The sequence below is a fragment of the Brachybacterium ginsengisoli genome (genome assembly GCF_002407065.1).
Taxonomy (GTDB): domain Bacteria; phylum Actinomycetota; class Actinomycetes; order Actinomycetales; family Dermabacteraceae; genus Brachybacterium; species Brachybacterium ginsengisoli.
Genome location: NZ_CP023564.1, coordinates 2959341 through 3183616 on the forward strand (window position 1 = coordinate 2959341; position 224276 = coordinate 3183616).

General features: G+C 72.5%; 202 protein-coding genes and 2 tRNA genes (2 of these 204 cut by a window edge). 80 read left to right on the forward strand and 124 right to left on the reverse strand.

The window, feature by feature from the left end:
- The 3 genes from CFK41_RS13250 to CFK41_RS13260 form a co-directional block, all read left to right on the forward strand.
- Nucleotides 1–732: the 3' portion of a hypothetical protein gene (locus CFK41_RS13250; protein ID WP_096800091.1), read on the forward strand. The gene continues 15 nt to the left of window position 1, outside the view; only the last 732 of its 747 coding nucleotides appear in the window; the start codon falls outside the window, past its left edge; the stop codon is at nt 730–732.
- A gap of 109 nt (nt 733–841) precedes the next feature.
- Nucleotides 842–2479 carry a phosphoglucomutase (alpha-D-glucose-1,6-bisphosphate-dependent) gene (gene pgm, locus CFK41_RS13255; RefSeq protein WP_096801085.1) on the forward strand — a complete coding sequence of 546 codons (1638 nt, stop codon included), beginning with the start codon at nt 842–844 and terminating at the stop codon, nt 2477–2479.
- Nucleotides 2480–2827: 348 nt separating this feature from the next.
- Nucleotides 2828–3946 (forward strand): hypothetical protein, encoded by a 1119-nt coding sequence (locus tag CFK41_RS13260; protein ID WP_096800092.1) that lies wholly within the window; start codon nt 2828–2830, stop codon nt 3944–3946.
- Nucleotides 3947–3964: 18 nt separating this feature from the next.
- Here CFK41_RS13260 and CFK41_RS13265 read toward each other — a convergent pair whose 3' ends face one another.
- Nucleotides 3965–4483: an arsenate reductase/protein-tyrosine-phosphatase family protein gene (locus CFK41_RS13265; RefSeq protein WP_096800093.1), complete on the reverse strand. Its 519-nt coding sequence runs from the start codon at nt 4481–4483 to the stop codon at nt 3965–3967.
- Between the two features lie 156 nt (nt 4484–4639).
- Between CFK41_RS13265 and CFK41_RS13270 the strand changes: the two genes are divergently transcribed.
- Genes CFK41_RS13270 through CFK41_RS13285 form a run of 4 tightly spaced genes read left to right on the forward strand, consistent with a single transcriptional unit; the run spans nt 4640 to nt 7837 of the window.
- Entirely contained in the window at nt 4640–5125 is a 486-nt protein-coding gene (locus CFK41_RS13270) for a GNAT family N-acetyltransferase (RefSeq protein WP_096800094.1), read from the forward strand.
- 6 nt (nt 5126–5131) lie between these two features.
- Entirely contained in the window at nt 5132–6238 is a 1107-nt protein-coding gene (locus CFK41_RS13275; RefSeq protein WP_096800095.1) for an App1 family protein, read from the forward strand.
- Nucleotides 6235–6810 carry a GNAT family N-acetyltransferase gene (locus CFK41_RS13280; protein WP_096800096.1) on the forward strand — a complete coding sequence of 192 codons (576 nt, stop codon included), beginning with the start codon at nt 6235–6237 and terminating at the stop codon, nt 6808–6810. Before CFK41_RS13275 ends, CFK41_RS13280 begins: the two co-directional genes overlap by 4 nt.
- 10 nt (nt 6811–6820) lie before the next feature.
- The gene (locus tag CFK41_RS13285) at nt 6821–7837 is read left to right on the forward strand and encodes an aldo/keto reductase (protein WP_096800097.1); all 1017 of its coding nucleotides are present in this window, start codon (nt 6821–6823) and stop codon (nt 7835–7837) included.
- Between the two features lie 78 nt (nt 7838–7915).
- Here CFK41_RS13285 and ppc read toward each other — a convergent pair whose 3' ends face one another.
- The 5 genes from ppc to CFK41_RS13310 form a co-directional block, all read right to left on the reverse strand.
- Nucleotides 7916–10744 carry a phosphoenolpyruvate carboxylase gene (gene ppc, locus CFK41_RS13290; RefSeq protein WP_096800098.1) on the reverse strand — a complete coding sequence of 943 codons (2829 nt, stop codon included), beginning with the start codon at nt 10742–10744 and terminating at the stop codon, nt 7916–7918.
- Between the two features lie 145 nt (nt 10745–10889).
- On the reverse strand, nt 10890–11681 hold the full coding sequence (locus tag CFK41_RS13295; RefSeq protein WP_227873081.1) for an amino acid ABC transporter ATP-binding protein: 792 nt from the start codon (nt 11679–11681) through the stop codon (nt 10890–10892).
- Nucleotides 11674–12327 carry an ectoine/hydroxyectoine ABC transporter permease subunit EhuD gene (gene ehuD / locus CFK41_RS13300; RefSeq protein ID WP_096800099.1) on the reverse strand — a complete coding sequence of 218 codons (654 nt, stop codon included), beginning with the start codon at nt 12325–12327 and terminating at the stop codon, nt 11674–11676. The genes CFK41_RS13295 and ehuD overlap by 8 nt, the downstream gene beginning before the upstream one ends.
- Nucleotides 12324–13103: an ectoine/hydroxyectoine ABC transporter permease subunit EhuC gene (gene ehuC / locus CFK41_RS13305; protein ID WP_096800100.1), complete on the reverse strand. Its 780-nt coding sequence runs from the start codon at nt 13101–13103 to the stop codon at nt 12324–12326. The genes ehuD and ehuC overlap by 4 nt, the downstream gene beginning before the upstream one ends.
- A gap of 40 nt (nt 13104–13143) precedes the next feature.
- Nucleotides 13144–14052 carry a transporter substrate-binding domain-containing protein gene (locus CFK41_RS13310; protein WP_096800101.1) on the reverse strand — a complete coding sequence of 303 codons (909 nt, stop codon included), beginning with the start codon at nt 14050–14052 and terminating at the stop codon, nt 13144–13146.
- Nucleotides 14053–14336: 284 nt separating this feature from the next.
- Here CFK41_RS13310 and CFK41_RS13320 point away from each other — a divergent pair, with 284 nt between their 5' ends.
- Complete coding sequence (locus CFK41_RS13320; protein ID WP_096800103.1) at nt 14337–15134, forward strand: GntR family transcriptional regulator; 798 nt, start codon at nt 14337–14339, stop codon at nt 15132–15134.
- Between the two features lie 61 nt (nt 15135–15195).
- Here the strand turns inward: CFK41_RS13320 and CFK41_RS13325 are convergent.
- The 5 genes from CFK41_RS13325 to CFK41_RS13345 form a co-directional block, all read right to left on the reverse strand.
- Nucleotides 15196–15284 (reverse strand) — tRNA-Ser (locus tag CFK41_RS13325).
- Nucleotides 15285–15387: 103 nt separating this feature from the next.
- Nucleotides 15388–15864, reverse strand: coding sequence for a peroxiredoxin (locus CFK41_RS13330; RefSeq protein ID WP_096800104.1), 477 nt, complete (start codon nt 15862–15864; stop codon nt 15388–15390).
- 38 nt (nt 15865–15902) lie between these two features.
- Entirely contained in the window at nt 15903–17624 is a 1722-nt protein-coding gene (locus CFK41_RS13335) for a potassium channel family protein (RefSeq protein ID WP_096800105.1), read from the reverse strand.
- A 108-nt stretch (nt 17625–17732) separates the two neighbouring features.
- Nucleotides 17733–18410, reverse strand: a complete 678-nt coding sequence (locus CFK41_RS13340) for a DUF1801 domain-containing protein (RefSeq protein ID WP_096800106.1) — start codon at nt 18408–18410, stop codon at nt 17733–17735.
- Complete coding sequence (locus tag CFK41_RS13345; protein WP_096800107.1) at nt 18407–19399, reverse strand: LacI family DNA-binding transcriptional regulator; 993 nt, start codon at nt 19397–19399, stop codon at nt 18407–18409. The genes CFK41_RS13340 and CFK41_RS13345 overlap by 4 nt, the downstream gene beginning before the upstream one ends.
- A gap of 129 nt (nt 19400–19528) precedes the next feature.
- Between CFK41_RS13345 and CFK41_RS13350 the strand changes: the two genes are divergently transcribed.
- The 4 genes from CFK41_RS13350 to CFK41_RS13365 all read left to right on the forward strand — a co-directional run bounded on the left by CFK41_RS13350 (nt 19529) and on the right by CFK41_RS13365 (nt 24192).
- Nucleotides 19529–20563, forward strand: coding sequence for a zinc-binding alcohol dehydrogenase family protein (locus CFK41_RS13350; protein ID WP_096800108.1), 1035 nt, complete (start codon nt 19529–19531; stop codon nt 20561–20563).
- Between the two features lie 37 nt (nt 20564–20600).
- Nucleotides 20601–22037, forward strand: coding sequence for a tagaturonate epimerase family protein (locus CFK41_RS13355; RefSeq protein ID WP_096800109.1), 1437 nt, complete (start codon nt 20601–20603; stop codon nt 22035–22037).
- A 67-nt stretch (nt 22038–22104) separates the two neighbouring features.
- A complete protein-coding gene (locus CFK41_RS13360; RefSeq protein WP_096800110.1) occupies nt 22105–23118 on the forward strand; it encodes a YdcF family protein in 1014 nt (337 codons plus the stop codon).
- Between the two features lie 30 nt (nt 23119–23148).
- Nucleotides 23149–24192 carry a YdcF family protein gene (locus CFK41_RS13365; RefSeq protein WP_151904756.1) on the forward strand — a complete coding sequence of 348 codons (1044 nt, stop codon included), beginning with the start codon at nt 23149–23151 and terminating at the stop codon, nt 24190–24192.
- Here the strand turns inward: CFK41_RS13365 and CFK41_RS13370 are convergent, their stop codons facing one another.
- Nucleotides 24193–24810 (reverse strand): biotin transporter BioY, encoded by a 618-nt coding sequence (locus tag CFK41_RS13370; protein WP_096800112.1) that lies wholly within the window; start codon nt 24808–24810, stop codon nt 24193–24195.
- Nucleotides 24811–24880: 70 nt separating this feature from the next.
- The gene (locus tag CFK41_RS13375) at nt 24881–25600 is read right to left on the reverse strand and encodes a M50 family metallopeptidase (protein WP_096800113.1); all 720 of its coding nucleotides are present in this window, start codon (nt 25598–25600) and stop codon (nt 24881–24883) included.
- 101 nt (nt 25601–25701) lie between these two features.
- On the opposite strand from CFK41_RS13375, the gene CFK41_RS13380 reads away from it, so the two are divergent.
- Entirely contained in the window at nt 25702–27972 is a 2271-nt protein-coding gene (locus tag CFK41_RS13380) for a family 78 glycoside hydrolase catalytic domain (protein ID WP_096800114.1), read from the forward strand.
- A 96-nt stretch (nt 27973–28068) separates the two neighbouring features.
- On the opposite strand, the gene CFK41_RS13385 is transcribed toward CFK41_RS13380, so the two are convergent.
- Together CFK41_RS13385 and CFK41_RS13395 are read right to left on the reverse strand one after the other, a co-directional pair.
- Nucleotides 28069–28272, reverse strand: a complete 204-nt coding sequence (locus tag CFK41_RS13385) for a cold-shock protein (protein WP_096800115.1) — start codon at nt 28270–28272, stop codon at nt 28069–28071.
- 467 nt (nt 28273–28739) lie between these two features.
- A complete protein-coding gene (locus CFK41_RS13395) occupies nt 28740–29231 on the reverse strand; it encodes a DUF2975 domain-containing protein (RefSeq protein ID WP_096800117.1) in 492 nt (163 codons plus the stop codon).
- A 113-nt stretch (nt 29232–29344) separates the two neighbouring features.
- Here CFK41_RS13395 and CFK41_RS13400 point away from each other — a divergent pair, with 113 nt between their 5' ends.
- The 3 genes from CFK41_RS13400 to CFK41_RS13410 all read left to right on the forward strand — a co-directional run bounded on the left by CFK41_RS13400 (nt 29345) and on the right by CFK41_RS13410 (nt 31267).
- A complete protein-coding gene (locus tag CFK41_RS13400) occupies nt 29345–30457 on the forward strand; it encodes an LLM class flavin-dependent oxidoreductase (protein ID WP_096800118.1) in 1113 nt (370 codons plus the stop codon).
- Between the two features lie 94 nt (nt 30458–30551).
- Nucleotides 30552–30863, forward strand: a complete 312-nt coding sequence (locus CFK41_RS13405; protein WP_096800119.1) for a putative quinol monooxygenase — start codon at nt 30552–30554, stop codon at nt 30861–30863.
- 65 nt (nt 30864–30928) lie between these two features.
- Nucleotides 30929–31267, forward strand: a complete 339-nt coding sequence (locus CFK41_RS13410) for a helix-turn-helix domain-containing protein (RefSeq protein WP_096800120.1) — start codon at nt 30929–30931, stop codon at nt 31265–31267.
- On the opposite strand, the gene CFK41_RS13415 is transcribed toward CFK41_RS13410, so the two are convergent.
- Nucleotides 31248–31847: a ClpP family protease gene (locus CFK41_RS13415; protein ID WP_096800121.1), complete on the reverse strand. Its 600-nt coding sequence runs from the start codon at nt 31845–31847 to the stop codon at nt 31248–31250. The genes CFK41_RS13410 and CFK41_RS13415 overlap by 20 nt on opposite strands.
- Nucleotides 31844–32461, reverse strand: a complete 618-nt coding sequence (locus CFK41_RS13420; RefSeq protein WP_096800122.1) for a ClpP family protease — start codon at nt 32459–32461, stop codon at nt 31844–31846. Before CFK41_RS13420 ends, CFK41_RS13415 begins: the two co-directional genes overlap by 4 nt.
- 227 nt (nt 32462–32688) lie before the next feature.
- Here CFK41_RS13420 and CFK41_RS13425 point away from each other — a divergent pair, with 227 nt between their 5' ends.
- The 3 genes from CFK41_RS13425 (at nt 32689) to CFK41_RS13435 (ending at nt 36217) form a co-directional block, all read left to right on the forward strand.
- Nucleotides 32689–34719: a PTS sugar transporter subunit IIA gene (locus CFK41_RS13425; protein ID WP_096800123.1), complete on the forward strand. Its 2031-nt coding sequence runs from the start codon at nt 32689–32691 to the stop codon at nt 34717–34719.
- A 7-nt stretch (nt 34720–34726) separates the two neighbouring features.
- Nucleotides 34727–35866 carry a mannitol-1-phosphate 5-dehydrogenase gene (locus CFK41_RS13430; RefSeq protein ID WP_096800124.1) on the forward strand — a complete coding sequence of 380 codons (1140 nt, stop codon included), beginning with the start codon at nt 34727–34729 and terminating at the stop codon, nt 35864–35866.
- A 78-nt stretch (nt 35867–35944) separates the two neighbouring features.
- Nucleotides 35945–36217 carry an HPr family phosphocarrier protein gene (locus CFK41_RS13435; protein ID WP_096800125.1) on the forward strand — a complete coding sequence of 91 codons (273 nt, stop codon included), beginning with the start codon at nt 35945–35947 and terminating at the stop codon, nt 36215–36217.
- A gap of 80 nt (nt 36218–36297) precedes the next feature.
- On the opposite strand, the gene ptsP is transcribed toward CFK41_RS13435, so the two are convergent.
- Complete coding sequence (ptsP, locus tag CFK41_RS13440; RefSeq protein WP_096800126.1) at nt 36298–38016, reverse strand: phosphoenolpyruvate--protein phosphotransferase; 1719 nt, start codon at nt 38014–38016, stop codon at nt 36298–36300.
- Between the two features lie 108 nt (nt 38017–38124).
- Between ptsP and CFK41_RS13445 the strand changes: the two genes are divergently transcribed.
- Nucleotides 38125–38925, forward strand: coding sequence for a DUF1684 domain-containing protein (locus CFK41_RS13445; protein WP_096800127.1), 801 nt, complete (start codon nt 38125–38127; stop codon nt 38923–38925).
- 1 nt (nt 38926) lies between these two features.
- Here CFK41_RS13445 and CFK41_RS13450 read toward each other — a convergent pair.
- Nucleotides 38927–39014 (reverse strand) — tRNA-Ser (locus CFK41_RS13450).
- A gap of 101 nt (nt 39015–39115) precedes the next feature.
- Between CFK41_RS13450 and CFK41_RS13455 the strand changes: the two genes are divergently transcribed.
- Both CFK41_RS13455 and CFK41_RS13460 read left to right on the forward strand, forming a co-directional pair.
- Entirely contained in the window at nt 39116–40093 is a 978-nt protein-coding gene (locus CFK41_RS13455; protein ID WP_096800128.1) for an MDR family oxidoreductase, read from the forward strand.
- Nucleotides 40094–40095: 2 nt separating this feature from the next.
- Nucleotides 40096–41076 (forward strand): NAD(P)H-quinone oxidoreductase, encoded by a 981-nt coding sequence (locus CFK41_RS13460; protein ID WP_151904757.1) that lies wholly within the window; start codon nt 40096–40098, stop codon nt 41074–41076.
- A 26-nt stretch (nt 41077–41102) separates the two neighbouring features.
- Here CFK41_RS13460 and CFK41_RS13465 read toward each other — a convergent pair whose 3' ends face one another.
- From CFK41_RS13465 to serS, 3 genes are all read right to left on the reverse strand, one after another.
- On the reverse strand, nt 41103–41543 hold the full coding sequence (locus CFK41_RS13465) for a hypothetical protein (protein ID WP_227873082.1): 441 nt from the start codon (nt 41541–41543) through the stop codon (nt 41103–41105).
- A gap of 114 nt (nt 41544–41657) precedes the next feature.
- Nucleotides 41658–42524, reverse strand: a complete 867-nt coding sequence (locus CFK41_RS13470; RefSeq protein WP_096801087.1) for an HAD family hydrolase — start codon at nt 42522–42524, stop codon at nt 41658–41660.
- Between the two features lie 94 nt (nt 42525–42618).
- Nucleotides 42619–43890 carry a serine--tRNA ligase gene (gene serS / locus CFK41_RS13475; protein WP_096800131.1) on the reverse strand — a complete coding sequence of 424 codons (1272 nt, stop codon included), beginning with the start codon at nt 43888–43890 and terminating at the stop codon, nt 42619–42621.
- A 44-nt stretch (nt 43891–43934) separates the two neighbouring features.
- On the opposite strand from serS, the gene CFK41_RS13480 reads away from it, so the two are divergent.
- Nucleotides 43935–45110 carry a diacylglycerol/lipid kinase family protein gene (locus CFK41_RS13480; protein WP_096800132.1) on the forward strand — a complete coding sequence of 392 codons (1176 nt, stop codon included), beginning with the start codon at nt 43935–43937 and terminating at the stop codon, nt 45108–45110.
- Here the strand turns inward: CFK41_RS13480 and CFK41_RS13485 are convergent.
- From CFK41_RS13485 to CFK41_RS13515, 7 genes are all read right to left on the reverse strand, one after another.
- A complete protein-coding gene (locus CFK41_RS13485) occupies nt 45100–45636 on the reverse strand; it encodes a YdeI/OmpD-associated family protein (RefSeq protein ID WP_096800133.1) in 537 nt (178 codons plus the stop codon). The genes CFK41_RS13480 and CFK41_RS13485 overlap by 11 nt on opposite strands.
- Entirely contained in the window at nt 45633–46607 is a 975-nt protein-coding gene (gene pheA, locus CFK41_RS13490) for a prephenate dehydratase (RefSeq protein ID WP_096801088.1), read from the reverse strand. Before pheA ends, CFK41_RS13485 begins: the two co-directional genes overlap by 4 nt.
- 22 nt (nt 46608–46629) lie before the next feature.
- Nucleotides 46630–47175, reverse strand: a complete 546-nt coding sequence (locus CFK41_RS13495; RefSeq protein ID WP_096800134.1) for a GNAT family N-acetyltransferase — start codon at nt 47173–47175, stop codon at nt 46630–46632.
- Nucleotides 47176–47201: 26 nt separating this feature from the next.
- The gene (locus CFK41_RS13500; RefSeq protein ID WP_227873083.1) at nt 47202–48749 is read right to left on the reverse strand and encodes an HNH endonuclease signature motif containing protein; all 1548 of its coding nucleotides are present in this window, start codon (nt 48747–48749) and stop codon (nt 47202–47204) included.
- Nucleotides 48750–48957: 208 nt separating this feature from the next.
- Nucleotides 48958–49461: a GNAT family N-acetyltransferase gene (locus tag CFK41_RS13505; protein WP_227873084.1), complete on the reverse strand. Its 504-nt coding sequence runs from the start codon at nt 49459–49461 to the stop codon at nt 48958–48960.
- The gene (locus CFK41_RS13510; protein ID WP_096800135.1) at nt 49458–49970 is read right to left on the reverse strand and encodes a GNAT family N-acetyltransferase; all 513 of its coding nucleotides are present in this window, start codon (nt 49968–49970) and stop codon (nt 49458–49460) included. Before CFK41_RS13510 ends, CFK41_RS13505 begins: the two co-directional genes overlap by 4 nt.
- On the reverse strand, nt 49967–50374 hold the full coding sequence (locus tag CFK41_RS13515) for a GntR family transcriptional regulator (RefSeq protein ID WP_096800136.1): 408 nt from the start codon (nt 50372–50374) through the stop codon (nt 49967–49969). The genes CFK41_RS13510 and CFK41_RS13515 overlap by 4 nt, the downstream gene beginning before the upstream one ends.
- Nucleotides 50375–50459: 85 nt before the next feature.
- Between CFK41_RS13515 and CFK41_RS13520 the strand changes: the two genes are divergently transcribed.
- Nucleotides 50460–52451, forward strand: coding sequence for a hypothetical protein (locus tag CFK41_RS13520; RefSeq protein ID WP_227873085.1), 1992 nt, complete (start codon nt 50460–50462; stop codon nt 52449–52451).
- A gap of 10 nt (nt 52452–52461) precedes the next feature.
- Here CFK41_RS13520 and CFK41_RS13525 read toward each other — a convergent pair whose 3' ends face one another.
- The 4 genes from CFK41_RS13525 to glsA are packed head-to-tail and all read right to left on the reverse strand — an operon-like array spanning nt 52462 to nt 56153.
- Nucleotides 52462–53784 carry a glycosyltransferase family 2 protein gene (locus CFK41_RS13525; protein ID WP_096800137.1) on the reverse strand — a complete coding sequence of 441 codons (1323 nt, stop codon included), beginning with the start codon at nt 53782–53784 and terminating at the stop codon, nt 52462–52464.
- On the reverse strand, nt 53781–54611 hold the full coding sequence (locus CFK41_RS13530) for a DUF5926 family protein (protein WP_096800138.1): 831 nt from the start codon (nt 54609–54611) through the stop codon (nt 53781–53783). The genes CFK41_RS13525 and CFK41_RS13530 overlap by 4 nt, the downstream gene beginning before the upstream one ends.
- Nucleotides 54612–54621: 10 nt before the next feature.
- On the reverse strand, nt 54622–55113 hold the full coding sequence (locus CFK41_RS13535; RefSeq protein WP_096800139.1) for a GNAT family N-acetyltransferase: 492 nt from the start codon (nt 55111–55113) through the stop codon (nt 54622–54624).
- Nucleotides 55110–56153: a glutaminase A gene (glsA, locus tag CFK41_RS13540; protein ID WP_096800140.1), complete on the reverse strand. Its 1044-nt coding sequence runs from the start codon at nt 56151–56153 to the stop codon at nt 55110–55112. Before glsA ends, CFK41_RS13535 begins: the two co-directional genes overlap by 4 nt.
- A gap of 54 nt (nt 56154–56207) precedes the next feature.
- Between glsA and CFK41_RS13545 the strand changes: the two genes are divergently transcribed.
- Nucleotides 56208–59015: an FAD-binding and (Fe-S)-binding domain-containing protein gene (locus CFK41_RS13545; RefSeq protein ID WP_096800141.1), complete on the forward strand. Its 2808-nt coding sequence runs from the start codon at nt 56208–56210 to the stop codon at nt 59013–59015.
- Nucleotides 59016–59066: 51 nt separating this feature from the next.
- On the forward strand, nt 59067–59828 hold the full coding sequence (locus CFK41_RS13550; protein WP_096800142.1) for a metal-dependent hydrolase: 762 nt from the start codon (nt 59067–59069) through the stop codon (nt 59826–59828).
- Nucleotides 59829–59960: 132 nt separating this feature from the next.
- Here CFK41_RS13550 and CFK41_RS13555 read toward each other — a convergent pair whose 3' ends face one another.
- Both CFK41_RS13555 and CFK41_RS13560 read right to left on the reverse strand, forming a co-directional pair.
- Nucleotides 59961–60938, reverse strand: a complete 978-nt coding sequence (locus CFK41_RS13555) for a histidine phosphatase family protein (protein WP_096800143.1) — start codon at nt 60936–60938, stop codon at nt 59961–59963.
- A complete protein-coding gene (locus tag CFK41_RS13560; protein WP_096800144.1) occupies nt 60935–61366 on the reverse strand; it encodes an Lrp/AsnC family transcriptional regulator in 432 nt (143 codons plus the stop codon). The genes CFK41_RS13555 and CFK41_RS13560 overlap by 4 nt, the downstream gene beginning before the upstream one ends.
- A gap of 150 nt (nt 61367–61516) precedes the next feature.
- On the opposite strand from CFK41_RS13560, the gene CFK41_RS13565 reads away from it, so the two are divergent.
- The gene (locus tag CFK41_RS13565; RefSeq protein ID WP_096800145.1) at nt 61517–62545 is read left to right on the forward strand and encodes an ornithine cyclodeaminase; all 1029 of its coding nucleotides are present in this window, start codon (nt 61517–61519) and stop codon (nt 62543–62545) included.
- Nucleotide 62546: 1 nt separating this feature from the next.
- On the forward strand, nt 62547–63473 hold the full coding sequence (gene ctlX, locus CFK41_RS13570) for a citrulline utilization hydrolase CtlX (protein WP_096800146.1): 927 nt from the start codon (nt 62547–62549) through the stop codon (nt 63471–63473).
- Here the strand turns inward: ctlX and CFK41_RS13575 are convergent.
- The 10 genes from CFK41_RS13575 to CFK41_RS13620 form a co-directional block, all read right to left on the reverse strand.
- Nucleotides 63462–65519, reverse strand: a complete 2058-nt coding sequence (locus CFK41_RS13575; protein ID WP_096800147.1) for an iron ABC transporter permease — start codon at nt 65517–65519, stop codon at nt 63462–63464. The two genes, ctlX and CFK41_RS13575, sit on opposite strands and share 12 nt — an antisense overlap.
- The gene (locus CFK41_RS13580; protein WP_227873299.1) at nt 65516–66565 is read right to left on the reverse strand and encodes an iron-siderophore ABC transporter substrate-binding protein; all 1050 of its coding nucleotides are present in this window, start codon (nt 66563–66565) and stop codon (nt 65516–65518) included. Before CFK41_RS13580 ends, CFK41_RS13575 begins: the two co-directional genes overlap by 4 nt.
- A 25-nt stretch (nt 66566–66590) precedes the next feature.
- Nucleotides 66591–67427 (reverse strand): ABC transporter ATP-binding protein, encoded by an 837-nt coding sequence (locus tag CFK41_RS13585; protein ID WP_096800149.1) that lies wholly within the window; start codon nt 67425–67427, stop codon nt 66591–66593.
- Nucleotides 67428–67497: 70 nt separating this feature from the next.
- The gene (locus CFK41_RS13590) at nt 67498–68772 is read right to left on the reverse strand and encodes a uracil-xanthine permease family protein (RefSeq protein ID WP_096800150.1); all 1275 of its coding nucleotides are present in this window, start codon (nt 68770–68772) and stop codon (nt 67498–67500) included.
- A 39-nt stretch (nt 68773–68811) separates the two neighbouring features.
- A complete protein-coding gene (locus CFK41_RS13595; RefSeq protein ID WP_096800151.1) occupies nt 68812–70563 on the reverse strand; it encodes a DUF7937 domain-containing protein in 1752 nt (583 codons plus the stop codon).
- Between the two features lie 172 nt (nt 70564–70735).
- Nucleotides 70736–71401: a DUF6320 domain-containing protein gene (locus CFK41_RS13600; protein ID WP_096800152.1), complete on the reverse strand. Its 666-nt coding sequence runs from the start codon at nt 71399–71401 to the stop codon at nt 70736–70738.
- A complete protein-coding gene (locus CFK41_RS13605) occupies nt 71398–72768 on the reverse strand; it encodes an alcohol acetyltransferase (protein WP_096800153.1) in 1371 nt (456 codons plus the stop codon). The genes CFK41_RS13600 and CFK41_RS13605 overlap by 4 nt, the downstream gene beginning before the upstream one ends.
- On the reverse strand, nt 72765–73715 hold the full coding sequence (locus tag CFK41_RS13610; protein ID WP_096801092.1) for an alpha/beta hydrolase: 951 nt from the start codon (nt 73713–73715) through the stop codon (nt 72765–72767). The genes CFK41_RS13605 and CFK41_RS13610 overlap by 4 nt, the downstream gene beginning before the upstream one ends.
- 35 nt (nt 73716–73750) lie before the next feature.
- Nucleotides 73751–74236 carry a flavin reductase family protein gene (locus tag CFK41_RS13615; protein WP_096800154.1) on the reverse strand — a complete coding sequence of 162 codons (486 nt, stop codon included), beginning with the start codon at nt 74234–74236 and terminating at the stop codon, nt 73751–73753.
- Between the two features lie 3 nt (nt 74237–74239).
- Nucleotides 74240–74659 (reverse strand): YccF domain-containing protein, encoded by a 420-nt coding sequence (locus CFK41_RS13620; protein WP_096800155.1) that lies wholly within the window; start codon nt 74657–74659, stop codon nt 74240–74242.
- Nucleotides 74660–74817: 158 nt separating this feature from the next.
- Here CFK41_RS13620 and argS point away from each other — a divergent pair, with 158 nt between their 5' ends.
- Both argS and CFK41_RS13630 read left to right on the forward strand, forming a co-directional pair.
- Nucleotides 74818–76557: an arginine--tRNA ligase gene (gene argS, locus CFK41_RS13625; protein WP_096800156.1), complete on the forward strand. Its 1740-nt coding sequence runs from the start codon at nt 74818–74820 to the stop codon at nt 76555–76557.
- Nucleotides 76558–76703: 146 nt separating this feature from the next.
- Nucleotides 76704–77411 (forward strand): lysoplasmalogenase family protein, encoded by a 708-nt coding sequence (locus tag CFK41_RS13630; RefSeq protein ID WP_096800157.1) that lies wholly within the window; start codon nt 76704–76706, stop codon nt 77409–77411.
- A gap of 18 nt (nt 77412–77429) precedes the next feature.
- On the opposite strand, the gene CFK41_RS13635 is transcribed toward CFK41_RS13630, so the two are convergent.
- The gene (locus tag CFK41_RS13635) at nt 77430–78335 is read right to left on the reverse strand and encodes an alpha/beta hydrolase fold domain-containing protein (RefSeq protein WP_096800158.1); all 906 of its coding nucleotides are present in this window, start codon (nt 78333–78335) and stop codon (nt 77430–77432) included.
- A gap of 117 nt (nt 78336–78452) precedes the next feature.
- Here CFK41_RS13635 and mtnN point away from each other — a divergent pair, with 117 nt between their 5' ends.
- Nucleotides 78453–79226 carry a 5'-methylthioadenosine/S-adenosylhomocysteine nucleosidase gene (mtnN, locus tag CFK41_RS13640; RefSeq protein WP_096800159.1) on the forward strand — a complete coding sequence of 258 codons (774 nt, stop codon included), beginning with the start codon at nt 78453–78455 and terminating at the stop codon, nt 79224–79226.
- A 64-nt stretch (nt 79227–79290) separates the two neighbouring features.
- Complete coding sequence (locus CFK41_RS13645) at nt 79291–81156, forward strand: BCCT family transporter (protein ID WP_096800160.1); 1866 nt, start codon at nt 79291–79293, stop codon at nt 81154–81156.
- Between the two features lie 39 nt (nt 81157–81195).
- On the opposite strand, the gene CFK41_RS13650 is transcribed toward CFK41_RS13645, so the two are convergent.
- Nucleotides 81196–82137 (reverse strand): phosphoglycerate dehydrogenase, encoded by a 942-nt coding sequence (locus CFK41_RS13650; protein ID WP_096800161.1) that lies wholly within the window; start codon nt 82135–82137, stop codon nt 81196–81198.
- Nucleotides 82138–82242: 105 nt separating this feature from the next.
- On the opposite strand from CFK41_RS13650, the gene CFK41_RS13655 reads away from it, so the two are divergent.
- Complete coding sequence (locus CFK41_RS13655; protein ID WP_096800162.1) at nt 82243–84045, forward strand: alpha/beta hydrolase; 1803 nt, start codon at nt 82243–82245, stop codon at nt 84043–84045.
- Between the two features lie 15 nt (nt 84046–84060).
- Here the strand turns inward: CFK41_RS13655 and CFK41_RS13660 are convergent, their stop codons facing one another.
- Together CFK41_RS13660 and CFK41_RS13665 are read right to left on the reverse strand one after the other, a co-directional pair.
- Nucleotides 84061–84930 carry a sulfurtransferase gene (locus CFK41_RS13660; RefSeq protein ID WP_096800163.1) on the reverse strand — a complete coding sequence of 290 codons (870 nt, stop codon included), beginning with the start codon at nt 84928–84930 and terminating at the stop codon, nt 84061–84063.
- A 17-nt stretch (nt 84931–84947) separates the two neighbouring features.
- Nucleotides 84948–86168 carry an endonuclease/exonuclease/phosphatase family protein gene (locus tag CFK41_RS13665; RefSeq protein WP_151904759.1) on the reverse strand — a complete coding sequence of 407 codons (1221 nt, stop codon included), beginning with the start codon at nt 86166–86168 and terminating at the stop codon, nt 84948–84950.
- 70 nt (nt 86169–86238) lie between these two features.
- Between CFK41_RS13665 and CFK41_RS13670 the strand changes: the two genes are divergently transcribed.
- Nucleotides 86239–87105, forward strand: coding sequence for an NAD(P)-dependent oxidoreductase (locus CFK41_RS13670; RefSeq protein WP_096800165.1), 867 nt, complete (start codon nt 86239–86241; stop codon nt 87103–87105).
- Between the two features lie 10 nt (nt 87106–87115).
- Here the strand turns inward: CFK41_RS13670 and CFK41_RS13675 are convergent, their stop codons facing one another.
- The 5 genes from CFK41_RS13675 to CFK41_RS13695 are packed head-to-tail and all read right to left on the reverse strand — an operon-like array spanning nt 87116 to nt 92270.
- Complete coding sequence (locus tag CFK41_RS13675; protein ID WP_096800166.1) at nt 87116–87652, reverse strand: AAA family ATPase; 537 nt, start codon at nt 87650–87652, stop codon at nt 87116–87118.
- Complete coding sequence (locus tag CFK41_RS13680; RefSeq protein ID WP_096800167.1) at nt 87649–89310, reverse strand: FAD-binding dehydrogenase; 1662 nt, start codon at nt 89308–89310, stop codon at nt 87649–87651. Before CFK41_RS13680 ends, CFK41_RS13675 begins: the two co-directional genes overlap by 4 nt.
- Nucleotide 89311: 1 nt before the next feature.
- A complete protein-coding gene (locus CFK41_RS13685) occupies nt 89312–89632 on the reverse strand; it encodes a hypothetical protein (protein ID WP_096800168.1) in 321 nt (106 codons plus the stop codon).
- A 49-nt stretch (nt 89633–89681) separates the two neighbouring features.
- Nucleotides 89682–91034: a TFIIB-type zinc ribbon-containing protein gene (locus CFK41_RS13690; RefSeq protein WP_227873086.1), complete on the reverse strand. Its 1353-nt coding sequence runs from the start codon at nt 91032–91034 to the stop codon at nt 89682–89684.
- A gap of 18 nt (nt 91035–91052) precedes the next feature.
- Nucleotides 91053–92270, reverse strand: a complete 1218-nt coding sequence (locus CFK41_RS13695; RefSeq protein ID WP_096800169.1) for an SPFH domain-containing protein — start codon at nt 92268–92270, stop codon at nt 91053–91055.
- Nucleotides 92271–92367: 97 nt separating this feature from the next.
- Here CFK41_RS13695 and CFK41_RS13700 point away from each other — a divergent pair, with 97 nt between their 5' ends.
- Entirely contained in the window at nt 92368–93327 is a 960-nt protein-coding gene (locus CFK41_RS13700) for an arsenic resistance protein (RefSeq protein WP_096800170.1), read from the forward strand.
- Here the strand turns inward: CFK41_RS13700 and CFK41_RS13705 are convergent.
- Nucleotides 93293–94081, reverse strand: coding sequence for a class I SAM-dependent methyltransferase (locus CFK41_RS13705; protein ID WP_096800171.1), 789 nt, complete (start codon nt 94079–94081; stop codon nt 93293–93295). The genes CFK41_RS13700 and CFK41_RS13705 overlap by 35 nt on opposite strands.
- A 90-nt stretch (nt 94082–94171) precedes the next feature.
- Between CFK41_RS13705 and CFK41_RS13710 the strand changes: the two genes are divergently transcribed.
- A complete protein-coding gene (locus CFK41_RS13710) occupies nt 94172–95086 on the forward strand; it encodes an SRPBCC family protein (protein ID WP_096800172.1) in 915 nt (304 codons plus the stop codon).
- Here CFK41_RS13710 and CFK41_RS13715 read toward each other — a convergent pair.
- From CFK41_RS13715 to CFK41_RS13740, 6 genes are all read right to left on the reverse strand, one after another.
- Nucleotides 95076–96914, reverse strand: a complete 1839-nt coding sequence (locus CFK41_RS13715) for an ABC transporter ATP-binding protein (RefSeq protein WP_096800173.1) — start codon at nt 96912–96914, stop codon at nt 95076–95078. The genes CFK41_RS13710 and CFK41_RS13715 overlap by 11 nt on opposite strands.
- Before the next feature lie 80 nt (nt 96915–96994).
- On the reverse strand, nt 96995–97927 hold the full coding sequence (locus CFK41_RS13720) for a Na+-dependent transporter (protein ID WP_096801094.1): 933 nt from the start codon (nt 97925–97927) through the stop codon (nt 96995–96997).
- 31 nt (nt 97928–97958) lie between these two features.
- Entirely contained in the window at nt 97959–98594 is a 636-nt protein-coding gene (locus CFK41_RS13725) for a response regulator transcription factor (RefSeq protein WP_096800174.1), read from the reverse strand.
- Nucleotides 98591–99751, reverse strand: coding sequence for a sensor histidine kinase (locus CFK41_RS13730; protein ID WP_096800175.1), 1161 nt, complete (start codon nt 99749–99751; stop codon nt 98591–98593). Before CFK41_RS13730 ends, CFK41_RS13725 begins: the two co-directional genes overlap by 4 nt.
- A gap of 13 nt (nt 99752–99764) precedes the next feature.
- A complete protein-coding gene (locus CFK41_RS13735; RefSeq protein ID WP_096800176.1) occupies nt 99765–100553 on the reverse strand; it encodes an ABC transporter permease in 789 nt (262 codons plus the stop codon).
- Nucleotides 100550–101479, reverse strand: a complete 930-nt coding sequence (locus CFK41_RS13740) for an ABC transporter ATP-binding protein (protein ID WP_096800177.1) — start codon at nt 101477–101479, stop codon at nt 100550–100552. The genes CFK41_RS13735 and CFK41_RS13740 overlap by 4 nt, the downstream gene beginning before the upstream one ends.
- Before the next feature lie 104 nt (nt 101480–101583).
- Here CFK41_RS13740 and CFK41_RS13745 point away from each other — a divergent pair, with 104 nt between their 5' ends.
- Both CFK41_RS13745 and CFK41_RS13750 read left to right on the forward strand, forming a co-directional pair.
- Entirely contained in the window at nt 101584–103101 is a 1518-nt protein-coding gene (locus CFK41_RS13745) for an amidohydrolase (RefSeq protein WP_096800178.1), read from the forward strand.
- An 80-nt stretch (nt 103102–103181) separates the two neighbouring features.
- Nucleotides 103182–104420, forward strand: coding sequence for an MFS transporter (locus CFK41_RS13750; protein ID WP_096800179.1), 1239 nt, complete (start codon nt 103182–103184; stop codon nt 104418–104420).
- On the opposite strand, the gene CFK41_RS13755 is transcribed toward CFK41_RS13750, so the two are convergent.
- Genes CFK41_RS13755 through CFK41_RS13765 form a run of 3 tightly spaced genes read right to left on the reverse strand, consistent with a single transcriptional unit; the run spans nt 104338 to nt 107534 of the window.
- Nucleotides 104338–104751 (reverse strand): DoxX family protein, encoded by a 414-nt coding sequence (locus tag CFK41_RS13755; protein ID WP_096800180.1) that lies wholly within the window; start codon nt 104749–104751, stop codon nt 104338–104340. The two genes, CFK41_RS13750 and CFK41_RS13755, sit on opposite strands and share 83 nt — an antisense overlap.
- Nucleotides 104748–105479: a VOC family protein gene (locus CFK41_RS13760; RefSeq protein WP_096800181.1), complete on the reverse strand. Its 732-nt coding sequence runs from the start codon at nt 105477–105479 to the stop codon at nt 104748–104750. The genes CFK41_RS13755 and CFK41_RS13760 overlap by 4 nt, the downstream gene beginning before the upstream one ends.
- Before the next feature lie 18 nt (nt 105480–105497).
- The gene (locus CFK41_RS13765; RefSeq protein WP_169928818.1) at nt 105498–107534 is read right to left on the reverse strand and encodes a GxGYxYP domain-containing protein; all 2037 of its coding nucleotides are present in this window, start codon (nt 107532–107534) and stop codon (nt 105498–105500) included.
- A gap of 244 nt (nt 107535–107778) precedes the next feature.
- On the opposite strand from CFK41_RS13765, the gene CFK41_RS13770 reads away from it, so the two are divergent.
- Complete coding sequence (locus CFK41_RS13770; protein ID WP_096800183.1) at nt 107779–108675, forward strand: serine protein kinase RIO; 897 nt, start codon at nt 107779–107781, stop codon at nt 108673–108675.
- Between the two features lies 1 nt (nt 108676).
- Here CFK41_RS13770 and CFK41_RS13775 read toward each other — a convergent pair whose 3' ends face one another.
- The 4 genes from CFK41_RS13775 to CFK41_RS13790 all read right to left on the reverse strand — a co-directional run bounded on the left by CFK41_RS13775 (nt 108677) and on the right by CFK41_RS13790 (nt 112023).
- Nucleotides 108677–109150: a DnaJ family domain-containing protein gene (locus CFK41_RS13775; protein WP_096800184.1), complete on the reverse strand. Its 474-nt coding sequence runs from the start codon at nt 109148–109150 to the stop codon at nt 108677–108679.
- A gap of 50 nt (nt 109151–109200) precedes the next feature.
- Nucleotides 109201–109668, reverse strand: a complete 468-nt coding sequence (locus CFK41_RS13780; RefSeq protein WP_227873087.1) for an SRPBCC family protein — start codon at nt 109666–109668, stop codon at nt 109201–109203.
- A 14-nt stretch (nt 109669–109682) separates the two neighbouring features.
- The gene (locus CFK41_RS13785) at nt 109683–110843 is read right to left on the reverse strand and encodes a beta-propeller fold lactonase family protein (RefSeq protein WP_227873088.1); all 1161 of its coding nucleotides are present in this window, start codon (nt 110841–110843) and stop codon (nt 109683–109685) included.
- 139 nt (nt 110844–110982) lie between these two features.
- Nucleotides 110983–112023 carry a GNAT family N-acetyltransferase gene (locus CFK41_RS13790; protein WP_096800187.1) on the reverse strand — a complete coding sequence of 347 codons (1041 nt, stop codon included), beginning with the start codon at nt 112021–112023 and terminating at the stop codon, nt 110983–110985.
- A 146-nt stretch (nt 112024–112169) separates the two neighbouring features.
- Here CFK41_RS13790 and CFK41_RS13795 point away from each other — a divergent pair, with 146 nt between their 5' ends.
- The gene (locus CFK41_RS13795) at nt 112170–113210 is read left to right on the forward strand and encodes a MerR family transcriptional regulator (RefSeq protein ID WP_096800188.1); all 1041 of its coding nucleotides are present in this window, start codon (nt 112170–112172) and stop codon (nt 113208–113210) included.
- 25 nt (nt 113211–113235) lie between these two features.
- Here the strand turns inward: CFK41_RS13795 and CFK41_RS13800 are convergent, their stop codons facing one another.
- Nucleotides 113236–114462, reverse strand: coding sequence for an ATP-binding protein (locus tag CFK41_RS13800; RefSeq protein ID WP_227873089.1), 1227 nt, complete (start codon nt 114460–114462; stop codon nt 113236–113238).
- A gap of 767 nt (nt 114463–115229) precedes the next feature.
- Here CFK41_RS13800 and CFK41_RS13805 point away from each other — a divergent pair.
- Nucleotides 115230–116627, forward strand: a complete 1398-nt coding sequence (locus CFK41_RS13805; RefSeq protein WP_227873090.1) for an HNH endonuclease signature motif containing protein — start codon at nt 115230–115232, stop codon at nt 116625–116627.
- A 7-nt stretch (nt 116628–116634) separates the two neighbouring features.
- On the opposite strand, the gene CFK41_RS13810 is transcribed toward CFK41_RS13805, so the two are convergent.
- On the reverse strand, nt 116635–117216 hold the full coding sequence (locus CFK41_RS13810; RefSeq protein ID WP_096800189.1) for an isochorismatase family protein: 582 nt from the start codon (nt 117214–117216) through the stop codon (nt 116635–116637).
- A gap of 99 nt (nt 117217–117315) precedes the next feature.
- Between CFK41_RS13810 and CFK41_RS13815 the strand changes: the two genes are divergently transcribed.
- The gene (locus CFK41_RS13815; protein ID WP_096800190.1) at nt 117316–119379 is read left to right on the forward strand and encodes an NADPH-dependent 2,4-dienoyl-CoA reductase; all 2064 of its coding nucleotides are present in this window, start codon (nt 117316–117318) and stop codon (nt 119377–119379) included.
- 4 nt (nt 119380–119383) lie between these two features.
- Here CFK41_RS13815 and CFK41_RS13820 read toward each other — a convergent pair whose 3' ends face one another.
- Entirely contained in the window at nt 119384–121285 is a 1902-nt protein-coding gene (locus CFK41_RS13820) for a penicillin-binding transpeptidase domain-containing protein (protein WP_096800191.1), read from the reverse strand.
- 29 nt (nt 121286–121314) lie between these two features.
- Here CFK41_RS13820 and CFK41_RS13825 point away from each other — a divergent pair, with 29 nt between their 5' ends.
- The 8 genes from CFK41_RS13825 to CFK41_RS13860 all read left to right on the forward strand — a co-directional run bounded on the left by CFK41_RS13825 (nt 121315) and on the right by CFK41_RS13860 (nt 133257).
- A complete protein-coding gene (locus CFK41_RS13825) occupies nt 121315–122226 on the forward strand; it encodes a PfkB family carbohydrate kinase (RefSeq protein ID WP_096800192.1) in 912 nt (303 codons plus the stop codon).
- Between the two features lie 65 nt (nt 122227–122291).
- The gene (locus CFK41_RS13830; RefSeq protein WP_096801097.1) at nt 122292–122780 is read left to right on the forward strand and encodes a glutathione peroxidase; all 489 of its coding nucleotides are present in this window, start codon (nt 122292–122294) and stop codon (nt 122778–122780) included.
- A 62-nt stretch (nt 122781–122842) separates the two neighbouring features.
- Complete coding sequence (locus CFK41_RS13835; RefSeq protein WP_096800193.1) at nt 122843–123964, forward strand: SPFH domain-containing protein; 1122 nt, start codon at nt 122843–122845, stop codon at nt 123962–123964.
- Nucleotides 123965–124050: 86 nt separating this feature from the next.
- A complete protein-coding gene (locus CFK41_RS13840) occupies nt 124051–125514 on the forward strand; it encodes an arylsulfatase (protein WP_151904761.1) in 1464 nt (487 codons plus the stop codon).
- Between the two features lie 78 nt (nt 125515–125592).
- Nucleotides 125593–126630, forward strand: coding sequence for a DoxX family protein (locus CFK41_RS13845; protein WP_096800195.1), 1038 nt, complete (start codon nt 125593–125595; stop codon nt 126628–126630).
- 66 nt (nt 126631–126696) lie between these two features.
- Complete coding sequence (locus CFK41_RS13850) at nt 126697–129399, forward strand: PD-(D/E)XK nuclease family protein (protein ID WP_096800196.1); 2703 nt, start codon at nt 126697–126699, stop codon at nt 129397–129399.
- On the forward strand, nt 129396–132632 hold the full coding sequence (locus tag CFK41_RS13855) for a UvrD-helicase domain-containing protein (protein ID WP_096800197.1): 3237 nt from the start codon (nt 129396–129398) through the stop codon (nt 132630–132632). Before CFK41_RS13850 ends, CFK41_RS13855 begins: the two co-directional genes overlap by 4 nt.
- The gene (locus CFK41_RS13860) at nt 132622–133257 is read left to right on the forward strand and encodes a nucleoside/nucleotide kinase family protein (RefSeq protein ID WP_096800198.1); all 636 of its coding nucleotides are present in this window, start codon (nt 132622–132624) and stop codon (nt 133255–133257) included. Before CFK41_RS13855 ends, CFK41_RS13860 begins: the two co-directional genes overlap by 11 nt.
- Nucleotides 133258–133399: 142 nt before the next feature.
- On the opposite strand, the gene CFK41_RS13865 is transcribed toward CFK41_RS13860, so the two are convergent.
- The 4 genes from CFK41_RS13865 to CFK41_RS13880 all read right to left on the reverse strand — a co-directional run bounded on the left by CFK41_RS13865 (nt 133400) and on the right by CFK41_RS13880 (nt 137445).
- Entirely contained in the window at nt 133400–133897 is a 498-nt protein-coding gene (locus CFK41_RS13865; RefSeq protein ID WP_096800199.1) for an FBP domain-containing protein, read from the reverse strand.
- Nucleotides 133898–134144: 247 nt separating this feature from the next.
- Nucleotides 134145–135029, reverse strand: a complete 885-nt coding sequence (locus CFK41_RS13870) for an aldo/keto reductase (protein WP_096800200.1) — start codon at nt 135027–135029, stop codon at nt 134145–134147.
- A gap of 40 nt (nt 135030–135069) precedes the next feature.
- Nucleotides 135070–136050, reverse strand: coding sequence for an agmatinase (gene speB / locus CFK41_RS13875; protein WP_096800201.1), 981 nt, complete (start codon nt 136048–136050; stop codon nt 135070–135072).
- Between the two features lie 15 nt (nt 136051–136065).
- Complete coding sequence (locus CFK41_RS13880; protein ID WP_096800202.1) at nt 136066–137445, reverse strand: MFS transporter; 1380 nt, start codon at nt 137443–137445, stop codon at nt 136066–136068.
- Between the two features lie 167 nt (nt 137446–137612).
- Between CFK41_RS13880 and CFK41_RS17780 the strand changes: the two genes are divergently transcribed.
- Entirely contained in the window at nt 137613–139112 is a 1500-nt protein-coding gene (locus CFK41_RS17780) for a PucR family transcriptional regulator (RefSeq protein ID WP_169928819.1), read from the forward strand.
- Between the two features lie 15 nt (nt 139113–139127).
- On the opposite strand, the gene CFK41_RS13900 is transcribed toward CFK41_RS17780, so the two are convergent.
- The 11 genes from CFK41_RS13900 to CFK41_RS13950 form a co-directional block, all read right to left on the reverse strand.
- Complete coding sequence (locus CFK41_RS13900) at nt 139128–139829, reverse strand: urease accessory protein UreD (RefSeq protein ID WP_096800205.1); 702 nt, start codon at nt 139827–139829, stop codon at nt 139128–139130.
- Nucleotides 139826–140566 carry an urease accessory protein UreG gene (ureG, locus tag CFK41_RS13905; RefSeq protein ID WP_096800206.1) on the reverse strand — a complete coding sequence of 247 codons (741 nt, stop codon included), beginning with the start codon at nt 140564–140566 and terminating at the stop codon, nt 139826–139828. Before ureG ends, CFK41_RS13900 begins: the two co-directional genes overlap by 4 nt.
- The gene (locus CFK41_RS13910; protein ID WP_096800207.1) at nt 140559–141224 is read right to left on the reverse strand and encodes an urease accessory protein UreF; all 666 of its coding nucleotides are present in this window, start codon (nt 141222–141224) and stop codon (nt 140559–140561) included. Before CFK41_RS13910 ends, ureG begins: the two co-directional genes overlap by 8 nt.
- Before the next feature lie 5 nt (nt 141225–141229).
- Nucleotides 141230–142933 (reverse strand): urease subunit alpha, encoded by a 1704-nt coding sequence (locus CFK41_RS13915; RefSeq protein ID WP_096800208.1) that lies wholly within the window; start codon nt 142931–142933, stop codon nt 141230–141232.
- On the reverse strand, nt 142933–143280 hold the full coding sequence (locus CFK41_RS13920; protein ID WP_096800209.1) for an urease subunit beta: 348 nt from the start codon (nt 143278–143280) through the stop codon (nt 142933–142935). The genes CFK41_RS13915 and CFK41_RS13920 overlap by 1 nt, the downstream gene beginning before the upstream one ends.
- 11 nt (nt 143281–143291) lie before the next feature.
- Entirely contained in the window at nt 143292–143594 is a 303-nt protein-coding gene (locus CFK41_RS13925; protein WP_096800210.1) for an urease subunit gamma, read from the reverse strand.
- A gap of 5 nt (nt 143595–143599) precedes the next feature.
- Entirely contained in the window at nt 143600–145264 is a 1665-nt protein-coding gene (locus CFK41_RS13930) for a purine-cytosine permease family protein (RefSeq protein ID WP_096800211.1), read from the reverse strand.
- A gap of 137 nt (nt 145265–145401) precedes the next feature.
- Nucleotides 145402–146343 (reverse strand): phosphotransferase, encoded by a 942-nt coding sequence (locus tag CFK41_RS13935; RefSeq protein WP_096800212.1) that lies wholly within the window; start codon nt 146341–146343, stop codon nt 145402–145404.
- Nucleotides 146340–147350, reverse strand: a complete 1011-nt coding sequence (locus CFK41_RS13940) for a LacI family DNA-binding transcriptional regulator (RefSeq protein ID WP_169928820.1) — start codon at nt 147348–147350, stop codon at nt 146340–146342. The genes CFK41_RS13935 and CFK41_RS13940 overlap by 4 nt, the downstream gene beginning before the upstream one ends.
- Before the next feature lie 37 nt (nt 147351–147387).
- A complete protein-coding gene (locus CFK41_RS13945) occupies nt 147388–149037 on the reverse strand; it encodes a fucose isomerase (protein WP_096800214.1) in 1650 nt (549 codons plus the stop codon).
- Nucleotides 149038–149068: 31 nt separating this feature from the next.
- Complete coding sequence (locus CFK41_RS13950; protein ID WP_227873091.1) at nt 149069–150211, reverse strand: glycoside hydrolase family 172 protein; 1143 nt, start codon at nt 150209–150211, stop codon at nt 149069–149071.
- 302 nt (nt 150212–150513) lie between these two features.
- Here CFK41_RS13950 and CFK41_RS13955 point away from each other — a divergent pair, with 302 nt between their 5' ends.
- Genes CFK41_RS13955 through CFK41_RS13965 form a run of 3 tightly spaced genes read left to right on the forward strand, consistent with a single transcriptional unit; the run spans nt 150514 to nt 153654 of the window.
- Complete coding sequence (locus tag CFK41_RS13955; RefSeq protein WP_151904763.1) at nt 150514–151833, forward strand: ABC transporter substrate-binding protein; 1320 nt, start codon at nt 150514–150516, stop codon at nt 151831–151833.
- The gene (locus CFK41_RS13960) at nt 151830–152786 is read left to right on the forward strand and encodes a carbohydrate ABC transporter permease (protein ID WP_096800216.1); all 957 of its coding nucleotides are present in this window, start codon (nt 151830–151832) and stop codon (nt 152784–152786) included. The genes CFK41_RS13955 and CFK41_RS13960 overlap by 4 nt, the downstream gene beginning before the upstream one ends.
- Nucleotides 152776–153654 carry a carbohydrate ABC transporter permease gene (locus CFK41_RS13965; protein ID WP_096800217.1) on the forward strand — a complete coding sequence of 293 codons (879 nt, stop codon included), beginning with the start codon at nt 152776–152778 and terminating at the stop codon, nt 153652–153654. The genes CFK41_RS13960 and CFK41_RS13965 overlap by 11 nt, the downstream gene beginning before the upstream one ends.
- A gap of 14 nt (nt 153655–153668) precedes the next feature.
- On the opposite strand, the gene CFK41_RS13970 is transcribed toward CFK41_RS13965, so the two are convergent.
- The 4 genes from CFK41_RS13970 to CFK41_RS13985 are packed head-to-tail and all read right to left on the reverse strand — an operon-like array spanning nt 153669 to nt 156705.
- Nucleotides 153669–154076 carry a GNAT family N-acetyltransferase gene (locus tag CFK41_RS13970; RefSeq protein ID WP_096800218.1) on the reverse strand — a complete coding sequence of 136 codons (408 nt, stop codon included), beginning with the start codon at nt 154074–154076 and terminating at the stop codon, nt 153669–153671.
- Nucleotides 154077–154136: 60 nt separating this feature from the next.
- Complete coding sequence (locus CFK41_RS13975; RefSeq protein ID WP_169928821.1) at nt 154137–155027, reverse strand: family 43 glycosylhydrolase; 891 nt, start codon at nt 155025–155027, stop codon at nt 154137–154139.
- The gene (locus CFK41_RS13980; RefSeq protein WP_096801099.1) at nt 155027–156103 is read right to left on the reverse strand and encodes a mandelate racemase/muconate lactonizing enzyme family protein; all 1077 of its coding nucleotides are present in this window, start codon (nt 156101–156103) and stop codon (nt 155027–155029) included. The genes CFK41_RS13975 and CFK41_RS13980 overlap by 1 nt, the downstream gene beginning before the upstream one ends.
- A gap of 17 nt (nt 156104–156120) precedes the next feature.
- Nucleotides 156121–156705, reverse strand: coding sequence for a helix-turn-helix domain-containing protein (locus tag CFK41_RS13985; protein WP_096800220.1), 585 nt, complete (start codon nt 156703–156705; stop codon nt 156121–156123).
- A gap of 126 nt (nt 156706–156831) precedes the next feature.
- On the opposite strand from CFK41_RS13985, the gene CFK41_RS13990 reads away from it, so the two are divergent.
- The gene (locus CFK41_RS13990) at nt 156832–158067 is read left to right on the forward strand and encodes an MFS transporter (RefSeq protein ID WP_096800221.1); all 1236 of its coding nucleotides are present in this window, start codon (nt 156832–156834) and stop codon (nt 158065–158067) included.
- A gap of 13 nt (nt 158068–158080) precedes the next feature.
- Here the strand turns inward: CFK41_RS13990 and CFK41_RS13995 are convergent, their stop codons facing one another.
- The 7 genes from CFK41_RS13995 to CFK41_RS14025 all read right to left on the reverse strand — a co-directional run bounded on the left by CFK41_RS13995 (nt 158081) and on the right by CFK41_RS14025 (nt 166737).
- A complete protein-coding gene (locus tag CFK41_RS13995) occupies nt 158081–159829 on the reverse strand; it encodes a glycoside hydrolase family 3 protein (protein ID WP_096800222.1) in 1749 nt (582 codons plus the stop codon).
- A 13-nt stretch (nt 159830–159842) separates the two neighbouring features.
- Entirely contained in the window at nt 159843–161186 is a 1344-nt protein-coding gene (locus CFK41_RS14000; protein ID WP_096800223.1) for an exo-beta-N-acetylmuramidase NamZ family protein, read from the reverse strand.
- Nucleotides 161187–161316: 130 nt separating this feature from the next.
- Nucleotides 161317–161955: a TetR/AcrR family transcriptional regulator gene (locus tag CFK41_RS14005; protein ID WP_096800224.1), complete on the reverse strand. Its 639-nt coding sequence runs from the start codon at nt 161953–161955 to the stop codon at nt 161317–161319.
- A gap of 71 nt (nt 161956–162026) precedes the next feature.
- Entirely contained in the window at nt 162027–163367 is a 1341-nt protein-coding gene (locus CFK41_RS14010; RefSeq protein ID WP_096800225.1) for an MFS transporter, read from the reverse strand.
- 173 nt (nt 163368–163540) lie between these two features.
- Nucleotides 163541–164821 carry an alpha/beta fold hydrolase gene (locus CFK41_RS14015; protein ID WP_407641122.1) on the reverse strand — a complete coding sequence of 427 codons (1281 nt, stop codon included), beginning with the start codon at nt 164819–164821 and terminating at the stop codon, nt 163541–163543.
- Nucleotides 164818–165831: a LacI family DNA-binding transcriptional regulator gene (locus tag CFK41_RS14020; protein ID WP_227873092.1), complete on the reverse strand. Its 1014-nt coding sequence runs from the start codon at nt 165829–165831 to the stop codon at nt 164818–164820. The genes CFK41_RS14015 and CFK41_RS14020 overlap by 4 nt, the downstream gene beginning before the upstream one ends.
- 156 nt (nt 165832–165987) lie before the next feature.
- Nucleotides 165988–166737, reverse strand: coding sequence for a GAP family protein (locus tag CFK41_RS14025; protein WP_096801100.1), 750 nt, complete (start codon nt 166735–166737; stop codon nt 165988–165990).
- Between the two features lie 103 nt (nt 166738–166840).
- Between CFK41_RS14025 and CFK41_RS14030 the strand changes: the two genes are divergently transcribed.
- Together CFK41_RS14030 and CFK41_RS14035 are read left to right on the forward strand one after the other, a co-directional pair.
- Complete coding sequence (locus CFK41_RS14030; protein ID WP_096800228.1) at nt 166841–168034, forward strand: sensor histidine kinase; 1194 nt, start codon at nt 166841–166843, stop codon at nt 168032–168034.
- Entirely contained in the window at nt 168031–168714 is a 684-nt protein-coding gene (locus CFK41_RS14035; protein WP_096800229.1) for a response regulator, read from the forward strand. The genes CFK41_RS14030 and CFK41_RS14035 overlap by 4 nt, the downstream gene beginning before the upstream one ends.
- 12 nt (nt 168715–168726) lie before the next feature.
- On the opposite strand, the gene CFK41_RS14040 is transcribed toward CFK41_RS14035, so the two are convergent.
- Together CFK41_RS14040 and CFK41_RS14045 are read right to left on the reverse strand one after the other, a co-directional pair.
- Nucleotides 168727–169197, reverse strand: coding sequence for a hypothetical protein (locus CFK41_RS14040; protein WP_096801101.1), 471 nt, complete (start codon nt 169195–169197; stop codon nt 168727–168729).
- Nucleotides 169198–169202: 5 nt separating this feature from the next.
- Nucleotides 169203–169631: a hypothetical protein gene (locus CFK41_RS14045; protein ID WP_096800230.1), complete on the reverse strand. Its 429-nt coding sequence runs from the start codon at nt 169629–169631 to the stop codon at nt 169203–169205.
- 153 nt (nt 169632–169784) lie between these two features.
- On the opposite strand from CFK41_RS14045, the gene CFK41_RS14050 reads away from it, so the two are divergent.
- The 3 genes from CFK41_RS14050 to CFK41_RS14060 all read left to right on the forward strand — a co-directional run bounded on the left by CFK41_RS14050 (nt 169785) and on the right by CFK41_RS14060 (nt 173330).
- Nucleotides 169785–170945 carry a sensor histidine kinase gene (locus tag CFK41_RS14050; RefSeq protein WP_096800231.1) on the forward strand — a complete coding sequence of 387 codons (1161 nt, stop codon included), beginning with the start codon at nt 169785–169787 and terminating at the stop codon, nt 170943–170945.
- The gene (locus tag CFK41_RS14055; RefSeq protein WP_096800232.1) at nt 170942–171610 is read left to right on the forward strand and encodes a response regulator; all 669 of its coding nucleotides are present in this window, start codon (nt 170942–170944) and stop codon (nt 171608–171610) included. The genes CFK41_RS14050 and CFK41_RS14055 overlap by 4 nt, the downstream gene beginning before the upstream one ends.
- A gap of 229 nt (nt 171611–171839) precedes the next feature.
- Nucleotides 171840–173330, forward strand: coding sequence for an MDR family MFS transporter (locus tag CFK41_RS14060; RefSeq protein WP_096800233.1), 1491 nt, complete (start codon nt 171840–171842; stop codon nt 173328–173330).
- 77 nt (nt 173331–173407) lie between these two features.
- On the opposite strand, the gene CFK41_RS14065 is transcribed toward CFK41_RS14060, so the two are convergent.
- A complete protein-coding gene (locus CFK41_RS14065; protein WP_096800234.1) occupies nt 173408–173776 on the reverse strand; it encodes a VOC family protein in 369 nt (122 codons plus the stop codon).
- A 122-nt stretch (nt 173777–173898) separates the two neighbouring features.
- On the opposite strand from CFK41_RS14065, the gene CFK41_RS14070 reads away from it, so the two are divergent.
- Nucleotides 173899–174600, forward strand: a complete 702-nt coding sequence (locus CFK41_RS14070; RefSeq protein WP_096800235.1) for a helix-turn-helix transcriptional regulator — start codon at nt 173899–173901, stop codon at nt 174598–174600.
- Complete coding sequence (locus CFK41_RS14075) at nt 174597–175064, forward strand: AAA family ATPase (RefSeq protein ID WP_096800236.1); 468 nt, start codon at nt 174597–174599, stop codon at nt 175062–175064. Before CFK41_RS14070 ends, CFK41_RS14075 begins: the two co-directional genes overlap by 4 nt.
- Nucleotides 175065–175091: 27 nt before the next feature.
- Here CFK41_RS14075 and CFK41_RS14080 read toward each other — a convergent pair whose 3' ends face one another.
- From CFK41_RS14080 to CFK41_RS14095, 4 genes are all read right to left on the reverse strand, one after another.
- On the reverse strand, nt 175092–175985 hold the full coding sequence (locus tag CFK41_RS14080) for a dihydrodipicolinate synthase family protein (protein WP_096800237.1): 894 nt from the start codon (nt 175983–175985) through the stop codon (nt 175092–175094).
- Between the two features lie 32 nt (nt 175986–176017).
- Nucleotides 176018–176809 carry a DUF6226 family protein gene (locus CFK41_RS14085; RefSeq protein WP_096800238.1) on the reverse strand — a complete coding sequence of 264 codons (792 nt, stop codon included), beginning with the start codon at nt 176807–176809 and terminating at the stop codon, nt 176018–176020.
- A 43-nt stretch (nt 176810–176852) separates the two neighbouring features.
- Nucleotides 176853–177731, reverse strand: coding sequence for a CorA family divalent cation transporter (locus CFK41_RS14090; RefSeq protein ID WP_096800239.1), 879 nt, complete (start codon nt 177729–177731; stop codon nt 176853–176855).
- Nucleotides 177732–177825: 94 nt separating this feature from the next.
- The gene (locus tag CFK41_RS14095) at nt 177826–178371 is read right to left on the reverse strand and encodes a DUF5701 family protein (RefSeq protein WP_265415450.1); all 546 of its coding nucleotides are present in this window, start codon (nt 178369–178371) and stop codon (nt 177826–177828) included.
- A 212-nt stretch (nt 178372–178583) separates the two neighbouring features.
- Between CFK41_RS14095 and CFK41_RS14100 the strand changes: the two genes are divergently transcribed.
- A complete protein-coding gene (locus CFK41_RS14100; protein WP_096800241.1) occupies nt 178584–179483 on the forward strand; it encodes a phosphotransferase family protein in 900 nt (299 codons plus the stop codon).
- A 28-nt stretch (nt 179484–179511) separates the two neighbouring features.
- Here CFK41_RS14100 and CFK41_RS14105 read toward each other — a convergent pair whose 3' ends face one another.
- Nucleotides 179512–180600: a 3-deoxy-7-phosphoheptulonate synthase gene (locus CFK41_RS14105; RefSeq protein WP_096800242.1), complete on the reverse strand. Its 1089-nt coding sequence runs from the start codon at nt 180598–180600 to the stop codon at nt 179512–179514.
- A gap of 342 nt (nt 180601–180942) precedes the next feature.
- Here CFK41_RS14105 and CFK41_RS14110 point away from each other — a divergent pair, with 342 nt between their 5' ends.
- From CFK41_RS14110 to CFK41_RS14125, 4 genes are all read left to right on the forward strand, one after another.
- Entirely contained in the window at nt 180943–182886 is a 1944-nt protein-coding gene (locus CFK41_RS14110) for an aconitate hydratase (protein WP_096800243.1), read from the forward strand.
- A gap of 171 nt (nt 182887–183057) precedes the next feature.
- A complete protein-coding gene (locus CFK41_RS14115; protein ID WP_096800244.1) occupies nt 183058–183270 on the forward strand; it encodes a CsbD family protein in 213 nt (70 codons plus the stop codon).
- 140 nt (nt 183271–183410) lie between these two features.
- Nucleotides 183411–184055 carry a dihydrofolate reductase family protein gene (locus tag CFK41_RS14120; protein WP_096800245.1) on the forward strand — a complete coding sequence of 215 codons (645 nt, stop codon included), beginning with the start codon at nt 183411–183413 and terminating at the stop codon, nt 184053–184055.
- 37 nt (nt 184056–184092) lie between these two features.
- A complete protein-coding gene (locus tag CFK41_RS14125; protein ID WP_096800246.1) occupies nt 184093–184854 on the forward strand; it encodes an SDR family NAD(P)-dependent oxidoreductase in 762 nt (253 codons plus the stop codon).
- Nucleotides 184855–184877: 23 nt separating this feature from the next.
- Here the strand turns inward: CFK41_RS14125 and CFK41_RS14130 are convergent, their stop codons facing one another.
- Nucleotides 184878–185732, reverse strand: coding sequence for a WXG100 family type VII secretion target (locus CFK41_RS14130; RefSeq protein ID WP_096800247.1), 855 nt, complete (start codon nt 185730–185732; stop codon nt 184878–184880).
- Between the two features lie 170 nt (nt 185733–185902).
- Here CFK41_RS14130 and CFK41_RS14135 point away from each other — a divergent pair, with 170 nt between their 5' ends.
- The gene (locus CFK41_RS14135; RefSeq protein WP_096800248.1) at nt 185903–186646 is read left to right on the forward strand and encodes a pyrimidine reductase family protein; all 744 of its coding nucleotides are present in this window, start codon (nt 185903–185905) and stop codon (nt 186644–186646) included.
- Between the two features lie 28 nt (nt 186647–186674).
- Here CFK41_RS14135 and CFK41_RS14140 read toward each other — a convergent pair whose 3' ends face one another.
- The 8 genes from CFK41_RS14140 to CFK41_RS14175 all read right to left on the reverse strand — a co-directional run bounded on the left by CFK41_RS14140 (nt 186675) and on the right by CFK41_RS14175 (nt 195114).
- Nucleotides 186675–187325, reverse strand: coding sequence for a VOC family protein (locus tag CFK41_RS14140; protein WP_096800249.1), 651 nt, complete (start codon nt 187323–187325; stop codon nt 186675–186677).
- A gap of 210 nt (nt 187326–187535) precedes the next feature.
- Nucleotides 187536–188048 (reverse strand): Dps family protein, encoded by a 513-nt coding sequence (locus tag CFK41_RS14145; protein ID WP_096800250.1) that lies wholly within the window; start codon nt 188046–188048, stop codon nt 187536–187538.
- A 200-nt stretch (nt 188049–188248) separates the two neighbouring features.
- On the reverse strand, nt 188249–189697 hold the full coding sequence (locus tag CFK41_RS14150) for an aldehyde dehydrogenase (NADP(+)) (RefSeq protein WP_096800251.1): 1449 nt from the start codon (nt 189695–189697) through the stop codon (nt 188249–188251).
- Entirely contained in the window at nt 189694–190656 is a 963-nt protein-coding gene (locus tag CFK41_RS14155) for a 5-dehydro-4-deoxyglucarate dehydratase (RefSeq protein ID WP_096800252.1), read from the reverse strand. Before CFK41_RS14155 ends, CFK41_RS14150 begins: the two co-directional genes overlap by 4 nt.
- A 25-nt stretch (nt 190657–190681) precedes the next feature.
- Nucleotides 190682–191926 (reverse strand): glucarate dehydratase family protein, encoded by a 1245-nt coding sequence (locus CFK41_RS14160; RefSeq protein WP_096800253.1) that lies wholly within the window; start codon nt 191924–191926, stop codon nt 190682–190684.
- 49 nt (nt 191927–191975) lie between these two features.
- Entirely contained in the window at nt 191976–192842 is an 867-nt protein-coding gene (locus CFK41_RS14165) for a carbohydrate ABC transporter permease (RefSeq protein ID WP_096800254.1), read from the reverse strand.
- Nucleotides 192839–193795 carry a carbohydrate ABC transporter permease gene (locus tag CFK41_RS14170; RefSeq protein ID WP_096800255.1) on the reverse strand — a complete coding sequence of 319 codons (957 nt, stop codon included), beginning with the start codon at nt 193793–193795 and terminating at the stop codon, nt 192839–192841. The genes CFK41_RS14165 and CFK41_RS14170 overlap by 4 nt, the downstream gene beginning before the upstream one ends.
- Entirely contained in the window at nt 193792–195114 is a 1323-nt protein-coding gene (locus CFK41_RS14175) for a sugar ABC transporter substrate-binding protein (protein ID WP_169928822.1), read from the reverse strand. The genes CFK41_RS14170 and CFK41_RS14175 overlap by 4 nt, the downstream gene beginning before the upstream one ends.
- A gap of 114 nt (nt 195115–195228) precedes the next feature.
- Between CFK41_RS14175 and CFK41_RS14180 the strand changes: the two genes are divergently transcribed.
- The 8 genes from CFK41_RS14180 to CFK41_RS14215 all read left to right on the forward strand — a co-directional run bounded on the left by CFK41_RS14180 (nt 195229) and on the right by CFK41_RS14215 (nt 205649).
- The gene (locus CFK41_RS14180; protein ID WP_151904765.1) at nt 195229–196131 is read left to right on the forward strand and encodes a LysR family transcriptional regulator; all 903 of its coding nucleotides are present in this window, start codon (nt 195229–195231) and stop codon (nt 196129–196131) included.
- A gap of 97 nt (nt 196132–196228) precedes the next feature.
- On the forward strand, nt 196229–196963 hold the full coding sequence (locus tag CFK41_RS14185; protein WP_096800257.1) for a GntR family transcriptional regulator: 735 nt from the start codon (nt 196229–196231) through the stop codon (nt 196961–196963).
- Nucleotides 196964–197291: 328 nt separating this feature from the next.
- The gene (locus CFK41_RS14190) at nt 197292–199022 is read left to right on the forward strand and encodes a GH39 family glycosyl hydrolase (protein ID WP_096801103.1); all 1731 of its coding nucleotides are present in this window, start codon (nt 197292–197294) and stop codon (nt 199020–199022) included.
- Entirely contained in the window at nt 199019–199876 is an 858-nt protein-coding gene (locus CFK41_RS14195; RefSeq protein ID WP_096800258.1) for an aldo/keto reductase, read from the forward strand. Before CFK41_RS14190 ends, CFK41_RS14195 begins: the two co-directional genes overlap by 4 nt.
- A 94-nt stretch (nt 199877–199970) precedes the next feature.
- Nucleotides 199971–200948 carry a carbohydrate ABC transporter permease gene (locus CFK41_RS14200; RefSeq protein WP_096800259.1) on the forward strand — a complete coding sequence of 326 codons (978 nt, stop codon included), beginning with the start codon at nt 199971–199973 and terminating at the stop codon, nt 200946–200948.
- Complete coding sequence (locus CFK41_RS14205) at nt 200945–201808, forward strand: carbohydrate ABC transporter permease (protein WP_096800260.1); 864 nt, start codon at nt 200945–200947, stop codon at nt 201806–201808. The genes CFK41_RS14200 and CFK41_RS14205 overlap by 4 nt, the downstream gene beginning before the upstream one ends.
- A gap of 63 nt (nt 201809–201871) precedes the next feature.
- Entirely contained in the window at nt 201872–203305 is a 1434-nt protein-coding gene (locus CFK41_RS14210) for an ABC transporter substrate-binding protein (protein ID WP_096800261.1), read from the forward strand.
- A 28-nt stretch (nt 203306–203333) separates the two neighbouring features.
- Nucleotides 203334–205649 carry a glycoside hydrolase family 3 protein gene (locus CFK41_RS14215; protein WP_096800262.1) on the forward strand — a complete coding sequence of 772 codons (2316 nt, stop codon included), beginning with the start codon at nt 203334–203336 and terminating at the stop codon, nt 205647–205649.
- 16 nt (nt 205650–205665) lie between these two features.
- On the opposite strand, the gene CFK41_RS14220 is transcribed toward CFK41_RS14215, so the two are convergent.
- The 8 genes from CFK41_RS14220 to CFK41_RS14255 all read right to left on the reverse strand — a co-directional run bounded on the left by CFK41_RS14220 (nt 205666) and on the right by CFK41_RS14255 (nt 216458).
- Nucleotides 205666–207132: an FGGY family carbohydrate kinase gene (locus CFK41_RS14220; RefSeq protein ID WP_096800263.1), complete on the reverse strand. Its 1467-nt coding sequence runs from the start codon at nt 207130–207132 to the stop codon at nt 205666–205668.
- A 59-nt stretch (nt 207133–207191) separates the two neighbouring features.
- On the reverse strand, nt 207192–208133 hold the full coding sequence (locus CFK41_RS14225) for a D-2-hydroxyacid dehydrogenase (protein ID WP_227873093.1): 942 nt from the start codon (nt 208131–208133) through the stop codon (nt 207192–207194).
- Complete coding sequence (locus CFK41_RS14230; protein WP_096800264.1) at nt 208130–209026, reverse strand: carbohydrate ABC transporter permease; 897 nt, start codon at nt 209024–209026, stop codon at nt 208130–208132. Before CFK41_RS14230 ends, CFK41_RS14225 begins: the two co-directional genes overlap by 4 nt.
- A 1-nt stretch (nt 209027) precedes the next feature.
- Entirely contained in the window at nt 209028–209978 is a 951-nt protein-coding gene (locus CFK41_RS14235; protein WP_096800265.1) for a carbohydrate ABC transporter permease, read from the reverse strand.
- Entirely contained in the window at nt 209975–211276 is a 1302-nt protein-coding gene (locus CFK41_RS14240; RefSeq protein WP_096800266.1) for an ABC transporter substrate-binding protein, read from the reverse strand. The genes CFK41_RS14235 and CFK41_RS14240 overlap by 4 nt, the downstream gene beginning before the upstream one ends.
- 144 nt (nt 211277–211420) lie before the next feature.
- Entirely contained in the window at nt 211421–213442 is a 2022-nt protein-coding gene (locus CFK41_RS14245; RefSeq protein ID WP_096800267.1) for an alpha-amylase family protein, read from the reverse strand.
- A complete protein-coding gene (locus CFK41_RS14250; protein WP_096800268.1) occupies nt 213439–214305 on the reverse strand; it encodes an NAD(P)-dependent oxidoreductase in 867 nt (288 codons plus the stop codon). Before CFK41_RS14250 ends, CFK41_RS14245 begins: the two co-directional genes overlap by 4 nt.
- Nucleotides 214302–216458: an alpha-amylase family protein gene (locus tag CFK41_RS14255; protein ID WP_096800269.1), complete on the reverse strand. Its 2157-nt coding sequence runs from the start codon at nt 216456–216458 to the stop codon at nt 214302–214304. Before CFK41_RS14255 ends, CFK41_RS14250 begins: the two co-directional genes overlap by 4 nt.
- 68 nt (nt 216459–216526) lie before the next feature.
- On the opposite strand from CFK41_RS14255, the gene CFK41_RS14260 reads away from it, so the two are divergent.
- Nucleotides 216527–217372, forward strand: a complete 846-nt coding sequence (locus tag CFK41_RS14260; RefSeq protein WP_096800270.1) for a hydroxypyruvate isomerase family protein — start codon at nt 216527–216529, stop codon at nt 217370–217372.
- Between the two features lie 79 nt (nt 217373–217451).
- Nucleotides 217452–218120 (forward strand): GntR family transcriptional regulator, encoded by a 669-nt coding sequence (locus tag CFK41_RS14265; RefSeq protein ID WP_227873094.1) that lies wholly within the window; start codon nt 217452–217454, stop codon nt 218118–218120.
- 21 nt (nt 218121–218141) lie between these two features.
- On the opposite strand, the gene CFK41_RS14270 is transcribed toward CFK41_RS14265, so the two are convergent.
- Nucleotides 218142–219641: an MFS transporter gene (locus CFK41_RS14270; protein ID WP_096800271.1), complete on the reverse strand. Its 1500-nt coding sequence runs from the start codon at nt 219639–219641 to the stop codon at nt 218142–218144.
- Between the two features lie 264 nt (nt 219642–219905).
- Between CFK41_RS14270 and CFK41_RS14275 the strand changes: the two genes are divergently transcribed.
- Both CFK41_RS14275 and CFK41_RS14280 read left to right on the forward strand, forming a co-directional pair.
- The gene (locus tag CFK41_RS14275; protein WP_151904766.1) at nt 219906–221735 is read left to right on the forward strand and encodes an extracellular solute-binding protein; all 1830 of its coding nucleotides are present in this window, start codon (nt 219906–219908) and stop codon (nt 221733–221735) included.
- Nucleotides 221736–222018: 283 nt separating this feature from the next.
- Complete coding sequence (locus CFK41_RS14280) at nt 222019–223821, forward strand: extracellular solute-binding protein (RefSeq protein ID WP_151904767.1); 1803 nt, start codon at nt 222019–222021, stop codon at nt 223819–223821.
- A gap of 76 nt (nt 223822–223897) precedes the next feature.
- Here CFK41_RS14280 and CFK41_RS14285 read toward each other — a convergent pair whose 3' ends face one another.
- Nucleotides 223898–224276: the end of an alpha-L-fucosidase gene (locus CFK41_RS14285; protein ID WP_096800272.1), read on the reverse strand. 1172 nt of this gene lie beyond the right edge of the window; the window shows 379 of its 1551 coding nt (coding positions 1173–1551); the start codon falls outside the window, past its right edge; its stop codon occupies nt 223898–223900.

Genomic DNA, 224276 nt, shown 5'->3' on the forward strand with positions numbered 1-224276 from the left:
TCGCCCACCCCCCGCCGGCGTCCCAGCTACGGGCTGCCGGGGCCCACGTCCCCCGCCGCCGAGCCGAGCGGAGCGTCCGCTCCCGGGGCTCCGTCCTACGGGACCTCATCCTTCGGGAGCCCGTCCTACGACGCCGCCCCCCAGGGCTCTCCGATGCACGGCACCCCCTCGTTGCCCCCGCAGACCGGCCCGCTGCCGTCCTCCGGCGCTCCCGGCCCGCGCCGACGCCGCGGTCTGTGGCCGCTGATCATCGGCCTGGTGCTGCTGGTGGTGATCGGTCCTGCCGCGACCATCGGCGGCATCGTGTGGGGAGTGAGCTCGATGGTCGGCGACTCCACGTCGCCGACGGTGCTGGACGGCGGCACCGGCGAGGTCGAGGTCTCCCAGAACCAGATGCTCCTGCTCTACGTCCCCTCCGCGGATGCCGGCGGCGAGTGCACGGCGGAGGGCGCCGAGCCCGGGTCGGTGCAGCTGGCCCCCACCTCTGGCTCCGTGACCTTCCCCGACGGCACGCAGTACGAGCAGAAGGCCGGCGTCGTCGCGCTCGAGGACACCACCGTGACGGTCACCTGCACGGGCACGGATGCCCCGGCCTACCTCGGCCCGTACAGCGTCCTGGGGATCGCGGGCCCGATCCTCATCGGCCCGATCATCGGCCTTCTCGCCGGGCTCGTGGGCCTGGTGCTGACGATCGTCGGCATCGTGCTGCTGGCGCGATCCCGGCGGTCCTGAGGGGCGACCTGCTCCGCGTCTCAGCAGGCAGTCGCCTCCGGTGCTCCGGGCCGGACGCTGGCCTAGAGTGGCCCGACGTACCCCGACTCTCGAGGATGGAGTGGTGAGCATGCACCCCCGTGCAGGCCAGAAGGCACTGGAAGAGGACCTCGTCGACGTCGACGCCCTCCTGGACGCGTACTACGACAACCATCCCGATCCGGGGAACCCCGATCAGGCGGTCGCCTTCGGCACCTCCGGGCACCGCGGCTCCTCGCTGGACGTCGCGTTCAACGAGGACCACATCGCCGCGACCACGCAGGCGATCGTCGAGTACCGCGCGGGCCAGGGCATCAAGGGGCCGCTGTTCATCGGGCGCGACACCCACGCCCTCTCCCGCCCCGCCTTCGACACGGCGCTCGAGGTGCTGGCCGCCAACGACATCGCCGTCCAGGTGGACTCGCTGGACGGGTACACCCCCACCCCGGCGGTCTCCCACGCCATCATCGTGCACAACCGGGGCCGGGCCGCGAACGATCCCGGCCGGGCCGACGGCATCGTGGTCACCCCGAGCCACAACCCTCCCCGCGACGGCGGCTTCAAGTACAACCCGCCCCACGGCGGACCGGCGGACACCGACGCCACCTCCTGGATCGCGGACCGCGCGAACGCGCTGCTCGCCGAGGGCCTGCGCGGCGTCCGCCGCCACGGCCGGCAGAAGGCGCTGCAGGATGCGGACCGCTACGACTATCTCCACACCTATGTGCAGGACCTCCCCAGCGTGGTCGACATCGAGGCGATCCGTCGGGCGGGCGTGCGCATCGGCGCCGATCCGCTGGGCGGCGCCTCCGTCGACTACTGGGCCGAGATCGGGGAGATGCACGACCTCGACCTCACCGTGGTCAACCCCGAGGTCGATCCGCGCTGGTCGTTCATGACCCTGGATCGCGACGGCAAGATCCGCATGGACTGCTCGAGCCCCTGGGCGATGGCCTCGCTGCTCGAGAAGCGCGATGAGTACGACATCGCCACCGGCAACGACGCGGACTCGGACCGGCACGGCATCGTCACGCCCGATGCCGGGCTGATGAACCCCAACCACTACCTCGCCACCGCGATCCGCTACCTCTTCGCGCACCGGCCGCACTGGCCCTCGACGGCCAAGGTGGGCAAGACCCTGGTCTCCTCCAGCCTGATCGACCGGGTCGTCGCCTCGCTGGGCCGCGAGCTGTATGAGGTGCCGGTGGGCTTCAAGTGGTTCGTGCCGGGTCTGATCGACTCCTCCGTGGGCTTCGGCGGCGAGGAGAGCGCCGGCGCCTCGTTCCTGCGCCACGACGGCTCGGTGTGGACGACGGACAAGGACGGCATCATCCTCGCGCTGCTGGCCTCGGAGATCCTCGCGGTCACGGGCCGCTCCCCCAGCACCCTGCACGCCGAGCTGGTCGAGGAGTTCGGGACGAGCTTCTACGCCCGCACGGACGCTCCGGCGAACCGGGAGCAGAAGGCGAAGTTGAAGGCGCTCAGCGCCGATCAGGTCAGCGCCACCGAGCTCGCCGGGGAGCCGATCGTCTCGGCGATCACGGAGGCTCCTGCGGGCGGCGCGATCGGCGGTCTGAAGGTGTCCACGGAGTCGGCCTGGTTCGCCGCCCGCCCCTCGGGCACGGAGGACATCTACAAGATCTACGCCGAGTCCTTCCAGGGCGAGGAGCACCTGGGCCAGGTGCAGGACGCCGCGAAGGCTCTGGTCGACGAGGTCCTCGCCGACTGATCCTCCACATCACGTGACGCCGGACTCCGCCACGCGGGGTCCGGCGTTCCGCTGTGCGGGGAAGGCGGTGGTCACGAGGCCTTTTCGCAGGCCACAAGTAAAGCAATGGTCAAATCTAGGTCAACATAGCGCCCGTCACGTCAGCGTGGCGACCTGCACAGTGTCCTTGTGCGCCCGTTTCTCGAGCGCGAAACTGAAGTCGAAAGTAAAGAATCGGTAGGGTATCGTGCTCCGTCGGACCCACCGCAGATGCCATCGACCGCAGCAGTCCAGCTTGCGACAAGGAGAGGGGGGACCATGTCTGTGCGTACTCGCGCGCGCCTCTGCGCATGCTCAGCAGCCATCGCCGTGACCGCCTCCCTCGCGGCGGCCCCGGCTCTCGCCGTGCCCTCCGACAGCGGCTCCGTCCCCACCGAGCAGGCCGAGACGACCGTCCAGTCCGGCGCCGACGACCAGAGCACGATCACCGTCGAGACGACCACCGGCGAGACCGACGAGAGCACCCCTCGCGAGCCGGCCAAGGGCGACGGCCTCCACGTGTGCCCGGGCGACGGCCTCCCCCACCTGCTGGAGGGGAACCGCGACGACTGCGGGCATCGCGACGGGACGACAGTCGATGTCACGACGGGCTCGACGGATGCGACTACGACGGACGAGCCCACCGAAGAGCCCACGACGGACCCGACGGACCCGACGGACGAGCCCACCGAAGAGGCCACGACGGACCCGACGGTCGAGCCCACGGAGACTTCGACCGCCCCAGCCACACTGGTGCCGTCGAAGACCCAGACCAGCACCTCCGAAGGCTCGACCCCCGCCCCCGAAGAGACCCCCACCGACGAAGAGTCTCCGTCCGAGTCCCCCTCGCCCACCGAGACACCGACGGAATCCCCGTCCACCCCGCCGACGGACCCCGAGACGACCCCTGAGAAGCCGTCCCCCACCGAGCCGGCACCCACCCCCACCAGCGATCCCGGTGACCTGACGTCGCCGTCCGCCGAGCCCACGCCGACCGCCGAGCCGACGACGGAGCCCGAGCCCGAGCCCACCCCCACCTCGAAGCCCCCGGTGCGCGAGCCCGTGCAGCCCGCCCCGGCCACCACCGAGAAGGCCGCTCCCCCGGCTCCGCCGAAGACCACCGAGCCGAGCCCTGAGCCGGAGCCCACCGATCCCCCCTCGGCCCCGGCGGAGAAGACCTCCGTCGAGACCACTGCGGAGTCCCCGGAGAGCGAGGCCGGTGTCGCCACGGAGGACGAGCCGAGCCCGTCCGAGAGCCCGCTCCCGCCCGCCCCCGAGGCGCAGAAGGAGAGCGGACCCGTCGTCCGTCTGTTCGACGCGATCAGCGACGACTCCGGGTCGACCTTCGGCCAGATGCGCCAGGTCATCCTCATCGTGATGGGGATCGGCTTCCTCACCGCCGCCGGCTTCGTGGGCGCGACCCTGCACAGCCGCCGCGGCCCCCGCTGAGCCGGCGGAACCGCCCGCTCAGCGCGCGGCGAGCATCTCCTGCGCATGGGCGATGATCGCCGGAATGCTGCGCTGCATCTGGAGGATCGTCCGGTCGAAGGCGCCTTGCCCCTCGTACCACGGGTCCTCGACGGCGATGTCGGTCGCGGGGGCGTCCGCCGGGATCCCCGGCTCGAAGCGCCGCCACATGCGGACCTCGGGCGCGGTGGAGCCCTCAGGAGCCTGCTCGGCCATGCGCTCGATGGTCCGCTCGTGATCGGCCGTCATCGGCAGCACCAGGTCCCAGGCGAGCAGCTCGGTGAGATGGATCGTGCGCGCCACGTGCTCGAAGGGCCGGGAGTAGCCGGCGTGCTCGAGGGCGAGCTCGGTGCGATCGTCCATCGGCATCCCCTCGACCTCCCAGCTGGTGCCGGCGGAGCCCACCTCGATGCGGTCCGACAGCCCCGCCTCCTCGACGGCGGCGCGCAGCATCACGGCGGCGGCCGGGGAGCGGCACACATTGCCGGTGCAGACGGTCAGCAGACGCAGGGGTTCCATGCCCCCATTGTGTCAACGTCCGGCGCCTGGAAGCGCAGAACCGCGCGGGAACGTACACTGAGTGGCGACTGCATGCGGTGCCTGCGGCAACGCGGAAGCATGATCGCCCGGGCGTGAGCGCCCGTGACCACGCAACGACGGCTCAGGAGGACACCCATGGCCGAAATCATCCGCGCCCACGACGACGACTGGTCGCTCGTGCGCGAGATCCGTCTCCGGTCCCTCAGCACGGACCCCGCCGCCTTCGGGCAGAGCTGGGAGAAGGAGTCCACCTACGAGGAGAAGGTCTGGGCGCAGCGCGTCCGGGACGCCGCCTGGTTCCTCGCCGTCGAGGACGGACAGCCGGTGGCGGTCGTCGCCGCCCGCCACGAGCAGGACTCCCCCGCCAACGAGCGTGAGCTCCAGGCCATGTGGGTCTCCCCGAACTCCCGGCACTCCGGCATCGCCGGCAAGCTCGCCGAGGCGATCTTCGCCTGGACCTCCGAGGACGGCGCCGACACGGTCACGCTGTACGTCGGCCCGAAGAACGAGGGCGCCCGCGCGCTCTACGAGTCCCTCGGCTTCACCGACACGGGCGACCGCTGGGAGATCATCGAGGACGATCCCGACGGCGCCTGGCTGAAGATGTCCCGCGGCGTCTGAGAGCCGGTGGGGATCTCCTCCAGGCTGGCCTCTGCTCGCGGCGCCCTGCGGGCCGTCACCGCGCGCTCCCAGACCGATCGTCCGCACTGGGCGGCGCGGATCGAGGACGTCAAGAACACAGTGGTCGGCGGCTCGTTGCGCCGCCTCCACTGGGACCTGCGCCTGCAACCCTTCCACGGCTTCGGCTCGGGCGCCCGCGTGCGCGTGCTGGCGAAGGTCCTCTACGCCTCCCCCGGCACGCCCGCGGACTTCCACGACCAGCCGGTCCATGACATGCGCACCATGGCGGTGCGCGGCTGGCGCAACTTCGCCGGCCAGGTCGCACCCCATCGCACCGTCCACGTGCTGCTCGGGGATCACCAGTTCACCGTGCGCGCCGACCGCTCCGGCATCGTCGACGCCGAGCTAGAGGTGGAGCTGCCGCCCGGCGACCATCAGGCGGTGCTGTGGACCGTCCCCGGCAACGAGGTCACCGCGGACATCACCGTGGTCTCCGACGAGGCCGAGGTGGGCCTGGTCAGCGACATCGACGACACCGTGATGGTGACCTGGCTGCCGCGCCCGCTTCTCGCCTTCTGGAACGCCTTCGTGGTCCATCAGTCCTCGCGCCAGGTGGTCCCCGGGATGCCGATGCTCTACCAGCGCCTGGCGCGGGAGCATCCGGCGATGCCCGTCTTCTACCTCTCCACCGGGGCCTGGAACGTGTTCCCCGTGCTCAAGCGCTTCCTCTACCGCAACGGCTACCCGGACGGCCCGCTGCTGCTGACCGACTGGGGACCCACCAACACCGGGTTCTTCCGCTCGGGCCCGGAGCACAAGCACCGCGCCCTCGAGCAGCTCGCCCGCGAGTTCCCGACCCTGCGCTGGATCCTCATCGGGGACGACGGCCAGCACGACCCCTCGATCTACGCCGAGTTCGCCGCGCGCCACCCCGAGCAGGTCGACTCCGTGCTGATCCGCCGGCTCACCGAGCCCGAGCAGCTGCTCGCCCACGGCACGCTGCGCCCCCGCGAGCTCTCCTCGCAGCGCCGCGACACCCCGATCACCCTCTCCGCGCCCGACGGCCACGGCCTGCTGAGCGAGCTGGAGCGCACCGGAAAGATCTCGTCATGACCCCGCAGGACACCGCCCCGTCGGCCGCACCGACCGGCCAGGGCCCGACGATCCGCCTGCGGCCCGCCACCGACGGCGACGTCCCCGCGGTCGTCGACCTCGTGCAGCTCGCCTATCGCGGCGAGGGCGGCTGGACCACCGAGGCGCACCTGGTGGACGGCCACCGCACCGACGCCGCCGAGGTGCGCGGGATGCTCGCCGATCCCGCCGTGACGCTGCTGGTCGCGGAGTCCGAGGGCGAGATCCTGGGCTGCTGCTACACCCACCGGGACCCGGCCGATGCCGACGGGGCCACCCGTGCGGAGCTCGGCCTGTTCGCCGTCCACCCCGCCGCGCAGTCCCGCGGCCTGGGCGGGCGACTGCTCGAGGCCCAGGCCGCGGTGCTGCGCGAGGCGGGGGTGGACGTGCTGGTGATCCGGGTGCTGCAGTCCCGGCCCGAGCTGCACGCCTGGTACGAGCGCCACGGCTTCACGCCCGTGGGACGCTCCGTGCCCTTCGCCGGCAACCCCGACCGGCTGAAGGTGGCCGGCCTCGGGATGGACATCATGGAGCGCCCGCTGGGCACGCACTAGTGTTCGGAGGATGAGCATCGATGCCTACCTCCCGGCTGCCTCCCGCTACGACAGCACCCCGTACCGCCGCGTCGGCCGATCCGGCGTGCAGCTGCCCCCGATCTCCCTGGGCCTGTGGCAGAACTTCGGCGAGAACCGCGATCCCCTGACCCTGCGCACCATCGTGCGCCGCGCCTTCGACCTCGGCGTGCACCACTTCGACCTGGCCAACAACTACGGCCCGCCCCCGGGCAGCGCCGAGACCCAGCTGGGCCGCATCCTCGCGCAGGACTTCCGCGCCCACCGCGACGAGCTGGTCATCTCCTCGAAGGCCGGCTACCGCATGTGGGACGGCCCCTTCGGCGACGGCGGCTCCCGCAAGTACCTGCTGAACTCCCTGGACCAGTCCCTGGAGCGCCTGGGCCTGGACCACGTGGACATCTTCTACCACCACCGCGAGGACTCCGAGACCCCGCTCGAGGAGACGATGGGCGCCCTGGACCAGGCCGTCCGCAGCGGTCGCGCCCTCTACGCGGGCATCTCGAACTACTCCCCGGAGAAGACCCGGCAGGCCGCGCAGATCCTCGCCGACCTCGGCACGCCGCTGCTGATCCACCAGCCCTCGTACTCGATGTTCAACCGCCACGTCGAGGACGGGCTGCTCGAGACGGTGGACGAGCTCGGCGTGGGCCTGGCCGTCTTCTCGCCGCTGCAGCAGGGACTGCTCACCGACCGCTACCTCGGCGGGGTGCCGCAGACCTCCCGCGCCGCGGGCTCCGCCGGCTCGCTCAGCGAGCGCCAGGTCACCGGCACGGACTACCTCGACCGGGTGCGCGGTCTCTCCGCGATCGCCGAGGACCGCGGCCAGAGCCTCGCCCAGCTCGCCCTCGCCTGGACCCTGCGCCACCCGCAGGTGAGCACGGCCCTGGTGGGCGCCTCCTCGGTGCAGCAGCTCGAACAGAACATCGCCACCGTCCAGAAGCTCGACCTCTCCGAGGACGAGCTGGCACGGATCGAGGAGTTCGCGGTCGACGGCACCGCCCGCTGACGGCGACCCGTCGCGACGACGACGCGGGCGGCACCCCCTCGAGGGGGTGCCGCCCGCGTCTGCGTGAGGAGCCGGGGATCAGCCGGTGTTCTTCAGACCCGCTGCGACACCGTTGATGGTGGTCAGCAGCGCGCGCTGGAGCTCCGGCGAGAGCTCCTCGCCGTTCGCGGTCGCGGCACGGGCCCGCTGCAGCATCGCGACCTGCATGTAGGAGATCGGGTCCAGGTAGCGATCGCGCACGGCGAGGGTGCGCTTGAGGATCGGCTGGTTGTCCAGCAGGTCCAGCACGCCGGTGAGCCGCTCGATCTCGGCCACGGAGAGCTCGTACTCCTCGCGGATCCGATCGAAGAGGTACCAGAGGTTCTCCGGCACCAGCGAGTGCACGTAGTGCGCGGCGATCTGCATGTCCGTCTTCGCGAGCGTCATCTCGACATTGCTGATCACGGTGCGGAAGAAGTGCCAGCTGCGGTACATCTCGTGCAGGTCCGGCTCGAGGCCGGCCTCCCGGGCGGCCTTCAGGCCGGAGCCCACACCGAACCAGCCCGGCACGATCTGCCGCGACTGGGTCCAGCCGAACACCCACGGAATGGCCCGCAGACCGTCCAGCCCCTTCGAGGAGCTGGCGCGCTTGGAGGGGCGCGAGCCGATGTTCAGGTCGCCGAGCTGCTCGACCGGGGTGGCCGAGACGAAGTACTCCGGCAGGTTCTCGTCGTCCACCAGCGTGCGGTATCGCGCGAAGGACGCATCCGAGACCGACTGCATGACCTCGCCGAATCGGTCCAGCTGCTCGGGGGTCGAGCGCGGCGTGGTGTGCAGCGCGGAGCCCTCGAGCACGGCGGCCAGCGACAGGTCCAGGTTCTCCCGGGCCAGCGAGGGCAGCATGTACTTGTCGGAGATGACCTCGCCCTGCTCGGTGAACTTGATCTCGCCCTCGAGCACGCCGTACGGCTGGGCCAGGATCGCGTCGTACGTGGGGCCGCCGCCTCGGCCGACGGAGCCTCCGCGGCCGTGGAACAGCCGCAGGGTGACGCCGTGCCGGGCCGCCGCATCGCGCAGCGAGCGCTGGGCCTGATGGATCTCCCACTGGCTCGTCATCACCCCGGCGTCCTTGTTGCCATCGGAGTAGCCGAGCATGACCTCCTGGCGATCGCCGCGCAGACGCACGACCTCGCGGTAGGAGGCGTCGCTGAGCAGCTCGTCGAGGATCTCGCCGGCATGGCGCAGCTCGGAGACCTCCTCGAGCAGCGGCACGAAGCCGAGATCCGCCCGATGCTCCTCGTTGCCGGCGATGCTGATCAGCCCCGCCTCACGGGCCAGGAGCGCTGCGGCGAGCACGTCGTCGGCGCCGTGGGTCATCGAGATGATGTAGGTCTCGATGACGGAGGTGCCGTACAGACGGTGGGCGTCGCGGATCTCGCGGAACACGTTGTAGGTGGTGCGGGTGGGGTCGTCGAGGATCGACTCGTCCTCGACGATCGCCGCACCGACCAGCGGCCGACGGCTGCCGAGCTCGTGCCCGAGCACCGAGGTGCGCTCCTCGCGGCTGAGCTCCGCATAGGGGCGGTCCAGCTCGCCCACCCGGTCGAACAGACGGGCCGCGACCTCATGGTGCTTCTCGGAGTGCTCGCGCACGTCGAGGGTGGCGAGGTTCAGCCCGGAGGCGGCCAGCACCTGCTGGGCCACGCCCAGGGCGCCGTCGGCGAGCCGCTCCCCGCCGTGACGGCGCAGCGCCTCGCGCAGGACCCGGAAGTCCTCCTGCAGCTCCTCGCCGGAGGCGTAGTCCCTGCCGTGCAGGTGCGCCTCGCCGGAGCGGATCCGATCGCGGGTGGCGCGCAGCTTGGCCCGGATCGCCCCGAGCTTGAGGCGGTAGGGCTCCTGGCGGTACTGCTCCTGCTGCTCCTCGTCGAGCTCGGACTCGTGCTCGAGGTCCTGGGCGAGGCTCGCCCGCAGCTCCTCGTCCTCACCGGTCAGCTCGCTGGAGACGGACAGCTCGAGGATCAGGTCGGAGACCACCTCGATGGCGAGGTCGATCGCGTTGTCGGCCTGGAGCTCGAGCACCTCGCGGGTGACCTGGGCGGTGACGAAGGGATTGCCGTCACGGTCGCCGCCGATCCAGGAGCCGAAGCGCAGCGGCACCTGGTCGTCGCGCATCTGCACACCGTGCTCGCGCAGCTCCTCGCGGAGGTCGTCGAGCATCTCCGGCATGGTCTGGCGGAAGATCTGACGCAGGTAGTAGAGGGCGTTGCGGGCCTCGTCCTGCGGGGTGGGGCGCTGGCGGCGCAGCTCGTCGGTCTGCCAGAGCGTCTCGACGAGCTCGGCGAGGTCGCGGTCCTGACGGCGGCGCTCGGTGGTGCCCTCCTCCGTGTCCTCGGCGAGGATGTCCGAGATGCGGCGCAGCTTGGTGAGCACCGCACGGCGCGAGGCCTCGGTGGGATGCGCGGTGAAGATCAGGCGCACGTCGAGGGAGTCGACGGCCTTCTGCAGGCCCTCTGCCCCGATCTCCTCATGGACGGCCCGCACGGTGCGGGGCATCCAGGACTCGTCGGCCGGGCGCTCGTCGAGGGCGCGCACCCGGTAGACCTGCTCGGCGGCGTTGGCCAGCAGGAAGTACTGGGAGAACGCACGGGTCAGGGCGGTGGCCTGCTCGATGGGCAAGGCAGCGAGGCGCTGCTGGACGTCCTGGGCGCTGGCCTCGGAATCGGCGGACTTCGCCTCCTTGGTCAGCTTGCGGACCTGCTCGACGAGGTCGAGCATCTCCTGGCCGTGCTGGTCGGCGAGTGCACGCCCCAGCAGGGTCGAGAGGCGGCGAACGGTCGCCCGGAGAGGGGCGTCGATGTGCGGATCGTCGCCGACGACGGGGAACTCGCTCGTCAAGGTCGGGACGGCGATGGCGTCGGAATGTGGCACTGGGCCTCCTGGGGTCGGCGCGCCGATCAGCGGCCGCCGACGACAAAGCAGGGCGACCGCGTCGGCGCGGAGCGAACGGGCACAGACTACAGCGAAGGTCCGCCATCGCCCGCGTCCGCGACAGTCCGCGGACCGTCGGGGCGGATCAGAGGACGGCGCGCAGGAAGTCCTGGGTGCGCTGGTTCTCCGGAGCGCTGAACATCTTCTCCGGCGTCCCCTCCTCCACGATCGATCCGTGGTCGAACATCATCACGCGCTGGGAGACGTCCCGGGCGAACTGCATCTCGTGGGTCACGATGAGCATCGAGATGTCGGTCTCCGCGGCGATGTCCTTCAGCACGCCGAGCACCTCCCCCACCAGCTCGGGATCCAGCGCCGAGGTGACCTCGTCCAGCAGCAGGATCTCGGGGTCCATGGCCAGGGCCCGGGCGATCGCGACACGCTGCTGCTGCCCGCCGGAGAGCTCGGAGGGGCGGGCGTCCTTCTTCCACGCCATGCCCACCTTGTCCAGCAGGGCCTCGGCCTTGTGCGCCGCCTCGTCCTTGGACAGCCCCATGACGTGCACGGGCGCCTCGATGATGTTCTCGAGGACGGTCATGTTCGGGAACAGGTTGAAGTGCTGGAACACCATCCCGATGCCGGTGGTGGTGCGGCGGCGGCGCTTGTCCGGGATCCGCACCCGCTTCCCGCCCTGCTCCTCGTACTGCAGCGGTGTGCCGCCGATGTGGATGTAGCCGCCGGTGAGCTCCTCGAGGGTCATCACCAGGCGAAGGATCGTGGTCTTGCCCGATCCCGACGGGCCGATGAGGGTGACCCGCTCGCCCCGGGAGACGGTGAAGTCCAGGCCCTCGAGCACGGTGTGGTCACCGAACTTCTTGACCACGTCGCGGAACTCGATGTGCGGCTCGCCGACGGGTGCTGCGGTGTTCTCAGGCAAGTTTCTTCTCCAGTCGTCGGATCAGGACGGAGGTCGGGTAGCTCGAGGCCAGGAAGATCAGGCCGGCCAGGGTGATCGACTCGGTGTAGCGGAAGGTGTCCCCGCCGTACGTCTGGGCGACCCGCACCATCTCCGGGATGTAGATGACCACGAAGAACGGGGTCTCCTTGAACATGGAGATCGCATAGTTGCCCAGCGCCGGAAGGGTGCTGCGGATCGCCTGGGGGACGATGATCGCCCGCCAGGTGCGGGTCTGCGGGAGCGACAGCGCGGTGGCCGCCTCCCACTGGCCCTTGGGCACAGAGTCGATGCCGGCGCGGTACACCTCGGCCATGTAGGTCGTGTAATGGATGCCGAGCACCCACACGCCGATCGCGAAGGTCGAGTCGACGTACGGCGAGAGCACCAGGTTCGCGAACACCAGCTGCACCACCAGGGGCGTCATCCGGATGAACTCGACCACCCAGGTCACCGGGGTGCGGATGACGGCCGGCGAGACCCGGCGGATCATCGCGACGATCAGGCCCAGCACCACCGCGATGAGGGTGCCGAGCACGGTCGCGACCAGCGTGTACTTGACGAACGCGATTAGCAGCTCGGGCAGGACGGCGGCGGCGTGGTCCCAGGACCACCAGGAGTCGTTCACGTCAGACCCCCCTTCGCCACCGAGGCGCTGCCCGGGGCGCGCAGCAGGGAGCCCAGCGACGTCGAGAGAGCCGGGCCGCGGCCGATCCGGTGCTTGGCCTGCACCTCGAGGGCGTTCATGATGATGACGATCACCCAGGCGATGAGGTAGTAGGCCAGCAGTGCGAACAGGAACGCGAACCAGGTGCCGGTCTGCCTGCGAATCTGCTCGACCTGGAAGAAGAGGTCGTACAGCGTGACCGTGTAGACGATCGCGCTGCCCTTGAGCAGCTGGATCCACAGGTTCGACAGCGACGGGATCATCAGGGCCCAGGCCTGCGGGATGATCACCCGGAACAGGCCGCGCACGGGGCTCAGGCTGAGCGCGCTGAGCGCCTCGTACTGGCCCTTGGGCACCGAGCCGATCGAGCCGCGCACCACCTCGGCGCCGTAGGCCCCGTAGTTCAGCCCCAGCGCCAGGACCCCGACCACCAGCGGCTCGAGGCGGAAGCCGAGCGGGTACGGGAGCTGGGGCAGCACGAAGCAGAGCCAGAACAGCTGGACCACCAGCGAGGTGCCGCGGAAGAACTCCACGAAGACGCGCGCGACGATCCTCACCGGGGCGATCTTCACGGTCTGGAGGATGCCGAAGGCGAAGGAGATGACCAGGGCCAGCATCCCGCCGAGCACGGTCGCGAGAACGGTGGTCCAGACCCCGTCGAGGATCTGCGGCAGCCGGGCGCCGAGGACCTCGAGGTTCGGTCCGAGCTGCTCGAAGAACCCGATCAGTCCGTTCATCGGGCGGTCACCGTCTCGGAGGAGTGGTGGGGATCAGGGCTCACTGCAGGGACGAGAGATCGCCCGAGCACAGCAGCTCCGCCGTCATCTCCTCCGGGGGCAGCTCCTCCTTCGTGAAGCCGAAGTCGCCCACGATCGAGAGGTAGCGCTCGGGATCGGAGATGATCGCGGCCAGCTTCTCGTTGTAGGCGTCGAGCAGGGAGGTGTCCTCCTTGCGGAAGACCGTGCCGCCGGCGCCCACCTGCTTCTCACCGTCGATCTCGGCGACGAAGCTGTCGGTGACCTCGAAGTCGGTGGCGGAGTTCTCGGCCAGCCAGTTCAGCGAGATCGCGGTGAGCGCGAAGGCGTCCGCGTTGCCGCTGCTGAGCGCGTCCACGCCGTCCTGCGGGCCGCCGACCTCGATGCTCTCGAGGCCGAGGTCGCTCGCGTACGTGCTCTCGACCGCGCCGCTCATGGTGGCGACGGTGAGGCCCGAGTCGACGAAGGACTGCATGTCCTCGAGGCCCTCGGGGTTGCCCTTGGGCACCATGAGTGCCGTCGTGTACTGGAACTCCGGCTCGCTGAAGGCGGCCTCGGCGCAGCGCTCGGGGAGGATCGACATCCCGGCGCTGACGGCGTCGAACTGACCGGCGTTCAGGCCCGGGATGAGCGAGTTCCAGTCGGTGAGCTTGCCCTCGACGGTGTCGATGCCGAGCTCGCCGAAGATCTCGCGGTGCATGGCCAGGGTCGCACCGGTGATCTCGCCGTTGTCGTCGAAGCTGTAGGGAGCCTCGCCGGCGAAGCCGACCACGATCTTTCCGGCGTCCTGGAGCGTGGCGAGCAGGCCCCCGTCCTCGCCCTCACCGGCACCTCCCCCGGTGCTGGTGCGGCTGCAGGCGGCGAGACCGCCCAGCGCTGCGGCGGACAGGACGAGACCGCTCCCTCGGATGAAGCTGCGGCGGTTCTGCATGGCGATGCTCCTCGGCATTCGTCTGGGTCCGCGGGATCAGCGGTGGACCGACATCCCCTTCGTGTCGGACAATCCGATGATCCGCAGATCGGATCGTCACCACGCTAACGGCCCCTCCGAGTCCGTGCGCGGCTCCGCGAGGTTTCGTAATGTGGTCGTGATCCGGCCGTCCGGCGGCGAAATGTGATCGCGATGACGGCTCCGAGGGCTGGTGGCGGCGCTCCGGGGACGGATGATTGGATGACGCACCGCGCGCACACCGCGCACGAGCACAGGAGGATCCCATGCGCCCTCGTCAGGAGACGGTCCAGCTGCCGATGATGCAGCCCATCCGTCGACCCTCGATCATCGACCAGGCCGAGCTCGAGCTGCGCAATGCGATCTACTTCGGCGATCTCCGCCCGGGCGACACCATCCCGGAGGTCCAGGTCTCCAAGCAGATGGGCATCTCCCGCTCCTCGCTGCGCGAGGCCTGCCAGCGCCTGGTGCGCGACGGCCTGCTCACCCAGATCCCCGGGCGCGGGCTGTTCGTGACCCGGATGGATGCCGGCACCATGTCGGACTTCATCGACTACCGGCTCGGCATCGAGATGCAGGCCGCCTCGATCGTGGCAGACCGTGTGGCGTTCCTGCGCTCCGCGGGCGACGCCGCAGCGGCCGAGTCGCTGCTGGCGCCGCTGCGCGAGCCGATGGAGCGCACGCGCCGCGCGCTCGAGGCGGAGGAGGTCATCGAGGCGGGCAACGCCGACCTCGACCTGCACCAGCAGATCGCGGAGATCGCCGGGAACCGCTTCCTCATCTCCTCGATGAGCACCATCGTGATCCTCACCCGGATGGGCAGCTTCTCGGACCCGCGCGGCTTCGGCGTCCGCGCCGACCTCGCCGAGGCCCACGAGAAGCTGCTGGCCGCGCTCTCCGCCGGGGACGCCTCCCGCGCCCGGGCCGTGCTGCGCGAGACGCTGCAGGAGCTCGCCGGCCGCCTGCGCAGCGGTGAGGCCGAGCTCGAGGTGGTGCGCGATCCCGATCTGCTGGAGTCCGACGGCCCCGAGTGGACCACCCTGGGCGACGACCAGGGCGAGTAGCTCGAACGGCGAAAGGCCCCTCCCCCGCGGTATCACCGCAGGTGAGGGGCCTTTTCGTCGGCGGAGACGAGAGGATTTGAACCTCCGAGGCGATTTTGGTCGCCTACTCCCTTAGCAGGGGAGCGCATTCGGCCGCTCTGCCACGTCTCCTGGCACCGCGCTGAAGCGCGGCACGCCGATACAGCATACGGGAGCGGGAGGAGTGCTCCAAAGCGAGGGCGCGCAGATCACGTCACACTTGCGCCCGAGCGGCTCAGAGGCCGAGCTTCTCCTGCAGCAGCGCGATGTGCTTCGGGGTGCCCACGCGGTACTTCACGAAGGTCAGCACGCCCTCGGCGTCGATCGCGAAGGTGGAGCGGATGGTGCCCTGGACCAGCTTCCCGTACATGTTCTTCTCTCCCCATGCGCCGTACGCCTCCATCACCTGATGGGACTCGTCGGAGGCGAGGGTGTAGGGAAGGTCCTGCTCGGCGATGAAGCGGTCGAGCTCGGCGACGGGGTCCGGGGAGATGCCGATCACCCGGTAGCCGGCGTCGAGGAACATCTGATGGCTGTCCCGCAGATCGCAGGCCTGCTTGGTGCACAGGGAGGTGTTCGCCGCGGGGTAGAACCACAGCAGGGCCGGGGCGCCCCGCAGCGCGGCGAGGTCCACCCGGCCTCCGCCGGCGGTGGGCAGGTCGAGGGCGGGGGCGGCATCGCCCACGGCGAGCTTCACGGGTGCGGACGGCATGGATCTCCTGGGACGAACGGGGGGGGTGTCCGGCCACCCTAGCGTCGGCGGCCGAGGTAGGTCTCGCGGAAGCGGCGCTCGGCGTGACGATCACCGAGCAGCAGCAGCTGGCCGGGCGCCGAGGGGATGGACTCGGTGTCGTAGGCCAGGGTGCCGTCCTCATCGAGCACCGCGACGATGTGGCAGCCGGTCCTGCGGCGCACCTCGTCGTCGCGCACGGAGCGGCGCGCCAGGGAGGCGGGACGGGGCACCAGGAACAGCTCGTTGCCCTCGGCGACCAGCACACGATGGCTGAGCCCGGCGTGGTTCCACAGATCGGTCGCGCCGATGGTGGCGTAGGAGAGCACGCCGTCGGCGCCCGCACGGTAGAGCGTGGCCACGTTGCGTTCGTAGGTCGCGCGGGAGACCACCTGCAGCTCCGGACGCAGGCGCCGGCAGAACAGGGTGAGGTAGACGTTGAGGTCGTCGTCCCGCGGCGTGACCAGCACGGCGGAGGCGCTCTCGAGGCCCGCGCGGCGCAGGATCCGCTGGTCGGCGGCGTCCCCGGAGACCACGGCGTAGCTCGCGGTGCCCTCGAGCACGGAGTAGGAGGTCTCGACCCGGCCGGGGAGCATCTCGACGATCGTGTTGGGCACGCCCTCGTCGCTCAGCGCGCGGGAGGCGGACCGCCCCACGCGGCCGCCGCCGAGGATCACCACCGGCTCCTCGGAGATCTCGCGGCTCTGGAACTGCTCGTCGTACTCGGCGAGCTCGCACTCCTGCCCGGCGAGCACGAGCACGGTCCCGTCGGTGATCCGCAGGTCCGGGGTCATCGCCCGCAGCCGACCCTTGCGCATGATCGCCAGGACCCGCACCTTCGAGCGCAGCAGCGGCAGCGCCTCGCCGAGGGTGAGACCCACCAGGGCGGTTCCGCGCGCGGCGGCCTCGGCGATGATGGTCGAGCCGAAGCTGCCGATGGGGTGGTACCTGCCCGTGGAGCCCAGCACCCGGGAGGCCATCTCGCGGCCCAGCACCTGGCCGAGCTCGAGCACGTGGTCGGCGCCGGCGAAGCCGAGCACGTCGACGGAGACGGGCTTCGCCGCGGTCACGGCGATCGGCACGCGGGCTGCGGCCTGGCGCACGGTGAAGGCGACGTTGGTGTTCGCGGTGTCCGAGAGGGTGGAGACCACCAGTCGGGCGCGCGAGGCGCCGGCGTTGCGGTAGGTCACGGCGGAGTCGAGCGGACCCACGATCACCTGGCGCCCCTGGTCGTGCAGCTCCCCGGCGAGGGCCCCGTCCTCGAGGACGATGACGGCGGGCACCCGGGAGCGCTCCGCCCGGGCGGCGAACGCCTGGGTGACCGCGTCGGAGCCCACCAGCAGCACGTGGTCGCACAGGGAGGCGGGCACCTTGCGCGGGGTGCGCGCGGCACGGCGGTGGTCCAGCCACGGGGTGACGACGTACTGGATGACGAAGAAGGGCAGCAGCACCAGCATGTAGACCACGCCGCTGAGCAGGACCCACAGCGAGAACAGCCGGCCGGCGTCCGAGGTGAAGGTGATGTCGCCGTAGCCGAGGGTCGACATGGTGGTGATTGTCCAGTACACGGCGCTCGCCCACGAGTGCTCGCCGGACTCGTGCTCCATCAGGACCTTGAACAGGACCGAGTGGACCACGACCATCACGAAGCCGATCCCGAGGATCAGCACGGCGGCCTTCGACCGTCGGCCGACGAACGGGGATCTGTCCGCGCGGCGGCGCTCGCCCTCCGTCTGTCCCATCGCCGTCCTCTCCACGATCGATCGGGAACCCGCATGCTCCGGCTCCCGGAGCACAGTAGGCCTCCGGACCCCCGCGACGCACCGGGCCCGCGCCCGGTGAGCGGAGCATCACGCGGGCGGCGGACCGCTCTCCCAGGCATGGCCCACGAGCTCAGCCAGGATGTCCGTGTCGACCGCCTCGAGGGACCGCACCCAGACGCAGCCGGCGCCGCGCCGGTGCGGGCCCAGCCGCTCCAGCAGCTCCTCGCTGCGGGGATGGCCCTGCAGCCCGTAGAGCGCGAGATCCGCGGCGCGCGGGCTGAAGCCGAGCTGGAAGGTGTCCCCCTCGCGGCCGGTGGCATAGCGGTAGTGCACCTCGCCGTAGCCGATCATGCTGGGCCCCCACATCGTGGCCGGGGCGCCGGTGGCCTCCCCGAACATCGCCAGCAGGGCCGCGCCCTCGCGGCGGCGGCGCGCGCCGAGCGAGGCGATGTGGTCCTCGGGGGCGGCGCCGGTCGAGCGGGTGCGGAGATCGGCGGCGTTCCTCCCGGTCGCCCCGCGGGTCACGACCGCCGATCGGGTCTCCGCGGCGGGCGGGTCCTGGAAGGAGGCTCCGTGCTCGGCGAGCACCGCCTGCAGCCGGCGTCCGGCCGACGGGCCGACGCCGTGGAGCGCGGCGAGTTCGGGCCAGCTGCGGCCTGCCAGCTCGCCGACGATGCCCAGCCCCTGCTCGGCCAGAGCCCGGACCGCGGGGCGTCCCACACCCGGGACATCCGCGATGGGGGTGGAGAGGTCGCTGTCGCTCATGCTCGGAGCGTAGACGAGCTCGGCGCGCGACCGACCGAGGCGCGGGGCACGAAGCGGGTGCGCAGCCCGATCCGTGCCGGCTCGCCGCCGGCGGGTTCGTGGAGCAGGTCGATCCCGGTGGTGCCCATGTCGTAGCGGGGCACCCGCACCGTGGCCAGGCCCGGGGTGATCATCGCGGCGAAGGTGATGTCGTCCCAGCCCACCACGCTGATCTGCCCCGGCACGTCCACGCCGAAGCTGCGCAGCCGCTCCATGAGCGCGAGGGCCATGAGGTCGTTGTAGACCAGCACCGCGGTCGCGTCGGTCTGCAGGAGCGCCTCGGCGCCGAGGCGCCCGCCGTCGGCCGTCGGCGCGAAGGAGCCGATCTCGATCGCCTCCAGGCCCGCCTCGGCGCAGATCCCCACGATGACCTCGCGCCGCACCTGGTCGGAACGGCTGATGGAGGGGCCGCCGACGTAGCCGATCCGTCGGTGCCCCATCCGTCGCAGGTGCTGCACGGCGGCGGGGATGCCCGGATCCGGGTCCGCGAAGACGCCGGGGAGCTGCGGGGAGACCCGGTTGACCAGGCTGAGCGGTGTGAGCGAGGCGGCCTCGCGCAGCGACTCCTCGTCCATCCGGCTCGAGCACAGCAGGATCCCGTCGACCTGGGGGGCGAGGGTGCGCACCAGCGGCAGCTCGCCCTCGGGCGACTCCCCCGCGTCGGTGATCAGCAGCTGCGCCCCGAGCTCGTGGGCCCGGGCCTGCGCACCCTTGAGCACCGCCGGGAAGAAGGGGTTCTCGAGGTCGGGGACGATCACGCCGTACACCCCGGCACGCCCGGTGATGAGGGCGCGGGCGGTGCGGTTGGGGCTGTAGCCGAGCTCGGAGGCGGCGGCGCGCACCCGCTCGAGGGTCGCGGCGCCGACCATGTCCGGGCGCTGGAAGGCCCGGGAGGCCGTGGCGACGGAGACGGCCGCGCGGGCGGCCACGTCCTTGAGCGTCACCGCCATGCTCGCTCCCCTTCCGGCGCACCCGCACTGCAACTTTTGCAGTCGGTGGACATCGTCGACAGCATAGTCCACACTCGTACAGGTCCGATGACTGCAATCGTATACATCTGCGACCGACGGAGGCCCCTGATGAAGTCGATCCGCGTCACCACGCCCGGAGCCGTGGAGATCGTCGACGTCCCCGCTCCGCAGCCCGCGCCCGGGGAGGCGCTGCTGCGCGTCCGCTTCGCCGGCATCTGCGGCTCGGACATCCAGACCTTCCGGGGCACCCAGCCCTTCACCACCTACCCGCGCGTCCCCGGGCACGAGTTCTCCGCGGAGATCCTCGAGATCCACGACCCCGAGGGGGCCGCGGAGACCGATCTGTCCGTCGGGGACGTCGTCACGGGCGTGCCCTACTTCGAGGACGGCACCTGCTACTCCTGCCGCCGCGGGCGGCTCAACGCCTGCGTGCACAACGAGACCATGGGCGTGCACCGCGACGGCGCGTTCCAGGAGCTGATCACCATGCCGCTGGACCGGCTGCACCGGGCCGAGGGCGTAAATCCCCGCGACCTGGCGATGGTGGAGCCGTTCTCCATCGGGTACCACGCCGTGCTGCGCGCCGAGGTCGGCGAGCAGGACCGGGTGCTGGTCATCGGCGCCGGAGCGATCGGCCTGCTGACCATGCTCGCCGCCCGCAGCCGCGGGGCGCGCGTCTGGGTCGCCGACGTCGTCGGGTCCCGCCTGGAGATCGCCCGCGACCTCGGCGCGGAGGGGACCTTCGATCTCACGACGGACTCCCTCGCCGACGCCGTCGACCGCGCCACCGACGGCGACGGCTTCGACGTGGTCTGCGAGGCCACCGGCCTGCCGGTCTCCTTCACCAACGCGATCGAGGCGGCCGCCACCGGTGCGCGCCTCGCCCTGATCGGCAACGGCACCCGCGAGGTCACCTTCAACCAGTCGGTCCTCATCAAGAAGGAGCTGGACGTGCTCGGCTCCCGCAACAGCCTCGGGGTCTTCCCCCAGCTCATCGAGCTCCTGGAGAGCGGCGCGGTGGACGTCTCGCCGCTGCGCACCCGGATCGTCCCGTTCACCGAGGCGATGAGCGCGCTCGAGGCCGCCGGCGGCGGGTCGACCGCCGATGTCAAGGTGCTCATCGAGTTCCCCACCGCCCCCTGACCCCGCCCTGCACCTCTCACCCTGATCGGAGATCCCCATGACCCTGCACCACGACTCCCTCACCGCCAGCATCGAGTACGACGGCTCCGCCCGCTCCCTGCGCCTGGACGCGGCCTCGGCCGATGCACTCGCCGCCTTCGAGGGCACCGCCTCCGCCGCCGGCGACGGGCACGTCCTCACCGGCCCGCTGACCACCGCGAACGCGAGGGCGCTGCAGGCGGCCTTCCCCGTGCTGCGGCCCCAGCTGATCGGCGGGCACCGCACCTCCGTCGGCACCGGCGACCGCACCGGGCTGGCGACCCCCGGCCAGGCGCGCGCCTTCGCCGAGCAGGGCGTCGGCGTGATGCCGGTGCTCGCCCAGCAGTCGATCCGCGAGATGGACCGCCTGGGCCGCAGCGCCCGGTCCGTCATGGACGACGCCGTCTTCGGCCTGGTCGAGGCCGGCTGGGACCGCGGCTTCGGCGCCGACTGCGACCACATCAAGTCCACCGAGGGCATCGACCGCGGCCTCGAGGCCGGCTTCGTCATGTTCACCCTGGACCCGGGCGACCTGGTCGCCGACGTCACCGCCGGGGTCACCGAGGCCGACGCCGAGGGCCTCCCCTGGGACCAGCTCGAGGACACCCTCGCGGACCTCAAGGCCCGCTACGTGGGCATGACGCTGGACGTGGGCCATTCGCAGATCGAGGTCACCGAGCAGGACGTCCTCACCGCGGCGGTGAAGTACGGTCGCGCGGTCGTGGAGTCGATGCGCCTGTACCGTCACGTCACCGAGAACGCCCGGCACGAGGTCGAGATCGAGTTCGCGGTCGACGAGACCACATGGCTCACCACCTTCTTCGAGCACTTCTACATGGCCTCGGAGCTCAAGCGCCTGGGCGCCTCCTGGTTCAGCTTCGCGCCGCGCTACGTGGACGGCTTCGAGAAGGGCCTGGACTTCCTGGGCGACGTGGAGGAGCTGCGCACGAACCTCGAGGCGCACCACGCGATCTCGAACCAGTTCGGCGGCTACAAGATCTCCCTGCACTCGGGATCCGACAAGTTCTCCATCTACCCGCTGTGCGTCGAGGCGACCCAGGGCCTGGTCCACCTGAAGACCTCCGGCACCAGCTACCTGTGCGGCGTCGAGATCGTCGCCGCCCAGGACCCGGAGCTGTTCTCGGCGATCTGGGACATCTCCCGCGCCTCCTACGTCAAGGCCCGGGCGAGCTACCAGGTCTCCGCCCACGAGGACCGCACCCCCACCTCCCTGGAGGGCGTGGACCTGCCCGAGCTGATCCGCTCGGCCGACGCCCGCCAGATCCTGCACGTGGGCTACGGCGACTCGCTGAACGGGACCGACGCCTCCGGCGCCTCGATCCACGACCGCTTCCTCGACGTGGTCGCCGCACATCAGGCCAGCCACACCGAGGTGCTCGCCGCGCACATCGGCCGCCATCTGGCGCCCTTCCGGCCGGCTCCCGCCCAGGGCTGACGCCGTCGTCCCTCCCTGCGCGGCGGCCATGGCAGGATGAGCCGTCGCGCGAGGTGAGGAGGGCTGGATGTCTGCAGCAGGGATCGGGGCCCTCGGGCTCCTGACGATGCTGTGCACGGCGGCCCACCAGCTGATCGTCCGCCGGGACCCCCGCCGGATGCGCAGCGGGACGCTCCTGCTGCTCGCCGCGCTCCTGCTCCTCGCTCTGGTGCTCGCGCTGCTGGGCCGCCCGGCACCGACGGCGCTGCTGCTCGCGCTGTGGGGCCTGAGCATGACCGGGGCGCTCGTACTCGGGGCGACCGTGGTGATCGGCTCCCTGGTCATCTCCCCGCGCGATGCCCGACCGCGCGGTCGTGTGCTCTCGGGGCTCGGCGGGCTCGCGCTGCTCGCCTCCCCCGTCCTGGTCCCCGCGCTCGCGGGGGTCGGGGGTCCCGTCGGCCTCGTGCTCGCAGGGATCGTCGGCGTCCTCGCGATGCACCTGGGGATCGCCTTCCTGATCTTCCTCGGCGCCGCCCTCCCCTACCTCCGGCACCGGCCGCGACTGGGCGGCGGCGGCATCATCGTGCTCGGCTCGACCCTGCACGCCGGACGGATCCCGCCGCTGCTGCGTGGTCGGCTCGAGCGCGCCGCCGCCGAGCGGGAGCGCCTGCTCGCCCTCGGCGTCGATCCGCTGCTGGTGCCCTCGGGCGGCAAGGGCGACGAGGACACCCCGCACGAGGCGGAGGCGATGGCGGCGCATCTGATCGACGTGCTCGGGGTCCCCGCCGACCGGGTGCGCACCGAGATCGCCGCGCGCACCACCGAGGAGAACCTGGTCCTCTCCCACCGACTGCTCGACGAGGCCGGACAGGCGGGCACCTACCTCGTCGTCACCAGCGGATATCACGCCTTCCGGGCCGCGCTGATCGCGCGCGAGCTGGGGTTCGGGGACGAGGTGGTCGGCGGGCCGACGGGGCTGCGCCATCTGCCCACCGCGATGCTGCGGGAGTTCGTGCTCCTGCTCGGGCGCCGACTGCCCTGGGTGCTCGCCGCCCTGCCCGTGACGGTCGCGGCCGCGGTGCTGCTGGTGCGCATGCTCTGAGCGTCCCGGTGCCGCACCGTGTCAGGATGGATGACCGGACGAGTCGAGGAGCTGGGAATGCTGGGATCGCTGATCGGGACGGCCTTCTGGTGGGGGCTGTACCTGCTGGTCTTCCACCGGGACCGGAGGCGGGTGCGCAACGGCGTGCTCCTGCTGATCGCGCTCGGATCGAGCCTCTCCACCCTCGGCCAGCTCGTCCAGACCACCCTTCCGCTCGGCGACGTGCTCGTGCTCGCCGCGGTGCTGCTCGAGGTGCTGGGACTGGTGGGGCTCGCGGTGTTCATGGTGTGGAACGGCCTGACCATGGTGCGCAAGGAGGGCCGGTCCCTGGGGAACCTGCTCTCGGGTTTCGCGGGACTGGCCCTGCTGGCCTCTCCCGTCGTCGCCGGGGCTCTGCTGTTCTCGCTCCATCCCCTCGGGCTCGCCGCGGGTGCGCTGCTGGCTCTGCTCACCCTGCATGTGGGACTCGCCTTCGCCGTGTTCCTGTGCGCCTCGATCCCCTACCAGCTGTTCCCCAAGCAGCTGCCCACCGAGGGGATCATCGTCCACGGGTCCGGCCTGATCCGCGGGAAGGTCTCACCCCTGCTGCGCAACCGACTGGACCGTGCCGTCGCCGAGCGCGATCGGCTGCTGGCGCTCGGCCTCGATCCGCTGCTGGTCCCCTCGGGCGGTCAGGGCGAGGACGAGCCGCGCCCCGAGGGCGAGGCGATGGCCGAGTACCTCGTGGAGGAGGCCGGGATGCCTGCCGAGCGCGTCCGCGCCGAGACCGCATCGCGCACCACGGAGGAGAACCTGACCCTCTCCCACCGGATCCTCGAGGAGGCCGGCGTGGCAGGCCCCTGCATCGTCGCGACCAGCAGGTACCACGCCTTCCGTGCGGCCCTGCTGGCGCGGTCGCTGGGATACGCCGACGAGGCCGTGGGTGGTCCCACCGCGTTCTACTACGTCCCCAGCGCCACGCTGCGGGAGTTCATCGCGGTGCTGACCTACCGGAAGGTGTGGTTCGCCGTGTCCTTCCTGCCGGCGCTGGGACTCGTCGCCCTGATGGTCCGGGCCGCGCTGCTGTACGCCTGATCAGCGGCGGTCGTCGAGGCCGCGCACGGCCTTCCACGCGGCGGGGATCAGCACCGCGGCGAGCGCGGCCTTGACGAGACCGCCGGGCACGAAGGGCCACAGACCGGCCGCGAGCACGCCGGCGAGGCCGGTCTCGGCGCCCATCACGGCGTTGAGGATCACCGCGAGGTACGGCACGCCCACCAGGAAGGGCACCGCGCTCGCGGCGACGAAGCCGATCATCGCGAGCACGGGGCGGCGGTCCCAGGCGCGCTCGGCGAACCAGCCGGCCACGAAGGCCGCCGGCACGAAGCCGAGCACGAACCCGAAGCTGGGCGAGAGCACGGAGGCCGGGCCGCCGCTGAGCTCGGCGAAGATCGGGGCGCCCGCGAGGCCCACCAGCAGATAGGTCGCCAGCGCCGCGGCACCGCGACGGGAGCCGAGCGCCGCGCCCACGAGGATCACGCCGAGGGTCTGCCCGGTGATCGGGACCAGCGGCAGCGGGATGGTGACCTGCGCGAGGAGCGCGACGACGGCGACGCCCGAGAGCACCAGGCCGGCATCCTGCAGTCGGGTGCGGTGCGGGGCCAGGGCATCGGCCAGGACGGGACGGCGGGCCGGGACGGTGATCGCGGACATGAGGCTCCTCAGGGCTGGGGGACGACGGGGACCAGGGTACGGCCCGGCCCGGGGCGGTGACCGCCGGGTCTCACCGGAGCCCGCCCACGGCCTCGACCAGCGGCGATCCGGCCCACCAGCTGCACAGGGCGATCACGAGGGCGAAGCTCAGCGTCCACACCCCGGCGGGCAGGGCGGTGAGCTGGCCGAGCTGCGCGGGGTCGTCGCCGCGGCCGCCGGTGCGGATCACGGCGCCGAGGTGCCGCCACGCCCCGAGCAGCAGGAAGGCGCCGGCGGCAAGGGTGAGCAGCGCGATGAGCGCCGGGGAGCCCCACCACCACAGCGCCCCGACCGCCGCGGCGGTGGCCAGCACGGCGGCGACGGTGTGCAGGGAGCGGGTGAACACGAGCGAGAGCACCAGCACGACGAGCGCGATGCAGAGCGCCGTCCGCGCCCAGCCGAGTAGGGAGACCTGCACGAGCACGGCCCCGATCAGCGCCGGTGCCGGGTAGCCGGCCCAGGTGGAGGCGATGCGCCCGATCCCTCGGCGGGGGCCGACGGTGAGGGCGTGGCCGGACATGTCGGCGCTGACCACGAACCCGGCGAAGCGTCGGCCGAAGGCCATCCCGATCACGGCGTGGCCGAGCTCGTGCACGATCGTCACCGCAGGGCGGGTCAGCCGCCACAGCGGCGGGACGGCGATCACCACGAGCGCCGCGACCAGCGCGGTCGCGACCCACCAGCCGGGCGTCGGGGCGTCGTCGGGCGCGATCCGGGCGCCGATCCCGCCGAGCAGGGTGCTGAGGTCCATCGCGCCATGGTGGCAGGTCCCGCCCGATGCCGCCTGGGAGCGCGGCGCCGTGCCAGACTGAGCCCGCCCGTCGATGTGGACAGTAGAACCTGAGGTCAGGCATGCCGGAGATCGACCCCGCTCTCGCCCGTTGGATCACCGCTCCCGGCGAGGATCCCCAGAACCCCCTGCTGCGCCTCGCCTTCACCCTGGGCTCCCCGCCGGTCGCGGGACGGCTGCGGGTGACGGGTCTGGGGACCTTCCGCGCCCATCTGAACGGGGCGCCCGTGAGCGACGGCCGCCTGGACCCCGGCCTCACCGATCCGCGCCGCCGCGTGCAGGTGTGCGATCTGGACGTCTCGGCGCTGCTGCTCTCGGGCGAGAACGTGCTGGGCATCGAGCTGGGCCGGGGCTTCCACGCGATGCGCACCCCGAACGTGTGGCGCTGGCACGAGGCGCCGTGGCGCGGCCCGGTGCGCGCCTGGGCGCATCTGCGTGTGGACCTGGCCGACGGTTCCGCCCGTGCCCTCACCACGGGCGAGGACTGGCTGACCCGACCGGGCCCGGTGGTCGTCGACTCGATGTACGAGGGCGAGACCTTCTCCCCCACCGAGGACCCGTCGGCCTGGCTGCTCCCGGGCTACGCGACCGACGGATGGGAGCCGGCGCTCGTGGCCCGCCCGGGGAAGGGATCGCGTCGCAGGCTGGAGTCCCCGGAGCCGCTGCTGGTGACCCAGGTGCAGGAGCCGGTCGTCGAGCAGGGCGAGATCACCCCGGTGGTCGTCTCCGCCACCTCGCAGCGGGTGGTGCTGGACATGGGCCGGGTGATCGCCGGCTGGTGCCGCTACGAGCTCCGCGACGAGGTGGACGCGCTCTCGCCGACGCTCGAGCTGGTGGCCCGCCACGGCGAGAAGCTGCGCGACGACGGCACGGTGGACGACGACAACGAGCACATCGCCGCGGACCGCTTCCAGGAGGACCGGGTGCGCCTGGAGCCCGCCTACGCGCGCTCCTTCGCCCCGCGCCACAGCTACAAGGGGTTCCGCTACGTGCAGCTCGAGGCGGTCGCCGGCGATCTCTCCGGCGTGGACGTCACCGGCGTAGCGGCGTGGGCGGATCTGCAGGAGGTCAGCGCGCTGCGCTCCTCGGAGCCGTATCTCGAGCGCTTCGACGCGGCGATGCGGGCCTCGCTGCTGAACAACATGCACCACGTCCCCACCGACACCCCGATGCACGAGAAGAACGGGTGGACGGGCGATGCGCTGACCGGGCTCGCGGCGATGACCACGAGCTTCGACATGCGCCGGATGCTGGCCAAGTGGGCGACGGACCAGGTCGACGGGCAGCGCGCCGACGGCTCCCTGGCCGTCATCTCGCCGACCCCGGGCTGGGGCTACGAGGAGCTCTCCCCCGCTCCGGAGTGGACCTGCCTGCTGCCGACCCTGCTGGACGAGCTGGCCACGGAGTACGGCGATCTCGCCCCGGTCGCGGAGCACGCCGCGGCGGCCGCGCGCTACCTGGATCATGAGCTGGGCCGTCGCGACCAGGACGGGCTGATCTCCGGCGTGCTCGGGGACTACCTCACCCCGGGCAGCCCCGGCCCGGCCCCGGAGGACAAGCGGCTCTCGGGCACCCTCGCGGTGGCCGGCGGTCTGCGCTCCCTGGCCCATGCGCTGGACCTCGCCAGCGGCGAGGAGATCGCCGATGTCCCCTCCTCCGAGGAGCTGCGCGAGCGGGCGCTCGCGCTCGAGGAGGCGGTGAACATCGTGTTCCTGGACCGGGAGCAGGGGCTCTACCGCGATCCGGCGGGCAGCGCGGAGGTCGGCTACCGCCAGACCAGCAACGTGCTGCCGCTCGCCGCGGGGATCGTGCCGCCCGAGCTCGTCGAGAGCGCGGTGGCGAACCTGGTCGCGGACATCACCGCCCGCGGGGACCATCACGACTGCGGCCATCTCGGGGTGCGTCACCTGCTGGGGGTGCTCTCCGCCCACGGGCACGGGGATTTGGCCTGGCGGGTCCTCGCCAATCCCAGCGCCCCGGGATGGCGGGCCTGGCTGGAGGCGGGGAACTCCACCTTCATGGAGATGTGGCAGGACCCCCGCTCCTGCTCCCACTACTTCATGGGGACGCCCGCCACCTGGATCCATGAGCATGCGGTGGGCCTGCGCCGGGGCCGGGACGGCTGGGGGGAGCTGCTGGTGCAGCCGGACCCGGAGGTGCCCGTCGGCCGCATCGCGATGACGCGCGAGACCCCCGCCGGCACGATCGAGGTCGAGGTGGATCGCGAGGCGCGCACGGTGTCGCTCGCCGTCCCGGAGGGCTCCCGGGCCCGCGTGGTGCTGCCGGGCCTCGAGCGGACCCTCGGACCGGGGCGGCACACCGTCTCCTGGTGAGCAGGTCGGGAACAGGACGACGCCCGCCGCGCCCGGCGTGAGCCGGGCCCGACGGGCGTCGAGGTCATGCTGTCGCTCGTGCGAGCGACGCGGAGATCAGAGTCCGCGGATGTTCACAGCCTGCAGGCCCTTGGGGCCCTGCTCGGTCTCGAACTCCACGCGCTGGTTCTCCTGCAGGTCGCGGCGGCCGGTGCCGACGATGGCGCTGAAGTGCGCGAACACATCGGCGGAGCCGTCCTCGGGGGCGATGAAGCCGTAGCCCTTGTCGGAGTTGAACCAGGTGACGATGCCAGTAGCCATGGCGATATTTCCTTCGTTGTCGTGAGTCACGGTCGTGACCCGTAGATCCGCTGCGACGGCGCCGCTGCGGATGGGAGCACTCCGCGGTCACGAGGACCGGTGCGGGGTGCGTGTGCGGTCGCGAGGACCGCCCGAGCCGAGGCCGACGACGGGATGTCACCGGTGCGGCCGATCTGGGGCCCGAAGGCCGTGGGGGACCCTCCGGCGAGCGCGGCGACGGGGTGGTCGCCCTGGGCTCGGAGCCGGGAGGGGGTCAAGCGCTCAGCGGGAACCGCGAGCGGGGAGTCGAACGAGGGCAGTGCGGAGGAGGTGATGTAATCCCAATTTTCTTCTGAGGTGCGCGCGACCGTCGTCGGTCGCCCCCGGGGGAGGCATCCTGCGCCGTGCACCCAAAGACTACGGCATCGCGGCGGGTGCTCGATCCATCGTGTGACCCAGCGGACGATTCCGCTCCCGGTCGCTCCCTCTCAAGCCGCCGCATCGAGCTCGGCCCGCATCGCGGTGGCCTGCACCAACAGCTGTCGCTGCACGTGGATCACCAGCGCCACCCCGGCGACGACCAGCGAGACGCCGCAGATCATCCCGATCAGCCCGGGCGCGAGCTCGTCCCCGGGCGTGAGGCGGTTGACGACGGCCCCGAGGACGGCGACCGAGAAGACGACCACCGCCTCCCCCGCGACGGCGGCGATGATCCGGTCGACGTGCGGCAACGCCGCCGGCGAGAACACGCGGCCGCGGCGCACCAGGGCGAGCAGGCGCAGAATGCTCACCGCGACCACCTGGAGGCAGAGCACGCCGAGCACGATCAGCGCGGCGACGACGACCACGGCAACGGGCGCGTCGCCCTCGCGCACCATCTTCGTGCACAGCAGCGCGGTCCACCCGATCTGGACCACCAGGGATCCGGCCAGCGAGACCCACAGGATCACGCGCAGGATCTGGACGGGAACAGCACCCATGACCACCTCTTCTCTCGGCCGACGATTACATTCTCCCGCTCGTTCACCGCCCGGACGGCGGCGACCGCCACGGTGGACCGCAGCACCGCGCCCCGCACGAGGAAAGAGGAACGATGACCGACCCGACCCCCTCGCCCCGCTTCCACTGGTTCCTGCCCCCACGCGGGGATGCGATGGCCCCGATGTCGGTGGCGGCCGAGAACGCGGCACCGGCCGAGGCGGCGACGCTGCTGGACTTCCAGACCGAGGTGGCGCGCGCCGCCGAGGACGCAGGGTTCGCCGGAGTGCTCACGCCGGTGGGCATCAACTGCCCGGACCCGTGGCTGGTGTGCTCCGCGGTCGCCGCCCGCACGAGCACCCTCTCGTTCATCGTGGCCCTGCGGCCCTCGCTCGCCTCCGCGACGCTGATCGCCCAGCAGGCCGACACCTTCCGCCGCCTCCACGGCGGCCGCCTGATCCTCAACATCGTCACCGGCGGCAACCCTGCGGAGCAGGCCGGGTACGGCGTGCACGTCCCCCACGACGAGCGCTACGAGATCACCGATGAGTCGCTCCAGGCGATCCGCCCGCTGCTGGACGGCGAGAAGGTCGAGCTCGAGGGCCGCCACCTGCACCTCGTGGGCGCGCAGCTGCCTGAGCCCACCACGCAGCCGGTGCCGATCTTCTTCGGGGGCGCCTCCCCGAAGGCGGTCCAGGTCGCCGCCGAGCAGGCCGACACCTACCTGCTGTGGGGCGAGCCGCTCGCGGACATCGCCGCCCGGATCGGCACCGTCCGGGAGGCGGCGGCCGCCGCGGGTCGGACGCTCTCCTTCGGGCTGCGGATCCACGTCATCTCCCGCGACACCTCCGAGCAGGCATGGCAGGCCGCGGCGGACCTCCAGGCGACCTTCGATCCCGAGTCGGTCGCGGCGGTCCGGGCCCACAAGGCGGCGATGGACTCCGTGGGCCAGGCCAGGATGGACGCCCTGCACGGCGCCCGGCTGCCGCGGGAAGTGCAGGACCTGGTGATCGGCCCGAACCTGTGGTCCGGCATCGGCCTGCTGCGCGAGGGCGTGGGCACCGCGCTGGTCGGCTCGCACGACGAGGTCGCCGACCGCCTCTTGGAGTACGCCGACCTCGGCATCGACGAGTTCATCCTCTCCAGCTTCCCGCACCGCGAGGAGGCCCTGCGCGTGGGCCGGGAGGTCCTTCCCCGCGTGCGCGAGCGCGCCGCCGTCGGCGTCTGAGCCGGAGCTCTCCGTGGGACGGCGTGTCCCCCGCCCGCCCCCGGAGGGCAGGATGGACGCGGACCATCCGCGACGACCTCCCGAGGAGACCCCCATGACCGTCATCGTCACCGCCGTGTTCTACCCCAAGCCCGGCAAGAAGCAGGAGCTGGCCGAGGCCATGCGCCGCGGCATCGAAGCCGTCCACACGGAGGACGGCTGCGAGCTCTACGCGATCCACGACGCCGAGGACGGCACCATCACGATGATCGAGAAGTGGTCCTCGGAGGAGGCGCTGGACACCCACGGCGACAGCGACCAGGTCAAGATCCTGCGCGCCGACGTCGCCGACCTGGTCGAGAAGCCCGGCCTGGTCACCCGCATGACCCCGATCCCCCTGGGCACCGACGCCCAGGGCAGCCTCTGAGGCGGGATCTTCCGCTCACAGCGGAGGCCCCGGCGGGTCGTGCCCGGGCGGCGTAGCGTCGCCCCATGACCACGCTGGAGCCCCTGCTGCGCGAGCTGCTCGGCCAGGCGCTGCGCTCCCGACGCCGGGAGCACGGCCGCACCCTGGCCGATGTCGCCGCGCAGGCGGGGGTGAGCATGCAGCACCTCTCGGACGTCGAGCGCGGCCGCAAGGACGCCTCGAGCGAGATGCTCGCCGCGATCTGCGGGGCGCTCGGGCTGAGCGTCGCCCAGCTGATGGCGGCCGCGGCTCAGCTCCCCGCCCGGCCCGTCCTGCTCGACCTCACGCGCACACCGGAGATCGGGAGCAGGACGGTCCGGCAGGCCGGCGCCCTGCACGGCGGCGTCATGCTGTCGGCCGCCTGAGCAGGATCTCGTCGGCCAACCCGTACTCCACGGCCCCGGCCGCGTCGAGCACCCGCTCGCGCTCGAGATCCGCCCGCACCTGCGCGGGCTCCCGCCCCGTCGCCTCGGCCAGCAGCTGCTCGAGCTGCCCGCGCACCCGCGCCACCTCCTCGGTCGCGAGGATCAGGTCGGGCACCGCGCCGCGTCCGCTCGCCTCGAGCGGCCGCAGCACCACCCGCGAGTGGGGAAGCACGGCGCGCAGGCCGGGCGTCCCCGCGCCGAGCAGCAGCACTGGGGCGGCGACGACCTGACCCACGCAGGTCACCGCGACCGGACAGCGCACATAGTCGAGCGCGTCATGGATCGCGAGCACGGACTGCACGTCCCCGCCCTCGGAGTTGAGGTAGATCTGGATCGGGGCGTCGCGGGACTCGTTCTCCAGGTGCAGCACCTGGGCGATGACGGTGTTGGCCACGCCGTCGTCCACCGCGGTGCCGAGGTAGACGATGCGGTCGGTGAGCAGGCGGGAGAAGATGTCCGCCGTCCGCTCGCCGCCGCCGGTGGTGCGCTCGATGACGCTGGGGATCGTGTAGCTGCTCATCGGCCGAGCCCCGTCCGTCGGCCGGCCGGCGCCAGCGGCAGGATCTGGCCGAGGTCCGTGATCACCTGGTCGCAGAACCCGTAGGCGACGGCATCCTGGGCGGACCAGAACCGGTCCCGCTCGGAATCCCGCGCGATGGTCTCGCGGGGCTGCCCCGTCCGCACGGCGGTGATGTCGATGAGCAGATCGCGGTTCGCGCGCAGGTCCTCGGCCTGGATCTCGATGTCCGCCGCGGAGCCGCCGAAGCCGGACGATCCCTGGTGCATCAGCACCCGCCCGTGCGGGAGGATGCCGCGCTTGCCGGGCGTGCCGTGGGTGAGCAGGTACTGGCCGGCGCTGTAGGCCATGCCCAGCGCCACCGTGCGCACATCGCACGGGACCAGGTCCATGAGGTCGCCGATGGCGAGCATGGCGGGCACCAGCCCGCCGGGCGAGCTGATCAGCAGGGTGATGTCGCTGGTGGGATCCTCGGCGGCCAGGAGCAGCAGGCCGGCGCTGAGCTGGGCGCCGTTGTCCTGGTCCAGCTCGCGGTCCAGCAGGAGCACCCGCTGGTGGAGCAGTCCGAGGGCGGTGCGGTCGACGAGGGCGGGCGGTGATGCGGCGGTGGTGGTCATGCCCCGAGTCTCCGCGCGCTCCGCCGCGCCGTCGCCCGTCTCCGCCGTGCGCTGATCAGCTCCCGGCAGAGGCCCCTCGGGAGCGGCCCACGGGTAGACTTCCCGGCACGCCGACGGTGCAGGCCCCGGGCATGGAACGGAGCAGCTCCGCCCGGCGGCAGCGCGTCGACCGACGCGCGCCGTCCCCGCCTGGGCCGCAGCGCCCCGGCCGTCCCCGAGGATGCCTCATGAGCACAACGACCACGGCACCGAGCGGGTTCAGTCCGCGCGTGGCCCTGCAGAAGGTCGGCACGTCCCTGTCGAACATGGTGATGCCGAACATCCCGGCGCTGATCGCGTGGGGAATCCTCACCGCGTTCTTCATCCCCGACGGCTGGACGCCGAACGAGCCGCTGGCCAGTGCCGTCGGCCCGATGATCCACTACCTGCTGCCGCTGCTGATCGCGAACACCGGCGGCCGCATGATCTACGAGGCGCGCGGCGCCGTGGTCGGCGTCATCGCCACCATGGGCGTGATCGCCGGCTCGGACTGGCTGATCGCCCAGGACAACGCCGCCGCGCTCCAGGAGTGGGTCGAGGGAGGCAACGCGGAGTCGGCCTTCACGGAGCTGCCCCAGGTCCACATGTTCATCGGCGCGATGATCATGGCCCCGCTCGCCGCCTGGGTGATGAAGAAGCTCGACGCGCTGTGGTCGAACCACATCCCCGCGGGCTTCGAGATGCTCGTGAACATGTTCTCCGCCGGCATCTTCGGCTTCATCGCCCTGGTGGCCGGGTTCTTCGGCCTCGCGCCGCTCGTGAACGCCCTGATGTCGCTGCTGGCCGACGGCGTGGCCGCGCTGATCAACGCGCATCTGCTGCCGCTGGTCTCGATCCTCATCGAGCCGGCGAAGGTCTTCTTCCTCAACAACGCCATCAACCACGGCGTGCTCACCCCGCTGGGCATCGCGGATGCCGGCACCAACGGCAAGTCCGTGCTCTTCCTGCTCGAGTCGAACCCCGGCCCGGGCGTCGGCATCCTGCTCGCCTACACGTTCTTCGGCCGCGGCGCCGCCCGCGCCTCGGCCCCCGGTGCCGCGATCATCCAGTTCTTCGGCGGCATCCACGAGATCTACTTCCCCTACGTGCTCATGAAGCCGATCCTGATCCTCGCCGCGATCGGCGGCGGCATGGCCGGCGTGGCGGTGAACGTCGCCTTCGGCACCGGGCTGCAGGCCCCCGCCGCCCCCGGATCGATCGTCGCGATCTTCGCCGTCGCCGCCCGGGACTCCTACCTGGGCATCGCCCTCGCGGTGCTCGCCGCGGCAGGCGTCAGCTTCGCCCTCTCCGCCCTGTTCCTCAAGATCGGCAAGCAGGACGACGGCGACATCGCCGCCGCCACCGCCAAGATGGAGCAGATGAAGGGCAAGAAGTCCTCCGTCGCCGGCGCCCTGACCGGCGCGGGCGCCGCCGCTGCGGCCGACGGCTCCGACCACACCGGCCCGATCTCGAAGATCGTCTTCGCCTGCGACGCCGGCATGGGCTCCTCCGCGATGGGCGCCACGGTGCTGCGCAAGAAGGTGCGCGCCGCCGGCTTCGAGGACGTCGAGGTCACCAACAAGGCGATCTCCTCGCTGAACGACGAATGGGACGTGGTGGTGACCCAGAAGGAGCTCACCGACCGCGCCCGCCAGCGCACCGGCTCGGCCGTGCACGTCAGCGTGGACCAGTTCATGAACTCGCCCCGCTACGACGAGGTCGTGGAGCTCGTGGAGACCCGCAACGGCACCGCCGGCGCCGCGGCAGCACCGGCGGCGACGACGTCAGAGGTCGCCGGGGCCCCCGGCGACTCGATCCTCTCCCCCGCCTCCATCGTCCTGTCCGGCACCGCGAGCGACTCCGCCTCCGGCATCGACGAGGCCGGCGCCCTGCTGGTCGCCGCCGGCGCCGTGGACCAGGGCTACGTCAGCGCCATGCATGACCGCGAGGCCACGGTCTCGACGTTCATGGGCAACGGCCTGGCGATCCCCCACGGCACCAACGAGGCCAAGTCCAGCATCCAGCGCTCGGCGATGTCCATCGTGCGCTACCCGGACGGCATCGACTGGAACGGCAACCCGACCACCTTCGTGATCGGCATCGCCGGCGTGGGCAATGAGCACCTCGAGCTGCTGCAGAAGGTCGCGATGACCTTCTCGGACCCCGCCCAGGTGCAGCGGCTCGAGAACGCGACCACCACCGAGGAGATCCTCGAGATCCTCGGCGATTCGAAGGAGTGAGGACACCATGAAGGCAGTGCATTTCGGGGCCGGGAACATCGGCCGCGGCTTCGTGGGGCTGCTGCTCCACGAGGCCGGGTACGAGGTCGTGTTCTCCGACGTCGCCGCGGCGCTCGTGGAGCAGCTGCAGCAGGCGGACTCCTACACGGTCTCCACCGTCGGCCAGAACCCCACCACCACCGTCGTGGACGGGTTCCGGGCGCTGAACTCGGCGCAGGATCCGGACTCCCTCACCGAGGAGATCGCCTCGGCGGAGATGGTCACCACCGCGGTGGGAGCGAACATCCTGCGCTTCGTCGCGCCGAACATCGCCGCCGGGATCGCGGCCCGCCCGGCCGGGGCTCCCCCGCTCGCGGTGCTCGCCTGCGAGAACGCGATCAACGCGACGGATCTGCTCGAGCAGGAGATCCGCGCGAACTACCAGGGCGACGACCTCGAGGAGAAGGCCGTGTTCGCCAACACCGCCGTGGACCGCATCGTGCCGGTCCAGGCCGAGGGCGCCGGGTTGGACGTCACCGTCGAGGACTTCTTCGAGTGGGCCGTCGAGCGCGGACCCTTCGACGGCCACGAGCCGGAGGTCCCGGGTATCACCTGGGTCGACGACCTCGAGCCGTACATCGAGCGGAAGCTCTTCACGGTCAACACCGGCCACGCCACCACCGCCTGGCACGGCTGGGCCGCCGGCCACGCCACGATCGCCGAGGCGATCGCGGACCCGGCGGTCTCCGCGCAGGTCGAGGCCGTGCTCGGTGAGACCTCCTCGCTGCTCATCGCCCAGCACGGGTTCTCCGAGGAGGAGATGGCCGCCTATCGCACCAAGGTGCTCGCGCGCTTCGCGAACACCGCGCTGCCGGATCCGGTGGAGCGGGTGGGCCGCGGCCCGCTGCGCAAGCTCTCGCGCCACGACCGGATCGTGGGCCCGGCGGCCTCGCTCGCCGAGCAGGGCATGGCGCACGAGGCCCTGCTGTCCGCCTTCGCGGCGGCGCTGGCCTTCACCCCGGAGGGCGACGAGGAGGTGGCGCGGCTGCAGGAGCTGCTGCGCACCGCCGACGCGGACGCCGCCACCGCGGAGATCACAGGCCTCTCCCCGGACCATCCTCTTCATCCCGAGGTGCGCACGCTGATCGCCGCGCGCACGGCGGACTGACAGGCAGGACCCACCCCGCCGTCAGCGGCGGGCGGTATATTCCCCTCACACGACGTGATTCCACGAAAGGCACACACCATGGCAGAGCGCACCGTCAAGATCGCCAGCGCCTCCGGGCTCCACGCCCGCCCGGCAGGCATCTTCGCCCAGGCCGCCGCAGAGCAGCCGGCGACCGTCACCATCGAGAAGCAGGGCGGCAGCGCCGTGCAGGCCTCCAGCATGCTCATGCTGATGACCCTCGGCGCCGGCAACGGCGACGAGGTCACCCTGCGGGCCGAGGGCGAGGGGGCCGAGGAGTCGGTCAACGCCCTGGCGGATCTGCTGGAGAAGGATCTCGACGCCGAGGCGTGAGCATCAGCTGACGCTCCACGACGAAGGGCGCCCCACCGGTCATCGGTGGGGCGCCCTTCGTGGTTCCGGGGATCAGTCGGTCACAGACCCAGCTCCCCCAGGATCGGCAGCCCGGCGCGGACGGCGCTGATGGCGTCCTCCGCGGTGCGGGCGGCGACGGCCTTCGCGGCGAGCTCCTGGGCCTGCTCGAGGGTCACGGTGGAGAGGACCTTCGCGACCGCCGGCAGGGAGCGCGGGGTCATCGACAGGCTGTTCACGCCGAGCCCCACCAGCACCACCGCGAGCCCGGGGTCGCCGGCGGCCTCGCCGCACACGCCGACGGGCTTGTTCGCGCTCTCGCCGAACGCCTCGGGGTCGCCTCCGGCGACGCGGGCGCCGTCGCAGGTCGCCTTGACGAGCGCGAGCACCGAGGGCTGCCACGGGTTGTTCAGATGGGCGAGCGAGCCGAGCTGGCGATCCGCGGCCATCGTGTACTGGGTGAGGTCGTTCGTGCCGATCGAGGCGAAGTCGCAGGCCGTGAGGTGACGGTCCGCGGTGATCGCGGCGGCGGGGGTCTCGACCATGATCCCGGCGGGCTCGAGGCCGCGCTCGCGGCACAGCGCCACGAAGTCCTCGGTCTCGGTGACGGTCGCGATCATCGGCGCCATCACCCACGGCGTCGCCTCGGAGGTCTTCGCGGCCGCGGCGATCGCGTCGAGCTGGTTGGTGAGCACCGAGCGCTTCTCCCAGGAGGTGCGGTACGCGCGCACGCCGAGGGCCGGGTTGGGCTCGTCGGCGTCGGTGAGGAAGGGCAGCGGCTTGTCCGCGCCCGCGTCGATCGTGCGCACCACGACCTTCTTGCCCGCCAGGTGCGCGAAGGTCTCCACGTAGGCGGCGGTCTGCTCCTCGACGCTCGGCTCGTCCTCGCGGTCCAGGAACAGGAACTCGGTGCGGAACAGGCCCACCCCGTCGGCGTTCGCCGCGGCGGCCTTCTCGGCGTCCTGGGCGCCGCCGATGTTGGCCAGCAGCTGCACGCGGGTGCCGTCCTGCAGGACCCCTCCCCCGCCCTCGTAGGTCAGCGGGTTGCGCTGCAGCTCGGCCCAGGCCTCGGCGAAGCGATGGTGCTCATCGGTGACCTCGTCGGTGATGGTGCCGAGCCCGGCGTCGACGAACACCTCGGTGCCGTCGGAGAACTCGTGGATGCTCTTGGCCGCGACGATCGCGGGCAGGCCCAGCTGGCGGGCCAGGATCGCCGTGTGCGACTGCGGACCGCCGTCGGAGGTGATCAGGGCGATCACGCGCTCGGGGTCCAGGGTCGCGGTGTCCGCGGGGGCGAGGTCGATCGCGGTGAGCACGAAGGGCTCGTCGACCTCCGGGATGCCGGGGGCCTGCTCGCCGCGCAGCTCGGCGACGATGCGGGCGCGCACGTCGCGCACATCGGTGGCGCGCTCGGCCATGTAGCCGCCGAGGCCCTCGAGCATCGAGGCGACCTGGTCACCGGCCTCCCAGACGGCGCGCTCGGCGGTCTTGCCGCCGGAGACGACGAAGCCCTGCGCGGTCTGGGTCAGCGAGGGATCCGCCGCCATCTGCGCCGTGGCCTGGAGGATGTTCCTGCCGTCACCGGTGGCGCGCTCGGCGAGGCGCGTGAGCGTGGCCTGCACGGCGGAGGCCGCCGCGGGGATCCGCTCGGACTCGGCGCCGCGGTCAGCACCCTCGGGCAGTACCTCCTCGGCCGACGGCTCGGCGACCGGGGGCGCCATCTCGCGGATCGTGCCGATCACACGACCGGGGCTGACCGCCACACCTGTGTACTGAGCCATCGATGCCATCTCCTCTGCCGCGCCGGATGCGTCTCGTCGCGCACATCGTACGCGTCACGGGGTGACACACGGCTCGACGCGGGCCCCGCCCCGGAGGAGACTCCCGTCATGAACATCACCACCGCACCCCCGGCCGCCTGGCAGGAGTTCCGCGACCGCCGGGACCACGACCTCGCCGCACCGCACGGGATCCTCGCCCAGGTGGGCCTGCACTGGGTCGATCCCGAGGCCGGTGAGCAGCGATTCGACGGCCTCCCCGGCCTGTGGCGGATCACCGGCGACCGGCTCGAGGTGACCTGGGAGGCCGAGGCCCTCACCCTGCTCGTCGGCGCCGACGAGGTCGAGCTCTCCGAGGAGGGCGGGAGGCGTCGGGCCGTGGTCCTCACCGAGGGGGACGTGCGCCTGGCGAGCTTCGCCGAGGACGTGCAGATCGACGTGATCCGTCGCGGCGGACGCACCGGGCTGCGCGTGCTGGACCCGTCGGCGCCGCGCCGCACCGGATTCACCGGCGTGCCCACCCATCCCTACGATCCCGCGCTCGTGCTCACCGGCACCTTCCGTGCGGATCCCGCGGAGGTGACCGTGGGGTCCGTCCTGCCCTGGCTCTCCCAGCACCTGCCCTCGCCGGGCGTCGTGACCGTGGAGCTCGACGGGGACGCGATCGACCTGGTGCTGACAGGCACCTCGTCGGCCCTGTTCACGGACGAGACCTCGGGCACCGAGAGTGCGGACTGGCGCGTGGTGGACGTCGACCTCGACGGCGACAGCGCCCGGGTGGACCTCAACCGGGCCGTGAACTTCCCGGCCGCGTTCAGCGCCTGGGCGACCTGCCCGCGGCCGCCGGAGGGCAACCATCTCCCGGTCCCGGTCCGCGCCGGGGAACGGCGGGTCGAGCGCACCGAGCGGTGAGCGGAGGGTGCGGGATTCGAACCCGCGGTACAGGATCGCTGCACATTGGTTTTCAAGACCAACTCATTCGGCCGCTCTGACAACCCTCCTCGTGCCCGGAGGCACCCCGGGAGTCTAGCGCGAGGTGGCAGGGCTCCCCGGCACGGCGCATAGGGTGGGCGGACCTGCCCCCGAGGGAGAGGACGCCGAGATGCGTGCCGTACTGATCGAGTCCGAGGGCGCGGCCCCGCGCCTGGTCGAGGACGCCGACGAATCGCTGCTGACGGGCGACGTCGAGCTGGACGTCCTGACCTCGTCCATGAACTACAAGGACGCCCTGGCCCTGGCCGGGAAGGGCATCGCCCGCAGCCATCCGCTGATTCCCGGCATCGACCTGGTGGGCCGGGTGACCGACTCCGCCGACGAGCGCTTCTCCGCCGGGGACCTCGTGGTCCTCACCGGCGACGGCATCGGCGAGTCCCGTCACGGAGGCTTCGCGACCCGCGCCCGGGTGCGCCCCGATGCCCTGGTGCGCCTGCCCGTGGACCTCTCCCCCGAGCGCGCCGCCGCGATCGGCACCGCAGGGTTCACCGCGATGCTCTCCGTGCTGCGTCTGGAGGACGCCGGGCTCACTCCCGACGACGGCGACGTGCTGGTCACGGGCGCCTCGGGCGGCGCCGGATCGATCGCGGTCGCGCTGCTGGCCGGTCGCGGGCACCGGGTGCTCGCCTCCACCGGCCGGGTCGAGGAGAACGGCGAGTACCTGCGGGAGCTCGGCGCCGCCGAGGTGCTGGACCGCCGCGAGCTCTCCGAGGAGCCGGGCCGACCGCTGCAGTCCCAGCGCTTCGCCGCGGCGATCGACGCGGTGGGCAGCACCACGCTCGCCAACGTGCTCGCGCAGACCGTGAGGGGCGGCACCGTCGCCGCCTTCGGCCTCGCCCAGGGCCCGGACCTGCCCACCACGGTGCTGCCCTTCATCCTGCGCGGCGTGACCCTCGCCGGGGTGGACTCGGTGGAGTGCCCGTTGCCGCTGCGCGAGCGGGCCTGGGACGCTCTGAGCAGGGAGCTCGACGTCGACCTGCTGGACGCGATGACCACGAGCATCGGGCTCTCGGAGGTGATCGACCACGCCCCGTCGGTCCTCGCCGGGCAGGTGCGCGGCCGCACCGTGGTGGAGGTGGCCCAGTGAGCATGCGCGCGATGACCATCACCGAGGACCACCGCCTCGAGCTCGCCGAGCTGCCCGAGCCCGTCCCCGCGCCCGGTGAGGTGCTGGTCGACGTGGTCGCCGCGGGCGTGAACCGCGCCGACGTCGCACAGACCGCCGGCCAGTACCCGCCGCCGCCCGGCGCCTCGGAGCTGCCGGGCCTGGAGGTCTCCGGCCGTCGCCGCGACACCGGCGAGGAGGTCGTCGCGCTGCTCGCCGGGGGCGGCTACGCCGAGGTGGTCGCGGTGCCCGAGGGCCAGCTCCTGCCGGTCCCGGAGGGCGTGGACCTGGTGGAGGCGGCCGGGGTGGTCGAGGTGGCGGCGACCGTGGTCTCCAACCTCGTGCTCGAGGCCGGTCTCGCCGAGGGCGAGACGGTGCTGATCCACGGCGGCACCGGCGGCATCGGTACGGTCGCGATCCAGCTCGCCCGCCATCTCGGCGCTCGCGTGCTCACCACGGTCGGCTCCGACGAGGCGATCCCGACGGTGCGGGAGCTGGGCGCGGACAGGGCCTGGAACCGCCGCACCACCGACCTGCTCGAGGCCGTGCGGGAGACCGGCGGCGCGGACGTGATCCTGGACGTGGTGGGCGGCCCGACGCTCGGCGGCAACGTGAGGATGCTGCGCGAGCACGGCCGCCTGGTCATCATCGGCACCCTCGGAGGTGCCAGCGGCGAGCTGCCGATCGGGCTGCTCATGGGCCGGCGCGGCCGGGTCATCGGCACCACGCTGCGCTCGCGGCCGACGGAGGGCAAGCGCGAGATCCTCGAGGCGACCCGGGCCCTGGCCTGGCCGCTGTTCAGCGCCGGCGAGCTGCGCATCCCGATCCATGCCCGTCTCCCGCTCGAGCAGGCGGCGGAGGCTCACGCGATCCTGCACGAGGGCGGTCACCTGGGCAAGGTGATCCTGGAGGTCGAGGAATCAGCCGGCGGGCACCGTCGCGGGAGGCACCGCAGCGGCCGGTGACGATGTCGACGACAGCCGAGGTGGCCCTATCCGGACCGGCGGGCGAGCCACCGACGGTGTCCGTCGATCGCAGCCCTGGCGGGCGGGCGGAGAACCGTGACGGGGTCGCCGAGGGCGAAGGGATTCTCCCCGCGGAACAGCGCCCTCCGGTCCGAGGTGGGCCATGCCGTGACCCGTGTGCCCGGCGGGTGCCGCAGCACGACGACCACGGCACCCGTGGCCCAGTAGCCGCTGTCCTGCTCGATCACGGCGATCTCCTCCCACCGGAGGCGGAGAGTGCTGAAGGACCTGACGATCGTGATGCCCTTGTCATCGACGATGAACTGGCGCCGGGTGGCTGCCACCAGGAAGGAAACACAGAACAGCACGGTGACCAGGCAGAGCAGAGCACCCAGCACACCGGCGACGGAGTCCAGGGTGAGCAACATCGCCCCGCCACCGAGCACGAGCAGCAGGGGAATCCCCATGAGGCACCCCAGGCTTCCGCGAACCCACCCCGTCCTGATCGCCCGGTACCTCATCTGCTCGCGCTCCTCCGCCCTTCCCGATCGTGGGGCCACCTGGGCAGGGTGATGCGCTGATCAGCCCAGCAGCTGCTCCAGCACCAGCACGGTGCCGTCCTCGTAGACGGAGTCGGTGACGACGTCCGCCACGTCCTTCACGCCCTGCGGCGCCTGGCCCATGGCCACGCCCACGCCGGCCCAGGCGAGCATCTCGGTGTCGTTGAAGCCGTCGCCGACGGCGACGGTCCGCTCGGCGTCGATCCCGAGCGTCTCCCGCAGCTCCTCGAGGGCGCTGGCCTTGGAGATCCCGGGGGCCGCCATGTCGAGCCAGGCGGTCCAGCCGATGGAGTACTCGACCCCGTGGACCCCGGACTCGGCGATGACCTTGCTGAACTCCTGCGGGGACAGGTCCGGCACGTGCACCACGACGCGCACCGCCTCGAGCTCCATGAGCTCGTCGAGATCGCTCTCGATCGCGTGGACGCCGAAGCTCGAGTCCTGGAACCCTGCGGTGGAGCGGAAGGCCCCGTCGCTCATCTCGACCGCGTAGTGGGCATCCGGCGCGACCTCGCGCAGGGTGCGCAGGGCGTGGCCGGGCTGGAAGGAGCGGGTGGCGATGATGCGGTGGCCGTCCTCGAGGGCGGGATCCATCTCGACCGTGACCGCCCCGTTGGAGCAGACCGCGTAGCCGCGCGTGATCCCGGCGGCCTCGACGATCGGCAGGGTCGCGCCGAGCGAGCGACCGGTCGCGATGACCACGGTGTGCTGCTCGGCGGCGCGCTGCAGCGCCTGGTGCATCCCCGGGGTCATGGCGCCGTCGTGGTCGACGAGGGTGCCGTCCACGTCGAGCCCGATCATCAGGGGCTTGCCCGCGAGTCCCGCGAGGTGCTCCTGGACTCGGGCGCGGGCGGCCTCGTGCTCAGCGGTCGTCGACGGTGCGCTCATGCCCGGCAGTGTGGCATCGGCGGCCGACGAACGGGTGAACCGTCGGTGACGAAGCGCCTCCAGCAGGCGGTGGAGCGGTCGAGGTGCCGGCATCTCAGGCAGCGCCCCCCTGGACCTCGAAGACCTCCCGCCCGCCGAGGTACGGCCGCAGCCCCTCGGGGACGACCACCGATCCGTCGGCCTGCTGGTGGTTCTCCAGGATCGCGGCGATGAAGCGGGTGGTGCCCAGGGTGCCGTTGAGCGTGGCGACCGGGCGCAGGCCGTCCTCCCGGCGCTCGCGGATGTTCAGCCGCCGGGCCTGGAACTGGGTGGTGTTCGAGGTGGAGGTGAGCTCGCGGTAGGTCTCCTGGCTCGGCATCCAGGCCTCGCAGTCGAACTTGCGGGCGGCGGAGGTGCCGAGGTCCCCGGCGGCGGTGTCGATGATGCGGTAGGGCACGTCGATCCGCGCCATCATCTCCCGCTCCCAGTCCAACAGGCGCTCGTGCTCCTCATAGGAGTCCTCGAGGCGGCAGTAGGAGAACATCTCGACCTTGTGGAACTGGTGCACGCGGATGATGCCGCGGGTGTCCTTGCCGTAGCTGCCGGCCTCGCGGCGGTAGCAGGCGCTCCAGCCGGCGTAGCGGATCGGGCCGTCCTCGAGGTCGAGGATCTCGTCACGGTGGTAGCTGGCCAGCGCCACCTCGCTGGTGCCCACGAGGTACAGGTCGTCGCCCTTGTCGAGGTGGTAGACCTCGTCGGCGTGCTCGCCGAGGAAGCCGGTGCCCTCCATCGACTCGGGCAGCACCAGGGTGGGGGTGATCATCGGCGTGAAGCCGGCCTGCGTGGCCTGGTCGATCGCCGAGTTCAGGATCGCGAGCTCGAGCTGGGCGCCGATGCCGCGCAGGAAGTAGAAGCGGGCACCGGAGACCTTCGCACCGCGGGCCATGTCGATCGCCTTGAGGCCCTCGGCGATCTCGAGGTGGTCCTTGACCGGGTGGTCGAAGCGCGGGTTCTCACCCACGGTCTCCCGCAGGACGAAGTCCTCCTCGAGACCCTCGGGAGCGCCGTCGGCGAGGTTCGGGATGGCACGCAGCGCGGTGTCGCGCACGGCGAGCGCCTCGGCGGCCTCGGCCTCGAGCCGCTTGACGTCCGCCGCGAGCTGCTTGACCTCGGCCAGCAGCGCCTGCTTCTCCTCGCCCGTGGCCTGGGCGACCTGCTTGCCGAAGGCCTTCTGCTCGGCGCGCGCGGACTCGAAGGAGGCGGTGGTCTCCCGCCAGTGCACATCGGCCTCGAGCACCGCATCCACGGTGGCGGGGTCTCGACGGCGCGCCCTCTGGGCGTCGCGGACGGCTTCGGGGTTCTCGCGCAGGTGCCGCAGATCGATCATTGGTCCAGGGTACCCGCGCCGCCGGCCGCCAGTACTCTGACGCCATGGACCTCACTCTGTGGCTGGGCATCGTCTCGGTGGTCACCACCGTCGTCACCATCGTGCTGCTGGTCGTCGTGCTGCGACACCTGCGCCGCCACCGCCGGGAGCTGGCCTCGCTCGCGGCCGCCACCGAGCGGCTCGACCACGGCACCGACTCGTCGGAACCGGCGAATCCCGATCAGGAGCCCCAGGCATCCTCGGACCGCCTGCGCCGGGTCGCCGTGGTGCTGAACCCGTCGAAGTTCAAAGGCACCGAGTCCTTCCGCCAGTCCATCACCGAGGTGGTGGAGCGGATGGAGGGCGCCGAGACCGTCTTCTACGAGACCACGATCGACGACCCCGGCAAGGGGCAGACCGAGCGAGCCGTCGCCGAGGGCGCGGACCTCGTGATGGCCGCCGGCGGCGACGGGACCGTGCGCCTGGTCGCCTCGGTCCTCGCCGGCACCGAGGTCCGGATGGGGATCATCCCCGCCGGGACCGGGAACCTGCTGGCCCGCAACGTCGAGGTGCCGCTCGAGGACCCGTCGGCCGCGATGATCGCGGCACTGACGGGTCGGGACCGCCAGGTGGATGTGGGCTGGTTGCGCGTCGGCTCCTCCGACGCCGGGGCTCGCGCCGCCGAACGGCAGATCTTCCTGGTGATCGCCGGGTTCGGGGCCGACGCCGAGATGATCGGCTACACCGATCCCGAGATGAAGAAGCGCATCGGCTGGATCGCGTACGTCTTCGGCGGGATCCGCACCGTGCTGGGCCGCTCGGTCGACGTCGTCGTGCAGCTGCCGGACGAGAGCCGTCACGCCCACAAGGCCCGCACCGTGCTGCTGGGCAACGTGGGCAAGCTCCCCGGCGGCTTCGTGCTGATGCCGGATGCGACGATCGACAACGGGCAGCTCGAGGTGGTCGTCGCGGGCTGGCGCGGCGCGGCCGGGTTCAGCCAGGTCGCCGCGCAGGTCGTGAACCCGAAGCTGGTCCCGAAGGTGGGCCCGAAGCTCTCGACCGTGGAGCGCTACCTCACCACCGGCATCCGCGTCACCACCGCCAAGCCGCAGCCGGTGCAGCTCGACGGCGACACCGACGTGGAGGCCACGCACCTCATCGCCACGGTGGACCCGGGCGTGCTGCGCCTGCGCGTGCCCGCCGAGGGCGAATCGACGGAGGGTCGCGCCGTCAGCCGATGAGCTTCCCGCTGCGGGCGAGCTCCGGGTCGGTGCAGGAGGAGAGGTCGAAGCAGCACGGGCGGCGCTTGCCGTGGCGCATCTTGTCGATCGAGACCTCGATGCGGCGGGCACGGGTGTCGGGGTTCCGGGTCGCCCCCACCCAGCGCACCCACTCCCAGCGCGCCATCGGGGTGAGGGACGGCCAGGTCTCCGAGAGGTCGTCGGCGCCCTCGAGCGCGTCGGCGAGGTCCGCGGGGACCTCCGGCTCGGGCCAGGCCTTCGTGGGTGTGAGGGTGAACTCGACCTCCGCGCCCTCGACCAGGTCGAGCGCCGCGCACAGCTCCTCGTCGATCCGCAGCCAGTGCCCCTTGCGACCGTCGGGCTCGACGACCATGGTCAGCTCGTGACCGTTCAGCACGGCCTCGACGGCGACCTGCCCGCGGGAGGGCAGCTCGGCGCTGGCCTCTTCGGGCAGGACCACGATCAGCCGCTCCTCGATCCTGCTGACGGTGGAGCGGCCGTGGACGGGGGTGCCTGTCGATCTCATCGCGCGGTGGTCGGGTCGCCGGGCGTGACCATGGCCTCGAGGCGGTCGAACCAGTCGTGGGCCTCGTCGTACGCGTCGTCGGCGAAGTCCTCGCGGACCTCGGCGCGCTGGCCGTCGACCCGCGGATACGAGCCGAGGTAGTGCACCACCGGGCAGAGCCGGTGGAGCGAGCGCAGCGCTGCCGCGACGCGGCGGTCCTCGATGTGCCCCTCGAGGTCGAGGGAGAAGGAGTACCGGCCCAGGAAGTCGCCGACGGGGCGGGACTCGATGCGGGAGAGGTTCACGCCGTTCGAGGCGAGGATCTCGAGCGCCTCGAGCAGCGCGCCGGAGCGGTTGTGGGGCAGCTGGATGACCACGGTGGTCTTGTCCGCGCCGGTGCGGGCCGGGATGCGGCCCTCGCGGGTGACGAGCACGAAGCGGGTGATCGCGCCGTCGTAGTCCTCGATCCCCTCGGCGAGGACGGTGAGGCCGAAGTGCTCGGCGGCGAGCGGGGAGCAGACCGCGGCCCGGCCGAGCACCTCCGCCGGATCCGCCTCCGCGAGGTCGCGGGCGGCGGCCGCGGTCGACGAGGCGGCGGCGACGTGCGCGCCGGGCACGTTCTGGCGCAGCCAGCCCTGGACCTGCGCCTGGGCATGGGGGTGGGAGGAGACCGTGGTCAGCTCCTCCAGCGGCGTCGCCTCCCGTGCGGCGAGCACGAAGGTGATCTGCACGGTCTGCTCGGCGACGATCGTGATGGAGTCCGTCGCGGCGAGGACGTCGAGGGTGCCGGAGACACCGCCCTCGACGGAGTTCTCGATCGGTGCCATGAGGGCGTCGATGTCCCCGGCGAGCAGATCGGTGGCGGCGGTGGCGACGGAGGAGAAGGGCACCATCTCCCGCACAGGGGTGGACTCCTCGGGCAGCGCCTCGAGGGCCTGCAGAAGTGCCTGGTGGGTGAAGGTCGTCTCGGGACCGAGGAATCCATACCGCATGGTGGAAGGGTACTCGGGGAGCTCAGGCGAGGGGACGGGGTCCATCGCCGATCCAGTATCGTCGCTTGCCCTCGCGGATGTCCTCGAGAGTCCCGCCTGCCCGCTCTATGGTGCGGCGGGAGCCGGTGTTGTCCTCGTCGCAGGTGATCAGCACGGGATCGATGCCGGCGGTGCGCGCCAGCTCGAGGCCGAGCTCCAGAGCGGCGGTGGCCACGCCCTGCCTGCGGGCCGAGGGGCGCACCGAGTAGCCGATGTGCCCGCCCTGCTCGAGCAGGAAGGGAGTGAGGCGGTGGCGGACGGCGAGGAAGCCGAGCATCTCATCGTTCTCGGCGTCGAGGATCCAGCGGCTCGTGCAGTGCACCCAGCCGTCGAGCAGCTCGGTGGCCGGGTCCTCCTCGGCGAGGCGGGTGGTGATGAAGTCGATGACGTCGCCGTCGGCGGTCGGGGGCCGCTGTGGGTCGCGGATGCCGGATCCGTCCAGGGCAGTTCCGGCGAAGTCCGCGATGGCGTCGAGATACGCAGAGCGGAGGCCGACGGACGGCGGGACGAGGCGGACGGTGCGCGGCATCGGGCCATGATCCCACGGGGACGAGCTCAGAACGGCGGGTCGATGTCCCAGCGTGCCCGATGATCGAACTCCTCGGGGTCCTCGATCTCGAGGTCGACGGGGCCCCACTCCTGCATGATCCGGGCCGCCTCGCCGCAGCGCTCCATCTCCTCCATCATGCTCAGCCATCGGTAGTGCTCCCAGGACTCGGTCATGGCGGCGGCGATGCGGGGCGTGGCGAGATCAAGGCGTGGTGGCACGGTGGTGCGGACGAGGGGTGGGGAGCCGACGGTCCAGGTGGTGGAGCCGTCGGGTTCTCGGACCGGGTCGATGCGCCTCGCGGTCTTGAAGTCGTGATGACCCCAGTGCAGCCGGTGGAGGTTGTCGAGGCTGGTGGGTCCGCCACGTTCGGGGTGTTCGTGGTCGAACTCCTCGATGTGGTCGTTCTCCGCGCCATCGGTGGTGCCCTTCGTGCAGCCGGGGACGGCGCAGCGAGGAGTGGTCAGGCGCAGGTGCTCGACCATCTCGGGGCTGGGGCGATAGCGCTGGGCGGGGAGCTCGAGGAACCTGCCGGTGAGCGGGTCGGTGAACACCCGGTGCCAGACGGGCTCGGTCTCGGCGAGCGCACGGGACATCGCCGCGGGCAGCGGGGTGATGCCGTCGTACGTGGCGGGGGTGTCGTCCAGGCCCATGAGGGTGAGCACGGGGATCACGACGTTGACGCGGTGGCGGGGAGCGGGCACCTCGACCCCGGCGGTGTCGAGCAGGGTGCGGTGGATGATCGCGTAGCGCAGGGCGGCCTGCGACATGGTCGTGCCGTCGCGGGCGACGTCTCCGTCGAGGTCGAAGGGGATCGGCGCGCCCTGTTCGAGGGCGTGGCGCTGCTGGGTCTGGACAGCTCTCGAGGCGGCATCGAGCCGGCGGGCGAGGGAGAGGATCTCGGGGATCGGGCCGGTGATGCGGAGGGAGGCGACACCGTCGTCACGGCCGCTGGACTCCACGGTGACGTCCCGGGAGTGCTCCGGGCACTGGCGCGGCTCCTGACGCTCGCACCAGGCGATCACCTGGCGGAGCTCGTCGCGGAAGCGGTCCGCCGGGATGGAGGCGAGGTCCCATGCGGCGATGCGCCGATCGACCTCCTCGCGCTGGAAGGGCGTCAGATCGCCGACGGCCCTCAGCATCCGCCGGTGCCAGTCCTTCGGCATGTCCCCGGCGGAGAGCCGTTCGAAGGTGCGGGGCATCTCGGTGAACGCCCTGTGCGCCTCGCGGATCCGGGAGGCGGCGGCAGCGGTGGTGGTGCGCAGGGCGATCGCGATGGCGAGACTGCGCTCCTCGCGATCGTCGGCGAGATCCGGATCCTCGTGATCGATCCAGAACGGGGCGAGGTCGAGCAGGTGCCGGGCATGGCGCCGCGACTCCTCGCGCTCGCGCTCCATCATCCGGGTGATCGCGGCGGCGTCGGCGCTGCCGGCCTCGAGGTCTCCGCGCGAGAGCAGGGACTCCGCCGTGAGCGGCGAGCGCGCGCGGACACGGGAGGACGGGCGGGGTGCTGCCACGGTCATCATCTCCACCTCCTCGCGGGGGAATCCAGGCATGAAATGCCTGCAGAAGAACCTCACGGATCATCGTTCTTCAGGTCTCCATTTTATCCCGAGGAACCATTGAAACAAGACATCACCGCAGATGGGGACGGATTTGTGGATAACTCGCAATGGGGAGGAAAGAACACCCGACTCCACCGATCGACGCACAATTCATCCACATTTCCGGGGCGGCCTTGACGCCCCGCCCGAAGACGCCGCGTCAGCCCCGCAGCTCGAGGACCCAGCGCTCCACGGTCCGCGCCCCGTCGGCCGGATGGCGCTCGATCGCGCCCGTCGGCTCCGCGCCGAGACCCCGGGCGAGCGCGCGCGAGGGGTGGTTCGCCGGCGCGATCCGCAGCACCAGGCGGGCGATCCGCGCCTCCGCCCGGGCGCGCTCGACGATCTCGGCGGACAGGGCATGCCCCCATCCCTGACCGCGATGGCGGGCCAGGACCCAGTAGGTCAGCGCCGCCTCGCCGCGCTCGAGGCCCGGATCCAGGAGGTTCAGCCCGCCGCCGCCCACGAGGACGCCCGAGGTGCCGTCCGTCATCGCCGCGTACTCGCGGATCGGCCCATCGGCCCGCCACCGGGCGGCGCGCTCGAGGAAGTCCTCCAAGCTCTGCGCGGTCCAGCGCTCCCCCACGATCTCCCCGGCCAGGGCGGCGTCCTGCTCCGCGAGGATCGCCGCGGCGTGCTCGGGGCCGATCCGCTCGAGCCGGATCACCCGCGCAGGCGCTTCCCCAGGACGGCCTTCTGCTCCGACAGGGCGCCGATCACCTGCCATCCGCGGGCGAGGTAGAGGCGATGCCCGGCGGAGGCCGGGTCCGCATCGGTCTGCAGGAGAGCCCGCTCGTGGTCCAGCCCGTCCAGGAGCGCGTCGTGGAGCGCCCCGCCGATGCCGCTCCCCCGGTGCTCCGGACGGACCGCGAGCTCGACGAACTCGAAGTGCCCGCCGATCCAGCCGTCGCCCGCGTCCCCGAGGGCGGCGCGGACCGTGTCCGACCACCACTGCCCCCGCTCGCCCGTGCACCCCCAGGCGAAGCCGACGAGCCGCCCGTCGATCTCGGCGGTGACCAGGCGGAAGTCGGCGCGGCCTCGATGCTGCTCCCAGAAGCGATTGCGCCAGTCGTCCTCGTCCGCGACGGGCTCGAAGGCGGTGGGCCACAGCTCGAGGATCCGGTCGCGATACGGAGAGGCGGCCTCGGCGTCGTGCCGGAGCACCTCGAGGCTCATTCCGCCGCTCCCCCGCTCTTCCCCGCCAGCACGGCGCGCACCGAGGCGAGGATCTCCACGTCGCGGGCGCCGCGGGCGCGGGCGGCGGCGACCGGTCCGGCGAAGAGGGAGACCAGGCCCGCGTCCACCGGGCCGCCGGACTCGCGCTCGGCGGTCGCTGCCGCGCGCTGCGCCGCCCGCACGGCGCCCGGAGCGATGGTGGTCCCCGCCCCGCGGCGGGTGACGATGATCTGACCCTCCTCGAGGAGCTTGTAGGCGCGGGCGACGGTGCCGGCGGCGAGGCCGAGGTCGGCGGCGTGGGCACGGATCGCGGGCAGCCGGTCCCCCGGTGCCAGCTCGCCGGAGCGGACCTGCTCGACGATCTCGCGACGGACCTGCTCATAGGGCGGTTGTGGAGAGGACATGACGACCACGATAGAGCGTGTGAGAAGCGTGGAGGCCCTGCGCAGGCGCGGCTCGTCGCGCGGGTGCGACCCGTAGCATCGAGGGGTGCTTCCCTCCGCCCCGCCTGCAGTCCCACACACCGGTCGCCGCCCGGCGGCGCTGCTCGTCTCCCTGCTGGGCGCCCTCGGCCTGCTCGCCGCGCTCGCGGTGGTGGCCGCACCGGGCGCGCGGGCCGACGGGCCGACGGAGCCGGTGCGCCTGGTGCTCGCGACCGCGGGCCTGCACTGGGAGGACATCAGCCCGGAGGGGACCCCGAACCTGCAGTGCCTCGCGGACCGCTCCGGCGCCGGCGCGATGAACACCACCTCGACCTCGGTGATCTCCACGAAGCGCCAGGGCATGGAGACTCTGCGCACCGGATACCGGGGACTCGCGGCGGAGGCGCCGCGCACCGCCGGGGTCCCGAACCCTGCGACCGACCAGTGGGAGCAGCTGCCGGTGCCGACGCTCGAGGCCGGGGATCCGTCGGAGGTCGCCGACGGTCTGACCTCGGACGCGATCGTGCTGGTCGACATCGGCTCGGTGCCCGGTCATCACGACGAGCGCCGTGCGAAGGCGCTCAGCCGACTCGACGCGACCGTGGGCGAGGTGCTCGACGCCGCCGGCGGCTGCGATGCGGCGAGGCTGCCCCGCACCCTGCTCGTCTCCGTCGCCGCGACCGACCCCGAGAATCCGGAGGACGTCGAGCAGCCCGGGTCGATGGCCTCGCGGACCGTCGGCCTCCAGGTCGCGACCGACTCCGCCTACCCGGGCGAGGCGCTCACCAGCGGCGCCACCAAGCAGACGGGCGTCGTGGTGCTCACCGACGTGCTGCCCACCATCCTCACCTCCTACGGCGCGACGGCTGACGGGCTGATCCCCGGCCAGCCGTTCCGGGGCACCGACGCCTTCGATCCCGAGCAGCTGGCGCTGGACCGCTCCGAGGCGGCGCGGCTGGTGGACGGGGCGACGGTGCCGGCGCTCGGCTCCTGGTTCGTGCCCGGGGCGATCGGGATCGCGATCCTGCTGATCCCGCCGCTGGCGCGCCGGCCCCGGCTCGCGGCCGTGGGGCGGGCGCTGGCGACGATCGCACCGCTCGCGCTGCCGGTGGGCCTGTTCGCCTCGCTGGTGCCCTGGTGGCGTGCGGACTCCCCCGACCTGGCCCTGACCGGGGTGATCTGGGCCGGTTCGGCGCTGCTGTCCGTGCTGGTGCTCGCCGGTCCGTGGCGACGTCACCGGGCGGGGCCCGTCGGGGTCTCCGCGGCGCTGGTCGCGGTGCTGCTGCTCGGCGAGTCCGCGACCGGCTCGCGGTTCCAGCTGTCCTCGCCGCTGGGCGCGCAGCCGATCTCCGGCGGCCGCTTCTACGGGCTGTCGAACCACCTGTTCGGGATGGTGCTGGCCGCCACGCTCATCGCGCTGCTGTGCCTGTTCACGGTGGTGCGCACCCGGAGGGCGAGGGTGCTGTGGACGGTGGGCGGCGGAGCCGTGGTGGCCGTGGTGTGCGTGTCCCCGTCGATGGGGGCCGACTTCGGCTCGATGCTCACGACCCTGCCGATCTTCGGCCTGCTGGCCGTGCTGGTCTCCGGGATCCGGCTGCGGCCGTGGCATGTGCTCGCGCTCGGCGCGGGCGGGGCGGCAGCGGTGCTCGGCGTCTCGTTCCTGGACTGGCTGCGGCCGCCGGAGGACCGCACGCACCTGGGCCGCTTCATCGACGAGCTGCTCGGCGGGGAGCTGGTCTCCGTGGTGGTGCGCAAGCTGGCGCAGAACATCGGGATGACGTTCGGCTACCCCGTGCTGACCGTGATCATTCTGCTGGCCCTCGCGGCCTCGGTGGCGCTGCTGATGCCGGGCCGGCTGCGCTGGCGGCGGCTGGAGGCGCTGGATGCCGAGCATCCGGTCGCATACCGCGTGCGGGTGGCGCTCGTGGCCGGCACCTGGGCCGGCTACGCGGTCAACGACACGGGTCCGGTGCTGGTGGCGGCGATGGTGGGCGTCTCGCTCGCCTACCTGCCGGCGGTGCTGCCGGCGCCGACGGACCTCGCCCGCTCGCGGGGCTGACGGAGCCGGCTCAGTCGTTCTCCGCCTCGACCGCGGCGTGCACCACGAGCGAGGTGTACTCATCGGGCGAGAGCGGGGTGCGGAGGGTCTCCGGGATCGACGGATCCGGCGTGCCGAGGTGGGACGCGATGATCACGGCGTGCTCGGAGGAGAAACGGGTCTCGACCGGCGCGCCGCGGAGACGGGCGCTGAGCGCCTCGAGATCGGTGCCCGCGAGATAGACGATGTCATCGGGCGCGAAGTCCCCGACCACCGGCAGATCGCGCAGCAGGGCGTCGAGCTCGTCGATGTCCACATCGCCCAGGGCGCGGGTCTCGTCATCGGAGAACTCGCCGTCGACGGGGAGATCGGCGAGGGTGGCGCGGCGGGACTCGGCACGCTCGGGGACGACGGTCCAGGTCTTCTCCTCGTCATGGTCGGCGGGACCTGACGGGAGCGGGGCGGGCTGCTCCTCGGCCAGGTCTGCGCTCTCTAGATCTGCGCTCTCCAGGTCCTGGTCCTCCAGGTCCGGCGCCAGGTGGCGCTTGCGGGCCAGGGCGCGCACCACGTCGCGCAGCTGGGCCGCGCGGTGCAGCTGCCCGCGCAGGTCCTTGCCGGTGGCGCGGTGGTGGAGCGCGGCCGGGATCTCCTTGACCCAGAACCCGGCGGTGAGCGCGTCGATCGTCAGCGAGGTCTCCACGCCCCAGCCCGGGGCGAGCGGGAGGCAGGCCTCCCAGGTCTCGCGGGTGATGCAACGGGTGCCGGAGAGCGGCTGGTCGGGCTCCCAGCCGGTGGCGCGCTGGATGCCGCGTCGGGCGGTGCGCACCACGATGCCCATGCCGCTCGCCCCGACCTGTGGGGGCAGCAGAGCGATCGCCATGTCGACGCCCTCACCGAGCACCGCGTCCACGAGGGGCTGCGCGGCCTCGGCGGAACCGGCCATGTCGGCGTCGAGGAACAGCAGGGCACGGGGCACGGTGCCGGTCGGGTCGATCACCGGCAGCGGACCGGTGTGGCCCGACTCGCGGGGTTCGGCGTGCAGTTCCTCGGAGAAGGTGTCGCCGCCGTCGGCCCGCTCGGCGCCCTCACGGATCGCGACCAGCTGTGCGCCGGTGGCCATCGCCGCCGCCTTGCCGCGGTTGGACTTGTGCCGCACCACCAGGGCGTCGGCCCCCATGGCGACGGCGGAGGTGGCATCGGTGGACCCGTCGTCGACCACCACCACCAGGTCGACCCCGGTGATCCGGCGGGCGGATGCGATGGTCGCCTCGATCCGCTCCGCCTCGTTCTTGGCGGGGATCACGACGGCGACCCGCTCGGGGCGGTGCGCCGTCAGGGGCCCCGCGGTGCTCATCGCAGGGTCACCTGCCGTGCCACGATGCCGCCCCGCGCCCGTCGCTCCAGGGTGGTGAGCGGCTCGGTCACGGCCAGCGCCTCCTGGAAGCGGGTCCGGAAGGCCTCCGCCTCGGCCTCGACGCCCTCGGCGCCGCAGCCCTTCGGCAGGTCCCAGACGGGGATGGTGAGGCCCTCGGCGCGGAAGGAGCCGACGTACTTGGTGCCCTCGCCGATCGCGGACTCGCGACGGGCGTGGAGGCGGGTGACCGCGTCGATCACCTTCTCCTCGTCGGCATCGAGCACCCAGCGCAGGTGCTCCTTGGAGCCGGCGTCGACCCAGTAGGCGTGGGGCAGGCCGGCCACGGGGCGGGTCGGCATGATCGAGTCGTTCGCCTGGGTGATCGCGTTCTCGATCTCGCCGGTGCGCTCGGCGCTGGGGTCGAGCCAGAACTCGAAGGTGTCCTGCACCTGGATCTCGAAGTCGCCGCTGAGGTCGAGGATGTCCTGCAGGCGCGGGGCGTCCTCATCGAGGGTGACCGTGGTGATCGGGCTGCCGGGCTCGAGGGCGGCGGCGAGCCGGATCGCCTGGCCGATCCCGCGCGAGAGGTCGCCGCCGGGGTAGCCGGCCTGGATGCCGACGGTGATGGAGCCGTCGGTACGGCGCACGGCGGGCCAGGCCATCGGCAGGATCGTCGCGATCTCGACGTCGAGGGAGCCGTACTCGGCGGTGGTCTTCGCGGCCATGGTCGCGGCCGGGATCAGCTGGCGCATCGCCACGAGGTCCTGCTCATTGGGCAGGCCCTCGAAGGGACGGCGGACCAGGTCGTTGCTCGAGGTGGAACTCATGGTCGGGAGTCTACCGATCCTGTGCGCCGCCTCCACGGAGGCGCTCCATGAGCAGCTCGGCGTCGTCCTCCGGGTTCGGGCCGATCACCACGAAGCCGCCGCGCTCGTACAGACGGCGGGCCGGAGCGTTCGTCTCGACCACGGCGAGGAGCAGCCGGGTGTCCGCGAGGTGCGCGGCGTGATGCTCCACGGCGGCGTCGAGCAGCGCCCGGCCCGCGCCCCGGCCGCGCGCCTCCGATGCGATCCAGACCGAGATCAGCTCCGTGACCTCGCCGGTGTCGTCGAGCAGGAGCCGGCCCATCCCGGCAGGGGCGCCGTCGGCCTCGACCAGGAAGGGCACCATCGGGGCGGTGACCCCGGCGCGCCAGTGCTCCTCGGTGTCCCGCCCGAGCACCTCCTCCAGGGTGGTGCCGAAGGCCTCGGGGGCGTCCGCCAGGGCGCGCAGGCGCAGCTCGCGCCAGATCGCCCAGTCCTCCGCGCCGATCCGGCGCACCTCGATCACGGGTGGGTCCCCGCATCCATGAGCTCCCGGGCGCACTCCTCGAGGTCCCGCGGTTCGACGCCGTCGAGCATGTGGAGGGCGAAGTCCGCGCTGAGCCGCTCGAAGAACAGGGTGCCGCGCACCGAGTTGCCGTGCAGGTCGAGCTGCGGGGCGTAGCTGGCCACGCCGAAGCGGGAGGGCAGGGCCGCGATGATCCCGCCGCCCACACCGGACTTCGCAGGCAGACCCACGTCGCTCACCCAGTCCCCCGCGTTGTCGTACATCCCGCAGGTGAGCATCACCGAGAGCACCTGGCGGGCGGCGACGCGGGAGAAGACCTCCTCGCCGGTGAGCGGGTTGGTGCCGCCCGAGGCGAGGGTCGCGGCCATGACGGCGAGGTCCGTGACCGAGGTGAGCACGGCGCACCCCTCGATGTAGCCGCCCACCACGTCGGCGGCGTCCTCGCTCATCGAACCGGCGGCGCGGAGCATGTAGGCGAGCGCGAGGTTGCGGTCCGCGCTCTTGAGCTCCTCGCTCCAGGTCTCGTCATGCGGCTCCAGGGGGCGCCCCGCGGCGGCGTCGAGGATCGCGCGCAGGCGCTGGGTGCGCTCGTCCTTGGTGGTGCCGAGCATGGCGTGGGTGCGGATCGCCCCGATGTTCACCAGCGGGTTCTTCGGCTTCTTGGTGGCGGGATCGAGGCTGAGGGCGTTGAACTCCTCGCCCGTCGGCTCCTCGTCGACCACGGAGTCCACGTAGTCCATGCCGTGCAGGTCGATCGCCGCGCCGTAGGCGAAGGCCTTCGAGATGGACTGCATCGGGAAGGCGTGGTCCGTGCCGGAGGAGGTGATCTCGCCGTCGACGGTGCAGACGGCCACCCCGAGGTGGTCCTCCTGCGCGCCGGAGAGGAAGGAGAGCTCGGGGATGTCGCCGTCGACGTCGGCGCCGCCGACGATCCCGCGATCGGGCTGGACCGCGTCCGGATCGGCGATCGTCGTCGCCCCGGAGAGCGCGATGGTCAGGCGGTCCAGGTACAGGGACAGGGAGGTCGGTGCGGAGCTCACGCACCTGACGGTACAGGCCGTCACGGCCCGCGCCCTGGGGGATACCGTGAGGTCATGACCGTCGCACCGCCGCTGGACACCGATGTCGTCGCCCGCCACGCCCTGGCGCACGACGCCTCCCACTACCTGCTGCTGCCGGAGGCGGTCACCGCCCCCGAGGACGAGGCGCAGGTCGTCGCGATGCTGCGGGAGGCGACGCGGGCGCGTCGGCCGCTGACCTTCCGCTCCGGGGGCACGAGCCTGTCCGGCCAGGCGCAGTCCGACTCGGTGCTCGCCGACGTGCGCCGCCACTTCCGCGAGGTCGAGGTGCTCGACGGCGGCGAACGGGTGCGGGTAGGGCCCGGCACGACGCTGCGCCAGGTCAACGCCCACCTGCTGCGCCACATGCGCCGGCTGGGCCCGGACCCGGCGAGCGAGAGCGCCTGCACGATCGGCGGCGTGATCGCGAACAACTCCTCGGGCATGGCGGCGGGGATCCAGGAGAACTCGTACCGCACCCTCGAGTCGCTGCGCTTCGTGCTGCCCTCGGGCACCGTCGTGGACACCGGTCTCGAGGGGGCCGACGCGCGCCTGCGGCGCGACGAGCCGGAGCTGCACGAGGGGCTGCTGCGACTGATGCGGCGCGTGCGGGACGATGCGGCGGCGACGCGCGTGATCCGGGAGCGCTTCGCGCTGAAGAACACCATGGGCTACGGGATCAACGCCCTGCTGGACTTCGAGACCCCGGCGGAGGTGCTCGCCCACCTGGTCGTCGGCTCCGAGGGGACGCTCGCCTTCGTCTCCTCCGCCGTGTTCCGCACCGTGCCGATCCAGCGGCACATCACCACCGGGCTGCTGGTGCTGCCCTCGCTCGCGGCCGCCACCGCGGCGCTGCCCGAGGTGGTGGGCGCCGGGTTCGCGACCGCGGAGCTGATGGACGCGCGGTCGCTGGTGGTCGCGCAGGGGCTGGCGGGCGCTCCGCAGGAGATCCGCGGGCTCGAGGTGGAGGACCATGCCGCACTGCTGGTCGAGCACCGGGCCGACGAGCCGGCGGCGCTCGAGGCCCTCGCCGCGGAGGCGGGGGCCCTCGCCGGCTCGCTCGGCCTCGCCGCGCCCTTCTCGATGACCACCGACGCCGCTCGACGGGCGGCCCTGTGGACCACCCGCAAGGGGCTCTACGCCGCGGTCGCCGGGGCGCGACCGGCGGGATCCACGGCGCTGCTGGAGGACGTGGCGGTGCCGGTGCCGGAGCTCGAGGCGACCTGCCGCGGCCTGCAGGAGCTCTTCGACCGCCATGCCTACGACGAGTCGGTGATCTTCGGGCACGCGAAGGACGGCAACATCCACTTCCTCCTCAACGAGCGGCTCGGCGAGAGCGGCGACCGGCTCGAGGCCTTCACCGAGGAGATGGTCGAGCTGGTGCTCGACCACGGCGGGAACCTCAAGGCCGAGCACGGCACCGGGCGGGTGATGGCCCCCTTCGTCGAGCGGCAGTACGGGCCCGAGCTGTACGGCGTGATGCGGGAGCTGAAGGTGCTCGTGGACCCGGCCGGGATCCTGAACCCCGGCGTGGTGCTCACCGGGGACCCCTCCGCACACATGAGGGACCTCAAGCCGGTGGTGGAGATCGAGGAGGAGGCCGACCGCTGCGTGGAGTGCGGCTACTGCGAGCCGGTGTGCCCCTCGAAGGACCTCACCCTCACCCCGCGCCAGCGGATCGTGCTGCGCCGCGACGCCGAGCACGCCGAGCGGCGCGGGGACCTCGCCACCGCCGCCGCGATCCGGGAGGCCTACGACTACCAGGGCCTGCAGACCTGCGCGGTGGACGGCATGTGCCTGACGGCCTGCCCCGTCGGCATCAACACCGGCGACCTGGTGCGGCGCCTGCGCGCCGAGGACGCCGCCCCCGCCGCGGCGACCGCCTGGGGCGCGGCGGCCGGGAGCTGGGACCTGCTCACCCGAGGGGCGTCGGCCGCGATGGGCGTCGCCGGGGCGATGCCGGCGGTGCTGCCGCGGCTCGCGACCGAGGTGGGCCGCGCGGTGCTGGGCGCCGATGTGGTGCCGCAGTATCGGGACGAGCTGCCGCGTCGGGGCGGCTCCGTGCGGCGGGCCGGCGGGCGCGGGCGGGCCTCGGCCGACGTCGCGGCCGTGTACCTCCCGGCCTGCGTGCACACGATGTTCGGGGCCGCGGAGGAGCCGCGCGGGACGGGCGGCTGCGGCGGTGACTGCGCGTGCGGGTCGTCGAGCGCCGGAGTCCCCGCGGCGCTCGACCTCCTCGCTCAGCGCGCCGGGGTGCGCCTCGCCGTGCCCGACGACGCCGCCTCGCTGTGCTGCGGCACTCCCTTCTCCTCCAAGGGCATGACCGCGGCGAAGGAGCAGATGCGGGAGCGGGTGCGCACGGCGCTGCTCGCGGCGAGCCGGGGCGGAGAGCTGCCGGTGGTGGTCGACGCCTCCAGCTGCACCGAGGGGATCGCCGGGGCGATGGAGGGCAGCGGCGTCGAGGTGGTCGATGCGATCAGCTTCGTGCGCGGGCAGCTGCTGGAGCGGCTCGAGATCGGCGAGCGCACCGGCTCCGTCACCGTGCACCCCACCTGCTCGACCACGCACCTGGGCGCGACCGCGGATCTGGTGGCGATCGCCGAGGCCTGCGCCGACGAGGTCGTGGTGCCCGTGGAGTGGGGCTGCTGCGGCTACGCGGGCGACCGCGGCATGCTGCATCCGGAGCTCACGCAGTCGGCGACCCGCGCCGAGGCCGCGGAGGTGGCTCGCCGCGAGACCGACTGGTACGTCTCGGCGAACCGCACCTGCGAGCTGGGCATGCAGGCCGCGACCGGGAAGAGCTACCGCCACGTGTTGGAGCTGCTGGAGGCCGTGACGCGCTGACCTGTCGTGACCCGCCGGTACTGTTCCTCTCGGTCTTTGTCGAGGAGGGCGATGCCCATGATGGGCGGACATCACGCGATCAGCGGCACCGCCGCCTGGATGGCCCTGGTGGGCTCCGCACCCGTGCTGGGCCACGTGAGCGGGCTGGGCCTCTGGGACCTGACACCGGGGCAGGCGCTCGCGGGCGCCGTGGTCGCCACCGGCGCGGCCCTGCTGCCGGACGTCGACCATCCCGGCGCGACCATCTCCCGCTCCGGCGGCGGGCTGACCACAGTGCTCACCCGGGCGGTGAGCCGGGCGGCCGGGCATCGCGGGGCGACGCACACGCTGCTGGCCGTCGCGGTCTTCACCGTGCTCGCGGCGTTCGTGAACGGGCTCGACTGGCAGGTCGAGGTGCCCGTGCTGGGGCGGATCGAGGCGGGCGCGGCGCTCCTGGTCACCATCCTGTGCGCGCTAGGGACCCGGGCGCTGAAGATGGTCGACGGGCTCGTGCTGCCCTGGGCGGTGGGTCTCGGAGCGGGGCTGCTGGTGGCCGTCGTCGCGCCGGACACCTCCTTCTGGCTCCCCGCCGCCGTGGCGGTGGGGGCGCTGACCCATCTGATCGGCGACCTGCTGACGACGGACGGGATCCCCTTCCCCACCTGGCCGCTCGTGGCGAAGCCCCCGAAGCGTCTCGCCTCACCGCTGTGGCAGCGGAGCGGCGACATCGCCCTGCCGGTGCTGGGCGACACGGGCAGCGCCCGTGAGTGGCTGCTGTGCACCGTCCTGACCGGCTATGCGGTGACCGCTGTGATCGTGACGGTCGCGGGCTGACCTGGCTGAGCCTCCCCGCTCCCCCACCTGCTCCCCCGCTCCCCCACCCCCGCTCTCCCGTCCCCCGCCGAGGGGCGGTTCTGATCCAGATTGTGGTTCAGAACCGCGCCTCGGCGGGCGGTCCGGCGGGGATCATCGTGGCGGCAGGCTCCAGGTCCCCGAGGCGTGCTCGAGCGTGACGTCGGAGCCTCCGGCGAGGTCGGTCTCGAGCCGGTACGGGTCACCGCCGGTCGGCAGTCCGGTGCGTCCGGGCGCGATGCTCCCCAGCGTCGCGAGGATCGCGCCGCCGTGCATGAGGACCACCACGGTCCCGCCCTCGTGCCGTCGGGCGAGGTCCTCGAGGACCGGGAGGACCCGCCGCACGATCTCTGCGCCGCTCTCCCCACCGAGCATTCGCGCCTCGAGGTCACCGGCCAGCCACGCCATCAGCGCGGCGCCGAGGGCCGGGATGCTGTAGGGCTCGTCGCCGCTGCGGTACTCGTGCAGCCCGGGCAGGACCTGGACCTCACGCCCCACGCGCTCGGCCACGATCCCCGCGGTCTGCCGCGCACGGGACAGCTCCGAGCTGACGACGGCGTCGACGCCGCGATCGCTCATCCGCTCCGCGAGGGCGCGGGCCTGCTCGAGTCCGGCCTCGGTGAGGACGCCGCCGTCCTCTCCCTCGGGGTAGGCGGCCTCGCCGTGGCGGGCCAGGATGATCGTGGTCCTGCGGCCTGTGGCATTCCGGACCGCCGCGCGCGCGGACTCGGGCACCAGGCCGATCCCCTCGACGTCCTCGACGGGGACCCACTGCGGCGAGTACACGTTCGCGTCGCTCGAGCGGTCGAGCTCCGGACCGCCGAGCACGAGGTCCTCGACCTGCGCCCGCACCCTGAAGTAGGTCGCCGAGTCCGCGCCGGGTGAGAGCGTGACAAGCTCCTCGACGACGACCCCCTCGAGCCCCGTCTCCTCCCGGAGCTCCCGGAGGCAGGCCTCGCGCTCCGTCTCGCCGTCCTCGATGCCGCCGCCCGGCAGCACCGCGTACTCCCGCCCGTCCTTCCGTCGGCCGATGACCAGGAGCCGACCGTCCTCGATCACCACGGCGGCGCTGCGGCGACGCGCCCCGCTCATCGCAGCACCGAGCTGAGCAGGAGGCTGGTCTCGCTGTTGACCACGCCGTCGATCGAGCGGATGCGGCGCAGCACGTCGTCGAAGGCGGGCAGGTCGGAGCAGGCGATCTCCGCGACCAGGTCCCAGCCGCCGTTGGTGGTGTGCAGGGACTGGATCTCGGGGAAGCCGCGCAGATGCCCGATCACCCGGTCGGTGCTGCGACCCTCGACCTCGATGAACGAGGTGGCGCGCACGGTCGAGGCCTCGGCGTAGTCCCGCACCCGCACCGTGAAGCCCACGATGACGCCGGCCGCGGTGAGCTTCTCGATCCGGCTGGTGACGGTGGCGCGGGAGACCCCGAGCCGGGTGGCGAGGGCCGCGATCGGCGCCCTCCCGTCGTTGCGCAGGGCGGCCAGCAGCCGTTCGTCGAGCTCCGAGAGACGATCCATGCGCATCATGCTAAGCCGCGCTGGGCAGACTGCGAAGGCGCTTCGCAGAAGTTCCGCATCTCCGCCATTCCGCCTGCCATCTGCGAAATCTAGGCTGAACGCATCGGCGCCGACGCCGCCCCGTCGGCCCTCACGAACGGAGGCCGGACGATGACCCAGCTGCTCGATGTGGCGAACATGGCCCGGTGGATCCGGCGCGACGGCGCCGAGAAGATCCTGGTGCGCATGACCGAGTACCTCGAGGAGGACTTCCGGCGCTGGGAGGAGTTCGACAAGGTCCCCCGCATCGCGAGCCACACGCCGCTCGGGGTGATCGAGCTGATGCCCACCTCCGACGGCGAGCTCTACTCCTTCAAGTACGTCAACGGCCACCCCTCGAACCCCTCGCGCGGATTCCAGACCGTCACCGCCTTCGGCGTGCTCGCCGACGTCGACAACGGGTACCCGGTCTTCCTCGCCGAGATGACCCTGCTGACCGCGCTGCGCACCGCGGCCGCCTCCGCGATGGCCGCGCGGGCGCTGGCCCGGCCGGACTCCCGCACCCTCGCGCTGATCGGCGCCGGATCGCAGTCCGAGTTCCAGGCCCTCGCCCTCCGCGGCGTGCTCGGGATCGAGGACCTGCGGGTCTACGACATCGACCCGGCGGCGACCGAGAAGGTGCGCCGGAACCTCGCCCCGCTCGGCTTCCGGGTGCATGCGGCGACGTCGGTCGACGACGCGGTGGACGGGGCGGACATCATCACCACCTGCACCGCGGACAAGGCGCGCAACACGATCCTCCGCGCCGAGCAGGTGCGACCCGGGGTGCATCTGAACGCCATCGGCGGCGACTGCCCCGGGAAGACCGAGCTGGACGCGCGGATCCTCGAGGACGCCGTCGTGGTCGTCGAGTTCACGCCGCAGACCCGCATCGAGGGCGAGATCCAGCAGATGGCGCCGGACTTCCCCGTCACCGAGCTGTGGGAGGTGCTCACCGGCGCCGCCCCCGGTCGCACCGACGCGGAGCAGGTCACCCTGTTCGACTCCGTGGGATTCGCGATCTCCGACTTCTCCGCGCTGCGCTGCGCCCGCGATGCGACCGCCGGCAGCGACCTGCAGGACGAGGTGGACCTCGTCGCCCAGCCGGACGACCCCAAGGACCTGTTCTCGCTGGTGGACGTCCTCGCGCCGGTGAGCTGAGATGAGCGGGCAGGCGCCCTCTCACGTCGTCCTCGTCCGCCCCCACCGCTTCCGCCCGAATCCGCAGACCGCGGCCGACAACGCCTTCCAGCACGAGCCGACGCGATCACCGGCCGAGGTCGCCGCCCGCGCGACGGCGGAGGTGGACGCTCTGGCGTCGGCCCTGCGGACGGCGGGCGTGGAGGTCGAGGTCTTCGAGGACCGGGGCGCCACGATGCCCGACAGCGTGTTCCCCAACAACTGGCTGTCCACCCACGCCGATGGCACCGTGGTGCTCTACCCGATGTTCGCCGCGAACCGGCGCGCGGAGCGGCGCGAGGACGTCATCGCGCACCTGCAGGAGCGCTTCGTGGTGCGCCGGGTGCTGGACCTCTCCGGCCACGAGCGCGAGGAGCGCCATCTCGAGGGCACCGGGGCGATGGTGCTCGACCATCTCGCGGGCATCGCCTACGCCTGTCGCTCCCGACGCCTGGATCCCGGCCTGTTCGAGATGGCCTGCGCGGAGCTCGGGTACCGGCCGATGCTGTTCGAGGCGTCCGACGCCGACGGGGTGCCCGTCTATCACACGAACGTGCTGATGAGCGTGGGGACCGAGATCGCCCTGGTGGGCAGTGGGATGATCCGCGACCCCGGCCGACGGTCCCAGGTGCTGGCCTCGCTGCGGGGCAGCGGCCGGGAGGTGGTGGAGCTGTCCGAGGCCCAGGTGCGCGGCTTCGCCGGGAACTGCCTCGAGCTGCTCGGGGACCGGGGGCGGGTCCTGGCGATGTCGGCATGGGCCGCCGCGCAGCTCACGCCCGCGCAGCGGCGCCGCATCGAACGTTCCTGCCCGATCCTCGCCGTGTCGGTGCCGACCATCGAGGCGGCCGGCGGCTCCGTGCGCTGCATGATCGCGGGGGTGCATCTGCCGCCGCGGGGCTCAGGCCCGTGACCGCCACAGCAGCCAGACGAAGTACGGCGCACCGAGCACCGCGACCATCAGTCCGGCCGGGATCTGGGCGGGCGCGATGAGGGAGCGTCCCAGGGCGTCGGCGAGTCCCACCAGGGTGCCGCCGAGCAGCATCGCGACCGGGATGGTGCGCAGGTGCCTGCCTCCCACCAGCGCCCGCGCGAGGTGCGGGGCGACCAGTCCCACGAAGCCGACGACCCCCACCGCCACCACGCTGATCGAGGCGAGCACGGCGGCGAGCCCCATCACCGCGAGGCGGGTGCGCTGCAGACGCACGCCGAGCACCCGCGGGGTGTCCTCGTCGATCGCGAGCAGGTCCAGCTCGCGATGCTGGACCAGCAGCAGCGGGACGATCAGCAGCAGGGCGATCAGCACCGGCAGCACGTCGTCGAGCCCGCGGCCGTAGGTGGTCCCCGACAGCCACGTGAGGATCGCGGGGGTGTCGAAGGGGTTGGCGCTGAGCAGCAGGAAGGTGGTCAGGGCGCTCATCCCGTAGCCGGTGCCGATGCCCACCAGCACGAAGCGCTCGGGCGCGAGGCCGCCCCGCCATGAGAGCACGGTGATCAGCACGAAGGTCCCGACGCCCACCAGGACCGCGCACAGGATCATCGCGGCGCGCCCGCCGTCGAGCATCGTCACCACGGTCGCGGCGCCGAGCCCGGCACCGGCGGTGATGCCCAGCAGTCCGGGTTCGGCGAGCGGGTTGCGCACCGTCGTCTGGACGACGGTCCCGGCCAGGGCGAGCGCGGCCCCTGCGAGCACGGCGGCGCCCACCCGCGGCACCCGGTCGGTCAGGGCCCGGGCGATGAGGTCCGGCGCCCCGCCGCGCAGCCACAGCAGCAGGTCCCCGGTGCGCAGCCAGAGGCTCCCCGCCAGCAGCCCGAGCACCACCACCGCCACCAGCAGCGCGCCGAGCACGACCACCACGATCAGGACCCGACGCCGGGAGCGCAGGCCGACGCGGGCCTGCGGCGGCTGCGCCGTCGGCCCCGAGTCCCGCAGACGCCGGGCGAGGACCACGATCATCACCGCACCCAGCAGCGCGGTGGGGATGCCGGTGGGGATCGCGGCGGCGCCCTGCGGGGTGAGCAGGGCGCGCATGCCGGCGTCGGCCAGCAGCACGATCAGCGCCCCGAGCAGGCCCGAGACCGGGATCAGCAGGACGTGCCGGTGCACCGCGCCCACCATCGACCCGAGGAGCCGCGCGAGCACCGGCGCGCCGAGGCCCACGAAGGCGAGCGGCCCGGCGACGGTGACCGAGACCGCGGTCAGGAGCACCGCGCACAGCACCACCACGGCCCGGGTCGAGGTGACCGGCACTCCGAGCGAGGCGGCGGCATCGTCCCCGAGCCCGAGCACGTCGAGGCGCCGCGAGAGCACGAGCGCGGCGAGCAGTCCCAGTCCGATCACGGGCAGCGCGCGCAGCGAGGCGTCGAGGTTCAGCTGGGTCAGGGAGCCGCTCCCCCAGGCGTACAGCCCGGTGGTCTCGGCCTCGAAGAGGATCAGCAGCATCGAGGTCCCGGCCTGCAGCGCCATCGCGACGGCGGAGCCGGCGAGGATCAGCCGGGTGGTCGAGGAGCCCGCGCCGCCCGCGATCGCGAGCACCAGGCCGGCGGCCAGCAGTCCGCCCACGAAGGCGACGCCTCCGGAGGCCCACAGCGGCACGGACAGGCCGAAGGCCGCCACGAGCGTGAGGCCGAAGTACGAGCCGGCGGTCACGGCGAGGGTGTCCGGGGAGGCCAGGGCGTTGCGGGAGACCGACTGCAGCATCGCCCCGGCGGCGCCGAGCGCGATGCCGACGGCGATGCCCGCGGCCAGCCGCGGCGCCCGCGAGGCGAGCAGCACCTCGGTGACGCCCACGCTCCGGTCCTCCTCCGACGCACCGACCAGGTGCCCCAGCAGCTCCGCGACGCCGAGGTCAGAGGTGCCCTGGGTGAGGTGCCACAGGCCCACCAGCACCACCGCGGCCAGGAGCACCAGGAGGGTGCCGAGCCCGGCGAGCAGTCCGCCGGCGCCCTGCGGCCTCACGGCGCGGTGAGGGTGTCGACGTAGGCGTCGATCGCCTGCTCGGAGGAGCGCGGACCGCCGAAGGTCCAGATGCCGGAGGGGAAGGCATGGGCACGGCCGTCCTCGACCGCGGGCAGGGAGGTCCAGATCTGATTCTTCTCGAGCTCGGTCACGTAGTCCCCGGCCGGGTCGTCGGTGCCCGTGTAGAAGAGATTCGCCTCGCCCACGGCGATGAGCCCCTCGACGTCGGTCTGGCCGAGGCCGTAGACGGGGTCGACCTCCCCGGTCCAGGCCGGGGTGAGGCCGAGCTCCTCGCCGATCGCGGTGAACAGGGCGCCCTCGCCGAAGGGGCGCAGGGAGACGTTGCCGCTCTCCACCCAGCCGTCGAGGTACACGAAGTCGGTGGTGGGCAGGTCCGCGGCGGAGACCTCCTCGCGGGCCGCGGCGAGGTGCTCCTCGAACTCGCCCAGCACCGCCTCGGCGCGCTCGGTGCGACCGGTGGCCTCGCCGATCAGGGAGAACAGCTCGGTCATGTGCCCGATGGGATCCGCGGCGTCGGCGCCCGTCGTGGCGAGGACCGGCACGCCCCGCTCCTCGAGCTGCGCGAGGATCTCGTCGTCCGCCCCGCTCGCCTCGACGATGACGAGGTCGGGATCGGCGGCGTAGAGGGCGTCGAGGTTCGGCTCCTGGCGGGTGCCGACGTCGGTGGTGCCGTCGGGGAGGGTCTCGGCGGTGACCCAGGTGGAGAAGCCCTCCACGTCCGCGACGGCGACCGGGGCGACGCACAGGCTCAGCAGGTCCTCGGTCTGCTGCCACTCGAGCACGGCGACCCTCTCGGCGGGGGCGTCGAGCTCGACGGGGCGGCCGAGGTCGTCGGTGAGGGACACCGGGCCGGTCGAGGTGGTCGTCTCGTCGGCCGCGCAGGAGTCACTGATCGCGGCGCCCTCGGAGGAGCCTCCTGCGGCGGTCTCGGGGACCTCGGTGGTGCCGCAGGCGGCGAGGGCGGTGAGGGCGAGCAGGGCGGTGGCCGCGGCGAGGACGCGGCGAGGGGTGCGGGGCACAGTGATCTCCGGATAGGGGGGTGAGATGGGGTCAGGCAGGTGCGACGACGGGGGCGCTGCGGCGGCTGCGCGCCTCGATGCGCAAACGGCCGCCGAGATCCGCGGTGACGTCGATGGGGATCTCGTAGACGTCGCTGAGGTGCGAGGAGGTGAGCACCTCCGCCGCCGTGCCGGCGGCGTGGACGCGTCCGCTCTGCAGGAGCACCACCTGGTCGGCGATGCGTGCGGCGTGATCGAGGTCGTGCAGCACGATCCCGACGGCCGCTCCGTGGACCTCGGCGAGCTCGCGCACCAGGTCGAGGGTCTCGATCTGGTAGCGCAGGTCGAGATGGTTGGTCGGCTCGTCGAGCAGCACGATCGCGGTGTCCTGGGCGAGGCAGGAGGCGAGCCAGACGCGCTGCATCTCGCCGCCGGAGAGCTCGCCGACGGCGCGCCCGGCGAAGTCGGAGATGCCGGTCAGGCGCATCGCATGGTCGATCGCGGCGCGGTCCGCGTCGTCGAGCCCGGCGAAGCGGCGGCGATGCGGATGGCGGCCGAAGGCGACGACATCCCGGACGGAGAGGCCCTGAGGCGCCGAGCGGCTCTGGGTGAACAGGGTCAGCGACCGCGCGAGCTCCTTCGCCGCGAGCAGGTCCGTGCGCCGCTCCCCGGCACCATCGGTCAGGCGCACCTCGCCGGATCGCAGCGGGTGCAGGCGGGCCAGCGCGCGCAGCACCGTGGACTTCCCGCTGCCGTTCGGGCCGAGCAGCGCGGTGACCGCCCCTGCCTGCAGGGCGATCGACACGTCATGGACGACAGGGCTGCCGCCGTAGGTCAGGGTGAGCTCGTCGCCCACGAGGGCGGGGCGGGGAGCAGGGGCTGTCGGCACAAGGGAAGCCTACCCTCACCTCATTCCGGTCGTCCACCCTTGCATAAATGATGGACAGCGGTGCTCCGGCTCAGTGCGCCGCCGGCTCGACGACCTCGGTGCCGGTGAGACGGCCCAGCCGATCCATGACGTGGTAGATCACGAGGGCCGCCGCCGTGCCCAGTGCGATGCCGGTCAGCGTGATGCCGTCGACGGTCCAGGTGACGTTCGCGATGCCCACCACGAGCGCCACACCTGCGGTGATCTGGTTCTTCGGTCGCGAGAAGTCGACGCGGCCGTCCACCCACATGCGCACGCCGACGATCCCGATCAGCCCGTAGAGCACGAAGGTCACGCCGCCCAGCACGCCGGCCGGGATGGTGAAGATCGCGGCGCCCACCTTCGGTGAGAGCGAGAGGCCGATGGCGACCAGGCCCGCCACCCAGTACGAGGCGGTGGAGTAGACGCGGGTCGCGCTCATGACGCCGATGTTCTCGCCGTAGGTGGTGGTGGGCGAGCCGCCGAACCCGGCCGAGAGGGCGGTGGCGAGGCCGTCAGAGGTGAGGGTGCGCCCCACCATGTGGTCCAGGTTCCGGCCGGTCATCAGGCCCACGCTGGAGACGTGACCGACGTTCTCGGCCAGCAGCACGACCACCACGGGCAGGAACATCGGCAGCAGGCCGAGGTTCAGCTCGGGGCTGTGGAACTCGGGCAGGCCCAGCCACGCCGCCTCGGAGACCGGCGCGAAGTCGACCTCTCCGCGCACGACCGCGAAGAGGTAGCCGATCAGCACGCCCAGGAGCACGGAGACCCGGCCCAGCAGGCCCTTGAACAGGGCGGTGCACAGCACCACGGCGAGCAGGGTGACGGTCGCGGTCAGCGAGGACTGCTTGAAGTTGTCGTATGCGGTGGGGGCGAGGTTGAAGCCGATCAGCGCCACGATCGAGCCCATCACCACCGGCGGCATGAGCACGCCGATCCAGCGGGTGCCCACCTTCTGCACGAGCAGGCCCAGCAGCGCCAGCAGGATGCCGGTGACCATGACGCCGCCGAGGGCGGCGCCCATCGAGTCCGCCTGGGTGGAGGCGGTGATCGGAGCGATGAAGGCGAAGGAGGAGCCCAGGTAGCTGGGCACCCGGTTCCTGGTGATGGTCAGGAACAGCAGGGTGCCGATGCCGGAGAACAGGAGCGTGGTCGAGGGCGGGAAGCCCGTCAGCAGCGGGACCAGGAAGGTCGCGCCGAACATGGCGATCACGTGCTGCGCGCCGATGCCGATCGTGAGCGGCCAGGCCAGCCGCTCCTCGGGCAGGACGATGGCATCGGGAGCGATGGTGCGGCCGTTGCCGTGCAGTCTCCAGCGGAACATGGGTCTCCAGGCGGGGTGAGGAGGAGCGGGAGGAGCGGGTCAGCGACCGGGGAAGATCTTGCGCCGAGCGGTCTCGGCGGTGACGTCGGGCACCAGGTCCAGCAGGGACCGCGTGCCGCCGTCGCGGGCGCGGAAGTCGGCGAACATGCGGGTGACGTCCGGGGCGCCGAACTCGTCGCGCACCGGGGCCGGCACGGTGAGCATCAGGGCGACGGCGAGGCCGAGGGACAGGGCGACGCCGCCGGTGACCAGCCCGGCGCCGGCGGCCATCGCCAGCGAGTTCACGATGACGTCGAGGAAGCCGACGACCACCAGGATCAGCCCGGCGACCACGCCGCTGGCCCGCGCGCTCACCGCAGGGCGGGTGAGCAGCGAGGTGCGGCCGGACAGCGAGACGACCAGGAAGCAGACGCACACCACGGCATCGATCCCGTGGAGCAGGGGGCTGCCGGGGGCGCGCCCGCCGAGCGAGGCGATCGCGGCCAGCACGTGCCACAGCACGGCGGCGGCATGCATGAGGGCGCTGAACTCGAAGGCGCGCACGCAGTAGACCAGCCAGTCGGTGCGGCGGAAGGAGACCGGCATGCTGCGCACGAAGGAGCGCGAGATCATCAGCCCGAAGGCCGCGACCAGGAAGGGCAGGTAGACGAAGCCGGTCGCGAAGCTCTGCGGCGCCGCGAACTGCAGCTCGAGGGTGTTGTCGGCCAGCGCCGCGATCACCAGGGCCGCCACCACGGCGGTGGACAGCACGTACCAGGACCGCTCACGGCGCAGGCCGGAGAGCAGCACGATCCCCAGCAACAGCGCGGAGATCACCGTGTTGGAGAAGGTGACCAGGGAGTACGCCCAGCCGGTCGTGAAGATCCGGCCCACGATCATCACCAGCGCGACCAGGAGCGCGGCGGCCGCCGCGACGCCCACGCCGAAGAGCAGGGTGCGGGCCGCCCGGCGCGCCCGCGCCTGCGGGACGTGGCCCTCGTGCGCACGGGGCTCGATGCCGAGGATCCCGCCGAGCAGCAGCAGGGAGACGCCGATCCCGATGCCGACGGGCGGGCCGTCGGGCAGCGAGGCGAACAGGTTCGGCAGCGAGAGCACCAGGTCGGCGACGATCACGGTGACCGCGGCGCCCAGGGCCGGCAGCATGCCCACGATCCGCAGCACGCGCACGGCGTTCAGCGGCGGGTTCTTCGGGACCCAGCGCAGCAGGTGCACCGCGACCAGGGCGAGCAGTGCCGAACCGATCCCCACCTTGCCCAGCAGGTCCAGCTGCGGGGAGTGTGCGACGGTGAACGTGGTGGTCAGGGCCGCCGCGAGGCAGATCAGGGCGGCCACGTCGCGCAGCGCGTCGAAGACCCCGAGGTCCGTGAAGCGATCCGGGAGCACGAACCCGTTCCACGGGATCTCGTCCCCCTCCGCGTTCGGGGTGGTGCCCGAGCGGGCGTAGGACGTCGCCGCCGCCGGCCGGGACAGCGGAGCGGTCAGCTGGTCCGCGTCCTCGTCCTCCAGGGGCTCGCCGTCGGGTCCGAGCATCGGGATCGCGCCCGTCGCCGCGGCCGGCTCCTGCGCAGGATCCGCGCCGGGATCGGTGAGGTCCAGGGAGCTGAGGTCGACGGTCTCGTTCTCACCCGGGGGCATCGCCGCGCCGCCGGCTCGTCGGGCGAGCAGCGGGGTCGCGTAGCGGTCGAACTCGGCCCGGTCCGGGAGGCGATCCGTGGGCAGGCTGTGGGGGTCGTCGATCGCGAAGATCCAGTCGTCGTCCTGGGTCCCCTCGCCGTGCCGCTCCCTGTCCATCGACCTTCTCTCCTGACCTCTGACGCCCGCGGGCCGTACTCAGCGAGGCGGCCGGGTCCTGCTACCACCGCACACAATCGCCTCGCATCGTACGGAGGCCGAGGCCTCCGCCCCCGTCGGCGCGCCGTGGCCGCTCTGTGCGATGCGCGACGCGATCTGCCGAGGGACCTGCTCAGAGGTGCAGCCGCGTGGCCAGCTCATGGCGTACCGCGCCGCCGCGGAGAGCCAGCAGCAGCGTCACCACCGCGATGCTGAGGGCGCCGCAGATCGCCGAGGGGATCGGGGTGCCCACCCAGCCCAGCGCCAGGAACACGATCGGGGCGAGGCCCAGCAGCACCGTCAGCCCGCTGTAGACCACGTAGTCCGCCAGCTCCATCCGGATCACCCGCACCGTGATCAGCAGGCCCGCGATCGAGGCGGCGCACACGATCGGCACCACGTAGGTCACCGACCAGCCGGACCACTGCGTGAGGTAGTCCCAGTACACGCTCACCGCCGCCGCCGCGGCCACCAGGTAGACGATGAACTTCGCGAGATTCCGCCGCTTGCTCACCGCCATCAGCACCACCAGCCAGGTGGTCGCGATCCCCAGCCACACCGAGCGCAGCGCGCCGAGGTCCTCGGCATCGCGACGGAACAGCAGCTGGGCGAGGAAGGACAGCAGGATCACGCCCAGCGAGCAGAGCACCAGGACCCGCAGCACGCGGCGGCGCGAGTAGCGCAGCGGGACCGCCGGGTACGGACTCGGCACGACCGCTCCGCGCAGGTCGCCGCCGCACAGGGGGCAGCGCTTCCAGTCGCCCTCGACCCGGAGCGAGCAGTCGGCGCACGCTCTCATGCACCCACCCCCGCGAGCTCCTCCTCGGTGGACCGGGCGGCCGCGAGGGACACCTCGATGCCGGCCCCGGAGAGCAGCCGCGCGAACTCCCGCACGTGGGCCGTCTCCACGAACGGCGAGGTGAACCCGAGGGTCAGCTGCCCGCCGTGGGTGATCGCGCAGAACTGCGGGCGCACCGCGGAGACGAGGAAGAGCATCCGGCCCACATGGTCCTGCGCCGGGCTCGGGAGCGTGACGCGGCCGAGGTTCGAGATCGCGACCGTGAGCGAGCGGTTGTTGGCGTAGTTGATGGCGCTGAGCAGCAGATCCTTGAGCGGCCGCGGCACGATGCGGGCCGGCGGGAAGCGCTCCACCCGGATCAGCCGGCGGAGCCGTCGGCCGAGCGCCTCCTCGGTCGCCTCGGCGCTGAAGGCCTCCTGCAGCCCGCGGGCGACCGCCCCGATCGAGTCGTCGCCCCGCCCGTAGGTGTGCTCGACCCGGATGGTCGCGAAGAAGTTCCGCGCGGAGGTCGAGGGGAAGAACTGTCGCAGGTTGACCGGCACGGAGGCGGCGAACGTCGAGCGCGCGTGCACCCTCGCGTCGGTGCGGCGGATCGCCTCGAAGAACAGCGCGGTGAGGTACATGGTGGGGGCCGCGCCCTCCGCCTTCGCGAGGGCCAGCACGTCGGCGGCCGGCATGCTCAGCTCGAGGGCACGGGTGCGGTGGTCGGGAGTGCGGGAGCCGCGCAGGCGGTGGACCCGCCGACGGCGACCGGACGGGCGCCGGGCTCGCCCCTCGCCCACCGGCCCCTCCTCCCGCGCCGCCTCCTCGACGGTGAGCACCGCCGGGGTCGCCTCCCGGGTGAAGTCCTCCTCGTGCGAGGCGGGGACGGGCTGACGGCGACGGAAGTAGTGGGCGAAGGAGTCCGGGGCCAGCTCGTGCACCTCCTCGACGACCGGGGCCTCCCCGGCGAAGCGCCGACGGGCGTAGGCGCCGAGCAGGTCGGTGAGGAACCACAGCGCGCCGGTGCCGTCGGAGAGGGCATGGAAGACCTCGAGGCCCACGCGGCGACGGTGGTGGACGACCCGGAACAGCAGGGTGCGTCGATCGGGCTGGTAGATCGGGGCGCAGACCTGCTCGGTCTCGGCGACCACCTGGGGCCGCAGGTCGCTGTCCTGGAGGTAGTACCAGAACACTCCGCGCCGCAGCACCGCGTGATAGAGCGGGAAGCGCTCGAAGGTCTCCTCGAGCGCCTCCTGGAGGAGCGCGGGGTCGACCAGGTGATCGAGCTCGGCCCCGAGCCGGAACACCTTGGGGTCCACGTCGCTGCGCGCGGCGGGGAAGATGTTCGAGGCGTTGTCCAGGCGCACCCAGTGACGGCGCTTCACGGCGCGGTGCTCCCGGCCGGTCCGGCGTCGAGGAAGTCGTCGATCACCTCGTAGGCGTCCCGCAGCGGCCGGGCGAAGCGGGGCAGGGTGATGAAGCCGTGCAGGGCCCGCTCGACCCGGTGGGTGCGCACCCGGTTGCCGGCCGCGGCGAGCGCGCCGGCGTAGGCCTCCCCCTCGTCGCACAGCAGGTCGAGCTCGGCCGTGATCACGAGGGTCTCGGGCTGCCCTCCGAGGTCGGTCGCCATCAGCGGGGACACGAGGCGGCTGCGACGCAGCTCCGGGTCCGGGACGTACAGGTCGAGATAGTCGCGGATCTCGGTGGTGGTCAGGCGGTAGTCCTCGCCGTGGCGCCGCACGGACTCGAAGGGTGAGGTCTCGGGGTCGTGATCCCAATGGGTGACGGGGTAGAGCAGGATCTGCCGGCTGGGCACCGGGCGGCCCTGCTCGGCGAGCAGCAGGGAGACCGCGGCGGCGAGGTTCCCGCCCGCGGAGTCGCCGACCAGCACGATGCCGTCGGCGTCGGGGAGCCCGGCGAGCGAGGGGTCCTCGAGCAGGCGCCTGGCCGTGCCGTAGCAGTCCTCGAGACCGGCCGGGAAGGGATGCTCCGGGGCGAGCCGGTAGTCGACCGAGGCCACGCGGCAGCCGGTGAGGTCGGCCATGGTGGCGCAGGCAGGGGTGTAGCTCTCGATGTCGCCGGTGACCCAGCCGCCGCCGTGGAAGAACAGCAGCAGGTCCTCGCGCCGCTGCTCGCGCGGGGTGAACACGCGCACGGGCACGCGCCTGCCGTCGCCGCTGTCGGAGAAGGTGTCCCAGGTGGGGGTGCGGAAGCGGGCCGGCGGCAGGGCCGCCAGCTGCCGCTGCAGCCGCCGCACCTTCGCGTAGTCCTCGCGCACGTCGAAGCGCGCGGCGGGGATCAGGCGCAGCGCCAGTCGCTCCAGCGGGTTCATGGGATGCAGGATAGCCATCACCCCTGGGCAGGCGGTCAGCGCAGGGAGCGCTTCTCCCCGGCGAAGCGCACGGCGGGGTCGGCGTCGGGCCGGCCCTCCCCCATCTCCACCACCCCTCCGATGAGCAGCCGGTGGGTGGCGGCGTCGACGGCCTGGTCGATGCGGAGCGCGAAGTGGGCGAGCGCTCCGGGCAGGATCGCGTCGCCGTCCGCGGTGCGGGTGACCTCGAGGCCGCCGAGCATGCCCTGCAGGGGCGCGCCGGGGGTGCCGAAGCGGTCGGCGAGGTGCTGCTGATCGTCGCTGAGCAGGGTCAGGCACACGTGCCCGGCCTCCTCGACCGCCTCGGCCGCGCGCGACATCCCGTACAGCGCGATGAGCATCGTGGGCGGGTCGTAGGAGAGGTCGAGGTAGGAGTCGACGGTCACCAGCACGTCATGCGGGCCCTGCCGCGTGCTGGCCACCGCGACGCCCACGGCGAGCAGGTCGCTGAGGCGGCGGTACTCGTCCTGGTCGACGGGCACGGCTCAGCGGACCGTGGGGAGCATCCGGGATCGGGCCGAGTCCGAGTCCATGACCTCCTTGCCGAAGGGGAAGCAGGTCACCGGGATCAGCTTGAGGTTCGCCCAGGCCAGCGGGATGCCGATGATGGTGACCGCCTGGGCGATGGCGGTGGCCACATGCCCCAGCGCCAGCCACCAGCCCGCGATGACGAACCAGATCACGTTGCCGAGCGCGCTGCCCGCGCCGCCGCGGCCGGTGTCCACGACCTCGCGGCCGAAGGGCCAGATCACGAAGCCGGCGATGCGGAAGGAGGCGAGGCCGAAGGGGATGGTCACGACGAGGAGGCAGGCGAGGACGCCGGCCAGCACGTAGCCCAGGAAGAGGGCCCAGCCGGCGGTGAGCAGCCAGATGATGTTCAGGATCAGCGAGATCAGGGAGCGCATGGCTCCACCCTAGGCATCGGGTCCGGTGCCCGGGAGGGGGCTGGCCCCCGCAGCGGCCTCCGGTTCCCCGCACCTCGTCGGCGTGCCGTCGGTCGCACTGCGCCCGCCGCGGCGGAATCCGAGGGGACCTGCGGGCGGTCGCCGATTACCCTGGGAGCATGCCTGCTCCCGAGATCGCGCTGACCCAGCGCTTCCAGACCGCCTTCGCCGCCGCCTTCGGGTCCGAGTACGCCGATGCGGACCCGATCATCCGCCCCTCGCAGTTCGCGGACTTCCAGTGCAACGCCGCGATGGGTCTGGCCAAGCGCCTGGGACGGAAGCCGCGCGACATCGCCGCGGAGATCGTCGAGGCCGTCGACCTGAGCGACATCGCCGAGGATCCCGAGATCGCCGGGCCGGGCTTCCTGAACATCCGCCTGCGCACCGACTGGGTGGCGGCGCAGGCCGCCGAGCTGGTGGACCCCGCCGCCGCGCTCGGCGTGCCCGCACCCGAACGGGCCGAGACCGTGGTGCTGGACTACTCGGCGCCGAACGTCGCCAAGGAGATGCACGTCGGCCACCTGCGCACCACCGTGGTGGGCGACTCCATCGCCCGCACCCTGGAGAAGCTCGGCCACACCGTGGTGCGCCAGAACCACATCGGCGACTGGGGCACCCCCTTCGGCATGCTCATCGAGCACCTGCTCGAGGTGGGCGAGGACAGCGCCGAGGCGGATCTGCTGAAGACCGATCCGAACGCCTTCTACCAGGCCGCGCGCGCGACGTTCGACGGCGGCGGCGACTTCGCCGAGCGCGCCCGGAAGCGGGTGGCGACCCTGCAGTCCGGCGACGCCGAATCGCTGCGGATCTGGACCAACCTGGTGGAGCTCTCGAAGCTGTACTTCCACCGCATCTACGACATGCTCGGCGTGACCCTCACCGACGATCACCTCGCCGGCGAGTCCTCGTACAACGACCTGCTCGCCGCGGTCTGCGACGACCTCGAGGCCGCGGGCATCGCCCGGATCTCCGACGGGGCGCTGTGCGTCTTCCCCGAGGGCTTCACCGGCCGTGACGAGCAGCCGCTGCCGCTGATCATCCGCAAGTCCGACGGCGGCTACGGCTACGCCACCACGGACCTCGCCGCGATCCGCCATCGCGTGGGCACGCTCGGAGCGGACCGCATCGGCTACGTGGTCGGCTCGGCGCAGGGCCTGCACTTCCAGATGGTCTTCACCGCTGCCCGCGAGGCCGGCTGGCTGCCTGATGAGGTCCAGGCCGAGCACGTGAAGATCGGCTCCGTGCTCGGCGAGGACGGCAAGATCCTGCGCACCCGCTCCGGCTCCTCGCTGCGGCTCATGGCGCTGCTGGAGGAGGCCGTCGGCACGGCGCGCACCGTCATCGACGACCTGCGCCCCGACCTGCCCGAGGACGAGCGCGCACAGATCGCCCACGACATCGGCATCGGCGGCGTGAAGTACGCGGACCTCTCCACCGCGCACGACTCCGATTACACCTTCGACCTGGACCGCATGCTGGCGCTGACCGGCAACACCGCCCCGTACCTGCAGTACGCGGTGGCGCGGATCCGCTCGATCAGCCGGAAGGCCGCCGCCCAGGGCATCACCGCGGCCGCCGCGCCGCGGATCGAGAACGACGCCGAGCGCGCCCTCGCCCTGCAGCTGCTGGAGTTCGGGCCCACCCTGGTGAGCGTGGGCGCGGAGTTCGAGCCCCACCGGCTGTGCGCCTACCTGTTCTCGCTCGCGCAGGCGTTCACCTCCTTCTACGAGGCCTCCCCGATCCTCAAGGAGTCCGACGAGGAGGTGCGGGCGGGCCGCCTGGCGCTCGCCCAGCTCACCGAGCGGGTGCTCGTCGAGGGTCTCGACGCGCTCGGGGTGAACGCACCGCAGCAGATGTGACCTGAGGCGCACACCGGGGCATTCCGCGGCAATTCGTACACTCCGCCCGGCGTCGTGACCCAAACGTGCCCAGGCGTTACCCAACCGTGCCCCAGGGAGTGGACGAACCCCTGGTCAGCGCGGGAAGCGATTCCTAGGCTTGAGCAGTGCCGCCGTTGCGTTCGATCCACCTCGCGTCGTGGGCGGCGTATGCCCTGGCGGCCCTGCTGAACGTCGGCGCGGTCCTCGCGGACGCGGAGACGCTCCGTCGGCTGACCCAGCCGCTGTTCGCGCCGTTGCTGATGGTGGTGCTCCTGACCGCGGCACCGCACCGCTCGCGCACCACCACGCTGCTGATGGGCGGCCTGCTGTGCGCCTGGGCCGGGGACAGCCTCGGGCAGCTCATCCCGCAGGGCGCGCAGCTGATCGCCGTGGCGGGATTCCTGGCGGCTCTGGCCTTCTACTCGGCGGCGCTGGCTCCGCTGTGGGCGCGCAGCTGGGATGCGATGCGCATCGCGCTGGCGATCCCCTACGGCGCCGTGGTGGTGGGACTGTTCGTGGCCTGCGCCGACGGTGCCGGCCCGCTGCTCGGCGTGGTCGCCGCCTATGCCGTGGCCCTGGCCGTGATGGCCTTCCTCTCGGCGGGAGGGAACGGCCTGACCTGGTCCGGAGGAACGCTGTTCCTGCTGTCGAGCTCGCTGCTCGCGATGGACTGGTTCCTGCCGGGAGCGTCGATCGCGCTCAGCACCGAGCTGGTGATGCTCACCTACACCGTCGGCCACGCCCTGCTCATCGGCGGGATGGTGCGCCTGATGCCGCGGCGCCGCTGGACCGTCTGCGCACCGGGCGCCTCCCTGGTGGTCGTCGAGAGCTGAGAGCCGGGCGCCGCCTGCTCAGCCGGCCGTCGGTCGGAGCGCGCGGGCCAGCAGCTCGGCCTGCTCGCGGTGCACCCGCTCGATGTCCTCGCCCTTGCGCGGGATCAGCTGCAGGCCCAGCCGGCCGCTGATCTCCCGGTAGTGCAGATCCGCGCCGTTCTCCTCGAGCTGGAGCTTCGCCACCCGCACCTCGGAGAGGAACAGGTCGCGCATCCCGACGCTGAGATGGATGGGCGGCAGCCCCTCGAGGCTCGCATTGATCGGGGAGAGGTCCGGATCGTCCAGCGGGGTGCGCCCGGCGTAGCGGCGAGCGGCATCGCGCAGCAGGCGCCGCTCGTGGACGGGATCGACCTGGTCCGTCTCGGTGATCCCGGCGTTGGAGAGCTCGAGGTCCAGCCACGGCGACATGGCGATCAGCGCCGACGGGGCCGGGATGCCCTCCTGCTCGCGCAGCCGCCGCGCGACGACGAAGGCGAGGCCGCCGCCGGAATGCTGCCCGGACAGCACCCAGGGCCGGCCCTCCAGCCGGCCGTCGGCCGCGAGGGCGCCGAGCGCCGCCTCGACGTCGTCCCGGCCCACGGGGTGCTGGTGGTCGGGGGCGTTGCGGTAGTCGATCATCAGCCCCGCGCAGCCGAGGGCGTCGACCTGCCGTGAGAGCCAGGCCCAGTCGCTCGCGAAGGGGCCGGAGACGTAGGCGCCTCCGTGGAGATGGATGATGATGCCGTTCTCGGCGCGATGCTCGTCGAGCCAGATCGACCGGGTGCGTCCGATCATCTCGTGCTCGATCGCATGCGTCTTCTGCACGTGCCCGGGAGGCATGGGGCTGCGCGCCTCGCGCAGCGCCTGATGGGTCAGCGTCGAGGGGATCGGGATGCGCCTCACGGCCCGAGCCCCCGTCACCACGGCATCCTTGAACCGACCCATCACTGCCTCCTGTCCACGACCCCTGCGGATCGCCTCGCTGGCGGATGCGTCCAGCCTAACGAATCCTGCTGGGCGCCACGTCCACGGCAGGGGCGGGCGTCCCGGTAGCCTTCGGGCATGTCCTCCTCCGCTGCCCCTGATGCCGTCCTGCCCTCCGAGTCCGTCGTGCTCGAGGGCCCTCTGCTGGTCCTCGTCGCGATGCCGGAGGAGGCCGCTCCCCTGACCGCGCGCCTCGAGGCGGCGCAGCAGCTGGAGACCCCCTTCGCCGTGGGCGTCGCCGCGACGCGCGGGACGCTCGCAGGGACCGACGCGGTGGTGGTCACCACCGGGATCGGCATCGCCGCCGCCTCCGCCGCGGCGACCTGGGCGATCCTCACGACCTCGCCCGGCCTGGTGGTCGCCGCCGGCTCCTGCGGCGGGCTCGCGGCCGACGTCGAGGTGGGCACGCTGATCGTCGGCGAGACCTTCACGTACTCCATCGCCGACGCCACCGCCTTCGGCTACGCCCCCGGCCAGGTGCCCGGCGGGCCCGAGCGCTTCACGGCACGGGCCGCCTGGGTCGATGCGGCCGAGCAGGCGGCGCTGCGGGCCGAGGCGCGCAGCGGCGGCCACGGCGTGCGCCGCGGGCTGATGCTCTCCGGCGACGCCTTCGTCACCGCAGAGATCGCCGCCCCCATGAGGGAGCGGTTCCCGGCCGCGCTCAGCGCCGACATGGAGACCACCGCGAGCGCCCGCACCGCCGAGGCGCTCGGCGTCCCCTTCGTCGCGCTGCGCGCCGTCTCGGACCTGTGCGGCCCGGCCGCGGGCCAGCAGTTCCACCTCGAGCTGGAGGTCGTCGCCGAGACCTCGGCCGCCGCCGTCGAGCAGCTCGCCGGAGCCCGGCCCCTCTGATGTGACGGCGCCGAGCACGTTACGGTGGGGGCCCGTGACCTGATCCCTCTCCGAAAGAAGAGCCGTGTCCTCATCGAAGGCCCAGCCGCCGCCCTCCTCCTCGACGGCTGCGCAGACCGCGCCGGACGGCAGTCCTGCGCCTCCTGTCGCTCCCCGGTACTCCCTGTCGAAGCCCGTATTCCTGGTCTCCGCCGGGATCATCCTGCTCGCGGTGCTGTTCGCCTTGCTCCTGCCGGATGCGTTCAACGCCGCGATCTCGACCCTGAACACCACGGTCGTGAACTCGATCGGCTGGTACTACGTCCTGGTCGTCACCGCGTTCGTGTTCTTCGCGATCGTCATCGCGGCCAGCAGGATGGGCCAGATCAAGCTCGGCAAGGACGATGACGAGCCCGAGTTCAGCATGTTCTCCTGGTTCGCGATGCTCTTCGCCGCCGGCATGGGCATCGGACTGGTCTTCTGGGGGGCGGCCGAGCCGCTGACCTTCTACAGCGAGGCCGGAGCCCCGCCGAACGCCGCGGGGCTCGCGGACCCGGACCGCGCCGAGCGCGCGCTGGGCCAGACCTTCCTGCACTGGGGCCTGCACGCCTGGGGCATCTACGTGATCGTCGGCCTCGCCGTCGCCTACGCCGTGCACCGCAAGGACCGCCCGGTCTCGATCCGCTGGGCACTCGAGCCGATCCTGGGCAAGCGCACCGACACCTGGATCGGTGACGTCATCGACATCATCGCCCTGGTGGGCACCCTGTTCGGCATCGCCACCTCGCTCGGCTTCGGCGTCAACCAGATCGCCGCGGGCCTCGACCACCTCGGGGTGCTGCCCAACTCGACCGCGGTGCAGGTCATCATCATCCTCGTGGTGACGGCCCTGGCCACCCTCTCGGCCGCGAGCGGCGTCGACAAGGGCATCAAGATCCTGTCGAACCTGAACATGGGCCTGGCCGCGCTCCTGCTGCTCACCGTGCTGATCCTCGGCCCGACCCTCTTCCTGCTGCGCGACGTGGTCTCCAACATCGGTTACTACCTGCAGAACTTCCTGCAGCTGTCCTTCCAGACCCTGCCGTTCCGCGGCGAGGAGGGTGCGACCTGGATCAGCAGCTGGACCACCTTCTACTGGGGCTGGTGGATCTCCTGGTCGCCCTTCGTCGGCGTCTTCATCGCCCGCATCTCCAAGGGCCGCACCGTCCGTGAGTTCATCACCGGCGTGCTGCTGGTCCCCACCGCGCTGACCTTCCTGTGGTTCACCGTCATGGGCGGCACCGCCCTGTACGAGTCGGTCATCAAGGGCGTCGACTTCACCGGCGGCACCGGGGAGATCGACCCCAACACCGCACTGTTCGACACCTTCGCCCACCTCCCCGCGGGGGCGCTGCTGTCCGGCATCGCCGTCATCCTGGTGTCGATCTTCTTCATCACCAGCGCCGACTCGGGAGCGTTCGTGATGGACATGATCGCCCACAAGGGCGACCCGAACCCGCCCCGGCTGACCCGCATCTTCTGGGCCTCCGCCTCCGGGGTCATCGCCGCCTCCCTGATCTGGGTGAGCTCGCTGTCCGCCGACGGGGACTCGGGCATGGAGGGCCTGCAGGCGCTCGCCCTGCTCTCCGCCCTGCCGTTCTCCGTGGTGATGATCGGCATGGCCATCTCGCTGTGGCGCTCGCTGAGCCGGGAGGTCATGGTCATCGAGAGGCTCGAGCGGCGCCTCCGCCAGCGGGAGTTCATGGAGCGCTACTCCGACCAGCTCACCGACGAGGTCAGCGGCCGGGTCGAGGACCGGTTCGCCGAGCAGGTCGAGGCGCAGGTCTCCGAGCACCTGTCGACCTACACGGGCGAGGTCCCGATCCTCCCCGCCGACGGCGGCGACTCCGCTCCCGGAGGGCGGGGCGGCCGCCGACGCCTCCCGCGCAACCCGTTCAGCCGGGACTCCTGATCGCCGATCCGGTCCGAGGCGGGTCGGCCCCGTGCCGGGTCAGCGCGAGGCGACGTGCAGGATCTCCCGGCCGTCGACAAGGGCGCGGACGTTGGCGGAGATCCGCTCGTCCGCGCCGACGGGGCGCCCGCCTGCCGCATGCGGCGTGATCAGCAGGCGCGGCGCGTCCCACAGCGGGTCGTCCGCGGGCAGCGGCTCCGGGTCGGTGACGTCCAGGGCGGCGCCGCCGATGGTGCCCGCCTCGAGCGCCTCGCGCAGGGCGGTCTGATCCACGGTCGCGCCACGGCCCACGTTCACCACCAGCGCGTGGTCCGGCAGCGCCGCGAGGGCCTCGCGGCCGATGGCCCCGGCGGTCGCCTCGGAGGCGGGCAGGATGTCGATGAGCACGTCGACCTCGGGCAGCGCGGCGAGCACGTCGCCGTCGGCGATGACCTCGAAGCCCGCGCGGGTGCCGGCGCTGCGGGCCGCGCCGCGCACCTCGGCGCCGAGCGCCCGCAGGGTCGGGGCGAGGGTCTGGCCGATCTGGCCGAAGCCCCAGATCAGCACCCGGGCGCCGATCAGCGTGGTGATCCGGCCCTCGGGGTGCAGCGGCTGCAGCCCGCCGATCTCGGTGGACCATTCGCTGCGCCGCTGCGCCTCGAGGCTCTCGGGCAGGCGGCGCACCAGGCTCAGCAGGAGGGCGAGGGCGTGCTCGCTCACGGTGAGCGAGTGCAGACCGGCGCCGGTGGCGATCGCCACCCGCTCGTCGAAGCCGGCCGCGAGCATGCCCTCGACGCCGGCCGAGAGCGACTGCACCAGCCGGAGCTGTCCCAGGTTCTCGGCGGCGGAAGCGAGATGACGGCGGGAGGCGCCCCACACCACCAGCGCCTCGGCGTCGTGGTGCTCGGCGGGGATCTCCTCGCGGCAGTCGATGGTCACCGCCTCCCAGCCGGACGGCAGAGCGGGGTTCAGCGGAACGGTGTCGGGCAGCAGGATCTTCATCCCTCCAGAGTACGGAGGAGAGCGCCCTCCCGGCGGTCGCATCGACCCCTGGACTCCACCGAAAGTCCCTGTTCTGCCCGGAGGCCTGTCCGATAGCCTGCCCGCATGCGTCCCGGCCTCGCCCCCGTCCCGTCCGGACCGACCAGCTGGCTGCGGGGTGCCGCGACCGCGGTGCGCGCCGCGACCAGGATCGTCGGCCGACGCGACCGGCGCACGCACCGCTCCGCGATCACGGCCCCGCTGGACACCGGCGGCTTCCTCGGCGCCTCGGTGGCCGGCTGGATCTCGACCTCCCCGAGCATGCTGCCGCGCACCTGGTGGATGTGGGCGGTGAACATCGGGCTGTCCGAGATCTACGGCTACGCCACCGGCGCGCTTGCGGGGCGCGTGGTGCGGCGCGTGGGCCGCGAGATCGGCCTGCAGGTCCACATCGCTCCCGACCACCGCCACCGGGCGCGCTGGATAGGCGGCGCGGCGCTGGTGGGCATCTCCACCTACTCCTGGGTGCGCGGGGTGCTGCGCCAGCGGGAGATCAGCCGGCTCGTCCAGGAGGAGCCCCGCCCCCTCTCCACCCATGCGGTGGGCTCGGCGGCCGGGATCGGGGCGTTCCTGCTCGCTCTCGGCATCGCCCGCTCCACCATCGAGACCACCCGGCTGTACCGGGCGCTGCTGCGGCCCTACCTCCCCCGGCGCCTGGTCACGGTGCTCTCGCTGCTGCTGACCGCCGCGACCGTGGCGATCATCGCCGATCGCCTGATCCGGGGCCGGGTGCTCGAGGCGATGATCGAGCGGGCCGACGCCGCGAACCGGCTGATCTCGCCGGACATCTCCCGACCCACCTCCTCGCTGCGCTCCGGCGGGCCGCAGTCGCTGGAGACCTGGCAGTCCCTCGGCGCCCCGGGCCGCAAGATCGTCTCCGGCGGTGCGCGTCGGGAGCAGATCTCCCGGGCCGTCGGCCGTGAGGCGCTCGACCCGATCCGCGTCTACGCCGCGAAGTCGGGCACCCGCACCCTCGAGGACACGGTGGAGGCGGTGGTGGCGGAGCTGGACCGCACCGGGGCCTGGGACCGCGAGGTGCTGGTGCTGTTCACCGGAACCGGCACCGGCTGGCTGCAGGAGTGGTCCCTGTCCGCGATCGAGTTCCTCACCGCCGGGAACTGCGCCACGGCGTCGATCCAGTACTCGTACTACCCCAGCCCCCTCACCTATCTCATCGACCGCCGCTCACCGCAGCGGGCCGGGCGGCTGCTTCTCGAGGCCGTGCGCCGACGCCTCGACCATCTGCCCGCCGACCGCCGACCGGCCCTGTACGTCGCCGGGGAGTCGCTGGGATCCTTCGGCGGCCAGGCCGCCTTCCGGGACGTGCCCGAGATGCTCTCCACCATCGACGGCGCGGTGTGGACCGGCACCCCCAGCTTCACCCCGCTGTGGCAGCAGCTCACCGCGCGCTCCCGCCCCGGCTCCCCCGCCGTGGCCCCGGTGATCGACGCCGGGCGCCATATCCGCGTGGTCACCCGGCCGCGGGACCTGCATCGCAATTACTGGGGCGGGCTCTACGAGCAGTGGCGGCATCCGCGGGTGGTCTACGCCCAGCACCCCTCGGATCCGGTGGTGTGGTTCGACCTCTCCCTGCTGTGGCGGGAGCCGGCGTGGCTGCAGCAGCGGGTGGGCCATGACGTCACCCCGGCGATGCACTGGGTCCCGTGGATCACCTTCTGGCAGATCGCGGCGGACATGCCGCTGTCCATCGGCGTCACCGGCGGGCACGGCCACTCGTACCACGAGGAGATGGTGCCGATCTGGGCCGCGGTGCTGGGGCAGGACGTGCCCGAGGGCGGTCAGCGCGAGCATGGGGAACGGCTGCGCGGCATCGTCCGGGCGATCCGGGAGAGCCACCCGAAGGGGTGATCCCCCGGCGAGGCCTCAGGGGTTCGGGCCGACGGCGACGGGCCGGGTCGTATCCGTGCTCCACTGCGACCAGGAGCCGGGGAAGAGCCGAAGGCGGGTGAAGCCGGCGCTCTCGAGGGCCAGCAGGTCATGGGTCGCGGTGACCCCGGAGCCGCAGTACACGATCGTCTCGCGGTCCTCGCGCACGCCGGCGGCCTCGAAGCGGGCCCGCAGCTCGACCGGGTCCATGAAGCGGCCCTCGGCGTCGAGGTTCCCGACATAGGGCAGGTTCACGGCGCCGGGGATGTGGCCGGCACGGGGATCGATCGGCTCGACCTCGCCGCGGTAGCGCTCCGGGGCGCGGGCATCGACCACCAGCGACTGCCCGGCGGCGACCTCGTCGGCGCTCGCGAGTCGCTCGACGGGCCAGTCACGGGCCGCGACGTCCCCCGGTGCCGGGAGCACGTCCTCCGTCTCCAGCGGGCCGTCCCAGGCGCTCAGACCGCCGTTGAGCAGCGCGGCCCGGTGGCCGAGCGCGCGCAGCATCCAGACCAGGCGCCCCGCCTGGGCGCCGTCGCCGTCGTCGTAGGCGACGACCGTGGAGCCCTCGGTGACCCCGGCCCGGCGGAGCGATGCCGCGAAGGTCTCGGGATCGGGCAGGGGGTGGCGGCCCGCCTCCGGGCGGGCGGGGGCGGCGAGCTCGGTGTCGAGGTCGACGTACACCGCGCCGGGCAGGTGCCCGGCGAGATACGTGCTGTGCCCCTTGGACCCGTCGAGCGCCCAGCGGACGTCGAGCAGGTGCGGCGAGCGGGCGCCGGGCGCGGGATCCTCGAGCAGGGCGTGCAGCGCGGAGGCGTCGAGGAGCGGCGGCAGATCGGGCGGGGTGGGCCGGTCGTGAGCGGTCATGCCCGAAGCCTAGAGGGTCAGGCCTTCACCTGGAGGTCCACCCGGACCAGTCGGTGGTCCGAGGTGGGGAACGGGAAGGTGCCGGTCAGCTCGCTGCCGGGGTGACCGGTCTGCGGCCAGTACACCGCCGAGGAGACGACCTGGAGCGACGTGGCGGGCAGGACGTAGTCCACGCGCAGGTTTCCCGGGGAGGGATCGTCGTTGAAGTCGGCGGTGTCCAGACGGGGATCGCCGGAGTGCTTCAGGTTCGCGCCGCCCTGGGCCTTGGACGCCTCCACGGCGCCCTCGCTGGCGGGCTTGGTGTCCTGCACGCGGGGGTGGCCGAGCAGCTGATCGATCGCGCCGGGCCACGAGTCGCCGTCGAGGGGGTCGGAGTTCATGTCGCCGAGGATCACGAACTGCTCGCGAGCGGCGAGGCCGCCGCGGAGGCCGGCGTCGTCCACGATCCACTTCGAGCGCCGGCCGGGGCTCAGGTAGTCCGACCAGAGCCGGATCTCGTCGCTGTTGCGGCGCTGGTTGCGCTTCTCGGGACCGTCGAAGCTGGGCGGGGTGGGATGGGCGGCGAGGATGTGCACGATGCCCGCGCCGACGCTCACCGGCACGTCCCAGTGGGACTTCGAGCTCAGGCGGAGCTCGGGCGAGATCTCCTCACCGTAGAACTCGGTGGGCAGCAGGTTGCTGGGCATGTCCGCCCAGCGCAGGTTCTGGAAGGTGCGCACCTGCTCGGTGAGGATCGGGTGGCGCGACAGGACGACCATCCCGTACTGGCCGGGGAACTGGCCGAAGCCCCAGGCGTCGTCGGGCCCGCCGACGGTGCCGTCCCGGTTGAGGTCGTGGCCGCTGGGCACACCGGTGTTCACCGGGGCCGTGAAGGCGTGCGGGTAGAAGACCGGGCTCTTCCCGTTCTGGGAGACCTCGAGGTACTTCGTGCGGAACAGGTCGACTCCGCGGCCGTCCGCGTCGTGGTCGAACTCGTTGATCAGCAGGATGTCGGGGTTGTTGATCTGGATGACCTCGGCGACCGCGCGGATCTGCGCGTCCTCGCCGGTGGCCAGGTCCTCCAGCAGCTGACCCTCCTGCTCCCGGTTCAGGGAGGCGTTGAAGGTGGCGACCCGCAGGTTCTCGAAGCCCCCGCGGTGGCGCGCCGGGGCGGGAGCGGCGTCGGCGGCGGCGGCGGGCAGGCCGAATCCGGCCGCGGCGGCGGCGAGTGCTCGACGGCGGGTCACACGAGGAGTCATGCCTCCTATTGTGCACTGTCCTGCTCGCCGGCCGCACGGCGGTGTGGACGACGGATGACAGACTGCACGCATGAGAATCGCTTTCCTCGGCACCGGCCGCATGGGCACCGAGCTCGCCCTGCACCTGATCCCCGACCACCAGCTGACCGTGTGGAACCGCACCGCGGACCGCACCCGCCGCCTCGCCGAGGCCGGGGCGGAGGTCGCCGGCACCGCCGCCGAGGCCGTCGCCGGGGCGGACCTCGTGGTCACCTCCCTGTTCGGGCCCGACGCGGTGCGGGAGAGCATCCTCGGCCCCGCGCTGATCCCTGCCGGCACCCCCTGGGTGGACACCACCACCGTCTCTCCCGCGGATGCCGACGAGTTCGCCGCCGCGGTACCCACCTACGTGGGAGTGCCGGTGGTCGGCTCGCTGGGACCGGCCCGCAACGGCGCGCTCGGCGTCTACGTCGGCACGCCCGACGAGGGCCTGCGCACGCAGGTGCTCGAGCTGGTCGCCCCGTGGGCGGACCCGGAGCGGCTGCGCGGCGTGGACTCGGGACGCAAGGCCGCCGTCGGGAAGCTGCTGGCGAACCTCGCCCTCGCGGTCAGCGCGCAGGGCCTGCGCGAGGCGCTCGCGCTCGGCGAGGCGACCGGCACCTCCGCGGAGGACACCCTGGACATGCTCGGCGGGACCGGTCTCGCGTTCCTCGCCGGGATGAAGGGGCCGTTCGTGCGCGGCGAGCGCAGCACCGAGGGCGGCGACTTCACCGCGAACGCGATCGCGAAGGACGCGCACCTCATGATCGACACCGTCGGCGACGGAGCCCGTCCCGGCAGCGACCTCCCCGCCCTGCGCGGCGCGCTCGCCTCCCTCGAGGCGGAGATCGGCGCCGGCCACGGCGAGGACGACTTCTCCACGATCCTGCTCGAGCAGGCCGCGCGGACCGGGGAATAGGTCAGGGCGGTCAGTCCGTCGGCAGCGCCGCGGCGCTCAGCACGGCGCGCGCGGTGGCGCGGGGGTCCTCGGCGATCGGGACCGTGAGGTCCTCGACCCCGGCGGCGTCGAGGATCGTGGTGAGCTCGTCGAAGCGCTCCAGGTGCCAGGCCAGCATCCCCGCATCGAGCTCGTGGCGGCGGCGGAGCCGCGAGCGCACCAGCTCGCGCGGCCCGGTGAGCCGCACGACGGTCAGCGGGGCGCCCATCGCCTCCTCGTACCGATCTCGGCGCCGCCTCTCCTCGATGACACCCGCCCCGACCAGCACCTGCGCGCCCGCCTCGCGGTAGTTGCGGGCCACGTCGCTCAGGTTCGCGAGCTCGATGGCGGTGTTGAAGCGATCCCCCGGCGGGGAGGGCCAGCCGCGACGGATCGCGTCGAGGTCGATCACGGCGCCGGGCACGCCGCGCTCGGCGAGCTCGTCCCCGATCGCGTCGATCGTGGTGGTCTTGCCGACGCCCACCGCGCCGATGAGCAGGAGCGCCCGGCAGCCCGGGGCCGCGCTCATCGCAGGTCCTCGAGCACGCCCGCGGCGGCCTGCCGGCCGGAGAACAGGCAGCCGCCGAGGAAGGTGCCCTCCAGCGCGTTGTGGCCGTGCACCCCGCCGCCGCCGAAGCCGCTCGCCTCCCCCGCCGCATACAGCCCGGGCAGGGCGCCCTCCCCCGCGGCGGCCTGCACACGGCCTCCGAGGTCCGTCTCGAGCCCGCCGAGGGTCTTGCGCAGCAGCACGTGCAGGCGCACCGCGATCAGCGGGCCGGCCTTCGGGTCCAGCAGGGCGTGCGGGGCGGCGGTGCGGATCAGCCGGTCACCCACGTACTTCCGTGCCCCGCGCAGCGCCGTGATCTGGTTGTCCTTGGTGAAGGGGTTCAGGATCTCCGCGTCGCGGGCGCGCACCGTGCGCTCGAGCGCCCGGGCGTCGATGAGCTCCTCGCCGGTCAGCGCGTTCATCTGCGCCGCCAGCTCGGGCACGGAGCCCGCCTGGAGGAAGTCCTCGCCGTGGTCGAGGAAGGCCTGCACGGGTCCCGGCGCGCCGGGCCTGACCCGGCCCAGCACCTGCTTCCAGTCCCGGCCGGTGAGGTCCGGGTTCTGCTCGCTGCCGGAGAGCGCGAACTCCTTCTCGATGATCTTCCGGGTCAGCACGAACCACGAGTGGTCGTGCCCCGTGGTGCGCAGGTGGCGCAGCGTCGAGAGGGTGTCGAAGCCGGGAAGGGCCGGGGCGGGCAGACGTCGGCCGAGGGCGTCGATCCAGAGCGAGGAGGGGCCGGGCAGGATGCGGATGCCGTGACCGCGCCAGACCGGGTCCCAGTTGCGGATCCCCTCGGTGTAGTGCCACATCCGGTCCTGATGGATCCAGCGGGCCCCGGCGCGCTGCGCGGCCAGCATGCCCGCTCCGTCGACGCTCGCGGGCACCCCGTGCACGAAGCTCTCCGGCATGGTGCCGAGCTCCGCGGGCCACAGCCGACGCACCAGCTCCTCGTTGCCGCCGATGCCGCCGGTGGCGACGACCACCGCCGCGGCGCGCTCGGTGAACTCCCCGACCACCTCGTCGCTCCCGCCGACGCCGCGCGCTGACCGGCAGGGCGCCAGCTCGTCGCCGTGCACCCCGGTCACGCGGCCGTCCTCGACGAGCAGCTCGCGGACGGCGCAGCGGGTGCGCAGGCGGATGCGTCCCGCCTCGCGGTGGGCGGCGAGCTTCCTCGCGAAGGGCTCGACGATCCCCGGCCCCGTCCCCCAGGTGATGTGGAAGCGCGGCACCGAGTTGCCGTGCCCCTCGGCGCGGCCGTCCCCCCGCTCGGCCCAGCCGACCACGGGGAAGGTGCGGTGGCCGAGACCGTGCAGCCACTCGCGCTTCTCCCCCGCCGCGAACTGCAGGTACGCCTCGGCCCAGCGGCGCGGCCAGTGGTCCTCGGGGCTGTCGAAGGCGGCCGAGCCCAGCCAGTCCTGCCGGGCGAGGTCGAGGCTGTCGCGGATCCCCAGGCGGCGCTGCTCCGGGGAGTCGACGAGGAACAGGCCCCCGAAGCTCCACCAGGCCTGCCCGCCGAGGTCCTGCTCGCCCTCCCGCTCCAGCAGCAGCACCCGGCGGCCGCCGTCGGCGATCTCCGTCGCCGCGACCAGGCCGGCGAGACCCGCCCCGATGACGATGACCTCGGCGGTCCCGCCCGCCACGTCAGTCGACCTTGATCCGGTGGACGCGCTCGAGGTGGTCGGTGCTGTTGCGACCGCTCATGGAACGGCTCTTCTGACGGTTGTTCACGCCCACCTTGCGATCGCCGGAGCTGAGGTTGCCCACGGCGACCTCGGTCTCCTTCTCGAACTGGTGGCGCTTGTCGGTGTTGCGGTAGTAGCGGTAGATGCCGCCGTAGACCGCGATGAACACCGCGGGACCCGCGATGAACGGGATCGCGAGAGCGCCGCCGCCGGAGTCGGAGTCCGCCAGCAGGAGCGCGGTCGTCGGATCGGCGGAGAGCTCAGCGAGCAGCGGCAGCATGGCGGCCTCCTGGCAGGTGCGGATGATCGGGGGTCATGGGTCCGTCTCCTCAGAAGAAGTAGCTGCCGAAGCCGACGAGCGCACCGATCACCGCGGCGACGGTGCCGGCGGCGCAGGCCACGGCGAAGATCTTCGGATGGGACACCGGGACGGAGCCCATGGTGTTGCCGTTGCGGGCGTTGACCGCGATGTAGTGCACGAGGGAGTCCTGGCCCTTGGCGGAGTCGGCGTAGCTGTACAGCCACACCGGCACGTACACCGCGACCCAGCGGGTGCCCCGCACGGCCACACCCTCCCGCTCCCAGCGCACGCCGCGGTCGTAGCCGCTGATGGTGGGGAGCACCTTCGCCCGGGCGATCGCCAGGAACCTGTCCTCCACCTCGTCGTCCACGTCGCGCACGTTGAGGTCGCGACGCTCCGAGGTGAAGTTCTTGAGGTAGTTGGAGTTGTAGGCGACGGCGTTCTCGGTGTCGTACGGCTGCACGGCGTTCAGGATGTTGTTCGTGGCCCGCTGGTTGTCCTTCGCGTCGTAGCGGGCGGCGGACTCGACGGTGAGGTCGTCCACCAGCAGGTCGAAGGCCCGCTGGATGGAGTAGACGTCCGCGTCGTAATAGGTCTCGGTGCGCTTGTTGTCGCCGCTGCCGGTGGTCACCGTGTACTGCCTCGTGGTGACCTCGCCGCTGCCCTGCAGCAGGGCGTGCATGTTGCCGTCCACCACCAGGTACGGGATGTACACGCCCATGACGTTCTCGGGGACGTACTCCTGCTTGAAGCGGCCGTCGGCGAAGGTGCGGCGCTTCGCGGTGAAGGCGTCGATGCGCTCGATCGCCTCCTCGCGGGTCAGCTGGAAGGGCAGCACCGCATCGGGCACAGCGCCGTTGGGGATCTGCGAGTTGATCGAGAGGGTCTGACGGCACCAGTGGCAGCGGGCCTGCAGCTCCTGGGCGACGTTGACGACCACCTCGGCGCCGCAGCCCTGGCACTTCAGGGTCATGGTGGTGAGGTCGTCGCGGACGTCCGAGGTGCCCGAGGCCATGGTGTGGCCGCGCAGCTCCGCGATCGAGGAGTCCAGCCCGAAGGCCTGCTCCGCGTTCTCCTCGTTCCATGTGTGGCGGCAGTAGGAGCAGACCAGCGCCTTCGCGGTGAGCGAGTACTGGATCTCCGAGCTGCCGCAGCGGGGGCACTTGTTCAGCCCGTCCGCACGGGCCGAGCTGGTGTCGATGATCCGGTTCGTCGCGTGCCGCCGGGCGGCCTCGTCGGCGCCGGCGACCGCCTCCGGGTCGAGCTGCTGCGGAGGCTGCTGGCCGGGAGGACCGGCGGGCGGGACCGGCCCGGCGGGCCGCTGGGGCTCGCCGGGCTGGTCCGGACGGGCCCACTCCGGGCCCTGAGGGGGAATGCTCATCGCGCTGAGGGCGCCGGGTCAGAGACCGAGCGCGGCCTTCTTCGCCGCGTCGTAGTCCGCCTCGCTGATCAGGCCCTGATCCAGCATCTGCTTGTACTGGGCGAGCTTGGCGACCGGGTCCTCCTGCGCCGGGGCGGCCTGTTGCGGCGCCGCCTCCTGCTGGGGAGCCTGGCCCTGCTGGGGCCCGCCCTGCTGGCCCGGCGGGGACCAGGGCTGGGCCGGGTTGACCATGCCGCCGGCCGCGCCCATGCCCGCACCGAACATCGCCAGCCCCGCGCCGCCGCCGTTCTCGCCTGCGGCCTGCACGCCGCGCGCCGCGGCCTGGTTCATGAAGGACTGCGAGCGGGGGCCGGAGAGGGCGTCGGCCTTCTGGACGTCCTTGAGCAGCTCACGGGTGTGCTCGTCGTACTCGATCGAGACGATCGCGGTCTTCACGATCGCGAGGCCACGGTCGCTGGACCAGCGGTACCCCTCCTCCACGGCGGCGGAGAGGGACTGGGCGAAGCCCACCGAGTCGCCCTGGATGCGGGAGATGCGGTTGCCCTTGTCGGGATCGTTCGTGTAGCGGGAGAAGGCCTGGGCCAGGGAGCCGACGACCTCCTGGAACAGCTGGGCGCCGGCCTTGTTGTCGACGTCGGCGAAGTCGAACACCGGGGCGTTCGCGGAGATGAAGGTGGCCGGCACGAAGTTGTGCACGAACAGCAGGGGGTCGATGATCCGCAGCGTGTAGGAGCCGCGGCACACGGCGCCCACCTGCGAGTTCAGGTAGGCATCGTCCCAGTAGATCTCCGACTGGGTGCCGAAGCGGTTGTCCGGGATCTCCTTGAGGCTCACGTAGAAGGCGAGCTGCTGAGAGGTGGGGCGGCCGCCGAACTTGAAGCGCTCCCACGAGGTGCCCACGGTCGAGGCGAGGAGGTCGTCCCCGGCGAAGACGGAGCGAGCGTCCGGCGAGGAGTCGGTGAACTCGTAGCCGCCGGCCTCCGTGATCAGGCCGGTGGCGCGGCCGTCGACCACGGTGATCAGGCCGTATCCCTGGGGCACGAGGATCTTCGAGCCGTTGGAGATGACGTTCTCGCTGCCGCGGGTGTTGGAGCCGCGACCGGCGTTGGTGCCCTGGGGCACGGCCGGGAACAGGGCTGCCGTCTGCGGCAGGCCGTTCGGGACGGTGAGGAAGTCCTTCCACTGGTCGGCGAGCATGCCCCCGACAGCGCCCTTGAATGCCTGGATGAATCCCATGTCAGCTCCTTCGTTCCCCCGTGACGGTGTGATCGGGGACATGCTATCGGCCCCTGCCGGGAGCTGGCTGGGTTCGCGCCGACTACGGTCTGACCATATGGATGCCCGGCGACTCCTGGCTGCGGCGGACCGCCATCAGGTCGCGCTGTACCTCCTCGCGCTCGCGGCCGGGATCTCCCTGGGCGCGGCCGTGCCGGCCGTGGCGGGAGGGCTCGAGATCGTCGTGGAGCCCGCCATCGCGGTGCTCCTGCTGGTGACCTTCCTCGGGGTGCCGCTGCTGCAGCTCGGCGCGGCCCTGCGCGACGCACGCCTCCTGCTGGCGCTGCTCGCGGTGAACCTGGTGGCGGTCCCGCTGATCGTCCTGGTGATCACGCGCCCGCTCGCCGGCTCCCCCGATCTGCTGGTCGGCGCGCTGCTGGTGCTGCTCGCGCCGTGCATCGACTACGTCATCGTCTTCACCGCGCTCGCGGGCGGCGCCCATCAGCGCCTGCTCGCCGCGACCCCGCTGCTCATGCTGGGCCAGCTGCTCGCCCTGCCGGTGCTGGTGCCGCTGCTGAGCGGCGGCGCGGCGGCCGGGCTGATCGAGGCGGGGCCGTTCCTGCGCGCCTTCGGACTGCTCATCGTGCTGCCCCTCCTGGGCGCCGCCCTGCTGCAGCGCCTCGCGCCGCGGCTGGACCTCTCCGCCGCGATGGCGCCGCTGATGATGCTCGTGCTCCTGGCCGTCACGGCCTCGCAGACCCCTCGGGTGCTCGGCGCCGGGCCCGCCCTGCTCGTGCTGGTCCCCGTCTACGTCGGGTTCCTCGTGCTCGCGACGGCCGCCGGGATCCTCGTCTCCCGCCTCGCGCACCTCGAGACGGCGTCCGCCCGCGCGGTGACCTTCTCCGGCGCGACCCGCAACTCCCTCGTGGTGCTGCCGCTGGCCCTCGCGATGCCTTCCGCGCTGGCGCCCGCCGCCGTGGTGCTGCAGACCCTGGTGGAGCTGGTGGGGATGGTGGTGCTCGTGAGGCTGGTGCCGCGGCTGCTCAGGGACGGGTCGCGACCACCAGCACCGCGGTGACCGGGAACGCGAGCCGGCCGTCGGCCCCGACATAGGTGCTCCACCGCTCCCGCGCCGCGTCCTCGATCCGCGCCCGCACCTCCGGGCTCTGCGCGCGATGGAGTCGGCCCGGGCCCGCGATGCCGGCGGCGATGCCCGCCATCAGGTCGTCGGCCGCGACGTGCCAGGTCCAGCCGATCTCGCCCGCTCGGACGACCTCCAGCCCCGCTTCGAGCGCGAGCCCGGCGAGCCCGTCGGCCGAGCGCGCGAAGTCCAGCTCCGGCGGAAGGTCCTGCCGTGGGACGGGGACGGCGCCGCAGGCCCGTGCGGCCTCGCCGTAGGCGGCCAGGTGCGGGCCGGGGGTGCTCGGCCAGATGGTCATCGCGAGGGGGGCCGACGGGGCCGCGGCCCGGGCGAGGTCCCGCACCGCGGCCCGCGGATCCGGCACGTGGTTCACCACGAAGTTCGCGGTCACGGCGCCGGCCGCGCCGTCGTCGACGGGCAGTCCCGGCGCGCCCGCCTGCCGCACGGTGAGCGAGCCGGGGCCCGGAGCGCCGGCCGAACGGCTCAGCGCGACCATGTCAGGGTCGGGATCGACGGCGAGGACCCGTCGGCCCTCCGCCACGGCCGCACGGGCCAGCTCGCCGGTCCCGCAGCCCACGTCGAGGTGCAGGCCCTCACCGGCCGTCGCCGCGAGCAGTTCGGGGATCGCCCCCGCGCAGAGCGCCGCGAAGGACTCTCGGTACGCCTCCGCCATGCCCGCCCAGCTGCTCATGCCCCCACTGTGCCAGGTCCCTTGCGCACCATCGTCCCGCGCGGCAGGATGACGGCGACCGGACACCCTTCTGCACAGGAGCTGATCCCCGTGTCCACCACCTCGCGCGCGCTCACCGGCACCGCCGAGCACCCCGTCCTCACCCTGGACCGCACCGTCGCGGCGCGCGAGGAGGAGCTGCTCTCCGCGGTCCTCGACCCTGCCCGGCTCGCCCGCTGGTACGGCCACCTCGAGGGGCACCTCGCCGCCGTCGGCGACGAGACCGCGGTGCAGCTGTCCGAGGATCCCGCGGACAGGGCACGGGCGCGGCTGCTCACGCTCGAGCCGGGCCTGCTGCGCCTGGCCTGGACCTGGCAGGACGAGCCGGAGAGCGTGATCACCGCCCGCTGGCACGAGGACGCGGACGGCCTCACCCTGCACCTGGACCACGCCTTCGCCGAGCCCCGTCACCTCGCGGGCTACGGAGGCGGCTGGGAGCAGGTCCTGCAGGCGCTGCTGCGCGAGCTCGGCGCCGCGGAGGCGGACGCCCCGTCGGACGAGGAGATCGAGGAGCAGGCCGTGGCGACCTGGCGGCACCTCGCCGCGCATCCCGTCGAGGTCGCCGTGCAGCTGCCCGCCCCGCCCGAGGAGGTGTGGGAGCAGCTCGCGAGCGCCGAGGGCGTCGCCCGCTGGTGGTGGAACCAGTGGCAGGGCGTCGAGGTCACCGCCGACGTCCGCCCCGGCGGGAGCTACCGGATCGCCGCCCCCGCCCAGGGCATCACCATCAGCGGCGAGGTGCTCGCCGTGGACCCCGTCTCGCGCCTCTCGGGCACCTGGGTGTGGGCCGACGAGGACGGCACCAGCGTGGACGAGGCCGCCGAGATCCGCCTGCGCCCCGACGGCGAGGGCACCGCGCTGACCGTGCGGCACACGGGCCCCTTCGACGCGGGCTCGGATCAGCCGGAGAACTACCGCCAGGGCTGGGAGTTCACGCTCGGGCAGCTGGAGTCGCTGCTCAGCCCGTGATCCCGAACCGGGCCAGGCGCTTGGTCTGGCCGGCGTCCTGCAGGGCGAGCAGCTCGGCGTAGATGCCGCCGGAGGACGCGAGCTCGGCCGGGGTGCCGATCTCGTCGATCCGGCCGTCCTCGAGGGTGATGATGCGGTCCACCGAGGCGATCGTCGAGAGGCGGTGCGCGATGATCAGCGAGGTCCGTCCCTCCATGAGCTCGTCGAGGCCCTTCTGCACCTGCCGCTCCGCCTTCGTGTCCAGCGCGGAGGTCGCCTCGTCGAGCACGAGCACCGGGGCGTCCTTGAGGATCGCGCGGGCCACGGCGATGCGCTGGCGCTGGCCGCCGGAGAGCTTCAGGCCGCGCTCCCCGATCAGCTGCTCGTAGCCGCCGGGGAAGCGACGGATGAAGGTGTCCGCGTTCGCGCGGCGGGCGGCGTCGGCCACCTCCTCCTCGCTCGCGCCGGGACGGCCGTAGGCGATGTTCTCCGCGATGGTGCCGGAGAAGAGGGAGGCGTCCTGGAAGACCACGCCGATCCGGGAGCGAAGCGCGTCCAGCGGCAGCTGCTCGGTGTCGGCCCCGCCCACCTCGACCCGGCCCTCCCGCGGCTCGTAGAGGCCCAGCAGCAGGTTCACGATCGTGGACTTCCCGCCGCCGGACTCCCCCACCAGGGCGACCTTCTCGCCGCGCTCGACCGCGAAGTCGATCGCGTGCAGCACGTCCTCGCCGTCCTCGTAGGCGAAGTCAACCTCCCGGAAGGCGAGCACCGGAGCACCGGGAGCCATCTCGAGGGTGCCCACGGCGGCGGAGCCGGGGGTGCGCTGCTCCCGCTCCTCGTCCCTCGCGGCGAGCATCGCGGCGGTGCGGGGATCCACCTCGGTCTCCATGACCCGGAAGTAGTCCTTCGACCCGGCGATCGCCCGCTGCGACGCGTCGATGACCCAGCTCATGGACTCCACCGGCTGCCGGGCCATGCTCATGAGCTGGATCAGCAGCACCATCTCGCCGAGCGTGAAGTGGCCCTGCACGGTGCGGGTGAAGATGATGGCGTAGACGCCGAAGAAGATGAGGTTCAGGACCGCGCGGCGCAGCACGTCCATGGAGTGCCAGTGCGTGGACTGGGCGCGCGTGGTGCCGTCGGTCGAGCGGAAGCGGCGGCTGAAGTCCGCCAGCTCGCCGCGCTCCCGCACGAAGGACTTCACGACCCGGATCTGGCCGATCACCTCGGCGAACCGGCCCGAGGCGATGTCCACCTGAGAGTTCTTCTCGCCCTCGAGCCGCTGCCACTTCACCGAGGTGAGCGAGGTCAGCCACACGTAGATCGGGAACACCACGATGAGCAGCACCGCGAGCGGCCAGAAGTAGTAGGCGCTGATGCCGAGCACCGCCGCGGTGGTGATGAGCATGGTCGCGAAGGAGTTCGACATCATCTTCGCGAACTGCGAGATCTCGGCGATCGAACGGTTCAGCCGCGCCACGATCGTGCCGGTCAGTTCGGTGTCGAACCAGCGCTGCGGCAGGTGGAGGAGCTTGTCGTAGTAGCGCACCGAGAGGATCGTGCGCAGACGGTTGCTCATGACGTCGCCGAACCAGCCGCCGACGTTCGAGACGACCGTGGTGGCGAGCTCGACCGCGAGCAGCGCGGCCGCGAGCCAGAGCACCGTGCGCACGGCGTCGCCGGTGGCGACCTGGCCGCCGACGGCGGAGGCCACGGAGTCCGTGGCCCGGCCGATGATGAAGGGCACCGTGAGGTTCGCGACGGCGGTGAGGACGGACGCGACGATGATCGCCACGTACAGAGGGGTGAGGGAGCGGGTGAAGCGCAGGATGCGCAGGAGGGACGCCACGATTCCAGCCTAGGTGAACACCCCGTCGGCCGCCGTGGCCGGGATCTCGCGTTCACCGATCGCAGAACGGCCCGGCGCGGTCAGTCCGAGCGCGGGCCGACGATGCCCAGCAGCACGCCGAGCGTGATCCGCTCCCCGTCGCGACGCCGGCGCACCGCCCCGGAGACCAGCGCATAGGGCACCAGCATGACGAAGCCCACGGCGCTCAGCAGCAGGATCGCGACGACGATCGAGCCGTTGTCGTCCTCCGCGCCGGTGCGGGCCACCAGGAGCGCCGCGGCGATGTTGCGCTGGCTGGTGAGGATCGCGGGACCGTCGCGCACCGTGAGCGTGTCCCCCGCGAGATCGCCGGAGAGCCGCCCCGCGAGGAAGGCCAGCGCGACCAGCCCGGCCGCGACCAGCATCACCGGGGAGAGCAGAAGCTGCAGCACCAGGCCGCTGTTCGCGCCGAGGCCGGAGAGGAACATGAGCACCGCGGAGACGGCCGCCGCGCCGCCTGCGATCCGCGCGAAGAGGTCCGCCCGGTGCGGCCACACGGCGGCGATGACGATGCCGGCGATCATCGGGGAGAGCATCGTGCCCAGCAGCAGCTGCGCCACCGACCAGCCGTGCACGGAGACGTCGCGCAGCAGGAAGGGCACCACCAGCGGCATGAACACGATCGAGCCCAGCAGCAGCACCGCCATGGGGCCCGCGGTCTCGCCGTAGGGGATGCGGGCCATCGCGCCGAGCTGCAGCACGAAGGGGGCGCCGGCGGCGCACAGGGCGATGACGAACCCCTCCCCCGTCTGCTGCGGGAGCAGATCGGAGAGCAGCCAGATCAGCAGGGTGCCGACGGCGGGCACCACCACGAAGTTCGCGCCCAGCACGGCGAGGACGGTGCGGCGATCCCGCATCTGCTCGCGGAAGGAGCGCAGCGGCGTGCGCAGGCCCATGGAGAGCATCGACGCGATCGCGAAGGCGGGGACGCTGATCTCGATCAGCAGGCCCAGCAGGGATTCGATCGTGTGCACCACGAAAGGCTACGCGCTTCCTCCCCGCCGGTCAGATCCAGCCGTTGTCCGAGGCGGTCCTCACGGCCTCGGCACGGTTGGTGACGCCGAGCTTGCCGATCACGGCCGAGAGATGGTTGCGCACCGTGCCCTCGGAGAGGAAGAGGCTCGCGGCGATCCGGGCGGTGGTGCCCCCGGCGGCGGTCGCCTGCAGCACCTCGGTCTCCTTCGCGGTCAGCGGGCTGGGGCCGACGGCGAGGGACTGGGCGGCGAGCTCCGGATCCACCACGCGCAGTCCCTGGCGGACCCGCCGGATCGCATCGACCAGCTGCTCGACGGGGGTGTCCTTGACCATGAAGCCCTGCGCCCCGGCCTCCATGGTGCGGCGCAGATAGCCGGCGCGCCCGAAGGTGGTGAGCACGATGATCCGCGGTGCTCCGTCGGCTCCCTGCAGCTGCCGGGCCACGGCGATGCCGTCCTCCGGGCCGGGGCCGCCCTCGGCGGTGGTGCCGGCGGGCATCTGCACGTCCAGCAGCAGCACGTCGGGGCGATGCTCGGCGACGGCCGCGAGCGTGCCCGCCCCGTCGGCCGCCTCCCCCACCACCTCGAGGTCACCCTCCAGCCGCAGCAGCGCCACCAGCCCCTGGCGGAGGATGGCCTGGTCGTCGGCGACCACGAGGCGGATCATCGCGCCTCCTCCCGGCCGACGACGGCATGCAGGCGCGTGCCGGTCTCCGAGGAGCGCACCTCGAGCCGGCCCCCGGCCAGGGCGAGCCGCGCCTCCAGGCCGCGCAGCCCGCTGCGGCCCGCGCCGTCGGGGATCCCGACGCCGTCGTCCTGGACCGTCACGGACTCCTCGTCGACGGAGATCGCGGCGGTGGTGGCGCGGGAGTGGCGCACGATGTTGGTGACGCCCTCGCGGATCACGTAGCCGAACAGCTCCGAGAGGTCGTCGTGCAGGGGCGGCAGGGCGGTGGGGACCTCGGCCTGGATGCCGATGGTGGACAGCACGGTGCGAGCGGAGGCGATCTCGGTCGCGGCGCGCACGTGCTGCATGCCCGAGGCGGTCGCGCGCACGTCGGCGAGGGCCTGGCGGACGGTGCTCTCGATGTGCATCAGCTGCTCGCGGGCCGCCTCGGGGTCCCGATCCAGCAGTCGTCGGGCGAGCTGCGCCGAGATGGTCAGCGAGGTGAGGGAGTGCCCCACCAGGTCGTGCAGGTCGCGGCCGATCCGCTCGCGCTCCGCCGCGACGGCGAGCACGGCGTTGCGGTGCTGGGCGGCCTCGAGCTGCTCCTGGAGCAGCTGCTGGCGGATGCCGTAGCCGATCCCCCAGGCCATCAGCATGCCCATCGCCGCGAGCCCGGCGGCGATGTAGATGCCCAGCGCGATCGAGAGCGAGAAGATCGCGAGGCTCATGGCGATCATCGTGGGGACCGCCCAGCGCCAGGGCAGCAGCAGCACATGCGTCATGGCCTGGAACATCACCATGTACAGCACGTTCTCGCCGAGGATCGGGATCAGCGCCAGCAGCAGGGCGGTGCATCCTGCGAACCATGCCAGCCGCACCCGCGGCGGGTACAGGGCGATCCCGCAGCAGTACATGAACGCCGCGCCGTAGACGAGCAGCATCACGGTCACGAGGGCGGCGGCCGGAGCGCTGCCCTCGCTCCAGGCGTAGTAGATCGGGATCGCGACGAACAGGACGGGCGGGATCGAGAAGGCCAGCCCGCCGGAGGCGCGGGCGGCGCGATGGATCGCCCGCGGGGTCAGGGGCCGGGAGGCCGGATCCTGCTCGTCCTCGCCCCGCGCTCGGGCGCCCCATGCCGGTGCCTCGGGAGCAGTCATGGCGCTCATTGTGTCAGCGCCGCCGCAGGCCCACGGCCCGTCGCAGGCCGACGGCGCACAGCACGCCGAGCACGAGGGTCCAGGCGGCGATCACCAGCAGCCCGACGGCCGGCAGCTCCCCGTCCTGCAGCGCCCAGGCGCCCAGGCGCGAGATCCAGTAGGTGGGCATCCACCGGCCGAAGGACTGCATCCACTCCGGAAAGGCCTCCAGCGGCATCCACAGCCCGCCGAAGATCGCCATCGCCATCATCGTGATGACGCCGCCGGCCATCGCGGCCCCGCCCTTCAGCAGCATCCCCAAGGCGATCCCGACGAGGATCGTGGGCAGCAGCCCCAGCCACAGCACCACGAGCGTGGCGAGCAGCTCCGCCGGACCCGCCTCGACCCCGGTCGCGACGCCCACCAGGGTCACCGCGAGCAGGGCGGGGCCGATGACAGCGCTCGCGGCCATCACGGAGCCGGCCAGGAACGAGGCCGGGGACAGCCCCGCCACGATGAGCTGGCGCAGGAAGCCGTTGCGCTGGTCCTCCTGGATCTGGGTGCCGGCGGTGACGGCGGCGCCGAGGCCGCCGTACGCGGCCATGTTCACCATGATCATGCCGCGCGCCGCTCCGCCGCCCTCCTGGCCGAACATCATTCCGAAAAGCAGATACATCCCCACCGGCAGGGCGATGGTGAACACGGTGAACATGACGTTCGTGAGCGTCATGCCGGTGGTGTGCAGCGCGTAGCGCACGGTGCGGGTCGCGGCCGACGGCGCCGCATCGGTCCGCGGGGCGGGGACGGCGGTCGTGGTGCTCATCGGGTCTGCTCCTCGATCTGGTGGTCGGTGATCCTCAGGAATGCCTCCTCGAGGCCTGGCGCGGAGACCATCACCTCGTGGACGTGCCCGGCCAGGGGGCCGGTGAACAGGGCGGCGAGCGCGGCGTCGGAGTCGGTGCAGGCGGCGCGGACCCGCCCGGGAGCGGTCTCGTCGGCCGCGGCGCGAGAGACGCCGGGCAGGGCGGCGACCTGCTCCGGGCTCGCGCCGCGCAGGGTGAGCACCCTTCCGGCGACGACGGCGCTGATCTCGGCGCCGGTGCCGTCGGCGACCACGCGCCCGCCGTCCAGGACCACCACGCGCCCGGCTTCGCGCTCGGCTTCGTCGAGATGATGGGTGGCGAAGACGATGGTGCGGCCGGTCGCGGCGACCTGGCGCATCTGCTCCCAGAAGGCGCGCCGCGCGCCGATGTCCATGCCCACCGTCGGCTCGTCCAGCAGCAGCACCCGGGGATCCCCGAGCAGGGCGACCGCGAAGCGGACCCGCTGGGCCTGACCGCCGGAGAGCGTCCCCATGCGTCGGGGCATGAGCTCGGCGATGTCCGCCTGGGCGACGACCTCCTCCATCGGCATCGGGTGGGCCTGCAGGGAGCTGAGCATCCGCAGCATGGTGCGGACCCGCTGGTCCGGCAGCAGGGCCCCGGCCTGGAGCATGGTGCCGATGAGCCCGGTGCGGGTGGCGGTGGAGGGATCGGTGCCCAGCACGCGCACGGTGCCGCTCTCCGGGGTCGCGAGCCCCACCATCATCTCCATCGCGGTGGACTTCCCGGCGCCGTTGGGGCCCAGCAGGGCCACGATCTCGCCGGGGCGGATCTCGAGGTCCAGTCCGTCCAGGGCGCGCACCGGGCCGTAGCTCCGGGTGACGCCGCGCAGGGAGAGCGCTGCGGTGTCGTTCATCGTGGTGGTCATGGGGCAAGCCTTCCCGGCGCCGCGTCGCCGTCGAAGTCCCGACGGTCACGACCGCACCATGACAGCCGTCATGACTCGGGCACGGACCGGGCTACCCTGGATCGGTGCTGATCAGACAGGTGCGGCCGCTCGATGCGGCGACGGGCCGGGCGCCGCGGCGACCCGTGGACCTGCGCAGCCGTGACGGCGTGCTGGTGGAGGTCGCCCCCGACCTCGAGCCCGTCGGCGGCGAGAGCGTGCTGGAGGGCGGGGGCGCCCTCGCGATCCCCGGGCTGTGGGACCAGCACATCCACAGCGGCCAGCTGGCCCAGGCCCACTCGCGGCTGGACACCTCGGGGGCGGGCAGCGTGGGGGTGATCCTCGAGCTGGTGCGCGCCGAGCTCGCCTCCCGGCGCGAGCGGCGCATCGGGGACCAGGCCCTCATCGGCTTCGGGCACCGCCTGGTGGACTTCGCGATCCGCCCCACCGTGCCCGCGCTCGACGAGGCCACCGGCACGGTGCCGACGGTGCTGATCGGCGGCGACGCCCACCACGCCTGGATGAACTCCGCCGCCCTGACCGCGCTCGGCCTGCCCGCGCGCGACGGGATCGTCGCGGAGGACGAGTGGTTCGTGCTCGCCCCGCGGCTGCCCGAGCTGCCCGGCGTCGCCGACGCGCTCGCGACCGGGGCCGCGATGCTGCAGCGCCAGGCCCTGCAGCGCGGGGTCGTGGGCGTGACGGACATGGAGTGGGGCCGGCCGTGGGAGAGCTGGCCGCACCGCTCTCCGCGGCTGCGGATCCGCACCGCCGCCTACCCGGAGGAGCTCGCGGCCGTGCCGGGGCCCACCGGCACCGTGCTCGATGCGCGGGGCCTGGTGACGATGGGACCGCTGAAGGTGATCGTGGACGGCGCGCTGGGCTCCCACTCCGCCTACACCCGCGAGGCGTACACCGACGGTCACGGCTATGCCGGGCGCGGGGTGCTGAGCGTGGGGCCCGAGGCGCTGCGCGAGGCCCTCGCGCAGGCGAAGGCTCTGGGTCTCACCGCGGCGGTGCACGCGATCGGGGACGCCGCTGCGCAGGTGGCCCTCGGGGCGATCCGCGCCGTGGGCCTCCCCGCCCGGATCGAGCACGCCCAGATGCTCACCGACGAGGACATCGCCGCCATGGCCGCCCTCGGCGTGGTCGCCTCCGTGCAGCCCGCGCATCTGCTGGACGACCGGGACGCGACCGAGGCCGTCTGGCCCGGCCACGGCGCCCGCGCGTTCCGGCTGCGGGACCTGCGCGAGCAGGGCGTGCAGCTCGCCCTCGGCTCCGATGCGCCGGTCGCGCCGCTGGACCCGTGGCTGGCGATGGCCGCCGCGGTGCATCGCAGCGCCGACGACCGCCCCGCCTGGCATCCCTCCCAGCAGCTCCAGCCGTGCGAGGCCCTCGCCGCCTCGACCGACGGCATCACCGCACTCCAGGTGGGCGGTCCGGCCGATGTGGTGCTGCTCGAGCACGCCGACGCCCTCTTCGCCGACGTCCCCAGTGGGGCCGACGGCCTGATGGTCGAGTCCGCGGCGCGGGAGGCCGCCGAGCAGCTGCGGGCGACGGACCCGCTCGCGACAGTGGTGGCCGGACGGCTCGAGTCGCAGCGCTGAGCCTCCCTCGGCGCGTCGAGCGGTGCGGGCGGCGAGCGCCTGCGTAGCGTGTCTCCTCCACGACGGGGCGAGGGGCGCGGATGACGACGGGGCTGGACGCCGATTTTCGCAGGCTGTGGTTCGCCCGGGCGATGTCCGACGCCGGCACGGCGCTGGCGATGGGCGCCCTGCCGCTGATCGCCGTGCGCACCCTGGACGCCTCCACCCTGCAGGTCTCGATCCTCGCCGCGGCGGCCGGGCTGATCGGCGCGGTGGTCGCGCTGCCGATGGGGCCGTTCCTCGAGGCACGGCGCAGGCGCCCGGTGATGATCACCGCCGATCTGGTGCGGGCGGCGCTGTTCGCCTCGGTGCCGCTCGCGGCGCTGCTGGGGATCCTCAGCTTCTGGCAGCTGGTCGCGGTCTCCGCGATCGGGGCGCTGGGCGGGATCGTGTTCGGCGGCGCCTCCGCCGCGCATCTGAAGAACCTCGTGCCGGTCGAGCACCGCACCGAGGCGCTGGGGAAGCTCGAGTCGACGTTCTGGCTGTTCAACACCCTGGGCCCGGCGCTCGGCGGCGCGATCGTGCAGCTGCTGGGCACCACGGTCACCCTGGCCCTGCAGTCCCTGGGCATGATCGCCTCCGCCCTCGGGATCAGCAGGATCCAGCGGCCAGAGCCGGAGCCGCCTGATCCCGGGACCCGGCACTTCCTCGCCGAGGCCGGGGCGGGGTTCGCGATCGCGGCCTCGCATCCCACGCTGCGCCCGCTGCTGCTGAACGCGACCCTGTTCGCCGCCTTCGTGGCCTGGATCGGGCCGCTCGAGCTGGTGCTCCTGCTGCGGGGTCTGGACCTGCCCGCCTGGCAGTTCGGGATCGCGCTGGCGGCGCCGAGCCTGGGCGGTCTGCTCGGCTCGTGGCTCGCGCCTCGGGTCTCCCGCCGACTCGGCGAGCACCGCACGATGCTGTGGTCCGGTCTGCTGCGGGGCCTGCCGCTGCTGGTCCTGCCGTTCCTGCCGGGAGGGGTGGCGGGCCTGGTGCTCTACGTGGTGGCGACCTCCGCGCTGCTCGTGGCGGCGGGCGTGTTCCGCCCGGTGTACTCCGCGGTGCGGATGGAGGCCACGGAGGATCGGTACATGGTGCGGGTGACCACGGCCTTCACCCTCGCCTCTCGCGGCGCCGCGCCGCTGTTCGCCCTGTTCGCCGGCCTGCTGGCCACCGCGATCGGGGTGCGGGAGGCGCTGCTGGTGGGCGTGGTGGGCCTCATCCTCTCGGGGCTGCTGCTGCCCCGGAGGCGTCAGGCCGCTCCTGTCGAGCCCGCGCCACATGCAGAGCCTGTGCGATGAGCACCCCCTGGAACGGGAGCCTGCCCCGGGCGATCGCGCGCCGTCGCCTCGGGGCGTCCCGCCAGTCGTGCGCCATCTGCAGGTTCGCGGGGAACACGGCGAGGAACAGCGCGGCCGCGGCGAGCCCGCCGAGGTGGCGAGTGCGCGGCACGGCGAGCAGGGCTGCGACCGCCAGCTCCGCCGCCCCGGAGGCATAGGTCCAGGTCCGCGCCGGTCCGGGAAGGGCGGGTGGCACGATCCGATCGAAGGGCTCAGGACGCACGAGGTGCATCACCCCGGCACCGCCGAGCAGCGCGGTGAGGAAGACCGCGGTGCGCCTGCCGCGGCTCACGAGGCCGCTCCCGGGGCGGGCAGCACGCAGAAGTCGTTGCCGGACGGGTCCTGGAAGACGCGCCAGGGCAGATCGCCCCAGTCGGGATGGAGCTCCTGCCCGCCGCGCGCGGCGATCCCGGCGGCGACCTCGTCCGGGTCCTCTCCCGGCTCGAGCCGCACGTCGAGGTGGATCGGGTTCTTGGCCCCGGGCCGCTTCGGCTCCGGCTCCGGGCACAGCTCGAGCAGCGGGCCGCGCCGCGAGGGGTGACGCAGCGTCGTCGGGGCGCCGCCCTCGGCGGGCACCCAGGCGCTCAGCCACGCCCAGAACTCCACATCGCGCTGCGGGTCCGCGGAGTCCATCGGCAGCGCTGCGATCGGGCCGGTGTCCCGGTAGGCCTCCCGCTCCTCCATCACGCAGAACGCCCCGCCCTCGACGTCGCCGAGCACGGTCCACGGCACCTCGCCCTGGCCGATGTCGAGGTCGCTCGCGCCGAGCGAGCGCAGACGCTCGGCGATCGCCTCCTGATCCTCCCCACCGCGGAGGTCGAGGTGGAGTCGCTGTGGGGCCCGGTTCACCTCCGGCACCCGCGCGAAGCACAGGTCCAGGTACGCCTCCCCCGTGATCTGCAGACGGGTCTCGACGATGTCCGGCTCCGCCGTGAGCGTCGTGGTACCGAGGGCCGCCTCCCAGAAGCGGCCCGCGCGCAGAGGATCGAGGGCGTCGATGCCGAGGTTCTCGAGGAACATGGGGACAGTGTGCGCCTCCTACGCCGTCTGCGCGAACAGGTCGAAGAACTCGTCGGCCAGGACCACCTCCACCTCCTCGGGGAGGCTCTGGACGAGCTCGACGACGTCGCTCGGGGTCCAGTTCCAGGCGTTGATGAGGCCGGCCAGGAAGAGCGGGCCGTCGCCGCCGTGCTCCTGGATCCTCGCCAGCAGCTCGGTGCGGAACTCCTCGACGCCGCCGGGCGGGTAGAAGGTGCCGATCAGGGGCACGGCCGCTCCGGGCTCGGAGATCCTGCCGCCCTCGTCGGTCTGGATGATCCCGCGCAGATCGACGTCCTGCGCATAGGACTCCAGCACGCGGTCGGGCAGGATCGGCGGGGCTCCGCCGGGCACCGGGGTGGAGTAGGCGTAGACCACGTCGAGCCCGGTGCGCTCCTGGTACTGGCCGGAGAGCCGGGTGAACACGCCGAGCTCCTCCTCGGGCCAGGAGTCGCCGTAGGTGTACCCCGCCCCCGAGGGCCCGCACACCAGGAGGTCGTTCTCGGTCGCGGTGCTCTGGAAGTGGTGGAGCAGCGCCGGGCCGATGTCCTCCAGCAGCGGGGACACGGTCCAGTTCATCGGCACGGCCCCGCGGCCGGGATCGTCCCAGAGCTCGCGCATGTGCCGCTGGCAGTACTGGATGTTGTCCCCCTCCCCGATCGTGAGGGTCAGGTAGGTGCGGCTCTCCGGGGCGGCCGACGACCGCTGCGCGGGGGTGGCGCGGGTGCTCGCGCGGATCGCGGAGAGCACGCTCGCGTTGACGTAGAAGTCCGCCGCCACGACGATCACCCCGGCGCGGCTGCACAGCTCCACCCCGGACCATTCGCCCGAGACGTCGTTCGAGAACCAGCCCGCGTACACGGTTCCGGGCTCGACCTGCTCCAGGAGATCCTCGAACTGGCTCCCGCTGGCCCCCGAGGGCGGCAGCCAGCTGACCAGCGCCCCGGTCGCGACCGGGAAGTCCCGGAAGGAGGCGAACGGCTCGATGCGGGTGGGCGCCTGATCGGTCGCGGAGATCACGAACTGGTTCTCCACCTCGACCGCGGCGCTGATCTGCGTCGTCCCCGCGGGCACCTCGACGCGGTAGATGAACTTCCCGCCGCCGTCGGCGAAGCGCAGGCCCTCCTTGGTCGAGGAGCCGCTGCCGTCGAAGAGGAACGGGGCCTCCTCGTCGGTGCCGGGGACGAAGGAGGCGATCACCGCGCCGTCCGCGGTCACCTCGACGGAGTGCACGGCAGGCCCCCAGCCGTCCTGGGGGAAGGCGTCGCTCAGGCGCAGGAAGATCGCCTCGGCGCCGAGGAAGCCCGAGAGGTCCACGGTGTAGGTGTCGAGGTTCGAGGAGTCGGTGACCCGCTCCTCCTCCCGCAGCAGCTCGGTCCACTCCACGCCCTCGACGGTGACCGTGTGGGTGGGAGGCAGCCCCACGAGCACCTCGCGGGTGCATTCGGGCCAGAGGGTCGACATCGCCCAGTCGTGCACCGCCGCCGGGTCGTCCTCGAACCGGCCGGTGAGGTCCTCGAGGACCTCCAGCCCGTGCTCCTCCACCTGCTCGGCGCTCGCGACGATGCCGCCGCGCAGGCCGGCGAGGGTGGTGGCGAGGTTGATCGTGTGCGGGGAGTCCATGTCGTAGACCACGGCCCCGGCGACCAGGTCGCGGTAGGTCTCGAGCAGGGAGAAGGGGTCCTCGACCCGGCTGGCGCGCACCGGCAGGTCCGGGATCCAGGTCTCGTCGACCGGATCGAGCACCAGATAGATCTCGGGACGGTCGCGATTCACGAGCCCCTGCAGGGTGATCAGCAGCAGCCGATCGAAGCCGTCGAGGTCGCGGAGGTCGGCGACCACGGTCTTCCCGGTGGCGCTGAACGAAGGGAACACGTGCCCGCGCCTCCAGTGCACGGCCCTGGCGGCCGGTGGGCCGTCGGCCTGCGCGGGGAGGCCCGCGCCGAGGCCGAGCGCCGCGGCGCCGACGGACCCCGCGAGCACCGCGCGGCGCGAGAAGGGGACGGAGGGCTGGGGATGATGCAGGTCGGACGTCATCGTCGACTCCTGATCGGGGGAGAGGGGCCTCGAGGTTAACCGCATCAGTGCAACGTGGGAAGGGTCCTCGCGAATATTCGCTGGAGCCGTGGGCGCCGAGCCTCTACGGTGGACCCGTCGCCGACCCGAACGGGTCGGCCCTGAGGGAAGGAGGAGCAGATGAGCGTCGCCGTGCTGACCCCTGCCGTCCTCCCCACCCACGCGCCCTGCTGAGAGCGGGCGCCCCCTCTCAGGAGACCCCCTCATGACCACGTCCTTCGACGCGGACGCCTTCTTCGCGAAGTCCATGTACACCCTCACCGTCGGCGAGCTCGACGACGACCAGCGCTGGTCCACCTGGCCCGAGACGGCCCACGTCCTCGACCGCGGGCCGCAGCCCTTCCCCGACTGGGTGGTCCAGCACGACGGGGCGATCGACACCGAGCTCGGAATCCTCAAGACGGGCAAGGAGGCCGACGCCTTCCTGCTCGAGCGCGCCCTGCCCGAGGAGCACCTCACCGGTGCCCCGGGCGAGGCCGTGCTGATGGTCGCCAAGCGCTACCGCTCCCCCGAGCACTCCACCTTCCACCGATCCAACGCCTACACCGAGGGTCGACGCACCAAGGATTCCCGCGAGGGCCGCGCCATCGCGAAGGGAAGCGCCTTCGGCAAGCAGGTCGCGGCCTCGCAGTGGGCGCGCACCGAGTTCGACGTGCTGGGCCGGCTGTGGTCCGCCGGGCTGCCGGTCCCCTATCCCGTGCAGATCATGGGCACGGAGCTGCTCATGGAGTTCATCGGCACCGATGACGAGCGCGGAGCGATCGCCGCTCCGCGCCTGCAGGAGACCTCACCAGACGCCGCGACGATCACCCGCTGGGCCGAGCTGCTGCGCGGCGCGGTCATCGACCTCGCCCAGCTCGGGCTGGTCCACGGCGACCTCTCCCCGTACAACATCCTCGCCGACTCGAGGATGGCGGAGCCCGACCCCGTGATCATCGACGTGCCGCAGGTCCTGGACCTGATCGCGAACCCGAACGGCTCCGACTTCCTGCGGAGGGACTGCACGAACGTCTGCACCTGGCTGCGCGCCCACGGAGCGCCCGACGCCCTGACCGACTCCGAGGAATGGTTCGCCGCGGCCTGGCGCGGCTGGGAGGCCTGACCTACCCCCGTCGGCCGAACGGCCACCAGCCGCGGCGCTCTGCGCCGGTCGTCTCCTCCACAGGCGCAGGCGCCGGCGCAGTGTCCGGCGCCCGCCGCGAGCGCACCTGCCGCCACCGCGCGGCGGCGTCGTCGGGTTCCCAGGCGGGGGCGAGCATGCGCTGGAAAGGGTTGCGGCGGCGGTCCTCGTGGACGCGCGCGGTGAAGTCCTCGGCGTAGTCGCGGGCGGCGCGCTCGGTGGTCAGCTCGGCGAGGGTCGCGTCGCGGTCCTCGTACTCCTTGCGCAGCAGGACGACCACGGGCAGCAGGGCCTGGCGATCGATCGTGCCGTCGGCCAGTCGCTGGTTGATCCACCAGTCGGGGTCATGCGCCGCCGGCAGGTCCAGCGGCTGGCCGGCGCCCGGCAGGTCGTCGAAGTCGCCCCGGGCGATCGCCTGGTCGATCACCGACTCGACCCGTGCGACGTCGGGATCCATCGCCGGCCCGAGGGTCCTCGGGTCGACGCGCGGCGGATCCTCGGGAGTGCTCAGGAGTCCCCGCCCTCCTCGGCCAGGGCGGCGAGGCGATCGATCGACGCGAGGAGGTTCTCGGGCGTCATCGCCCGCGCCTTGGCCAGGCGCTTCTCCTGCGAGGGAGGGAGGGCGGAGTAGTCGTAGACATGGGTGACCCGTGTGCGGCCGTCCTCGAGCGGATCGAGCTCCCAGCCCCACTGGTGCCCGGCCGGCTGCTCGCCGTGCGGCGCGGGGCGCCAGGCGATCTCGCGGCCCTCGACGAAGGCGACGATGTGGTTGTCGCGCACGCCGCCGTTGCGGTTGGTCATCACGAAGACCTCGCCCACGGCGTGCACCCGCTGACCGGGCGCCGCCTCGGCGAGGTTGTCGTTCCCGTCCCAGCGGGGCTGCAGGGCGGGATCGGCGATGAGCTCGAAGATCGCCTCCGCCGGGGCGGCGATCTCACGGGTGGCGGTCAGGATGCCCTCGGCGCTCTGGCTCATGCCCCCATCCTTGCTCATGGCTCCGTCGACGCGCCAGGGGCGGTGTCGTCGAAGACGTCGATCGAGCCGGCGTAGTTCGCGACCCAGACCCTCCCCTTCGTGGGCTCGTAGGTGATGCCGATCGGGTTCTCCCCCACCTCGACGCGCTGGATCTCCTCGAGGGTGCCGGTGTCGATCTTGGACACGCTGCTGCCGTAGTAGTTCACGATGTAGAGCGCGAGGCCGTCGGGCGAGATCGCCATGGTGCGCGGCTCGCGGCCGGTCTCGGCGGTGCGCAGCACCTCACCGGTGGCGGCGTCGAGCTCGATCAGCTCGTCGCTCCCGGAGACCGTGAGGTAGAGGCGGCTCGCATCCGGGGAGAGCACCAGATGGCGGGGCTTGCGGCCGGTCTCCAGCACCAGCTCGCTCTCCCCGGTGACGAGGTCGACGCGGTACAGCTCGTCGGCGTACATCGCGGTCACGTACGCGGTGCGGTTGTCGGGGAGGATCACGCTGCCCCGGGGCGCGGCGTCCACCGGGATCTCGCTGATCTCCTCACCCTTGTCGAGGTCGAGCACCGAGACGGTGCGGTCGCACCAGTTCGAGACCAGCGCCCGGGTGCCGTCGGCGGAGAGCGAGATGAACTTGGGGACCCGCCCCACCTCGATGACCTGGTCCCAGGTCCCGGAGGCGACGTCGAGGCGGAAGACCGCCGAACGGCCGACGGCGTCGCCGCCCCGGCAGTCGTCGAACGCGACCTCGCCCCCGCCGGGCCCCTGCAGCCGGTACTGGGAGACGTAGGCGTGCTTCCCGTCGGGCGTGAACGCGGCCTCCACGGGAGCGCCCTGCGTGACCCCGGCGCGGTCCGGGACGCCGAACTGCGAGAGGTCCACCTCGTCGACGACGGTGTGGGTGAGCTCGAGGCTGTCCGCGTCGTACAGCGTCGAGGAGTGGCTGTACATCATGTTGTTCGCGATGACGGTCCCGGTGGGGCTCGCCACCACGGACTTCGGCGAGATGTCCCCGGTGATGCGGTCCAGATGCACCATGCGGGTGGTGTTCGAGGGACCGCCGGGCGGCGGCGCGGGCTCGGCGCCCACCGCGGACTCCCCGCCGTCGGGCGAGACCGCACGGGTGATCATCCCGGCGACCATGCCGCCGGCCATCACGAGGGCCAGGATCGCCATGGCGATCATGAACTGGTCATGCGGTCGCCCCCGACGGGTCCTCCGGCGGTGCTTCGACTGCACTGTCATAGGTCGGTCCCCTCCCATGCCGCCGAACCTAGCGGGGTCGGCGGCACGGGCGGGGAGGTGGGACGGCGTGTCGGGCTGCTCAGAGCTCCGGTCGGCCCTGCAGCACCAGCTCCCGGAACAGGATCCGATAGCCCAGCTTCTCGTTGATGCCGATCATCCAGGGGTTCACGTGAGAGTTCCAGGTGACCACCGAGCGCAGCTGCGGGGCCCGCTCGCGGAGCTGGCGGTGCGTGGCGACCTTCAGCGCGAGGCCCAGCCGATGACCACGGTGCTCGGGCATGACCAGGGTGTTCTCCTGCCAGCCGAGAGTGGTCTCCGGGGAATCGTGGACATGCACCTCGGAGTTGCCCGCGAAGCTTCCGTCGGGCGCGACGGCGACCGCGATGATCCGCGCGGTGCCCTGCTCCTTCATCCGGCGCTCGGACTCGCGCAGCCGTTCCGGGGTGTAGTCCGGCGCCTCGTGCTCGACGTCCTCGTCCGGCTCGTCCAGCTCGAGCTGGCGCAGGAGCAGGCCGTAGGCGGCCAGGTGCTCCTCGGGGATGTCGCCGTCCCACAGCTCCACGCGGTACTCGCCGAGCTTCTCCTCGGCCTCCGCCTGCAGAGCGTCCAGCAGCGACTCCTCGAGCGGCAGCGGCAGCGCGCGGCAGACGGCGAGGTTCTTCCGCGTGATGCCCACGCGCGCCGCGAGGCGGTTCACAGGCTCGTCCGGGCTGTCGGCGTCGCCGTCGGCCGGGATCTCGCCGTAGGCCTCCACGAGGGGGCGGCCGGACTCGCGGATCGCGGGCAGCAGCGCCTCCTCGACCAGCGCGGTCGCGATGCCGCGGCCGCGGAAGGCGGGGTGCACGGCGGCGCCGACGGAGATGGTCTCGAGGTTCTCCTGCAGCGGCACGAAGGCCGCGGCGCGGCCCACCAGGCTCTCGCCGCCCTCGATCGTCTCGGCGATCGCGACCCAGCGCCGGGTGCTCCAGTACGGGGAGTCGGTCAGCGCGGCGCGGGTCTGCTCGCGGGTGAGCGCCTGGCTGCCGCCGAAGGTGTGGTCGTCGAGGGCGCGCTCGAGCGCGGCGTACTGGTCGAGCTCGGCGTCGGAGGTGGGGTCCAGGGGACGGATCGTCACATGCATGGTCGCAGTCGATCACACTCGATCATCGCTGGTCGACGGAATATCCTCGGATCCGCTTGACCTTCCCCCCGGGGCAGTCCCGAGCGTGGGGTCACCGGGAGAGACCCGGCGCCCGGGGGACCGGGCGAGGCATGACGGAGGATCGCATGGACGAGACGCTGCTGAGCATCGGGGAGCTGGCCGCCACGAGCGGGCTGAGCCCCAAGGCGCTGCGCCTCTACGACGAGTCGGGGCTGCTGGTGCCGCGCCGGGTCGACCCCTTCACCGGCTACCGCTCCTACGGGGCGGACCAGGTGGGGCGGGCTCGGCTCATCGCGTCGCTGCGCGGTCTCGGCATGGGGCTCGCCCGCATCGGCGTGCTCTGCGATCTGGACGGCGACGCCGCCGCCGCGGAGCTGCGCTCCTGGTGGCGGCAGGAGGAGGCCGACGCCCTCTCCCGCGCCGCCGCCGTCACCGCCCTCGCCCACGACCTCGGGGACCTCCCACAGGAGAACCTCATGACCACCTCGACCACCACTCCCCGCACCGCCTCGGCGCTGCACCAGGGCCTCGTGCGCTCCGCCCAGCAGGACGCCGTGCTCGTGCGCGAGCTGCCCGGCGGGCGCACCCTGCTCGCCGTCGCCGACGGCTTCGGAACGACCGACGACCTCGCCGCCGGGATCCTCACCGCCTTCGTGGACGCGCTCGAGGGGGCCGTCCCCCTCGAGTCCGCCTGGGCCGCCGCGGAGGCGCTGGTCCCGGACGGCGGGGCCTCCGGATCGACGCTCACCGCCGCCCTGCTGGAGGGCGACCGACTGGAGGTCGCGCACATCGGCGACTCCCGCGTGCTGCTCGTGCACGGCGACCGGATCGAGCCGGTCACGCAGGACCACACCCACGTGCGCTCCCTGCTCGCCGCCGGTCGCCTTTCCCCCGACGAGGCGGCCGCGCACCCCGACCGTGCCGTGCTGAACCGCGCCCTCGCGGCCGACGCCCCCACCGCCCCGGACCTCCTGGTGCGCCGGCTCGAGCCGGGCGATCTGGTGCTCGTGGCGACCGACGGGCTGCACGCGGTGGTGGATCCGTCGGCCCTGGCCGAGGCGATCACCGGCGGGGAGGACGTCGAGGCGCTGGCGGAGTCGCTGATCGACCTGGCCCTCGCCGCCGGCGGGCTGGACAACGTAGCCCTGGCGCTCGCCCGGAGCTGAGGGTCGCCGCCGGGCGCGGAGCAGGCTACCGATCGCGCCGGGCGCGGTGCGACCGTCGGACGCCCCGATCGGGCTCGACATCCGCCCCCACGCCCTCCTTCTCCTCGTGGCGCAGCGCCTCGTCGAGATAGGGCAGCGCGTACTCCACGTACCCGCGCCCGGCAGGCCGGATCAGATCGTCCTCGATCAGCCGTTCGCGATAGGTGGACTGGTTGCGGGGGTCGATGCCCATGCGGCGCGCGATGTCGCCGACGGCCGACGGACCTTCGTCCTCGAGCATCGCCAGGAGGTACTCGCGCTTGCGCTGGCTCAGGCCCCGCAGCGCCGGGCCGTGGACGTTCTTGATCATCGCCGCGACCACGGTGGCGCGGGCGCTGCGGACGTCCTCGATCTCGATCGTCGGGGCGTCGCCGCTGTTCTGCCAGGCCTTGGAGCCGACGAGCTGGATCAGGTACGGGTAGCCGTGCGAGATCTCGCCCGCGAGCACCGCGGCCTCGGGGGTGATGGTGCGGGAGGTGTCCGCGACCGTCATCCGGATCGCCTCCGCCGCCGTGCCGACGTCCACGCTGCCCACCTCGATGCGGTGCGCGCGGCGCAGGAAGGTGGTGCGCTCGTGGTCCAGCAGCGCGTCGACTCCGGTGCGCACGCCCGCGGCGAGGAAGGCGACCGCGTGCCCGGAGCCGATCAGGTCCTGCACGTGCTGGGTGAGGGCGTGGAGCTGGTCGTGCTCGACGGACTGCAGCTCGTCGAGGGTGATCAGCAGGCCGCCGCCGTCCTCGTCGGTGAGGGCCGCGAGCCGGTCCAGCACCGTCGAGAGCACCTCCCCCTCTCCCTCGTAGCGCTGGACGATGTCGCGAGAGGCGCTGACGCTCGCGATCCGCGCAGAGGTGAGGCGGGAGGTCTCCGCCTCGGGGTCCAGCTCCCGCAGGCGAGCGATCGCCTGGCTGCGCAGCTCGTCCGTGAGGGAGGTCGAGGAGGTGTGCATCCGCAGGTCGGTCCAGCCGGCATCCAGCGCGAGCTCGCGGAACTCGGTGAGCAGCACCGTCTTGCCGGAGCCGCGGGCACCCGAGATGAGGATCGCGCGGGCCTCGGGGACGTTCCCGGCCAGCGCGGCGGTGAACTCGTCGATCGCCACGTCGCGGCCGGCGAGGATCATCGGGGTCAGGCCGAAGCCCGGGGTGAAGGGGTTCGGCTCGCGGGGCGCCGGGGCGGGGGCCTGGGCGGGCGGGCGCTTCGAGGGGGTGGTCGCCATGGAGCCATGGTGCGCCGTATGTCGGTGTATGTACAGGCGGGGCGGGGCTGGCGGCGGTGCGATCGAGGGACTGGAACGACGGTGGCGACCTTTCCTCCACCATGACATCGGAGTGAATTCAGGAATGCGCTGCTGACATTCCGTCCACGACAGCTTCGAGTCGCTCCGATCGACAGGGGCCCGTTCACTGCGGCGCGAGGGGGACCTCTCACCCGCGGACCTCGTGCCGTCATCAAGGAGCACTCTGCTCGTGCCATGAACTGCACAGACAGTCTGGCTCACCGACGTCAACCTCGACCGTTCCTCCACAGTGTCGAGTTATCCACAGAACCGTTCCTCCACAGTCAGTGGTTATCCACAGATTTGTCCCCATTTCTCGATGATCCTTCAGTAGGGGTGTCGGGGAAATAGAATGGGGTTATTGCGGAGGTGGTTCGCGGGAGTGTTTCGAGTGTGGGGAGGGGGTGGTGGTGATGGGTGAGTTCGAGGAGGGGGTCGAGGTGTTCGAGCGGGATGGTGCGGCCGACGGGTCGGTGGCTTCAGGGTCCGGGCCGGCTTCACCGCGCGGCCCCGTTCCCATCTCTGCTGCTGGCGCTGCTTCGGGTCTCGCGGGTCGTCTCGACGATGCTCTGTCGGAGGTCACTTCGTCGGTGGTCCTTCCGGAGTGGCGGGTCCGGGCCCGTAAGGAGCTCACGCGGGAGCGGGTCGTTCAGGAGGTCGAGCCCGACACCATCGAGGCTGCCAGAGTCGAATCTCTGCATGGTCTGATGAGGCAGCGGGCCCGTCTCCATGCCCAGCATCTGCGGCAGGTGGCGGTGTTCTTCCGGGAGGATCCTGAGGTGCAGGGCCTGCTGAAGGACGCGGATCTGACGGCGTTGAAGATCGCGACCGGGCTGCGCTGCTCCTACCTTCAGGCCACCTCGCAGGTCCATGATGCGTATCGGGCGGTGGAGTGGATGCCGCTGACGTTCGAGTACCTCCGTCGCGGGGACCTGCCCGAGGCCTGGCATCGATCCCTGCTGCGCCGGGTGCGGCGCTTGAGCGAGGAGCAGGTCCGGCAGGTCGATGCCCGGATCGCCGAGGTCGAGCTGCCCTCCATCTCCCTGGCGACGTTCGACAAGCAGGTCTCTGTCGCGGTCGCTCTCGCGACCGCGGGCACTCTCCCTGCCCCGCCTTCCAGTTCCAGGGATGTGGAGGTCGTGGGCGTGGACCCGGAGGTGGGGACCGCGTCGTTGCTGGTGACGGGCCCGATCCTGGAGATCACGGGCCTCGCCCACCGGCTCGATCTCGCTGCGCGCACGGTCCAGAAGACTCAGCGGGCGATGCTCGAGGACGGGACGGAGGGGCCGATCCCGTTCGACCTCGACGAGTCCCTTCGCGAAAACGGCAGAGCCGCCTCGCTGCGGGCCCTGAGATACGCGATCCTCACCCACTCGATCCTGGACATCGATCCGGTCCAGGAGACCCGCACCCCGTTCAAGCTCCTGGTCACCGTGCCCGTCACGACGCTGCTGGGCATGGATGACTCACCCGCGATGCTCGAGGGCATGACACCGATCCCGGCCGAGCTCGCCCGGGACCTGGCCGGGAAGGAGACGACCTGGCAGCGGATCCTCACCGACCCGATCACCGGCGCGCACCTCCCCGTCGACGCGACCACGTATCAGCCCTCGGCGCAGATGCGGCTCCAGCTCCGGCTGCGCCACCCCGTCTGCGCCGCACCGGGCTGCACCCGATCGACCGTGCTCGCGGCAGAGGACGACCACATCATCGAGTACGACCACGACCACCCCGCCCGAGGCGGACCCACCTCGCTGTGGAACCTCCACCGATTGTGCTGGCAGCACCACCAGCTCAAGACCGCCGGCCTCATCGACCCCGACCGCGACCCGAGAGACGACCCTGCCCGCGAAGACCGCACCACACCCGCCGGACCGCTCGAGACGACCTGGAAGATCGGGCCGCTCCGCGCCCGCACCCGGGAACACACCGACCTCCTCACCCCCGAGACCGTGAAGACCCTCGACCAGGCCTGGACCCTCCACCAACGCACCCGACGCGTCCAGCAAGCACTGGCCAACCAGGACCGGACCAGGCCCAGCCCCGACACCCGCCGCGTCATCCCACCCGGCGCCACCCCCGAGTACCCCGACCCGCCCTACTGACCGGGCGTCATGACGCCGCGATCTCGACCCCCGCGTCCGTCAGCTCCCGCTCCAGCTCAGCGACGCCATCGGCATGCACCGCCGCGGTCAGGTCGCGCAGCACCCGCACCGAGGCACCGGCCGCCGCCGCACCGAGCGCCGTCGCGCGGACGCAGAAGTCATAGGCGAGGCCCACCACGTCCACCCGGTCACCCTCGGACAGCAGCTCCTGGACCGATTCGCCGGTCGCGACCACGGCCCCCTCGAGGGCGCTGTAGGAGGGGACGCCATACCCCTTGTGCGCGATCTCGAGGCGGGCGAGCCCCTCCAGCTCCGGATGCAGCGCCGCACCGGGAGTCCCCGCCACGCAGTGCACCGGCCAGGTGTCGGCGAAATCGGGTGCGGCGGGCGGGACGGCGAAGTGGCCGCCGTTGTCCGTGTCCCCGCGATGCCAGTCCTGACTGGCCAGGACGCGGTCGTACCGTCCGCCCTGTGACCGCACGAAGGCGGCGATCCCCGCCGCCACCGCGGCTCCGCCGTCGACTCCGAGCGCACCGCCCTCGCAGAAGTCGTTCTGGACATCGACGACGATCAGCATGCTCGATGACATGGGGTTCTCCTCGTGCACTCCGCTCCGGCGACAGGACTCCGTTCCAGGGTACGCAGGGCTGCGTACCGATCCGTCGGCAGACCCTGGCACAATCGCGGCATGTCAGTGTCGCTCCCCCACCCCACCGCGCCGCGCGACCTCACCCACCTCCTCTCCCCGCTGGACATGGGACGCTTCGAGGTGCGGAACCGGATCGTGATGGGCTCGATGCACGTGGGCCTCGAGGACCGCCCGGCCGACGCGAAGAAGCTCGCGGCCTACCTCGGCGAGCGCGCCCGCGGCGGCGTCGGCCTGATCGTGACCGGCGGCTTCTCCCCCGACCGCACCGGTCGACTGACCCCCGGCGGCGCCCAGGCCGATGCCCGCACGATGCGCCGCCACGAGATCATCACCCGCGAGGTCCACGAGGCCGACGGGCGGATCCTGCTCCAGCTGCTGCACGCCGGCCGCTACGCCTTCCACCCTCTGGCCGCCTCCTCCGCCGCCGGGAAGTCGCCGCTCTCCCCGTTCCGCGCGCGCCGCCTGACCCGCCGCGGGGCGCACCGCACCGTCGAGCACTTCGCCGAGGCGGCCCGACGCGCGATCGGCGCCGGGTACGACGGCGTGGAGATCATGGGCTCCGAGGGCTACCTGCTAAACCAGTTCCTCGCCCCCGCGACCAACCGCCGCCGCGACCGCTGGGGGCGCGACGCCGAAGGACGGCGCGCACTGCCGCTCGCCGTGGCCGCCGCCATGCGGGAGGCGATCGGCGAGGACGCCCTGCTCAGCTACCGGATCTCCCTGCTGGACCTGGTCCCCGGCGGCCAGACCTGGGAGGAGACCGCCGCCCTGGCCCGCGGCCTCACCGAACGCGGCGTCGACGTGCTCTCCTCGGGCATCGGCTGGCACGAGGCGCGCGTACCCACGATCGTCACCTCCGTGCCGCGCGCCGCCTTCGCCGAGAATACCGCGGCGCTGCGCGAGCTGGTGGACGTGCCGGTCATCGCCTCGAACCGTATCCACGACCCCGCAGTCGCGGAGCAGGTCCTCGCCACCGGCCAGGCGGACCTCGTCTCGATGGCCCGGCCGCTGCTCGCCGACCCGCACCTGCCGCGCAAGCTCGCGGAGAGCCGCGCCGCGCAGGTCGTCGCCTGCATCTCCTGCAACCAGGCCTGCCTGGACAAGGTCTTCGAGGGAAAGCGGGCCAGCTGCCTGGTCAACCCGCGCGCCGGCCACGAGACCGAGCTGGTGCTGAGGCCCGTCATCCCCCGTCGGGCGCGGAAGGTCGCCGTCGTCGGCGCCGGGCCCGCAGGGCTCGAGGCGGCCCTCGCCGCCGCCGAGCGCGGACACATCGTCACCCTCTTCGAGGCGACGAGCGAGATCGGCGGACAGCTGCGGCTGGCCGCCCGCATCCCCGGCAAGGAGGACTACGCGCAGGCGCTGACCTCCTGGCGGATGCGGCTCGCGGCCGCGGGCGTCGGGATCCGGCTGGAGACCCGGCCGACGCCGAGCGACCTCCAGGGGTTCCACGACGTCATCGTCGCCACCGGCGTCGCACCGCGCGAGATCGATCTGCCCTCCGACGGCGGACCCCAGGTGATCAGCTACGTGGACCTGCTCGAGGGCCGCGCCGAGGCCGGTGACCGGGTCGCGATCATCGGCGCCGGCGGCATCGGCGTCGACGTCGCGGAGTTCCTCAGCGCACCGCGCCCCTCCCCGAGCCTCGACGTCGCCGCCTGGAAGTCCCATTGGGGCGTGGTCGCGGCCGACGAGGAGCACCGCGGAGGCGTCGCCACCCGCCCCGTCGAGGAGGCGCAGCGCGAGGTGCACCTGCTGCAGCGCAAGGAGACCCGGATCGGCGCCGGCCTCGGCCGCACCACCGGCTGGGTGCACCGCGCGGAGCTGCGCCACGCCGGCATCCACCAGCATCGCGGCGTCACCTACCGACGGGTCGACGACCAGGGGCTGCACATCACCGAGGACGGCGAGGAGCGGGTGCTCGAGGTGGACACCGTGGTGGTGTGCGCCGGGCAGGTGAGTGTGGACGCCCTGGCCGCCGAGGTCACCGCCGCCCGGAAGGGCCGCGCGCCGCGGGTCCACGTGGTCGGCGGGGCGGACCTCGCCGCGGAGCTCGACGCCGAGCGCGCGATCCGTCAGGCCGTCGAGGTGGTGGCGGGGCTGTAGTGCCTCAGATGCCCTCGAGCACCTCGCGGGCGATCGGTCCGGCGGACACGGAGCCGTAGCTGCCGTCCTCGACGAACGCCGCGACCACCACATCGCCCTGGGCCACGATGACCCACGAGTGGAGCTTCAGCTCTCCCTCGGAGTTCGTCCACTCGGCCGTGCCGGTCTTGCCGATCACGGGCTCTCCGGGCAGGTCCGCGAAGTCGTCGAGGCTGCCGTCGGTGACGACACCGCGCAGCATCTCCTGCATCTGGGACGCCTCCCCCTCGGTGAGCGGGGTCGGGACCTCCGGGGTGGTCGGCTCCTGATCGGCGAGGATCCGCGGGGCCACGGTCTCCCCCTTCTGGATGCTCGCGAGCACCACCGCCATCGCCAGCGGCGAGGCGAGCACGCGGCCCTGGCCCATCATCGCGGCGGCGTGCTCGGCCCCCTCGTCGGCCGGATCGATCGAGCCCATGAAGGCATCCAGCCCTGCCGGCGCCTCCTGGCCGAGGCCCAGGGTGGTCGCGGCGTCGGCGAGCGCGGGCTGGTCGACCGTCTCGTGCTGGAGCAGCATCGCGGTGTTGCACGAGTGCGCGATCGCGGAGCGCAGCGGCATCGTGCCGAACAGGGAGGGGTCCATCGAGTCGGCGTTCTTGAAGCTGCGACCGGCGACCGTCGCGGTCTCGGGGCACTCCACCGGGGTGTCCGGCGTGACGCCGGCCCGCAGCAGGCCGAGCGCCGTGACCGCCTTGAAGGTCGACCCGGGGGCGTACTGGCCCACCAGACCCACCGGGTAGGACTGGCCGGTGGGGCCGAGCGCGGCGGCGAGCACATCGCCGGTCGAGGGCTGCAGCACGATCACGGCCGACGGGGAGTCCTCGTCGGCGATCGCCGACGTGGCGACGTCCTGCATGCCGGAGTCGAGGGTGAGCGGCACCTTCTCCCCGTCGGTGGGCTCGACGCGGTGCAGCTCGCGCTTCGCGTCGCTGTCCTCGTCGACGGCCGCGACCTGCACGCCCGGGGTGCCGAGCAGCTGCTCCTGGGTCGCGCCGACCACGCCGCCGCTGGCGACCAGGTCGCCGGCCACGAGCTTCCCGTCGGACTTCTCGATGTCCTCGGCGCTCGCCTCGCGCAGGGAGCCGAGCACCCCGGGGGCGTAGGCGCGCTCCAGGGCGAGCGGCCGGGTGCCGTCCACGGCGCGGTACCCGGTGACCTGCTCGGCGTCCGAGAGCGGGTAGTCGCCGGCGGCCTCCTCGCGGATCGTCAGCGCGGCGACGAAAGCCTCCGGCCCGTGGTCGGCGACGCTCGTGGCGAAGCGGTCCGGATCGATGCCGAGCAGGTCGGCGAGCTTGCGCGCGGCGGGCTCGAGCTCGTCCTCCTCCAGCTGGGTCTTGTCCAGGCCCAGGGTGATCACGGGGCGCTCGGCGTAGAGCACCTCGCCGTCGCGGTCGGTGACGCTGCCGAGCGTCGGATCGAGGGAGGAGAGGTCGAGGTGCTCGGTCGCGGTGAGACCGGGGGCGTAGGCCGACGGCGCGAGGTCCGCGCTCCAGCCGCCGTCCCCGCGATGCAGCGTGGCCTCGGTGGTGTACTTCCAGGTCCCGGCCTCGTCGGGGAGGGTCCAGGTCCACTCGAGGGTGGCGGTGCGGGTGTCGTCCTCGACGCTGCCGGGGTCGGCGAGCGCGACCTCCGGGACGGCACCGGCCTCGAGGAGCGGTCCGAGGATGCGCTCCTGCTCGGCGGCGTCGGCCCCGGCGGGGACCTCACCGGCGGTGAGCGAGGCGGCGAGCGCCTCGGCCTCCTCGGTGCCGTCGCCGAAGCGGTCGCGGAGGAGCACGAAGGCGGCCACCAGCGCTGCGATCACCAGCACGGCGACGAGGGCGAGCAGGGGTCCGCGGCGACGCGGGGAGGCGGGAGCGTGGGCCATGCCGCCATCCTCGCACCTAGACTCGCCCCATGCCCCGAGTGCTCCACACCGCCCAGGCTCTCGTCGACGTGATCCTGGAGGTCGACGCGCTGCCCCTGCGCGGCGGCAATGTCAACGCCCGCAGCGAGCAGAAGTACGCCGGCGGCGCCGTGACCACGCTGATCGCGGCCGCCCGCACCGGCGCCGAGGCCGTGCACGGCGGAGCGCACGGCACCGGCCCGAACGGCGACCTGATCCGTGAGGCCCTCGCCCGGGACGGCATCGCGCTCTCGGACGCGCCCCGCCCGGACGCCGACACCGGGTACTGCACCGTGCTGATCGAACCCTCGGCGGAGCGCACCTTCCTCACCGTCTACGGCGCGGAGCGGGACATCACCGCCGCCTCGCTGGCCACGCTCGAGCCGCAGGCCGGGGACCTGGTGTGCGTCTCGGGCTACAGCCTGTTCGAGCCCACCCGGGAGCCGCTGCTGGAGTTCCTCGAGGCGCTGCCGGCCGGGGTGGACGTGGTCCTGGATCCCGGGGACCCCTTCGCCGACTTCCCCGAGGAGGTGCAGCGCCGGGTGCTGGCGTGCACGACGGTGTGGACCTCGAACGCCGATGAGGCCCGGGCGCTCACCGATCTCGACGACCTCGAGGACACGCCGCAGGCGATCCGTCGGCGGCTGCGGCCTGGAGCGGTCGTGATCGTGCGCGACGGCGATCGTGGCTGCCTCGTCTTCCACCACGGGCGCGGCACCGAGATCCCCGCCTTCCCGCAGACCCCGGTGGACACCAACGGCGCCGGCGACACCCACACCGGGGTGCTGCTGGCGGAGCGGGCCCTCGGCGCGGACTGGGAGTCCGGCGCGACCCGCGCGAACGCCGCTGCGGCGATCGCGGTGACCCGGCGCGGCACGGAGAGCGCCCCCACCCGCGACGAGGTGGACGCGTTCCTCGCCTGAGAGCGCATCCAGCACCGCCCCCTACGATGGAGGCGCACGTCACCCTCGAGACGGATCAGGAGACCATGGACGAGCGGACCTTCCACGACTTCTCCGCGATCACGATCGACGGCGAGCGCCGCCCGATGAGCGAGTACCGCGGCCGCCTGGTCCTGGTCGTCAACATCGCCACCCAGTGCGCCTTCACCCCGCAGCTGACCAGCCTGCAGGACCTGGACGACCGCTTCTCCGAGCACGGCTTCACGGTCCTCGGCTTCCCGTCGGACCAGTTCCACCAGGATCCCGGCACCGACGAGGACACCCAGGAGTTCTGCACCTCGACCTACGACGTGCGCTTCCCGCTGTTCTCGAAGATCGACGTCAACGGCCCGGACGCGCACCCGCTGTGGCAGTGGATGTGCACGCAGAAGGCCGGCGTGATCGGCGGGCGCATCGCCTGGAACTTCACCAAGTTCCTCATCGACGGCGAGGGGAAGGTGCTGCGGCGGTACGCGCCGCTGGTGCCGCCGGCGCGCATCGGCCGACGGATCGAGAGCGAGCTCGGCCTGCGCTGACGGGCATTCGTCCGGATTGATAGCGTGGATCACAGACTTCACCACAGAGAGAAGGGGTATTCATGGAAGGCGTCATCGTCGTCCTCGTCCTGGGGGTAGGACTCCTCATCGTCCTGGCCATCGTCGCCGCGCTGCTGTTCGGCGGCCTGCGCACGTCGGTCATGTTCACGGTGCACACGCAGGAAGCGGTCATCGTCGAGCGCTTCGGCAAGTTCAAGCGCGTCGCCCACGCGGGTCTGAACGTCAAGACCCCGTTCATCGACAACATCACCAAGCCGGTCTCGCTGCGTGTGCAGCAGCTGGAGGTGAACATCGAGTCCAAGACGAAGGACAACGTGTTCGTCACCGTCCCGGTCGCGGTCCAGTACCGGATCCGCGAGGAGCAGGTCGTCGACGCGTACTACAAGCTGTCGAACCCCGAGGCGCAGATCCGCTCCTACGTCTTCGACACCGTCCGCTCGGCGCTCTCCGGCCTCGAGCTCGACGCCGCCTTCGAATCGAAGGACGACATCGCCCGCAGCGTCGAGTCGACGCTGTCCGAGCGCATGCAGGAGTTCGGCTTCAACATCATCAACACCCTGGTCCAGGACATCTCCCCGGACCAGCGCGTGCGCGATTCGATGAACTCCATCAACGCCGCCCAGCGCGACCGCGTCGCCGCGCAGTCCCTCGCCGAGGCGGACAAGATCAAGCGCGTCACCCAGGCCGAGGCCGAGGCGGAGTCCAAGCGCCTCCAGGGTGAGGGCGTCGCCGCCCAGCGCAAGGCGATCGCGCTCGGCATCGCGGAGCAGTACGAGATGCTCCGCAAGGTCGGCATCGAGAACTCGGCCGAGCAGCTCCTGCTCATGACCCAGTACTTCGACACCATGCAGGACGTGGCCCGCAACGGCCGCTCCAACGTGCTGTACCTGCCCAGCAATCCCGGCGCCGTCGGAGGCATGGGCGAGGAGATCCGCACCGCGATGCTCCAGTCCCAGGCCGCCGCGGAGGCGTCGCAGGACGCCGACGCCGCGGACGCCGAGAACCGCCGGGTCAGCGCGGGCCAGCTCCGTCAGCAGGAGGAGCAGCGCGCCCGACGTCGCGCCGAGCAGCAGGCCCGTGCCGCGCAGCAGCAGGTGCCCGAGGACTACCCCGGCGGGGACGTCCCGCCGTGGGCGCATCCCGGTTCCGCGAACCAGGGCTGAGGCCCGCACACCCCCGGAGGGTCCGGCGCACGTGGTGCGCCGGGCCCTTCGTCGTCCCGCGGAGCACTCCTGAGAGGATGACCCCCATGGACCGACCGAACATCATCCTCGTCTGCGTCGACGAGATGCGGGCCGACGCGATGGGCATCGCGGGCGACGACCACATCGACACCCCGAACCTCGACGACCTCGCACGGGGCGGCTACCGCTTCACACGGGCGTACTCGGCGACGCCCACGTGCGTGCCCGCCCGCGTCGCGCTGTTCACCGGGCAGTCGCAGGAGCGGCACGGCCGGTACGGCTACCGCGAGGGGATCTCCTTCCCGGAGGCCTACCCGGTGACCCTGCAGTCCACGCTGCGGGAGGCCGGCTACCAGGCGTTCGGGGTGGGCAAGATGCATGTCTTCCCCGACCGGGCGCGCTGCGGCTTCGACGAGGTGCTGCTGCACGACGGCTTCCTGCACACCTCGCGCCGGCTCAGCCGGGGCCCGTCCGCGATGATCGACGACTACGTCGAGTTCCTGCGCCGCGAGACCGGCGACCCCCGCGCCGACTACCAGGAGACCGGGATCGGCTGCAATGCGATGACGGCCCGGCCGTGGGAGCGGGAGGAACGTCTGCACCCGACCCGCTGGGTGGCCGATGAGTCCTTCCGCTTCCTCGAGCGGCGCGACCCGTCCCGGCCCTTCTTCCTGTACATGTCGTTCCATCGGCCGCATGCGCCCTTCGATCCGCCCCAGTGGCTGTGGGACAAGTACCGCGAGCGGGAGTTCGGGGCGCGGGCGATGGGCGACTGGGTCGGCGGCTTCGACGAGCACCGCCGGGACTTCGGCTCCGAGGCCGAGTTCGGGGCGCAGAAGGAGTCCACCCACCAGCAGGTGCGGGCCGGCTACTACGGCTCGATCGAGTTCATCGACCTGCAGCTGAACCGGCTGCGGGAGACGCTCTCGGACCAGGGCCTGCTCGAGGACACCGTCATCGTGTTCCTCTCCGACCACGGCGACATGATGGGCGACCACGACATGTACCGGAAGTCCGTGGGCTATGAGGGCTCGGCACGGGTGCCTCTGGTGGTGCACGTGCCGCCGCGCTGGCGCGAGGCGTGGGGCGAGATCGGCGAGGTGGACTCGATCGCCGAGCTGCGGGACGTCATGCCGACGGTGCTCGAGCTCGCCGGCGTCGAGGTGCCCCACGACGTGGACGGGATGAGCCTGCGCCCGGGCGGCGCGGTGCGCGACCACCTGCACGGCGAGCACGTGATCGGCTCGCTGGGCCGTCAGTCGATGCAGTGGATCCGCTCGGAGCGCCACAAGTACGTGTGGTTCTCCGGCGACGGCAACGAGCAGCTGTTCGACCTCGCGGCGGACCCGCGGGAGGAGAGGGATCTGGCCGGCCTCCCCGAGCACGAGGAGGAGCTCGCCCGTCACCGCGCACTGCTGGTGGCGGCGCTGGAGGGGCGCGAGGAGGGGTTCGTGAGCGACGGCGAGCTCGTCGCCGGCCGTCCTGTGCAGACCGAGGCGTCGTGGGTGCGGGAGTTCACGCGACTCTGAGGCACTGGCCGAAGGTCGGACCCGGAACCACCGCATCGGAGGGTCCTTCAGGGGGTCGCGGTGCGGTGGAGTGGAGTCATGAGCGAGACCGTCGACTACTCCGCCGAGAAGCAGCTGGGCCGCACCGTGGCCGTCACCCTGGGCTGGTGGGCGCACGGCATCGTGCGCCTGCTGCTCGCGGTGGCGATGCTGTACTACGGCTACGCGAAGCTGGTCCTGGGCCAGTTCGGGGTGGCGGACATGGGCGATGCCCTGATCACCCAGGGCGAGATGAGCCCGATGGGCGTGCTGTGGCGGATGGTCGCCTTCTCCCCGCTCTTCCAGGTGCTCGGCGGCCTGGCCGAATGGGGTGCGGCGGTGGCGCTGCTGTGGCGGCGCTCGGTGCCGCTGGGCGCCGCGATCGCAGCCGGGTCGATGGCGCTGGTGTTCGTGCTGAACCTGGGCTACGACGTGCCGGTCAAGCAGATCTCGCTCGCACTGCTGGTGATGTCCCTGCTGGTGCTGATCCCGTGGATGCCGCGGCTGGCGCGGGCGTTCCTCGGGCACGGCGAGATCCCGCGCGGCCCCCGGCCCGTCCTGGTGCCGTGGCGGCCGATGGCACGGTTCACCGACTGGCTCGGGCCGATCGCGGGCCTCGCCCTGGTGGTCCTGATCGGGTTCGGGATGGCGCAGATGTACCCCGAGCGGAGCACGGACGAGGCGGCCCCGGCCGGGGTGTGGCAGGTCGCGGAGGACACCGCCGAGCCCGCCGCCCAGCTCTCGGAAGACCAGCGCTGGGCCGCCGCGGCCTTCGGCGAGGTCCGCTACGGCGAGGACGCCGCGGTGCAGATCCGCCGCGCCGACGGGACCCTGCTGAGGGGCACCTGGACCCGCGGGGACTCGGGGGTCGTCGAGCTGTCGCTGCGTCCGCTGCGCACGGAGGGGACGCCGCTACAGGACCACCAGGGCTCCGAGAGCCTCGACCTCTCGCTGCAGATCCAGGAGCAGGCGGACGGCACCCTCCGCGTCACGGGTGAGGGGCTGGATCTTGTGCTCGCCCCCGACCCGTCGGGCACCACGGTGTATGACCGCGACTTCAGCTGGGGCTGGCGCGCGGACGACCCGTTCAACGTCTGAGCGCTCCCCTACAGTGGGTCTGCAGGCCCGCGACCGGCCTGCCACCTGCGACGGAGGAGCCCCCGCATGCGGATCGAGTTCGGATGGTCCCTCGACGGCTCCGCCTGGGCCGACGGCACGGGCGCGCACGGCACGGCGCGCATGGGACCCCGCGCCCTGGTGCAGCTGCTGCAGAACCGGTTGGGCCTCACCCGGCCGTCGATCGAGCAGGCGGTGCGGGTCGCCGAGCACGCCCGCGCGATCGCCCGGGCCGACCATCCCTGGCCCCGCGGCTCCTTCGCCGTGGATCCGTGGTCCACGGCCACCACCCTCCTGAGCTGGCGCGATGCCGCCGTCGCGGCGGGGGCACGGCTGCGCCCCGCGCCGGGACAGCCCGAGCGGATCGCGGCCCTGTGCGCGATCGAGGAGCTGCGCACCGCCTCCGCCGCGGCGCCCGGTGCGGCCGACGACCTGCGCGAGCTGGTGGACGTGCTCGAGCAGGAGGTCACGTGGCCGCTCGGCATCGAGGAGCTGATCTGCCATGAGGCGCTGACGGATCTCCCCGGGCTGTGGCCGCAGCTGCTGGAGCTGCTGGACCGGGCCGGGGTGCGCGTGACCGAGGTCGAGGCCGCCGTGTCCCGTCGGCCGGAGCTGCTGATCCTCGAGGCGGAGGACGAATGGTCCGCCGCCGAGACCGCCGCCCGTCTGCTCGCCGGCCGCGAGGGCGCGCCCCTGCAGATCCTCGCCGGCGCGGACACCGTCGTGCTCGACCAGGAGCTGCATCGCCGCGACCTCCCCGCCGTGGGCGTCGCCGAACCGGCCGCGGATCGCACCGCGCTGCAGATTCTGCCGCTGTTCCTCTCCCTCGCCGTGGCCCCGGTGGACGTCCAGCAGCTCGCGGCGCTCCTGGACCTGCGGGTGATGGACGCTCCCGAGAGCGGCGGCGACCATGTGGGCCTGGTCCCCGCGCGGGCCCGCGCGGCCCTGCTCGACGCCCTCGCGCAGGAGCCCGGCACCGGCGGGACCGCCTGGCGACGCACCATCGCGGCACTCGAGGCGGACCAGGAGATCTCCGGCAGCGGGCTCGCGATCGTCCGCGCCCTCGACGCGCTGGTCGCCGACCCGATCCCGCCTGCGCAGCTCACCCCGTCCCGGCTACGCACCGCCACCGAGCCCCTCGGCGCCCGGCTGCGCGCCCTCGGCCAGGGCGATCCCGGGCTGACCCGCGCGACCGCCCATCTCCAGGTGCTGCTGGACGTGCTGGGCACCCTCGACGAGGGGACGGCGCTGGGCGAGCGGGAGCTGTCCCAGATCGTCGACTCCGCCGGCGGCCGCGCCGCCTCCCCCTTCGCCCGGCCCGAGGCGACCACCGCCTGGCGCACCTGCTCGCGGCCCGCCCAGCTGCTGCCCCGCGGCGGGGACGTGCTGTGGTGGGGTGCGGACCGCGACGACGCCCGCACCGGCGTGCAGTGGGACGCGGCCGAGGTGGAGGCGCTCACCGCGCTGGGCGCCCACCTGCTCGAGCCGGCTCGGCTGGCCGCGCTCGAGACCGACGCGGGGCTGCGCGGCCTGCGCGGCGCGGATCGCCTCGTCGTGGTGCGCACCCGTCGCCGCACCGAGAAGGCCACCGCCCCGCACGCCCTGCTCGCCCACCTCGCCGCCGAGCGCGCCGAGCCCGGTCAGGGCGTCGCCGAGGTGCTCGCAGGGCTCACCCTCTCCCCCGCCGACGCCCTCGTCGACGACGGCTTCGAGCTCGCCGGCTCCCGTCGGCCGCTCCGCGTGCCGACGCCCGCACGGATCCCCGAGCCGCCCCGGGACCTCACCCGCCAGGTGGCCCCCGCCCCGCACATCGTGCCGCCGCGGCTGTCCTACTCCCAGGCGGAGAATCTGCTGGGCTGCCGGCAGAAGTGGACCTTCGGGAACGGACTGCAGATCCGCGCCGCATCGGTCGCGACCGTGCCCACCGGCAACCGGATGATCGGCACCCTCGTGCACGCCGTCGTCGAGGAGCTGGTGCTCAGCGCGGAGGAGGAGGAGGGGCGCACCGGCCCTCCCACGCCCGAGCGGATCCGGGAGGAGATCATGGCGCAGGTGCCGCGCCTGGCCTCCGAGCTCGAGCTGCCCGGCCGGGAGGTCGAGCTCGCCTCCCTGCGCGAGCAGGCGGTGCGCTCCCTGGTCGAGTTCTTCGACCGTCTCGGCGCGGCGGGGCTGGTGATCACCTCGGTGGAGTCCCGCTTCGAGGAGCCGCTGACCCTGCACCTGCGCCGCGGCGACCTCACCGTGCCCTTCCTCGGCTTCCGCGACGTGCTCGCCGAGGACGCCTCCGGCGCGCCCACCGTCATCGACCTCAAGTGGACCTACGCCGCGCAGAAGTATCCGGACCTGTTCGACACCGGGGAGGCGCTGCAGCTGGCCTCCTACGCCGTCTCCCTGCACGACGACCGCACCGACGTGGGCTACTTCCTGCTCTCCCAGGGCGAGTTCGTGGCCTCGAACCCGGCACTGGACCCCCACGGCCGCCCCACGCTCGACATCGAGGACCTGTGGTCCCGCGGCACGACGGGGATGACCGAGGCGCTCGAGGCGATCGGCGACGGCGTGGTCGATGCGCGCAGCGGCCAGATCCTCCTCGACGCCGGGCAGGACCTGTCCACCCCGCGCACCGAGGCGAAGAAGACCTATGCGCGGGCGCGCGAGGCGGCCCGGGGCGCCGGCTCCCTCGTGGTCGACGCCCGCTGCGACTACTGCGAGTTCTCGCTGCTGTGCGGGATGAGAGGCGATGCGTCATGACGTTCACCCTGATCAACGCCTCCGCCGGGTCGGGGAAGACCTACGCCCTCACCCAGCGACTGGCCGAGCGGATCGAGGGCGGGATCGACCCCTCCCAGATCATCGCCACCACCTTCACCGTGAAGGCCGCCGAGGAGCTCACCTCCCGGGTGCGCTCGACCCTCCTGGACCGGGCCCAGGTCGAGGAGGCGCGCGGCATCGACTCGGCCGTGATCGGCACCGTCAACTCCGTGGCCGGGCGCCTGGTCACCGACTATGCGCTGGACGCCGGGATCTCCCCCGCCGTCGAGGTGCTCGACGACACCACGCAGAGGGCCGCCTTCGCCGCCGCGATCGCCGGCACCGCGGCCGTCTCCGGGGTGCGCTGGGCCGATCTGCTGGCCCGCACCGAGCACGACGGCGACGAGAACGCCACCGGATACGCCCTCACCCAGGCCTGGCGCGCCCGGGTCAAGGACGTCGCCGACGCCGCCCGCACCAACCTGCTCGGCGCCGAGGACCTGCGCGCCGCGGCGGAGACGTCGTGGCAGGAGTACCGACGCGCCGCGGAGCTGCCGGAGCCCGAGGCGGACCAGCGCCCCCGCTGGCTGCACCTGCTGGATCAGCGCCTGGACGACCTGGCCGGCGACCTCGACGCCTCCCGCACGGCCGACGGGGACCCGATCGCGGGCGGCCCGATCGGTGCCCGCAGCCTGAACAGGACCTCCGGGGATCTGGAGACGCTGCGTCGGCTGCGGCGACGGCTGGCCGTTCACGACCGGGCGCCCTGGTCGGCCTGGCTGCGGATCGCGGGAGGTGGCTTCGGGGCGGTCGCCACGAGGGCCCTGGCACCGCTCGCCGAGGAGATCGCGGAGGCGCTGCCCGCGAACGCCGCCTGGCAGCAGGACCTGCAGGATCTCCTCGCCCTGATCCTCGGCACCGCCGCCGACTCCCTCGAGGCCTACGCGCGGTACAAGCGGGAGCTGGGCCTCATCGACTTCATCGACCAGGAGGTGCGCGCGCTGCGCCTGCTGCAGGAGTCGCCGCGGGTGCGGGCCTCGGTGGCGAGCCGGTTCCGGCTGCTCGCGGTGGACGAGTTCCAGGACACCTCCCCCGTGCAGCTCGCCCTGTTCCTCGAGCTGTCGCAGCTCATCGAGGACAAGATCTGGGTGGGCGACCCGAAGCAGGCGATCTACGGCTTCCGCGACGCGGACCCGAAGCTCATGCAGGACATCATCGCCGCGGTCCAGGGCGGGACCACGGTGTTCGGCCGCGGCGAGGTCGAGAACCTCTCCTTCTCCTGGCGGTCCCGGCAGCGGCTCGTGGACCTCTCCAACGCCGTGTTCACCCGCGTGTTCGCCCCGGACGGCGGGGGCGCCGAGCAGGTCACCCTCTCGATCCCGCCGCAGCGGGCCGAGCGCGCGGCCGGCGGGACGCTCGAGGTGTGGGAGGCGACCAAGAACGACCGCCGCGCCGTCAGCGCCGAGAAGCACGCCGCGATGATCGCCGAGAAGATCCGTCTGCGGATCCAGGAGGGGACCTTCACCCCCGGCGCCACCGCGGTGCTGGTGCGCACCAACGCCCAGCGCCAGGCCGTGGTCTCGGCGCTGCAGGAGCGCGGCGTCCCCACCGCCGGCGCCGCCCACGCGCTGCTCGCCACCCGCGAGGCGCAGCTGGTGCGGGCCGCGCTCGCGGTGACCCTCGACGGCAGCGACACCCTGGCGCTGACCGAGCTGGTGTCCCTGCTCGAGGACCATGCCGCGCACCACGACTGGTTCGCGCAGCTGATGGCCGCCCCGGACCGCCCGGCACGGCGCGAGGTGTTCGCCGCCTGGTGGGAGGACGAGACCCTCGCCGGGCTGCGCGAGGTGCGGCGGGCCTGCATCGGCTTCACCCCCGAGGAGATGATCAGCGCCCTCATCGACGCCCTCGACCTGCCGCAGCGGATCAAGCGCTGGAGCGGCCAGGGCTCCCGGCGCCGCTCCCTGGACGCGCTGCGGGCGCTGGCCCGCGAGACGACCCAGCGCCGCCGCGCGGAGGGCTCCCCCATCACGCTCACCGGGCTGCGCGCCGAGCTCGACGCCTGGGAGGACGGCCCGGATCTCTCCGGCCTGCCCGAGGCGGTGTGGGTGGGGACCGTGCACGGCGCGAAGGGCCTGGAGTGGGAGCACGTGATCACCCACCTCTCCGCCCCGCCGAAGGAGCGCGACCGCACCTGGGGCGTGCTGGTCCGCTCGCCCGAGCGGGTGGACGTCACCGCGCCGCTCGACGGCCGGAGCCTGCTCTTCTGGCCGAAGATGCCGGTGCCCGCCGAGCTCGCCGAGCGCCTGGCCGCCTCCGAGGCCGCCACCGACCGCGCCCGTCGCGAGGCGGAGGAGGCCGGGCGCCTGCACTACGTGGCCCTCACCCGCGCCGCGAGCACCGGCGTGCTCGCCGTGCCCGGGCCCCGCACCGCGCTGGATGCGCTGATCGAGGAGGGTTCGGGATCGCTCGTCGCCTGGGGCGAGGACGCGCTCACCGTGGCCGGCACCGCGGAGCCGCTGCCGGCCCGGATCACCCGGGTGAACGTCGACGACCTGATCGAGGAACCCCCGGCACGGCTCCCCGAGGTCACCGATCCGCTCGCCGCGACGGACATCCCGCTGCGGCCGACGGGCGGCTCCGCCGCGCGGGCGGCGGCCCGTTTCCAGGCCTCGGCGTCGGCCTCCGCGGATTCGCTCGGCACCGTGGAGGAGCCGCGCGAGATCGGGCGGCGCCTGGTCACCGGCGGCGGACCGCAGTGGGAACGGGTGGGCGAGGCGATCCACGCCTACCTCGCACTGCCGCTCGAGGCGCTGAACGCCGCACAGCAGGAGACCGCCGCCGCACGCCTGGTGGAGCGATGGGCGGTGGCCCGCGCCGTCGAGCCGGCCGTGCTGCGCGAGGCCGGAGAGGCCTGGGCGGCGTTCCTCGCCGCCGAGTTCCCCGGCGCGGAGGTGCTCACCGAGCAGCCCATCACCTGGTGGAACGAGGAGGACCAGGTGATGGAGGGCTGGATCGACGCCCTGCTGCGCCTGCCCTCGGGCGAGATCGTGCTGGTGGACCACAAGTCCTACCCGGGCGATCATCCCGTGGAGCATGTGCGCAGGGAGTACCTGGGCCAGATGGCGACCTACTCGCGGGCGCTGGCCGCGGCGGGGGTCGCGCCCTCCCGGATCCTCATCCACCTGCCGCTGCGCGGCGAGGTGCTCGAGGTGGTCCTCCATGCGGGCTGAGGACGCCCTCGGCACGGCGCGGGTGCTGCTGGACGAGGCGCTGCGCGGCGGCGGGCGGCGGATCCTCGGGATCGCCGGGGCGCCCGGCGCCGGGAAGTCCACGCTCACCGCGCACCTGGCCGAGCAGCTGCCGGCCGGCTCCTGCACGGTGGTGCCGATGGACGGCTTCCATCTGGCCGACGTGGCGCTCGCGCGCCGGGGCAGCATCGACCGCAAGGGCGCGCCGGACACCTTCGACGCGGCGGGGTACGCGGCGCTGCTGCAGCGGATCCGCACCGCCCGTCCCACGGATCCGCCAATCTGGGCGCCGATGTTCGAGCGGGATCTCGAGCAGCCCCTGGCCGGGGCGATCGAGGTGGACCCCGCGGTGCCGCTCGTGATCACCGAGGGGAACTACCTGCTGCTGGACGAGGGGCCATGGGCGCTGGTGCGGCCGCTGCTGGACGTCTGCTGGTTCGTGGAGGTCCCCGAGGAGCTGCGCCACGAGCGCCTGGTGGCCCGGCACGAGCGCTTCGGGAAGTCGCCCCGCGCGGCGCGCGAGTGGGCGCTCGGGCCCGACGAGGCCAACGCCCGCCTGGTCGCGGGGACCCGGGACCGGGCGGACGCGGTGGTCCGGGAGGGGTGAGGCGGTGCGGCGCGGTCCCAGCCGACCCGAGCTGAGCCCCGGCATGCGGCATTGAGCGCTGTGCTTCCGAAGGGGGAAGCACAGCGCTCAATGCCGTGCGGCGCCGGGTGGGCGAGGAGGCCGGGGCCCGGCTCTGCCCGGCTCAGCCCTTCATGACCGCCTGGGCGAAGCGAGTGCAGCGCTCCTGGAGGCCGGTGATGCGCTGCTCGCGGTGGTAGGCGACCAGGGCCGGGTCCTCGGTGCGCAGCTCGAACGCGGCCGGGGGACGGCGCACGTTGCGGGAGCAGCGGAAGTCGGCGCACACGCCGGTGCCGATCGTGTTGCCGCGTCGGCCGGAGGCACCGGCGAGCGGGGCGACGAAGGACGCCGCCCCGACGCCGTCGACGACGTCCTCGCACCAGGCGCAGAGCATCTTGCGGCTCGGCGGCCGGCCGGTGCCGCGCAGCAGCAGGCCCACCGGCTCGTCGTCGATCAGGAGCACGACGTAGTGCTGGGCCGGCTTGCGGGCGTCCTGCCAGCCGAGATAGTCGATGTCCTCCCACATCACGGTGGAGAGGTCGGGGAGCTCGGCGCGCTTCGCCTCGCCCTTGGAGGCGTTGACGAAGCTGGAGCGGATCTGGTCTGCGGTCAGGGAATGCATTTGAGGTCCTCACGAGAGGGCGCGCGAGAGCACCGCGATCGACGCGGGGTCCCGGGCGCGGGAGAGTTCAGGGCAGGATTCGGCGTGCGGGCACGCCGCTCTCACACCGAGCAGGCCTCGTGGGCCGCCTCGCTCCCTGCATGCAGCATCAGCATGCTCAGCTCCTCTCCCGTCATGGACGCGGTCACGCTACGCCCGCCCGCCGGAGCGGGCAAGGAAGATATCGCGTGCGTCTCTCCCGATGCCCTCAGGCGATGATCCGGTTCATCTCCTCGAGGTCCTCCGCGCCGAGCTCGAGGGTCATCGCCTGCGCCGAATCGGTGATCGACTCGGGGCGGCTCGCACCGGGGATCGGGATGACGTGCTCGCCGAGGCTGAGCTCCCAGGCGAGGACCACCTGCTGGGGGCTGACGCCGTGGGACTCGGAGATGCGCTGGATCTGCGGGAACCGCTCCCCCACCGCAGCCGCTCCGCCGCCGGTGCCGCCCAGCGGCGACCAGGGCACGAAGGCGATGCCGTGCTCGGCGCAGTGCTCGAGCTCGCGGCGGCTGGTGTGGAAGAAGGTCGGGGAGAACTCGTTCTGCACGGCGGCCAGGCCGCCCTCGCCGAGCACCTCGAGGGCCACGTCGATCTCCTCGGTGTTGGCGTTGGAGATGCCGACCTCGCGGATCAGGCCCTCCTGCTGGAAGGTCGCGAGGGCCTCCACCGCCTCGGCGTAGCGGATGCTGCGGTCGGGGCGGTGCCAGTAGTAGAGCTCCACCGAGTCCACGCCCAGGTCGGTGAGGGACTTCTCGAGGGCGGAGCGCAGGTACGCGGCGGAGCCGTCGCGGCCCCCGCCGTCGGCCGAGCGGGTGATCCCGCCCTTGGTCGCGATGGAGACGGTGGAGCGGTCCCCGCCCCAGGAGCTCAGCGCCTCGCCGACGAGCTTCTCGTTGTGGCCCATCGTGTCCCAGGTCGGGGAGTAGATGTCCGCCGTGTCCAGCAGGGTCACGCCCGCGTCGAGAGCGGCGTGGATCGTGGCCATGGCGCGGTCGTGCGGGGCGGGCTCGCCGCGCCCCATCGACAGGGGCATGGCGCCGAGGCCCAGGGCGGAGACGGACAGGGAGCCGATGCGGCGGGTGGGTGCAGTCATGCCGGTAAGCGTATGCCGCGAGCGGTGGTCCTGCCAGGGGTCAGCCGGCCGTGCGACCGAGGGCCTGGTTCGTCATGAGCGCGATGATGTCGTACACGACGGTCGCCGCGGCGACGGTGGTGACCTCGGCGTGGTCGTAGGCCGGGGCCACCTCGACCACGTCCGCGCCGACCAGGTTCAGCCCGTCCAGGCGCCGCAGCAGCGCGAGCAGCTCGCGGCTGGAGAGGCCTCCCGCCTCGGGGGTCCCCGTGCCCGGCGCGAAGGCGGGATCGAGCACGTCGATGTCGAGGGAGAGGTAGACGGGGGTGTCCCCGACGCGCTCCTTCACCTGGGCGACAGCCGCGTCGATCCCGATCCGGTCGAGGTCGCTGCAGCGGATGGCCTTGAACCCGAAGTCCCGGTCCTGCCGGAGGTCGATCCGGTCGTAGATGGGGCCGCGGATGCCCACGTGGATCGACTTGTCCTCCGCGAGCAGGCCCTCCTCGAAGCAGCGGCGGAACACCGTGCCGTGGGTCAGCGGGGTCGAGAAGTAGGTGTCCCAGGTGTCGAGGTGGGCGTCGAAGTGCACGAGAGCCACCGGGCCGTGCTTCGCGACCGCGCTCCGGATCAGCGGATAGGCGATGGTGTGATCGCCGCCGATGCCGATGAGGCGCCGCTCCGGGGCATCGCCGCGCACGTCCAGCGCCATCTTCTCCACCTGGGCCATCGCGTCCGTGATGCTGAACGGGGTGCACGCCACGTCCCCGGCGTCGACCACCTGGAGCTCGCCGAAGGGGGCCACATCGAGCTCGACATGGAAGGCAGGACGGAGGTGGCGGGAGGAGGTGCGCACCTGCAGCGGGCCGAAGCGGGCGCCGGGCCGGTACGAGGTGCCGCCGTCGAAGGGGACGCCCAGGACGGCGATGTCGTAGTCGGCGACCTGGTCGATGCGCGGGATCCTGGCGAAGGTCGACTCGCCGGCGAAGCGGGGGACGACCGTGCCGTCGACGGGGCCGACGGGGTCGGGGACTCGGATGCTCATGGGAGGCGCTCCTTCTCAGAGGGTGGGTTCGGTGGAGGTGAGACGAGGACGGGCGGAGGCCGTCGCCGGCGCCGATGACTCGGCGCCGTCGCTCGTCTCGTGGAGGGCGCGGCCGGCCGTCTCCTCGCCCCAGACCAGGGTCACGATGAGGCCGACGACGCTCACCGCTGCACCGGCCAGGAGCACGTACGCGATGCCATGGGCGAGCAGGAGCGGCATGAGGTAGACGGCGATCGCGGCGCCGATGCGGCTCGCGGCGGTGCCGATGCCGACGGCCGTGGCCCGCACCTGGGTGGGGAAGAGCTCGTTGGGCACCACGACCTCGAGGAAGTTCGAGGAGCCCGACAGGAAGGCGAACAGGCAGATCGCCACGAAGATCGCCATCATCGGCAGTCCGGGCACCAGCCCGGCCATCCCCCAGATCACGGCGATGCCGGCGAAGGAGTAGACCAGGAGGGCCTTGCGACCGATGCGGTCGACGAGCAGCAGCCCGGGGATGCCTCCGAGGACGAACAGCGCGGCCAGGAACACCTCGGCGCCGTTGCCCTCGAGGCCCACGGTCGCGAGCACGTCGAAGGAGAACGAGTAGATCGAGAGCATCGGAATGACCTGGCACATCCAGAACAGGCAGACGAAGATCAGCCGGCCCCGGTACGGAGCACGGAACAGGGTTCCCAGCGAGACGCTCCCGGCGCTCTCCTCGTGGCCGAGGTCGGCGCTCGAGTATCCCGGCCCGTAGACCTTCCGGATCGCGGCGTCGGCCTCCTGGACCCGTCCCTTGCTGAGCAGCCAGCGCGGGGACTCGGGGGTGCCGAGGCGGAAGAGAAGGGTGATGATCGCGAAGACCGCGGTGCTCGCGAGCATCCATCGCCAGGCCTCGTCCCCGAAGGCCGCCGTGCAGGCGATCGCGACGATCGGGGCCAGCGTCGCGCCGACGGCCCAGACCACGAAGGTCGCGCCGAGCATCTTGCCGCGATGCCTGCGGGGCAGGTACTCCGCGAGGAGGGAGGTGGCGATCGGATAGTCCGCCCCGATGGCGACGCCGATCGCGAAGCGGAGCAGGACGATCTGCCACACGTCGCCGGCCCAGAAGGTGAGGACCGAGAAGAGGGCGAGGGCGAGGAGGTCGATGATGTACATCGCATGACGGCCCACCTTGTCGGTGACCCAGCCGAACAGCGCACCGCCCACGAAGATGCCCACCAGGGCGGCGGCGGCGATGAGCCCCTTGTCCGCGGCGCTCACCTCGAACGCGGTCCCCATGCTGGCGTAGGTGAACCCGATCATCGCGATCGCGTAGCCGTCGATCAGCGGGCCGCCCGAGGAGTAGGCGGTGAGCTTCTTGTGGAACGAGGTGAGCGGCGCATCGTCGATCACGCCTGATGAGCTGGTCATCGGAGCCTCCTGGGGACGAGCCGGGTGAGAGGGGGCACTCGGCTGGATGCATCGATCATGCGCCTCCGGCGGCGCGCAGCGCGCCGTGCATCCGTATGAGTTCGCTGCACCGATATCGTGCGAATGCACAACCGAGCCCCGGGCGGGCGGACGAGAGGCGGCGGACGATGGTCATGTCGGTGCGCGAGCTGATGGAGATCCCCCACCTGACCCTGCGGCTCCACGCGGGTGCGGCCGGGCTGGACCGCACGATCACCTGGACCCACACCACGGATCTCCCCGAGCCCTGGCGCTGGCTCTCCCACGGCGAGCTGATGATGACCAACGGGATGAGCTTCCCCGCCGGGGCCGCGGAGCAGGTCGAGCTGCTCGACCGTCTGTCCGACGTGGGCGTCGGCGCGCTCGCGATCGGCGAGGAGATGTACTGTCCCCCGCTCACCCGCGACTTCGACGATGCCGCGGACCGCCTCGGCATCCCGGTGCTGTGGATCCGCTACCCGATGCCCTTCGCCGCGATCTCGCGCACCGTCGCGGAGTCGGTCCAGCCCGAGCAGTCCCTGCGGATCAGCCGCACCGCCCGGCTCTACGAGGCGATCCGTCGCACCCCCGGCACGGACATCGACCGCTCCCACACCCGGCGCACCCTGATCTCCGTCCTGGGCAGCGACGTGGACGTCTGCGACGTCCACTCCGGTCGCGCCTACTTCCCCCACGACGACCAGCCGCCGGAGGAGGTGACCCGCGCGATCCGCGGCCCTGTCGGGCTGCTCTCCTCCGGCAACCGGCTCGCGCCGCTGTCCGGGGGAAGGGTCCTGCACATCGTCCCCGTCCCCACCCAGTCCGCCGCCGTGCTCGCCGTGATCAGCCGCTCCGAGACGCCCCCGGACACGCTGCTGCTGCAGCACGCCGCGACGGTGGCGGCGCTCGAGCTCTCCCAGGCGCATCTCGAGCTCGGCAACCGTCAGCGCATCCACGGCGAGCTCGCCGCGGCGGTCCTGGACGCAGGTGCCCGCCGCCAGGGCGCCGCCCGGGAGCTCGGAGAGATCGGGCTGGATCCCGCGCGCTCCCTGGTCGCCGCGGTGGCCTGCGAGGACGAGGAGCGGCTGCGCATGCTCCCCGTGAGCCTGTGGCGGGCGCGGATCCCGTACGCGATGACCCTGCGCGCCGGCTCGCCCGTGCTCATCCTGCCGCAGCGGCCTCATGCCCTCCGGGTGCTCACCGATGCGCTGGGCCGGACCGGACGGACCGGTCTCAGCCGCCCGGTGCGGCGCGGCTCCCGGTATGCCGAGTGCGCCCAGGAGGCGGCCTGGGCGCTGGGGATGGCCCGACGCAGCGGATCCACGAGCGTCCGCTACGGCTCGATGAGCCCGGATCTCGGGCCGACGGACCGGGCGGATGCCCGGGCTCTGGTGGAGCATCGGCTCGGCCCGGTGCTCCGGCACGATGCGGAGCAGGACGGCTCGCTCATGGAGACCCTCGAGGCGTTCCTCGAGCACCGTCGGTCCTGGCAGAGGACGGCGGAGGCGCTGCAGCTCCACCGTCAGACCGTGCACTACCGGATCCGCCGCATCGAGGGTCTGCTCGACGTCGACCTCCACGAGAGCGGCGACCTGGCCCAGGTGTGGCTCGCGCTCCAGGCGAGGCGCTCGCTCGACGGGATGTCCTGACCGCTGCGGCGCGGGCTACGAGGGGACGACCCCATCGGCCCACGCCTCCATCAGCTCCTCGACGCCGGTGCCGTGGGTGCTCGCGCCGAGGGTGCGGCCCAGGGCGCCGGGGGCCTCGAGGTGGAGCACGCGCGGACCGGTGCTCTCCGGGGGCCGACGGCCGAGCAGCACCGCGGTGTCGAGCACCCGGTGGGGGCCGAGCACCCCGTGGCGCGGAGCGGCGCCGTCGAGGTCCAGGTGCTCGAGCAGGAGCGGGGCGCCGTCCGCGTCGCGCGCCTCGAGGGCGCTGGCGAGGTGGCCGCCGCACTCCCCCGTGCGTCCCAGCACGAGGGTCTCGCGCAGGAGCAGATCGGCTCCGGGGCCGAGGGTGATCGTGGTCCGTCGGCGCACGTCGGCCCCGTCGGTCACCACGAAGGGGTGGGCCCTCCACACCAGGCGGGCCCCTTCTTCCAGGTGGATCGAGACGTCGAACCGGCTGGGCGCCCCGGTGCTCTCATAGGCGACCGTGCCGCCGACGTCCTCGATCTCGAGCGTGCAGTCGGTGCCCACGTGCACGTCGACGGAGACCTCGTCACCGCCCAGCAGCGTGGCCCCGGCGGCGACCAGCGCCACCCGGGCGCCGGTCCGGGTCCGGGAGACGAGCCGCGGCTGGAGCAGGCCGGGGACGAGGCGCAGGCGCACCGGTCCGTCGGCCTGCTCGAGCACGATCCGTGTCATCCGGCGTGGGCGTGCTCGTGGGGGTGCTCGTGATCGTGGGAGTGCTCGTCCTCGGCGTGGAAGTGCGGCGCCATCGGCCCGGGGTCCTGCGGGGCGTGGGTGCCCGCGGTGTGGGCGGCGAGCAGCTCCAGCACCCAGGCGCGCAGGGCCGCGACGGTGTCCTCCTGGTGACGGGAGACCCCGAGCACCGGCCCGCCCTCGCGTGCCGCGGTCGCGTCGGCGAGCATCAGCTCCACGTCGACCCCCACGTGCGGGGCGAGGTCGACCTTGTTCACCACCAGCAGGTCGGCGCGGCCGATCCCCGGGCCGCCCTTGCGGGCCACGTCGCCGCCGCCGGCGACGTCGAGCACGAAGATCTGCGCGTCGACCAGCGCCGGGGAGAAGGTCGCGGTGAGGTTGTCGCCGCCGGACTCGACGAGCACCAGGTCCAGCGGGTCGAAGTCCGCCTCGAGGTCCTCGACGGCGGCGAGGTTCGCGGTGACGTCGTCGCGGATCGCGGTGTGGGGGCAGGCGCCGGTCTCGACGGCGCGGATGCGCTCGGGCTCGAGCACCCCGGCGGAGCGCAGGAAGCGGGCGTCCTCGTCGGTGTAGATGTCGTTGGTGATCACGCCGATGCGGATCTCGCCGGCCAGGGCGCGGCAGATCGTCGCGATGAGCGAGCTCTTGCCGGTGCCGACGGGGCCGGCGACCCCCAGCCGGAGCGAGCGGTTCGGGGATCGGTGGGTGTTCTCAGGCACGGAAGAGCCTCCTCGGCAGTGCGGACTGGGCCTCGGACCAGCCCTCGGTCAGGGGTGCCCCCGCGCACGGGATGTGCGTGGGGTCGGTCAGCGCGGCGAGCTCCGCCACGCGGGGTTCCAGGAGCGCGCAGGCCTCGAGCACGAGGGCGGCCGCGGCGCGGGGGTCGCCCGGCTCGAGCTTGAGGAGGGCGGAGGCGATGGTCTGCGCGTCGTCGTAGGCGATCAGGCGCACCAGGTCCTCGGCCTCGAGTCCTGCGGCCGCGGCGACGAGGCCCAGCACGATCGGCCGGGGCCAGGAGCTGTCCCGCCGGTCGGGCACCGGGACCGCGCCGGGCCACAGCACGTCGGCCGCGCGGCGCAGCCCGTCCCCGAGGGCGCCGGCGACCTCGCGCTGGGCGCGGCTCGGGGTGCGGGCCGCCCATTCGGCGCGCAGGCGATCCAGGTCCGAGGCGGGCCCGAGGGCTCGGGCGACGACCGCGGTCCCGGCCTCCACCAGGACCACCGTGCGGATCCGGGAGGCGACGTACCCGGCCACGTCAGTCGGGGCCAGCCCGTCGCGCAGCGCCGCCTCGAGGGCGTTCGAGGAGACGTGCGCGCCGGCGGGCAGGCGGGAGTCCGCGAGCAGCAGGGCGACCGTGAGCGACGCTGAGGCAGTCATCGGGCTCAGAACATCTGGTAGAGCTGGGCCAGCGGCAGCGAGCTGGCGGGTGCCGGTTCGACGAGCTCCCCGTCGATCCGGATCTCGAAGGTGTCCGGGCGGATGTCGATCCGGGGCAGCGCGTCGTTGAGGCGGAGGTCCGCCTTGGTGACGTCGCGGGTCGGGGCCACCGGCAGCAGCTCCCGGGACAGGCCCAGGCGATCGCGCAGACCGTCCTCGACCGCGGAGGGGGCCACGAAGGAGACCGAGAGCGCGTCCCCGATCGCGTCCCCGAAGGCGGGGCGCATCAGCACCGGCTGCGGGGTGGGGATCGAGGCGTTCGGGTCCCCGAGCGCCGCCCACGCGATCACGCCGCCCTTGAGCACCAGCGCGGGTCGCACACCGAAGAAGCGCGGGTCCCAGAGCACCAGGTCGGCGAGCTTGCCCTCCTCGACGGAGCCGATGTGGGCGTCGACGCCGTGGGCGATCGCGGGGTTGATCGTGTACTTCGCGACGTAGCGGCGGGCCCGTTCGTTGTCCGCCGGCATGGTGTCGCCGAGGGAGCCGACGCGGTCCTTCATGACGTGCGCGACCTGCCAGGTGCGGGTGATGACCTCGCCGATCCTGCCCATCGCCTGTGCGTCGGAGGACGTGATCGACAGGGCGCCCATGTCGTGCAGGAGGTCCTCGGCGGCGATGGTCGAGGCGCGTATCCGGGACTCGGCGAAGGCGAGGTCCTCGGGCACGGAGGGCTTGAGGTGGTGGCAGACCATCAGCATGTCGAGATGCTCGGCCACGGTGTTGACGGTGTGCGGGAGGGTCGGGTTGGTCGATCCGGGCAGCACATGGGGCAGGGAGGCGATCTCGAGGATGTCGGGGGCGTGCCCGCCTCCCGCGCCCTCGATGTGGAAGGCGTGGAGGGTGCGGCCGTCCATCGCGGCGATCGTGGACTGCACGAAGCCGGACTCGTTCAGCGAGTCCGAGTGCAGGGCCACCTGCAGGCCGTGCTCGCCGGCGGCGCGCAGCGAGGCGTCGATCGCGGCCGGGGTCGCGCCCCAGTCCTCGTGGACCTTGTACCCGGCGGCGCCGGCGAGGGCCTGCTCGGCCAGCGCCTCGGCGGAGACGGTGTTGCCCTTGCCCAGGAGCAGCACGTTCACGGGCAGGCGGTCCAGGGCCTGATGCATCCGGCCCAGGTGCCAGGCGCCGGGGGTGACGGTGGTGGCGCGGCTGCCCTCCGACGGGCCGGTCCCGCCGCCGCCGATGGTGGTGATGCCGGTGGCCAGCGCCTCGTGGATCTGCGAGGGCGAGAGCAGGTGGACGTGGGTGTCGAAGGCGCCCGCGGTGAGGATCTTCCCCTCCCCGGAGATCACGTCCGTGGAGGGCCCGATGCGCAGCGCGGGGTGGATGCCGTCGGAGATGTCGGGGTTCCCGGACTTGCCGAGCGCGACGATCCTGCCGTCGCGCAGCCCGACGTCGGCCCGGACCACGCCCCACCAGTCCAGGATGATCGCGTTGGTGATCACGGTGTCCGGGGCGCCCTCGGCGCGGGTGGTGGTGCCCTGCCCCATGGACTCGCGGATCGATTTGCCGCCGCCGAACACGGACTCCTCGCCGCCGTCGGTGCGATCCTCCTCGACCTCGATCCAGAGGTCGGTGTCGCCCAGGCGCAGCTGGTCGCCCGTGGTGGGTCCGTAGAGCGCGGCGTAGCGCTCGGCGCTGATGCGCACCATCAGCGCACTCCCCCGTCGTCGGCCGTGGACCGGACCTGCAGCCCCGGCACCCGCCCGGTACCGCCCAGGCGCACCACCGCGACGCGGCGCGAGGCGCCCGGCTCGAACCGCAGCGAGGTGCCCGCGGGGATGTCGAGGCGGAAGCCGCGGGCGGCCTCCCGATCCATGGCCAGGGCCGTGTTCGCATCCGGCAGGTGCAGGTGCGAGCCGATCTGGATCGGGCGGTCGCCGGTGTTCTCGAGGACCAGCTCGGCGGAGTCCTCGGCGCGCTCGCGACGGTTCAGCTCGCGCATCCCGGGGCGCACGCGGAGCGCGCCGGGGCCCGGCCGGTCGGTGATGGGGTCCATGCGCAGTGTCCTCAGTCGATCGGGTGATGCAGGGTGACGAGCTTGCGACCGTCGGGGAAGGTGGCCTCGACCTGCACGTCGGTGAGCATTTCCGCCACGCCCTCCATCACCTGGGTCCGGGCGAGCACCTCACGGCCCATGACCATGAGCTCCTCGACGCCGCGGCCGTCCCGCGCCCGCTCGATCACCCAGGTGCTCAGCAGGGCCACGGCCTCGGGATGGTTCAGCAGCACGCCGCGGTCCAGGCGGTCGCGGGCCACCATCCCCGCGACCGACAGCATGAGCTTCTCGGAATCTGCCGGGGTGAAGCGCATGGCGGCTACTCCTTGGGCAGCACGTGCTGCCCGGTGCGGTCGGTGGTCAGGGCCAGCGAGCTGAGGTAGATCTTCTCGCCGTCGGGGCCGGGGACCGCGGAGGCGATCATGTCCGGACGCTCGAACTCCATCCCGGTGACGGCGCACTCGAGGGTCTCGCCCGAGGGGTTGCCGTGCTCGTCGAACATCGGCAGGTCGATGCCGTCGTCGGTGCGGCGCAGGTAGTAGCGGCCCTGGGTGAGGACGGCCATCAGCGGGGTGGCGAGCACGGCGATGCCGACGGCGAACAGCGGCGAGAAGGGCTGGGCCGCGGCCCCGAAGGCGCCGAAGAAGATCGCGATCGAGAAGCCGCCGGCCAGGGCCAGGGACACGATGCCGACGGGGTTCCAGTCGTAGAGCATGCCGCGGCGGAACTCGGGGCGCACCGGGGACAGCTTCAGCACGTGCTTGTTGATCACGATGTCGGTGGCGACCACGCAGATCCAGGACATCGCGAGATTCGCGTAGAAGCTGAGGATGCCGTTGAGGAAGTCGAACATGTTCGCCTCCATGAGCACCAGGGCGATGCCCAGGTTCACGGCGAGGAACACCAGGCGGCCGGGGTAGCGGCGGGTCACGCGGGTGTAGGAGTTCGTCCAGGCCAGCGACCCGGAGTAGGCGTTGGTGACGTTGATCTTGACCTGGGAGATGACCACCAGGACCACGGCGAGGATCAGCGCGAGCCAGCCCGGCATCAGCTGCTCGTAGGTGACCAGGAACTGCTGCACCGGCTCGTTGGCGAACTCGCGGGCGCCGGGGACGTTGGCCACCAGGTACACGGCCAGGAACATGCCGAGGATCTGCTTGATCGCGCCGAAGATGACCCAGCCCGGGCCGCCCAGGATCGTGGCGGCCCACCAGGAGCGGCGGTTCGCGTCGGTGCGGGGCGGCATGAACCGCAGGTAGTCGATCTGCTCGGCGATCTGGGCGATGAGCGAGAGGCAGACGCCGGCCGCGAGCATCGCGGAGGCCAGGTTCACCCCGGCGCCGCTGTCCCCGGTGTGGGAGAGGAAGGTCTGCACCGAGTCGGGGTGGGAGATGACGAGATAGGCCACGGGGATGACCATGAGGATCAGCCACACCGGGGTGGTGGCGACCTGCAGCTTCGCAAGGGTCTTCATGCCGTAGATGACCAGCGGGAAGATCATCAGCGTGGAGACGAGGTAGCCGATCCAGCGCGGGATCCCCAGGCCCAGGAAGAGGCCCTGGGCCATGATCGAGCCCTCGAGGGCGAAGAAGATGAAGGTGAACGACGCGAAGATGACGTTGGTGATCACCGAGCCGTAGTAGCCGAAGCCGGAGCCGCGCGTGATGAGGTCGAGGTCGAGGTTGTAGCGGGCGGCGTAGTAGGCCAGGGGGAAGCCCGAGAGGAAGATGATCGTCGCCGCGACCAGGATCCCGATGATCCCGTTGAGGGTGCCGTGGGTGAGCGCGATGTTCGCGCCGATCGAGAAGTCCGCGAGGTAGGCGATGCCGCCGAGGGCGCTCGTCGCCACGACCGCCGGGGTCCACCGGCGGTAGGACCGCGGGGCGAAGCGGAGGGTGTAGTCCTCGAGGCTCTCGCGGGTCGCGGCCTGGGCGTCGGCGGAGGGTCCGGCGCCGTCCGGGGCAGGTCTGGTCTCTACGCTCATCACAGCTCCGATCACGGGAGGGCAGTGTGAGGAGGATCTGCCCGGGGACAGCCGCACCGTAGGCGGCGGGTTCCGGTCCGCGCGCGGCCAGGAGGGGCCGTGACCTGTTCGTGACCAGGCGTCTCAGCGGGGCCCGGTCAGGCCGCGATGGTGCGCTCCCAGCGCCGACGCACCAGCGTCAGGAGCGCGTCGCGCCGACGCCGACGGTGCTCGCCGAGCAGCGGCATCGCCGGGACGTGCGGGTGCCGGGCCGCGTCGGCGAAGAAGGCGAGGATCCCGGCGAGCACGTCCGTGCCCTCGCCGAGCGGCCTCCCGTGGCGCACCAGGAGCTCGTCCACGTGCCGGTCCACCTCGAGCGCTCCGTCGGGGTCCTCGATCGAGGAGAGCAGCTGCAGGGCGTCGGCGGTGCGGCTGCCGCGGGAGGCCCATGCCCAGTCGACGAGGCTGACCCTGCCGTCGTCGGCGAGGAGGATGTTGTCCGCGCGCAGGTCGGAGTGGCACAGGGTGTCGCCGTCGAGAGCATCGATGCCCCGCCGGGCGGCGGCCCGCAGCGCGTCGAGATGCGCGGCGATCCAGGGGTCGAGGTCCGCCGGCGGATCGGCGGCGATGCGGTCGAAGCCCAGCATGTCCTCGCCGAGGGTGTCCGTCACGCCGGGCAGATCGGGCACCGGGCACGGCGTGGCGGAGGCCTGGAGCTCGTCGAGCGCGGCGAGCACCGCCGAGAGGTCGCCCGCGGTCCACGGCTCCTCCGGCATCGCGCCCCGGCCCACCTCGGTGACCAGCACGAACCAGTCCCCGTTGGGGAAGGCGTCGACGAGGGCGGGCACCGGGGCGGCCGACGGGATGCGGGCGAGCGCCGCGGCCTCGGACCGGTTCAGCTGCATCGCTCCGGGGTTGTCCTGCTTCCGCACCGCCTTGACGAAAAGGGCGCGGCCCGAGGCGGCCTCGATGATCTCCGCGGAGCTGCGGGAGAAGCCGCCGCTGCACGAGCGGAGGCGGGTGACCGGACCGCCGAGCAGCAGCTCGAGACGTCGATGCACCGAAGTGGGCAGGTCGGCCCAGGTGAGGCGGTGGGTCATGGGGCCGGGTCCCCTGCGGGCCGGGTCGACTCCCGTTCGATGATGCGGGAGCGCAGCAGGGTGATCGAGGGCTCCTCGTCGGGGCTGGCCATCCGCTGGGCGAGCTTGCGGGCGGCGGCCCGGCTGGTGGCGCGCACCGCCTGATGGATGACGGAGACCGACGGGGTGACCAGTCGGGTCCACAGGTCGTCGTCGGTGGCGAGCAGCGCGGGTGCCCCCTCGACGCCGCGGATCGCCTCGAAGGCCCCGGCGGACATGCGGTTGTTGGTGACGTAGACGCAGTCGGCAAGGCCCTCGGCCAGCAGCTCCTCCATGACGGCGCGGCCGGACTCGAGGTGCAGGTCGCCGCGCCGGAGGGCCGTGGGACCGGTCTCGACCCCGAGGTCGCGCCAGGCGGCGAGAAAGCCGTCGGCGCGGTCCTCGGTGGTGCGCAGCGCGGCCGGCCCGGCGATCACCACCGGGGCGCGGAAGCCTCGCTCGTGCAGGTGGCGGGCCGCCTGGCGACCCGCGTCGAGGTTGTCGGTGGCGACCACGTCGGTGTCGGCGCCGTCGATGCCGCGGTCCACCAGCACCACCGGGATCCCGGCATCGGTGAGCGGTCGCAGATCGGTGCGGACGCCGTCCACCGGGACCAGCAGCACCCCGGAGACGCGACGGCTGACCAGCTGCGCGAAACACGCCTGCTCGACGGCGAGATCGTCCTCGGTGTGGGCGACCGTCACCGAGTGGTTCTGGTCGCGGGCGATCCGCTCCACCTCGCTGATGATCTGGGTGAAGTACGGGTTCTCCGCGTCCGGGGCGACCACCGCGATCTGGGAGGTGCCGCCGCGGCGCAGCGAGCGGCCCAGGGCGTTGGGCACGTAGCCCGTGGACCGGACCGCGGCCTGCACCCGTCGGCTGAGCTCCTTGTCGACGGTGGTCGCGCCGTTGATGACGCGGGAGACCGTCGCCGAGGAGACGCCGGCCGTGCGGGCGACGTCCATGATCGTGGGCCGTGCTGACACCATGGGCTGCCCCTCGTTCCGCTCTGTGGACCTGCTCCGCTCAGGATCCGACGATCGTCGCATCGCCGCACAGGTGGACGCCCACCCCGAGGCGGTGGAACAGCGCGGCCTTCGCGGTCAGCGCCCGGTCGGCCGCGTCGGAGTCGTCAGCGTAGACGAGCTGGGCATGGTTGGCCTTGTGCCTGCCCATGAACTGGTCACGGCTCACGCCGTGCAGGACCACGTGGGCGATCGGCCATTCGGGGTTGGTCGCCTCCTTGCGCCGACGGGTCTCCTCCTCGGGCAGCTCGACGACGCTGCCGCGGCCCAGGTCCACGTGCAGCGAGCCGTCCTGCACGTAGACGCGGGACCAGACGATCTCGCCGGGCTTGGAGACGCCGTTGATGGTCGAGCCGCCGGCCGGGAAGAACTCGGGGCCCTGCCGCCATCCCTCGGCGTCGGCGTAGCCGTCGGCGAAGTGGCTGGGCGGCACCGAGCCGGAGATCTCGTAGACCCAGACGTACGTCCCCTCGAACTCCTCGCCCCAGCGCACGTCGTGCAGCGTGGTGGCGGGGTCCATGCCCATCGCGTCCCAGACCCGGTGGGTGACCAGGGCGTCGACCGCGACGCCCTCGTCGACCTCGTTGAAGTTCGGCAGCGCGTGGTCCTCCCAGAGCACGCGGGAGCCGTCGCGGCTGGTGACCGGCGGTCGCTGCACGTTGTTGAGCAGGCCCTCGACCAGGTCGGAGGCGGGGCACACGTCCTTCAGGCCCTGCTGGTACTGGATGCCCACGGCGTCCAGTCCGTAGTCGTCGCTGATCCGCAGGGCGGCGACGTACATCTTGTACTGCCACCGCAGCTGGGTCTCGGTGAGCTCGGTGGCCTCGTCGGTGCCGAGCCGGAAGGTCATCCCGGCCTCCCGCAGCCAGGCGCCGACGGCGTCGGCCTCCTCGTCGTCGACCTCCTGCATCTCCGCCCACAGCGCGGACTGGGAGAGCCGCTCCTTGTAGATGCCCAGAGGGTTGAGCATCTCGTCGTCGATGATCGCGTTGTACATGCCCATGCAGCCCTCGTCGAACACGCCGATGATGGCCTTGTCCGCCATGAGCTGGTCGGCGAGCGCATGGCCCAGCTCGACCTCGGCGGTGCTGGGCAGGGACGGGAGCGCGCGCACGTGGGCGTCGTCGTGCTCGACGGCGCCGGTTCCGAGCCAGGTGGCGATCCCGTCGCGGAACCACTGGTCGGTGCCGTCCACGGTCCACAGCGTGGAGTACTCGCGGCCCATCTTCGTCAGCCCGCCGTTGAGGTTCAGCAGGCCCACCAGGCCCGGCCATTCGGGGGCGAAGTTCGCCAGGGTGAGGATCGGTCCGCGATGGGTGCGCAGCCCGGCTAGTACGTGGTGGCTGTACTGCCAGTTCGCGGTGGCCACGATCAGCGGGGCCTCGGGCGGGATCTCCTTGAACACCTCGATGCCCATCCGCTGGGAGCGGATGAAGCCGTGCCCGCGCTCGGCGTCCTCGTCGAAGGCGCGCCGCACGCTCCACCCGGCCGCGCCGACGACCTCGCCGACGATCCGCTCGAGCTCCTGCTGGTACGGCCAGGCGGGGACGTTGGCGCTCTCGCGCAGGTCACCGCTGGGGATGAGGAAGGCGGTCCGCTCCGGGGCCGGGAGCTGCTCGCGGACGTCGGGCAGCCGGTAGGTGATGGTCATCGGGGTGCTCCCTGGTCGTGGCGTGCTCGGGTCAGGCGCGGGCGGGGCCGGCGGGGCTGTGCGGGCCGGCTCCGCGGCCGAGATGGATCTCCATCGCGTCGAAGGTGGGCGCGGGGGGCCGCGCCGCCGTGGGGCGATCGAGGTAGAACATCGCGGTCGAGGCGATGTCGTCGCGCAGCAGCAGGTACCGCCCCGCGCTCCTCCACCCCAGCGCCTGGATGTCGACGCGGGGCAGGCCGGTGCTGAAGTGGATCGGATCGGCCACGTGCCAGCGGTACATCCCGAAGCGCTGCTGGGAGACGTACAGCCCGTCGGGCCGGATCACCTGCGGCATGCCGAGGTACGGCGTGGAGAAGGCGGTGTACCCCTCTCCGGGGACGTCGAAGTTCCAGGCGCCGCCGAAGTAGTCCTCGGTCCCGGTCCCGGCGATGGTGGGGAACCCGCCCTCGGGCTGGTCCTCGTCCATGTAGAACTTGATCTCGCCCTCGCCCCACCAGCCGTTGGAGTTCACTCCCCAGGCCAGGTAGGTGCCGACGTACTGCCCCTGCCCCTCGATCCCGTCGAGGAGCACGTGCGGCGTCGCCTCGTCCAGCGGGTTCGACCGACGCCACTGGGCGTGGAAGTAGGCGTCCTCGCTGTGGTCGCCGCCCAGCTCGTAGGTCACCTGGTAGTAGACGCGGGCGTCCTGATCGGAGGTGTTCTCGAGGGTGAGGCGGGCCCCTTCGCGGAAGGGCATCGGCCAGTAGGAGTTGAAGCCGCCGTGCGGGTTCGCGGCGACCATCTGGGAGGTCACCTGGGCGAACACACCCCAGCCGTTCGCGAAGAAGTCGCCGTAGGGCACCTCGACCGCCGGCTCCTCCGCCCCGTCCCAGTAGGCGCGCAGCACCAGCTGACGCCAGTGGTCGGTATGGGTGGTGATCCACACGTGGGTGATCACTCCCGCGCTGTCGATGTCGGCGAGGGTGAAGGTCTCCCCCGCCTTCACGTCGACGCTCGGCGAGACCTTCCAGCCCTGGCCGAGATCGCGGGCCTCGCGGGCCCCGGTGCCCTCGGTGGCGCGGCCGCCGCCGGAGACCGAGCCGTCGAAGTTCTCGGGACTGATGGAGCGGGTCTGCACCGGGCGGAGCGCGGCGAGGCCGGCGTGGGCACGCGGCAGGCTGACAGGTCGGTTCACGGGGCACTCCCTGGAGTCATGGTGGGGAACCGGCGTGGACGGCACGGTCGGCACGTCCGGAGTTCGCCACGGTGCGAAAACGTTTACTCAGACGATAGGGCCGCCCACCTCTATCGTCAATTACCCCTGACAAGCATTTTCGGGAGAAGCCGACAAAGACTTCCCGAACCCCGTTGACGGACTGCAGCGCACCGCCTACGGTTCCGAGGAAACGATTACTCCGTTCGTTCACACATCGACGTGTCCCCTCAGGAGGCTCCGCCGTGCGGCTCCGACCCCACCATCCCCACCACTCCCCCGGGTTGTCCAGACGCCGGCTGCTCGGAGGTTCCGCGGCCGCCGTCGGCACCGGGCTGCTGAGCTCCTGCGGCACAGGTTCGGGCGACGACGCCCCGCTCAGCTTCTGGAACTTCTACAGCCCGGCGCCCCAGCAGGACCCGAACCTCGTGGCCCAGTCCGACTGGTTCGCGACCGCGATCCGGCGGTGGAACTCCGCGAACCCGCGCCAGATCGAACCCGTGTACATGACGGGCGACCAGATGAACCAGCGCATGCCGGTCGCCTTCGCCTCCGGCGATGGACCGGACATCTTCCTCATCTCCCCCGGCGACTACCTGCGCTATGCCAACGGCGGAGTGCTCCAGGACCTCGCCCCTCACATGGAGCAGGAGGCGATCGACGACTACTTCCCGCAGGCGCTGGCGACCCGACGGAACGGCGACGGGATCTACGGCCTCCCCATGGAACAGGAGCCCCTGGCGCTGTTCTACGATCCGGATCTCCTGGAGTCCGCCGGCATCTCCCAAGGAGATCTCCCTGCGGACTGGGAGCAGCTCCTGGATCTGGGAGCCCGGCTCAGCACGGGGAACCAGACCGGCCTGGTGCTGGACGTCGATCCCGGCTACTACCAGAACTTCACCTTCTACCCATGGCTCTGGCAGACCGGCGGTGACGTCATCGACCCCGGGTCGCAGGCTCCGATCTTCGACGCCGACGGTCCGCGGGCAGCCCTGGACCTGTACGGCCGCGCCATCGCCAGCGGCGCGACGCCGCGCACGCGACCCGCCAACGGCGACATCGTCGGGGCGTTCTCCTCCCAGTTCGCCGCCTTCTGGCAGACGGGGGTCTGGGACGTCCAGAACCTGCTGCTCAACGCCCCGGACAAGAGCTTCGGCGTGATGCCGCTCCCGCCACCCCCGGGCGGCGAGAAGGTCACCGCGCTCGGCGGATGGGCGTGGTGCGTCAATGCTCGCGGGCGCGATCCGGAGGCGGCGGCGAGGTTCGTCGTCAGCGTCCTGGGCAGCATGGACGAGCAGTCCATCGCGCACAACGCGGCGTGGAACAGCCCCACGATCAAGGGCAACATGCCCGCCAGGGCCTCCGTCGACGCCGCCCTCGATGCGGAGAACGCCTTCGACGACGAACGGTACCGGGTGTTCAGGGAGGACATCCTCCCCACCGGTCGCGCCGAGCCGCGCTTCCCGCCGGTGGTCTACAAGGCGGTCTCCGATGCCCTGCAGGCCGTCCAGCTGGCCGGTGCGGACCCCGCCGAGGAGGCGGAGCGCGCGCAGGCTTCGCTCGAGGGATACCTGGAGACCTATCGAGGAGGGAGCCTGATATGAGCACTCAGGCCACGACGACCGCACCACGACCGGCGACCGAGAGGTCCGAGCCGACCCGCCCGCAGCCCCTCGGCCGACGACAGCGGGAGACCCGAGCGGCGCTGCTGTTCCTGGCCCCGGACGCGCTCGGGCTGATCGTCTTCGTCGCACTGCCGATGCTGCTGTCCGTGGTCCTCGGGTTCTTCTGGATCGACGGATTCGGCAACGTCGACTTCATCGGCGTCGACAACTACGTGCGCATGGCCCAGGACCCCCAGTTCTGGAACAGCGCTCGCGTCACCCTCATCTACCTCGTCGTGCTCGTCCCGCTCATCTTCGTCACCGGCCTGGGCCTCGCGCTGCTCGTGCAGCAGAAGTTCCCCACCGTCGGCTGGATCCGCAGCGCCCTGTTCATGCCCTACGTGGTCTCGATCGTCGTCGTCTCGATGGTCTGGCAGTTCATGCTCACCGACCGCACCGGCGTGGTCGCGGCGGCGCTGGCCTGGATCCGGCTGGACGGCATCTCGTTCCTCGGCGACCCCCGTTTCGCCCTCGGCACGGTGATCGTCGTGACGATCTGGCTGCAGATGGGCTATTACATGATCATCTTCCTGGCCGGGCTGCAGGACATCCCCGGCGAGCTGTATGAGGCGGCCCGGATCGACGGGGCCCGCCCCTGGGCCAGGTTCCGCCGGATCACGCTCCCGCTGCTGGCGCCGACCAGCTTCTTCGTGCTTCTGACCTCGATGGTCGCGGTGGTCACCGGCGGCCTGGACATGATCTTCGTCCTGACCAACGGCGGTCCGGCGAACTCCACGTCGCTGCTGATCTTCTACATCTACCAGCAGGCCTTCCTGTTCGGCGATCTGGGCTACGCGGCCGCCATCGGCTCCGTCCTGGTGGCGGTGCTGCTGATCATCTCCGCGGCGATGTTCGTCGTGACCCGAGGAGGACGGTTCACCCATGACGACTGACACCACTGCTCTTGCGCCGACCACCGGCGCCGGGTCCTCCCAGCTTCGCCCCCGGCGACGGCGGCGCCCCGGCCGCTGGGGGCTCCTCGCCATCGGGGTGGTGCTGGCTCTGCTGACCGTCTTCCCGCTGGTCTGGATGGTGATGGGCTCGGTGAAGACTCCGGAGGAGGTCAACTCGCCGTCGCTCATCCCGTCGACGGTGACCTTCGAGAACTACGTGTACGTGTTCTCCCAGGTCCCCTTCGCCCGCTACCTGTTCAACAGCTTCTTCATCTCGAGCGCCATCACCGTGCTCGCGCTGTGGTTCCACTCGATGGCGGCCTACGCGCTGGCGCGGCTGGACTTCCCGGGCCGCGAGCGGATCTTCCTCGCGATCTTCGCGACGATGCTGGTCAGCGCTCCAGTGACCATCATCCCGACCTTCATCATCGTGCGCACTCTGGGAATGGTGGACAACTACGCGGGCCTCATCGTCCCCGCGATCTTCAACGCCTTCGGGATCTTCCTGCTGCGGCAGTTCTACATCTCGCTGCCGGACGAGCTGGAGGAGGCCGCCCTCGTGGACGGGGCGTCGTACTGGACCATCTACTGGCGGATCGTCCTGCCGCTGTCCCGGCCCATCCTGTCAGCGCTGGCGGTGTTCTTCTTCCTCGCGAACTGGAACTCGTTCGTCTGGCCGATGACGGTCACGTCGGATCCCCGGCTGCGGGTGGTCCAGCTCGGCATCCAGAGCTTCCAGCAGCAGTACGCGGCGGACTGGAACTACATCCTGGCGGCCTCGACCGTCGCGGCTCTGCCGACGCTCGCGATCTTCTTCGTCTTCCAGAAGCAGATCGTCGCCTCGATCAAGACCTCCGGGCTGAAGTAGACCCGGCGGATCGCTCATATCCTCAGGATTCCCGCGGTGGTGCGCCGGAAGAGGCCATCGGCCATGTAGAAGTCGCCGAGGTCGGCCTCGAAGTCGACGTGCAGCCACTCGACGTGGCTGGCCCGGCACCGCTCGATCGCGTGGAGCACCAGGGAGCGGCCGATGCCCGTGCCCTGGTGGCCGGGGCCGACGATGACGTCCAGCAGGAAGGCGTGGCGCCCGCCGTCGGTGATGACGTTGCAGAAGCCCACCAGCTCCTCGCCGCGGCGGGCGGTGACCCAGCCGAGGGAGTAGTGCTCGAGCCGCTCCGCCCAGGGCTCGAGCCCGCCGTCGCCGCCGAAGGCCGCCGCGTGCAGCGCGGAGACCTCGCGGTCGATGATCTCCTCGCGCCAGGCGAATCGGAGCGGCGGGTGCGGGTCCATTCCGACAGTGTGCCGGGAGTCGGCGCTCCGTGCGCGGGTTTCCCGTGGTTCGGTGCGCCCTCAGGGGCCGGGCTGGATCTGCAGCTCCCGGATGGTGAGCCCGCCGCGGCCCCAGCCGCCGCCGGTGATCCGCACGCGCCCGTCCGCCGGGTCGCCCACGATCTCGGCGCAGTGCTCGTCGAGGTCCACCTCGATCCGGCCGGAGTCCTCGAAGCGGCGCGGGTCCGTCGAGAAGTAGGCCAGGGTGCGGTCGTACTGGGTCGATTCGCAGACGAAGAGGATCCAGCCCTCCCCCGCCCGCACCACGAAGGGGGATTCCGTGGGACCGCCGACGGTTCCCGAGACGGTCGACTGGTACGCGACCTCCGGCTCGGACCAGGTCAGCAGGTCCTCGCTGGTGCGGACACCCACCTGGTGGAAGCCGCCCTCGGGAGCGGCGTTGCGCGTGTAGTACAGGAGCCAGCGCTCGCCGTCGTGGAGCACCATCGGGTCGCGCGCGTCGAAGCCGTCCTCGAAGAGGATCTGCTCGTGCGGGGTCCAGGCGAACAGGTCATCGCTGGTCGCGACCGTCATCCGATAGGCGGTGTGGTCTGCGGTGCCGCCGGCGTAGAACATCCAGCAGCGGCCCTGATGCCGGACCACGTGAGGGGCCCACACGTGCGTCTCGCCGAGCTCGGTCCGCGCGGAGAGCACCGGATCGTGGATGGTCCAGTCCGAGCCGTCGAGGTCCGCGGCCGAGGCGTGGAGGAAGACCTTCTCATCCAGGGGATCCGCCGGCTCGGGGTGCCAGATCCCGAAGACGTGCCAGCGACCGTCGGACGCACGGATCAGGGTGTGGTCGTTGATGTACCAGGGCTCGGCGGCCGACGGGGGGGGGCGTCGAGCAGGCGGCGCTTGGCGCCGGGGATCAGGCGGACGGGCATGGGTCGACCCTTCCTCTCGTCTCGGCACTATCGCCGGACGAGACCGAACCCGGGACTGCTCGGCAGCACGAGCCTCCCCTCCTCGAGCCGGTAGGCGGAGGTGTCGACGCCGTCGGTCGTGCCCGGCACGCCCTCGACCACGGGGACGCCGCCGAGACCGGCGGCGAGCTGGGCGGCGTAGAGGGTCTTCAGCGGATGGCCCCAGGCGTGCGGGGAGGCGAGCACCCCGAGCTCCCGCACCCGGGGCATCAGCTGCCGCCAGGCGGTGAAGCCGAAGGAGAGCACATCCATGAGCAGCACGTCGAGCAGGCCCTCAGCGGCGAGCTCGAGCACCGCGTCCGCGTCGGGGTCGAACTCCCCATCGGCCACCAGCACCCCGGAGCCCGCCGCCAGCAGGTGCTCGCGCACGCGGCGCAGGCCGTCGGCCTGCTCGGCGAAGGGCTCCTCGATCCAGAACAGGTCGCAGTCCGCGGTCTCCTCGAGGAAGCGCACGGTCCGCTCCGGGGTGTAGCCGTCGTTCATGTCGACCAGGAGGCGCAGGTCCGGGTGCGCCTCCCGCACGGCGCGGACCACCTCGAGGTCGCGGGCGAAGCCCTCCTCGGGCGCCATCCAGCGGTTGCCGCGACCGATCTTGAGCTTCAGGCCGCGGTAGCCGGCGCGGCGGTCGGCCTCGCAGGCGGAGAGCACGCCCTCGATCCCGCGCGGCGCATCGTCCGGATCGAGGTCGTCGAAGTAGATCGCGCCGGAGTAGCAGGCCACCTCGGCAGGTCCGTGATCGCCGAGCATCTGATGGACGGGCTGGTCCAGGAGGTGGCCGGCGAGGTCGTGCAGCGCGACGTCGAGCGGCAGCGCGGCGGGGTCGAGCACCCCGGACCCGGCGTCGAAGATCTCCTCGAGCGGGCGGCCCACGCAGGCCTGCAGATCGGGCTCGGGCCCCTCGTACATGCCCCAGCCCGTCGCGCCCGAGTCGGTGCGGACGCTCACGGCGAGCGCGGTGGGGCCGTCGCCGTGGGCGCCGAGGCGGGCGTTGCGGCCGATGGTGCGCGGGTATCGGCTGCGCAGCGGTGCGGAGGTCACCTCGATGAGGCGGTGGGTGCCGGTCATGGCCTCAGCCTTGCCGCTCACACCGTCCGTGTCGAGGGGGCGGCGGAGCGCGAGAGCAGCGCGACGGAGAAGAACACGGCCGCCTGGCCCTCGCGGGCGCGGTACGAGTAGCCCCCTGCGGTGACGGTGCGGCCGGAGCCGCCGGCCTCGATCACCTGCACCCCCGAGTCGGTGACGATCTCGAGCGCGCCCTCGATGACGTGGAGCATGATCCCGGGGATCGGCACTCCGGCCCCGCCCTCGTAGACGTCCTCCCCCAGCAGCTTCCACTTCCAGGTCTCCACGGAGACGGCCTCGGTGTCCACCGCGTCCAGCAGCACGGCCCAGCTGCCGCCGTCGGTCGACCAGATCTCCACGCCGTCCGGGGCGTCGTCGGCCCCCACACCCATGAGGGCGGCGAAGGTGGTGCCCAGTCCCGCCGCGACACGGTCGAGGGTCGCGACGGAGGGGTTCGCCTGGCCGAGCTCGATCTGGGTGAGCATGCGGCGCGAGACCTCGCTGAGCTCGGCGAGCGCGCCGACGCTGAGGTCCTGCTCCTGCCTCGCGGCCCGGATGCGGTCGCCGAGCTGCTCGACCACCGCAGGGCGCATCCCACCGCTCATGCCGGTCTCCTCCCAGTGCGTGGGTCGAAGCCTAGCGGCAGGTGATGGGAACTATATTGCGCAACCCATCGAGTGCGCACTATGTTGCGCAGTGGAGACATCGCCCCCGCCTTGAAGGAGGTCCCCATGGCTGGACGCACCGCACTCGCCCGACCTGACAGGGCCCTGCTGCGCTGGTTCGGCTCCTACGGCACCTTCGCGATGCCGCAGGCCGCGGCGCCGATCGCCTTCTCCCTCATCGCCCTGCCGCTGACCGGCGATGCCTCGAGCGGCGCGGCGATGATGCTCGCGATGACGATCGCGCAGGTGCTCGGCGCCCTGCCGATCACCCGCCTGGGGCGCCGCTTCCCGCCGATCCCCTTCCTGCGGGTGCTCATCGGCCTGCGCACCCTCGCCCTGGTGGGGATCGCCGTCCTCGCAGGGCTGGGCGCCCCCTTCCCGCTGGTCGTGGCCGGGGCGGCCCTCGCCGGACTGGTCAACGGCGCCGCCTACGGGAACCTGCGCGCCGTGCTGAACCACCTCGTGCCCGTCGGCCGCCTGCCGCGCGCCCTGGGCGTCGCCGCGACCCTCAACGAGGTCACCTTCGTGAGCTCCCCGGTGCTCGCCGCGGCGCTCGGCAGCTGGTCGCCGCAGGCCGCGGTCTGGGCGATGGTGGTGCTCGGCGCGGGGCCGATGCTGCTGCTCCCCCGCGTGGCGACCGCCACCGCGCCCGGCCCCGAGGAGCGTCGCACCCGGCTGCGCCTGAGCCCGATGATCCTGCTGTGGCTGGTGTGCGGCGGGGCGAGCGCCGGATCGATCGCCGCGATCGAGATCGGTGCGGTGCCCCTCGCCGTGGGCTTCGGCATGCCGGCCGCCTGGGGCGTGCTCTTCCCCGTCGCGATCTGCGTGACCTCGATCCTCGGAGGGATCTGGGTGAGCATCCACAACCGGATGCCGCGGCGGCGCACCGTCCTCGCCTGGCTCGCCGTGACCGCGCTCGGCGTCGCGGCGGTGGGCTTCGGGCACTCCGTGGCCGCGACCGTGGTCGGCGCTGTGCTGGTCGGTGCCGTGCTGGCGCCCCTGGCCACCTACTACTCCCTCGTGCTCGACCACCTCGTGGCCCCCGCGCATCGGGCCGAGGTGTTCGCCCAGCTGCGCACCGCCAACGCGCTCGGGATCATCACCTCCAGCGCGCTGCTGTCCCTGGCGAGCCTGCAGACCACCTTCCTGGTGGTGATCGCGCTGATGACCGCGGTGCTGCTGGTGACCGGTGTCGTGTTCACGGCGGGCTGGGTCGCGGCGCGGCGCCGCCGCCTGGCCCGGGAGGCCGCCGAGCGGCGCGCGCACGAGGGGTACGACCCCGCACGCGTGCCGCTCGGCTGAGCCTCCGCGGCGCTCAGCGCAGCCCGTGCCCCAGCGGGTACGCCTCCCCGGTGCCATCGGACTCCGGGATCGGGACGGGCAGGACGCCCTTCGCCTTCACCTCGCCGGCGAGGACCTTCGCGAGCCCCCGCAGCGAGGCGTCCGCGTTGCCGTAGGTCGCGAGCGAGGCGGCGACCTCCCCCACGTGCACCACGTCGTAGGGGTTGCGCAGCGCCGCATGCACCACGGGCCTGCCGGTCTCCACGAGCGCCCGGACCAGCGCCACCTGTGAGGCCGGGGTGCGGAACCCGGAGGCCGAGGTGAGCACGAGCACCGCGTCGACGTCCTGCGCCGAGGCGGCCGCCTGCTCCGGGGTCGCCCCCACGAGGGCCGTGGCCGGCAGGCCCAGCTCGCTGAGCGCCCCGGAGAGCACCTCGAGCTTCGCCGCGGTGCCGGATCCGGTGACCAGCACCGAGGTGCCGGGGGCGAGCGGGACGGCGTCCGCGTCGTCGGCGATCAGCGTGATCGCGTCGTCCGCGATCCGCTGGGCGGTCGCGACCGAGCGCTCCGTGCCGATCGCGGAGGCCGCCGCGGCGGGGTCCACGTGCACGCCGTCGAACAGGCCCCGCCTCAGCTTCTGGGCGAGGATGCGGCGCACCGACTCGTCCAGACGCTCCTCGGTGATCTCGCCGGCCGCGACGGCATCGCGCACGCCGCCGATCGCGACCACGAGGTCCGGCGGCATGAGCATCTGGTCGGCGCCGGCGAGGATCGCCTCGACCGGGACCCGGTCGTCGCCGAACAGGGTGCGCACGCCCTCCATCGCGAGGGAGTCGGTGACCACGACGCCGTCGTAGCCGAGCTCCTCCCGCAGCAGGCCCGTGAGGATCGGGCGCGAGAGGGTCGCGGGCACGCCGGAGTCGTCCAGCGCGGGCACCACGATGTGCGCGGTCATGATCGCGTCCACGCCCTCCTCGATCGCCGCCACGAAGGGCGGGAGGTCCAGCGCCTCGATCTCCTCGCGGGTGTGGTCGATGACCGGCAGCCCGATGTGGGAGTCGGTGGCGGTGTCGCCGTGGCCCGGGAAGTGCTTGGCCGCGGAGGAGCAGTCCGCGCCCTGCATGCCCGTGATCTGGGCGGCCGCGAGCCGGGCGACCGCCTGCGGGTCCGCGCCCAGGCTGCGCACCCCGATGACGGGGTTCTGCGCCTCGACGTTGACGTCCGCCACCGGGGAGAAGGCCTGATGGAGCCCTGCGGCGCGCATCTCGACACCCACGATCTCCCCTGCCTTGCGGGCGTGGGAGTGGGAGCCGGTGGCGCCGAGCGCCATCTGCCCGGGCAGGGCCGTGGCGGGGGCGGGCAGGCGGGTGACCACGCCGCGCTCCTCGTCGGCGCTGATCACGAGCGGGATCCCGCCGGCCTCGAGGGCGGCGTCCTGGGCGTCGTTGGCGAGGGTCGCGACCTGCTCGACGTCCTCGAGGTTCTCGCTCCACGCGAAGAGGATCAGCCCACCCACGTGGTGGGTGCGGACGATCTCCGCGATGGTGTCCACGCCCGTGGTCGAGGTGTTCGAGGCGTGGGGCTGATCCGCGCGGGAGCCGTAGCCGACGGCCACGAAGAGCTGGCCGATCTTCTGCTCGAGGGTCATGCCCGCGAGCAGCTCCTCGAGGCGGGAGTCCCCGGCCGGGCCCTTCGCCTGGGCGACGGCGGGCACGGAGAGGGCGGCGCCGAGGCCGCCGAGCGCGGTCGCGGTGAAGGCGCGACGGCTGAGAGGGGTGGTCATGGTGTGCTCCTGCTCAGTAGAGGCGGTAGCTGCGGGTGGTCGAGGAGAAGCGCCGGGACTCCTTGCGCCAGGCCTCGACGATGGTCTCGGGGTCGTCGCCGGCCTCGAGCATCGCGCGGGTGCGCTTCGTGCCGGAGAGCTTGTCGATCCAGCAGACGTCCGCCTCGGCGCGGCAGTCCTCGCCCTCGCGCCAGTCCACCTCCTCGACGGTGCGCAGCAGGGCGGCCAGGACGTGGATACCGGTGCGCACGGGCTCGTAGGCGCGGGCATCGGTGACGTGCAGCTGCAGGCCGCCGCAGAAGGCACCGGCGTGCTTGGAGGTGGTGGGGGTGGCGAACATCGGCCGATAGAGCACCCCCGGGAGGTCCGCGTCCTGCAGGGCGGTGATGAGCGCGTCCACATGCTCCTCGGTGATGAACGGGGCACCGAACCACAGGAACGGGGTGGTGGTGCCGCGGCCCTCGGAGATGTTCAGGGACTCGATGAGGCCGGTGCCGGCGTAGACCACGGCTATGTCCGCGGTGGGGATGTTCGGGGAGGGCATCACCCACGGCAGCCCGGCGGCGGCGGGGTCCTCGGGGTCGTAGCCGCTCATGGGGATGACCTCGAGCGAGACGGCGCCGTCGAGGAACTCGCCGTTGAACAGGCGGGCCAGCTCGCCCACGGTGAGGCCGTGGGTCTGGGGGATCTCGCGCAGGCCCACGAAGCTCGAGAGCTCGGGCTCGAGCACGAAGCCCTCGATGTCGGTGCCCAGCGGGTTCGGGCGGTCCAGCACGAGGAACCGCTTGTCGTTCTCGCCGGCGGCCTCCATCGCGTAGTAGAGCGTCCAGATGTAGGTGTAGAAGCGGGTGCCGATGTCCTGGATGTCGAAGATCAGCACGTCCACGTCGGCGAGCATCTCCGGGGTGGGCTTCTGCGTGGTCCCGTAGAGGGAGCGCACCGGGAGGCCTGTCCTGCCGTCGATGTAGTCGCCCACGGATCCTCCGGCGGGCTCCGCGCCGCGCACCCCGTGCTCGGGGCCGAACAGCGCGGACATCGTGAAGCCGCCGGCCTCCTGCGCCTCGACGAGCAGGTCGATGGTGGAGCGCAGCTCGCGGTCGGTGCCGGTGGGGTTCGTGATCAGGCCGACGCGCGCTCCGCGCAGCGTCTCCAGGGTGTCGGGCTCCAGGAGGTTCTCCAGGCCCAGGCGGAAGTCGCCCGTGCCGTGGTCGCCGCCCTTGCCCCGATCGCCCGGGGCGGCGTGCGCGGCGCCCGCGGTCGCGAGGACCGCTCCGGCGGGAAGGGCGCCCAGACCGGCGAGGACGCGGCGGCGTCCGGGGCGGGCGGGCTGGCGGGATGGTGCCTTGTGGTGGTTCACGGGGTGCCTCCGTCGTCGTTGTCGGACCGTGCGCCGCGGAAGGATCCGTCCCCCACGGACGCACGCTGCAAAACGTTACAGCGGAGTGGCCCAGGTCACCACCGGTTCCGGGAAGCTCCCCGGGTCGAGGTCAGGAGCCGTCCTCGGGCGCGAGCGACCAGGCCCGCTTGAGCCCGGCGACATGGGCCCCCAGCTCGGCGGTCATGTCGAGCTCCGGATCCAGGAGCCACTGCACCTGCAGGCCGTCCATGAGGGCGATGGTGGTGCTGGCGATGCTGTCCGCCGGTGCCTCGGGATGGATGAGCCCCAGCTCCTGGCCGGTGCGCACGGCGCTGGCGAGCAGGTCCAGGGAGACCGCGTAGTGGCGCTCCATCCAGGGATGCGCGGGATGGCCCGGGCTCGCGGCCTCGCCGATCATCGTCATGTAGAGGGCGACCAGCTGCCGCCGGCCGGCGTTGACGCGGGCGAGGCGAACCAGTCCGTCGAACACCTCCCAGGGGCCCTCGCCGTCGGGTTCGGCGAGCGAGTCCATCGCGTCACGATGGTCGAGCACCGCGCCGAGCAGCGCCATCTTCGAGGGGAAATGGTGGGCCAGCCCCGAGGGCGAGATGCCGGCGGCCTCCGCGACCTGCGCCATCGAGGTGGCGGCGTAGCCCTGCTCGGCGATGAGGTCGATCGCGGCCCGCAGCGCGGCCTGGCGCACCACCGAGGAGTCCTGGCCGCGCGGGCGTCCCGGACGGCGGCGCGGGGCGGAACGGTCGGGGCTCATCGGCGCCTCTCTCCATGAGGAAGGGCCGGGAGGAGGCACTGCCTCCGCCCGGCCCGGGGGTCAGAGCCCCATCATTTCACGCCGCGGATGAACATCGTCATCACGGCTCCGAGGATCGCGGCGGCGAGCGCGGCGAGCAGGAGCGCGGTGAAATCGGTGCCCCCGCCGAGGTTCGCGAGCAGGAACCCGCCGAAGGCCGGGGCCAGGGACTGCGGGAGGGCGTTGGCCATGTTGATGACGCCGAGGTCCTTGCCGGCCTCCTCGCGGTTGGGCAGCACCTCGAGCACGAGGGCCAGGTCCACGGCGATGTAGGTGCCGTAGGCGAGGCCCATGACCGCCTCGACCACGTAGAAGGCGGTGACCGTGTCGGCGTGGAGCAGCATGTAGGTGGCCACGCCGAAGACGAGGATCGCGGCGGCGACAAGGATCTTGCGGCGGCCCAGGTAGTCCGAGAGCCAGCCGGCGAACAGGCTCGCGGCCATGGAGGTGACCGTGTAGATCGTGACGCCCACGGCGACGGCGCTCACGGCGGCGCGAGGGTCCAGGCCCAGGTGGTTCTCCATGTACAGCAGGCGGAACGTGGTGAACATGTACGAGGCCAGGATGATCGTGAAGCGACCGCCCCAGGCCAGGCCGAAGTCGGGGAACTTCACGGGGTTGCGCCAGAAGGAGAGCACCAGCTCGCGCAGGTTGAAGGGCAGGCGGTTCTGCACCAGCACGGGCTCGGGGAGCATGACGGCGAAGACCATCACGAGGGCCATGCCGATCACGGCGGGCACCAGGAACAGGGCGATCATGGTGTCGCCGAAGGCGGCGGCGAGCCAGGTCGCGCACATGATCGCGAGGTTCCCGGAGATGCCCACGAGACCCGAGGCCTTGCCGTACTGCTTCGCCGGCAGCTGATCGGCGATCGAGGCGACGAAGGCGGCCAGCGCCATGTTCGCCGTGGCCTGCGCGAGGAACCAGCCGATCGCCATGACCAGGGCGTTGGGCGCGACGGCGATGAGCAGCAGGCCCACCATCATGCCCATCGAGCCGGCGATCAGCCACGGGCGCCGGCGCCCGAAGCGGCTCGTGGTGCGGTCCGAGATCCGGCCGCCCAGGGCGTTGAAGATGACGGCCGCGAGCGCGCCGGGGGCGATCGCGAAGGCGGTGATCGAGGCCTGCTCGGCCGCGTCGGACGCGAGCTGACCGGCCTTGACCTGGATCGACACGGTCGCCGGGCCCATGAGGGCGAGGAAGATGCCGAGCTGGCCCAGCATGATCCCGAGCACGAACCACCAGGGGCGTGCCCGGTCGTTCTCGATGCCGAGGTGCGGGATGGGCAGCTTCGGGCCGATGAGGTTCGGACTGCCGACGGGATCGATCGTCGGATCTGGGGCGAAGCCCGGCTTCGGGGCCGTGGTGGACACAGGGACTCCTTCGTCTGAGGTGCAGGCACGGGAGTGCCTACCGCGCTGCAGCGCGCAGACGTCGACACGACCGTGGGCACAGTATTAGTGGAAGGAAACCAATATGTCGAGCCAATCCCTTCCACTGGTCACATTTCGGACGGCAGAGTGGTGCAGGGCACTCGGAACGGCTCTCAGGCGGTGCGGCGACCGGCGGCGAGGTCGAGCAGGTGGTCCAGGACTCCCTCACCGCTCGCGCGCAGGCCGTTGTGCTCGTACTCGCTGGTCACCCAGGTGCGCATGCCGGGCAGCAGCGCGGCGGTGGCCATCGACTGCTCGCGCGGCACATAGGCGTCGTCGTAGTAGACCGCGGCCGCGGCGGGGACCCGGGCCGCCCGCAGCGCGGACTCCTGGTACAGCGCCGGCCACTCGTGCTCGGCGAGCAGGTCCGCGGCCTCGGCCCAGACCTCCAGCTCGGGATCCTCGGCGAAGAGGTCGCGGTGGATGTGCTCGCCGCCCAGCAGGGTCGGGTCCTCGTGCACCGCGCTCGGCATGGTGCGGTCGGCCGCCCAGCGGGTGGCGACGCCGTCGGCCCAGCAGCTCTCATGGATCACTGAGTAGAGCGGGTTGCGGCCGCCGAAGGGCAGGGCCGCGGCGAGGTCGTGGAGGAAGGCCGGCGAGGCGGGGTCGAGGTCCAGCAGGTGGTGGAGGCGCTCCCCGCCCTGGGAGGCGCCGAGCAGGTGGCCGAGCCGCCGCAGTCGCTCGACGCCCACGCGCTGGCCGTCCGGGAGCCGCAGCCGGCCGGCGTCCGCGGCGTCGGCGAGGCGGCGGAACCGGTCGCGGTCGCCGGGGAAGCGCGCCCAGTGCCGCTCGCTGCGGCCGATCATGCCCTCCCAGGTGGTCCGGTAGACGTCGTCCATGCCGGGGCCCACGGTGGGCAGCCCGCCGGTGAGCAGCGCCGTCTCCACGCTCCTGGCGGCGGCGCTCAGGTAGCGCAGGGCGGTGAAGCCGCCGAAGGACTGCCCCAGCAGCGACCAGGTCTCGGCGCCGAGGTGCTCGCGCATCAGCTCGGCGTCGGCCACGATCGCATCGGCGCGGAAGTGCGTGAGGTAGTCCGCCTGCTGCGCGGCGGTGGCCTCGCGGAGCGTCGCGGCGCCCATGCCCTCGGGCAGCGCGGTGTCGGGGCCGACGGGGGTGGAGCGACCGGTGCCGCGCTGGTCGAGCATCACCACGCGGTGGTCGCGCAGGGCGCGGGCGAGCCAGCCCGGGGAGGCGGCGTCCAGCGGCCGCGGCGCCTCGGAGCCGGGGCCGCCCTGGAGGAAGACCAGGAAGGGCCGGTCCTCGCCGCCCTCGGCGGCGATCACCCGTGCGAAGACCTCGATCCCGGGCCCGGCGGGGTCGGCGTGGTCCAGCGGGACCGGGAGGGTGTGGTCGCTCAGCTGCAGGCCGGGAAGGGTCCAGGTGGTCGTCATCATGCTCCGTCGATCTCGCGGGTGGTGGTGCCGGGGAAGAACTCCCAGTCGAAGGTGTGCAGGCTGCCGGGGCGGTCCCCGCGATCCACCGCGCGGTCCACGATGATGCCCGCGAGCCGCGCGAAGACGTCGTCCACGCCGTAGTAGCTGATCGGGCCGAAGTACTCCGTGGCCGCGGGCACGTCGCCGATGGCGATGATCTCGAGGTCTCCGGGGATGCTCAGCCCGGACCGCTCGGCGGCGATCTGCAGCGCCACCGCCTGATAGGCGGTGAAGCAGATGACGGCCTCGGGGGGCTCCGGGCCGCGCATCCACTCCACGGCGCCGAGGTAGCTGTCGTGGCTGCCCTCGGAGACCAGGTGCACCAGGGCCTCGCCGTTGCCGTCGCCGTGCTCGCTCACGGCCTCGAGGAAGGCGGTGGTGCGGGGATGGGCGAAGGTGCCGCCCGGCCTCCGCTCCAGGTCCGGGGCGAGCAGGCGCACCTTCTCGTGCCGTGCGCGGAGCCGTTGATAGGCGCGGCGGATCGCCAGGGTGGGCGCGGAGGAGACGACGTCGAAGTTCTCGGGCTCCATCCGGGTGCTGAAGGCGACCAGACCGGTCTGGGTGGAGGCGGCGAGACGACGCACCTGATTCGGGCCGTCCTCGACGAAGTCGATGCTCGTGACCAGGGCGGCGTCGGCCGAGGCACCGGCGAGGTACTCGAACCAGCGCTCGTCGGCGAGCACCAGCGTCGAGAGGTCGTGGGAGAGGCCCTCGTCGCGCACCTGGGCGGTGAGCTGCACGGCCCATGGGTCGTCGAGGGTGCCCAGCGCCAGCACGATGCCGCCGCCGCGGCCGGTGCGCATGGCCTGCGCATGGCGGTTGGGGACGTAGCCCAGCTCCTCGGCGGCCGCGCGCACCTTCGCCTTGGTCGAGGCCGAGCCGGCGGAGCGGGAGCCGCCGCGGCCGGAGAGCACGAAGGAGGCGGTGGCGAGGGAGACCCCGGCGGTGCGGGCCACGTCGGAGAGGGTCACGGTGCCCCGGAGGGAGGCAGCCGGTGCGGTACGGCCTGAGCCGTCGTCCGTGCGCGACATCGTCCAGTCCCCCTCGAGCTCGGTCGCGCGCAGCGGACCGCGTGCGGTGATCGGTCCTCGGAGTCTACCGGCCGGGCCGTGCGCGGCCGCCGCCGATCAGGAGGCCGAGCCGCCGGTGAGCCAGGCGAGCGCCGGACCGATCGTGTTCAGCACGATGATCACGCCGATGATGCCCACCGCCCAGGAGAACGCACTGGTGGCGTTCTTGACCGCCCACTCGTGGGCGCGGTCGAGGAGGGCATCGGCCCCTCCGCCGAGCGCGGCCCGGACGCCGCACAGCACGAGTCCCGGCAGGATCATCACCGCGCAGTAGCCCACCAGGATCAGGGTCCCGCGACCCAGGCCCACCCCCATGTCGGCGAGGATCCCCATCGCGGCGAGGTACGGGATCATCGAGGCCGCCTCGATGAGCCCCGCGAGGAGCGCGAGGCCGATCAGCACCGCCGGTCGGCCGGAGGCGCGACGGGCGCGATCGGTCCAGCGGCGGGCCGAGGCCTCGGGGTCCCCTCCCCGCCGGGCGACCGCCTTGGGGTCCAGGCGGAACGACCAGACCACCAGCAGCGCCCCGATCACCGCGAGCACCAGCATCACCTGGGGTGCGGCGAGCAGATGGCCGAAGGATTCCAGCAGCGGCAGCAGCCCGGCGAGCAGCCCGATTCCGAGCACCAGGTAGAAGAGCCCGATCACGGAGAGGAAGAGCAGCGTGCGGCCGGCCACGCGCAGCGCCCCGCCCTCCCCCACCACCAGCAGGATCACGGGGATCACCAGGGTCCCCATCGAGGTGGAGTCCACCAGGGCCAGCAGCACCAGGCCCAGGGGGCCGGCGGCATCGGTCAGTCCGTCCATGCCCTCCATCGTCTCCGCGAGGACACGGTGGAGTCCTCCTCCCTTGGGGGGAGACCGCTGGTGGGAGGGCACTCGGCGGGGATGCGCCCCGTACGCTCGGAGCATGGCCACCCCGGAGACCCCTGCGCGCCCGCCGATCGGCGGGCGGGACGTGCTGGTGGCCGCCGCCTACGCCGTGCTGGTGCTGGTGCTGGCGGTGTCGGGCCTGAGGGACTCGGGGCTCGCGGGCAGCGGCTGGTCCGGCGGGGTGTCGATCGCGCTCATGCTGATCGGCTGCGTGAGCCTGCTGTGGCGACGGCGCCGGCCGGTCGTCACGCTCGCCGTGGCGGGTCCGCTGTCGATCGCCGAGATCCTCGGCGGCGGGCAGATCTCCGCCTACTTCCTGCTGTTCGAGGCGCTGTTCGATCCGGTCATGCACGGCGGCAGGCGCCTCGCCCGGGCCACCACCTGGATCGCGGTCGCCGTGGGCGTCCTCGCCGTGCTCGCGGCGCTGGCCCTGCCCCTCCCCGGGCCGGTCGTGCTGGTGGTGATCCTGCTGTGCGCGCTGATGCTCTCCACCCCGCTGCTGTGGGGCTGGGAGGTGCGCCATCACCGCGAGGGCCGCCAGGCCGCCGAGCGGCTCGTCGGGCTCGAGCACGAGCTCGCCGCCACCCGCGCCGCCCGCGCCGTGGAGACCGAGCGGCGCAGCATCGCCCACGACCTGCACGACGTGATCGCCGGGCACCTCAGCGCCGTCTCCCTGCACACCTCCCTCGCCTCCACCCTCGAGGACCCCTCCGCCCGGGACCGGTCGCTCACCACGGCCCGGGATTCCGCCCACGCCGCGCTGCGGGACCTGCGCTCGATGATCGGGGTGCTCTCGACCGAGGAGCCCGGCACCCAGCCGCAGGTCACCCTCGACTGGCCCTCGCTCGTGGTGCGGCTGCGGGGGCGGGATCCGGAGGCGCGGGTGCACATCGACCCGGCGGCGCTCGAGACCGCGCGGGTGGACCCGTCGGTGCAGGCCGCGCTGCTGCGGATCGGGGCTGAGGCCGTGACCAACGCCGTGCACCACGGGCTCGCCCCGATCACGCTGGACGTGCAGGTGGCGGACGGCATGGTGACCTTCGAGCTGCACAACCGTCGGGGCTCCACCGGCTCACCCGGCGCCGGAGTGGGCCGCGGCGCGATCGCGCACCGGGCCACCGCCGTGGGCGGCAGCGCCGGCTCGGGCCCGTCGGCCGACGGGACCTGGCTGGTCCAGGCGCAGCTGCCGGCGCTCACCACCCCCTCCACCACCGAGGAGACGCTCCCATGACCCCGCCCGACCCGACGCAGGGCACCCCCATCCGGGTGCTCGTGGCCGACGACCATCCCGCCATGCTCTCCGGGCTCGTGGCCCTGCTGGAGTCCGCGCCGGACATCACCGTCGTCGCCCAGGCGGCCGACGGGGAGGCCGCCGTGGCCGCGGCCCGCCGGCACCTCCCCGATGTGGTGCTCACCGACGTGCGCATGCCCGGCGCGACCGGCATCGAGATCACCCCGCGTCTGCGGGAGACCGGCGCGAACGTGCTGGTGATCTCCGGCTTCGACCTCGACGCCTCGGTGCTGGGCGCGCTCTCGGCCGGGGCTGACGGCTATCTCGTGAAGTCCGAGGACCCGCAGCGGATCCTCGCCGCCGTGCGGGACGTGCACCGCGGCGATGCCGTGCTCTCCGCCGCGGCGACCCGGGCCGTGGTCGCCGCGCTGCGCGGAGGCCCGGGCGACCGGGGCCCTGAGCGCCCCGACCCGGGCCCCGTCGGCCCCGCTCCCCGCTTCACCGCCCGCGAGGAGGACGTGCTGGCGCTGGTGGCACGGGGCCGGACCAACCAGCAGATCGCGAGCGAGCTGTTCGTCGAGGTCTCCACCGTGAAGTCTCATCTCTCGCACGCCCTGGTGAAGCTCGGGCTCGACTCACGGGTGCAGGCGGCGCTGTGGTGGCAGCAGCACCGGGGGTGAGCGCGGGGCCGGTCAGCGGCCGGTGCGAGGGGCTCCGCGCAGGAGCAGCGCCGCCAGCTCCGCGACGAGGCCGCAGACCACGCCGACCATGACGCCTGTGACCAGGCTCGACAGCACTGCCGCGCCGCGGATCACGATCGCGTGGGCCAGGGGCGGGAGGTCGGCGAGGTTCCCGCCCAGACGCGGTCCCGGCCCGGGGAAGGACGCGCCCCACAGCAGCTGGTGGCACAGGGCCAGCAGCACGCCGTAGGCGGCGCCGATCACGAGCAGGGTCAGCAGCGGCCGCGGCACCCTCACCAGGAGGGCCGACCCGATCCAGAGCAGCACCGGCACGAACACCAGCAGCGCGTTGGCGAGGCTCCCGGGCTGCAGCACCCCGAGGTCGTGGAGGATCACGCGGGGCACACCCAGCAGGGCGAGGCCCAGGACCGCCGGGACGGAGAGGCCGAGGGGACGACGGGCGGGCGCGGGGGCAGTGGTCATCGCGTTCATCGCCCGCTCACCCCGCGGCCGCGCTGGACCAGCAGCGCCAGCAGCCCGGCGATCAGTCCCCACAGCGCATTGACCAGCAGCATCGGCACGATGGCGAGGGGGTTCGCGAGCGGTCCGGAGAGGTGCCCCAGCAGCAGGGGCGAGAGGATCCCGCTGAGGGCGAGGGCGAGGACGCCGTAGGCGAGACCGACGAGGACCAGGGTGGGCAGAGGGCGAGCCACCCGGCCGATCCCCACCACCGCCACCCAGAGGGCCGTGATGACCGCCGTCCAGGCCAGCGGCACCACCGGTCCGGGATCGAGGGCGAGCTGGTCGAGGACGACGTTGGTCACCGGTCGCGCGAGGGCGATCACGGCGAGGCCCAGGATGACGGGCCAGGACAGGGCTGCGGCGGAACGGGGTGGAGGAGTCTGTGCAGAGATCATGTCCTCGACGCTAGGCATCGGGCTCGGCCACGACATCCGCCCGTGGGAGCCGCCGCCGTCGCGCCCGGGCGAGGGCACGGTACGTCGGGAGGCGACATCGGCCCCCTCCTCGGGACGCAGGTGGCCGGGGCCGCGGCCTCCTAGGCTGAGCAGATGACCGCCGACGCATCGCGCTCCGCGCCCTGGGTGGGCGACGTCGTGCTCGCGCTCGCCGTCGCCGTGCTGCTGTCGGCCGTGCTCACCGTCTCGCAGGCGGCCGGGGGCCTGCCGCCGAGCCCGTGGGCCTATCTGGTCGTCACCGGTGTCGGTGCGCTGCTGCTGGCCCGCCGACGTGCGCCGGTGGTGGTGCTCGCCCTCAGCGTGCTCGGCACCTTCGTGTACTACAGCCTCGAGCTGCCGGCGATCGGGGTGGCGCTGCCGGTGGTGGCGGCCCTGTACTCCGCCGCGGAGCAGGGGCGCACCCGCTGGGCCGTCGCCGGCGGCGCGGTGATGTTCCTCGTGGCGCTCGTGTTCCGGCTCCGCGACGATCCCCAGCCGCTGGGCACCCTGCTCGGCACCGATGCCGCCACGAACCTGGGCCTGCTCGCCGCCGCGATCGCGCTGGGCTCCGCCGTGCGCTCCCACCGGGTGCGCAGCGAGCAGCAGGCGGAGATCGGACGGCTCCGGGCCCAGCAGGACCGGCGTGAGGAGCACGAACGGCTCTCGCGCGAGCTCCACGACACCGTGGGCCATGCGCTGTCGGTGATCTCCCTGCACACGGGGGTCGCGGCCGACGCCGTCGGGCACGACGATGCGGCCGCGCGGGCCGCGCTCGGCCAGGTGCGCGCGCAGACCACCGACACGCTGCGGGAGCTGCGCGCCATGGTGCGTCTGCTGCGCACCGCGGAGGGCGAGGAGCAGGAGGGGAGGCGGCAGGTCCGCACCCTGGCGGAGGTCCCTGCCCTGCTGGAGCCCGCCCGGGCCGCCGGGGTGGAGATCCGCCGCCGGATCGAGGTCGAGGCCGGGCAGCTCTCCCCCGCGGTGGACGCGGCCGCGTACCGCCTCGTGCAGGAGGCGGTCACCAACACGCTGCGCCATGCCCGCGCGCGCACGCTCGAGGTCACCGCCCACCTGGAGGGCGAGCAGCTGCTGCTCGTCATCGCCGACGACGGGCACGGCGCCGGCCCTGCGGCGCAGGACGGCCACGGGATCGCGGGGATGCGCGAGCGGGCCCGGCTGCTCGGCGGGGAGCTCGACATCGACTCGCCCGCGACCGGCGGATGGACGGTGACGGCGAGGCTCCCGGCCCGGCTCACCACGAAGGAGGACCCATGATCCGGGTGGTGCTGGTGGACGACCAGGAGCTGGTGCGCGCCGGTCTGCGCGGACTCGCCCGGCGCGACGGCGACATCGAGGTGGTGGGCGAGGCGGCCGACGGGCGGGCCGGGCTGGAGCGGGTGCGGGAGCTGCGCCCCGATGTGGTGCTGATGGACATCCGCATGCCGCACCTGGACGGCATCGCCGCGACCGCCCGGATCGCCGGGGACCCTGCGCTCGACTCCGTGCGGGTCATCGTGCTGACCACCTTCGACGAGGACGAGGACGTGCTCGCGGCGCTCCGTGCGGGCGCCGCCGGGTATCTCCTGAAGGACGTCTCCCCCGAGGACCTGCGCGCCGCGATCCGGGTGGTCGCGGGCGGGGACTCGCTGCTCTCGCCGTCGGTCACCACCACGGTGCTCGGCCAGCTCGGCGCCGGGAGGGCGGCGCGCATCGACCCCGCTCTGCTGGAGGGGCTGACCCCGCGCGAGCGGGAGGTGCTCGCCCTCGTGGGGCGCGGGATGTCCAACGCCGAGATCGGCGAGGCCCTGACCCTCTCCCCCGCCACCGCCCGCACCTACGTGAGCCGACTGCTGGCGAAGCTCGGCGCCCGGGACCGCTCCCGCCTGGTGGTGATCGCCTACGAATCAGGTCTCGTCACCCCGGGAGATCACGCGCCCTGAGCCGGTCGAGAAATCAGAGATCCTGCCGTCGCGCAAGGGGGTGAGGGGCAGGGCTCGGCGCGGGCTATCTCACCGTGACGAGAAGTGCCGCGCGTGAAAGGATCGGAGCGGTCGCGGATGGTGTCCGCCGACCCTCCGGAGGGTGACCCGATCACTGTGCGGCCGAGCCGGCGCGCGCACGGGTTCCGGCCTTCTGGAACCTCGAGCAAGAAAGCACGCCACCCTGGTCATGGCCATGCACACCCCCACCCCCACCGGAGAGCTCCCCGTCGTCCCGCAGCCGCGGCCGGCCGTCGATCCCGCGCCGCAGGGCGTGAAGGTCACACCGATCATCACCGTGCTGGTGGTCTCCGCCTTCGTGATGATCCTCAACGAGACCCTGCTGTCGGTCGCGCTGCCCAGCCTCATGGCGGATCTGTCGATCACCGCCGTCACGGCGCAGTGGCTGTCCACCGGCTTCATGCTGACGATGGCCGTGGTCATCCCGACCACCGGCTTCCTCATGAAGCGCCTGTCGGTGCGACAGGTGTTCACGACCGCCATGGGCCTGTTCCTGGTCGGCACCGCGGTCGCGATGGTCTCCCCCACCTTCCCGCTGCTGCTGGGCGCCCGCGTGGTGCAGGCCGCCGGCACCGCGATGGTGCTGCCGCTGCTGATGACCACGATCCTCGCGCTGGTGCCGATCCGCTCGCGCGGCCTCGTGATGGGCCTGGTGGGAGTCGTCATCTCGGCGGCGCCCGCGATCGGCCCGTCGGCCTCGGGCTTCATCCTCCAGCACTGGACCTGGCACGCCCTGTTCCTCATGATGCTGCCGATCATCGTGGTCGCGCTGGTCGTCGGCCTGCTCTTCATGCGCAACTACACCGAGCCCCAGAAGGTGCGCCTGGACGGCCTCTCCGTGGTGCTCTCCGCGATCGGGTTCGGCGGCCTCATCTACGCCCTCGCCTCGATCAGCCAGATCGTGGCCGGCCCCAACCGGGCGATCCCGCTGGTGGTCGCGGCGGTGGGCCTGCTCTCCCTCGCCGCGTTCACCATGCGCCAGCTGCGCATGCTCGCCCGCGACGAGGAGCCGCTGCTGGACCTGCGCCCGCTGCGCGTGCGGACCTTCACCGTCTCGGTGCTCGTGATCCTGATGGGCTTCGCGACCATGCTCGGCACGGTCGTCGCGCTGCCGCTGTACATGACGGACTCGCTGGGCCTGGACACGCTCACCATCGGGCTGACGATGCTTCCCGGTGCGGCCGCCTCGGGCCTGCTGGGCCCCGCGATCGGCGCCCTCTACGACCGGGTTGGCGCCCGCCCGATCGTGGTGCCGGGCATCGCGATCATGGCCGCCGTGAACTGGCTGTCGGTGTTCCTGCTCGACGAGCACGCCACGGTGGGCCTGATCGTCGCGCTGAACATCCCTCTCGGGATCGGCATGGCGATGGTGATGACCCCGCTGCTGACCCTGTCCCTGGGCTCGCTGCCCCGTTCGCTGTACGGCCACGGCTCGGCGATCCTCAACACCCTCCAGCAGCTCGCCGGAGCGCTGGGCACCGCGGTGTTCATCGCGATGCTGAGCCTCGGCGCGGTGCTCGCCTCGGGCACGGGCGTCTCGGCGCAGGCCGCGCAGGCCACCGGTGCGAGCTGGGCCTTCGTGTTCGGCGGTGTGATCACCACGGCCGCGGTCGTGCTGGCCAGCACGCTGAAGCAGACCCCGGCGGAGGTCGAGGCCTGATCCACCCGTCGACGCCGGCGTGACCACGCCCCGCAGCTGCGGGGAGGTCACGCCGGCGTCGTCGTCCGTGCGGGCGCTCAGTCCACCGGGGCCAGGCGGATCCGGTTCCCGTCGGGGTCGGCGATCACGGAGGTGCGGCCGAAGGCGGCGTCATGCGGCTCCTCGAGCACGGTGACCCCGAGCGCCGCCCAGGCGCGGTGCTGCTCCTCGATCGCCTCCGGGCCCCCCGGCAGGCACAGCACCACCTCGCTGGTGCGCGTCGGCTGCCCGTCGAGGGCGTCGACATGCCCGCTCCACAGGGCGAGCTCGGTCCCGCCGTCGAGGGTGAACGAGGCGAAGCCGGGGCCGGGGAGGGCGGAGGGTTCGATGGCGAAGATCTGTCGGTAGAAGTCGACGGTGCGCGCCACCTCGGTGACATAGACGATGAACATGTTCGGGCTGGTCACGGGAGGTTCTCCTGGGTATCGGTGATGTCGTGCCTCCAGTCTGGAATCGGAACGCGACAGCCCTGTGTCGGTGTTTCCGAGGAGATCTGGAACCGGTGGTGCGCCGGGCCTAGGCTGGGCCGATGCGCCGTAGCGAACGACACCACGCCCTGCTCGACGTGCTGCGCACCAACGCGGAGCGGCCGGTCTCCGTGCCGCGCCTGGCCGAGCGCTTCGCGGTGAGCACCCGCACCATCGAACGCGATCTCGCCGCGCTGCAGTCCGCCGGCGTCCCCCTCTATGCCGAGCCCGGCCGACGCGGCGGGTATGCGATCCGTCGCGACTACTCCCTGCCGCCGCTGGCCTTCACCCTCGCCGAGGCGAGCGCGGTCACCGCCGGGCTGAGCATCATGATGGGCTCGCCGTTCGCGGGCGAAGCCCAGCAGGCGCTGGACAAGGTGCTCGGGGCGATGCCGCCCGATCGTCGGCGGCGGGCCCGCGCGCTGGCGGGCCGGGTCGCCGCGCAGGCTCCCGAGACGCCCACAGCCCCCTCGATCGCGCAGGTGGTGCGGGAGGTGGTCGAGGATCGTCGGGTGGTCGAGATCGAGTACCTCGCCCGGGACACCGAGGAACCGACACGTCGGGCCGTCGAGCCGCTGGGGCTGATCACGGTGCGCGGCGCCTGGATCCTGGTGGGCTGGTGCCGGCTGCGCGATGCGGTGCGTGGCTTCCGCACCGACCGGATCCTGGCCATCCTGGCCACGCCCGAGGTCCCGCCCGAGCGCACGCCGGATCCCCTGATCGCCGACCTCGCCCGCTGGGACTTCCGCGGGGTGGACCGATGAGCCGGGTGATCTTCCTGTGCGGGCCGGCGGGGTCCGGGAAGTCCACCCTCGCGCGCCGCTTCGAGGCCGACGGGATGGTGCGGCTGTCCGTGGACGCCGAGGCCTGGGCGCGAGGCCATCGCACGATGCCGCTGCCCGAGGCGGCCGGCGCCGAGATCGTCGCCGAGCTCGAACAGCGCCTGCTCGCGTTCGTGCGCGCCGGCCAGGACGTCGTGCTGGACCTGTCGTTCTGGTCCCGCGAGATGCGGGATCGCTGGCGGGAGCTGCTGCTCCCGACGGGCGTGGTGCCCGAGATCGTGCAGGCGGTGGCCTCTCGGGAGACGGTGCTCGCCCGGCTCGAGGCGCGGGCGGCGGAGCACTCCGACGACTTCCGCCTGCCGCGCGAGCTCGCGGAGCTGTACTTCGACCACTTCGAGCCGCCGACGGAGGAGGAGGGACCGCTCACCGTGGTGCGCACGGACTGAGGGGGTGGTCGGCCACAGCGCGCTGGATCAACCCGTCAGTCCGAGCTCCTCGGCGACGTCGCGCACGCGCTCTCGATCCCCTCCGCGCAGCCCGAGCAGGGGGCGCGGCAGGCAGGGCGCCTCGACCAGGCCGAGGTGCTCGGCGAGCGTCGCGGCGACGCGGAGGCTGCCGTGCTCGGCGACCAGGTCCCACAGCGGGGCCAACCGGTCCGAGGCGGCGAGGGCGTCGGCCGTCCTCCCCTCGAGCGCCGGCCGTGCGATGGCGGTCATCGCCTGCGGGATCGTGCCGCCGAGGGCGGTGAACCAGGCGTCGCAGCCGGCGAGCAGACCGGCGGCGGCGAACCCGTCCCCGGAGATACCGATCCGCACGTGCTCGGGGAGGACGGCGCGGAGGGCCTGCACGCGCTCGCGGGCGGCATCCGCTCCCCCGGCGATCGGCGGGATCTTCAGGGCGCCCACGTGCGGGAGGTGGGCGATGTGCGCGTGGAGCTCGAGGGAGAAGGTGACGTGCGTGGTGGCGGGGTTGTCGTAGACGACGAGCGGCACCGAGAGCTCGGCGGTGACGTCCTCGTAGAGCCCGGCGACGTCGTCCGGGGTGAGGGCCTGATAGCTGACGGGCGCGAGCATCACCGCGTCGGCACCGGCGGCCTGCGCGTCGGCGGCGAGCGCGAGCACCTGCGAGGTGCGCAGCGCGCCGATGCCGACGATGACGGGGACGCCCGCCGCATGCTCGATCGTGGTCTCGACGACGGCGCGGCGCTCCGCCCGATCGAGGTAGGCGTAGGACCCGGTGGAGCCGAGAGCTCCGATCGAGTCCGCTCCGGCGTCGACGAGGCGGTCGATCAGACCCCCGTACGCGCCGAGATCGACCCGGTCGTCGCGGATCGGGGTGAGCGGGAAGGTGCTGAGGCCGGTGAACATGCGGGGCTCCTTGCGGGGGCGGGGGTCGGGGATCAGCGGAACCAGCGGGGGCGGCGGACGGGCTCGACCGGTGGTATCAGTGTGCGCGGGGTCCAGTCGTCGGCCCAGGGGCCGGCGCTGATCTGCGCCGAGACCGTCACCCGCTCGTCGTCGCTGCTCAGCGAGCCGCCGAAGGAGGTGCGCTGGCTCTCCGTCCCGGGGCTCAGCGTGACCTCGAAGGAGCCGTCGACGATCGAGAGGATCGTGGAGTCGAGGGCCTCGAGCAGGTCGGCGGAACCGGAGTCACAGGCGTCGCAGCCGCAGTCAGGGACGGTCTCGACCGGGACGATGGGCTCGCCGAGACCGATGACGAGTCCGGGCAGTTGGGCGTCGGCCCCGGTGAGGTCGGTGCTGCCGGTCGCGTCGTCGGGCGCGGTGCGCAGGAGGGTCAGGGGCTGGGCACCCGGCCGACGAGGGCGCAGCACGGTCGCACGATGGCGCGCGGTGAGCGGCTCGATCAGCCAGGGCAGCGACGCGCCGTCCGCGATCTCAGCGGCGTCGGCCCAGCCGCGGGCGAAGAGCACCTGCGTCCAGGCGTCGGCCCGCGCCCAGAGGATCCGGTACTTGCCGGGGGCCAGGCAGCGGCTGTACTCCTCCTCAAGGGCGTCGCGCCAGTCGCCGTCCGGCCCGTCGTGCGGGTCCTCCCAGCCGGGGGTGCCCGCGGCGGTCTCGGCGAAGGCCGTCTCGACCGCGTCGAGCAGGTCCAGCAGCTCCCGGCTGAACGGCTCGTCCTGCTCGGAGGAGGGGCGATGTGCATCCCACCAGGTCGGAGCGTTCGTGGTCATGGACCGACGGTACTGCGGCTGGCACCGTGACGTCGCCGGGATATCAGGAGGAACGGGTCATGCGATGGATGACGGCGAGGGTGATCGCGGTGAGGACGGCCGGCACCATCACACCGAGCAGCACGAAGGCGGTCGCGGAGCCGATGTGGTCCGTCATCCAGCCGAAGTTCATGCCGAAGAAGCCGGTGGCGAGGGTGAGGGGCATGAAGATCGTCGCGACCAGGGTGAGGCGTTCGGAGACGAGGGTGTCCTGCTCGCCGAGGAGATCGCCGAGCATGGCGTAGAGCCGCGTGGCGGTGGACCGGTTCGCGGCGAACGCCGTCGCGGCGCGCCCCAGCATCGTCTGCTGATCGGGGCCGAGCAGCTGGGCGAGCTCCTCGTCCGGGGCGAGCATCGACTGCTGCGCCGCCTGGGTCTCCTGGATGCGGAAGAGGAGGGCGCGCAGACGGGAGATGGTGCGGCGCTTCGGGGAGGAGGCGTAGCCCGTGGCGCGGTCCTCGAGCTCCTGGCACTCGTCGTCGATCTCGTCGAGCACCAGGTCGCAGCGCCGTGCCACGGCGAGCGCGATCGCGACGGCCGCGGGCCAGGTCCCCGCCCGATGCCCGGCGGCGGCCTTGTCGAGCCCGGCACGCACCAGCTCGAACCCGGCCTCGGGCGCGATGACCAGCAGGCCCTGCCCGGAGGAGCGGATCTGCACGAGATGCTGCTCGCGGTCCTCGCCGAGCGCCGCGAGCACGATGTCGGCCTGCTCGCCGTCGACCACGGCGTGCGGGCGGCGCGGCCGCGGCCGGTCGGGGTGCAGGTCCAGACCCATCTCGTCCGCGGCCCGCCGGGCGAGGTCGCTGTCCGCGGAGGTGGCGATCACGCAGGCCGGCGCGTCCCCGTGACGCTCCAGCGTCTCGACGGTCTCGATGACCTCCATCGTGCTCCTCTCCCCGCCGAGGTCGCGACGCCCCGGGCTCTTGATGCATTCTCGCCGCCGGGAGGGTGGGAAGCGGGGAGGCGCGGGGTCCTGCTCAGACGCTGCGGCCCGCGGCGGAGGCGATGCCCAGCCAGGTGTGGCGGTTGTTCCACCAGCACCAGCCGAGCTTCGGGGCGTTCCTGCGCTCCTTCCCGTCGCGGCCCGTGCCGCCCGAGATCCACAGCGCCGGAGTACGGGAGTCGACGTGCCCCGATGCCTTCACGGCCCGGGAGCCGATGGTCATGAAGCAGTGGTTGCGCTCGATGACCTCGGGGTTCTGCAGAGCCCAGTGGAGCCCCTCGGTGAGCAGCAGCGGGGTGCGTCCACGGGCCGTGAGGGCCTCGAGGGCCTCCGCCGGGGAGTCGTTCTCGAACTCGTCCCCGCGCTCGGGAGCGTCCACGAGATACAGCGCCGCCTCCGGCAGCTCGACCCCCGCGGGGGCGAAGGAGTCCACGTCGGTCATGTCCTCCACGACGAAGCCGGGCTTCTCCGCGCGCCGCATCAGCGGGGCCAGGGCCGACGGCGGCGCGAGCGCCGGGTCGATCGCGAGCAGGGCGTCGGTGCGGTCGCTCCCCCACCGCGCGGCCGCCTCGTGCAGCACCTCGGGGCGAAGTCCGGCGGTCGTGGGGACGCCGAGGTCGATGAGGCGCAGGGCCTGGTCGGCGAGCGGGGGCAGAGCGGTGGTGGCGGTGATGTCGTCTCCTCGAGGGGCGGGGCGCGGGCAGTCTGCAACGCCGAGCGCCGAGGGGTTGTTCCCGCGAGGCCGACGGGAAAGCCCTGGACGGCGCTCCCGCCGTCTGGCACTGTCACGGGATGCTTTCCTCCCCCGCCCCGCGACCCTCGCTCGATGCGTCGCTGCGGGACTGGCTGCGGAAGAGCGTCGGCGAGGTCGAGCTGGTGCGCCCCCTCGTCGGCGGCATCACGGGCGAGATGCTGCAGCTGCGGCGCCGGGACGGCGGCGCCGATGTGGTGGTGCGTCGCTGGTCCACGACGGGACGAGCGCACCCGGACCTGGTGCGTCGCGAGGTCGCGGGCCTCGCCGCCCTGGACGCGACCGACGTGCCCGCACCCACCTTGCTGGACGCCGACCCCGACGGCACCGAGAGCGGGTGCCCGACCACGCTGACCACCTTCCTGCCCGGTCGGGTCGAGCTCGCCCTGACGGACCTGCGCGGCACCGTGCGGGCGATGGCCGCGATGCTCGCTCACCTCCACTCGCTGCCCGCGCCGCCGCTAGAGCCCTGCGTGCAGTGGGGGTCAGGGGGCGTGGACTGGCTCGAGGACGGGACCGACCAGGGCCTGCTCCGCGAGGTCCGCGAGCTCGCCGCCCGGCCCGCCGATCCCATGCTCGCCGTGCTCAGCCACGGCGACTACCAGCACTTCAACGTGCTGTGGCGCGACGGCGCGATCTCGGCGGTGGTGGACTGGCCCACCGCCGGCCTCGCGGACCGGGGCCTGGACGTGGGCCACTGCCGTCTGAACCTCGCCGTGCTGCACTCCGCCGAGGCCGCGATGTGGTTCCTCGAGGACTACGAGCAGCTGACCGGGGAGAGAGTCGACCCCGCCGCCGACATCCAGCGCCTGCTGGGCTTCGGACCGACCTGGCCCGAGTTCATCCCGCTGCAGGTCGCCGGACGCACCGCGGTCGACGGCCCGGGGATGGCCGGGCGGGTGCGCGAGACCCTCCTCGCCACGGTGCGCCGGGCGGGCTGAGCCCACGGCCCACCGGACCGGCCCTCCCTCACGCCGCCTGTCGACGACGCCGACGCGCCCCGCCGGCGAGCCCGCGCAGCACCCCCTCGGTGGTCCCCCAGTCCATGCACCTGTCGGTCACGGACTGTCCGCGCACGAGACCGTCGGGACCGACGGTCGCGTCGAGGCTCTGCGCGCCGGCGACCAGGTTGCTCTCGAGCATCACCCCGGCGATCGCCGGGCCGTCGGCCGCGATCTGGTCCGCGAGCATGGTCGCGACCTCGGCCTGGCGCACGTGGTCCTTGTTCGAGTTGCCGTGGCTGGCGTCGATGATCAGGCGCTGCGGGAGTCCGGCCGCCCTCAGCCGCTCGGCGGCGGCGCGCACCGGGCCGGGGCCCCAGTTCGGGCCGTCGGAGCCGCCGCGCAGGATGAGGTGGGCGTCCGGGTTGCCGGTGGTCTCGACGAGGTTCGCCCGTCCGTCTGCTCCGATCCCGAGGAAGGCCTGCGGGCTGGATGAGGCGGAGATCGCGTCCAGCGCCACCTGGATCCCGCCGTCGGTGCCGTTCTTGACCCCGATCGGCATCGACAGGCCCGAGGCGAGCTGGCGGTGGATCTGCGACTCCGCGGTGCGGGCCCCGATCGCGCCCCAGCTGATGAGGTCCGCGATGTACTGCGGGCTGATCGGCTCGAGGAACTCGGTCGCGCAGGCCAGGCCCAGCGCGGTCACCTCGCGCAGGAAGTCACGGGCACGGCGCAGGCCGGTGGCGATGTCATGGGAGCCGTTCAGGTGCGGGTCGTTGATCAGGCCCTTCCAGCCCACCGTGGTGCGCGGCTTCTCGAAGTAGGTGCGCATCACGAGCAGCAGGTCACCGGCGACCTCGTCCTGGATCCCGGCGAGGCGTCGGGCGTAGTCGAGCCCGGCCTCCGGATCGTGGATCGAGCAGGGGCCGACGACGACCAGCAGGCGATCGTCGGTGCCCTCGAGGACGGCGCGCACGGCCTGGCGGTGCTCGGCGATGCGGGCGGCGTCCTCCGGCTCCAGCGGCAGCTCGGCGAGCAGCTCCCCCGGGGTGGGCAGCGGCGTGTAGCGCGCGATGTGCTGATCGAGCGAGGGGGCGGGGGTGGCGAGTGCAGTCATGGGTCCTGTCCTTCGACGGGGCGGACCCGATGCTCAGAGCCCGCCGGGAAATGGCGAAGGGCAGAGCGTGTGCTCTGCCCTTGTCGGCTCTGGAGAGGTTGGGACGCTATACGGTCGCCGGCCCCTCCGGAGCCGACATCGCATAGGTAAACCAACGGTTCTGCATGCCGGAGAGAGTACACGGTGCGCGGCGGGGCGCAAGACGGCGCCCGGTGACCGGGACGGGATGGGGCGGGGCGGAGGCAGCCGGTGCCATGGCATTCGCGGCGGGTCGAGCCTACGGTGGAGGCAGGTCCGCCGACGGGCCCCGTCGGCGGTCCGCCCCGTGAGGAGGACGGATCCATGCCGCGCAACGTCGCCCAGAAGCTGATCGCCGCTCATCTCGTGGAGGGCTCGCTGGACCCCGGGGCAGAGATCGGCCTCCGGGTCGACCAGACCCTCACCCAGGACGCCACCGGCACCATGGTGATGCTCGAGCTCGAGGCGATGGGCCTGGACCGCGTCCGCACCGAGCTGTCGGTCCAGTACGTCGACCACAACCTGCTGCAGACCGACGAGAAGAACCCCGACGACCACCTGTTCCTGCAGTCCGCCGCCGAGCGCTTCGGGCTGTGGTTCTCCAAGGCCGGCAACGGCGTGTCCCATCCGGTGCACCAGGCGCACTTCGGCAGGCCCGGCGCGCTGCTGATCGGCTCGGACTCCCACACCTGCGCCGCCGGGGCGCTGGGGATGCTGGCGATCGGGGTGGGCGGCCTCGAGGTGGCGATGGCGATGGCCGGCCAGCCGCTGTATGTGACGCTGCCGGAGATCTGGGGCGTGGAGCTCACCGGGACGCTGCCGGACTGGGTCAGCGCGAAGGACGTGGTGCTGGAGATGCTGCGCCGCCACGGCGTGAGCGGCGGGGTGGGCCGGATCATCGAGTACCACGGCCCGGGCCTCGCCCAGCTCGACGCCATGGACCGTCACGTCATCGCCAACATGGGGGCCGAGCTGGGCGCGACTGCGACCGTCTTCCCGGCCGACGACGCCGCGCAGGACTATCTCACCGCCGTCGGCCGCGGCGAGGAGTTCGAGCGCTGGGAGGCCGACGAGGGCGCGAGCTACGACCTCGCGGAGCACATCGAGCTCTCCGCCCTCGAACCGCTCATCGCCCGGCCCTCCTCCCCCGGGAACGTGGTGCCGGTCGCCGAGGTCGCCGGGGAGGACGTGAGCCAGGTGGTGATCGGCTCCTCCGCGAACCCCGGGCTGCGGGACTTCGCGGTGGTGGCCGAGATCCTCGACGGCCGTCAGGCCTCGCCGCACGTGTCCGTGGACATCAACCCCACCTCGCGGGAGGTGCTCTCCGACCTCATCACCGGCGGCTGGCTCGGGGCGCTCGTGGGCTCGGGCGCCCGGATCCACCAGTCCGGCTGCATGGGCTGCATCGGGATGGGCCAGGCCCCCGCGAGCGGGCGGAACTCGCTGCGCACCATGCCCCGCAACTTCCCCGGCCGCTCCGGCACCGAGGAGGACGCGGTGTGGCTGTGCTCCCCGGAGACCGCGGCGGCCTCGGCGCTGACCGGGCGGATCACCGATCCGCGCACCCTCGAGGACAGCCACGACCTCCCCTGCCCGCGGCCCACGCTGCCGGAGCGGTACGCGCAGATCGGCGACATGCTGATCCCGCCCCTGCCCGAGGCGGAGGCGCAGGAGGTGGAGCTGGTCAAGGGGCCGAACATCTCCTCCCTGCCGGACTTCCCTCCGGTCGAGGACCGGCTGGAGCTCCCGGTGCTGCTGGTCATGGGCGATGACGTCTCGACCGACGAGATCCTGCCGGCCGGCTCCCAGGTGCTGCCCCTCCGCTCGAACATCCCCCGCATCGCCGACTTCGCCTTCACCCGGGTCGACCCGGAGTACCCCGACCGCGCCCGGGCCGCCGAGGGCGGGCACGTGGTGGTGGCCGGGAGGAACTACGGCCAGGGCTCCTCGCGCGAGCACGCCGTGATCGCCCCGCGCCATCTCGGGCTGCAGGCGGTGATCGCGGTGAGCTTCGCGCGGATCCACTGGCAGAACCTCGCGAACTTCGGGATCGTGCCGCTCGAGCTCGAGGACCCCTCCGACCTCGCCGCGATCTCGGTCGGGGACGAGGTGCGGCTCGACGGGGTGCATGCGGCGCTGCGCGACGGACGCACGCTGAGCGCGAGCATCGGCGGGCGCGAGGTCGCGCTGCGTCATCGTCTCTCCGCACGCCAGGTGGACATGGTGCTCGCCGGGGGCCGGATCCCGCTGACTGCGCAGGAGGTGTGAGCGCAGGAGGTGCGAGCGCGGGTCGCCGCCCGCTCACGCCCCCCGGATCGAGCCCGAGCCGGGCAGGGGCCGGGCGATCCGACCGGAAGGTCGGGGGCCTGCGGCAGGGCCGTCCTAGACTCGCCGCCACCGCACGTCACCCGTGCGGACACTCGACACAGGAGGTCTGCGATGAGCACCGACGAGAAGTTCGAGAACGCGAAGGACAAGGTCAGCGGCCAGGCCAAGGAGGGCTTCGGCAAGGCGACCGGTGACAAGGAGACCGAGACCGAGGGCCAGGCCCAGCAGGGCAAGGCCGAGGCGAAGGACAAGCTCCAGGACGCCCGCGACTCCGTCAAGGGCGCGGCCGAGGGCATGTTCGGCGACAAGGACAAGCGCGCCTGAGCACGCCGGGACGCTGACCCGCGTCACTGACCGATGGCGGTCCCCGTCCGGGGCCGCCATCGGCGTCTGCGCACCGGGAGTGGCGGACACGCCCGTCGGGGCGGAGGATGGCACCCCACCCTGATCGAGAGGATCCCGCCATGTCCCAGCGCGTGCGCGTCCAGAACTTCGGCGTCTCCCGGGACGGCATCGCCGCCGGCGAGGACCAGACCCCGGAACGTCCCTTCGGCCACGTCGACCCCGGCGAGCTGATGGGCTGGGCCTTCGGGACCGCGCACTTCCCCGGACGCGAGGACGGCGGAGGCAGCCGCGGGTTCGAGGACCGACTGACCCGAGACTTCACCCACGGCATCGGCGCCGAGATCATGGGTCGCCACAAGTTCGCCCCCGCGTCGGAGCCCTGGCCGGACGAGGCTTGGCAGGGCTGGTGGGGCGAGGAGCCGCCGTTCCGCACCCCGGTCTTCGTGCTGACCAGCTCGCCGCGCCCGCCGCTGGTCCTGGGCAAGACCACCTTCCACTTCCTCGACGCCACCCCCGCCGAGGCGCTCGAGAAGGCGAAGGCCGCGGCCGACGCGCTCGATGTGCGGATCGGCGGCGGCGTCACCACACTGCGCGCCTTCCTCGACGCGGACCTCGTCGACGAGATGCACGTGGCGATCGCGCCGGTCGAGTACGGGACCGGGCTGAGGCTGTGGGAGCGGCCGGAGGAGCTCGAGGACCGCTTCCACCTGGAGCGGATCACGGCCTCGAGCGGGGTGGAGCACTGCTTCTTCTGGCGGCGATGAGCGGCGCGGCGAGCACGATACGAGGAGAGGAGCGCCGATGAGGGGTGCGCTGGTCACGGGAGCGTCGAGCGGGATCGGTCGGGCCACGGCGATCGCGCTGAGCAGGCGCGGCGAGACGGTGGCCGTGCATTACGGCCGGCGTCGTGAGGAGGCCGAGCGGACCCTCGCCGCCCTGCACGGCGAGGGGCACGTGCTGGTGGGCGGAGATCTCTCCGATCCGGCGACCGCGCAGCGGGTGGTCGAGGAGGCCGAGGCCGGGCTCGGGCAGCTCGACGTGCTCGTGAACAACGCCGGCATCGCGCCCGGCCCCGAGACCGATCACCAGGTGGACGAGGTCGACTACGTGACCTGGCAGCAGCGGGTGACCCGGATGCTCGAGGTGGATCTCGCGGCGCCCGCGAACCTCACCTACCTGGTGGCCCGCTCGCTGATCTCCCGCGGAGCGACGGGGGTGATCGTGAACGTCGGCTCCCGCGGCGCGTTCCGGGGCGAGCCGGGCGCTCCCGCCTATGCGGCGGCGAAGGCCGGGCTGCACGCCCTCGGCCAGTCGATGGCCGTGGCCCTGGCGCCGCACGGGATCGCGGTCGCCGCGGTCGCGCCAGGGTTCGTGGACACCCCGCGGCAGCTGGAGAAGCTGGACGGGCCGGCCGGTGACCGGCTGCGGGCCGAGAGCCCCTTCGGTCGCGTGGGCACGGCCGACGAGGTCGCCGCCGCGATCCTCTACCTCACCGCGCCCGAGGCGCAGTGGGCCTCGGGCACGATCCTGGACCTCAACGGCGCCTCCCACCTGCGCAGCTGAGCAGCGGGCCCGGGCCCGGAGGATCAGCGCAGCGGGAAGCCGCCCGCGACACCGCCCATCGGGTCGACAGCGCGCAGCATGAGGTCCTCGACCCTGCCCCCTGAGGTGCCGATCAGGTCGCCCACACCGCCGGGGATGTCCCGCACGAACCCGATCGTCGCCTCCCCCACGGGGGCGTTGACGCCGCCAGGGCCGTTGACGCCGCCGGCGATGCCGTTCATCGGGTCCATCCCGAACTCCACGGCCTCGCCGATGCCGCCTCCGGTGGAACCGATCAGATCGCCGATGCCGCTGCACACCATCAGCTGAGCGCCGCCCACACCGCCGAGGATGCCGCCCGCGAGACCACCAGCGATACCCCCAGCACCGCCGACCAGACCGCCCGCGATGCCGCCGGCACCGCCGAGGCCACCGTCGACCGCACCGCCCGCGAGACCACCGGCGATACCCCCGGCACCGCCGAGCGCCCCGCCGGCGGCGCCGACCGCTCCCCCGATCCCGCCGATCACGCCGCCCGCTGTGCCTGCCCCGGTGCCGAGGCCGCCGCCGATGCCGCCCGTCGCAGCTCCGACAGCTCCACCGATGCCGCCGATGATGCCGCCGCCGCTGTCGGTCGAGGTCTCCTCCTGCTCGGTGCCGTGGTCCTGGAGCTCAGCGGCGAGCTGCGTGATCTGGTCGGCGATCTGCTGACTCTTCTGCTGGGCCTCGCTCTGCCAGCGCTCGCGGAAGCTCTCGGCGTCGCTGCCGCGCCAGTTCGCCTCGTCCATGACCAGGGTCCGGAGCTGGTCCTGCAGCTCGACGAGCCGCTGAGAGGCGTTCCGCATCACGGTCGAATGCTGTTCGAGATGCTCGGGATCAGCTCCCCAGAATGCGTTCATCGTCGCGTCCCTTCCGTGGTCTGTGCGCAGAGCGCTCCATAGATGATCACGATGCTAGGCACGGCGCCGGGATCTGGCGATGGGGAGAGGTCCCCATGCACTCCCCGGCGAGTGGCTACAGTGCGGGCACCGACGCACCCGCCCGTCGGCCGCATCCCAGGAGGCACCGCATGACCCCCATCCACGCGCTCGGTCCCGATCCGTCCGCGGAGCTCACCGACGCTCAGCTGCTGGAGCTCTATGCGCCGCCGACCGGGCCCTGGCTGCGGATGAACTTCGTCTCCAGCCTCGACGGCGCGGTGACCCGCGACGGGCTCTCGGGCGGTCTCGGCGACGAGGCCGATCACCGGGTGTTCGAGCTGCTGCGCCGCTGGGCCGATGTGGTCCTGCTCGGGGCGGGCACCGCGCGTGCCGAGGGCTACGGCGCGATGCGCCTCCCGGCGGAGGCCGAGCAGTGGCGAGTGGCACAGGGCCTGACCCCGCAGCCGGTGTTCGCACTGGTCACGGGGCGACTGGATCTCGATCCCGGCTCACCGATCTTCCGCGACGCCCCGGTGCGTCCGCTGGTGCTCACCGTCGCGTCGGCCCCTGCCGAGCGCCGGTCGGCGCTTGCGGACGTGGCCGACGTGATCGATGTGGGCGAGACGGTCGTGGAGCCGTCGCAGGTGCGCGACGAGCTCGTAGGTCGAGGCCTGTCCCGGATCCACTCCGAGGGCGGGCCCACGCTGTTCGGCAGCTTCCTCGAGGCCGGGACGGTCGACGAGCTGTGCCTGACCCTCGCCCCGACCCTGGAGGCAGGGCAGGCCGGCCGTATCGCACACGCCCCGCTCGCCGCCCCCACCGCGATGCGACTCGCCACCGTGCTGCGCTCCGGGGACGAGCTGCTGCTGCGATATACGCGCGCCGCCGGCTGAGACCGTCGGCCGACGGCGCGCGGAGCGCTCAGATCTCGATCTCGCGGCCGTCCTCGGTGCGGAGGGTGAGCACGAAGCGGGAGCCGCGGCCCTCGCGGATCGGGGCCGCGCCGTCGCCGAGCCCGAGGGAGTCGGTGGCCTTCTGCTGGCGGCCGGGGTCGACCTCGATGCGCTCGAAGGAGACCAGCTCGAGGGCGGGGAGCTCGCCCAGACCGGGATGCTCCGTGGTGCCCCAGTCGATGAGGAAGGGCACGGCGTAGTTGCGCGGGGCCTGCTGCTGGGTGAGCCGCCACTGCAGCTCGGTCCCCTCCGGGGTGCGGCGCGAGAGCTCCTGCACATCGCCCGGGTCGAAGCCTTCGGCGCGGGCCCGCTCGACGACCTGGTCGATGCCCTCCGGATGCACGGCGTAGGTGATCAGGGTGGGCTTCCGCAGCCGGTTGATGCTGAAGGTCTTGGGCAGCTCCTCCCCCTCGCGCTCGGGGTCGGGGCCGATCAGCTCGAGGTAGTGCGGGCGCGGCTCGCCGTTCACCCGGAGGGCCACGAGGGCGTTGGCGGTGCCGGAGGGGTGGCTGCCGCCGGGCGCGGCGGTGACGCCGGTGAGCTCGCGGAACCAGTCGACCGTGGCGGCGAGGTCGGGCCCGGCGATGACGATGTGGTCGAGCAGGTGGGGGACGCTCATGGCGCTCCTTCTTCCGGGGCGGGCCCGGCGAGGACGGGTGGGTGATGGTGTCGACGGTACCCGGCGCGGAGGACCGCGGCGTCAAGGAGGATCCGCGCACCGTGACGCTCCGTCAGGAGCACCGCGAGCGGCTCTCGGCGTCCAGCGCGCGACGGGAGGGTTCGGTCGGCGGGATTCCGCCGACCGAACCCTCCCGTCGTGGGGAGCGGCTCAGCGCTGCTGCGGGGTGCGGGTCTCCGCGCTGAGGAACCAGGCCTGCTGCTCGAGCTTCTCGAGGATGCCGTGGAGGATGTCCGCCGAGGTGGGATCGGCCTCGTCGACCTCGTCGTGGACGTGACGGATGGTGCCGGTGGTCTGCTCGACCGCCGCCACGATCAGGTCGATCGCCTCGTGGGTCAGCACCTCGCCCTGCGGGAAGTCGGGCAGGGAGGTCTGCTCGGCGACCACGGCCGGGCGGCCGTCGGGCGTGGCATGAAGGGCGCGCATCCGCTCTGCCACGTCGTCCGCGCTCGCGCGAGCGATGTCCACGACCTCGTCGAGGTTGAGGTGCAGGTCGCGGAAGTTCGGGCCCACGATGTTCCAGTGCGCCTGCTTGCCCACGAGCTGCAGGGCGGTGAGGTCCACGAGGACCGCCTGGAGATTCTTGGCGAGTGCCGCCGGAGCGAGGAAGCCGCTCTCGGCGTTCTCCGTCTTCGTGCGCTTCGCGCCGCTGGTGTCGTTCATGGGAAATCCTCCGTGTCGATCACGCCGATGCCGACCCGACCGGCGCACTGCCGATCGGGGCGACGCTCTCGCCGTTCACGCTATCCAGCCCGCCCGGCAGGGGCAACCGTTCCTGCCGGGCGGTCGGTGCACCTCAGCGCCTCGCTTCAGGCCGGAGGTCGGGGCGGGGCCGCGACGGGAGAGCGAGGAGAGATCCCGGTTCAGGCCCCGTCCGTCGGCCCCTCGGGCAGCTCCATCCGGCCGTCGACCCGTCGCGGCACCCGGCACGGGTTGTCCTCGCGCAGCTCCGGCGGGAGCAGCGCGCTCGGCGCGCTCTGGTACGCGATGGGCCGCAGGAACCTCCGGAGCGCGGAGACCCCGACAGAGGTGTGCTGGCTCGTGGTCGACGGCCACGGCCCGCCGTGGTGCTGCGCCCAGGAGACGGCGACACCCGTTGGCCAGCCCTCGAACAGGATCCGGCCGCACCGGGCACGCAGGAGGTCGAGGACCTGCTCGACGTCCTCGCCGGGCTCGCAGTGGAGGGTCCCGGTGAGAGAGCCCTCCATGACCTCGAGGGCGGCGCGCAGCTCGGCCTCGTCGCGGTACCGGACCAGGAGGGTCACGGGCCCGAAGATCTCGCCGTCGAGCTCCTCGCCGCGCTGCGCGAAGTCCTCGGCAGCGACCGCGAGCAGTCCCGGCTCGCCGGGTGCCCCCGGCGTCAGGAGCGTCTCCACGCCGGGAACCTTCCGCACCCGCTCGAAGCCGTCCAGATACGCCTCCGCGATCTGCGGGGTCAGCATCGTCTGGCGGTCCCTGGGCGTCGCGTCCATGATCGAGGACTCGAGCTGGGAGCCCTCCGGCACCAGGACGATCCCGGGCTTGGTGCAGAACTGCCCCGCTCCGAGGAGGAAGGACTGCGCGAGCCCCTCGGCGAGCGCGGCACCGCGGGCGTGGTCCGCGGCGGAGGTCACCACGACCGGGTTGGTCGAGCCGAGCTCCCCGAAGAAGGGGATGGGACGCGGCCGGGCGGCGGCCCGGTCGGCGAGAGCGCGACCCCCACGGGTCGACCCGGTGAACGCGGCGGCCGTGACGTCGGGGTGATCGATCAGGGCGATCCCGTCCTCGAACCCCTCGACGAGGGAGAACATCCCTCGCGGCGCTCCGGCGGCCTCCAGGGCGCCGAGCACATGGGCGGCCACCGCCCGGGAGGTCCCCGGATGGCCCGGGTGGGCCTTCACGATCACCGGGCACCCGGCGGCGAGCGCGGAGGCCGTGTCCCCGCCGGCGACGGAGAAGGCGAAGGGGAAGTTCGAAGCGCCGTAGACCGCGACCGGCCCCAGCGGGACGAGCATCCGTCGCAGGTCCGGGATCGGAGGCGTCGCGCCGGGATCCGGGTGGTCGATGGTCACCTCGAGGTAGGAGCCCTCCTCGAGGGCCGACGCGAACAGGCGCAGCTGCGCCGTGGTGCGGGCGACCTCCCCCCGGAGGCGGACCGCGCCGAGGCCGGACTCCTCCCCGGCGAGGGGGACGAGCTCCTCCGACGAGTCGTCGAGCCGGTCGGCGATCGCCCTCAGCCATCCGGCCCGGACCGCGGGAGCCTCGGGGCGGGCGGAGGCCGCCGAGCGGGCCTGCTCCACCGCGTCGTCGACGTTGCTGGTCACCGTCATCATGCGGGCACCTCCATCGAATCATCGGCCACCAGGGCACGGCCGGCGGCGAGAATCTCCGCGAGCTGGTCGAGCTGTGCGGGGGTGGGGTCCGACAGCGGCGGGCGCACCCCTCCGACCTCGACGCCGGAGAGCCTCAGCCCCGCCTTGATGAGGGAGACCGCGAACCCCGGGGTGGAGTCACGCAGCCTGGTCAGCGGGGTGTAGAAGCCGTCCTGGAGATGGTCCTGGGTCTCCTGGTCCCCGTCACGGTACGCCCGGTAGAAGGCGTTCGCGATGTCCGGAGCCATCGCGAAGGCCGCGGAGGAGTAGAGCTCGATCCCGATGGCGCGATACGCGGCCTGGCTCGCCTCGGCGGTCAGCAGGCCGTTGAAGAACTGCAGATCAGCACGGCCGCAGCGACGAGCGGCGGCGACCAGCTGCTGCGCCAGGGCGACGTCCCCCACACCGTCCTTCACACCGGCGAGGGTGGGCAGCGCGCAGAGCCGCTCGAGCATGGCAACGGTCAGCTGTGCCTGACCGCGGTGGTAGACGATCACCGGCAGCTCCGACCGGCCGGCGAGATCCTCGAAGTACCGGGCCACGCCGTCCTCCGGCCCGCCCACGAGGTACGGGGGCAGCAGGAGCAGCCCGTCGACGCCCAGCTCGCGGGCGGCGCGCACCTGCTCCCGCGCCTGCCCGATGGGTCCGCCGACGCCGGCGAGCACGGGGACCCTGCCGGCGGCCGCGGCGACGCCGGCGCCGACCACCGCCCGGTACTCCTCGGCGCCGAGCGTATGGAACTCCCCCGTCCCGCAGGCGATGAAGACGCCGCCGGCGCCGCGGTCGACGCCTCTCTCGACGTGCTCGCGGAGCAGGTGCACATCGACCTGCTCCTCCGCGTCGAACGGGGTGACGGGGAAGAAGAGCACGCCGTCGAAGGCGGGCAGGAGGGCCGGGGGTGTGGTGGCGGGTGCAGTCATCAGGAACTCCTCGGAACGGTTCGGATCAGAAACGGGGCAGTCGGGGATCGAAGTCCGGCTCGAACCGCCGGAGGTAGGTCGCGTCATCACGCTCGGAGCGTCCCGAGTCGAGGAGGACCTGGTGCTGACGGGCCAGCGCGTCCTCGTCCAGCTCGACGCCCAGTCCGGGCCCGCGCGGCACGGCGAGCGCCCCGTCGCGGAACTCGAGGGCGCCGGGGACCACGATGTCGTCCTCGCGGTTCCACGGGTAGTGGGTGTCGCAGGCATGGGTGACGGCGGGGGTCGCGGCGGCGAGGTGGGTCATCGCGGCCAGGGAGATGCCCAGGTGGGAGTTGGAGTGCATCGACATGCCGATGCCGAACGTGGAGCAGATCGCCCCGAGCTCCTGGGTGTGGCGCAGCCCGCCCCAGTAGTGGTGGTCTCCGAGGATGATCTGGACGGACCTCTTCTCGACGGCCTCGGCGATGTGCTCGAAGTCGACCACGCACATGTTCGTCGCGAGCGGAGCACCGGTGGCGGCGTGCACGGCGGACATCCCGTCGAGTCCGAGCACCGGATCCTCGAGGTACTCGAGGAGATCGCCGATCTCCTCGGCCATGCGCAGCGAGGTCTCGTGCGACCAGGCCCCGTTGGGGTCGATGCGCAGGGGATGCTCGGGGAACGCCGCCCGCAGCGCACGGATGGCCTCCGCCTCCTCCTGCGCCGGGAGCACCCCGGCCTTGAGCTTGATCGAGCGGAATCCATGGAGATCGATCATCCGGTGCGCCTGGGCGACGATCCCCTCCGGGTCCAGCGCGGCGCCCCACTCGTCGGCGACGACGGTGCCGTCGGCTCCCGGGTGCCCCTCCCACTTGTAGAAGAGATAGGCCGCGAAGGGGACCTCCTCCCGCACCGCGCCTCCGAGCAGATCGACGACCGGGACGGACAGGATCCTGCCCTGGGCATCGAGCGCGGCGACCTCCAGGGGCGCGAAGACCGTTCGCCGGTCGTTGCGGGACAGCGGCCCGGCATCACCGCCCAGGGCATCGTCCACCGCCCGCTCGATGCCGTTCAGGTCGAGGACGCTGCGCCCGATCACGTGGGGACGGACGCGTTCGAGGCGCTCGGTCACCGCTCGCCCCCCTCGCCCCTCCCCGAGACCGATCACCCCGTCGTCGAGGACGAGCTGCACGACGGTGCGCAGGGCGAGCGGCTCGTGCAGACCGGCGGCGTTCAGGAGCGGCGGGTCGCGGAAGGCGATGGGGGTGACGATGACGTCGCGGATGATCATGGAGATCCTTTCGTGGCCCGGCGGTGGTGCCGGCCGGTGGTGGGAGGGGTCAGCCCTTGATCGCGCCGGCGTTGAGCCCTCGCATGAAAGATCGCTGGAACGCGAGGAAGGCGATGACGCTGGGGAGCATGGCGAGCGCGGCGGCGACCAGGACGACCCCGATGCCGACCTCGGGGTCCGAGCGGAGGCTGCTCAGCGCGAGCGGGAGCGTGTAGTTGTCGGAGTCGGAGGCGACCAGGAGCGGGAGCAGGTACTGGTCCCAGATCATGGTGAACCCGAAGACCCCTGTCACGCCCAGTGCCGGGGTGACCATGGGCAGCACCACCGACCAGAAGATGCGCAGCTCGCCCGCGCCGTCGATCCGGGCGGCCTCCTCGATCTCCGTGGGCACCTCCTTCATGAACTCCACCATCACCAGGATCCCGAAGCCCCAGGCGAGCACGGGCACGATCATCCCGGCGAGGGTGTCGGTGAGGTTGATGCCCAGGAGGGGAAGGTCCGAGAGCACCACCGTCAGCGGGATCGCGAGGATCTCCTCCGGGAGCATCATCGTGGCGAGGATGAGCAGGAGCACGATCCCCGCTCCGCGGAACCGCTTGCGGGCGAGGGCGTAGGCCGCGAGGACGGAGACGGCCATCTGCAGCAGGAGGCCGACGCCCACGACGATCAGCGAGTTCCTCAGGTAGACGAGCACCTGCTGGTCGATCGCGCTCTGGAGGTTCCTGAGGGTGAAGCCGTGCGGGATGAGCGACAGGGTCGAGGGGTCCCGGGAGGTGCTGAACGCGCCGACGATCACGGCCAGGAGCGGCCCGGCGAAGACGAGGACGACGAGCGTGCAGAGCACGCCGACGAGGGCGCGGACCCACCAGCGCCGGGAGCTCCCCAGGCCGAGTGCGGTGTCGAGCTGAGCGGTCATGACTGGATCCTCCGGGAGACGAGGCGCACGGCGAGGGTGAGGACGATGGTGGCGAGCAGCAGGATGACCGACCCGGCGGCCGCGACGCCGAGCTCGATCTGCTCGAATCCGAGCCGATAGATGAGCGTCATGAGGACTTCGGTGGAGCCGTTGGGGCCGCCGTTGGTCAGCAGGAAGACCTCGGTGAAGATGCGCATCGCCCGGATCGCGGCGAGGGTGAAGAGGATCGCGAGGACCGGTCGCAGCGCCGGGAGGGTCACGTGGCGGATCCTGCCGATGATTCCCGCGCCGTCGAGGGACGCGGACTCGTAGAGGCTGCGGTCCACGCCGACCAGGCCCGCGATGATGATGATCATGTTGTACGGGGCATCGCGCCAGATGCCGACGAGGATCACCGACAGCATCGAGGTGTCCGGGGAGTTGATCCATGCCGAGGGCTCGATCAGGAAGAGGCCGAGGATCGAGTTGGCGAGTCCGTCGGAGGTGGGGTGGTAGATGATCCGCCAGACCTCGGCGATGACGGCGGTCGGGACGACCACCGGCAGGAACGCCGCCGAGCGCACGAACCAGATCCGGCGGGCCTGACCCTCCAGCAGCAGGGCGAGGGCGAAGCCGAGGACCATCGCTCCGCTGATCTGCGCCACGGCGATCACGACCGTGTGCCCCGCGGCCCGGAAGAACTCGCCGTCGGTCAGGAGCGTCCGGTAGTTGTCCCACCCGACCGCGGTGTTGCCGAGGTAGGGCCGCACGTCGAGGAAGCTCATCACCACGGCCTGGCCCATCGGGATGAACTTGAAGTAGACGAAGAGGATGAGCGCGGGGGCGAGGAACAGCCACGGGGTGATCCATCGGCCCGAGCGGGCGGAGCGGCGACGGCGCCGCGGCGGCACGGGGGCGTCCACCTCGGTGCGGGCGGCACCGGTGGGGGCTCGATCATCGAGGACGGTGCTCATGCCAGCGCCCCCTGCTCCTCGAGCGCCGCGGTGAAGCTCGCGTGGAGCTTCTCGGCCTCCGCTCCCACGTCCAGGGAGCAGTCGCTGATCAGCGCGTTGATCGTGGTCGCCGATCCCTGGAGGAAGGGATTCCAGTTCGGGACGGCGGGGACGTACCTCCCGTACCGGTCGTAGATCTCCTGGAAGTGCTCCCACTCGCGGTCGGTGCGTGTGTCCATCATGTCGACCGTGGTGTTGACGGGCAGGCGCACGAGGTTGCCGTCCCTGTCGCCGGCCATGCCGATGGCCTGGCCCTCGGGCGAGATGACGAACTCGGCGAACGCCTGCTGCGCCTCGTTGCTGTCGGATCCTGCCATCAGATAGAGGTTGTTCCCTTCGGCGAGGGTGGTGAGCCCGGTGGGGCCCGGCGGCGGGGTGAGGACCTCGAACGCGTCGCCGAGGGTCTCCCGGATGATCGGCAGCTCGTAGGGGGCCACGAGGAAGGAGCCGGCCCGTCCCGCGAGGAAGGTGTCCTTGGATCCGCCGGTGTCCTGGCTGCTGGCTCCGGGCTGGATGACGGCGGAGTCGCAGGCGAGGTCGCGGATCCAGGTCAGCGCCTGGATGGATCCGTCGTCCGCGATGGCGGAGCGGAGCCCGCCCTTCGTCTCCTCGACGTACTCGCCTCCTCCGGACCAGAAGAAGGACGAGGTGTTCCAGGAGACGTAGCCGCGCTTGGTGGTGCCGGCGATCGCGATGCCCGCGACCTGCTTGCCGGTCCCGTCCGGATCCTCCGTGGTGTACGCCGTCCACATGTCCACGAGGTCGTCCCAGCTCTCCGGGACCGCGATGCCGAGCTTCTCCCGCCAGTCGCGCCGGTTGAACAGCGCGACCGTGTGCGCGGTCATCGGGACGCCGTAGGTCCTCCCGTCGTAGCCGGTCGCTCCGTCCCAGGCGCGCTCGTGGAGATCCGAGGCACCCTCGATCTCGTCGCGGTCGATCTCGCGGAGCAGCCCCTGCGTCTGCATCGTGCCCAGCTGGGCGGTGTCGTTGATGACGATGTCCGGCAGGTTCCGCTGCACGGCACGCTGCTGGAGCTTGAGCTCGAAGTCCTGCGACAGCGAGGTCAGCTCGGCCTTGATGCCGGTCTTCGCGGTGAACGCAGCGACCAGCTCCTGGCCGATCATGTCCGACGGGGTGTTCGGTGCCTTCCGCTGCCAGATGTCGAGGCTCTGGTCGGTGCGGGGCAGCTGGGCGACCTGCGCCTGGGATGTCATCCCCGAGCAGCCCGCCAGCAGGAGCGCCCCGGTGAGCGGGGCGATCAGTGCGGTTCTTCTCTTCATGGCGGTCTCCATCGGTCGCGTGACCTCGACGACGGACCGAGGCGGAGAACACTGTAAGAACGTGGAGTGATGCCCGTCCAACACTCTTTTTGCATACTTTGATACCTTCTCGGCATGAAACTCTCGTTGGACAGCCTCGCCGCCTTCATCGCCGTCGCCGACGAGGGCCATTTCGGTCGTGCCGCCGAGCGGCTGTCGATGACGCAGCCTCCACTGTCCCGCCGGATCCAGGGGCTGGAGTCCCTGACGGGCACCCTGCTCTTCGAGCGCACGGCGCAGGGCGCGACGCTCACGCCCGCCGGCGAGGCCCTGCAGGTGGAGGCGCGCCGCCTCCTGGCGCAGACGGAGGCGCTGCCGGACCTCGTGCGACGGGTCGACGACGGGCGTGCGGGACGCATCGCCCTGGGGTTCACCGCCTCCTCCTCGATGGGCCCGCTCGGGCCGCTGCTCGCCGAGGCGGAGGAGGTCCTGCCCGGGGTGGAGATCGTCCTGCAGGAGCAGGTGACGTCGCTCCAGCTGGAGGGGCTCCGCGCGGGACGCCTCGATCTCGGGCTCCTCCGCCATCGGATCCCACCGCCGGACCTCGACTCCCGCGTGATCCACCGCGAGCGCCTCGTCCTCGCGGTCCCGGCCGCCCATGCCCTGGCCGGGTCGGAGGCGGCGGTGGAGCCCTCGGATCTCTCCGGGCTCGCGATGATCACCTATGACCCGGAGCAGGCCGCCTACTTCGCGCAGCTCGTCACCGCCGTGCTGCGGGGCTCGCGACCCCGCTCCGCCCAGCGCGTCGCCCAGATCCATTCGATGATGGGGCTCGTCCAGGCGGGACGGGGCGTCGCCATCGTCCCGGAGTCGATTTCCTCGCTCACCGGCGACGAGGTCGTCTTCCGCCCGATCAGCGGATGGGACGCCGCCGTCGTCGAGCTCCGCATCGCCTGGCGCCGGGACCTCGCCCACCCTGCCGCGCGCCGCGCCCTCGACGTGCTGGACGCGCTCTCGGAGGCATCCGCGAGGCCGTAGGCACGGGCCGCAGGAGCGCCGTCCGAGCCGGCTGTCCCCGCACTACACTCAGGCGAAGTTCGCGGCCCGCGCTTCTCGACCGGCAGGAGGATGCCCGATGGCGATGCCCAAGCTCCTCGCCGGTGTGGACATGCCTCCGGCGCTGTCCACGGTGATCGCCGATCGGCTCCGGGAGATGATCACCGACGGCACCATCGCGCCCGGTGAGCGCCTCAAGGAGGCGGATCTGGCGAACTCGATGTCGGTCAGCCGCGGGCCCGTGCGCGAGGCGATCACGGAGCTGACCCGCGAGGGCCTCGTGGAGTCCCAGCGGCACCGCGGGGCCCGGGTGATCACGCTGGAGCATGGCGACATCGAGGAGATCTACTCGATGCGCCTGGCGCTCGAGCGGCTCGCGATGGAGCGCTGCTCCCAGCGCATCACCCCTGAGCTGCTGGCCGCCCTCGATGACGTGATCTCCCGGATGGCGGCCGTCGTGCCGGAGGCGTCGGACGACCACCATGTGCGGCTCGACCTCGAGTTCCACGACCTGATCTACGCCGCCGCCGAGAACTCGCGGCTCGAGCGCAGCTGGCTGATGCTGCGCAGCCAGGTCTCGATGTTCCTGGGCGCCCGCACCGACCGGGCCGAGTTCCGCACGAAGCTCCACGAGGAGCACCAGGAGATCCGGGACGTCCTGGCCACCGGAGACTCCGAGGCGGCGGTGGCGTCGATCGAGAAGCACATCGGCTGGACCCTGCGGCAGATCCGCAAGATGACCGCGCTGGAGCGGCAGCCCGGGGAGTCCGGCCCGCTGTCCGGACCCGGGCCCGAGGGGAAGACCGGGCTGTAGGGCGTCGCGCGAGACGGCTGCGAAGCCTGCCGGGCGGCCCGCGGCGAGACTGGTCTCGGGACCCGTCGACGAGCGACTCATGGATTGTTGACAATTTGCAATCCGGTTCCTAGTCTGAGTCCGACGCGCAGGGCACACCCCGCTCTCGCCGTCCCGCGGCACCGCAGCCGCACCCCTCGGACCCCCGAGTGCACGACGCGCAGTCCCCGTTCCGCGGCACGCCGTCCCCCTGCCGCCCTCCGCCGATCCCCGTCGCGTCCCCGGCGCGACCCGGCTCGGTCACCGCACCCCCGCCTCGCACCGCGAGCCCTGAAAGGCAGTGACCCGCGTGTCCACGACCGCACAGCCAGCCCCTGTGAACCTCACCAGCGCCCGAGCCTTCCCGCCGAACGCCCCGAGCGACCCCTCGGCCCCGCACGTGACGGCGGCGAGCGTCGACATCGACGCCGGCGCGGAGAGCGGGCCGCTGACCCGGCTCTGGGAGAGCGTCGGCTACGACGAGATCAACCTGACCTACACCCCCACCGGGCGGCACCTGCTGAACACCTTCGGCGCGCTGACCAGCACCGGATACCACATCCGCCCCCACTACGCGCTGTGCTCGGGCACCGGCTTCCCGATCCCCCACTGGGGCAACGGCAACGTCTACCACGAGGACGCCGACGGCACCGCGCACTACGACTTCACGATCCTGGACCAGACCTACGACGCGATCGTCGAGGCCGGTCACCACGTGCTGGTCGAGATCGGCTTCACCCCGCGGGACCTCCTCCCGCCGGAGGCCGAGGAGCTCACCGTCACCTCCAGCCCCACCGTCTACTCGGCGTACGAGGCGGGCCAGTGGGCCTACCCGCCGAAGGACTACGCGACGTGGCGCGACCTGCTCGCCGCGGTCGCCGCGCACTGCGTGGAGCGCTACGGGGCGGAGGAGGTGGACACCTGGCTGTGGGAGCTGTGGAACGAGCCGGACATCTTCTACTGGCGCGGCACCCCCGAGCAGTTCCATGAGCTGTACCGGGCCACCGTCGAGGGCGTGCGCAGCGTGCTGCCCGACGCGAAGGTGGGCGGCCCCGCCGTCACCGGCGGCGGCACCGAGTTCCTCCACGGCTTCCTCGAGTACACCGCCGCCGAGGACCTCCCGCTGGACTTCGTCTCCTTCCACACCAAGGGATCGAGCTTCAGCCCCTGGCGGGTCTACGGCCCCACCGGCGCCGACGCCCCCGAGCAGCAGAGCCCGTCGGCCCACAAGATGCTCTTCGAGGTCCGCTCGATGCTGCGAGTGATGGCGCAGTTCCCGCAGTACCGCACCCTCCCGGCGATCATCGACGAGTGCGACGCCGGGGTGCCCGCGCACTTCTCGTTCTACGACAACGCGAACTTCCGCTTCCAGAACACCGAGTACTACCCGGTGTTCCAGGTGAAGCTCATGAAGAAGCTGCTGGACCTCGGCGAGCAGGAGGGCGCGAACATCCAGCAGGCGATGTCCTGGAGCTTCTACTTCGAGGGCGAGCGGTTCTTCGAGGGGACGCGGGCGTTCCTCACCGCGGACCGCATCGAGAAGCCGCTGCTGAACGCCTACCGCCTGCTGGCGAGGATGGGGTTGACGCGCCTGGCGGCGAGCAGCGACTCCTCCCACGGCGTCGAGCTGCTCGACGCCGCCGAGGGCCGCAGCATGCCCGAGGAGGTCGACGTGCTCGCCTCCCGACATGAGGACGGACGGATCGCCGCCGCCGTGTGGCGCCACACCGACGATCAGTACCGCACCGCCGAGGCGCCGACACCGGTCGCGCTCTCGGTGCGCGGCCTGGCGCCGGGCGGCTACCGCCTCACCCACCACCGCATCGACGCGACCCACTCCAACAGCCACACCGTCTGGCAGGAGCTGGGCGCGCCGCAGGTCCCTGGCCCGGAGCAGCTCGCGGCGATCCATGCCCGCGAGGGCTTCGAGGAGCTGACCGCGGCGATCGAGGTGGAGGTTCCGGCCGACGGGCGCCTCGCCCTCACCGTCGAGCTGCCGCTGCCGGCCGTCTCCCTGCTCGAGCTGGAGCCGCTGCGATGACCCTCTCCCCCACCGCCCCGCTCACCGACCGCCTCGAGATCGCCCCCGGCGTGGAGATCCCCCAGCTGGGGCTCGGCGTGTTCCAGATCGTCCCCGACCAGGTCCAGCCCGTCGTGGAGGACGCCCTCGAGGTCGGCTACCGGCACGTGGACACCGCCGCGGCGTACAACAACGAGACCGGCGTGGGCGCGGCCCTGCGCGCCTCCGGCCTGGACCGCGAGGAGGTGTTCGTGACCACCAAGCTCCGCAACGGCGACCAGGGCCACGACGCCACGCTGCAGGCCTGCGCCGCCTCCCTGGACCGGCTGGGCCTGGACCGCATCGACCTCTACCTCATCCACTGGCCGAACCCCGAGGCGGGGCTCTGGCAGGAGTCGTGGAGGGCGCTCGAGCGCCTGCACGCCGAGGGAGCGGTCCGCGCCATCGGGGTCTCGAACTTCCTGGCCGAGCACCTGCGAGAGCTCGCCGATGTCGCCGAGATCCTCCCGGCGCTGAACCAGATCGAGCTGCATCCCGCGCACGCCCGGCAGGACCTCGTGGCCCTGCAGACCGAGCTCGGCATCGCGGTGGAGAGCTACTCCCCGCTCGGCCAGGGCGGCGACCTCGAGCTCGGCGCGGTCACCGAGATCGCCGCGGAGACCGGGGCGACCGGCGCCCAGGTGATCCTGCGCTGGCACCTCCAGCACGGGTACGTGGTGATCCCCAAGACCACCTCCCGGGACCGGATGGTGGAGAACCTCGACGTCGGCGGGCTCTCCCTCACCCGGGACCAGATGGCCCGGCTCGACGCCCTGGACCGCGGCCACCGGATCGGCAACGACCCGGCCACCTTCTCCCTCAGCCAGATCCGCTGAGCCCCACCCACCGCCGGTCCGCCCCCGGCACCGCTCCGCGCACACCCCCGTGCGCAGGAGCTGCGTCGTCGACCCCTCGAGAGGAGGTCCCGTCATGGCCGCAACCCCGGTGCTCACCCGTCCCTCCGCCCGCCGCCAGGCCGCCCCCGCGCGCAGCGCGCGTCGGCCGGAGCAGCGTGCGCGACTGCGCCGCCGGAACGTCTGGATCTACGCATTCCTCCTGCCCACGTTCGTGCTGTACGGGATGTACACGCTGTACCCGATGATCGCGAGCTACTGGTACTCCCTGGTGGAGTGGAACGGCTTCACCGCCGACCAGCGGTTCGTGGGCCTGTCCAACTACCGCGCCGTGCTCGCCGATCCGATGTTCTGGTCCGCCGTGAAGATCACGCTCGTCTTCATGCTGATCGTGGCGCCGCTGCGGGTGTTCGGCGCCTTCTTCCTGGCGATCCTCCTGAACTCGCCCAAGCTCCGCTTCTCGGGGTTCTTCCGCACGATGTACTTCCTGCCGGTGGTGACCACCACCGCGATCGTCGGCGTGGTGATGCGGTTCGTGCTCGACCCCGCGAGCGGGCCGCTGTCCTTCCTCTCCCAGCTGCTGGGGATGGGGCCGATCGACCTGCTCGGCTCGACCTCCTCCGCCCTGGCCACCGCGGGCCTGGTGTACGTGTGGAAGTTCTTCGGCATCACCCTCATCTACTGGCTCGCGGCCCTGCAGACCGTCCCCCGGGACCTGTACGAGGCCGCCCGCATCGACGGCGCGAACGCCGTGCAGACCTTCCGCCACATCACGCTGCCGCTGCTGATCCCGTTCCTGCTGATCATCACCGTGCTCACCGTGGAGGACTGCTTCCACGCCTTCGACCTCATGCAGACCATGACCGCCGGCGGCCCCTTCTTCAGCACCGAGATCATCGAGATCTACATCTACCGCTACGCCTTCGCCGCCACGATCCCCCAGCTCGGCTTCGCCTCCGCGGCGGCCGTCCTGTTCGGGCTGCTGGTGCTCGTGGTGGTGGGAGTGCAGCTGTGGGCCACGATGCTCGCCCGACGCTCAGGAGCCCGCGCATGACCGCCGCGACCCGTCCCGTGCCCCGCAGCCGCTGGCGGCGCCGCCTGCCCTGGTGGGCGGTGATGGCGGCCCTGACCGTGATCGCCGTGCTGTGGATCTACCCGTTCATCTGGATGGTCTCCGCCTCGCTGAAGTCACCCGCGGAGATCTTCGCCGGCGGCCTCTCCCTGCTCCCCGAGCAGATGCGCTGGGAGAACTACGCCCGCGCCTGGACCGACGGGAACTTCCAGCTGTATCTGCTGAACACGGCGATCGTCACCGTGGGCACCGTGGTGATCGTGGTGGTGCGGTGCGCGCTGGCGGGCTACGTGCTGGGCCGGTACCGCTTCCCCGGATCGCGTCTGATCCTGGGGATCCTGGTGGCGACGCTGTTCGTCCCCACCGGCTACACGATCATCCCCATCGTGAAGCTGTCGATGCAGCTGGGCCTGCTGGACCAGCTCTCCGGCATGATCCTCGCCCTGGCCGGCGGCGCGAACGTCGCCGCGATCCTCATCTACGCCGGCTACTTCCGGGGCCTTCCCGCCGAGCTCGAGGAGGCGGCGGTGGTGGACGGCGCCGGGTTCCTGCGCACCTTCACCCAGGTGATGCTGCCGCTGTCGATGCCGGTCACCGCGACCGTGTCGGTGCTGACCTTCCTGTTCACCTGGAACGCCTTCTTCCTGCCGCTGGTGTTCTCCTTCTCCGACCCCACGCTGCGCACCGTCAGCGTGGGCATGCAGGCGTTCGTGGGCGAGAACTCCACGGACTGGGCCGGCATGGCCGCGGCGGGCGTCATCTCGCTCGTTCCCATCGTCGCGCTGTTCGCCTTCATGCAGCGCTACTTCGTCGAGGGCATCGCCGGGTCCGTGAAGTCCTGACCCTCCCGACGCCCCTTCCCCCCCACCGCCCGTCCCGCATCACGATCTCAACGAGGAGCTCCCATGCATCACCTGACCCGTCGTCACACCCTGGCCGGACTCGGCGCCGCCGGCCTCGCCACCCTCGCCGCGGCCTGCGGCGGCCCCAGCGCCCCGCCCTCGACCGGAGGAGGAGCCGGCGGCGCCGCCGGCGCGCTGCGCTGGTGGGACCACTTCGGCGGCCTGCAGGAGCTCCACGATCGGTGGGCGAAGGAGGAGGGCGAGAAGATCGGCGCCACCATCGAGCACACCTACAACGAGCCCGGCGCCGCCACCGAGGCGCTGCAGCTCGCCAACCAGGCGAAGCAGCTGCCGGACGTGTACACGGCGCTGGTGGGCCTGCCGCTGCCGGCCCTCGTGGAGGCGGGATGGGTCCACGAGATCACGATCTCCGACGAGGCGCGGGCCCGCCTGCCCGAGGGCGCCCTCGTGGAGGGACTCACGCAGCTCGACGGGGCCCTCTACGGCCTGCCCGCCTTCAGCGAGAAGCAGTACGTGGGCCTGGCCTGGTACAGCACCGAGATCGCCGACGCCGTCGGGTTCGAGCCGCCGCGCAGCTACGACGACCTCCTCGGCGCGCTCCAGGCCATCGCCGATCATGGAGAGTTCGCGCCGATGACGATGGCGCTCGGCGCGGCGGGCCGCATGCGCGAGCAGATCGACGACATGGCGCAGGCGGGCGGCTTCCCCGGCTACCAGGGCCAGCGGTACGACACCGGCGAGTACGAGTACCAGCACGACGCCTACATGACGGCGATCGAGCTGTACAAGGAGATCGCCGAGAAGGGCTTCCTGCTGCCGGGCAGCAACGGCTTCCAGATCCCCGACGCCCGCGGCCGCTGGGCCGCCGGAGGGATCGGCTTCCACATGGACGGCCCCTACTCCCCCGGCGGCGTGCGCTCCCTGAACCCGGACATGCTCCCCACGATGGCCCTCGCCGGGATGCCCACCCCGGAGGGCCAGGACGTGGTCGCCGCGCGCGGCGCCCGCGGCGCGGACTGGGTGATCGCCGGGTCCACGCAGAGGGCCGAGCAGGCCTCGCAGCTCATCGAGTCCTTCACCCAGGAGGACTACCAGCGGGAGCTCGCCGCCGGGATGGACCAGCCGCCGATCCTGCTCGATGTGGTGGGCGACGCCGAGGTCATCGCCCCGTACGCGCAGATGGTGGAGGACTTCTCGAAGCAGGTGTTCCGCGCCCCGCAGGCGATCGTGCGCACTGTCGAGGTCGCCGCGGTGGAGGCCCGGCGCACGCCGGTCACCCCGGAGCTGGGCGACATCATCCAGGGCTACCTCGGCGGGGAGATCGACGACCTGAAGCAGGCGCTCGTGGACCTCAGCGCCGCGCACTCCACCGCGCTGGATGCCGCCATCGAGGCCGCGGCGGGCGAGGGCGCCGCGGTGGACCGCTCGGACTGGGAGTTCCCGGACTGGAAGCTCGGGACGGACTACACGTACTGAACGGCGCCCCGGCGACTAGCGTTGCCCCATGGCGAGAACGCTTTCCCACACTCCTCCCCCGTCGGCCCCGCAGCACGGCCTCGTGCCCGATCTGGTGGCCTCCCTCCCGCTCGCCGGGAAGGTGGGCCAGGTCAACCAGCGTCTGAAGGGCTGGGAGGCGGTGCGCTGGGTGGACGAGGCGCCGCAGGTCACCGACGTGCTGCGCGCGGAGGTGGACCGCTTCGGCGGGATCGGCGCGCTGTACGGGGTGCTGCGCGCGGATCCGTGGTCCGCGGTGCGCTGGGGCGCCGGCATCCCGCCCGAGCGCAGCGCCGAGGCGTACGCGGCGGTGCAGGACCACGTGACCCGGTACGGCGACGGCCTGCCGGTGCTGTTCGTCGAGGAGGCGCCGCACGGGCTGATGGCCCTCGGCGGCACCACGCTGCCGGTGAACCTCGCCCTCGGCGCCGGGATGGACGCGGGCCTCACCCGCGAGCTCGGCGAGGCGGTCGCCGCGGAGGCCCGGGAGCGCGGCACCCATCTGCTGCTGGTCTCCGGCCTGGACGTGCTGCGCGATCCGCGCTGGGGCCGGGCCGAGGAGTGCTTCAGCGAGGATCCGGCGCTCGCGGCGATGCTGGTCGAGGCGACCGTGCAGGGCATGCAGGGCGCGGGCGCCGGGGAGCGGATCGATGCACAGCATGTGGCCGTGGTGGCCAAGCACCTCGCCGGCCAGGGCGCCGGGATCGGCGGGCGCAACGGCTCCGGCGCTCCGCTCGGGCCGCGCGAGCTCGGCGAGATCCATCTGCGGCCCGCGTTCGCGGCGGCGCGCGCCGGGGTCGCCGGGTTCATGTCCGCCTACAACGACCTCGACGGGGTGCCCTGCACCGGCAGCCGCGAGCTGCTCACCGGCACCCTGCGGGAGGCGTGGGGCTGGGAGGGGATCGTGATGTCCGACGGCGGGGCGATCGACCGCCTCACCCTCGCCACCGGCGGCCGGCTCGAGGACGCCGCGGCGCTCGCCCTGCACGCCGGCGTGGACCTCAGCCTGTGGGACCAGTCCTACACCCGCCTCGAGCAGGCGCTCGAGGAGGGGCTGGTCGAGAAGGCGGCGCTCGATTCCGCGGTGGGCCGGGTGCTCGCGCTCAAGGAACGCCTCGGTCTGCTCGGAGCGGCCGACGGGGAGGACCCGGGCGCCACCCCGCCGGAGCCCGAGCCCTGGCCCTCGACCCGCGCCCGGGCGACGGCGGTGCTCGCCGAGCGCGCCGCCGCGCAGTCCGTGGTCGTGCTGGAGGACGGCGGGCTGCTGCCCCTGACCGTCGCCACGGTGGCGGCCGTCGGCCCGAACGCCGACGACCTCGACGCGCAGCTGGGCGACTACACCCCGCCGCGCCCGCCGCAGGAGCCGGGCGCCTGGACGGTACGCGCGGCGCTGGCCGAGCGTCTCGGCGAGGAGGCCGTGCCGCATGCGCGTGGCAGCGATCTGCGCACCCCGCTGGGCCCGGAGGCGCTCGCGGCGGTGACGGCGGCGGCGCAGCGGGCGGAGGTGACCGTGGTGGTGCTGGGCGGCACCAGCCGGCGCTCCTACGAGGACGAGTTCGCGGACAACGGCGCGGCCGACGGTCCCGCCTCGGACACCACCAACGGCGAGGGCGTGGACCTCGCCGCCGTGGCCCTGCCCGCGGCGCAGCTGGACGTGGTGCGGGCGGCGCGCGACGCCGGCCGACCGGTGATCGCGGTGGTCGTCGACGGCCGTCCCCGCGTGCTCGCCGAGCTGGACGAGCTCGCGGACGCCGTGCTGCTGGTGCCCTTCCCCGGCCCGTCCGGCGGTCGTGCCGTCGTCGAGGCGCTGTTCGGCGCGGGCGTGCACGGGCTGCTGCCCGCCACGCTCCCGGCGGCCGACAGGGTCCAGCCCGTCTCCCATGACCAGCGGCTCGAGACGGCGCGCGGCTACATCGACCAGCGCGAGGTGCGCGGGGCGCTGCTCGGCGCGGGGCTGCCTGCCCGGGTGCGGGCCACGGTGCTCGAGGCAGAGGTCGACGTGCGGGTGGCGGACCTCGAGGACGGGACGTCGGCGACGGTCACCGTGCGCGTCGAGAACGACGGGACGGGCACGGTGTCGGTGCCGGTGGTGCTGTACGGGCGGCGGCACGAGCCGGGTCTCCTGCCGCGGGCCCGCACGGTGCTCGCGGCGCGACGGGCCGAGGTGCCGCCGGGCGGCGCCGAGGTGGAGCTCATGCTCGGCCTGGACGCGCTGGGCTCCTGGGCGAGTGGGGCGCCGCGTGCGGTGCCGGCCCGGATCCAGGTGTGGGCAGAGCCTGTGCTCGATCCGCCGGAGGGGGCGGCGAGCGTGCGCGTGACCGTGTGAGCTGGCGACCCGAGGGTCACCGCAGCGCGGAGCTGACCAATTCGTAGAGCCGGCGGTGCGCCGGGCGTCGGCCGGCGTGGGCCGTCGCGGCCGCGGGGTCCGGTGCGGTGGCCTCGCCTCCCTGTGCGGCGAGCGGGGCGATCCCGTGCTCGAGCCCAAGAGCCTCGGCGCCGGTGAGCGCGGCGCCGAGCAGGGTCGCGTCGGTGCCGTCGGTGTGCTGCACCGGGCGGCCGGTGACGTCGGCGAGGATCCGTCGCCAGGGTGCGGAGGCCGCTCCCCCGCCGACCACCGGCAGCACCTGGCCGGTCTCGGCGGGATCGAGCGCGTGGGAGAGGGCGAGGGCGATGCCCTCGAGCGTCGCGGCATAGAGGTCGATCGGGCCGGTGGCGGCGTCGAGTCCCAGCACCGCGCCGCGCAGGGCGTCGTCCCGCACGGGGAACCGCTCCCCGCCGAGCGAGGGCAGGACGAGCAGTCCCGTCGGCCCGCGGCCGTGCTCCCGCTCGCGGTCCTCGAGGAGCGCATCGGCGGCCTCCTCGTCGGCGCCCGCGAGGTAGGTGCGGCGGGCCCAGGCGGCCGCTGCACCGGCGGCGAGGACCGCGGAGATGTGCAGCTCGGCGCCGCCGCCGAGGGCGAGGCGGTGCGAGGCCCCGACGGGGGCGGACCCGGGGAGGGCAGGGCGCACCTGCGCGATCCAGCCGCTGGTGCCGAGGGAGGCGTGGGCCTGCCCGGGGGCGAGGCCGGTGATGCCCGCGGCGGCGGCGCCGGCATCCCCGGGCGCGAGCACGATCGGCACTCCGGCGGGCAGTCCCACCAGGTCACGCGCGTCCTCGCCGGTGCGGCCCACGACCTCGCCTGCTTCGCGGGTCAGGTGCGGCAGGAGCTCCGGGGTGATCCCGGCGGCGCGGGCCACCGACGGCGACCAGTCGCGGGTGCGGGCATCGAGCAGACCGGTGGCCGACGCGGTGGTGAGGTCGCAGTGCAGCCCGGCGCCGAGCAGGTGGGCGAGGTGCCCAGCGGGCCCGAACACGAGCCCTCGGGTGCGCCGGGCGGCCTCCGGCTCGCGGGCGACGAGACGGCGGAACATCGCGGCGCAGCTGCTGGCGTCCTGCAGGCTCCCGGCGATCGCGTCCCAGTCCTCGCCGTCCCGGGCGAGCGCCTCGCGGATCGCGGCGGCCTCGGCCCCGGCGCGGAGGTCGGTGTAGAGCACGGCGGGGCGCACCGCGCCGGGCTCGCCCTCGAGCACCAGGTCCTGCATCTGGCCGGTGAGGCAGAGCGCGGCGATCTCCTCGTCGGCCGGCAGCACGGCGGTGACCGCATCGCGAGCGGCGCGGACCCAGTCGGCCGGGTCCTGCTCGGCACCTCCGTCCGGGGTGCGGGAGGTGGAGTACCCGGCGCTCGCGGTGGCGAGGGTGCGACCGGCCCGGTCGATCAGCGCCGCCTTCGCGGAGGAGGTGCCGAGGTCGAGAGCGAGGAGGCCGGGCATGAGGGACAGCGTATGCGGGCCGGAGGATCCGGGCCGGCGAGTGCTCGAGGGAGCGCCGGTCAGTACCCCGCCGCGCGGTCCACCACGTTGTGCAGCTGCTCGCCGCGGACCCGTCGGTCCACGTTCTCGAGCATGATCGCTCGGCCCCTGGCGGCCGTCCCCGCGGTGGTCGCGGCGTTGTGCGGGGTGACGATCGCGTTCGGCGCCTCCCACAGCGGACTGTCGGGGGGCAGGGGCTCCACCGCGTGCGCGTCGATCCCGGCGCCGCCGAGGTGCCCGGAGCGCAGGGCGTCCACCAGGGCGGACTCGTCCACGATCCCGCCCCGGGAGATCACCACGATGCAGGCCCCCGGGGGCAGGAGCGCGATCTGCTCGGCGCCGATCATGCCCGCGGTCTCGACGGTGAGCGGGGCGGTGACGACCAGCATGTCGCTGGTGCGCAGCAGCTCGCGGAGCCCGTCGTCGCCGTGGACGATCCTGACCTCGCCGTCGTGCGCGGCGCTGCCCCGCCGCCGCAGAGCGGTGACCTCCATGTGGCAGGCCAGCGCCTTGCGGGCGAGGTCCTCGCCGCTGTTGCCGTAGCCGAGGATCCCGAGCCGGGCGCCGGCGAGCTCGCCGTGGGTGCGCCGCTCCCAGTCGTGGCGCTCCTGCGCGCGGGCCCAGCGCGGGGCGTCCCGGCTGAGCATCAGCATCAGCATCAGGGCGTGCTCGGCGAGCGGGATCGCCCCGTTGCCGGCGGCGGAGGTCAGGATGACGTGCTCGGGCAGCACGCCGGGCCGCAGCCAGCCGTCGACCCCGGCGGCGGTGCTGTGCACCCAGCGCATGGCCGGGTAGCGGGTGAGGTCCTCCGCGGGCGAGGCGCCGAGGAGCGCGGTGACGGACGAGCGGTCGCTGTGCTCCTCGAGGGCGATCACGGTGCTGTCCCCGGCGGCCTTCTGGACGGCGGCGAGGTCCGAGCGGGCGCCGCCCAGGAGCCCGATCACCTCTTCCCCGCCGCTCACTTCAGCCCCGTCGTGGCGATGCCTCGGATGAGGTGCTTCTGTGCGAAGGCGAAGAACAGCAGCAGCGGAATGAGGGAGAGCACCGACATGGCCATGAGCGTGCCGGTGCCCTGGTTCGACTCGGAGTCGACCAGTGCGTTGAGCGCGATCGGCACCGTGAACACCGAGGAGTCGGTGAGGTAGATCAGCTGGCCGAAGAAGTCGTTCCAGGTCCAGATGAAGGTGAAGATCGCGGTGGTGATGAGCGCCGGCTTCATGAGCGGCAGGATGATGCTGCGGAACACCCGGAACGGACCGGCGCCGTCGATCGCCGCGGCCTCGTCGAGCTGGCGAGGGATCCCGCGGATGAACTGCACCATGAGGAAGATGAAGAACGCGTCGGTGGCGAGGAACTTCGGCAGGATCAGCGGCACGAAGGTGTTCACCAGGCCCAGGTTCGAGAACACGATGTACTGCGGGATCACCACGGCGTGCATCGGCAGCATCACCGTGACCAGCACGATCGCGAAGTAGATGTTCCGGGCCCGGAACTCGAGACGTGCCAGGGCGAAGGCGGTCAGCGAGCAGGACAGCAGGTTGCCGAGGATCGCGCTGGCGGCGATCACCACCGAGTTGCCGAAGAACGCCCAGAAGGGGAACCCGCCCACCACCCAGCCGTTGACGAAGTTCTCCAGGGTGACCTCGGTGGGGATGATCCCGGGATCGGTGAGCACCAGGTGGGAGGGCTTGAACGCGCTGACCGCCATCCAGATCAGCGGGTAGAGCATGAACAGCCCGAACAGGACCAGGGCGGCGTGGCGCAGGATCGCGCCGCGTGCCCTGGTGCGCCGGATCGAGGGGGCGCGGCCGGGTGCGGCGACGGCACGGGCCGGGTCGAGGGTGGAGGTCGACATATCAGTCTCCGTAGAAGACCCAGTACTTGGACAGGGTGAAGTGGAGGGCGGTGATCACGGCGATGGCCAGCAGCAGCACCCAGGCGAGGGCGGAGGCGTACCCCATGTCGAAGTTCACGAACGCCTGCTGGTAGATGTACAGCGTGTAGAAGAGCGTGGAGTCGATGGGGCCGCCGGTGCCGCCGCTGATCACGTGGGCCTGCGTGAAGGCCTGGAACGAGCCGATGGTCTGCAGGATCAGGTTGAAGAACACGATCGGGGTGAGCAACGGGATCGTGATGTGGCGGAACATGCGCAGCTGCGAGGCGCCGTCCACGCGGGCCGCCTCGTAGAGCTCCTCGGGGATCTGCCGCAGGCCCGCCAGGAAGATGACCATCGGCGAGCCGAAGGTCCACACGTTGAGGATGATCAGCGTCCACAGCGCGCTGTCCGGGTTCTGCAGCCAGTTCGTGCCCTGCACGCCGATCAGCTCGAGCGCCTGGTTGACCAGGCCGTTCTGGCCGAAGATCTGCTTCCACAGCACGGCCACGGCCACCGAGGTGCCCAGCAGCGAGGGCAGGTAGTAGGCGCTGCGGTAGATCGACAGCCCGCGCAGCCCGCGGTCCAGGATCAGGGCGAGCAGCAGGGCGAAGGCGAGCTGCAGCGGCACCGAGACCAGCACGTACAGCGAGGTCACGCGGGTCGAGGACCAGAACCGCTGGTCCCCCAGCATCCGTTCGAAGTTGTCCAGGCCCACGAAGGTGGGGCTGGACATGATGTTGTAGTCGGTGAAGGAGAGGTAGAGCGAGGCCAGCATCGGGGCGGCGGTGACCAGCACCAGGCCGATCAGCCAGGGCGACATGAAGGCGTGCGCCGCCAGCTCCTGGGAGCGGCGGGCGCGCCGGCGCGGTGGGGAGGGGCCGACGGCGGCGGGCTCCGCCGGGCGCTCCTCGGCGCCGAGGGTCGTGGTCATCCCTTCCCTCCGGAGGCGCGCTCGATGCCCGTGGAGATCTCCTCGATCATGGCCTGGGAGGCCTCGGGGATCGTCGCGTTGCCGTTGGTGACGTTCTCCAGGGCGCGGGTCATGACGTCGCGCCAGGTGCTGGAGCCCGGGGGCGCCTCGAAGCGGGCGGTGCGGTCGGCCTCGCGGTCCTCGGCGACCACCTCGAGCATCGCCGTCTCGACCGGGGAGGCGAACTCGGTGTACTCCTCGGCGACGCGCGGGTTGACCGGGGCGCCCATGGTCAGGCCCACGGTCTTGAGCATCTCGACGTCACCGGTGGTGAAGTTGAAGACCTCGCCGGCGAGCTCGGCGTTCGCATCGCTCGCCTTCGCGTAGATCGCCTGGCGGGGGAAGTAGAGGAACTGGTGGCCGTCGGGGGCCGACGGGTCGACCGGCAGGTGCGAGAGGGCGAAGTCGTAGTCCGGGAACATCGTGGAGTCATCGACGATGTGGTTGGAGTTGCTGAACCAGGCCAGGCAGCGGTCGCCCACGTCCTCCCAGCTCGCGCCCACGCCGTCCTGCTCGCCGATGCTCGGAGTCGCTCCGGCCTGGCGGAGGTCCTCCCACCAGGCGATCCAGCTCTCCAGGCCCTCCTGGGTGTAGCCGATGCGCCCCTCCTCGTTCCACAGCTCCTCGCCGTGCTGGCGCAGCCAGCCCTCGAAGCAGAGGTCCGCGTCGGCGGCGTAGGCGACGGCCCAGCGGTCCTCGTTCTGGGTGGCGTACTCCTTGGCGAACTCGGCGAAGCCGTCCCAGTCCCAGCTCTCGGGCCAGTCCAGGCCGTCCTCCTCCACGAAGGTGGCGTTGTAGCGCACCACCGGCACGAAGATGCCGAAGGGCATCGTGTTGTGCTCGCCGTCCAGCAGGAAGTCCTGGATGTCGCCGTCGGAGTAGTCCGAGAGGTCCAGGCTCTCGACGCCCTCGAGCGGACGATAGAGCCCGTTGGAGTAGTAGGTCATGACCTGCGGCGAGGGGACCCAGAAGATGTCGGCGACGTTCCCGGCCGCCATCTGGGTGGTCATGCGCTCCTGGAACGCGGAGTACTCGGCGAACTCGACCTTGAGGGCGAGCTCCTCGTTCTGCTCCGCCATCAGGTCGAAGGCCTTCTGGTAGTTCGTCTGGCGCACGTTGTTGCCCCAGAAGGCGTAGCGCAGGCCGCCGTCGGCTCCGCCGGAACCACCGCCGGCCACTCCGCCGCAGGCGGCGAGAGCGCCGACCCCGACCGCTGCTCCTGCACCCTGGATGAGACCTCGTCGGCTCAGGTGACGCATTGCTGTGCTCCCGTCGTTGGAAGGAACGGAGGGCCTCGTAGCCCCGCGTGGAACAATCCTCACCACTGTAAGATTGTCTGTCAAGATTACTTGCCTATTTGTTATCTATAATCTGGGGCCTGCAGACGCCTGCGTCGGCACGGGTCACGGACGGACGGAGAGGACCTCGAAGACCTCGATCGCGGGGACCTGCACGTGCAGCACGCCCTCCGCCCAGGACCAGTCCGGATCCTGCTGGGCGACCAGGGCGCGCACACGGCCCGGCTTGTCCGGGCAGGGGATCTCGAGCGCCGATGGGGCCGTCGGGGCGGGATCCACGAATCGCTGCGGCCGTTCGCCGCTGCGGTTCAGGAGGTGGATCAGCGGGCCGCCGGCCCCGTGGCCGGGCACGATGCGGACATGCCCCGGCAGATCGGTGGCCCAGCCCAGGTGCGCGCCGCCGATCTCCGCGACCAGGGCGGCGAGCGCGCTGCCCACCGCGGAGGCGCCGACCTCGCGCAGCACGAGGCCGGGCAGCCAGGGGATCACGGCGATCGCGCCGCCGCCGTCGAAGCTCCAGCTCACCCGGCCGGGATGGCCGGTGACCTCGTTGCCGTAGCACTTCTCCGGCGGGCCGTAGAGGGCGCGGCCCAGCACCGGCCAGCCGCCCTGTCCGTCGGCACCGTCGGCTATCGGGCTGGAGAGGGCCAGGGCCCGGAACTCCCCGAGGGCCGGGACGTGCACCGGACCGGCAGGAACCGGGGCGAGGGAGGCTGCGAGGTCCACGTGCAGGGAGCGCAGGGACTCCTCGGTCTCGAACACTGCGCTCTGGCGCAGGAGCGCGCCGTCGGGGTCGAGCTGGTGGACGCCGTCGGCCCAGGCTGTGCTGCCGGTGGTGATCACGGTGCCGCCCGCCTCCGCGAAGGCGCGCACGGCGGCGAGCGCCTCTCCCGACAGCTCGCCGAGGTGGGGCAGGATCACGAGGTCGAAGCGGTCGCGGCTGAGGGCGGCGAGGGCCGGGGGCCGCAGCACGGAGGCCGGGATGTGCGCCTCGGAGAGCGCGGCGTGCCAGCCCTCGAACTCGGCGCGGGCGCGGGCTCCGCCCGTCGGCCGCACCAGGGCGGTGCGGGCGGTCGGGACGAGCCCGGTGTACTCCTCATGGTGGTCACGGTGGAAGCGGCTGATGCGGGCGCTCGCGGTCAGGCCCGGGAACGGGCTGTCCTGCGGGGTGCCCATGAGGTAGGTGGAGGGCTGGGCGCCGTGGGCGATGGACTGGACGGCGTACTGCTCGAGGTGGCGGGGGTCCTCGCCGGCCCAGCGGTAGGGCATGTCCACGAAGGCGACGGCGTTGACGAACACGGGCCGGGACGGGTCCTCGGAGCGGGCGGCGTCCACGGCGTCGGCGGTGGCCTGGTGCCACAGCTCGCGGCCGACGGCGTTGTTGGCCTCGTGGAAGGTGATGTCCGCGCGGTCGCCCTGGATGAGGGCGGCCTGCGGGGCGAGGCGCCGCACGTGGGCCTGCATGCGGTGATGGAGGTCGGTGAGGACCTCGTCGGAGTGCTGCGTCCAGCGGGCGTAGCCCGGATCGTCGGGGCCGGCGGGCAGCGGCGTGCCCGGGGCGGCGGCCGCGAAGCCGCGTCGGCACGCCTCGCAGTGGCAGACCCCGCGGTAGCGGCGGCTGTAGTCGACCTCGTTGAAGGACATCCAGTTGAAGAAGAAGCCGGCGATCGGGTACGTCTCCAGCACCTCGGCGACGATGTCGAACATCTCCCGCTGGTAGTACTCACCGCTGGGGCACACGCTGCGGTACCCGTTGTAGATCTGCGGCTCCCCCTCGGGCGAGACGAAGCACCACTCGGGGTGACGCTCCGCCCGGGCGGCGTCGATCTTGGAGAAGTCCATGCGGGCCAGCACCCGGATGCCGCGGGCCTGCGCGGCGGCGGTGGCATCGCCGACGAGGTCCCCGGAGGGGCGCTGGGCGAGGTGGGGATTCACCGTCTGGGAGGCGAGGCGGCTGGGGTGGTTGGCGAGGATGCCGCCCACGCTGAGCAGCCAGGTGTCGGCGCCGTGGGCCTCGATCGCGTCCAGCACCGCCTCGACGTCGAGGCCGGCGTCGGTCTCGCGCAGGTTGGTCTGGAGGGTGCGGAAGGGAGCATGCCACCAGGGGGCGTCCGGCGCGGCCGTCATCGGGCCTCCTCGGTGAGGAGCCGGAACAGGGCCGAGTGGTCGAGCTCCTGGAGCTGGCGGGCGATCGCCTCGTCCATCTGGGCCGCGACCGTCTCGAGGGCGGGCAGGGCGAGGCCGCGGTGCGCGGCGGAGTCCTGGGCGAGGCGCAGGTCCTTGCGGTGCAGGCGGAGGCGGAAGCCGGGGTCGAAGGCTCGCTCCGCCATGCGCCGGCCGTGGAGCTCGAGGATGCGGGAGGTGGCGAAGCCGCCGTCGAGGGCGGCGCGCACCTGCTCGGGGTCCAGGCCCGAGGCTTCGGCGAGGGCGAGCCCCTCGGCGACCGCCTCGATGGTGAGGCCCACGATGACCTGGTTGACCACCTTGGCGGCCTGGCCGGCACCGGCGGGTCCGAGGTGGGTGATGCGGCCGCCCAGGATCTCCAGCAGCGGCATCGCACGGGCGACGGCCTCCTGTTCGCCGCCGACGAAGACGGTCAGGATCCCCTCCTGGGCGCCCACCTCCCCGCCGGAGACGGGGGCGTCGACGAACTGGCCGCCCGCGGCGGCGACATCCTGGGCGATCTGCTCGGTCGCGACCGGGGAGATCGAGCTCATGTCGAGCACGAGCGCGTCCTCGGCGAGCGCGCCGAGCACGCCGTCCTCGCCGTGGAGCACGGCCTCGACGTCGGGGGTGTCGGGGAGCATGAGCAGGACGACCTCGGCGCCCTCGGTCGCGGCGGCCGGGGTGGGGGCGAGGGTCGCCCCCGCCTCGACGAGGGCCTGCGAGCGGGCGTTCTCGCGGTGGATGCGCAGCTCGTGGCCGGCGTCCAGCAGGTTCCGGGCCATGGGGGCGCCCATGACGCCCAGGCCGATGACGGCGATCCTCATGCTTCTCCTCCGTGCTGCGCCGCGGGGGCGCCGGTCGGTGTCCAGGTCACGTGGACGACCTCGAGGTCGTCGATCCTGTCCAGGGGGATGTGGAGCCGACCCTCGCGCACCTCGGCGGTGGCGGGGGCCCCGGCGATGACGAGCCGGGCGCTCGCGAGCTCGCCGCCGTCGGGGACGGCGAGCACGACCTCCTGGTCGTGCAGGGGCATGGCGTCGTGGCGCTGGCCGCGCATGGCCATGGGGTCGGTGAGGTTCACGACGGTCACGGCGAGCTCTCCCGGCGCCTCGCGCACGGCGAGGTCGACGAGGCCCTGCCCGGTGACCTGCACCCGGGCGGGCTGCTCACCGCGGGCCCAGCGGACGGCGGCGGCGATCAGGCGGCCGTGGTCGGACTGCAGCGAGCGCCAGAACACCTCGCCGAGGTCGAAGGCGATGTACGCGGTACGCCCGCCCCCGGGATGCTCGCGCGTGACCACGGCGGGCAGGGCTGCGCCGGGGCGGGGGTAGACCTCCTCCATGGGGAGGTCGGGGTAGTCGGGGACGAAGCGGAAGGCGATCTCGGCGCCGGGGAGCGTGCCGATGTCCAGCACTTGGGCTCCGGCGAGGATGCGCTGGGCGCCGTCGTAGCCGTCGGTGAGCGGGTGCGGTCGCTCGAGGGTCATGTACTTGTTCTTCAGCGGTCCGCGGAGCCCGCCGGCGAGCCGAACCCCCTGCAGGTCGCCGAGGGCGAGCCGCGGCCCGTCGGGCCCCGTGGTGAGCCCGGCGTCGAAGGCGGTGACGAGGCCGCCGCCGCGCTCCACGTAGGCCTCGATCGTGGTGACCGTGGCAGGGTCGAGGTCCGCGCCGGTGGGGATGACCAGCACCGAGATGCCGGCGAGGCGGTCCGGGGCGAGGGCCTCCTCGGCGATGTACTCGAAGGGGATGCGGGCCTCGACGAGGGCCTGGTAGACGCCGTCCTCATGGGCACCTCCCCCGTGGCCGTGACCGAAGGGGGTCGAGGCGGTGCGGTCCACGCAGTCCAGCAGCGCCACGTCGGCGGTGTGGCGCAGGTGGCCGGTCTCCTCCTCGACGCGGGCGTGGAGCTGGAACGCCTCCGCGAGCGGCGCGACCCAGCGGTCGTCGAAGCACTCCGCCTTGAACTTGGTGAACCAGGGCAGGGCGCCCTGGGCGAAGCCGTCGACCACGAGGCCGCGGGTCTCGTGGGGGTCGGCGACGGAGTCCTTCCAGCGCAGCTCGTGGTCCTCGGGGCCGACGGAGGTGATCAGGGCGACGGGTCGATCCGGGTACAGGCCGCGGGCGCGCTTGCCGATCCGTCCCGGGGTCCAGGACGGCTCGATGTCGGAGCGCCCCTGCTTGTCGACGAAGAACATCGGGTAGCGGTCCTCGACGAGGTCCCGGTCGAGGTCGCGGGTGAGCGCCGCACCGCGGTTGGGGAGGAAGCGCACGTGGGGCTTGATCGCGCGGACGGCGTCATCCCAGTGCACCACCAGCTCGCTGAGCCGTCGGCGGCGCCAGGCGGTGAAGACGGGCCAGGCGGGGTCGTGCGGGTCGGTCTCGTCGGGCAGGTCCAGCCCCGCCTCGGCCTGGAAGGCGGCGCGGGTATGGGGGTTGTAGCTGACCCGTCGGCGGCCCTCCCAGCGGTTGGCGAAGACGGCGTCGATGTCGTACTCGCGCACGATCTCCTCGGCGATGCGGGTGGTGAAGTCCCAGTGGGAGGAGCTCATGGGATCGGTCCACCACAGCCCGGGCATCGACTCGTGCTCGACGGGGGTGCCGTCGGGGCCGTGGTCGAGCCACTCGGGATGCGCCGTCGCGGCGTCGGTGTGGACGGCGTGCGGGTCCACGCGGGCCATGACGTGCATGCCCAGGCGTCGTGCCTGCTCGACGATCTCCCCGAAGGAGTCCCGGTCCCCCAGCTGCTCGCTGCGGTAGTGGAAGGGGATCTGCGTGGGATAGAAGGCCATGTAGCCGCCGGCGCTGAGGCAGATCGCGTTGGACCGCGTGCGCTTCATGACGTCCACCCAGAAGTCGACGTCGAGCGCCGGCGGATCGTCCTCGGTGAAGGTGAGCTGGGTCCAGCGGGTCGCGCCCAGGAACCAGTCGGGGCTGCGGGGGCCGGCCGACGGGGCCAGCAGGGTGTCGTCGATCGTCACTGATCTCCTCCCAGAGATGAATTGTCATACATGCTGACATGTCTAGCGTCATGTGACAAGATGCCGCCATGGACTCTCATGGATTCAGCTGGCACGGATACCCGGTGAGTGCGAACGTCTCGCTCCTGTTCACCGAGGTGCCCTATCTCGACCGCTTCGCAGCCGCCGCCGCAGCGGGCTTCACCGCGGTGGAGACCTGGTGGCCGTTCCCCACGGCCGCCCCGTCGGACGCCGAGATCGACGGCCTGCTGACGGCGATCGACGCGGCCGGAGTCTCCCTGACCGGCATGAACGTGTTCGCCGGGGACATGGCGGGCGGCGAGCGCGGCATCGCCTGCCTGCCGGAGCGCGCCTCCGAGCTCGAGGACTCGCTCGTGGCGCTGCACCGGATCGCCGAGCGCACCGGTGCCCGCGGCTTCAACCTGCTGCATGGCCAGGTGCCCGACGGGGCGGGCGTCCCGGCGCGGGCGACCGCGGTGCGCTCGCTCCGCCGGGCCGCGGAGGCGCTCTCGGACCTCCCGGGCACGCCCGGCGTGGTGCTTGTGGAGCCGCTGGCCCGAGGGCTGAACGGGGCGTATCCGCTGGAGACCGCGTCAGACGCCCTGGACCTGATCGACGAGGCGGGCTCGGAGGGTCTCGCCCTGCTCCTGGACACGTTCCACCTGGCCAGGAACGGGGAGGACCTGCCCGCGGTGATCTCCCGATGGGCGGGGCGCATCGGCCACGTGCAGCTCGCCGACGCCCCGGATCGCGGCGAGCCGGGCTCGGGCACGGTCGATCTCGACGCGGTCGGATCGGCGCTGCGGGAGGCGGGCTATGCGGGCACGGTCGCCGCGGAGTACATGCCCACCGGGGAGACGCGGAGCACGCTGGAATGGCTTTCGAGCGCGGAGTCCGCCACGCCGCTGGCATGATGTCAGTCCGGGCTACATGTTCGACATGTTGCTCGCAGACGGTGTCGCCAGGGCTGGCGGCTGGACGGAAGGAGCTGCCGTGGCGATCGCGACAGGCCAGTACAAGCTCGGTCCCGCTTCGCTGACGGAGGCGCTGTTCGCCTCCCTGCGCGAGCGGATCATCAACGGCGACATCGCCCCGGGCGAGAAGGTCACCGAGCAGCGCGTGGCGGACGAGTACGGAGTGGCCCGGCCCACCGCGAAGGCCTGCCTCGAGCGCCTCACCTCCCTGGGCCTGCTGCGCCGCACCGCGCACCGCTCCGCCTCCGTGCCATTGCTGGACGCCGCGGAGATCGACGACCTGTTCTTCAGCCGGCAGACCTTCGAATCCGCCGCCGCCGCACACCTCGCCCGGGCGAAGGACCTCACCGAGGAGATCACCACGGCGCAGGAGGCGATGCGCCATGCCGTGGAGCGCGGGGACTTCCGCGGCCAGGTGCAGCACGACATCGACTTCCACTGGGCGCTCGTGAACGGGGTGCGCAGCGATCGGCTGGCCCGCATGTACGAGATCATCGCCGGCGAGATCCACCTGACGATGGGCCAGTTCGCCGCCCATCGCCGCACCTCCCCCACCACGGTGGTGGGCGAGCACGAGGAGATCATGGACGCGATCCGCGAGGGCGACGTGGAGGCTGCGGAAGCGGCGCTCGCGGAGCACCTGGGGCGGGCGCACGAGCGGGTGACGGCGCAGATCACCGCCGGCTGAGCCGCGGACCGTGGGGCCGGGTCAGCTCTTCGTCGGCTCCTCCCGCAGCAGCGTGTGCAGCGCCGGCCCCCGGGTCGCCGCCACCGGCTTCGGGGGCTTGTCCTCCCCCTGGCTCCTGTACTTCACCTCGGGCCGGGTGGGCCAGCGGCGGGTGAGGGTGTTGCGCATCGGCCGCCCGAGCACACAGGAGGCCGCGGTGAGGGCGAGGGCCAGCACCAGCAGCAGGATCGCCGCCGTGACGGTGCCCCATCCCAGCGGAACATACGCGGCGAACTGCACCTCGGCGTCGTCGTAGAGCGAGGCGACGTCCTCCATCCGCCCGGAGCCGAGGGCGATGAGCGCGGGCCCCAGCAGGGCGGCGGTGCCCGCGAGCCCCGCGGCGAGGAGCGCGACCAGCGGGGTGCGGCGCTCGGTGTGCCGCTGCAGCAGGGAGTCCTCGGGCCGCGGGGAGTGCGGATCCTCGAGCGCCGCCTCCAGCTGGGAGCGCTCGATCCTGTTCGCCACCACCTCGACCACGAGCCCGACCACGCCGAGCACGACGGCAAGGGCGATGCCGACGGCGAAGATCGCGAAGCCGGAGACGATGAGCGTCTCCACGAGCGAGGAGTCGTAGGAGGTCTCATGGCACTCCTGCCCGGCGGTCCCGGGGACTGCGCTGCAGCGCAGGCCGAGCGCCGGGAGCAGGATCAGGAACGACAGGCTGAGGAGGACCAGCGCGGCGCCGTCGAGGCCTCCCGCGATCCTGCGCAGGCGCCGGGAGCCGGGGGCGGCGGCGCGCTCACGTCGCCCGTCGTCGGCGCCCCCGTTGTCGGCGCCCTCGCCGCCCGCGTCGTTCTTCCTGCGGCGGCGGGGCGACCTGCCGCCGGAGACCCCGCGGGCGCGCCTCCAGGCGCGAGCCTCCATGTCCTGGTGCCAGTGCGTCGCGATCACTGCGTTGCGGGCCGTGTGCCCTCGTCGGTACGCGCGCTGCCCGAGCAGCCCCGCGACGGCGGCGATGCCGACGACCAGCGAGATCGCGAACCCGATCGGCACGTAGTCGTCGATGTGCCCCTCGGTGAACGGCATGACCACCATGGTCACCACGCCGAGCCCGGCCATCACGAGGACGAAGAACAGGACTCCGAACAGGCGGGACAGCGGCGGCTCGACCACCACCCGCACCTGGTACGGATGCGGGACGGCCTGCACGGGGGCGCCGCGCTCGGCGGCGCGGCGGATCGCGCGGATCGTGGCGACGTCCGCGATGTCCCCGCTGAGCGCCCACAGCACCGCGGCGGTCGGGGTGACCGTCAGCAGCGGCACCATCGAGGCGCGCGCGAGCTGGTCGAACATGTCCGCGAGGGGCCCCGAGGAGCTCTCGACGACCAGGCCCACCCCGATGATCAGCACGAATGTCACGCCGAGACCGATCAGCAGCCCGATGAGCACACCGGAGACGGTGCGCAGCACCTCCCCCACCCCGCCGATCGGGTACTCCTCCCAGTACGGCTCCTGGTCATGATCTCCACTGCCCGAGTTCATGCCGAGAACCTACAGGGGGCGGGGCGGGATGTGCGGTTCCGGTGCCAGCGACCTCAACACGTAACGATTCGCGGAAAGCGTTGACCAGAACATCGGACCTATGCAACTCTGGCCGCACTCCTCAGAGAAGAGGTGCACGGGAGGGGGCTCGCACCCCGGCCCACCGAGCCGGCCACCGTCAGCCGTCATCGTCGATCGACGGAGGCCCGCGCTCGGGCAGCGACACTCTGACGTCCTGCAGTCCACATCCCGTCAGGAGCTCTCATGACCCCTCACGATTCCGCGACGCATCACGATCAGACGTCCTTCGGCCAGATCCCTGATCAGACGTCCTTCGGCCAGATCCCTCCCGAGATCGGTCGGCGCGGCGTCGGCCGCCGCGGCCTGCTGCTGGGCCTCGGAACGCTGCCCGCCGCGCTGGCGCTGGCGAACTGCACCGGCGGCACCGGCGGAGGCACCGGCGACGTGGAGACCGTCGAGTACGAGCAGGGCTCCTCAGCACTGAAGGTCGAGCTGGGGCCGGAGCTCGAGGGGGTGCCGTATCCGGAGGGCTATGTGGGCCCCCGCGCCCGTGAGCTCGAGCCCTTCGGCGACGGCTCCACCGCGTTCACGGTGCTGACCCGCAGCGAGGCCAAGCTGAAGCTCGCCACCAACGAGCACTCGCAGTACCTCGAGGAGAAGACGGGCGTCCGCGTCGAGTACTCCACCGTCCCCCAGGGCGAGGAGGGCGCACCCAAGGTCAATGCCATCATCTCCAGCGGCGACCTCCCGGACGCGTTCATGCTGGGGCCGGAGTGGATGGGCGGATTCACGAAGGCACAGCTCTATGCCTACGGCGAGCAGGGTCTCTTCCAGCCGCTGGACAAGCTCATCGACGAGTACGCGCCGGAGCTGCAGCAGCTCTTCGAGCAGAACCCGGACCTCCGCGCCGCGTGGACCGCACCGAACGGGGCGATGTACGCGATCCCGGCCGTGAACCAGTGCTACCACTGCGCCTCCTCGGACACCCGCACCTGGGTGCATGCCCCGTCGCTGGAGGCGGCCGGCTGGTCCGAGCATCCCAAGACCCTCGACGAGTTCGAGCAGATGCTGCGCGACATGAAGGAGAAGGATCCCGAGATCCGCCCCATCAGCGGCACCTCCACGATGCCGCCCTTCGGCCTGATCGCCGCGGCCTTCATGGACTTCGGCATCCAGCGCATCCGTCGCGACGGCAAGACCATCGTCTACACGCCGCTGGACGACTCGTTCCGCAAGGTGCTCGAGGTGGTCGCCCGCCTCACGGCCGATGGACTGATCGACCGCAACACCTTCACGCAGAACGAGGACCAGCTCAAGCGCCTCACGATGAACAAGGGCAAGTCCCTGGTGGGCGTCACCCAGGCGCCGCACCACTGGGCGATCGCGGACATCGACTTCGGGAACGGGAACGACCGCTGGACGGAGTTCGTGCCGCTGACGCCCTTCGCCGGGCCCGATGGGCAGGCGCCGATCGTGCCCTGGAACGAGTCCCACGGTGACGCCGTCGGCCTGGTCATCTCGAGCACCTGCGAGGATCCCACCACCCTCGTGCGCTGGGCGGACGCCCAGCTGGGGCTGTTGCCCTCGCTCGAGCGCGGGCTGGGCACCCAGGGCCTGTACTGGGACTGGGCCGATGGCAAGCAGCTCGGCATCGACGGGCGTGCAGCGCTGTACGCGAAGCTCCCCGAGGAGGAGAACAAGCCCGACAACGTCTCCTGGCCCGAGTTCAGCCCGCACAACTCGAGCCTCGATGTGCGTCATGGCGAGGCCGTCAACGAGGACACCTCGATCGAGCCGGCGCTGTTCCGCGCCGGGCAGCTCTACGAGCCCTTCCGCTCCCCCCTCGAGAGCGTCTATGCGAGCCCGTTCTTCTCCACCGAGCAGTCCGCGGAGATCGGTGAGCTGCGCACCAACCTCGACACCACCTACGCCCAGCTCACCACGCAGATGGCGATGGGCGACCTCGATCCGACCGATGACTCCCACTGGGAGCAGTACGTCGCGGCGTTCACCAACGCCGGAGTCGAGCGCTACCTCGAGGTGCTCACGGAAGCCGACGCCGCACGCAGCTGAGCGGCCCGGTCCTGCCGGACGGACGCCGCCCCGGCCCCGAAAGGGACCGGGGCGGCGTCCAGTGCCCTCGACGCCCGCACGTAACGATTCGCGGGAATCGTTGACCGGAACATCGGACCTATGCCACTCTTGCGGCACTCCTCAGAGAAGAGGTGCACGGGAGGGGGTTCGCGCCCCGGCCCACCGAGGCGACCTCCGTCAGCCGTCATCGTCGATCGACGGGGCCCACTCTCGGGCAGCGACCCTCTGACGTCCTGCAGTCCACATCCCGTCAGGAGCTCTCATGTCCTCCCATGAATTCGCGATGCACCACGATCAGACGTCTCCCGGCCAGGTCCCTCCCGAGATCGGCCGGCGCGGCGTCCGCCGCCGCAGCCTGCTGCTGGGCCTGGGGACGCTGCCGGCCGCGCTGGCGCTGGCGAACTGCTCCGGCGGGTCCGGCGGTGGCGCCGGCGGCGTGGAGACGGTCGAGTACGAGCAGGGCTCCTCGTCGCTGAAGGTCGAGCTGGGACCGGAGCTCGAGGGGGTGCCGTATCCCGAGGGCTACGTGGGCCCCCGAGCACGCGAGATCGAGCCCTTCGGCGACGGCTCCACCGCGTTCACAGTGCTCACCCGCAGCGATACCGGCATGAAGCTCGCCACCAACGGCCATTCGAAGTACCTCGAGGAGCAGACGGGAGTCCACGTCGAGTACTCCACCGTCCCCCAGGGCGATGAGGGCACGCCGAAGGTCAACGCCATCATCTCCAGCGGTGACCTCCCGGACGCGTTCATGCTGGGCCCCGAGTGGATGGGCGGGTTCACCAAGGCCCAGCTCTATGCCTACGGCGAGCAGGGTCTCTTCCAGCCGCTGGACAAGCTCATCGACGAGTACGCGCCGGAGCTGCAGCAGGCCTTCGAGGAGAACCCGGACCTCCGCGCCGCGTGGACCGCGCCGAACGGGGCGATGTACGCGATCCCGGCGGTGAACCAGTGCTATCACTGCAACTCGTCGGACACGCGGACCTGGGTGAACACCGCCACGATGAAGGCGGCCGGCTGGTCCGAGCACCCCAAGACCCTCGACGAGTTCGAGCAGATGCTGCGGGACATGAAGGCATCGGATCCCGACCTGCTGCCGATGAGCGGCGACTCCTCGGTCCTCCCGTTCGGCCTGATCGCGGCCTCGTTCATGAACTTCGGCATCCAGCGCATCCGCCGAGACGGCAAGACCATCGTCTACACGCCGCTGGATGAGCAGTTCCGCAAGGTGCTCGAGGTGGTCGCCCGCTTCACCGCCGACGGGCTGATCGACCGGAACGCCTTCACGCAGACCAACGAACAGCTGAAGCGGCTGACGATGAACAAGGAGAAGTCCCGCGTGGGCGTCCTCCAGATGGGCAACCAGTGGGGGGTCGCAGACATCGACTTCGGCAACGGCAACGAGCGGTGGCGCGAGTTCGTCGCGCTGAGCGCCTTCGCCGGGCCCGAGGGCCAGAAGCCCATCATCCCCTGGGACGAGGGGCACAGCGATGCCGTGGGCCTGGTCATCTCGAGCACGTGCGAAGATCCCGCGACCATGGTGCGCTGGGCAGACGTGCAGCTGGGACTCCTGACCACCCTCCAGCGCGCCAGGGGGAACCTGGGTGAGCAGTGGGACTGGGCCGACGCGAAGCAGGTCGGGATCGACGGCCGTCCGGCGCTGTACACCATGCTCCCGGAGGACGGGGAGGGGCCCGAGAACCAGACGTGGCCCGAGTTCAGTCCCTACAACCTGAGCCTCGATGTGCGTCACGGCGAGGCCGTGAACGAGAAGACGTCTGTGGAGCCCGAGCTGTTCCGGTCCGGGAAGCTCTACGAGCCGTATCGCTCCCCGATCGAGAGCCTGTACCTGAATCCGTTCTTCTCCACCGAGCAGTCCGCGGAGATCGGCGAGCTGCGCACCAACCTCGACACCACCTACGCCCAGCTCACCACGCAGATGGCGATGGGCGACCTCGATCCGACCGACGACTCCCACTGGGAGCAGTACGTCGCGGCGTTCACCAACGCCGGGGTCGAGCGCTACCTCGAGGTGCTCACGGAGGCCGACGCGGCACGCAGCTGAGCGGCCCGAACGCACCGAACGAGCGCCGCCCCGGTCCAATCCAGGACCGGGGCGGCGCTCGTCGTGCGCGGCGGGATCAGCCGTGCAGGTGGTCGGTGCGCTCGGGCACCACCTCGGGCTCGAGGTGGATCTTCACGACCGGGCCGATCGGGGAGTCGGCGGCGGGGCCGACGGTGACCTCCAGCGCGTTCTCGGTGCGCTCCACGCCGAGCGGTTCGCCGCCGCCGAGGAGCGAGACGGAGCGGATCTCCTGCGGGAGCAGCCGCAGGCCGGTGCCGAAGGAGCGGATGCGCAGCACGCCGTCCTCCGGGTGGGCGAGCGCGATCGCGTAGACGTAGTCGCCGGTGACGTCGTGGCGGGTGGTGAAGCGGAAGTCGGCGGCGGTGTGGTGCACCTCGGCGCCGTCCACGAAGGAGCCGGCCTGCGAGCGGGTGGGACCCTCCTCGGCGACGATC

Excerpts from the sequence above, each read along its gene's own strand:
- CFK41_RS13845 (WP_096800195.1), top strand. The coding sequence starts at position 125,593 with ATGAGCGAGACCGTCGACTACTCCGCCGAGAAGCAGCTGGGCCGCACC.
- CFK41_RS13740 (WP_096800177.1), bottom strand. The coding sequence starts at position 101,479 with ATGACCACCACGATGAACGACACCGCAGCGCTCTCCCTGCGCGGCGTC.
- CFK41_RS13870 (WP_096800200.1), bottom strand. The coding sequence starts at position 135,029 with ATGACTGCACCCACCCGCCGCATCGGCTCCCTGTCCGTCTCCGCCCTG.
- CFK41_RS13460 (WP_151904757.1), top strand. The coding sequence starts at position 40,096 with ATGCGCGCGATGACCATCACCGAGGACCACCGCCTCGAGCTCGCCGAG.
- CFK41_RS13525 (WP_096800137.1), bottom strand. The coding sequence starts at position 53,784 with ATGAGCACCGCGGGGCCCCTGACGGCGCACCGCCCCGAGCGGGTCGCC.
- CFK41_RS13675 (WP_096800166.1), bottom strand. The coding sequence starts at position 87,652 with ATGAGCGCGGCCCCGGGCTGCCGGGCGCTCCTGCTCATCGGCGCGGTG.
- CFK41_RS14125 (WP_096800246.1), top strand. The coding sequence starts at position 184,093 with ATGAGGGGTGCGCTGGTCACGGGAGCGTCGAGCGGGATCGGTCGGGCC.
- CFK41_RS13775 (WP_096800184.1), bottom strand. The coding sequence starts at position 109,150 with ATGGATCCCGACGTCGCACGGGTCGAGTCGGTGATCGACCAGGCGATC.
- ptsP (WP_096800126.1), bottom strand. The coding sequence starts at position 38,016 with ATGGCTCAGTACACAGGTGTGGCGGTCAGCCCCGGTCGTGTGATCGGC.
- CFK41_RS14035 (WP_096800229.1), top strand. The coding sequence starts at position 168,031 with ATGACCCCGCCCGACCCGACGCAGGGCACCCCCATCCGGGTGCTCGTG.
- CFK41_RS13910 (WP_096800207.1), bottom strand. The coding sequence starts at position 141,224 with ATGACTGCCTCAGCGTCGCTCACGGTCGCCCTGCTGCTCGCGGACTCC.
- CFK41_RS13810 (WP_096800189.1), bottom strand. The coding sequence starts at position 117,216 with ATGTCATCGAGCATGCTGATCGTCGTCGATGTCCAGAACGACTTCTGC.
- CFK41_RS13915 (WP_096800208.1), bottom strand. The coding sequence starts at position 142,933 with ATGGTGCGCATCAGCGCCGAGCGCTACGCCGCGCTCTACGGACCCACC.
- CFK41_RS14160 (WP_096800253.1), bottom strand. The coding sequence starts at position 191,926 with ATGATCATCCGCGACGTCATCGTCACCCCCATCGCCTTCCGCGACCCG.
- CFK41_RS13480 (WP_096800132.1), top strand. The coding sequence starts at position 43,935 with ATGGACCTCACTCTGTGGCTGGGCATCGTCTCGGTGGTCACCACCGTC.
- CFK41_RS13770 (WP_096800183.1), top strand. The coding sequence starts at position 107,779 with ATGACCACGTCCTTCGACGCGGACGCCTTCTTCGCGAAGTCCATGTAC.
- CFK41_RS14040 (WP_096801101.1), bottom strand. The coding sequence starts at position 169,197 with ATGACCACTGCCCCCGCGCCCGCCCGTCGTCCCCTCGGCCTCTCCGTC.
- CFK41_RS13510 (WP_096800135.1), bottom strand. The coding sequence starts at position 49,970 with ATGAGCCTCGAGGTGCTCCGGCACGACGCCGAGGCCGCCTCTCCGTAT.
- CFK41_RS14250 (WP_096800268.1), bottom strand. The coding sequence starts at position 214,305 with ATGAGGATCGCCGTCATCGGCCTGGGCGTCATGGGCGCCCCCATGGCC.
- CFK41_RS13550 (WP_096800142.1), top strand. The coding sequence starts at position 59,067 with ATGCCCATGATGGGCGGACATCACGCGATCAGCGGCACCGCCGCCTGG.
- CFK41_RS14200 (WP_096800259.1), top strand. The coding sequence starts at position 199,971 with ATGGCCGCAACCCCGGTGCTCACCCGTCCCTCCGCCCGCCGCCAGGCC.
- CFK41_RS13365 (WP_151904756.1), top strand. The coding sequence starts at position 23,149 with ATGACCGGACGAGTCGAGGAGCTGGGAATGCTGGGATCGCTGATCGGG.
- CFK41_RS13705 (WP_096800171.1), bottom strand. The coding sequence starts at position 94,081 with ATGAGCAGCTGGGCGGGCATGGCGGAGGCGTACCGAGAGTCCTTCGCG.
- CFK41_RS13900 (WP_096800205.1), bottom strand. The coding sequence starts at position 139,829 with ATGACACGGATCGTGCTCGAGCAGGCCGACGGACCGGTGCGCCTGCGC.
- CFK41_RS13360 (WP_096800110.1), top strand. The coding sequence starts at position 22,105 with ATGTCTGCAGCAGGGATCGGGGCCCTCGGGCTCCTGACGATGCTGTGC.
- CFK41_RS13750 (WP_096800179.1), top strand. The coding sequence starts at position 103,182 with ATGACGACGGGGCTGGACGCCGATTTTCGCAGGCTGTGGTTCGCCCGG.
- CFK41_RS13435 (WP_096800125.1), top strand. The coding sequence starts at position 35,945 with ATGGCAGAGCGCACCGTCAAGATCGCCAGCGCCTCCGGGCTCCACGCC.
- CFK41_RS13805 (WP_227873090.1), top strand. The coding sequence starts at position 115,230 with ATGAGGCAGCGGGCCCGTCTCCATGCCCAGCATCTGCGGCAGGTGGCG.
- CFK41_RS14215 (WP_096800262.1), top strand. The coding sequence starts at position 203,334 with ATGGCGAGAACGCTTTCCCACACTCCTCCCCCGTCGGCCCCGCAGCAC.
- ctlX (WP_096800146.1), top strand. The coding sequence starts at position 62,547 with ATGAGCGGGCAGGCGCCCTCTCACGTCGTCCTCGTCCGCCCCCACCGC.
- CFK41_RS13930 (WP_096800211.1), bottom strand. The coding sequence starts at position 145,264 with ATGAGCGTAGAGACCAGACCTGCCCCGGACGGCGCCGGACCCTCCGCC.
- CFK41_RS13835 (WP_096800193.1), top strand. The coding sequence starts at position 122,843 with ATGGAAGGCGTCATCGTCGTCCTCGTCCTGGGGGTAGGACTCCTCATC.
- CFK41_RS14060 (WP_096800233.1), top strand. The coding sequence starts at position 171,840 with ATGGCCATGCACACCCCCACCCCCACCGGAGAGCTCCCCGTCGTCCCG.
- CFK41_RS13800 (WP_227873089.1), bottom strand. The coding sequence starts at position 114,462 with ATGGCGACCACCCCCTCGAAGCGCCCGCCCGCCCAGGCCCCCGCCCCG.
- CFK41_RS13555 (WP_096800143.1), bottom strand. The coding sequence starts at position 60,938 with ATGAGCGGGGCGCGTCGCCGCAGCGCCGCCGTGGTGATCGAGGACGGT.
- ehuC (WP_096800100.1), bottom strand. The coding sequence starts at position 13,103 with ATGAACGGACTGATCGGGTTCTTCGAGCAGCTCGGACCGAACCTCGAG.
- CFK41_RS13320 (WP_096800103.1), top strand. The coding sequence starts at position 14,337 with ATGCGCCCTCGTCAGGAGACGGTCCAGCTGCCGATGATGCAGCCCATC.
- CFK41_RS13825 (WP_096800192.1), top strand. The coding sequence starts at position 121,315 with ATGCCCCGAGTGCTCCACACCGCCCAGGCTCTCGTCGACGTGATCCTG.
- CFK41_RS13515 (WP_096800136.1), bottom strand. The coding sequence starts at position 50,374 with ATGTCCTCTCCACAACCGCCCTATGAGCAGGTCCGTCGCGAGATCGTC.
- CFK41_RS13790 (WP_096800187.1), bottom strand. The coding sequence starts at position 112,023 with ATGCATGTGACGATCCGTCCCCTGGACCCCACCTCCGACGCCGAGCTC.
- CFK41_RS13610 (WP_096801092.1), bottom strand. The coding sequence starts at position 73,715 with ATGAACCCGCTGGAGCGACTGGCGCTGCGCCTGATCCCCGCCGCGCGC.
- CFK41_RS13945 (WP_096800214.1), bottom strand. The coding sequence starts at position 149,037 with ATGACCATCACCTACCGGCTGCCCGACGTCCGCGAGCAGCTCCCGGCC.
- CFK41_RS14030 (WP_096800228.1), top strand. The coding sequence starts at position 166,841 with ATGGCCACCCCGGAGACCCCTGCGCGCCCGCCGATCGGCGGGCGGGAC.
- CFK41_RS13335 (WP_096800105.1), bottom strand. The coding sequence starts at position 17,624 with ATGGGACAGACGGAGGGCGAGCGCCGCCGCGCGGACAGATCCCCGTTC.
- CFK41_RS13735 (WP_096800176.1), bottom strand. The coding sequence starts at position 100,553 with ATGAGCACCACGACCGCCGTCCCCGCCCCGCGGACCGATGCGGCGCCG.
- CFK41_RS13485 (WP_096800133.1), bottom strand. The coding sequence starts at position 45,636 with ATGAGATCGACAGGCACCCCCGTCCACGGCCGCTCCACCGTCAGCAGG.
- CFK41_RS13500 (WP_227873083.1), bottom strand. The coding sequence starts at position 48,749 with ATGCCTGGATTCCCCCGCGAGGAGGTGGAGATGATGACCGTGGCAGCA.
- CFK41_RS14270 (WP_096800271.1), bottom strand. The coding sequence starts at position 219,641 with ATGAACTCGGGCAGTGGAGATCATGACCAGGAGCCGTACTGGGAGGAG.
- CFK41_RS13405 (WP_096800119.1), top strand. The coding sequence starts at position 30,552 with ATGACCGTCATCGTCACCGCCGTGTTCTACCCCAAGCCCGGCAAGAAG.
- CFK41_RS14050 (WP_096800231.1), top strand. The coding sequence starts at position 169,785 with ATGACCGCCGACGCATCGCGCTCCGCGCCCTGGGTGGGCGACGTCGTG.
- CFK41_RS14165 (WP_096800254.1), bottom strand. The coding sequence starts at position 192,842 with ATGACCGCTCAGCTCGACACCGCACTCGGCCTGGGGAGCTCCCGGCGC.
- CFK41_RS13330 (WP_096800104.1), bottom strand. The coding sequence starts at position 15,864 with ATGCCGTCCGCACCCGTGAAGCTCGCCGTGGGCGATGCCGCCCCCGCC.
- CFK41_RS13545 (WP_096800141.1), top strand. The coding sequence starts at position 56,208 with ATGACCGTCGCACCGCCGCTGGACACCGATGTCGTCGCCCGCCACGCC.
- CFK41_RS13285 (WP_096800097.1), top strand. The coding sequence starts at position 6,821 with ATGAGCATCGATGCCTACCTCCCGGCTGCCTCCCGCTACGACAGCACC.
- CFK41_RS14070 (WP_096800235.1), top strand. The coding sequence starts at position 173,899 with ATGCGCCGTAGCGAACGACACCACGCCCTGCTCGACGTGCTGCGCACC.
- CFK41_RS14100 (WP_096800241.1), top strand. The coding sequence starts at position 178,584 with ATGCTTTCCTCCCCCGCCCCGCGACCCTCGCTCGATGCGTCGCTGCGG.
- CFK41_RS13860 (WP_096800198.1), top strand. The coding sequence starts at position 132,622 with ATGCGGGCTGAGGACGCCCTCGGCACGGCGCGGGTGCTGCTGGACGAG.
- CFK41_RS13565 (WP_096800145.1), top strand. The coding sequence starts at position 61,517 with ATGACCCAGCTGCTCGATGTGGCGAACATGGCCCGGTGGATCCGGCGC.
- CFK41_RS13795 (WP_096800188.1), top strand. The coding sequence starts at position 112,170 with ATGGACGAGACGCTGCTGAGCATCGGGGAGCTGGCCGCCACGAGCGGG.
- CFK41_RS14180 (WP_151904765.1), top strand. The coding sequence starts at position 195,229 with ATGAAACTCTCGTTGGACAGCCTCGCCGCCTTCATCGCCGTCGCCGAC.
- CFK41_RS14025 (WP_096801100.1), bottom strand. The coding sequence starts at position 166,737 with ATGGACGGACTGACCGATGCCGCCGGCCCCCTGGGCCTGGTGCTGCTG.
- CFK41_RS13455 (WP_096800128.1), top strand. The coding sequence starts at position 39,116 with ATGCGTGCCGTACTGATCGAGTCCGAGGGCGCGGCCCCGCGCCTGGTC.
- argS (WP_096800156.1), top strand. The coding sequence starts at position 74,818 with ATGCCTGCTCCCGAGATCGCGCTGACCCAGCGCTTCCAGACCGCCTTC.
- CFK41_RS13965 (WP_096800217.1), top strand. The coding sequence starts at position 152,776 with ATGACGACTGACACCACTGCTCTTGCGCCGACCACCGGCGCCGGGTCC.
- CFK41_RS13430 (WP_096800124.1), top strand. The coding sequence starts at position 34,727 with ATGAAGGCAGTGCATTTCGGGGCCGGGAACATCGGCCGCGGCTTCGTG.
- CFK41_RS13590 (WP_096800150.1), bottom strand. The coding sequence starts at position 68,772 with ATGTTCCGCTGGAGACTGCACGGCAACGGCCGCACCATCGCTCCCGAT.
- CFK41_RS14110 (WP_096800243.1), top strand. The coding sequence starts at position 180,943 with ATGCCGCGCAACGTCGCCCAGAAGCTGATCGCCGCTCATCTCGTGGAG.
- CFK41_RS14185 (WP_096800257.1), top strand. The coding sequence starts at position 196,229 with ATGGCGATGCCCAAGCTCCTCGCCGGTGTGGACATGCCTCCGGCGCTG.
- CFK41_RS13420 (WP_096800122.1), bottom strand. The coding sequence starts at position 32,461 with ATGACCACCACCGCCGCATCACCGCCCGCCCTCGTCGACCGCACCGCC.
- CFK41_RS14115 (WP_096800244.1), top strand. The coding sequence starts at position 183,058 with ATGAGCACCGACGAGAAGTTCGAGAACGCGAAGGACAAGGTCAGCGGC.
- CFK41_RS14280 (WP_151904767.1), top strand. The coding sequence starts at position 222,019 with ATGTCCTCCCATGAATTCGCGATGCACCACGATCAGACGTCTCCCGGC.
- CFK41_RS13310 (WP_096800101.1), bottom strand. The coding sequence starts at position 14,052 with ATGCAGAACCGCCGCAGCTTCATCCGAGGGAGCGGTCTCGTCCTGTCC.
- CFK41_RS13995 (WP_096800222.1), bottom strand. The coding sequence starts at position 159,829 with ATGACCACCCCTCTCAGCCGTCGCGCCTTCACCGCGACCGCGCTCGGC.
- CFK41_RS13380 (WP_096800114.1), top strand. The coding sequence starts at position 25,702 with ATGCCGGAGATCGACCCCGCTCTCGCCCGTTGGATCACCGCTCCCGGC.
- CFK41_RS13990 (WP_096800221.1), top strand. The coding sequence starts at position 156,832 with ATGGCTGGACGCACCGCACTCGCCCGACCTGACAGGGCCCTGCTGCGC.
- CFK41_RS13925 (WP_096800210.1), bottom strand. The coding sequence starts at position 143,594 with ATGCGCTTCACCCCGGCAGATTCCGAGAAGCTCATGCTGTCGGTCGCG.
- CFK41_RS13960 (WP_096800216.1), top strand. The coding sequence starts at position 151,830 with ATGAGCACTCAGGCCACGACGACCGCACCACGACCGGCGACCGAGAGG.
- serS (WP_096800131.1), bottom strand. The coding sequence starts at position 43,890 with ATGATCGATCTGCGGCACCTGCGCGAGAACCCCGAAGCCGTCCGCGAC.
- CFK41_RS13265 (WP_096800093.1), bottom strand. The coding sequence starts at position 4,483 with ATGGAACCCCTGCGTCTGCTGACCGTCTGCACCGGCAATGTGTGCCGC.
- CFK41_RS13650 (WP_096800161.1), bottom strand. The coding sequence starts at position 82,137 with ATGAAGATCCTGCTGCCCGACACCGTTCCGCTGAACCCCGCTCTGCCG.
- CFK41_RS14260 (WP_096800270.1), top strand. The coding sequence starts at position 216,527 with ATGGACTCTCATGGATTCAGCTGGCACGGATACCCGGTGAGTGCGAAC.
- CFK41_RS13815 (WP_096800190.1), top strand. The coding sequence starts at position 117,316 with ATGTCAGTGTCGCTCCCCCACCCCACCGCGCCGCGCGACCTCACCCAC.
- CFK41_RS14195 (WP_096800258.1), top strand. The coding sequence starts at position 199,019 with ATGACCCTCTCCCCCACCGCCCCGCTCACCGACCGCCTCGAGATCGCC.
- CFK41_RS13635 (WP_096800158.1), bottom strand. The coding sequence starts at position 78,335 with ATGGGTCGGTTCAAGGATGCCGTGGTGACGGGGGCTCGGGCCGTGAGG.
- CFK41_RS14005 (WP_096800224.1), bottom strand. The coding sequence starts at position 161,955 with ATGAGCCCCGACCGTTCCGCCCCGCGCCGCCGTCCGGGACGCCCGCGC.
- CFK41_RS13850 (WP_096800196.1), top strand. The coding sequence starts at position 126,697 with ATGCGGATCGAGTTCGGATGGTCCCTCGACGGCTCCGCCTGGGCCGAC.
- CFK41_RS13830 (WP_096801097.1), top strand. The coding sequence starts at position 122,292 with ATGGACGAGCGGACCTTCCACGACTTCTCCGCGATCACGATCGACGGC.
- CFK41_RS13935 (WP_096800212.1), bottom strand. The coding sequence starts at position 146,343 with ATGACCCACCGCCTCACCTGGGCCGACCTGCCCACTTCGGTGCATCGA.
- CFK41_RS14105 (WP_096800242.1), bottom strand. The coding sequence starts at position 180,600 with ATGACTGCACTCGCCACCCCCGCCCCCTCGCTCGATCAGCACATCGCG.
- CFK41_RS13375 (WP_096800113.1), bottom strand. The coding sequence starts at position 25,600 with ATGGACCTCAGCACCCTGCTCGGCGGGATCGGCGCCCGGATCGCGCCC.
- CFK41_RS13665 (WP_151904759.1), bottom strand. The coding sequence starts at position 86,168 with ATGACTCCTCGTGTGACCCGCCGTCGAGCACTCGCCGCCGCCGCGGCC.
- CFK41_RS13970 (WP_096800218.1), bottom strand. The coding sequence starts at position 154,076 with ATGGACCCGCACCCGCCGCTCCGATTCGCCTGGCGCGAGGAGATCATC.
- CFK41_RS13820 (WP_096800191.1), bottom strand. The coding sequence starts at position 121,285 with ATGGCCCACGCTCCCGCCTCCCCGCGTCGCCGCGGACCCCTGCTCGCC.
- CFK41_RS13655 (WP_096800162.1), top strand. The coding sequence starts at position 82,243 with ATGCGTCCCGGCCTCGCCCCCGTCCCGTCCGGACCGACCAGCTGGCTG.
- CFK41_RS13425 (WP_096800123.1), top strand. The coding sequence starts at position 32,689 with ATGAGCACAACGACCACGGCACCGAGCGGGTTCAGTCCGCGCGTGGCC.
- CFK41_RS13690 (WP_227873086.1), bottom strand. The coding sequence starts at position 91,034 with ATGAGCATTCCCCCTCAGGGCCCGGAGTGGGCCCGTCCGGACCAGCCC.
- CFK41_RS13670 (WP_096800165.1), top strand. The coding sequence starts at position 86,239 with ATGAGAATCGCTTTCCTCGGCACCGGCCGCATGGGCACCGAGCTCGCC.
- pgm (WP_096801085.1), top strand. The coding sequence starts at position 842 with ATGCACCCCCGTGCAGGCCAGAAGGCACTGGAAGAGGACCTCGTCGAC.
- CFK41_RS14220 (WP_096800263.1), bottom strand. The coding sequence starts at position 207,132 with ATGCCCGGCCTCCTCGCTCTCGACCTCGGCACCTCCTCCGCGAAGGCG.
- CFK41_RS13685 (WP_096800168.1), bottom strand. The coding sequence starts at position 89,632 with ATGCTGCCGCTGCTCGCTGAGCTCTCCGCCGATCCGACGACCGCGCTC.
- CFK41_RS14135 (WP_096800248.1), top strand. The coding sequence starts at position 185,903 with ATGACCCCCATCCACGCGCTCGGTCCCGATCCGTCCGCGGAGCTCACC.
- mtnN (WP_096800159.1), top strand. The coding sequence starts at position 78,453 with ATGTCCTCCTCCGCTGCCCCTGATGCCGTCCTGCCCTCCGAGTCCGTC.
- CFK41_RS13920 (WP_096800209.1), bottom strand. The coding sequence starts at position 143,280 with ATGGACCCCATCACCGACCGGCCGGGCCCCGGCGCGCTCCGCGTGCGC.
- CFK41_RS14245 (WP_096800267.1), bottom strand. The coding sequence starts at position 213,442 with ATGACGGCCGCGCCGGACGCCCCCTGGTGGCATGCTCCCTTCCGCACC.
- CFK41_RS14175 (WP_169928822.1), bottom strand. The coding sequence starts at position 195,114 with ATGAAGAGAAGAACCGCACTGATCGCCCCGCTCACCGGGGCGCTCCTG.
- CFK41_RS13940 (WP_169928820.1), bottom strand. The coding sequence starts at position 147,350 with ATGGTGTCAGCACGGCCCACGATCATGGACGTCGCCCGCACGGCCGGC.
- CFK41_RS13445 (WP_096800127.1), top strand. The coding sequence starts at position 38,125 with ATGAACATCACCACCGCACCCCCGGCCGCCTGGCAGGAGTTCCGCGAC.
- CFK41_RS14120 (WP_096800245.1), top strand. The coding sequence starts at position 183,411 with ATGTCCCAGCGCGTGCGCGTCCAGAACTTCGGCGTCTCCCGGGACGGC.
- CFK41_RS13345 (WP_096800107.1), bottom strand. The coding sequence starts at position 19,399 with ATGGCGGTGACGCTCAAGGACGTGGCCGCCCGCGCGGCCGTCTCCGTC.
- CFK41_RS14140 (WP_096800249.1), bottom strand. The coding sequence starts at position 187,325 with ATGAGCGTCCCCCACCTGCTCGACCACATCGTCATCGCCGGGCCCGAC.
- CFK41_RS13465 (WP_227873082.1), bottom strand. The coding sequence starts at position 41,543 with ATGGGGATTCCCCTGCTGCTCGTGCTCGGTGGCGGGGCGATGTTGCTC.
- CFK41_RS14235 (WP_096800265.1), bottom strand. The coding sequence starts at position 209,978 with ATGACCACGACCCTCGGCGCCGAGGAGCGCCCGGCGGAGCCCGCCGCC.
- CFK41_RS14155 (WP_096800252.1), bottom strand. The coding sequence starts at position 190,656 with ATGACTGCACCCGCCACCACACCCCCGGCCCTCCTGCCCGCCTTCGAC.
- CFK41_RS14055 (WP_096800232.1), top strand. The coding sequence starts at position 170,942 with ATGATCCGGGTGGTGCTGGTGGACGACCAGGAGCTGGTGCGCGCCGGT.
- CFK41_RS13730 (WP_096800175.1), bottom strand. The coding sequence starts at position 99,751 with ATGACTGCTCCCGAGGCACCGGCATGGGGCGCCCGAGCGCGGGGCGAG.
- CFK41_RS13410 (WP_096800120.1), top strand. The coding sequence starts at position 30,929 with ATGACCACGCTGGAGCCCCTGCTGCGCGAGCTGCTCGGCCAGGCGCTG.
- CFK41_RS13280 (WP_096800096.1), top strand. The coding sequence starts at position 6,235 with ATGACCCCGCAGGACACCGCCCCGTCGGCCGCACCGACCGGCCAGGGC.
- CFK41_RS13470 (WP_096801087.1), bottom strand. The coding sequence starts at position 42,524 with ATGAGCGCACCGTCGACGACCGCTGAGCACGAGGCCGCCCGCGCCCGA.
- CFK41_RS14240 (WP_096800266.1), bottom strand. The coding sequence starts at position 211,276 with ATGCGTCACCTGAGCCGACGAGGTCTCATCCAGGGTGCAGGAGCAGCG.
- CFK41_RS13760 (WP_096800181.1), bottom strand. The coding sequence starts at position 105,479 with ATGTTCCTCGAGAACCTCGGCATCGACGCCCTCGATCCTCTGCGCGCG.
- CFK41_RS13530 (WP_096800138.1), bottom strand. The coding sequence starts at position 54,611 with ATGAGTTCCACCTCGAGCAACGACCTGGTCCGCCGTCCCTTCGAGGGC.
- CFK41_RS14145 (WP_096800250.1), bottom strand. The coding sequence starts at position 188,048 with ATGAACGACACCAGCGGCGCGAAGCGCACGAAGACGGAGAACGCCGAG.
- CFK41_RS13980 (WP_096801099.1), bottom strand. The coding sequence starts at position 156,103 with ATGACCGGCACCCACCGCCTCATCGAGGTGACCTCCGCACCGCTGCGC.
- CFK41_RS13780 (WP_227873087.1), bottom strand. The coding sequence starts at position 109,668 with ATGAGCCAGAGCGCCGAGGGCATCCTGACCGCCACCCGTGAGATCGCC.
- CFK41_RS13350 (WP_096800108.1), top strand. The coding sequence starts at position 19,529 with ATGAAGTCGATCCGCGTCACCACGCCCGGAGCCGTGGAGATCGTCGAC.
- CFK41_RS13725 (WP_096800174.1), bottom strand. The coding sequence starts at position 98,594 with ATGATCCGCCTCGTGGTCGCCGACGACCAGGCCATCCTCCGCCAGGGG.
- CFK41_RS13340 (WP_096800106.1), bottom strand. The coding sequence starts at position 18,410 with ATGAGCGACAGCGACCTCTCCACCCCCATCGCGGATGTCCCGGGTGTG.
- CFK41_RS14170 (WP_096800255.1), bottom strand. The coding sequence starts at position 193,795 with ATGAGCACCGTCCTCGATGATCGAGCCCCCACCGGTGCCGCCCGCACC.
- CFK41_RS13865 (WP_096800199.1), bottom strand. The coding sequence starts at position 133,897 with ATGCATTCCCTGACCGCAGACCAGATCCGCTCCAGCTTCGTCAACGCC.
- CFK41_RS13370 (WP_096800112.1), bottom strand. The coding sequence starts at position 24,810 with ATGTCCGCGATCACCGTCCCGGCCCGCCGTCCCGTCCTGGCCGATGCC.
- CFK41_RS14045 (WP_096800230.1), bottom strand. The coding sequence starts at position 169,631 with ATGATCTCTGCACAGACTCCTCCACCCCGTTCCGCCGCAGCCCTGTCC.
- CFK41_RS13840 (WP_151904761.1), top strand. The coding sequence starts at position 124,051 with ATGGACCGACCGAACATCATCCTCGTCTGCGTCGACGAGATGCGGGCC.
- CFK41_RS14085 (WP_096800238.1), bottom strand. The coding sequence starts at position 176,809 with ATGACCACGAACGCTCCGACCTGGTGGGATGCACATCGCCCCTCCTCC.
- CFK41_RS13855 (WP_096800197.1), top strand. The coding sequence starts at position 129,396 with ATGACGTTCACCCTGATCAACGCCTCCGCCGGGTCGGGGAAGACCTAC.
- speB (WP_096800201.1), bottom strand. The coding sequence starts at position 136,050 with ATGAGCATCCGAGTCCCCGACCCCGTCGGCCCCGTCGACGGCACGGTC.
- CFK41_RS13355 (WP_096800109.1), top strand. The coding sequence starts at position 20,601 with ATGACCCTGCACCACGACTCCCTCACCGCCAGCATCGAGTACGACGGC.
- CFK41_RS13880 (WP_096800202.1), bottom strand. The coding sequence starts at position 137,445 with ATGACCAGCTCATCAGGCGTGATCGACGATGCGCCGCTCACCTCGTTC.
- CFK41_RS14150 (WP_096800251.1), bottom strand. The coding sequence starts at position 189,697 with ATGATGACGGTGACCAGCAACGTCGACGACGCGGTGGAGCAGGCCCGC.
- CFK41_RS13785 (WP_227873088.1), bottom strand. The coding sequence starts at position 110,843 with ATGATCGCCATGGCGATCCTGGCCCTCGTGATGGCCGGCGGCATGGTC.
- CFK41_RS13395 (WP_096800117.1), bottom strand. The coding sequence starts at position 29,231 with ATGGGTGCTGTTCCCGTCCAGATCCTGCGCGTGATCCTGTGGGTCTCG.
- CFK41_RS13660 (WP_096800163.1), bottom strand. The coding sequence starts at position 84,930 with ATGACCGCTCACGACCGGCCCACCCCGCCCGATCTGCCGCCGCTCCTC.
- CFK41_RS13700 (WP_096800170.1), top strand. The coding sequence starts at position 92,368 with ATGGATGCCCGGCGACTCCTGGCTGCGGCGGACCGCCATCAGGTCGCG.
- CFK41_RS13415 (WP_096800121.1), bottom strand. The coding sequence starts at position 31,847 with ATGAGCAGCTACACGATCCCCAGCGTCATCGAGCGCACCACCGGCGGC.
- CFK41_RS17780 (WP_169928819.1), top strand. The coding sequence starts at position 137,613 with ATGGTCATGTCGGTGCGCGAGCTGATGGAGATCCCCCACCTGACCCTG.
- CFK41_RS14090 (WP_096800239.1), bottom strand. The coding sequence starts at position 177,731 with ATGGAGGTCATCGAGACCGTCGAGACGCTGGAGCGTCACGGGGACGCG.
- CFK41_RS14210 (WP_096800261.1), top strand. The coding sequence starts at position 201,872 with ATGCATCACCTGACCCGTCGTCACACCCTGGCCGGACTCGGCGCCGCC.
- CFK41_RS14205 (WP_096800260.1), top strand. The coding sequence starts at position 200,945 with ATGACCGCCGCGACCCGTCCCGTGCCCCGCAGCCGCTGGCGGCGCCGC.
- CFK41_RS13595 (WP_096800151.1), bottom strand. The coding sequence starts at position 70,563 with ATGGACAGGGAGCGGCACGGCGAGGGGACCCAGGACGACGACTGGATC.
- CFK41_RS13560 (WP_096800144.1), bottom strand. The coding sequence starts at position 61,366 with ATGGATCGTCTCTCGGAGCTCGACGAACGGCTGCTGGCCGCCCTGCGC.
- CFK41_RS14075 (WP_096800236.1), top strand. The coding sequence starts at position 174,597 with ATGAGCCGGGTGATCTTCCTGTGCGGGCCGGCGGGGTCCGGGAAGTCC.
- CFK41_RS14130 (WP_096800247.1), bottom strand. The coding sequence starts at position 185,732 with ATGAACGCATTCTGGGGAGCTGATCCCGAGCATCTCGAACAGCATTCG.
- CFK41_RS13400 (WP_096800118.1), top strand. The coding sequence starts at position 29,345 with ATGACCGACCCGACCCCCTCGCCCCGCTTCCACTGGTTCCTGCCCCCA.
- CFK41_RS13270 (WP_096800094.1), top strand. The coding sequence starts at position 4,640 with ATGGCCGAAATCATCCGCGCCCACGACGACGACTGGTCGCTCGTGCGC.
- CFK41_RS13600 (WP_096800152.1), bottom strand. The coding sequence starts at position 71,401 with ATGAGAGCGTGCGCCGACTGCTCGCTCCGGGTCGAGGGCGACTGGAAG.
- CFK41_RS14080 (WP_096800237.1), bottom strand. The coding sequence starts at position 175,985 with ATGTTCACCGGCCTCAGCACCTTCCCGCTCACCCCGATCCGCGACGAC.
- CFK41_RS13695 (WP_096800169.1), bottom strand. The coding sequence starts at position 92,270 with ATGGGATTCATCCAGGCATTCAAGGGCGCTGTCGGGGGCATGCTCGCC.
- CFK41_RS13765 (WP_169928818.1), bottom strand. The coding sequence starts at position 107,534 with ATGACGTCCGACCTGCATCATCCCCAGCCCTCCGTCCCCTTCTCGCGC.
- CFK41_RS13985 (WP_096800220.1), bottom strand. The coding sequence starts at position 156,705 with ATGAGCGGTGGGATGCGCCCTGCGGTGGTCGAGCAGCTCGGCGACCGC.
- CFK41_RS14275 (WP_151904766.1), top strand. The coding sequence starts at position 219,906 with ATGACCCCTCACGATTCCGCGACGCATCACGATCAGACGTCCTTCGGC.
- CFK41_RS13385 (WP_096800115.1), bottom strand. The coding sequence starts at position 28,272 with ATGGCTACTGGCATCGTCACCTGGTTCAACTCCGACAAGGGCTACGGC.
- CFK41_RS13495 (WP_096800134.1), bottom strand. The coding sequence starts at position 47,175 with ATGCCGCGCACCGTCCGCCTCGTCCCGCCGTCCGTCGGCCTCCGCTCT.
- CFK41_RS13620 (WP_096800155.1), bottom strand. The coding sequence starts at position 74,659 with ATGCGCTCCCTGATCTCGCTGATCCTGAACATCATCTGGCTGCTCACC.
- pheA (WP_096801088.1), bottom strand. The coding sequence starts at position 46,607 with ATGCGGTATGGATTCCTCGGTCCCGAGACGACCTTCACCCACCAGGCA.
- CFK41_RS14015 (WP_407641122.1), bottom strand. The coding sequence starts at position 164,821 with ATGATGACGACCACCTGGACCCTTCCCGGCCTGCAGCTGAGCGACCAC.
- CFK41_RS14230 (WP_096800264.1), bottom strand. The coding sequence starts at position 209,026 with ATGTCGACCTCCACCCTCGACCCGGCCCGTGCCGTCGCCGCACCCGGC.